Here is a 220989-nt window from a genome sequence, read left to right as displayed (position 1 = left end):
ATGGATCCTGGCCCTGCGCCAGACCCAGGGCCGCGGCCGCCGCGGCCGCGACTGGAAGGACCCCAAAGGTAATTTCGCGGCTACTCTGGTGATGCGTCCGGACGGCGCTCCGGATCAGGCCGCGCTGCGCAGCTTTGTCGCCGCACTCGCGGTCTATGACGCCTGTGTCGCGGTCACTGGCCGCAGCGAGGGCCTGTCCCTGAAATGGCCGAACGATGTGCTGCTGAAGGGCGGCAAACTGGCGGGGATCCTTCTGGAAAGCGCCGGCAACGGCAAAGGCGTGAACCACCTGTTTGTCGGCATCGGTGTCAACCTGGTGGAAACCCCGATGAAGGAATGGCTGGAACCCGGCGCCGTCTGGCCGGTGTCGCTGTTGTCGGAAACCGGAGTGCAGGTCACACCGGAGGAATTCCTGGAGGCGGTGGCCGAGGCTTTTGCCCGCTACGAGGAGCAGTTCGCAACCTACGGGTTCGAGCCGATCCGTATCGAATGGCTCGCACGTGCGGCCAAGCTGGGTGAGGTGATCACTGCCAAGACCGTGGCGTCTGAGACCGAAGGCACCTTTGAAACGGTGGACGCCAGCGGCAACCTTGTCCTAAACACCGCCAAGGGCCGCGTCAGCATTCCCGCGGCCGACATCTATTTCTAGGAAGGAGCAGCAATGCTTCTGGCAGTTGATTGCGGCAATACCAATACAGTCTTCTCGATCTATGACGGCGAGAAGTTCATCGGCATGTGGCGCACCGCCACCGAGTGGCAGCGCACGGCTGATCAGTATTACGTCTGGCTGAGCACGCTGATGCGGCTGCAGGGGATCGAGGCGGATATCACCGACATGATCATCTCCTCCACCGTGCCGCGGGTGGTGTTCAACCTGCGTGTTCTGGCAGACCGCTATTTCAACACCCGGCCTTTGGTTGTTGGCAAACCCGAATGCCTGCTGCCTGTCGCGGTGCGGGTGGATGAGGGTACCGCGGTCGGCCCCGACCGGCTGGTTAACACGGTTTCCGGTTTCGACACTTACGGCGGCAACTTGATCGTGGTGGACTTTGGCACCGCCACCACCTTTGACGTGGTGGCCGAGGATGGCGCCTATGTCGGCGGAGTGATCGCGCCCGGCGTGAACCTCAGCCTTGAGGCGCTGCACCAGGCTGCCGCGGCGCTGCCCCATGTCGACATTTCCAAGCCGCAGAACGTGATCGGCACCAACACCGTCGCCTGCATGCAATCCGGCGTGTTCTGGGGCTATGTCGGCCTCGTGCGCGAGATCTGCACCCGCATCAAGGCGGAGCGGGCGGTGCCGATGAAAGTGATCTCGACAGGCGGACTGGCGCCTTTGTTCCAGCAATCTGCTGATCTGTTTGACGCATTTGAGGATGACCTCACCATGCACGGGCTTCAGATCATCCATAAATACAATAAGGATAACGGTACTGACGCATGAGCAGTGATAGATTGATCTACCTGCCCCTCGGCGGGGCGGGTGAAATTGGCATGAACGCCTATGTCTACGGCTATGGACCGCAGGGCAAGGAACGCTTGGTCCTGGTCGACCTGGGCGTAACTTTCCCGGACATGGACACCACACCCGGCGTGGACCTGATCATGCCCGACATTACATGGCTGAAGGAGCGCGCCGACCGGCTGGAGGGCATCTTCATCACCCACGGGCACGAGGACCACATCGGCGCTATTGCCCACCTCTATGCGCATTTGAACGTGCCGGTCTACGCACGCGCCTTCACCGCAAACCTGGCGCGCCGCAAAATGGAAGAGGCGGGCCACGACCCGGCCAATGTGCACACGGTGCAGGCCTGGCCGGAGACAACCAAGCTCGGCCCTTTCACCGTCGGTGTCGCCCCGATGAGCCACTCCATCCCCGAAAGCGGCGCGCTGGTGATTGACAGCCCGGCGGGGCGGGTGGTGCACACCGGCGACTTCAAGCTGGACGCGAACCCGCTGGTGGGCGAGCCCTTTGACCCGGAGATGTGGGCGGATATCGCCAAGGACGGCATCCAGGCGCTGGTCTGCGATTCCACCAATGTGTTCTCGAAGCATCCCGGCCGTTCGGAGTCTGAGCTGCCGGAAGAAATCACCAATCTGTTCTCCGAGGCCAAGGGGCTGGTTGCGGCTACCACATTCGCCTCCAACGTCGCACGGGTGAAAACCCTGGCCGAGGCCGGGGTGAAGGCCGGCCGCTCCGTGGTGCTGCTGGGCCGTGCCATGCGCCGGATGATCGAGGCTGCTGTGGAAACCGGCGTGCTGGTGGATTTCCCCAAGGTGATCAGCCCGGAAGACGCCGCCAACGTGCCGCGCGACAACCTGATGCTGATCACCACCGGCAGCCAGGGCGAGCGCCGCGCCGCCACTGCACAGCTGGCGCGCGGCAAGTACCGCGGGCTGGAGCTGAAAGAGGGCGATCTGTTCCTGTTCTCCTCCAAGACCATCCCAGGCAACGAAAAGGGGGTTATCCGCATCATCAACCAGTTCTCCGAAATGGGGGTGGATGTGGTTGATGACAGCTCCGGTCTCTACCACGTATCGGGCCACGCCAACGGCCCGGACCTGGAGGTGGTTCATAACCTGCTTAAGCCCAAGATGCTGATCCCGATGCACGGCGAGCACCGCCACCTGCGCCAGCACGCGCGGCTGGGGGAGGCCAAGGGCATTGCCAGCGCTGTGGTGGTAAACGGCATGATGATGGACCTGTCCGGAGATGCGCCGTCTGTGACCGAGTGGATCGAGACCGGCCGTACCTATCTGGATGGATCCGTCAAATACGGTGCGATGGATGGCATCGTGCGCGACCGCATCCGTATGGCGCTGAACGGTCATGTTCTGGTGACGGTGATCCTGGACGAAGAAGACGAGCCGCTGGGTGAGCCCTGGTGCGACCTCAAAGGCTTGGCCGAAACCGGCACCTCCAACGCCGCACTGGTAGAGGTGCTGGAAGAGGACCTCAACCAGTTCCTGATGCGCGCAGGAGCCAAGACCCTGCGTGACGACGACAGGCTGGAACAGGAGCTGCGCCGCATCACCCGCCAGACCGCCCAGGCGGAGATCGGCAAGAAGCCCGAGGTCACGGTGGTGGTCAGCCGCATGCGCTGACCCGGCGGGAAGTGCAGGTCGGCTCTCCCGCTTGGCCCATGCCGCATTTAAGATACTGCAGCCCCGGTTGGGCCTGGCGCTGCAGCCCCTGACGGGTCTGCGGCGCGGGCCCAAACCGGCACCGCCTGGAAAAGAGAAACGCCGCGGCCCTTGGGGCACGCGGCGTTTCTCTTTTCAGGTGCAGCTCCACAGGGAGCGGCAGACGTCTCAGCCGTGCAGCGGACGGGCGCAGCTGGGGCAGGAGACCACCTTGCGCGGAGCGCTGAACAGAGCACCGAACAGGCGGCGCATCATGGCGGCAAAGGCCTCTGCGCGCAACTCGTGGGCGCGGGCTTCAATGGCCTGGAACTGGGAAATGGTCAGGGTTTTGGTGTCGTTGGTATTCATGGCGTAGCCCATCATCAATGGCGCGTTTCGTGTTGATGGATGCAATACGCCGCATTGCGCCGAATTACGCCGGCCAAGATCGAAGACCCGCTATGCTGCAAGCGCAAAGGTGGCCATGCTGCATGTGCATCGCAGGCAGGCCTGGATACCACAAAAAAAGGCCGCCCCGGGGAGGGCGGCCTCTTAAAAATACGGAATCTGCAGGGATCAGCTGGCGCGGCGCTCGGCAAAGCTGAGCGCGATGAAGCTCGGCAGGTGGTCACCCATGCCGACCACAGCCTTGTCGTCGCGCTTACCGTGCTTGCCGCCGCGGCCCGATGACCGCTCCTGTTTCTGTGCAGGCTTCTCATCCCTGCGGCGCTCGCGGCTCTCGGCCTTGCGGCTCTCGCGGGTATCCGTGTCTGCCTTGTCTGCCTTGTCTGCTTTTGCGGACCGGGCAGATTTTTCCGTCTTGGGTTCCGGCTTGACCGGGTTCTCCAGCCGCGGGATTTCCTTCTGTATCAGGCCCTCGACAGCCGCCAGGGCCTTGTCGTCGCGCGGGATGCAGATGGTGATCGCCTTGCCTTCGCGCCCGGCACGGCCGGTGCGGCCGATGCGGTGGACGTAGTCCTCGGCATGGCCCGGAACGTCAAAGTTGAACACATGGCTGACGCTTGGCACGTCCAGCCCGCGTGCGGCCACGTCTGAGGCGACCAGAATGCGCAAGGATCCCTCGCGGAAGGCATCCAACGTCTTGGTGCGCTGGCTCTGATCCAGGTCGCCGTGGATGGCAGCCGCGTCATAGCCGTATTTCTTGAGCGATTTCGCGCAGATATCCACGTCCGTCTTGCGGTTGCAGAAGATGATGCCGTTGGTCAGCTTGTCGCCCTCAGCATCGATCAGCGCGCGCAGTACCTTGCGTTTCTCGCTGCCCTCGCGGTCGCGGCGCGACGCCTTGAACTGCACCACAGCCTGTTCGATGGTTTCTGACGCGGTGGCCTGGCGGGCCACTTCGATGCGGGCAGGGCCGGACAGGAAGGTGTTGGTGATCCGTTCGATCTCCGGTGCCATGGTGGCGGAGAAGAACAGCGTCTGGCGGGTAAACGGCGTCAGCGAGAAGATGCGCTCGATATCCGGGATAAAGCCCATGTCGAGCATCCGGTCGGCCTCGTCCACCACCATGATCTGCACGCCGGTGAGCAGCAGCTTGCCGCGTTCGAAATGATCCAGCAGGCGGCCCGGGGTGGCGATCAGCACGTCGACGCCTTTGTCGATCAGCGCATCCTGCTCCTTGAAGGAGACCCCGCCAATCAGCAGCGCCTTGGTGAGCTTCACATGCTTGGCATAGGTGTCGAAGTTCTCCGCCACCTGGGCGGCCAGCTCGCGGGTCGGGCACAGCACCAGGCTGCGCGGCATCCGGGCGCGGGCACGGCCGCGGGCCAGAAGCGTGATCATCGGCAGCGTGAACGACGCGGTCTTGCCGGTGCCGGTCTGGGCGATTCCCAGAACATCACGCCCCTCCAGCGCCGGAGGGATGGCCCCTGCCTGAATCGGGGTTGGGGTTTCGTACCCGGCTTCCTCAATAGCTTTGAGGACCTTGGGATTAAGGTTCAGATCGGTGAATTTTGTCATATGCATCCGTCATTGCGGACACTGACCTGGCCCGCGCGTGTGTGTTGCAGCCGGCTCCGCAAAAGGTCATGCGGTGTGGCAGCTGCCGGCTCGTGGCGGGGCATAGCAAAATCCCATGCGCAGGTCAATTAATGCCGGGTTTTGCAGGGTTTTCGTCGCCGGGATCGGCAAATTGGAAACAATTCATCCAAAACCGGGGAAGTGTTTTTGCCGTTTCTCGGTCAGGGCGAGCGGGCGATTCCGCACCAGCCCGCGTTCCTGCAGCTTGCGGTAAACCTCAGGATCCCGGGCGCTGACCTCATCAAAGAAGCTGCGCAGGCCGTCTTGGCCGTGCTCTTCTTCGATCAGCGACAGAAGCTCATGTGAGTTCAATCCGCCAAAAAGCCGCGAATACCCTGGCTTCAATCCGGGCCGGTATGAGCCGCGCTGCAAACGGTACTGGTAGGTGGTTTGCCACTGTTCCCAGCTCAGAGCATGGCAATGGCAAAGGTCGACTTCTTCCAGAGCGGTGGACGCTTTGATCCTTTTGCCTGCTAAATACATATTGTGAATGCGCACCTCCGCCTGCGGCACGCCCGTCCTGGCAATGATCTTGCCGGCTGTGTGGCTGAGGAAACCGCCCCTCAAGAACCCTCCGAAGGCCGGGTAGACGGTGCGCACCTCTGTCTCACGGTCCGGTCCCCTTGGGATCATCGCCTTGAATTGGCCGTCATGTCCCGACAGCGCTTCAATCGGGCGTATCTTGGCGCTTAAAATGCTGGAGGGCAGGGCGGCGAGGATTTGCCCTAAGTCCTTAGCGGGCCATAGAAACTCGTCCACGTCGATATGGGCAATCCAATCAGTCTGAATCCGCTGATAGGCATGGGCGGAATTCTGTATCTGGCGCATTTGGTGTTTGGCAGGCCGGTAGCCGCAGCGTTTCTGCCAATAGCTGCCGTCGCACACCGTGACCCGCACTTTGGGGTGCTGTTTCAGCTGTGCATAGGCCTCGGGATTCGGTTCATCCAGGTAGACGTGCAGCCGGTGTGCGCCCAGGTCCAAATGGTACGCGGAAAAGTTCAAAATTGTTTCGGCGTCCGCCTTTATGGTGCTGACGATGCCCCATTTGACACCCTGATCCGCCATTGCCTGCCTCTTGCCTTGCCGTTTTTCACAACCATTTCCTCCGGAAGGCAAAAGCGCAAGCCTAGCAAAGAAAAACGCCCGGGGTTCCCGGGCGTTCTCTCAGACCATCATTTCCTTGGTCGCGGTCAGGTTCAAATCCGGGTAATCCCGCACCACCCGGTCGATGTCCCATTGCAGGCGGGTCAGATAGACGATGTCGCCGTCGTGGTCATGGGCGATGTGCTGCTTGTTGGCATTGATGAACTTATCCACCGCTGCCTTGTCGCCGCTGACCCAGCGGGCGGAGGTGAACTGGCTTGCCTCGAACCGCACCGGCAGGCCGTATTCCATCTCGATCCGGCTGGCCAGAACTTCGAACTGCAGCTGGCCCACCACGCCGACGATGAAGCCGGAGCCGATCGAGGGTTTGAATACCTTGGCAGCACCTTCCTCGGCGAACTGCATCAGCGCCTTTTCCAAGTGCTTGGCTTTCATCGGATCGCCAGCTCGCACGGTTTGCAGCAGCTCCGGGGCAAACGACGGGATGCCGGTCACCCGGATCGCCTCGCCCTCGGTCAGCGTGTCGCCGATGCGCAGCTGACCGTGGTTCGGGATGCCGATAATATCTCCGGCCCAGGCTTCTTCGGCCAGCTCCCGGTCAGAGGCCAGGAACAGCACCGGGTTGGATACCGCCATCGGTTTCTTGGTGCGCACATGGGTCAGCTTCATGCCGCGCTTGAAGTGGCCTGAGGCCATCCGGACAAAGGCCACCCGGTCGCGGTGCTTGGGGTCCATGTTGGCCTGAACCTTGAACACAAAGCCCGCAACCTTCTTCTCCTCCGGTGCAACCTGGCGCGGCTCGGCTGACTGGGGCTGCGGCTCGGGGCCGTATTTGCCGATGCCGTCCATCAGCTCCTTCACGCCAAAGGAGTTGATGGCAGAGCCGAACCAGATCGGAGTCATGTGGCCTTCAAGCACCGATTGCGGGTCCAGGGCGGGCAGCAGTTCGCGCGCCATCTCGACCTCTTCCAGCAGTTTGTCCAGCAGATGCGCAGGCACATGCTCGGCCAGCTTGGGGTCGTCCAGGCCCTCAATCGCGATGCTTTCCGCCACCTTGTTGCGGTCGGCGCGGTCCATCAGTTCCAGCCGGTCGCGCAGCATGTCATAGCAGCCGATGAAATCGCGGCCGACACCGATGGGCCAGCTGGCCGGGGTCACGTCGATCGCCAGCATTTCCTGGATCTCGTCGATGATCTCAAAGGTGTCGCGGCTTTCGCGGTCCATCTTGTTACAGAAGGTCAGGATCGGCAGGTCACGCAGGCGGCAGACCTCGAACAGCTTCTGGGTCTGGCTTTCCACGCCCTTGGCGCCGTCGATCACCATCACCGCCGCATCCACCGCCGTCAGCGTGCGGTAGGTGTCCTCGGAAAAGTCCGAGTGGCCCGGCGTGTCCACCAGGTTGAAGCGGAAACCGCTGAAATCAAAGGACATCGCGGACGCCGAGACAGAGATCCCGCGGTCCTTCTCCATCTGCATGAAGTCCGAGCGCGTGCGACGTGCCTCGCCCTTAGCGCGCACCTGGCCGGCCATCTGAATCGCACCGCCGTACAGCAGGAACTTTTCAGTCAGCGTGGTCTTGCCGGCGTCCGGGTGCGAGATGATCGCAAAGGTCCGGCGCCGCGCAATTTCGGCGGGCAGTTCGGGGCGGTTTGCAGCGGTGTCCAACATGCGGGTGGCTGTATCCACAAACCGCGAAAGAGGCAAGAAAAACGGAGGCCCAGGGCCTCGTTGGACGTGCATTCCGCAGTGACATCGAATGTTTTGCCTGTAAATTGCTAACGCTTTTCCTGTAACAATTGCGCTGCAACTGTGTGTTACAGGATTTCAAAAGCTCTCCCGTCTCAGGAACGATACGTGCAGCACGATGAATTTTCAGATCATTTCGGCGTTCTAGACGCAGTCGAGATTGCGGTGATTGTCCTGAAGGTGGGCGAAGACGGGCTGCCGCGCTACGTGCACATGAACACCAAGTCGCGGGAGTTCACCAAGTTCGAGCACAGCGATTTTGCGGGCAAGACCGCACTCGAACTTTACGGCGGGGCAACTGGACGCCGCGCTTTGAACCACCATCTGGCCGTCATCAGCAGCGGCAGGGAGGCAACCTACGACATCGTCCTCCCGACCCAGAACAAGGAGAAATACCTCAGCACCACGCTTCGTCCCGTGTTCGGCGCGGACGGGCGCATGACCTATCTTGTCGGGTCTTCGACGGACATCACGACTGAGCGGGAGCGCGACGAGGCGCTGGAGCTGACCCGGATGGCCCTGGATAAGGCCGAGGAGGCCAGCCAGGCCAAGGAACGGTTTCTCGCCAACATGAGCCATGAGATCCGGACGCCGATGAATGGCATCATCGGCATGTGCGAGCTGCTGAAAGAAACCGACCTGGACGAACAGCAGCAGCTGTTTGCCGATACGATCTTCAATTCCGCGACGGCCCTGCTGACTGTGATCAACGACGTGCTCGATTTCTCCAAGATCCAGGCTGACAAGATCTCCCTGCACGATGCGCCGTTTTCGCTGCGGGACGTGGTTCAGGACGTGGGAACCCTCCTGTGGGCCAGGGCCGCCTACAAGGGGATTGATCTGCGCATCGAGTATCCCGAAGACGTGCCGCATGAATTTGTCGGCGACGCCAGCAAGATCCGCCAGATCCTGATGAACCTTCTGGGCAACGCGATCAAGTTCACCGAAGACGGCCATGTCACCGTCAGCGTCGCCTATGCCCCCGCAGCCTCAGCGCTGCCCCTGTGTATTCAAGTCTCCGATTCCGGCATCGGGATTGAGCCCGCGCAGATGAAATGGATCTTTTCTGCCTTTGAGCAGGTGGACCGGCAAGCGGCCCGCGTGATCGAAGGCACAGGGCTGGGGCTGGCCATTACCCGTGCGCTGGCGGAACGGATGGGGGGCTCGGTCACGGCGTCCTCTGTGCCTGGCGAGGGATCGGTGTTCACGGTTTGCCTGAACTTGCCGCGGCTGGGTGAACAGGCTTCGGGCAGCACGGAGATGGCGCAGTTTCAGGACAGCAGGCGGGCGCTGGCCGCCCCGCCCGGCATGGCGGTGCCGGAGCTGCCGCCGGAGGCGCTGAACGGGATGCGCATCCTGGTGGCGGAGGACAACAGGACCAACCAGCTGCTGGTCCGGAAAATGCTGAAATCTACCGGCGCCGATTTGCGCTTTGCCGCTAATGGTTTGACTGCGCTGGAGGTTTTCACCGCTGAAGGCGCGGACCTGATCCTGATGGACCTGTCGATGCCGGTTCTGGGCGGGCTGGACGCCACCCGCCGGATCCGCGCGCATGAACGGGAGGAAGGCCTGCGGGAATGCCCCATCGTCGCCCTGACTGCCAATGCCCAGCCCAGCGATGTCGAGGCCTGCCTGGCCGCCGGGATGAATGACTTCCTGGCCAAACCCTTCCGCAAGAATGAGCTGCTGGCCCGAATTCTGCGGCAGGCAAAACCAGCTTGAAAAAGCGTGGGTGACATGCGTGCACCCCCCGTACACCCCCTGTGCACCCCCCGGTGCCGGATGGCGGGGCAGAGGCCTGTCCGGAGGTGTTGCGCAAGCACCGTACGCACCGCTGGCGCGGAATTAACCGGATCGGGGCAGGGTGGGATCAGCGCGGGAGTGCCGCCCCGCGCCGAAACCGCCGCCGCCACGGGAGAGAGCGATGCCCAGCAAGCGATACTATGACAATGAGATGCAGCTGGAGCTTGATGAGCTGCAGCAATCCTTGCGCCGGGACTGGCTGGACAAGAGCCTGCCGACCGAATGGGACGGCATGGACAGCTGGGAGCGGATCAGCAAGCCCAAGACACGGGTGACGATCCGGCTGGACGCGGACATGGTGAAATGGTTCCGCAAGCTGGGCCCGAATTACAGCCGCCGCATCAACTCCGTGCTGCGGACCTACTGGATGGCGCTGATGGCGGGCTACATCCAGGCCCATGACAAGGACAACACCATCCTGCGGCTGAGCCTGCAGGCGCGCTACATCGCCATGGGCCGGAATGCCGATGGGACGGAGCGGAAGTGAGGGGGAAGGGGGGCGTTGTGACTATTGCCCCGTTCGGAAAGAAACCTAACGCATCGGACGCGGCTTTCGACCGCTTCGAACTCACATTGCCTAATGCTGCATGCGCCATGAATGTCAGCCTTTGTCCTTCCGCCGCTTGCAACGCCCATGATGACTGCTGCGCCCCGGCCAAATTCAAACCACTGTCGGAAGCGGCCATTCCAGGGCGCTGGCGTCTTGCAAACCCGCCGGGAAACACGTTAACACCGCACGTATTGGTTGTTTGGTGGATTTATGAACACGCATTTTTCTCAGCAGGACCGGCAGGGCCGCCTGTCGACCGTGCTTGGCGCGGACAGTCTGGTGCTGTTGCGCATGGATGGCAGCGAAGAGCTGTCGGGGGATTTTGAATGGCGCGTTGAGGCGCTGTCGGCGCAGGGCGGGCTGGATCTGACCGCGCTTCTGGGCACTCATGCCACTATCGAAATCGATCACGGAAAAGGTTCCCGCGCCTTTGACGGGATTGTCTGCGAGGCGCGCCAGCGCGGCGCTTACGAGAACGGGTTCCGCTATGACCTGCTGCTGCGGCCCTGGCTGCATGTGGCGGGCCTCAGGCGCAACATGCGGATCTTTCACAACAAAACCGTGATCGAGATCGTCGAGGAAGTGCTTGGCGCCTATGCGGGGCTGGGAAACCCGCATTTGGAGGTGCAGGTCTCCGAGGACTATCCGGTGCTGGAATACACCGTGCAATACGGCGAGTCGGACGCGGATTTCGTGCGCCGCCAGCTGGAACGCCACGGCATCACCTGGTCCTGGCGGCATGAGGCTGGGTCGCACACGATGCTGCTGAGCGATGCGGCCTTCAGCCTGCCGCAGGTGCCGGGCGTTTCACGGCCCTATTACGGTGTCGCGGGCTATCACCGCCACGAAGAAGAGCATTTCCGCAGCTGGTCCCCGGCGCAGCGCATCACAACCGGAGCGGTGCGGCTGACCGAATACAACTTCAAGATCCCGAATGCCGCGCAGGAGACCGAGCAGCTCAGCGAGATCGCCCACCCCAGCAGCGATATCGAGAGTTACGACTGGCCCGGCGACTACCTGACCCAGGGCGAAGGGCGCGGCGTGGCGGACCGGCGCCTGGAGGAAGAGCGCGGCCAGGCCCTGCGCCACCATGCCGAGGGCGACGCGGTGTCCCTGGGCGCGGGCTGGCGGGTGACCTTGGCAGGTGATGAGCTGCCGGGCGCGACGGGACAGACGTTTGTCTGCCTGAAGGCAACTCACCGCTTCCGCGCACAGGCCTATGGCTCGGGTGATGCAAGCGGCGATGAGGCGCCTTATGACGGGGCTTACGTGCTGCTGCCGGAAACTGCCCCCTTCCGTCCCGAGCGCCGCACAGTCGGCCCGCGCGTACAGGGGCTTGAGACGGCAGTGGTGGTGGGTGAAGGCGAGATCGACTGCGACGAGCACGGCCGCATTCTGTGCCGCTTCCACTGGGATATGGAGGCTGCGCATACCATGCGGGTGCGTGTATCTCAGAACTGGGCGAGCCAGGGCTGGGGCGGCATGGTCATCCCCCGCATCGGCATGGAGGTCATCGTCGAACACCTGCGCGGAGATCCCGACAAGCCCATTGTCACCGGCTGTGTCTACAACGGCAAAAACAAACCGCCCTATGAGCTGCCGAAGCATAAGACAAAATCGGTGTTCCGGACCGACAGCCATAAGAGCAGCGGTTTCAACGAGCTGACCTTCGAGGACGCCACCGGCAACGAGAAGATTTACCTGCACGCGGAAAAAGACCACGAGCTGCATATCGAGAACAACCGCGCCAAACGGGTGGACCGCAACCAGTCGGAATCCGTTGGCAACAACAAATCCATCGAGATCGGCAACAACCATCAAGAGGTGATCGGCGGCAACATGACGCTGATGGTCGGGCCGAACAAGCTGCAGTCGGCGGTGACCTCAGCTTTCAAGAAGTTCACCAGCGCCATCGGCGACATGACCAGCAAGCTGGGCCTGCCGGATGCGCTCAACATGGGCGAAGGGAACCTGATCATCGGCGTCGCCAAGAATAAGGCAGAGACCGTCATGGTCAGCTCCAACGAAATCGTAGGAGCCGCAAAAACCGTAACCGTTGGGGGAGCCTATCAGATCACTGTGCAAGGCGTGCGCAATGAATCGACGCTGCTAGGGGCCTACGAGGAAGTTGGTCAGAACAAAGTGGTTGTTGCCGGTAAGCGCATTGAGCTGGTGAGCGGGAAATCCATGCTGCAGCTCAATGAGGATGGCAGCATCCTGCTTGAGGGCGTGGATATCAAAATAAACGGGTCCTCGTCGATCAAGGGCACGGCTGGCCGGATTGACCTGAACTGAGGCCCGGTCATGAGTTACCTAACAGGTTTTTTTGCCCGGAAAGAAGGTGCCCGCAAAGCACTTCGGGACCAGAAACGTGATGAGTTTTTTGCGGAGTTTGAAGGCTCGCGGCTGACGGATCCATTCGATTTGGATGTTGACGCCCAGGCGCAAAAGGGGGTGGTCTCTGGCCTTATTGCGCAATCACTGAGCCTGCATAATGGAGATACTTCTGCAATTACGCAGATGCAATCTCTCTTCGAACAGTTGGATTTTGGCATACCCAGCCTGCCGATTGGCAGGCCGCATCAGATTAAGCTGACAGACACCATGCCCGAGGACATGCTGGCCCGGCATTTCTCCATGGGATGGGCTGGGTGGCTTGATGACTGATACTGTATCACCGCCCCGGTCGAATTCAGCCAAGCTGCTGGATGTCACTGACACCAGCTTTCATGCGCAAGCTGCAGCATTGGGCGACTATGCGCAGACGTCCCTGAATGAAGTGCTCGCCCAGTACCGGTTCATGGGCCTGATTTGCGGCATCAAGGGGCCAAACGATAGCGATGCTGATGTCACCAGGGCCCGTGATGCCTTGATGGAGGCGCTGTCCGGCTTCCTTGAGCTTAAAGATGGCCCGTTCGACGCCGAAGCTGCTCAGTCCTGGCAGGAATACCGGTCTCTGCGGGATGCGCCCGATCTCTTTGAAAACTTCGACCCCGATGAAGCCCTGCTCATCTCTGATGCAGTAAACCGCATTTCAATGGGGCATCCGGCGGACACTGGTTCCTACTTACCTGAAATCGCAGAAGGGTCCCGTACACCGGATACAAGCGGTTACCTCGCAAGCGGAGATCTGTCGCCCGCCGGTCAGGCCCATATTGACCGCGCGGCGGCCGCCTATCGCCGTGCGGCCGAATTTGAACTGCTGCGCCGTAATCTTGCCGCTGAGCGCCGCCGCCAGTGGTGGAACGGCGTCTGGGACAAAATCAGGTCTTACTACGACGAGACCATGACGCTGATCGACCGCGGGCAATGGCTCATGGCTTATGGTCGCATTCAGATCGACGCCGCGGTTTTTGCCGCTGAAGAGGCCATTGTCGGCGCCATTGTCGCTGCAATCATTGCCATCAGCGGCGGTGTGGCGGCAGTGGTCGCCCTGGCCCTGAGAAGTGCGGTCCGTGCCGCAATATCGATTGTCCGCCTCGGCAGCCGCACCGTGCGCAAAGTCCGCGCCACATGGGATTTCAAGATCGAGCTGCGCAAAGTGGAGCCGGGAATCCTTTATTCCAACCCGATGCCGCTGGACGTCAAGGTCACCCGCAAGCTGGATTATGAGCACACCGTCCATGTGGACCGGGACCTCACCCCGGACGAGGCCCGCGCCATGGGCGAAGGCGGTCAAGGATCCACGCGCCCGGATACGGACGCGCCAGAGCCGGGGTCATCTGGTGGATCTGATGGCACAAGTGCGGCTCCCGCCGAAGGGGCATTCCGCCACCCCCGCGAGGGCCAGCCGCCAAGATCAAATGAAGAGCTCGCACCGGGCGGGAGGGTTCCGGGTAGCAAGCGGAATTTAGCGGCATTTCAAACCTGGTGGGATGACTTGAGTCCGGCTGAATTGGAACAGCTTTTTAAGGATGATGACATCCTGAGTACAATTAACAGGAGAATTCGCGGAGGAGGCGAAGAGCATGAATGGCTCAAAGTAAGCCAACAACTCGCTCATAAACGCCTTGGTTTTTCGATGAAAGAAATCCAGCAATGGGTTACAGCGACGAAAGATGCTCAAGGGCCACTACCACAGCCGACAGCCGCGGGGCACACACGCTGGCGTCACGCTCCTGAAGGAGGAGGGAAAGGCTCTGGACCGGGATCTAAAACTATGCATAACGCCTTGGACGAGCTGTACAGACCACCACCCCCCAAAACACGAACAGACCTTTTGCGGCGTATGGGGTATTTTGCAAACCACTACCTTGACGGAGGTGTGAACGGGTTGCCAGCAGGTCTGAGAGAAGCAATTTTGAATGTTGGAGATGGATAATGGCTTTATTGGATGATTGGCTGTCTTATGTCGACGATCCTTCCCGCTTTGATCGATATCATTTCGAAAGCCTGATGCTAGAGCTTGAGACGCGCAAACACCTCGAGATTGCATTTTCCCACTTGTCGGGCGGTTTGGAGTTCATTGAGCGGATAATTTGGCTTCGCGAACAGGCCGCATTTAACGGGACCTACCTTCTGTCCAAACCCAAAGAGATCAATTCTGAAATCATAACGCTGGCAGAACTTTATCGAGATTGTGTGGCTGATCGATTGAGTGAACTTGGCGATGATGAAGCAGTTATCATTCGCAAAAACCCAATTCTGAAAATCTTGAAATCTCAGTATAAGCAATACCTCAAGTCTGGAACCTTACCGTTCCTAGAAGCAATGGATACAATTGGTGATGATGAAATTAGGGTGTCTTCTAAGAAGCCTCGTTGGAGATTGGGGCTGCATGAAGCTGTTTACATGATGACGACTGTTCCCGAAGTTACTCGATATATTATGTCTCCTTTCCTGCACTATCCACTCAATGATGAACCTGCCACCAAGCTCTGGCTGATGGGGTATCGCGTAGATTTTACTGAAGACAGCACCTTGCTGATTATGGACGACGCTTGATGCCAGCAGCAGGACGAAAAGGCGACACAGGGTCTGGTCATGATGGGTTCCCGCCAACACCAGCAACAGAAGGTAGTGGTGATGTCGGTATCAACGGGAAGCTAGCTTTGCGCGAAGGGGACGCCTTTGCGCCGCACTCAAAGCCCAAGCATCCACCGCATGGGAGGGTACTGGCGGTTGGATCAGGCAGCGTGTTCATCAACGGAAAACCCGCTGGCCGTGTTGGCGATGCTATTGATTGCGGCGGGGCCGTCGAAAGCGGCTCTGGCGATGTGTTTGTTGGTGGATGATCCTGCAACGCAGATCGTCCTGTTGGATCGCCTGCAAAATAGTTACCCCTCTGCAGCTATTGCGCGGCCTCGGTTGAACGAAAGCCGCCTTTGGAGCACTTGCAGCGAAAGCCCGCTCCGTCCCGCCAGCCCCCCGATTGATTTTGCCGCCGCCTTTGCCTAGATACCCGCAAGCCCTTGATTGCAAACCACAGGGAAAGAGGCGGGATGCTGTATCGGATTTGGCTGTTCCGGACTGCGGCGGCGGGAGTGGTGCTGGCGCTCCTGGCGCTTGCTATCGCGCCGGCCCGGGCGGGGGAGCGGATTGCGCTGGTGGTGGGCAATTCGAACTATGCCCATACCTCGCCGCTGGCCAATCCCGGCAATGATGCGCGGGTGATGGCGGCGGCGCTGGAGGAGGCGGGGTTTGAGGTGACCACGCTCTTGGACGCGGATCTGGGCGGCATGAAGCAGGCGCTCTTGCGGTTCGGGCGGCGGCTGCGCGGCGAGGGGGTGGAGGCCGGGCTGTTCTATTATGCCGGGCACGGGGTGCAGGTGGACGGTGAGAACTATCTGGTGCCGGTCAGCGCCGCCATCGCCAGCGAGGATGAGATCGACCTGGAAGCGGTCAATGTGAACAGCTTTCTGCGGGTGATGAATTCATCGAATGCCAGCATCAACATCGTCATTCTGGATGCCTGCCGCAACAACCCCTTTGCCGGCTCTGCCCGCTCGGCGGTGCGGGGGCTGGCGCCGGTGGATGCGCCGCGCGGCACGCTGATTGCCTATGCCACCGCGCCGGGCGATGTGGCGCTGGACGGCAGCGGCGGCAACTCCCCCTATACCAGAGCGCTGGCCGGGGCGATCTCAGCAGGGGGCGGGCGCACCATCGAGGCGGTGTTCAAGGCGGCCCGCAGCGAGGTGCTGGCGGTGACGCAGGAGCGGCAGGTGCCGTGGGAGACCAGCTCGATCACCGGGGATTTCTATTTCCACAGCCGGCCCGCGGCGGCGGCGCAGCCTGCGGCCGTCACTGCCGCGCCGGCGGATGATATCGCCCGCAAGTACCAGCTGGCTGAGCGGATTGGCACGCGGGCGGCCTGGCAGGCCTTTGTCGATGCGCACCGGGACCGGCCGGAGGATTTCTATGTGTTGCTGGCGCTGGAGGCGCTGGCGGGGCTGGAAGCGCCGGCGCCGCAGCCGCCGCGGCATCTGCCGCTGCCCGCGACACCAGCCTATGCCTGCAACCGGGGGCGGTTCGGCGCGGTTCCGGCGGAGCTGTGCGTGTCCTCCCACCTGGCGCCGCAGGGGCGCAATGCCTATTCAGGCGCGATGCTGTCGGACGGCAATGCCCGCACCGCCTGGGTCGAGGGGCGGGCGGATGACGGCGAGGGAGAAGTTTTGCGGTTTGCCTTTGACGGGCCGCAGCAGGTCAGCCGGGTGCTGGTGGCCAACGGTTACGGCAAGAGCCGCGACATCTTTCTGAAGAACGGCCGGGTGCGGTCGCTGATCGTGGAGACCTCGGCCGGGGTGCGGCAGGAGGTGGTGCTGGAGGACCGCGACGGGCTGCAGGAGCTGCGCCTGCCGCCGCTGGGGCAGGTGACCTGGATCACCCTCACGCTGACGGGCGTCTATTACGGCACCAGATACCGGGATACCGCGATCAGCGAGGTGCAGTTCCGCTGATCGGGATTGCAGTGGCCGCATGTCCGGCCCATGCCGGCTGCGGCAGCGGCTGCAGGCTCTGCGTCACGCCGTGGCGCATTGGGGCGGGGTACAGATCTCCCACATGTCCTGCAGCGCGCTCAGCACCTTTTTGGTGCCTGCGGAGGAGCTTGGCTTGACGATGTAGCCGCTCACGTTGCGGTGGTAGGCGCGGGCGATGTCCTTGGGGTTGTCGGAGGTGGTGAACATGAACACGATGTTGCCGGAAATCTCTTCTTTGGCGCGCAGTTCCTCAAGAAACTCATGCCCGTTCATGCGGGGCATGTTGATGTCCAGCAGTATGAAGAAGGGGCGCGGCAAGTCCCGCGCGCGTTCAGTGGTGAGGATCTCCAGCGCTTCCAGGCCGTCGCAGGCCCGCACGATCCTGGCTGACGGGGACTGCTTTTTCAGCGTGCGCTCCAGGATGAGCGCATCCACGTCATTGTCCTCAACCAGAAGGATGTTCATTCGGTTTTCTCCACGTCAGGCGGCTTTGTCTTGGTGTTCAGCCGGGGCTGTGCGCCCCAGGTTTGGCCAGCTAAACCGGAATTCGGCGCCCTGTCCAACTTCTGATTGAACAGTCACCGCAAATCCGTGCTGTTCCACAGATTTCTTAACGATGGCGAGGCCTATGCCGGTGCTTTCCGGCTCGCCTGCGCGGCGCAGGGTCTGAAAAACATCGAAGATCCTGCTGTGGTGCTCCGGGGCGATGCCGACGCCGTTGTCCCGGACCGAGACGTCGTAGCGGCTTCCCATGTCCTCTACTGTGACAGAGATCTGCACGTGATCCGGTTTGGGGTGGTACTTGACCGCGTTTCCAACCAGGTTTTCCAGCACGCGGACAAAGTTGAAGGTATCGGTGGTGATGCGGGATGCGTTGCCGCTCAGCTCCAGCTGGGTTTCGGACAGGCCGAAGTCGGACCGCAGCGCCCCGACCGCATCCTCCAGGCGGAGCGCCTTGTCTTCTGCTGAATGCGCACCGGTTCGCGCGTATTCCATCACCCCCTGGGTCAGGTTGTTCATCCGGGCTACCCGTTCGGTGATCAGGGCCAGATTGGTGGCCACATCGGGGTCCGCATCAGCAGAGTTGAAGTAGTCCTCCAGGTCTTCCTGGATTATTTCCGTCAGCGCCCCGATGCCGCGCACCGGCGTCTTCAGGTCGTGAGAGGTGATATAGACAAACTGCTCCAGCTCATCGTGGGCCTTCTCGAGTTTTGCGGTTTTTTCCTGCAGGTCTGCGGTGACCCGGTCAGCATAGGCCCTGGCGCGCTGGCTGGAGCGCGCCATGAGGAACAGCAGCGAAATCACCAGAGTCTCGATCACCAGCCCGCCGATCAGGATCAGCACCGGCTGGGAGTAGGAATGCGCTTGCCGGAAGCCAAGGCTGGTGCGGAAATCGAGTGTCCAGGTGCGGCCATAGATCTCCAGGTCGACCGTCTCGGAGAACCTGGGGGCAGGGTCGAACTGAGAGTCCGCAGGGTCATGCTCATCATAAATCGTCTCGCCGCCGTCACTGATGCTGAAACGCACGTTCCTGAGGTCTTTTGACAGCAAGCCGGCCATTAGATTGCGGACCACAAAAGGTGCGTAGACCATGCCATCCAGGCGCCGTTCTCCCAGTGCAGGATTGGCGCTGTTCCCGCCGGCGTAAAAGGGGGCATAAAACAGGAAACCTGCGGTGCTGCCCTTGTCCTGAACCAGCACTATCGGGCCGGTGATCCGGGCTTGGCCGGTTGCGCTGCTGGCCAGGGCCGCCGTCCGGCGGTTCACCTCGTGCGCGACATCCAGGCCAACCGCTGCGGCATTGATGTCTTCCGGCTCGATAAAGGAGATGGGCAGGCGGATGCTGTTGTCATGTGCCGGGTAAACGGCAAACCCTGGCCGTTCCCGGCGCCGGGCCTGCAGATAGCTTTCGAATTGGCCGGGGTCGACATGATGAATGATTCCGATGCCATTGATCCCGGGATAGCGTTCATCCACACGCAGGGAATGCGCAAATTCCTTCCACTCCTGGTAGCTCATGTCACCGCCATGGGATTGCACGGCAGAAACACCGGCCCAGAGCGCATCCTCGTATTTCGCCATCCGCGCGGAAATCAGGCCGACTGCCTGGTCGCGCGCGGCGTTGAAGGCGTTTTCGGTGCGGGTCTCGGTTTGCTCATTGGCATAGTACCAGGCACCGAAGGTCATCAGCAGCGACAGGCCGATAATCAGAGCGTGGATCAGTGAAAGATGGCCGTGGCTGAAGAGCCGGTGCCAGTTCTGCATTCTGGAGGATTGTTCCGGCATGTAATCACGATCCCTTGCTCACGGGATTCATTCTGCTTTTGCGCGATTAACAAAGTGTGAACAAACCCTTTGGGTGTGACGCTTTACTTCGGCCAAGCCTGAGGCTCCAGCGTCCATTGCTTTCGCGATGCAGCGCATCACGCATTTGCTGAACGCACCCTGAATTATGTTTGATTTACGTTTTGCGCCAAGCGGTCGGCGCCTTGCTGCTGATCAGCGCAGCGAGGCGCGTTTCAGCAGTCGGACTGCGTCCGGCCGGTCCAGCAGGGACCGGTTCACGTCCAGCCCGTGAGCACCACAGGTGTGGGTTGCCGGCAGGGTGCCGGGTCGGGAAGTCCAGAAATCCTCAGGCAGGACCTGCCGGGTGACCGGATCCAGGAAAGTGCTCTCAGCCGCGATGCCCTCGGCATAGATGATATGGTGCTGGTCGAACAGGATCTGGAAGTAGTCGGTAAAGCCGCCATCGAGCACAACCACGCTGCCGCCGTTCACCAGATCACGGGCGCGCACCAGCAGTTCCGGCGCGCCGGCGCCGATCTCGTCGCGGCGCTGGTAGACCATCAGCCGGTGGCTGGGGCTGACGATCAGGTCGTTCGAGTTGTTGAGGGCGCCCTTGCGGATCAGGATCGGGGCCAGGTCGCCGACCGCGCGCAGGGTGGACTGACCGACCCAGCGCACCTCCTGGATGCCGTCGTCACGGGTCAGCACCCGGTCGCCCGCGCGCATCTCCTCGATCGGACGCTGTTCGCCGGTCGACAGCGTAATGCGCGTGCCGCGGGTAAAGGAGACGCAGGCCGATTGCGCCAGCTTGCGCCGGGCTGGCTCGCGTTCGGCCTTCACCAGGGTGTAGGGCATCTGCGGCTGCAGCGGCGCCAGCGGCACCAGGAATATGGCGGCGATATAGCCCTCTGCGTCGGCCTCCACCATAACCAGCGTTTCGGTGTTGGGGCCGCGGTCGGGCATCAGGGTCAGCAGGCAGTCCAGATGCAGCGCCGCGCCGGGTGTGCCGATGGCGCTGCCGTCCCCTATGGTGAAACTGCCGTCGTGATGGGCCGCGATGCCAAGGCGCTGCGGCGGAGACGGGCTGTTCAGCAGGTAGATATCATCCAGCACCAGATCCTCGAGCACGCCAAGCGGATCACCCGAATTGGCGCCGTATTCGACACAGAAACGCTCGGCCGGGTAGGCCTGAACGGAAGAGAGGCTGGCAGTCACTGTCTGTCCCATCTGCGGGTTTGTCTTGCTCCATATGTGGGCGCGCGGGGTGCGCTGTCCAACAGAAATGCCTTCGGAATGTGGCACAAAGGCGGTGCAACGGGGCTGATTTTCCGGCAGCTTCACGATTGCGTCAGCCGCCGGGCGGGGCTGGCCTTTGGCAGGCGGGCGGTGCAATCTCCGGCAAACGGTGAAGAATCCGGAGGGAGGACAAAAAATGGATCTTGGTATTTCCGGCAAGCGCGCACTGGTCTGTGCCAGCAGTAAGGGGCTGGGTCTGGGCTGCGCCGAGGCGCTGGCAGAGGCGGGTGTCAGCCTGGTGATGAACGCCCGCGGCGCAGAGGCGCTGGAAGCCTCTGCGCAGGCAATCCGCGATCAATACGGAGTCGATGTGGTGACGGTGGCCGCCGATGTCGCCACGCCGGAAGGCCAGAAGAAGGTGCTGGATGCCGCTCAGGGTGTCGACATTCTGGTGACCAATGCAGGCGGCCCGCCGCCGGGTATGTGGACCGACTGGGACCGCGAGGATTTCATCAAGGCGCTGGACGCCAACATGCTGGCGCCGATTGCGCTGATGAAGGCGCTGCTGCCGGGCATGATGGAGCGCGGCTGGGGCCGGGTGGTCAATATCACCTCGGTCTCTGTCAAATCGCCGGTGTCGGTGCTGGGGCTGTCGAACTCAGCGCGTGCGGGCCTGACCGGCTATGTCGCGGGCACCTCGCGGCAGGTGGCAGGCCACGGTGTCACCATCAACAACCTGCAGCCGGGCATCCATGCCACCGACCGCGCCGTGGCGCTGGATGGCGGCGCCGCTAAGGCGCAGGGGATCACGCCCGAAGAAGCGCAGAAGCAGCGGTTCGGCACGATTCCTGCAGGGCGCTACGGAACCCGGCAGGAGTTTGGCGCCGCCTGCGCTTTCCTGTGCTCACAGCATGCGGGCTTTATCGTCGGGCAGAACATCCTGCTGGACGGTGGCGCCACCAACAGCACGATGTAAGGAAGGGCAGGGCGTATGGATGGCGGGTTTTCCCTAAAGGACCAGTTGTTTAACCGTGAGAAGGTCCGGTATCTGGCGGGTCTGTTCGCGGCTGCGGACGGCGGGTTTGATGCTGAAGCGTTTGAAAGCCAAGTGATGACAGACTTGCCGGCGCTGGAGCTGAAGCAGCGGATGACGCTGATTGCGGATGTACTGGCGGGGCACCTGCCGGAGAATCTGCCCGAGGCCGCGCCTGTGCTGCTGAAGGCGCTGCCGCCGCCGCTGGACCCGTCGAAAACCGATGATGATTTCGGCGATTTCATCTTTGCTCCCTTGGGCGAGTATGTGGCCGCGCGAGGAGTTGAGGCACATCCGGACCTTTCATTGGACCTGCTGGAAGAAATCACCCAGCGGTTTTCCATGGAATGGGCCATCCGCCCGTTCCTGAACCGCTGGCCGGCAGAGGTGCTGGCGCGGATGGAGGATTGGGCCACACACTCCAGCTATCACGTCCGCCGCCTGGTCAGCGAAGGCACCCGGCCGCGGCTGCCCTGGGGCGAGGCGGTGGGACTGCGGCTGGATGAGCCGCTGCCGCTGCTTGACCATCTGCATTCCGACCCGACCCGCTATGTGACCCGGTCAATCGCAAACCACCTGAACGACATCGCCAAGAAGGACCCGGATCTGGTTATGGACCGTCTGGAACGTTGGCAGGCTGCCGGGGTGCAGTCGGCCAAAGAGTTGGGTTGGATGACCTCCCATGCTCTGCGCGGGCTGGTCAAGGCGGGCCACCCGCGGGCGATGAAGATGTTGGGTTATGACCCGGATCTGGAGCTTGGCGCTGAAATCGCACTGATATCGCAAAATGTTCGGATTGGCGATGCCCTGGAATTCTCGGCGCATCTGGAGGGGCAGGCGGGGTCACCGGTCTTGGTTGACTATATCCTTCATTTCCAGCGGCCTGGCGGCAAGGTCTCGGCAAAGGTGTTCAAGCTGAAGCAATCGAAAATTTCAGGAAAATTGTTGAAATTGGACAAGCGTCACAAGCTCAAGGGCAACGCCACAACGTTCAAACTGATGCCGGGACCGCACCGGATTGAGCTGATGGTGAACGGCAGGGTACGGGCTGAGGCGGCGTTTGAACTGCTGCCGGGAGCCTGAGATTAACACCAGTCTTTGAAACGCGTTTTGCCCGGCCTACAGGCCGGGCAGACGCATCCCCACGCTCCATCACAGTTGCGTCAGACCGCCCGCTGCCCCGATTGCCGCACCATCCGCGCGCCGCTATCCCTTTGCTCCTGACACAGCAGGAGAGGCGCCGCCATGAAACATGAAAACGTGCAGAATTATTACGGTGAGGTGCTGCAAGGCAGTGACGACCTCCAAACCAATGCCTGCTGCACGCCGGACGACATGCCGGATCATGTGAAGGCGGTGCTGTCCAAGATCCATGACGAGGTGCTGACCCGCTACTACGGCTGCGGGCTGATTGCGCCGGAGGCGCTGAAGGGCGCACGCATCCTGGATTTGGGCTGCGGTGCAGGGCGCGATGTCTATGCGCTGTCGGCGCTGGTGGGCGAGCATGGCAGGGTCGTGGGGGTCGACATGACTCCGGCGCAGCTGGAAGTGGCGCAGCGCCATCAGGATTATCACGCGGAGGCGTTTGGCTATGCCAAGTCAAACGTTGAGTTTCACCACGGCTATATCGAACAGCTGGAGGAACTGGACCTGGAGCCGGGCTCCTTTGACATCATCGTCTCCAACTGCGTGATCAACCTGGCCACCGACAAGGGCGCTGTGCTGCGCGGCACGCATCATCTGCTGAAAGAGGGCGGGGAGATGTATTTCTCTGATGTCTATGCCGACCGCCGGGTGCCGCAGGAGATGGCGGAGGATGAGGTTCTGTACGGCGAATGCCTGTCCGGGGCGCTGTATTGGAATGATTTCCTGTCAATCGCCAGGGAGGCGGGGTTCAAGGACCCGCGGATGGTGACCTCGCGCCTCCTGACCATTGAAAACCCTGTGCTGGAAAAACGGGTGCAGCCGCTGAAGTTCCTGTCGGCCACCTACCGGCTGTTCAAGTTGCCCGCGCTGGAGCCGGCCTGCGAAGATTACGGCCAGGCGGTGATCTACAAGGGCACCATAGACCACGCACCGCACCGGTTCATGCTGGATGACCACCATGTGATTGAAGCGGGCAAGGTGTTCCCGGTCTGCGGTAACACCTGGATGATGCTGCAGGACACCCGTCTTGCGCCGCATTTCGAGTTCATCGGCTCGTTTGACACCCATTACGGCATCTTTGCGGGCTGCGGCGGCAACTCGCCTTTCAACGGGCTGGAGCAGGACGGTGCTGCGGCAGGCTGCTGCTAATCACTTCCAGTATGATTGGAATGTAACGCCCGGCCGATGGGCCGGGCAGCGCCAGTCCCGCCCCCCCACGGGGCGGGCGCTGCCCTCGTCTCCGTGTGTCCAGAGGGGCAGACCGCTTGCGGCGCCGCCGCTGGGTTGCTATCCCGGCGTGAACCTAAGCGTTTTCATCGGAAACAGCACTGAGGCCTCATGAACACTGCCCCCGCCGGCATCAGCCGCACGATTGCCCCGCCGCGGCTGGAAATCCGCAACATCCGGCGCTTCTTTGAAGGGCGCGCGGTGGTGGACGATGTCTCGCTGCAGATCCGGGCCGGTCAGGTGACCTGCCTGCTGGGCCCCTCTGGTTGCGGCAAATCCACCACCCTGCGGATGATTGCGGGCGTGGAAATGCAGGACAGCGGTGAAATCTATGTCGATGGCAAGCTGATCTGCGACACCGTGTTCCGGGTGCCCCCCGAACGACGCGAGATCGGGCTGATGTTCCAGGATTTCGCCCTGTTCCCGCACCTGAGCGTCGCCGACAACGTGGGCTTTGGCCTGAAGGGCAGCAAGGACGAGAAACGCGCCCGGGTCGAGGAGCTGTTGAACCGGGTGTCGCTGAAGCGCTTCATCGACGGCTACCCGCACCAGCTGTCGGGCGGCGAGCAGCAGCGGGTGGCGCTGGCCCGCGCGATTGCGCCGCGCCCGCGGATCATGCTGATGGATGAGCCGTTCTCCGGTCTCGACAACCGGCTGCGCGACGGCATCCGGGATGAGACGCTGAGCCTTTTGAAAGAGGAAGACACCGCCGTTCTGCTGGTGACGCATGAGCCGGAAGAGGCGATGCGCATGGCGGATGAGATCGCGCTGATGCGCGGCGGCAGGATCGTGCAGCAAGGCGCACCCTATAACGTCTATACCCACCCGGTGGACAAGGCCGCGGTGTCTTTCTTCAGCGATGTGAACGTGCTGAAGGCGGAGGTGAACGGCGCGCTGGCACGCACCGCCTTTGGTGAGTTCCTGGCCCCCGGCGTGGCGGATGGCACCGCGGTGGAGATCGTGTTCCGCCCGCAGCACCTGCGCATCGACTTCGACCGCGGCGGCCAGGGGCCGCTGCCGACCCCCAGTGATGGTGTGCCTGCCCGCGCCGTGGTGGAGCGCGCGCGTTTTCTGGGCAGCGAGAGCCTGGTGGAGTTCCGGATGGATTTCGACGGCTCGGTTCTGAAAGCCACGGTGCCCAATGTGTTCCTGCCGGAAGCAGGCCGGGTGATGTGGCTGACGGTGCGCCGCAACCGCTGTTTTGTCTTTCCTGCCTGATTGTTAGCGGGCATTCTGCACCCGACGAGACAGGAGGTGCGGATGCAAGAAAGTTATCAGATCAGACCGCTGGCGGGCGCGGAAATCCAGACCGCTGTGGACTGGGCCGCGCGCGAAGGCTGGAACCCGGGCCACCGGGATGCGGCCTGCTTTGCCTCGGCAGATCCGCAGGGGTTCTGGGGCGGGTTCCTGGACGGGCAGATGGTCGCCTGCATCTCGGTGGTGAACTACGGCGAGGTGTTTTCTTTCCTCGGTTTCTACATCGTGGCGCCGGAGCATCGCGGCCAGGGCTACGGCTACGCGCTGTGGCAGCAGGCGCTGGAGCATGCCGGGGGCCGTGTTGTCGGCCTTGACGGTGTGGTGGACCAGCAAGGCAATTACCGCCGCTCCGGCTTTGAACTGGCCTACCGCAATATCCGTTTTGGCGGTGTGCCCGGTGACAGGCCGGCGGCGCCGGAAGGGTTTGATCTGTCGCCGCTTTGGGCCCCGACGGCCGAGCTGGAAGCGCTGGACGCGCGCGCCTTCCCGGCGCCGCGCACGGCCTTTTGGCAGCAGTGGTTGGGGGCTGCGGGGCATCGCTCCTTTGCCGCTTACAATGATGGTAAGCTGGCTGGCTTCGGCACGCTGCGACTCTGCGGCAGCGGCTGCAAGATCGGGCCGCTGGTGGCGGTGTCCCGCCCGGCTGCCGAGGCGGTTCTGGCGCGGCTGCTGCAGGAGCTGCCTGCGGGGCAGGAGGTGTTTCTGGATGTGCCGGAACCCCATGCCGCGGCGGTGGATCTGGCGCGCAGCCTCGGTCTTGAGCCAGTGTTTGAAACCGCCCGGATGTACCGCGGGCCTGCACCGTTGCTGGACACGGATCTGATTTACGGGGTGACCTCGTTTGAACTGGGGTAGGGGGCGCTGCCCCCGGCCCGGCGGGCCTCCCCCGGGATACTTTCAGCCAGATGAAGGAAGGATCTCAGGATCCGTAGGGATCATAATCCTGCAGCCGCTTGCCGGGTTCGTCCACGAACAGCTCGGGCAGGGCGGAGGCGTCCTCGATGAGGTCGACGCGAAACACCCGGAAATCCCCGCGGGTCTCGCACCAGGCGGTGAGGGTCCAGACCCGGCCCCAATATTCCATGTGCAGGGGGCGGATCTTGCGCTCTGTCAGGGTGCCGTCGATGCGGCGGTAGCTGAGCTGCAGTTTCTGCCGCGCCTTGATGGCGGCGCGCAGGGCAGGCATGTGGGCGAGGGCGCGGGCGGCGTCCGAGAAGGGGTAGACGGCGAATTTCCAGGCGTCGGCCTCGGCGATGGTCTGTTCCGGCAGCACCGCGTCCACCTTGGCAGCCAGCGACAGGGCGGCGGCCTTCAGGTCCGGGTCGGCAGCCTCTGCTACAATCGCCATGCCGAGGTTCAGCGCCTCCAGCTCCTCTGGCGTCAGGGTCAGCGGCGGCAGGCTGATCTGCTCGCGCACCATATAGCCGACGCCGCGCTCGCCCTCCACCGGCACGCCGGAGGCCGCCAGCGTGTCCATGTCGCGGTAGATGGTGCGGGTTGAGACCTCCAGCCGCTCGGCAATGTCCTGGGCGCGGTGCAGCTTCCCGTCGCGCAGGATCTGGATGATTTCGAAAAGGCGGTCGGTGCGGCGCATGGGGCTAGCCTTTGCGCGGTGGCGTCAGGAGGTCAAGGGCTGCGCCCGGCCCGCAGGCGCAGCCTGCGGTGTTTAAGGCGCCATCTGCCACAGCACCTCTTCATGGCGCATGCTGGCGCTGTCCGGCGCTAGTGCTGCAACGACTTCAGGGGCGAAGTCCTGCTGCATGAAGGTCTGCGCCACTTTCTGCGCCGTTGCCATGTCCTTCCAGACCACATAGTCGGTCCATTTGCCGTCTTCACCCTGGCTCAGCTGGCGGGTGACAAAGCCGTCCTGCGCGCGCACGAAGCCTTCGGTGCGCTGCATCAGGGCTGTGAAATCGGCGGGACTCACGCCGTCGGCCAGTTTGAAGGTCACGATTTCGGCGACATGTTTGCTCATCACGTTTCTCCTTTGTTCATGTGATGGGCTGGATTTACCGCCCTGCAACTGACATAAACCTGTCAGTTGGGTGCGGGCAGCTGTCAAAAACTTCGGATTCCCACGCTTGCAGCAGCTTTCTGCGCGCGGAGTTGCTTTCGCTCAAAGCCGCGCCCGCGCTAAACCCGTAGCGAATAATTCCACCGGCGCCCGAAATCCGCGCCGGATCAAGTTAAGGAGAGACTCACATGCTCAACAACATCGGCCTGCCTGGCCTTCTGCTCATCGCCGTCGTGGTCCTGGTCCTGTTCGGCCGTGGCAAGATTTCCTCGCTGATGGGTGAGGTCGGCAAAGGCATCACCTCCTTCAAGAAGGGCATTAACGAAGGCACCAAGGAACTGGAGCAGGACGCCGCAGACGTGGCCAAGGACGTTACCCCCGAGACCGAAAAAGATAAGGCCTAAGCGCGGATGTTCGATCTTGGGTGGACCGAACTGCTGGTCATCGGTGTTGTTGCGCTGATCGTGGTCGGCCCCAAGGACCTGCCGGTGCTGTTCCGCAACGTGGGGCGGTTTGTCGGCAAGGCCAAGGGGATGGCGCGCGAGTTCAGCCGGGCGATGCATGACGCGGCGGATGAGGCCGGGGTCAATGAGGTCACCAAGGGGCTGAAGGCTGCAACCAATCCCGTCGGCACTGCCATGGACGGCGTCAAGCAGGCGGCGCAGGAGATGGCGTCGTCGATCGATCCGACCAAATACGACCCCGACAGCGAGACCGGCAAGCTGGCGGCGGAGCGTGCCGAGGATGCCAAGAAGATCCAGGCTTCAACTGCCCGCGCCGCGGCTGAGCGCAAGGCGCGCGAGGCTGAGGAGGCACTGGCCAAGGCGGAAGCGGCTGAGGCTGCGCTGAAGCCAGCGGCATCGAAGGAAGAAGAGGCAAAGTCATGAGCAAGTCGGATGAGATCGACGACTCAACCGCGCCGCTGATCGAGCATCTGGCCGAGCTGCGCACGCGGCTCATTCATTCGGTGCTGGCTTTCATCGTCGGCATGGTGATCTGCTTCACCGTGGCAACGCCGGTGTTCAACTTCCTGACGGCCCCGCTGTGCGACGTGCTGGCCGAGAGCGGCCAGGACTGCGCGCTGATCTTCATCAGCCCGCAGGAAGGCTTCTTTGTCGCGATCAAGATCTCCTTCCTGGGCGGTTTCATCCTGGCATTCCCCTTTATCGGGTTCCAGATGTGGCGCTTTGTGGCGCCGGGGTTGTACAAGTCCGAGAAGGGGGCGTTCCTGCCGTTCCTGGTTGCGTCGCCCTTTATGTTCCTTCTGGGCGCCAGCTTTGCCTTCTATGTCGTCACTCCGCTGGCCTATGATTTCTTCCTGGGTTTCCAGCAGTTTGGCTCTGGCGGCGAGGCTGTAAGCAGCGAGGAAGTGAACCAGGGTCTCAGCGTGGTTTTCCAGGGTTCCGCCCAGGAGTATCTGAACCTGACGATCAAGTTCATCGTAGCCTTTGGCCTCTGCTTCCAGCTGCCGGTGCTGCTGACGCTGATGGGCAAGGCCGGCCTGGTGAGCGCCGAGGGCCTTGGCTCAGTCCGGAAATATGCGGTTGTGGCGATCCTGGTGCTGGCCGCACTTGTGACGCCGCCGGATGTGATCACTCAGATCATTCTGTTTGTGGTGGTGTACGGGCTGTACGAGATCTCGATCTTCCTGGTCCGCCGGGTCGAGGCCAAGCGTGAGGCGAAGCTGCGCGCCGAGGGCTACTACGACGATGACGAGGAGATGGAGGCGCATCCGGATGATCCGGTGGCCGCAGATGCCGAGGATGGCAAGGGCACGTAGGCCTTTGACGCTCTTAAGTACTAAAGCGCGCCCGCGAGGGCGCGCTTTTTTGTTGCAGCGGACGTGCAGGCCGGTTTGGACACCGGAGTGACCGATGCCGTGCCGGGCAGGAAAAACCGCTCCGTATCAGTTGGGCTCTTCGTGCACCACCAGATTGAAACCCTCAGCTGGCGACGGCGGGACGAAGTGCTTGGAAAACCGGCGAAACTGCTCCTCGGTCGCCGCAAACGGGTGATCGCCGCGGGCGTTGCGTTCTCGCAGCCGCTGCAAGCAAAGATCATCCGGCGGGCATAGAACGTGAAGCTGATGAGACGCGCTTGTCTCTTCGAGTATGCTTCGCATCCAGCTGCGCGTTTCGATTGTGTTGGCAGGAAAATCCAGAACCACCGAGATCCCCGCGTTCAGCAGTGACGACACGTGAGATCCCATGATGCTGCGCAGTTTTGAAGAACAGCGGACATAGTCCAATGCAGACGTCATTTCATTGGAGAAAAGGGCGTTCAGCCATTTGTCTTCGGCAAGCAGAACTGTACCGCTTCCGCTTGCCAGCCGCTTGGCCAGGGTGGATTTTCCAGCAGCGATTTTTCCGCACAGCATGTGCAGCGTCGGAGGAGGAGAAAACATGGAAACAACCTTGTTCGGCGCGGTAAGCGCATTTGATGTTCAGAGACCAACCACCCGGCCCGGCGTGTCAGGCCGGGACGGTAATTTGCTGCTGGCGCCAAGTGCCGTTGTTCTGTGCCAAGGTTTGCATATCAGATGGTTCGCACAGAGCGGTCGAACTGTCCACTCGTAAGAGGGCAGTCAGCGCCAGGAACCCTGCGGCCGCGTCGTTTCCTCCAGCTGAGCCCCGCACCAGAGCCCGGCCAATCCACCCGGCCGTGATCCCAACACTCTTTCGTGAAACCCCGCCTGCCAGCGTATCTTTACCGCCTTCCATGCGGCATCCTGCGGCCAGTCCTGGATTTAGGGAGGTTTCCATGAACAAGTTTCTTGCTGTCCTGACCTGCTCCGCGGCCTGCGCGCTGGCGTCTGCGTCCTACGCCGAAGACCCGCCGATGGGGTTCTTTGTCACTTCCGTTGGCCTTGGTGACGGCGGCAACCTTGGCGGGCTGGAGGGGGCGGATGCTCATTGCGCCAGCCTGGCAGAGGCGGCGGGCTCGACAGGGCGCACCTGGCGCGCCTATCTCAGCACCCAGGAGGAAGGCAAGCGCGGCATCTCGGCCCGTTCGCGCATCGGCACCGGTCCCTGGTACAACGCTAATGGCGAGCTGATCGCGGTCGATCTGGACCAGCTGCATATCATGCCGAACCTCTATGCCCGTACTGCGGTGGATGAGAACGGTAACCGCATCAAGGGCCGCGGCGATGACCCCAACGAGCATGACATCCTGACAGGCACCCAGGAGGACGGCACTGCCTATTTCCCCTGGCAGGAGGGCGACAAGACCTGCTCGAACTGGACCTCCAACGGCGAAGGGTCTGCCACAGTTGGCCACCATGACCGCCACGGTGGCGGCAATACCTCCTGGAACGCGGCGCATAATTCCCGTGGCTGCAGCGCCGAAAATCTGCGCTCCACCGGCGGCAACGGCTATTTCTACTGCTTCGCGGCAGACTGAGCAGGCAAATCACAGAAAGGCGCGCTTGATCGGACGCGTCTTCCTATGCGGCGTCAACGCGCAGGAAGAAGACCTCGACCGGATCGGATATGCCGCGCACGCTGCGGGTCCCGCAGCTGGAAAACAGGTCCGGGGCCGCCGCAGCGACGGCTGAGGATGCCAGAACGGGATGCCCGGTGGATTTTGTTAGACCTTCGATCCGGCTCGCCAGGTTCACTGCAGCGCCGAGCACGGTGAAATCCAGCCTTCCGGGGCTGCCGATGTTGCCATAGCTGACGCGGCCCGCATTCAAACCGATGCCGATTTCCAGCAGCGGTCTGCCTGTTTGCGCGCGGGTGCTGTTTGCCGCGGTAAGTCCGGCGAGTGCCGTTTGCGATGCCTGGGCAGCCTGGCTGCACTGTTCCGCGCGGCTGCTTCCATCAGCGGCAGGAAAGATGGACAGAATACCGTCGCCCATGAACTTCAGCACGTCACCGCCTGCGTCCTCAACCGCCTGTACCACCACATCGAAATAGGTGTTCAGGGCGTCGAACACCTCTTCTTCACTGGTGCTGTCCGAGAGGGCGGTAAAGCCTCGCAGGTCGGTGAACATCACAACGGCGTCCAGCGCCGTGCGTTCGCCGCGCTTGATGGAGCCGTTCCAGACCGCGTCTGACGGGCCATCGCCCAGATAGGTCCGCAGCAGGCTGCGCGAGGATTTGCGCATGGTGACGGGTTCCAAGGCGCAGGAGAGGCCGGGCAGGGAGGCCTCGATCATCTGCAGGTTCTCTGCCGTGAACCCGCTGTCCGACTGGGTGACAAAGGTGCAGCCGTGCATAGACCCGTCGCCGTAATACATGAGCGTTGCATAGTAGTCGGTGCCGCCAGCCTCCGCGAACTCATGATAGGAGATGTGGTCGGCCTCAGGGTCGAGTCTGCGCAGGTTTTTGTGCAGCGGGCGGCGGTTGGCCAGAATGTATTCAAACGAGCTGCCGACGTAACTGTCCGTCTGCATCACATCATGGGTGACGTCGTAGCTTTCGGTTTTCTCTGGCGTCCAGACCACGCCCCAGGCAATCAGCAGCGGGTTCGCGAACCGCTGTCCGATGTTGACCCGCCACAACGGCACGCCGGCCGCAATCAGGTCCGTGCAGAAGCGGGACACGGCCTTGACCGGATCGCCCGACCGGCGGCCTTCGGTTATCATCCAGCGGGAGAGTTCTTCCAAGGCGTCCATGGGGACAGGTTACACTTATGGTTTGCAGCAGAACAGATGCCGGCTTGCCCTTGCCGCTTGCCCCTGAACATGCTTTGAAATCCCGCAACTGACGGACGGAGGCTTCCCATGGACCAGATTGCATTGACCCGCATTGCCGAGGCGCTAGAGCGGATGTCGCCCGCGCCGCTGGAAACCCCTGATTTCAATGCCGCCAGCGCCTTTGTCTGGCATGTGGAGCCGGAGCGGCTGGAGCCGGTGGAGAGCGTCAACCGGGTCGATCTGAACCTGCTGGTCGGTATCAACCGGTCCCGCGATACGCTGCTGGAAAACACCCGGCGGTTCGCCCAAGGTTTTGCTGCCAACAACGCGCTTCTGTGGGGCGCGCGGGGGATGGGGAAGTCCAGCCTCGTGAAAGCCGTGCACGGGGCGCTGGCGGCGGACCATCCGCAGCTGAAACTGGTGGAGCTGCAGCGCGAGGATCTGCCTTCGGTGGCGCGGCTGCTGGGTCATCTGCGCGGATCGGAGCACCGGTTCATCCTGTTCTGCGATGACCTGTCGTTCAGCCATGACGACCAGCACTACAAGAGCCTCAAGGCGGTGCTGGACGGCGGCATCGAGGGGCGGCCGGAAAACGTGGTGTTCTATGCCACCTCCAACCGCCGCCATCTGATGCCGCGGGACATGATCGAGAACGAGCGCTCCAGTGCCATCAACCCGTCGGAAGCGGTAGAGGAGAAGGTCTCGCTGTCGGACCGGTTCGGGCTGTGGCTGGGCTTCCACCCCTGTGATCAGGACGAATACCTGGCGATGATCGAGGGCTACTGCGCCGCTTACGGCGTCACTGTGGATGCAGAGGAATTGCGTGCCGAGGCGGTCGAATGGCAGGCAACCCGCGGCGCGCGTTCCGGCCGGGTGGCCTGGCAGTTCTTCACCGATCTGGCCGGGCGGCACGGAGTGGCCTTGCGCTGAGGCAGCACAAAATTGGGAATAGCAAAGCCCGGCCAATCAGCCGGGCTTTTCTTTATTAACAATTCATTACCGCCGTCAGTTCAGGTAGCTCAGCGGGTCGATGCTTTCGAAACCGTCGCGCACTTCAAAATGCAAATAGGCATCGTCGCCGCCGCGCAGCGAAGCGATACGCTGGCCGCGAACCACGCTTTCGCCCTTCTTCACGGTGATATTGCCGACGTTCTGGTAGACCGTCAGCAGCTTCTGGCTGTGGCGGATCACCACAATCGGCACATTGCCTGAGTCCTTGGTGATCGCTGCCACCGTGCCAGCCTCGGCTGCGTTCACCGGCGCACCGGCAGTGCCGGCAATGTCGATGCCGTCATTGCTGCCCTTGGAGTAGGTCTTGATGATCTTGCCCTGCACCGGATAGGCCATCGCCGCGCTGCTGCTGCGTGTTGGTTCAGGCAGTTCCGGCTTGGGCAGGGTTTCCGCCGCAGGTTTCACCGCAGCCGGTTCGACCTTCTCCTCCGGCAGCGGTTTGCTGGCGCTGGGCGGCACGGGTGTCTCGGAACCTGCGCCCGGCTCTGTCACCACCACGGGGGCCACTGCAGCGGCAGGCGTCACCTCAGCAGCAGGCTGCTCTTTCAGCGGGATCAGAAGGTACTGGCCTTCGCGCACCGCAAAATCGCTGCCCAGTCCGTTCCATTCCGCCAGTGACTTCACCGGCACCTGATAGAGCCGCGATATGGTATAGGCGGTCTCGCCGCGCTTCACCTTGTGGCGCACCGGTTCCGGGCCGGACTGTACCTTGGCGGGCTGCGGCTTGGGGGCGGACTGGATTTCGGTTGTGGTGACGGAGCCTGCGTTGGGCGAGGTCAGCGGCGCGCTGTCGATGGCCTGGCCCGCCAGGGCGGCGATATCGACCGAGCCCGGCGTGGCGCTACCCGGCAGGCTGCCAGGGGCACGGCGCGGCAAGGCCAGAACCTCGCCCTGACGCATCTTGTCGCTGGTCTGCATGCCGTTGTAGCTGGCGACCTCATTCGCGGGCAGGCCGATGCGGGCGGCCACATCACCCACCGTGTCGCCGCGGCGGGCCACGGCCACCTGATAAGACGGGTAGGAGATCAGGCCGCGGGCATCCGGCGCAGGGCGGTTCGCGGTGGCGGATTGCGCCGCGCCTGTGGTGTTGAAACCGCCGACTTGGCCGCGCAGGTCATAGTCCAGCGGGCTCTGGCAGGCAGCCAGCATACCGGCCAGCGGCAGCACGGCCAGCAGCCGGGCCCGGGGCAGCACCGAATGGGACAGGCCGTGGAACATGGTCCGGGCGGGGGGGATCCGGGTCATTTCGCTCTCCTCAAAACACGCATCCCCTTTTTCGCGGGGATTCTCTCGCGTCAATCACTATAGCCGATGCCATTTGCGGTTCGGCTGAAATCCGCCGCCAGTTTACGTGTCTTTCCCCAGGCCCTCAAGCAGGGGAACAAAGCGCACCGGGCGTAATTCGTCATACTCCAGCCCGTCCGCGGTCTTGCGCACCCGGATCAGGGTCTGAACGTGGTCCGACTGTCCCACCGGCAGCACCATGATGCCGCCCGTCTTGAGTTGCGCCAAGAGCGGCCCGGGCGGGTCTTCGGCGGCGGCGGTCACGATAATGCGGTCAAAGGGCGCCTGTTCGCTGAGCCCGTGGCTGCCGTCGCCGACCAACGAGGTCACATTGGCCAGCTGCAGCTGCTCAAACACCATCCGCGCCTCGCGAACCAGCCTTGCATGGCGGTCGATGGTGTAGACCCGGCGCGCCAGTTTCGACAGGATCGCCGCCTGGTAGCCGGAGCCGGTGCCGACCTCAAGCACCGTGTCGCGGGGGCTGACCTGAAGGGCCTGGGTCATCATGCCCACAACGGAGGGCTGCGAGATGGTCTGGCCGCAGGCAATCGGAAGCGGCACGTCCTCATAGGCGCGTTCCGCGAAGATGCCGCGCACGAACAGCCCGCGGTCGATCTCCTCGATCGCCTCCAGCACTTTCTGGTCCGTCACCCCGCGCGAGCGCACGGAGTAGACGAACTGCATCTTGGTTTGCGCGTCGGGGCCGCTCATGCGCCGGGACCCTCGATCACCTTCAGCGCGTCCATTGCGTCCCGCGCTGTCAGATCGGCGCGCATCGGGGTGACGGAGATATAGCCGTCCAAGTTGACCGCCGCATCGGAGCCCGCGGCGGTTTCGACATGCTGATTGCCGCCGCGGATCCACAAGTAGCGGCGGCCGGTTGGCGACAGCTGCTCCTCGGCGGAGAAATGGCTGCCGCGACGGAACCCCTGCGGCGCGACCCGGGCGCCCTTCACATCCGCAGCCGGCACCGGGGGGAAGTTGATGTTATAGAACAGCCGGTAGTCCTGATTGTCCTGCGGCTGGGCCGCCAGGATCTTCTTTACCAGTGCAGCGCCATGCACGGCGGAGGCTTCGAACGGATTTTCCGTCTCGCGGTTGGCGGGCCCGTAATACTGCGACAGCGCCATTGCCGGGATGCCCTGCAATGCGGCCTCCATCGCGCCGCCCAGGGTGCCGGAATAAAGCGCGTTTTCAGCCGAGTTGTTGCCGCGGTTCACGCCCGACAGCACCAGATCCGGCTTTGCCCCATGCATCGCCACATGAATGCCCGCCAGCACGCAGTCGGCAGGCGAGCCTTCGGCGGCAAAGCGGCGCTCGCCCAGCTGGCTCAGCATGGTGGGGCGGGTGTAGCTGATGCAATGGCCGACGCCGGACTGCTCGAACGCGGGCGCCACGGTCCAGACCTCGCCATCGGGGCCTGCGACCTCATGGGCGATGGCGTCCAGAACCTTCAGCCCTTCGGCGCTGATGCCGTCGTCATTGGTGATCAGAATGCGCATGAAAAGCCTGCCTGCCGTCTTCAACCGGGTTTTCGATTGAATAGGACCTGTACCTGAAGGGGGCAAGGTTTTCGCAGGGAGAAGCCGTATCCGCAGCAAAGCGGGGCAGGGAGGCAACAGGCGGGATGGGGGCGGAGGAGCCGGGGGTCTCCCGCGCCTCTGGACCGGGCGCCGCGCAGGAACGCGGCGCGGCCCGGTCTGAGAGATCAGTCCGCCAGGATCAGCGGCAGCAGGCGTGCGGCTTCGTCCTGGATCGGGGTCAGCGCATCGCGGTCTTCGCCCGGGTGGAACCGGGCGCGCAGGGCGGTGGCCATCGCCTGCGGCTCGAGGATCTTCACCATGGGGCCGGTGCGCTCTGTCTCGGCCTGCCAGCTGCGGGCGAGAGCCATTTGCGCCGCTTTGGTGGCGCCGTAGGTGCCATAGAACTTTTCGCCGGCCTTCGGGTCGTCAAAGAAGACCGCACGGCCCGTCTGGCCCAGGAGAGGCGCCACATAGGGGATCAGCACCGAGGTGGCAGTCGCATTGATCGCCACCGCCTTGGTCCAGTCCTTGGCCGCCACTGAAGGCGCCGGGCATAGGGCGGTGGCATGGATCGCGGTGTGCAGCCACAGGTCCAGCTTGCCCCAGCGGTCATGGATGCCGCGGCAGAGCGTCGCCATCGCCTCCGGCACAGTAATGTCCATCGGCGCCAGGGTGGCAGAGCCGCCGGCCGCCTTGATGCGGTCGTCCAGTTCTTCCAGCGCGCCGGTGGTGCGGGCGACGGCAACAATGTGATGGGTGGGCGCAAGCGCCTCGGCCAGGGCATTGCCCAGGCCGCGCGAAGCACCGGTGATGAGAGCGATTTTGTCTGTCATGCCCGCCTTCTTGGGCCGCTCGAGCGGGCAGGTCAAGAGGCGGCGGACAGAGCCAAGGATTTTCGAAATTCTTTGGCAAATTTCCTGGAAGAAATTTACGCCGCTTGCCGCCGGCTCAGCTGCCCGGGATCTGCAGGCGTTTGGTTTCCCCGCGCTGGTTCAGCACCAGGCCGTGAGCGTCGATGGCAATCACCTGACCCTGCGAGAGCTTGGTGCCGCGCTTCACCTCGCGGGTGCGGCCGGAGGGCAGACGGATCAGCGCGCTCATGCTGTTCTCAGGCCCGTAGACCCCCAGCAGGCTCAGGTTGCTGCGGTTCACTGCATTGGTCTGGGTTGCCAGCCCCGCCACCTTGGCGGAGGTCTGCTCGTTCGCCATCTTCATCTGTCCCTTGATTGTCCGGATGGCATCTGGCGTGCTGCTGCTGCTGTTTCAAGCGGGCGAAGCGGGCCTCGGCGGAAAGCTGCGGAAGGCTAAGAGAAAGGCCGCCGACGGCCCTTGGCCATTCAAGGAGCAGCGGCCTTGAAACAGGCTTCAGGCGTCATAGACCAGCGACGGAAGGTCATGCCCGTAGGCATAGAGCAGCTCCAGCAGTTCCTCCAGCTCCGCCCCGTCCTTTTGCAGCGGGTAGAGCGGGTGGTTCTGTTCGGTGACCTTCAGCTCCGGGTACTGGCCGCCGGGGCGCATTTCCAGCATGCAGCCGGCCGGCAGTGGCATGTCCGGCGGGATGGCATTGGCCAGCCAGGCCGGGCGGTCGCCCAGCTTGTCGGTCTCGCGCATCTCAAAGAGGTCGAGATAGGCGTCGAAATCATCGCGGCTGAGGCTGGCCCAGGTGCCCAGGATGAACTCCTCGCCGCGGGTGCCGTTCAATGGAATTGCCAGCACTGCCCGGACAAAGCGCAGATCGCCGAGGCGGCAGAAGTCCTCGGTCAGGATGTCGCCGCGCGTGGCCAGCACAGCGGAGTTGTCCTCTACGTCCATATCCTCGGAACAGATGTCGGGACGGTCGCAGCTGAGGCTGAGCAATTGCGCGAAAGTCGCGCCGCAGCAGCGGCACTGGCGCGGGGAAGTCAGCATGCGGGCAAGATGCGCGTCCAAGGAGCGGCCTTTCGTCAGGAGCATAGGAAAAGGCGCGGGCCGTCATGGCCAGCGCCTCCCCACGCAAAGTTCCGGGCCCTCATAGACGCATGCGGGCCAAAGTTCAAACCCCTGTTGGGGCAGGTCTCAGCCGGTCGCCAGCTTGGAGGCGTTCCAAGAGGCACCCGGTGCGGGCATGTCCTGGATCTTGGCGCTGACCCGGCTGCTGCCTTCCAGAGCCGCCAGGTACTCTTCGGTGACGCCGGTGATGTAGTTGCCGTCAAAGCAGGAGCAATCGAAGCCCTGGATGTCCGGGTTGCCTTCCTGCGCCGCCCAGATCAGGTCTTCGAGTTTCTGGTAGAACAGCGCATCGGCGCCCAGCTCCTCGCGGATTTCCTCGATGCTGAGGCCGTTTGCGATCAGCTCGTGCTTGGTCGGCATGTCGATGCCATAGACGTTGGGATAGACCACCGGCGGCGAGGCAGAGGCGATATAGACCTTCTTGGCGCCGGCCTCGCGGCACATCTGAACGATCTTCTTGATGGTGTTGCCGCGCACGATGGAATCGTCGATCAGGAGCACGTTGCGGTCCTTGAACTCCAGCGGGATCGCGTTGAGCTTGCGGCGCACTGATTTCTGACGCTCGGCCTGGCCCGGCATGATGAAGGTGCGGCCGACGTAGCGGTTCTTCACCAGCCCCTCGCGGTAGCGGATGCCGGTGGAGTTGGCGACTTCCAGCGCCACGGGGCGGGCCGAATCAGGCACCGGGATGATGCTGTCGATTTCGAGCCCTGACTCCTGGATCTGCTTGGCCAGCGCCTGGCCCATGCGCAGCTGGGTCTTGTAGACCGAAACGCCATCCATCATCGAGTCCGGGCGCGCCAGGTAGACATATTCAAAGATGCAGGGCGTCAGCTTGCCCTCGACCGCCTGGAAAGTATGCAGGTTGCCGTCCAGGTCGATCAGCACCGCCTCGCCTGCCTTCACATCGCGGACCTTCTCAAAGCCGTTGATGCCAAAGGCCACGTCCTCAGACGCAATGCAGTAATCGTCGCCTTCGCCTTGTGCCGGGCGCTTGCCCAGCGACAGCGGCCGGATGCCATGCGGGTCGCGGAAGGCCAGCATGCCGACGCCGGCAATCATGCACAGCACCGAATAGGCGCCCTGCACCCGCTCCATGGTCATCTTCACACCGGCAAAGATGTTGCGGATCGGTTCGGCGTTGCCATTGACCTTGATCGCATCGGCGACCTTGTCGGCCAGAACGTTCAGCAGAATTTCGGAATCGGAGGTGGTGCGCAGATGGCGGCTGTATTTGCCGGTCACCTTTTCGCGCTGCTCGGCGGTGTTGGTGATATTGCCGTTGTGGACCAGGTAGATGCCGTAAGGCGCGTTCACAAAGAACGGCTGTGCCTCTGCGGCGCTGAGGGAGCCCGCGGTGGGGTAGCGCACATGGCCCATGCCGACGCGGCCCGTGAGGGTTTCCGCATCCGACGGCCCGAACACATCCTTGACCAGGCCGTTCGCCTTGCGCTCGCGGAAGAACTCGCCGGTGTAAGTCACGATGCCCGAGGCGTCCTGGCCGCGGTGCTGCAGCATCAGAAGCCCGTCATAAATCTCTGCAAAGACTTCCGTGTCCCGGCTTGCGATCCCCAAAATCCCGCACATTGGCTGGCTCCAATCCCGATTAGTCCGATGGCTGATGGAAGCGGCTTGGCCGGCAGTCTAGCGCATTTTTGCGCGCCCGCGCCATTCCGGAGGCGCCAAAGCAGCTGGCCGGCAAAACGTCCGGAGCCTGATGGCCGCTTGCAGTCCCGCAACCCGGCGCCGCGCGCATCAGGTCAGGTCCACAAGGGCAGGCGGGCAGCGTCTGCAGCAGCGGCAAGGCGGTGTGGCTCCGAATCCGTTTCCTGTTCGCGCCCTCACATAGAGGCTTTCGCGGCGTCTGTCATCAAAGGATCACATTTCCCTTCTGCGCTGCGGCAATAGGGGCGGTTTGCCGAATATGCGGGCAGGGCGCGCCGCTGCAATCAATGCAGCGTCAGCAGCGACACTGCGCCAACCAGCACCAGGCTCAGCGCCCAGACCAGATCCAGGTTGAACCAGCCGCGGGACAGGAACTTCAGCCCCAGCCAGTGATAGACGCCAAAGGCGATGGCACCGCCCGCCAGCGTCATCGCCAGCGTATGGGCCAGCGCGACCAGTATGGCGATGCCTGCAGTGCCGGTCATTAGTGCCCCTGCGGCGGCGTGTCCGGCATCTGTTTCCACCGTGGCGCATAGACCCAAGTAAATCGGCACCAGCATCAGCCCGGCACCATGCGCCATCGCCGCCAGGAAGGACCACAGCGCCAGCCGCGACGGCGGCACGCGGGCCAGCAGGCGCGGGTGGCGGCGGTTCCACAGAAGATACAGCCCCAGCGCAATCACCAGGCAGGCGGCGCCGATCTGGATTTCGCGCTGCCATTCGGCCAGCACCAGCAGCATCGAGAACGGAAACAGCACCGCTGCCATCGCCAGAAGATGCCCCGCCGCCAGCGCGGCCAGGGCCCGCCACAGGCTGCCCTGCGCGCGCTCCATCAGCGCCGCGGAGACCGCCAGCGGCCAGCCCATGCCGGGGTTCACTCCGTGATAGACGCCCGAAAGCGCGACGGCCCCCCACAGGGCCGCCGCCGTGCTGATCTCTGCCACGCGTCAGACGGAGGGATAGCAGAAGCTGTCGGTGGAGCAGTCGCCGCCTTCCAGCCGGATCTGGTGGCTCCGGTAGCCCTCGGGGAGTTCGACATAGAAGTCCTTATCCAGCTCCAGTCCGCCGTTTTCGCCGACATTGGCCATCACCATCTGGCCGCCCACGGCATCGGGATAGAACTGATCGTCCCAGGTGGAATAGAGCGAGTTGGTCCAGTAGACCCGCTTGCCGTCGCGGCTGATCTCCACCATCTGCGGGCCATAGGCGAAATCCTTGCCGTTCGGGTGCTTGGCGCCGCGCGCGATGCCGCCAAGCTCGACCTTGCCGGCCAGCGTGGGGTTCATCGGGTCACTCACATCATACTGGTGCATCTCGCCCAAGCCCCAGCAAGCGACATAGAGGTATTTGTCGTCCAGGCTCAGGTCGATGTCGGTGACCAAGGGCGGCACCGCCTCGAATCCCTGCAACAGCGGCGGCAGGTTTTCGGCCTTCTCCGGTCGCGGGTCGATGGTGATGGTCTTCTTGGCCTCAAAGGTGCCATCGTCCTTCTGCCACCAAGTGAAGATCGAGCCTTGCAGGTTGGTGGTGTCCACCACCACGCCGCAGAACCCGTAATCGCGTGAGGGATCATGCGCCGGGCGGATTTCCAGCGCCATCTGGTGGTTCTCGCCCAGGTCAATGGTCTGCACGTTCTTGCGCTGGCGCAGGTTCCAGAAGTGGATCGAATGGCCGTATTTGTTGCTCAGCAGGTCCTCCGCCACGATGCCGTTCTCAAACTGCGGCGGCAGGCCCCATTCGGAACTCACCATGTAATCGCGCGGCAGGTTCCACCAGAAATCATAGTGCTTGTCCTGCTTGCCGCGGTCCATTTCATAGCGGCCCAGTATCTCGAAGGTTTCGCAATCCATGATGAAGATGCCCGGCGGCCCGTCGGTGCCGTCTTCGCCGCCGCCGCCCAGGGTCGAGACATAGATGCCTTCGGGGCCGCAATGGATGGTGTGCGGGCGCGAGTAGCCGGTCTTGGCAAAAACTTCCTCCGGCTCAATGATCTTGTGGATCTTCGCCTTCAGCGGCTCCTTCACGTCCACGACATAGATCCGGCTGGAGCGGATGCCCGGAATGATCAAGTAGCGCCGCTCCAGGAACGCGTGGCCCGACAGAGGCGACAGGGAGGAGGAGCAGGCGTTCCAGCCGAAATGGTGAAACTCATCGCCCTTATTGGGCATGATCAGCTGATGAACGATCTGGCCATAGGTATCTGAACCCGGGTCGACATCGACCACCGCCAGCCCGTCCGGCTGCGAAAAATCCGGGCTCAGCATCAGCGTGAACGCCAGCTTTTCCGCTGGGGCCTCCATCGCCAGTTTGGGTGTTGCGTGAAATGTTGGGTCAGGCCGCAAGTTCATCGTCAAATCCTCCCTGAATACCGGGCGCCGGTTGCTCTGCGGTGCCTTTGGCGCCTGAGGGGATGCTGGCATACATATATTTTCCGGGCAACTTTTTCCGGAAATGCCCTTGCGTTTGGAACGGGCGTTCCGCATTTCCGCGAAGACGCCCGGGGCGGAACCTTTCCCGCCTATCCGGGCAGCAAAAAGAATAGGCCCGCACAAAGGCGGGCCCGAGGGGGGAGGGAATGTCTTGCTGGCTAGCCCTTGGATCAGGCCGCCAGGATGCGGTCCAGCAGGTTATCCAGCGGGCTGGGCAGACGGGCGTCAATCTCGCCCATGCCGGTCTGCGACAGCGCGCGGCCTTCATCGCTGGCCAGCACCTGGCGGGTCTCGGTCAGCGACAACTGGTGGAAGGCGGAGCCCTCAACGGCATCACCCGCGGGCAGCAGCATGCCGCTTTCGGCCCAGACCAGTTCTTCTTCTGCGAATTCGAAATGGATGCGGCCCAGGCGCTCCGGCGCGGCCGCGGTGATACCCTTGTAGCCAGCCAGGGCGATCAGCTTGGCGACGACAACCGGCAGGCCGAACAGGCGTTCCGCGGTCTCCATCTCCAGCGCCACTTTCTGGTCCGAAGGCAGCATCAGATCGGTGTCATTGCCCAGGGCACCCGCCGGAATATGCATCAGGGTGGTCAGACGCGGAACCGCGTGTTTCACCGCCTTCACTTCCTGGGCACCGCCGTCAAAGGTGAACACCATGTCGCCGGGCTTGATGTCGCGGGCCTGCTTGAAGCCTTCTTCGGTCTCCACCAGCGTATCGGGCAGGAAGCCGCCGCTGCGGATGCGGGCACGCTTGGGCGCGGGCTTCAGGGATTGCGGCAGGGGATTGGTCAGCAGCAGCACGTCAACCGGCAGGTAGTCGGCGAAATCTGTGGTGTGATCCAGCTGCATTGTAGCGTCCCTTCTGAGCGTCTTCGTCCCGGCGTTTTGCCGTTGAAGCCATGTGGCCCCCGAATTGGGACCAAATTGGGGCAGGGGTGCGTCGCATTTCGGGATGAGGCGATTTTTTGGGGACAAAAACTGCGTTTTCAGGGGTATTGTTAACCTTTTTACGGTGCGGGCTGAGGATTTATTAAGGATTGACGCAATTTTTGAGACGCGACCTATCGGCCTTAGAAGTCCGATTCTCTTTGGTTAACAAAGCGTTAATGTGAATTTGCGGTGTTAACGGCTACCCGCCGCATCCTGTGGATAACTGTGTGAACGCATTGAATTTCAAGCAAAACGGGCGCCCCATGGACGCCCGCGTATCTGTCTGAAGGTGGTAATCCTTAGGAATTACTGGCCGCAGGCCCCGATCAGTGCCTCATATTGCTGCGTCACCCAGCCAAGGGCCTGCTCGGGATTGCGCTCTTCGATCTTGCCTGTCAGGCGCTCGAACACCTCGGCAGAGCGACTTTCGTCAACGATTGTGAAGCTCTGCCCGGTCATCACCACATCATAGAGGAAGAAGGCAATCGCGATCAGAAGAATGCCGCGCAGGACGCCGAAGAAGAAACCGGCCCCCTGATCCAGCCCGCCAAGTGCAGAACGCTGCACAAGGGTGGAAAACAGCGGCGTGAAGAAGGAGACCACGATCAGCGCCAGGGCAAACACCGCGGCAAAGGCAGCAATGATCGAAAGCTCGCAGCTGTCGGCGATGAAGTCGCCGATCACCGGGATTTCCGCCATCAGCGGTTCCACCTGCGGCGCGAAGATGAAGGCGAGAACACCTGCGGCGATCCAGCCGGCAATCGCCATCGCCTCGCGCACGAAACCGCGCGAATAGGCCAGCAGCGCCGATACCACGATGACCAGGGCCACGACCCCGTCGATAATTGTGAAACCTTCCATGTCCCTCGCCCGTTTGCCTGCGATCTCAAATTTTTTGCGACTTTAACCGGCCCCGAAGAATTCGCCAACAAAACCTGCCAGATCGCCCGACTTTCTGAGGTTCAGGCCGTTTACGGACACGGTTTTGCTGCCGCCAGGGGCAATCGCCGCCGTGAAACCAAGTTTTTGCGCCTCTTTCAACCTGTTTTCGGTCTGCGGGGCGGGCCGGAGGGCGCCTGATAGCGAAATTTCTCCGAAAACCACCGTGTCTGCGGGCAGGGCGACGTCTTCCCGCGCGCTCAGCAGCGCCGCCGCCACGGCGAGGTCGGCGGCGGGCTCTGAGATTTTCATGCCGCCGGCGACGTTCAGATAGACGTCCAGGCCCGCAAAGGGGATACCGCAGCGCGCTTCCAAAACGGCCAGGATCATCGCAAGGCGTGACGAGTCCCAGCCGACCACGGCCCGCCGGGGCTGCGAATGGGGGGAGGGCGCAATGAGCGCCTGCATCTCGACCAGCACCGGCCGGGTGCCCTCGATACCAGCAAACACCACCGACCCGGGGCTTGGCTCGCCGCGCTCCGACAGGAACAGGGCAGAGGGGTTGATCACCTCGCTCAGGCCGCTGCCGGTCATCTCGAACACGCCGATCTCATCCGCCGGGCCAAAGCGGTTCTTGACTGCCCGCAGGATTCGGAACTGATGGCCGCGCTCGCCTTCGAAGTACAGAACCGTGTCGACCATATGCTCGACCACGCGGGGACCTGCGATCTGGCCCTCCTTGGTGACATGGCCGACCATGATAATGGAAATCCCGTGCCGCTTGGCAAATGTGGTCAGCTCATGCGCGGCGGCGCGCACCTGGCTGACCGATCCCGGCGCGCTGTCCACATGGTCGGCCCACATGGTCTGGATGGAGTCGATAATGGCCAGCTGCGGCCGCTCCGCTTCCAGCGTCGTCAGGATGTCGCGCAGGTTGGTTTCGGCCGCCAACTGCACCGGCGCATCCGCCAGCCCCAGCCGCTGTGCCCGCATCCGCACCTGGGCCGATGCCTCCTCGCCGCTGACATAGACGGTCTTGACGCCAGCCTGGGCAAACCGCGCTGCCGCCTGCAGCAGCAGGGTGGACTTGCCTATGCCCGGATCGCCGCCCACCAGAATGGCCGAGGCCGCAACAAGGCCGCCGCCCAGCACCCGGTCCAGTTCCCCCACGCCGCAGCAGGCCCGCGGCGGCGGGGTTTCCCGCGCCGACAAATCGGTCAGCTGGATGGTACGGCCGCGTTTGACGCCCAGGGATTTCTTGGAAGGGCCGGAGGACAGCCCCTGATCCTCGGTGATGGTGTTCCACTCGCCGCAGCCCTCGCAGCGGCCCGACCATTTCGAAAAGCTGGCCCCGCAGGCGGAGCAGGAGAAAGATGTTTTTGCCATGGCTCAGATCAGTGGCAGATGTTTCCCTTTTGTTCAAGGGGCTGCGCGCTGCGGCCTGCGGCACGTCAGTCGGCGCGGCGCGGCGGCTGGATCGGCACCACGCTGCCGCCTTCCGGGTCCGAGCCGTCCGGCTGGCCCTGCAACTGCGCCGACAGTTCCGGCAGCAGTTCAAACAACTCGCCGCGCAGCCGGCCCAGATGCGACTTGGCGATGCTCTCTTCGATCTCCACGTCGCGGGTCCACTGGCGCAGCTCATGCATGATGATCTGGGCGTCCTCCAGCCGCGCCTTGAAGATCTCCAGCTCTTCTTGCCGCTGCTTCAAAAACTGGCGGGCGCGAGCCACTTTGGCATCTGAATAGGTCTCCGCCAGCTCGCGGCTCACCTGGCTCATCTGCGCGGCCACTTCCAGCACATCCGGCTCCAGCCCCTGCAGGTCAGGATGATCCCGCATGAACGCCAGCCGTTCCTTCACCGCATCAAACTCGGAGGTCAGGGTGAACACGCCTGCGCGGTCGCCGGCATGGGCCAACTGATAGGCCTGCAGCACGTCCTCCATGTTCATGGAAAACCGCCGGTGCGAGGTTTCCAGCGCCATGATGCGCCCGTTGGCGGGCAGAAAGAACGCCAGCATCACCGCCAATGCGGTCAACGCGATCTGGGCGGCCATTCCGGCCTGCGGCATCGGTTCGCCGCCCAGGCCCGCCTGCAGTGACAGCCAGGGCCAAACGCCCAGGGCCGACAGTGTGGTTGCCGCCAGCATCGCCGCGGCGGCCAGGCAGATCAGTGCAAAGGCAAACCGCATGAGCGCGGTCTGCGCGATGAACAGGATGGATTGAATGCCGGCCATAGGCCCCCCTCCAGCAGATGCACATGTCCCCACGGGGCCGACGGGGCAGGGGGAATGCCCGATCCGGGCGCAGCTTGCCGGTCCCATGTCGATGCGTTTTCACTTGTCCGGCACTATGAAATGGAGCGGTTTTCCGCCGGATCAAGGGCTTAACGCATCTCCTGCGCTGCTTCGGCCGCGCGCTCCGTCAGCATCCCCAGCACAATCGAGGCCAGAATGCAGGCGGTGAACATGTAAAGCCCCCAGGCGGTCTCGATGGTTGCCAGGCCAATGCCCTTGGCCAGTGTGATGTAGAGCGCGATCAGGAAAATATCGGCCATTGCCAGCTTGCCCAGCACATGCAGCACTTTCTGCACGCGGGCGTCCATCAGCTGCCACTGCACCAGCGCGGTGCCGATGGTTTTGAGGTAGGGGGCAAAGATCGCAAAGAAGGTGACGATCAGCGCCAGCACCGCGTCGCTGCCCCAAAGGCTTTGCAGGCCGGTGATGACCGAGATCTCGCTCAGGCCGAAGATCGGCAGCAGACCCGCACGCATCAGCGGCGCAAACCAGGCGACGGGGTAGAGGATCAGCAGGGAGAGGGTCGCAATCTTTATCAGGTTTTTGTTCATTCTATGTCTCAGACGCGCAATTTAGTCAGTGCAATTCCGGTTGCCCACCATGTCCGCGGTAAGCTCCTTGCCATGTTTGCCGAGGGCATCAGCTGCGAAATTCCGCAGCTTGCCGCTGGTCGTGCATGGTGGAAGGCTGGTCGCTCGCGGTGTTGTGTACCAGACAAGGCCCCAGGCCGTCAGACATCCGGCAGCAAAGAATACCAGAGCATGACGGAGTCTCAGCCTCCTGCCTGAATTCGAAGCGTCCTTACCTTGTTCTGCTTCCTGCTTGCCTTCTTCCTTCCGGTGCCCGCGGCGGTCCTCTGGAGGGTCAAAAAGAACCCAGCCAAGAAGCAAGCCAAAGACCGCGATCGACAAAGCGGAGAGGACGGCCCAGCCCGGGTAATACATTTCCTGCGAGGATAACCCGCCAAACATAAACCCGTACAGCAGGTACACAAAACCTGCTGCGGACAGGGCGTAGGCTGCCAGCGAAAGCCCGCGCGCCTGCTGCGCCATGCCAAGCGCTTCGATGACCCCCCAAACAAGAGAAGTCACCATCAGAAAAAGGCCGCTTATGACAGCGCCTATGAACTCGAAAACAGGAAAGAGAAAGGGTGCCAATAGCTCTATGAAAAAGGCCAGGACGCCCTGAAGGAATGCGAAAATTGCTTCAAAAATAGGGGTAAGCAGTGCCCCGATTAGATCTCCGAACGCTAATGACGGTTTCAAAATTATACCTCAAGATGAATTCACTCGGCACCTGATTGGTTTGGTTGAAAATTCAAGTGAGCTGGTCCGGTGAAAGTCCACAGTTACGGTATTTCCTGAACGGGGAAGCTTTACCGCACCGCCTCGATCGGCCCCTCCGCGCGGCCGTGGATGAATTGCTCCATATAGGGATCGCCCGACTGGTCCATCTCGCTCACCGGACCGGTCCATTGGATCACCCCGCCATGCAGCATCGCCACATTGTCGGCAATCGCCCGGACTGAGGTCATGTCATGGGTAATGGTCATGGCTGTGGCGCCCATCTCCACCACGATCTCGCGGATCAGGTCGTTGATGACGCCCGACATGATCGGGTCGAGGCCGGTGGTCGGCTCATCAAAGAAGATGATCTCAGGTTCGGCGGCAATCGCGCGGGCGAGGCCGACGCGTTTTTGCATGCCGCCCGACAGTTCCGCCGGGAACCGGTCGGCGACATTCGCCTTCAGACCCACCCGGCGCAGCTTTTCAATGGCGATCTCGCGGGCTTCCTCCTGCGGGCGCTTTAGCGCGCCGCGCAGCAGGCGGAAGGCGACGTTCTGCCAGACCGGCAAGCTGTCAAACAGCGCGCCGCCCTGAAACAGCATGCCAAAGCGCGCCAGGAACTTGTCGCGGTCGCCCGATCCGGCGGGCTTGCCGTCAACGTAAATCTGGCCGGAGTCGGGCTGGATCAGCCCCAGGATGCTTTTCAGCGCCACTGACTTGCCGGTGCCGGAGCCGCCGATGATCACCATCGAAGTGCCCTTGGCGATCTCCAGGTTCATGCCGTTCAGCACGCGGTTGTCGCCAAAGGCCTTGTGGACGTTTTCCATGCGGATCATAGCGAGAAGAACACCCCTGTGAGGACAAAGTTGGCGGCCAGGATCAGGACGGCGGCGGATTCCACCGAGCCCTTGGTGGCGCGGCCCACGCCCTGCGCGCCGCGGCCCGATTGCATACCGTAATAGCAGCCCATCATCGCCGCGATGGTGCCAAAGGCCGCGCCCTTGACCAGCGAGGAGATGATGTCGAGCGCTTCCAGGAAATCGACGGTGTTCTTGAGGTAGGCCGCCGGGTTGAAGCCGAGGTTCTGTACCGCCACGGTGTAGCCGCCCATGATGCCGATGATGTCGCCGACACCGACCAGCACCGGCACCGTGATCAGCGCCGCCAGCACCCGCGGGGCCACCAGGTATTTCATCGGATGGGTGGACAGCGTCACCAGCGCGTCGATCTGTTCAGTCACCTTCATGGTGGCAATCTCTGCCGCGATGGAGGAGGTCACGCGCGCCGCGATCATCAGCCCGACCAGCACCGGGCCAAGTTCCCGCACCATGCCGATGGCGACGATCTGCGGCACCACGGCTTCGGCGTTGAACCGGGCGCCGCCCGCATAGATCTGCAGCGCCAGCGCGCCGCCGGTGAAAATCGCGGTGAGGCCGACGACCGGCAGCGACAGCCAGCCGACGTTCAACAGCGCCTGAAAGAACTCGCGCGGGTAATAGGGCGGGCGGATCATGTGGCTGAAGGCGCTGAGTGCAAACAGCGCCGCGCGGCCGACAGCCGCCAGCCCCGCCAGGGCGGTGCGGCCCAGCCGGGCCAGGAGAGCGATTGGATTCATCCCAGATATGTCCGCGCCGACCGATGGCCCGAGGAGGTCAGGATCTCATAGCCGATGGTGCCGGCCGCGTCGGCCAGCATGTCGACGGTCTGACGCTCGTTGAGGATTGCCAGCATCTGCGGGACCTCACCCAGATCGGTGACATCCACAGTAATCAGATCCATCGAAACGCGGCCGACCACGGGGCAGGGGGTCTCGCCCGCGTAGACGTGAATGCCGCCTTTGCCCATCGCCCGGTGCAGCCCGTCGGCGTAACCTGCGGCAACGGTAGCGATGCGGCTGGGGCGCTGTGCGGTCCAGGCATTGCCGTAACCGGCGCTTTCGCCCGGTTCCATATCGCGCACCTGAATGACCGGCAGGTCCAGCTGCACCACCGGCACCGCGTCGGTGAACGGCAGCCCGCCATAAAGCCCGACACCGGGGCGGCAGAGGTCAAAATGATACTCCTTGCCCAGCAGCATGCCGCCGGTGGCCGCCAGCGAGCGCGGCACCTCCAGTCCGTCCGTCATTTCGCGGAAGGCCTTCAACTGCTGCGCATTCATGTCATGCGCGGGCTCATCGGCGCAGGCCAGATGCGACATCAGCAGCACCGGGTTCTGACCCAGGGCAATCTCTGCCACCGCGGCCCATTCGCCGTGCTCCATCCCCAGCCGGTTCATGCCGCTGTCCAGCTGCACCCCGAACGGGTGGCCCGGCAGGGTTTCGAAATGGCGCAGCATCTGATCCAGCGAGTTCAGCATCGGCGTCAGCTGGAAATCTTTGAGCAGCTTTGCGTCGCCCTCCATATGGCCGGAGAACACCGAGATGCCGGGGCCCGGCCCCAGCGCACGGCGCAGCGCGCCGCCTTCTTCGGCCGCCGCCACAAAGAAATTGCGCGCACCGGCCTTGGCCAGCGCCTTGCCCACCCGGCCCGCATCCAGGCCGTACCCGTTCGCCTTCACCACTGCGGCAGTCTCGCAATTGGTCAGCGCATCCAGATTCCGCCAGTTGGTGACCAGCGCATCCAGGTTGATTGTCAGTTTTGCCGTGCTCATGCGGTGTTCATGACATGGGAGGGGCGCAGGTCAAGTGGGAAAACCCGCCACACAGGCCAATAGTTGCCTGCTTTCAGGGTGCTGGGCGGTCTGTGGCAGCCACCTCAGGCGGGCATCTGCTGGGTGGCGCAATGGATGCCGCCACCAAGCTCAGCCAGCAGATCGGTGTCCAGCATCACCAGTTCACGCCCGGGATAGTGGCGGCGCAGCGCCTCTGCGGCCAGCGCATCGGTGCGCCTGTCGCCGCTTTCAGGTGCGATCAGCCCGCCGTTGCAGACGTAGTAGTTCACATAGCTGCACTGGCTGTTCACGTCCCTGATCCGCCCGGCCTCGGGCCAGGGCAGGGTGTCCACCTGAAGGCCCGCCTCCAGCAGGCGCCGTTGCAACTGCCGGGCGGAGGCATCAAACGGATCGCCGGGCACAGGCGCCTCTGCCAGCATCATCAGCACGCGGCCTCCGCCGATGAAGCGGGCCAGCCCGTCGATGTGGTCATCGGTCACGTCCTGGCCCTTGACGCCCTTGCCCCAGATCATCCGGTCCGCGCCATAGGCGGCCAGCAGGGCCGTTTCAATTTCGCTGCGGCTCAGGCCGGGGTTGCGGTTAGCATTCACCCAGCTGCTTTCATTGGCCATCAACAGGCCATGGCCGTCCGCCTCCGCCCCGCCGGCCTCGCCCTTGATGCCACTGTCAAACAGCGGCAGCCCCAGCCGCTCCGCCACCCGTGCAGCGATGCGTTCATCATTTGGCAGATGGTAACGGCCCCAGCCGTTGAAATTCAGTTGCCGCACTGACAGTTGCCCGCGCCCGTCGCGCCCGAACAAGGGACCGGAGTCGCGGCACCACAGATCATCTGCAGGAATGTCCCACAGCTCCACCTTGCCGGACAGTTTGCGCCGGGCGCGGGCGTGCTCTTCTGTTGCTGTCAGCATCACCACCGGCTCGAACTCCGCAACAGTATTGGCAATCCTCGCAATCTGGTTTTGAACCTGTCTGCGGTAGCGCCCGGTGCCATAGACTTCAGGCGTTACCGGCCATTGCATGAAGGTCAGCTGATGCGGAGCCTCTTCCGGCGGCACCCGGAAACCGTCCTGTGCCATGCCCGGACCTCCCGCAATGGGCAAAACGCCGGAGCCCGCGGCACCGGCCATTGAACCGGCCAGAAACCGGCGGCGGTTAATAGCCGCCGTCTTCATGTCCTTGCTGCCAAGCCTTGGCGAGGTTGCCGAAGCGGGTGAACTGCGCCTCGAACGACAGCTCCACCGTGCCGATGGGGCCGTGACGCTGCTTGCCGACGATGACCTCGGCTTTGGCGTGCAGCCGCTCCATCGCCTGCTTCCACTCTTCCATCTTTTCCAGCTCGTGGTCGCCGGGCTTTTCCCGTTCCTTGTAGTATTCCTCGCGGAACACGAACATCACCACGTCGGCGTCCTGCTCGATCGAGCCTGATTCCCGCAGGTCCGACAGTTGCGGGCGTTTGTCTTCGCGGTTTTCCACCTGACGCGACAGCTGCGACAGCGCGATCACCGGGATGTTCAATTCTTTGGCAATCGCCTTCATCCCCATCGAGATTTCAGCGATCTCGTTCACGCGGTTGTCCGACATGCCGCGGCAGAGCTGCAGATAGTCGATCACCAGAAGGTCCAGCCCGTGCGTCCGCTTCAGGCGGCGGGCGCGCGCGGCCAGCTGCGAGATCGGGATCGCGGGCGTGTCATCAATGAACAGAGGGCAGCTTTCCAGATCCTTGGCCGCCTGCACAAAGCGGCGGAATTCGCCTTCGGTCATGTCGCCCTGGCGGATCTTGTGCGAGGAAATCTCAGACGCTTCCGCCAGAATACGCCCCGCCAGCTGCTCGGCGCTCATCTCCAGTGAGAAGAAGCCGACGACGCCGCCATCCAGCGCCCCTTCCGATCCGTCGGGTTTCACCCCGCGTTTGTATGCTTTTGCGACGTTGAAGGCGATGTTGGTCGCCAGCGACGTTTTCCCCATAGAGGGGCGGCCTGCGAGGATAAGAAGGTCCGAGGGATGCAGGCCGCCAAGTTGTTTGTCGAGGTCCATCAGGCCCGTCGAGATGCCGGCCATGCCGCCACCCCGCTGATACGCCTCGTTTGTCACATTGACCGCTTCGGTGACGGCCTTAAGGAACGATTTGAAACCGCTTTCCGTCTGGCCCTGCTCTGCCAGCTGGTAAAGCGACTGCTCTGCCTCAACGATCTGCTCTTTAGGTTCTGATGCCACGTCAACGCGGCGCGCCTTTTCTGCAATCGATTGGCCCAGGGCAATCAGCTCGCGCCGGATCGCCAGGTCGTAAATCATCTGCGCGTAGTCCCGCACCGCAAAGGCGGAGATCGACGCGCCCGCGAGCTTGGCCAGATAGGCCGGCCCGCCCAGTTCCTTCAGCCCTTCGTGATCCTCCAGGAACGCTTTCAGCGTCACTGGCGAGGCCAGCGCGTTCTTGGAGATCCGCGCCGCCGCAACCTCATAGATGCGGGCGTGGACCGGGTCGTAGAAATGCGAAGAGTCGATGATCAGCGCGATCTTGTCGTAGACCTCGTTGTTGGTCAGGATCGCGCCCAGCAGCTGCTGTTCCGCCTCCACCGAATGCGGCAGCTCATTATCCGGCATGGCCTGATCCGCTTGCGCGGGGGCAGGCAGATGCTCCGGCATCGGGGCAGGGGGCGGCATATCGCCGTCGAAAGGGGTAATCTCGTTCATCACTGCTCTCGTCACTCGGCCCGCTTATACGGTGCCGCGCGGATTTCTCCTATCTGGGAATCTCTGTGGATTCCCTGTGGATAAAGCCGCAGGGTATGTGGGCCGTTTACCGCAAAAGGCCAGCAAGCCTGTCCTATTCAGGCTACATGATGCGGTGCAATCTGGGAAGGCCCCAAGATCTGCGCGCCAACCTGTACGGAAAACGATTCGGGGCGGGCTTGTCCACAGCCCGCCTTGTAACGCTTTACTTCGCGTAAGGCGATTGTCCGCCTGACCGGCTTCCAACCCTGGAACAGCGGGCGGTCTGCCTGCCGTCCCAAGCCTTTGATCCGCCTCAGGACTTATGCGCTTCCTGCCAGGCGCGCGGGTCCTTGAGGAACTTCTCCACTTCGGCCAGCGTTTCGTCGCTGAAGCTTTTCTGCGCTTTGGCTTCGGCCAGAACATCCCACCAGGTGCACAGGTAATGCAGCTCAACACCGTGTTCGCCCAGGCGTTTGGTGGTTTCGGGGAAGATGTCGTAATAGAAGATCACCGCGGTATGGCCGCAAGATGCGCCGGTCTCGCGGATCGCATCCACAAAGGACAGTTTGGAACCGCCGTCGGTGGTCATGTCTTCCACCAGCAGCACCCGCTGATCCTCGGTCATCACCCCTTCGATACGGGCATTGCGGCCATAGCCCTTGGGCTTTTTGCGCACATAGGTCATCGGCAGCGCCATGCGCTCGGCCACCAGCGCGCCAAAGGGGATGCCGGCAGTTTCGCCGCCCGCAATATTGTCAAACGCCTCGAAACCCGCGTTACGCATCACGGTCACGGTCAGGAAATCCATCAGCGTGGTCCGGATGCGCGGAAAGGAGATCAGCTTGCGGCAGTCGATATAGCTGGGCGAGGGCAGGCCGGAGGCCAGCGTATAAGGCTCATCCGTGTTGAAGTTCACCGCGCCGATTTCCAGCAGCATCCGGGCCGACAGGCGGGCGATTTCTTCTTTGGACGGGTAGGAGGTGGGGATCATGGTCGGGTCCTTTCTGGCGCCAGGAAAACTCGAATTTTCCTGGCAAATTTCTTCGAAGAAATTTGCGGCTCAGCCGCCTGCGTTCCAATAGACCGGGAAGCCCGGATCAAACACGGTGACAGGTCCGTCGCCGCTTTCGATCTTTTCAGGGAATTGCACCGGCGCATCCTGCTTGGTCAGGGTCAGCGTCTCGCCGCTCACCGGCAGGCCATAGAACGCCGGGCCGTTTTCCGAGGCAAATCCCGCCAGCTTGTCCAGCGCGCCTTCTTCCTCGAACACATGCGCCAGCAGGGACATGGTGTTGGTGGCGGTGAAACAGCCGGCACAGCCGCAGGCGCTTTCCTTGTTGGGGTCGGTGTGCGGCGCCGAGTCGGTGCCCAGGAAATAACGCGCATCGCCAGATGTAGCAGCGGCGCGCAGCGCCAGACGGTGCTCCTCGCGCTTGGCGACCGGCAGGCAGTAGTAATGCGGCTTGATACCGCCGACCAGGATGTGGTTGCGGTTGATGATCAGGTGGTGCGTAGTGATCGTCGCACCCAGATCACGCTCCTGGCTTGCCACGTAGTCGGCGGCGTTCTTGGTGGTGATATGCTCCATCACCACGCGCAGGCCCGGTGTCGACTGCCGGATCGGGTCCAGCACACGGTCGATGAAAACCGCCTCGCGGTCGAAGATGTCGATGTCGTGGTCGGTCACCTCGCCGTGGGTGCACAGCGGCAGGCCGATCTCGGCCATTTTCTCCAGCACGGCACGGACATTGTCGAAATTGGTCACACCCGAGGCTGAATTGGTGGTGGCGCCCGCAGGGTACAGCTTCACCGCCTTGACCAGACCGCTGGCGTGGGCCGCAGCCACATCCGCCGGGTCGGTGTCCTCGGTCAGGTAAAGCGTCATCAGCGGTTCAAACGCCATCCCCTCCGGCAGCGCTGCCAGGATGCGGTCGCGGTATGCGGCGGCCTGCGCCCCGGTCACCACCGGCGGCACCAGATTCGGCATGATGATCGCGCGGCCGAAATGGCGGGCGGTTTCGGGCAGCACGGCCTGCAGCATGGCGCCGTCGCGCAGGTGCAGGTGCCAGTCATCGGGGCGGGGGATGGTCAGCGTCTGGGTCATGCGCGTGCGTTAGCACATGGCGGCGGGGAAACAAAGCGGCAGAATGCGCGCGGGTCCGTCTGGCTCAGCGCTTGTCCGGGATGGTGAATTCGCCGTTTTCCGCACGCTTCTGCATCTCCTCCAGGCGGCGGCGGAACCGCGGTGCCCGCATCCGCTCCGTCACGTTGCGGCAAAGAAGCGCAATCAGCACTCCGCGGTCCTCCCGCTCCAGCCGGCCCAATAGGTTGCGCAGGAAGAACGGGTTGTTGCGCCGTGCCCGGAACAGCTTGTAAAAGGCCGCCTCCGACAGCTTTCCGCTGCCTGCCAGCGACAGGATGTGATAGAGCATCTCCATCTCGATCAACCGGGTCTGCACCGCGTCCCCCATGTGGCTGGAGCGCAGCCGGGTGACATTCCTGCGGGCAAACAGCGCCGCGTGCGCCGCATCCAACCGCTCCTGCGGGTCATAGATGACAAAGGCCTGCCCGGCAGCATCCAGCATGTCCGGCGCATAGCCGTAACGGTCGGTGAACGACAGCCGCCGGTTCTCGGCAAAGCGGTCGTCCCATTCGGTCATCCTCGGGTCCAGCGTTGCCTGCGGCTGCACTGCCACAACGGTGGCACCGGGGGAGGCCACGGAATACGCCGCTGCCGCATACCCGCAAGGGCCCGCGCCGTAGAACAGCACATTGTCAAATTCGTCAAAGAAGCCGTCGTCGATCAACTGGTCGAAGAAGCCATAGATGCGCTCGTCACGGAACCAGGTGTCGCCGTCAGAAACCACGCACATATGCGACCAGCCCAGGTTCTTGACCAAATCGAACCCTAGCGGCTGCGCCTGGTCCGAAAGGTTGTGGATGCCCTGCATAGTTTCAAACGTCACCAGCAGGGTATTGCCCTGGTCGATAAAGGTGGTGAAATGCTTGTCGCCCAGCGGCTGGTACATGCCGTGCGCTTCGGCCAGCGCCGCCAGCCGCGCCTTCCATTGCGCCGGTTTCAGCCCCGAAAGGTCTTCATCCAGATTTTCGAGTCCGTCCTGCATGACTTCCACCTTAAGTCCCCCTGCGCCGAGCGGCGGTTTTGCTGATTTACGCCTAGGTGACAAATAAGGCTAAATTTGGAAAAACTAAGGCCTCTTTACTGTCTGGTCCGGGGCGATCAGCGGGCGGTTGCCTGCCTATCGCGCGCCAATGCCCTCTTAGCCCTGCCGCATGCCGCCCTCTGCCGCCAGTCCCAGCATCGCAAAGCGCCGCATCTGTGCGCCTGCCTCCGCCGTCAGCACCCGCGCGGGCGGGGTCATCATCAGGCGGGTGAACAGCGCCCGGTTCTCCTCGGCCAGCATCAGCTCCAGGAACTGTGTTTTGCGCCAGGCGACGGCTGTGCCATGCAGCCGGGCCAGTTCCGCATCCGCCATCAGCTCCGCCTGCAGCGCAGCGCGCGCGGGCTCATAGCGGGCAATTGCATTGTCCTCGCAGGCAGCATAGTTGCGCTCAACCCAGTAATCCATGCCCAGCGGCGCCTGCCGGTTCACCCGGCCCCGGGCCGCTTTCAGCACATAGCTCTCCATCGCACCCAATGGGTAATGGTTCAGCTGCGCCAGCCGCGTGTTGGACTGGCCGTAATCGGAAAACAGCCGTTTGGTCTTGAAGTCCCCGCCCAGCTCGCGCCCCTCGCAGTCAAACCAGCGGTAGCGCTCCAGCCGCGCCTTGTCCTTGATGCTGCGGGGCCGGTGCACGCCGCATTTCCCATAGGTGCCGTCATTGCGGTAGAGCGTCTTGAACATCACCGCCCGCCAGGGCCAGTGGACTACCTCAGGCGCGCATTGCGTGAATTGCTCCGTGACCGGACGGTCCTCATAGGCCGCCACGCCGCCATTGCCGAACAGCCGCCAGGTCAGGGGAATGGCATCCGCATCCGGCAGCGCCGCCAGCAGGTCCGCCACCGTGCCTTCGCCGGTCTTGATGCAGGGGAACTCGTCGATATCCGCCACCAGCACCCAATCCGCGGCTTTCATCAGCGGGTGCTTGTCCGCCATCTTGAGCGCGGTGAACTGAATGCCTTCGCTGCCATAAGGCCCTTCGTTGCGCACATGCGCCAGCTGCCCCATCTTCTCCAGACGGTCCAGCATCACATCCGTACCGTCCTGGCAATCGTTTGAAAACACCAGGAAATCGGTGAAGCCCGCCGCGCGGTAATGGGCCAGCCATTCCAGCAGAAACGCGCCTTCATTGCGCACGCACAGGATGGCCAGCACCCCCATCGTCACACGCTCCCGCAGCGCGTGGCTGCCGGTTGAAACCGCATCTGGGGTGTCTTGCTCATGCCTCGGCTTTCTTTCTTGTTGCCGCCAGTCTTACCCGAAGGCGGCTGCGATACAAACCCTCCCGCTTCGCCGCAGCGTCGCGGTCACCTGCGCTTGACCGTTGCGCCTGCCCGTGGCCTGTTGGGCGGGGCAAGGGGAGGTCATCGATGCAGGCACAAACCATCGAACAGGTGCAGGAGCTGCTGTCGCAGCAGGGCTACGTTTGCGGCCGGGCGCTCGCCACCGTTGTGTTCCTCTCGCTGAAACTGGGCCGCCCGCTGTTTCTGGAGGGCGAGGCCGGCACCGGCAAGACAGAGATCGCCAAGGCGCTGGCCGCCGCATTGGGCCGCCGCCTGATCCGCCTGCAATGCTACGAGGGGCTGGATGCCGCCAGCGCCGTCTATGAATGGAACTTCGCCGCCCAGATGGTGGCGATCCGCACGGCTGAGGCCGCGGGCAGCGCCGACCGCACAGCGCTGCAGACCGAACTGTTCTCTGCCGATTACCTGATCGAACGCCCGCTCCTGCAGGCGATGCGCCCGGATGAGCACGGCGCCCCGGTACTGCTGATCGACGAGCTCGACCGCACCGACGAACCGTTTGAGGCCTTCCTGCTGGAAGCGCTCAGCGATTTCCAGGTGACGATTCCCGAACTTGGCACCATCCAGGCGCCGGAGCCGCCGATTGTCATCCTCACCTCAAACCGCACGCGGGAGGTGCATGACGCCCTGAAACGCCGCTGCCTCTACCACTGGGTGGATTACCCCGATTTCCAGCGTGAACTCGACATCCTGCACGCCCGCGCGCCCCAGGCCAGCGAACAGCTCAGCCGAGAGATCGTCGCCTTCGTGCAGTCCTTGCGCACCGAGGACTTGTTCAAGAAGCCTGGGGTGGCCGAGACCATCGACTGGGCCAATTGCCTCTTGGCGCTCGACGTCATCGCCCTCAGCCCCGAGGTGATCGCCGACACCCTCGGCGCCATCCTGAAATACCAGGACGACATCGCCCGCCTGCACGGCTCCGAGGCCAAGCGCATCCTTGATCAGGCCAAGGCCAGCCTGGACGCGGCCTGATGCTTCATCTTTCTGGAAATACTCCGGGGGCATGGGGCAGCGCCCCCATGAGAGCTAGTGCCTGACTGCCCGCCGCTCACCTTGCCGGACGACCCCAAGCTGCTCCGCAACATCACCCATTTTGCCCGGGCCCTGCGCAAGGCGGGGCTTCCCATCGGCCCGGGCCGGGTGCTGGACGCCGTGCGCGCGGTGGCCGCTGCGCGCTTTACCAGCCGTCGGGACTTCTACTGGGCCTTGCACGCCTGTTTTGTCACCAAGCCGGAACAGCGCACCGTCTTTGCCCAGGTGTTCCGCCTCTTCTGGCGCGACCCCCGCTATCTGGAGCAGATGATGGCCGCCATGCTGCCTGCCATCCGCGGCGTGCAGGAGGACCGCCCTGCCAAACCCGCCGAAAAACGCGCGGCAGAGGCGCTGCTGGACGGCATGCTGGAGCAGCCGGAGACGTCGGCGGAAGAGGAGGACGGCACGGAGATTGAGATCGACGCCTCCCGCACCATGTCAGCAGAGGAACGCCTCAGGACGCTGGATTTCGAACAGATGAGCACGGCGGAAGTTGCCACCGCCAAGCGCATTCTGGCGCAGCTGAAACTGCCGGTGACCCCGATCCAGTCCCGCCGCCTGATGGCTGCGCCGCGGGGGCACCGGGCCGACTGGCGCAAAACCTTACGCAATGCCGCGCGGCAGGGCGGCGACCTGCAGCAGATCGCCCGCGCCAAACGCCGCATCCGCTGGCCCAATCTGGTGGTGCTCTGCGACATCTCCGGCTCGATGAGCCAGTACAGCCGCATCATCCTGCATTTCCTGCACGCTGCCGCCAATGCCCGGGGAAATTCTGGTGGGCAGGGCTGGGCGCGGGTGCATGGCTTCACCTTCGGCACCCGCCTGACCAACATCACCCGGCATTTGCAGCAGCGCGATGTGGACGCGGCGCTGGCCGCCGCGGGAGCGGAGGCGCAGGACTGGGAGGGCGGCACCCGGATCGGCGACTGCCTGCACGCCTTCAACCGCGACTGGTCGCGGCGCGTCATGGGGCAGGGCGCGGTGGTGCTGCTCATAACCGACGGGCTGGACCGCGGCGACCCCGAGGGCCTTTCGCGCGAAATGCAGCGCCTGCAATTGTCGTCCCGCCGCCTGATCTGGCTGAACCCCCTGCTGCGCTGGGACGGCTTTGCCCCCAAGGCACAGGGCATCCGTGCGATGCTGCCCTACACCGACAGTTTCCGCGCCGGCCATTCCATCGCCTCACTGCAAGATCTGGCGCAGGTGATCTCCAGCCCCTCTGATGCGGGTGATAAGGCGCGGCTGATGGCGATGCTCTGATACGGATGCCGCTTGAAACCAGCGCCGCAAGCGCCGATGTTTAAACGCAAACCAACCGGACACCGGAAGGCCCGCCAATGCAATCCATGACCCCGTTTGAACACGCCCCGGAAACCGCGCTGGACTGGCACAAGGCGGGCACTGGTGCGGCGCTGGCCACCGTGGTGCAGACCTGGGGCTCCGCCCCGCGCCGCACCGGGTCGCAACTGGTGGTCTCGGGCGAAGGTCAGATAGAGGGCTCGGTCTCCGGCGGCTGTGTCGAGGGCGCGGTCGTGAGCGAGGCGCTGGAGGCGCTGCAGGATGGCCAGCACCGGCTCTTGGAGTTCGGCGTCAGCGACGCGGACGCCTTTGCCGTCGGCCTCGCCTGCGGCGGCACCATCAAGGTGCTGGTGGAACCTGTCGGAACTGCTTTGCCGGCGGCGTTGCTGGAAGAACTGGTTGCGGCCCGCGCGGCCCGCAGCCTCGTCGCCTATGAGGTGAACCTCACCACCGGCGCCCGCCGCCTCACGGGCACAGATTACGCGGACCGGATGCGGATGGACCGCTCAGGGCTGGAGGAGGACGGGGAGACCTTCGTGGCGGTCCACAATCCGCCTTTGCGGCTAATCTGCGTTGGTGCCGTACATATCACTCAGGCGCTGGTGCCGATGGCGCGGATTGCGGGTTATGACCCTGTGATCATCGACCCCCGCACGGCTTTTGCCTCGCAGGAGCGGTTCCCGGGCGAAACCCTGATGGACGATTGGCCGGATGAGGCGGTCGAAAAGTTGGGCCTGGATACCCGCACCGCGCTGGTGCTGCTGACACACGATCCGAAACTGGACGATCCGGCACTGCAGGCGGCACTGGCGGCGGATGTCTTCTACATCGGCGCGCTGGGCAGCAAGAAAACCCAAGCCTCCCGCGTTGCCCGGATGCAGGAGGCGGGGTTCACCGAAGACCAGATTGCCCGCATCCATGGCCCCATCGGCCTTGATATCGGGGCCGCCGGCCCGGCGGAAATCGCCGTCTCGATCCTGTCGGAATTGACCGCCGTCCTGCGCGGCAAACAGCCATGAGGTTCGGCCCGGTTCCCTTGGAAGACGCCGAGGGCGCGATCCTCGCGCACTCGCTGCAGGGTGCCAGCGGCAAGGTCGCCAAGGGCACGGTGCTGAGTGCAGACGACCTCGCAAACCTTTCTGCCGCCGGCCATGGCACCCTGACCGTTGCCCGGCTCGACCCTGCCGACCTGCACGAGGATGCCGCGGCGGAGGCGCTGGCCAAGGCGCTGGTGCCGGACCCCTCCGCACAGGGCATCCGCATTTCCGGCGCCGGCACCGGACGGGTGAACCTCTATGCCACTGGCGCCGGGCTGGTGCGGCTGGACCCGGAAAAGCTGGCGGGCGTCAATGCAGTGGACCCGATGATCACGGTTGCCACCGTGCCGGATTATCACCGCGCCGATGCGGGCGGCATGCTGGCGACCATCAAGATCATCTCCTACGGCGTGCCCGCCGATGCCATCCGCCGCGCCAGTGAGGGGGTGGGGGACGCGATCGGGGTTCTGCCGCCCGTCTTGTCCTCTGCCACGCTGATCGAAACCACGGTGAGCGAGGACACCCCTTCGGACAAGGGCCGCGCCGCGATGGCGGGCCGCCTGCACCGGATGGGCATCACCCTCACGCCCCGCGTGGTCGTGCCGCATCAGGACGACGCGCTGGCGGAGGCGATCACAAACGCGCCGGGGCAGCTGGTGCTGATCCTCACCGGCTCCGCCACCTCTGACCCTGATGACGTGGCGCCTCAAGGGCTGCGGCAGGCAGGCGGCACGGTGACCCGTTTCGGCATGCCCGTGGATCCCGGCAACCTGCTGTTTCTCGGCAAACATCAGGAGAGGGTGGTGATCGGCCTGCCGGGCTGCGCGCGGTCTCCGGCCCTCAATGGTGCCGACTGGGTGCTGGAGCGGGTGATCTGCGGGCTGCCTGTGACCTCCGCCGATATCGCTGCCATGGGGGTTGGCGGGCTGTTGAAGGAAATTCCTACCCGCCCGATGCCGCGCCGCGACGCAGAAGGCTGAATGCGGCACTGCAGCGCGGGATTTGTGACGCAAGGTCACAACCTTGGGTAAGCCCTGCTGACGCGAATTTGCACTTCTGTTTCCCCGGAAAACACTTCGCGGAACGGGGGCACCCGTGCTTAACTCCCCTCAGCCAGACAAAAACAAGCTAAAGGGAGGGTACTATGGCCAAGGTCTCCATGACCGTGAACGGCAAGGCTGCCAGCGGCGACGTTGAAGGGCGCACGCTGCTGTCATCATTCCTGCGCGAGCAGCTGGGGCTCACGGGCACCCATGTGGGCTGCGACACCAGCCAGTGCGGCGCCTGCGTGGTGCATGTGGACGGCAAGGCGGTGAAGGCCTGCACCATGCTGGCGCAAGAGGCCGAAGGCGCCGAAGTTGCCACCATCGAAGGGCAGGCCAACGCCGACGGCTCGCTGAACACGATCCAGCAGGCGTTCCAGGACCACCACGGGCTGCAATGCGGCTTCTGCACGCCGGGCATGGTGATGTCGGCGGCAGCGCTCCTGAAGGACAACCCCAAGCCCACTGAAGCGGAAATCCGCGACTACCTTGAAGGCAACCTGTGCCGCTGCACCGGCTACCACAATATCGTCAAGGCGATCATGGCGGCCTCGGGCCAGGATGTCTCCTCCATCGCGGCGGAATAACCGGACGACCCCAGGCCGGCACCCGGCCTGAGCTGAACAAGGAGTGACTGACAAAGAGGTGCGCCGCACAGGCAGCACCCTCCAGGGAGGAAGACCAGACATGCCCAAAGATAACGGCATCGGCGCCAGCCCCAAGCGGCGCGAGGACGTGCGGTTCCTGACAGGAGCCGGAAACTATACAGACGACATCAACGTGCACGGCCAGGCCCATGTGCATTTCCTGCGCGCTGATGTGGCCCACGCAACCATCAATTCCATCGATACATCCGCGGCTGAAGCAATGCCCGGCGTGGTGAAAATCTTCACCGGCGCCGATTTCGCCGAGGTGGGCGGCATCCCCTGCGGCTGGGGCGTCACCGACCGCCATGGCAACCCGCAGCAGGAGCCGCGCCACCCGATCATCGCGCATGATACGATCCGCCACGTGGGTGAGATCGTTGCCGCAGTGGTCGCTGACACGCTGGAACAGGCCCGCGATGCGGCGGAAGCGATTGAGCTGGATCTGGGCGACAAGCCCGCGGTGGTCAACATGGGGGCGGCACTTGCAGACGGCAGCCCAAAAGTGCACGAGGATCTGACCTCAAACCTCTGTTATGACTGGGTGTTTGGAAATCCCGATGACGATGCCGTGCAAGCGGCCTTTGACAGCGCCGCCCATGTGACCACGCTGGAACTCGTGAACAACCGCCTGGTTGCCAACCCGATGGAGCCGCGCGTGGCCATCGGCGATTATAGCCGCGCCACGGATGAGCACACGCTTTATACCACCAGCCAGAACCCGCATGTGATCCGCCTGCTGATGTGCGCCTTTGTGCTGGGCCTGCCGGAGCACAAGGTGCGGGTGATCGCGCCGGACGTGGGCGGCGGCTTCGGCTCCAAGATCTTCCACTACGCCGAGGAAGCCTTCTGCACCTTCGCCGCCAAGGCCTGCGGGCGGGCGGTGAAATGGACCTCCACCCGGGCAGAGGCGTTTATCTCCGACGCCCATGGCCGCGACCATGTGACGAAGATCGAGCTTGCGCTGGATGCGGACAACAACTTCACCGCGCTGCGCACAAATACGATGGCCAATATGGGGGCGTATCTGTCGACCTTCTCCACCTCGGTGCCCAGCTACCTGCATGGCACCCTGATGGCGGGGAACTACAAGACGCCGATCGTTCAGGTGAACGTCAAGACTGTTTTCACCAACACGGTGCCGGTGGATGCCTACCGCGGCGCGGGCCGGCCGGAAGCGACCTATCAGTTGGAGCGGGTGATCGACAAGGCCGCGCGCGAGCTGGGCGCCGACCCGGTTGCCCTGCGCCGCCAGAACTTCATCACCGAGTTTCCCTATGAAACCCCGGTGGCGCTGACCTATGACACCGGCGATTACGTGGCGACAATGGACAAGCTGGAGCAGGTCGCCGATGTGGCAGGCTTTGCCGCCCGCCGTGCTGAAAGCGAGAAGAACGGCAAGCTGCGTGGCTTTGGCGTCAACTGCTATATCGAGGCCTGCGGCATCGCTCCCTCCAACATCGTTGGCATGCTGGGCGCGCGGGCGGGTCTCTATGATGCCGCCACCGTGCGGGTCAATGCCACCGGCTCCATCAGCGTGATGGTCGGTGCACATTCCCACGGGCAGGGGCATGAAACCTCCTTCCCGCAGGTGGTGGCCGACATGATCGGCATCGACGAGAGCATGGTCGACATCGTGCACGGCGACACCGGCCGGGTGCCCTTTGGCATGGGCACCTACGGCTCGCGCTCCATCGCGGTCTGCGGCTCCGCCATGGTGCGGGCAACCGAGAAGATCATCGCCAAGGCCAAGAAGATCGCCGCCCACCTGATGGAGGCATCGGACGCCGATATCGAGTTGAAGGACGGCCAGTTCACCGTTGCGGGCACCGACAAGTCGGTGGCCTGGGGCGATGTCTGCCTGACCGCCTATGTCCCCCACAACTACCCGCTGGAGGAACTGGAGCCGGGGCTGGAGGAGACCGCCTTCTATGATCCGGCGAACTTCACCTATCCGGCCGGCGCCTACGCCTGCGAAGTGGAGGTGGATCCGGATACCGGCAAGGTCAGCATTGAACGGTTCGCGGCGGCGGATGATTTCGGCAATATCATCAACCCGATGATTGTCGACGGCCAGGTCCATGGCGGGCTGGGGCAGGGCATCGGCCAGGCGCTCTTGGAAAACGCCGCCTATGACGAGGACGGCCAGCTGCTGTCGGCCTCCTTCATGGATTACGCCATGCCGCGCGCCGACGACGTGCCGTTCTACCAGGTGGACCATTCCTGCCAGACGCCTTGCACCCACAATCCGCTGGGGGTGAAGGGCTGCGGCGAGGCCGGCGCCATCGGATCACCGCCAGCGGTGGTCAACGCGGTGATCGACGCGCTGCAGTCGGGCGGCAAGAACGTGGCCCACATTGACATGCCGCTGTCGCCTGCGCGGGTCTGGGCGGCGATGAATGGATGAGGTGTTCGCGGGGGCGCTGCCCCCGCACCCCCGGGATGTTTCCAGCCAGAAGAAGAGCTTGAACGTTCTTTGGAAAGGAAAAGAAGATGTATGAATTCGAGTTCGAGAAACCCTCAACCGTTACCGAGGCGGTGGCCGCGCTGGCGGATGAGGACGCGCAGGCGCTGGGCGGCGGGCAGACGCTGATCCCGACGCTGAAACAGCGGCTGGCGATGCCGTCGAAACTGGTGAGCCTCAGCGGCATTGCCCAACTGAAGGAGCTGAGCGGCAACGGCGGTATGCTGACCATCGGCGGCGCGGTCACCCATGCTGAGGTGGCTGCGGCTGCGGCCGTCAGCTATCCGGCCCTGGCGGATCTGGCCAGCCATATCGGCGATCCTGCAGTCCGCAACCGCGGCACCATCGGCGGTTCGCTGGCCAACAACGACCCGGCTGCCTGCTACCCGGCGGCGGCGCTCGGCAGCGGTGCCACCATTGTGACCAACGCCCGCGAGATCACCGCCGATGACTATTTCCGCGGCCTGTTCGAGACTGCGCTGGAAGAAGGCGAGATCATCACCGCAGTGCGTTTCCCGGTGCCGGAAAAGGCCAATTACCAGAAGTTCCTGCAGCCGGCCTCGCGGTTTGCCCTGGTGGGCGTCTTTGCGGCGAAATATGCGGCGGGCGTGCGGGTGGCTGTCACCGGAGCGTCAGAGGAGGGCGTTTTCCGCTGGCATGAGGCCGAGGCGGCGCTGGACGCCAGCTTTGCACCGGACGCTCTGGATGGTCTTAGCGTCGATGCCGGCGGCATGATCGGCGATCTGCACGGTTCCAAGGAATACCGCGCCCATTTGGTCGGGGTGATGACGAAACGCGCGGTGGCCGCAGCGGGTTGACCAGCCGCAGTGGAATGACAGGTGCAGGCACCGGTCTCCGGTGCCTGTTTCCGTTTCAGTGCCGCAGATAGGTGGACATTTCTTCCAGCAGGTTCTGGGTCTTTCCCGACAGCTCCCGGATCTCGGTGGCAATGACGGCAAAGCCCTTGCCCATATCGCCGATCCGCGCCGCCTCGATCGAGGCATTGAAGGAAATGAACTTGATGTTCTTGCCGACGCCTTCGGCAGTGGCGATGGTGGCCCGCATCTGCGCGTCGCGTTCTTCCTCGCGCTGCTGCTGCGCCTCGCGCAGAGTTTGCACCATGTCCTTGAGGAAGGCCGACACCGCGGGTTCCAGCCGGTAGAGGCAGAGGGCAGCCAGATCCGGCACCGCGCGCACCTGCGCCAGCGCGGCGCCCTCCGCGGCAGTGACGGCATGGTGCAGCGGCGCCAGCATCTCAAGACAGGACTGGCGCTTGGCCTCCAGCTCAGCGGGCAGGGCATAGCTGCACTCTGCCAGCAGGGCATCCAGCCCGCTGCCGAGCATATCATGCGCCGCGCAAATGCGCCGCACCGACAGCGCCAGAACATCCTCTGTACCCGCGCTGTCCGCCCCCTCCGGCGCCTGTGCCAATGCCAGGAGAGACAAGGCGGCGATGCGGCTGGGGCCGATGGCCATGAAGGCGGTGTTCTGAACGTCGGTCAAGCTGGTCATGCGTCTGCCTTCACTGGGGATGACATCTGTATAGGGGGCAGGCGTTAAGGCAGCGCTAACCGATGCAAAAGAAAAACCCCGCAAGCGGCAGCTTGCGGGGTTGCGTCCGGCACCAGCGGTGCGCGGGCTTATTTCTTGGCGAGCGGCCCGATCATCATGATCATCTGGCGGCCTTCCATCTTCGGCATGTTCTCGACCTTGCCGATTTCCTTGACGTCCTCGGCAACCCGCTCCAGCAGCTCGCGGCCGAGGTTCTGGTGCGCCATCTCGCGGCCGCGGAAGCGCAAGGTGACCTTCACCTTGTCGCCGTTCTCCAGGAACTTAACTACATTGCGCATCTTCACATCGTAGTCATGGGTGTCCGTATTGGGGCGGAACTTGACCTCTTTGACCTCGATGATCTTCTGCTTCTTGCGGGCTTCGCTCTCGCGCTTCTGCTGTTCATACTTGAACTTGCCAAAGTCCATGATCTTGCACACGGGCGGGGTGGCGTTGGGCGAGATTTCAACCAGATCAAGTCCGGCCTCTGCCGCCATGTCCATGGCTTTGGCCGGGTGCACAACCCCGACGTTTTCGCCATCGGCGCCGATCAGGCGGATTTCGGGGGCACGGATTTTTTCGTTGACGCGCGGGCCGGTGTCGCGTTGCGGCGGCGCGTTATGAGGTCTGCGGGCTATGACTGCGATCCTTCTGTCATTGCAAAAAGTGCGGGAACGCTACTGCCCCCGCGCGTGTGATTCAAGCGTTATGGGCGGTATGGCGGCAGGAAAGGCGCTTTTCAAGGCCGCATGTTGCAAATGGCTTGGAAAACAGGCGTGAAACCGGGTGCAGCGCCAAGTGAGCGGCGCGGCGCAACAGCCTGAAAAGGCGCGATTGCGGCGGCCTTCCGCCAGTTTTGCGCAGGCAGGGCGGCGCTCAGCCGCCCGTGACGCGCCTGGCGCAAACTTCCCCCTTGAGCTGCGGCGCTTGCATCGCCATCTGGCAGGCAGATGCCGCACCAGCTGCGGCCCCGGCCCGGGCGGGCCGGCAGGAGTGAGGAGAGAGACCATGAAACAGTTGTTGATTGTGCTGGCGCTGGGCGCCGCGGCCGTTGGGGCCTATCTGGTGGTCAGCCGCCAGGACGCGCAGGAGCTGGTCCCGGCTGAGGCGCCGGCGGTGCAGGAAGAGCAGAGCAGCACCGCACCGGTAACCTCTGAAGAGCCGGCGGCTGCGGCAGAGGAAGCTGCCGAGGCAGTTGAAGAGGCCGTTGAGGCAGGCACAGAGGCGGCAGGTGCCGCCGTCGAGGCCGCGCAGGATGCGGTGAACGAAGCCGCAGAGGCGGTCACGGAAACCGTGGGCGATGCGCTGGACAGCGCAGGTGAAGCGGCCGGGAACGCCACCGGCACTGCGGCGGATGCAGCTGCTGCTGCGGCTGACAGCGCGGTGGATACCGCAACGGGCGCGGCTGACAGTGCCGCAGATTCCGCGGCTGGCGCGGTCGAAGCCACCCAGGATGCGGCAACCGAAGCTCTGGACAGCGCAACCTCTGCCGCTGAGGAACTGCTGAACCAGTCCGGCACCGCCGCAACCGGCACCGCTGATGAGGCGGCAACCGCCAGCGAGTAACCGATCCCGCTGCTGGTGCAGAAAAGGAAAGGCGGCCGGGATGTCCCGGCCGCCTTTTCCGTTTCAGGATTGATCCGCGCTGCAGCTGCGGGTCAGTTCGGCCGCACGTGCACCTGCGCCTGGGCCTGCTGGGCAAGGCGCGCCATATGCTCCAGCGGCGCTTGGGCTGCGGGCTGTTCAGCCGGCGATTGCGGTACCAGGAATGTAAGAAAGCTCTCCCAACCGCCGCTGGCGCCGCCCTGTTTGCGGGCGCGCTGGATCTGCAGCTGCGCCACCGCGATCAGGTCCAGGGCCTTGCCGCCGTCGTAGTCCTTGCCGGTGAGCCCGGCCAGATGACTGCGGAAACGGCCGCCCATCGAATTCAAGAGCAGCATCGGGGCGGTCATCGGCTGGCCTTCCTGCACCAGCGCGTCGAACATCTGGTCGATGTCCTGCGGTGCCATGGCACGAAGATCAAACTGCGCCTTGACGGCGGCAATCCTGTCCTGCAGCGGCGGCTGCACCGGGTCGGGGCGGTTCTGGAAGCCGGTGAGCGCGGCGCGGACGCGGGCCTTGCCTGCTTCGGTTCTGACGGACTGAAAGACGGGCGCCTGCCCGGGGGCCGTTTCATTGTGCATCTGCTGGTGCTCCATTCTGGATCTCAGCAGCAGAATTACCGATTCATCCCCAACAAAAGATAAACGGGAGGCGGCAGCCTCCCGTCAAAACAGTGTCAAAATTCGGGCAGCCCGCCGGGCGGCCCGGCCCGGGATCAGTCCAGGAAGGCCTTTTCCACCACGAAATGCGCAGGTTTCGAGTTGGCGCCTTCTTCCAGCCCGTAGGTGTTCTCGAACAGGTCCTTGAGCTCCAGGTTGAAGGCCAGGTTGCCGCAGATCATCGCGCGGTCGCTTTCCGGGTTCAGCGGCGGCACGCCGAGATCCTCAAACGCCTCGCCAGAGCGCATCAGGTCGGTGATGCGGCCCATCTTGGGGCTCTCTTCGCGGGTGGTGGTCGGGTAGTACTTGATCTTCTTCCAGAAGCCTTCGCCGATCACCTCATTGAGCAGCTCGTCGTCCTTCAGGCTCTCGATCAGTTCGCGGCCATAGGTCAGCTCGCCCGCCTCGCGGCAGGTGTGGGTGATGATGACCTCATCGAATTTCTCATAGGTTTCCGGCTCGCGCAGCAGCGAGGCGAAGGGCGCAAAGCCGGTGCCGGTGGCAAAGAACCAGATCCGCTTGCCCGGAACCAGCGCATCATGCACCAGGGTGCCGACGGGCTTGGGGCGCAGGATGATCTCGTCGCCTTCCTTGATGTGCTGCAGCTTGGAGGTCAGCGGGCCGTCCTGCACCTTGATCGAGTAGAACTCCATTTCCTCGTCCCACGACGGCGAGGCGATGGAATAGGCGCGCAGCAAGGGCTTCACCTTACCGGTCTTGGGGTCCGGATCATTCATCAGGCCGATCATCACGAACTCGCCGGAGCGGAAGCGCAGGGACGCGGGCCGGGTGCAGCGGAAGGAGAACAGCCGGTCGGTCCAGTGTTTCACCTGGGTCACGGTCTGGGCGTCGGGCAGCGCCGGCACGGCCTTGGCCGGTTTCGGGTCGGTTGCAGTGTCGGTCACGGGTGTCATCTCATTCATCGGTTCCACTGCCGGAGGAGTAGCCGGCACCTCTGATTAGTCCTTGATACATGTCAGGAAAACCCCCTGTTTTGCGAAACCGGCCCCGCGTTTGACGCAACGGAGCCGGTTTCAGGGAGCGTTCCCGGGTTCGGGGGCTGGCTTAGCGGGCAGCGGTGCTGCCGCGCAGGCGGGCCTGATAGCTGTGGTCTTTCCAGTTGGCGCGGGCCAGCCACTGGTCCTCGGGCTGGCGGGCGGCCAGCTCGTCAGTCAGCTCGACCTCGTCAAAGCCGGAACGGCGGGCCATGGCATACTGGTCTGCAATCACATGGCCAAAGGCGCGCAGGCGGCCCTGGTAGCCCTTCAGCCGCAGCTGGCGGGCCAGGGTGAAGCCGCGGCCGTCGGCAAAGCTTGGGAATTGCACCCGGACCAGCTCCACGCCGTCCAGCGACACGTCGTTCAGATTGGCGTCGGAGGCCAGCTCCAGCACGTCTGATCCCTCAAAGCCGGTGGTCCAGTCGTCGGCGGCAAAGCCGGTGTCGGTCACGATAACAGTCATCTCACTCACGCTCCTGTGCGTACCATTTGGCCGTCCACCACGTGGATGCCGCATTCTTCTTTGTTCTCTCCGCGCCACCGGCCGGCGCGCGGATCTTCGCCCTCCTTGACCGGGCTGGTGCAGGGCGCGCAGCCGATCGAGGGATAGCCCTTGGCCACCAGTGGATGGCGGGGCAGGCGGTTCTCATCCATATAGGCGCGCACGTCCTCGGGCGCCCAATGGGCCAGCGGGTTGATCTTCAGCCGCCCGGTGCCTTCCTCGACCTCGAAGAACTCCAGCGCCGCACGGGTGCCGGCCTGGAACCGCTTGCGGCCGGTGATCCAGCCGTCGTAACCCGCCAGCGCCTTTTGCAGCGGCACGGTCTTGCGCAGCGTGCAGCAGGCGTCCTTGTCGCTGAACTTGAGGGCCCCATAGGGGTCCTTCTCGGCGATGTCATCGGCGCGGATGATGCGCACATTGCGCAGGCCCAGCCGCTCGCTCACTTCCTGCTGATAGATCAGCGTTTCGGTGAACAGCAGTTCGGTGTCCACGAACACAACCGGGGTCATCGGGTCGATGATCGCGGCCATGTGCAAGAGCACCACGGATTCCGCGCCGAAAGAGGAGACCAGGGCGATGTGCCCTGCATCCCGCAATGCGCCCTCCATTACCGAGGTGGCCGAATGGTGGCGGTAGCGCGCATTCAGCGCTTCCGCCTTGGCGGCCAGCTCCCGGTCCCGGAGAAGCTCTGCTTCTCCGGCGGGCCTATTTCCGGCTGGTTGGAACATCAGATCAGGCGACCTTTTTCTGAGCCTCGGGGTACAGTGCTGCCTTGAACGGCTCCATGCCGATCCGGCGGTAGGTTTCGAGGAAGGTTTCCTCGGCGCTCTCACGCTGGGCCATGTAGACCTCGACGATGCGCTCCACGGCGGGAACGATCTCGTCATAGGCAAAGCCGGGGCCGGTGCGGGTGCCGATGGCGGCCGTCTCGGTGGCGTCGCCGCCCAGGGTGATTTGGTAGTTCTCGACGCCCGCGCGGTCCAAACCAAGAATGCCGATATGGGCAACATGGTGGTGGCCGCAGGCGTTGATGCAGCCCGAGATCTTGATCTGCAGATGGCCGATATCGTGCTCCATCTTCAGCTCGTCAAAGCGGGTTGCAATCTCCTGCGCGACCGGGATCGAGCGGGCGGTTGCCAGCGCGCAGTAATCCATGCCCGGGCAGGCGATGATGTCCGAGATCAGGCCGATGTTTGCAGTGGCCAGGCCGTTTGCCTTCAGGGTTGCGTGGATTGCCGGCAGGTCGTTCTTGTGGACATGCGGCAGGATCACGTTCTGCTGGTGGCTGATGCGCAGCTCGCCATAGCCGTACTGCTCTGCGAGGTCAGCCATCACCCGCATCTGCTCGGCGGACGCGTCGCCCGGGGTTGCCCCATGCGCCTTGATCGAGATGGTGGCGATGGCGTGGCCGTCGGCGCGGTGCTCTGCGAGGTTGGTGTCGGCCCAGGCGCGGAACACCGGGTCGTTTGCATAGGCTGCATCGAACGCATCGGTCGGGGCGGAGCGGAACTCCGGCGCCTGGAAATGCGTCTTGATCTCTTCCAGCAGCTGCTGGTCGGTGCCGTCGTACTGGCCGCGGATCGCCATAAAGGCTTCCTCGGTCATCGCGCGGTAGGTGTCGATGCCGTTCTCGGAAACGGTGATCTTGATGCGCGCCTTGTACTTGTTGTCGCGGCGGCCCAGCACGTTGTAGACGGTCAGAACCGACTCCAGGTAGGGCAGCAGGTCTGCCTGCGGCAGGAACTCGCGCAGCACCTGGCCGATCATCGGGGTACGGCCCAGGCCGCCGCCGACGATCACCTTGAAGCCGATCTTGCCGTCCTGTTCCACCACCTGCAGGCCCACGTCATGCGCCTTGATCACAGCGCGGTCGGCGCTGCTGCCGGTGATGGCAATCTTGAACTTGCGGCCCAGGAACTGGAATTCCGGGTGGTCGGTGGACCACTGGCGGATCAGCTCGGCATAGGGGCGTGGGTCGGTCAGCTCATCCGCGGCGGCACCGGCGAAATGGTCGGCGGTGGTGTTGCGGATGGTGTTGCCCGAGGTCTGGATGGCGTGCAGCCCGACTTCACCCAGCGCGTCCAGCATGTCCGGCAGGTCGCGCAGTTTCGGCCAGTTGTACTGGATGTTCTGGCGGGTGGTGAAATGGCCGTAGCCCTTGTCCCACTTCTCGGCCAGCAGCGCCAGGGTGCGCATCTGGTTCGGGTTCAGGGTGCCATAGGGGACCGCAACCCGCAGCATATAGGCGTGCAGCTGAAGGTAGACGCCGTTCATCAGGCGCAGCGGCTTGAACTCATCCTCGGTGAGGGAGCCGTCGATGCGGCGCTCGACCTGGGCGCGGAACTGGGCGTTGCGTTCTGCCAGGAAGGCTTCGTCAAACTCGTTGTACTTATACATTGGCTTGCGCCTCCTGCTTGCCATGGAAGTAGTTCGAGGGGCCGGTGCGGCGGAATTCCTCGCGGAAGTGGGTCGGCTCGGGGCCGTTCGGGCCTGCCTTGGCGTCGGCCAGATAGGCGCCGACGATTTTGATGTTCTGCTTCTCCGCTTCCAGCAGGCGCAGCTGGGCGTCTGCCTCGTCGGTGATCAGCTCAGCCTCCGACAGCTCGCGGGTCCAGGTGTCTTCGGCGGTGAAGTAGATCACGTCGCCCTCGAGCAGGTCGTTGGCGGTGATGACTTTGGGTGTAAAGGCGCGGGCCATTATGCAAGCTCCGTTTTGAGATCGTTCAGGGCTGCCGCCGCCTGGCGCGGGGCAAGACCCAGGAATGTGAGGGCAGGGCCATCGAAACCAGCCGCATCCAAGTCGGCGGGCAGGCGGTCCAGCGTTGTTTCCAGCACCCGCTGATCGGGGCGCGAGGCGTTTTCGATGATGGTCACCGGCGTTGCACGGTCGGCGCCATGCATGATCAGGCGGCCCTGCACAAAGCGGGCGGATTTCTTGCCCATGTAGACAGCAGCAACCTCGCCCGGGCGCGCCAATGCGGCCCAGTCGTGGTCGGCAAAGCCGGTCATCGCGTGGCCAGTCAGGAACCGGACCGATGTATTGCGGCCGCGCTGCGTCAGGCTCTGGCCGATGGCGGCCACGGCCGCAGAGGCGGCGGTGATGCCGGGAATGATGGTGTAAGCGATGCCGGCTTCCTCGCAGGCGGTCAGCTCCTCATCCAAGCGGGCAAAGATTGCAGGATCGCCGCCCTTGAGGCGCAACACCTTCTTGCCCTGCTTGGCCAGCTCGACCAGACGGGCGTTGATGTCGGCCTGGGAGACCTGAGCACCGAAACCTTCCTTGCCGGCGTCTTCCAGCACCGCCTGCGGGCCGGCCAGCGCGAGGATTTCAGCACTCACCAGACGGTCATGCAGAATCACATCGGCGGATTGCAGGGCGCGCAGGGCTTTCAGGGTCAGCAGCTCCGCATCGCCGGGGCCGGAACCCGCAAAGCACACCTGGCCTGCAACCATACAGTCCATGCTGCCACGGACGTGAGTGGCGGCATTGGCAGCATGTATAGATGGTGCGGACATTCCTGTACCCTCTGAGTGTGTTTGACTTGAGGGTAGATATAGGAAATATTCCCGGTATTGCGCTATATGGGCGGATAAATAAGAACATTGGTTTTGCCGCGGCGGGACATCGGGCCGATTGGTCCTCACAAAAGGAGAAAACAGGAATGACGGTGCGGATCGACGGCACGGACCGGAAAATTCTGGCTGAACTGCAGCGCGACGCCAGCCAGTCGCTGGATGAAATAGCCCGCCGGGTGGGGTCTTCCAAGACCCCGGTGTGGAATCGCATCCGCAAGCTGAAGGAGGCCGGGGTGATCGGCCAGCAGACAGTGCTGCTGGATGCGGATTCCCTGGGGTTCGAGGCCTGTTTCTTTGTCCTCATCCGCACCTCGGAGCATGAGGCGGAATGGCAGGCCAAGTTCCTGAAAGCACTGCAGGAACGCCCCGAGGTGCAAGAGGCGCACCGGCTGGCGGGCGACATCGACTATATTTTGAAAGTGCGCGTGCAGAACGCCCGTGCATATGACGTCTTTTATCAGGCGCTGATTTCAGAGGTGAAGGTGCACAATGTGACTGCGCTTTTGTCGATGGAAGAGATCAAGTCGACCACCATGCTGCCGCTGGGCAGCTGAAGGCGCGTGGCGGCGGCCGGCAGGCCGCCCCGGATCTCACAGCGGCGGGCGCAGCAGCAGATGGCGCCCGTCCTGCAGCCGCCACGGGGATGTGTCCTCGGTAGCGCTGGCTGGCACGACCCCGATATCGGCCAGCAGGTGCGGAGAGATCCCGGACAGCCGCTCCAGGTCGCGGTGCGGCACTTGCACTGGTTTCGTGGCTGCCGCGGAACAAGGCGCAGTTTTTCTCAGTCCAGCCAGGCCTGAAATCCAGCCAAGCACGCCGCGGATGAGAACCGCATGGTTCCGGGAGTGCGCTTTCTCACAATATGCTGTCATGGCAATTCCTCCGTTCGGGCCTCTGAGAGATAGAGGCTGCGGGGCTTGCGCGCAAACCAGTTAATCTCCACCATGGATCAGGAAAACTGATCCATGGTGATCTGATGCGCCTGCCGCCCCTGAATTCCCTGCGCGCCTTTGAGGCCGCCGCCCGCCATCAGGGCTTTATCGCTGCCGCGGAGGAGCTGTTCGTCACGCGCGGTGCGATCAGCCGCCAGGTGAAAATCCTCGAGGACCACATCGGCGTGCAGCTGTTTCACAGGGGAGCCCGCGGGGTGGCGCTGACGGCGGCGGGGCAGCGGCTTTATCCGGTGCTGACCGACGCCTTTGCGATGATGCAGCGCGAGTTGGGGCAGATCGCGGCGGATGCGTCGGAATTGCGGGTGATCTGCCCGCCGACGCTGTCGCTGCGCTGGCTGCTGCCGCAATTGGAGCTGTTCCGCGCCGCGCATCCGGAGATCACGCTGCGGCTGGCCACCGACTTTTACGGCAGCAAGGGATTTGAACGGTCGGAGTACGATCTGGGCATATCGCTAGAAAACATCCCGGGACGGCCTGCGGATATCGAGGTGATGCCGCTGTTCGGCATGATCCTCTCACCCGCCTGCGCGCCATCGCTGCTGCCTGCGCTTGCGGACGGTCCTGCGGCGCTGGCGGGTCTCAGGCTGCTGCATGAAACCCCGCGCCGCCAGGACTGGCACACCTGGCTGGGGCACTTCGGGGTGGAGGGGGTAGACCCGGACAGCGGCGAAGTCTTTCCGAACCTCGATATGGCAACCCGTGCTGCGGTTATCGGGACCGGCGTGGTGATGGCGGATCTGGTCCTGTGCCGCGATGAACTGGAAAGGGGTGATCTGGTGCTGCCCTTCCCGGAAATGGCCTGCGCCACTCCGCAGGGGTCCTATGCGCTGATCGGCGAACGGCAGAAATGGAATGACCCCAAGGTGGCGGCCTTCCGGGAGTGGCTGCTCAACAGTCCCGGCATGGCAGCCCTGCCGGTCTTGCCGGAGTAACGCCCCGGACGGGCGCGGTAGGAGGGCGGGAGGGGGCGCTGCCCCCTCGGCGCCGGGGCGCCTCACCCCCGGAGTATTTAGCCAAAGGTGAAAAGGGGCGCGCGCCGCGCCGCGTCAGCGGCGCCCGGCCCAACCGCGCAAGGGGATCTGTGATCCTTGCAGCGCGGGCGGGAGCGCCCGGGGCTTCAGCTGCGGGCCACCATCAGCCGGGTGAGGCCGTGGAAGTGGAAGGTGTTGGAGTATTCCGGCTCCGCCGCCAGCCTCAGGTCCGGACAGCGCGCGAACAGGATCGGCAGGGCGATCTGCATTTCCAGCCGCGCCAGCGGCGCGCCGACGCAGAAATGCAACCCGCCGCCAAAGCTCTTGTTCACCTTGGGCGGGCGTGCGGGATCGAACTTATCCGCATCGTCCAGCGCCTTCGGGTCGCGGTTGGCAGCACCCAGCAGCAGCGCCACCTGATCGCCGCGCTGGAAGGTGTGGCCGAACACCTCTGCCTCCTCATAGGCGTAGCGGGTGAACAGATGCACCGGCGGATCAAAGCGCAGGATTTCCTCCACCAGCCCCTCGATCCCTTCCGGCGCCAGCCACTCCGGCTGCCAGCCCTGCTGCAACATGGTTTTCACCCCGTTGCCCAGCGAATGCACTGTAGCCTCGTGGCCTGCGTTCAAGAGCAGGATGCAGGTGCCAATCAGTTCGTCGGTGGACAGCTTGTCGCCTTCTTCCTCAGCGGCGATCAGCCGGGTGATCAGGTCGTCACGGGGATCGTTGCGGCGTTCCGCGATGTAGCCCTGCAAAAAGTCCGTGAACTCCTGAGCCGCCTGCGCTGCAGTGTGCTCTGTCGCCTCTGTGCGCGCGGCCTGATACATCGCCACGATCTTGTGCGACCAGTCCACGAGATTGGCGCCCATCTCTTCGGGAACACCCAGAAGGCGGCAGATGGTCACCACCGGAACCTGTGTGCAATAGGCCTCCAAGAGGTCAAAGGGCTGATCCGGAAAGGCGTCGATCAGCTGGTGGCACAGGTCCCTGATCCCCGGTTCCAGCGCCGCGATTCCGCGGGAGGTGAACGCGTGCAGCACCAGGCGGCGCAGGCGGGTGTGGCGGGGCGGCTCGGCATCCAGCATGGAGTGCGCCTCCACCGCCAGAAAGGGGGCCAGATGGGCGGGGCCGGGCTTGCGCAGCTCTTTCGGCACCTCGCGGCCGAAGCGGCGGTCGCGCAGCAGCATATGCACCGCTGAATGGCCGAAGGCGGCGACCATGCCGTAGTCCTGCCAGTGGTGCAGCTGCCCTTGTTCCCGGGCTGCAGCATAGAAAGAGTAAGGGTCCTGCACAAAGGCGGGATCGGTGGGGGATTGGTTTAAAGTCTTCATACACCGGTTGTTGCCGTTGCATCTGGTCAATGCAAGGGGCGCTTTGATAACGTGCCGCAATGAAAACACAGCACTATCTCCGCTGGAGCCTGCCTGCCGGGTTCCTCGTGGCCGTGGCGGCATTGGCGCTTGCGGTCTGGTCTTACGGATACCGTCAGGCGCTGAACGGCCTGGCAGAGCGCAGCGCTGCGGATCTGGCGCTGGCGTCGGACCGCGTCAGCACCCAGCTGCAAGTCTATCAGGAACTGGCGGTTTTGACGGCAGAGCATCCGGTGCTGGCGGATTTGTCTTCGCCCGAAGCGCGGGCAGAGGCGGCGGAGCTCTTGCGCGCGGTCGCCGACAAGACCGCGGCGCTGGATGTGTTCTTTGCTGCCGCAGACGGGCGGGTGCTGGCGGCGGCCGAAGGGGTGACTGGCGCCAGCGTGGCAGCGGAGGATTATTTCATCCGGGCCACGCAGGGCGCGCTGGGCACCGGCCATGGGGTGCTGCCAGCGGAGGGCAAGCGGGCCTATTTCTATGCGGCCCCTGCCTTTTCCGGTGAGGGCCGGGTGCGGGGCGCGCTGGTTGTGGTCGCGGATGTCGGAGACGTGGAGCAGACCTGGCGCGGCTCCTTGCCCGCGGTGTTCTTTACTGACGAGCGCGGAGAGGTATTCATTGCCAACCGCACGGAGCTGCTGTTCTGGCAGCGCGGCGCTGACGGGCAGAATCCAAGCGTGACGGGACGGGACTATTTTGCCGGGCATGAGATCTGGAGCCTGGAGGGCAGCCCCTATCTGCCTGCGCAGGCGCTGCATCTGACAGTAGGCTTGCCGGTCATCGGCATGACCGGGGAGATCCTGGTGGATGTGGCGCCGGCCCGGCGGATCGCGCTGCTGCAGGCGGCGGCGCTGGCGGCGGTGTGCCTGGCGCTGGGTGCGATGCTGTTCATCGTGATGGAGCGGCGGCGCACTCTGGCGGAGGCCAACGCGGTGCTGGAGAGCCGGGTTGAGCAGCGCACCCGCGACCTGTCGGCGGCCAACACCCAGCTGCGCCGCGAGGTGCGCGAGCGGGAGGAGGCCGAAGCGGCCCTGAAGCGGGCGCAGGAGGATCTGGTGCAGGCGGGCAAGCTGTCGGCGCTGGGCCAGATGTCGGCAGGGATCAGCCATGAGCTGAACCAGCCCCTGATGGCAATACAGCAATTCGCCGAGAATGGCGCCGCCTTTCTGGAGCGCGGCAAGGCGGAGCGCACCAGTGAAAACCTGGGCCGGATTGCCGACATGGCGGCGCGGATGGCGCGGATCATCAAGAACCTGCGCGCCTTCGTGCGCAACGAAAGCGAGCCGATGGGGCAGGTCGATCTGGTGCAGGTGATTGACGCCGCGGTGGAGCTGACCGCGCCGCGGCTGAAGGCTGACCATATTGACCTCCGGTGGAACGCGGCGGCCTGCGGCGGGGTGGTCCATGCCTGGGGCGGCGAGGTGCGGCTGACGCAGGTCTTTGTGAATCTGATCAACAATGCCGCCGATGCCATGCAGGGGCAGGAGGAGAAGGTGATCTCGATCACCGTCGACACCGGGCCGCGGCTGCAGGTGAGGGTGCAGGACAGCGGCCCTGGCATCAAGGAGCCGGAGAAAATGTTTGATCCCTTCTATTCCACCAAGGCGGTGGGCAGTTCCGAGGGTATGGGGCTGGGGCTGTCGATCTCATACGGGCTGGTGCAAAGCTTTGGCGGCAATATCCGCGGCGCCAACACCGGCGGCGGCGCCGTGTTCACGGTGGAGCTGGAGCCGTGGCGCGAGGGTGAAGAAAAGGGAGACGCCGCATGACCCGCAAGGTTCTCTTGGTGGATGATGACGCGGCGGTGCGCGAGGCACTGGCGCAGACACTGGAGCTGAACGACCTGGATGTTGTGGTCTGCGGCTCGTTTGTGGCGGCCAAGGATCACATCACGCCGGCGTTCGGCGGCATTATCGTTTCCGACATCCGGATGCCGGGGCGGGACGGGTTTCACCTGCTGGACTATGCCCGCGGCGCGGATGAGGAATTGCCGGTGGTGCTGCTGACCGGCGAGGGCGACATTCCGATGGCCGTGAAGGCGATGTCGCAAGGCGCCTTTGATTTCCTGGAGAAACCCTGCGCGCCTGCCGACTTTCTGCCGGTCTTGGAGCGTGCGCTGAAAACCCGGGCGCTGGTGCTGGAAAACCGGCGGCTGAAGCACCAGCTGGAAACCGGCGACCCGGCGGCACGCCTGCTGTTCGGGACCTCGCCGCAGGCCAAGGAGATGCGCCAGCGGGTGCGGGCGGTGGCGCCGACAGGGGCAGAGGTGCTGGTCACCGGCGCGCCGGGCAGCGGCATTTCCAAGGTGGCCGAGGTCATCCACCTGATGTCGCCCGCCGCGCAGGGGCCCTTTGTGAAACGCCCGGCCGCAGGGCTGGCGGCGGAAACCGTGGCGGAGCTGTGCCAGGAGGCGGCGGGCGGATCGCTGTTTCTGGATGAGGTGCAGGCGCTGCCGGAGGCGGCGCAATACGCGCTGCTGGCGCAGCTGGAGCAGGGCGGCGGGGTGCGGATCATCGCGGGCTCCAGCGCCAGTCTGGCAGAACTGGCGCAGGCAGGGAAGTTCAGCGCCGATCTGTTCTACAGGCTGGATGTGATGCGTGTGCGGATCCCCTCGCTGGCGGAGCGTCCTGGCGACATTCCAGTGCTGTTCCGCCATTACGTGGCGCAAGCCGCAGAGCAGGCAGGGATCGAGCCGCCGGAGATCAGCCAGGACCATCTGGCGGCGCTGATGGCGCAGGATTGGCCGGGCAATGCGAGATCTTTGATGTCGGCGGCGATGCGGTTTGTGCTGGGAATGCCTGAGGAAGCCGCAGCGGCGGCCGGGCTGGGGCTGGCGGAGCAGATGGCGCAGGTGGAGCGCTCTCTGCTGATTGCGGCGCTGGGCCGTGCCAACGGGCGCGCGGCTGCGGCCGCCGAAGCCCTGAAGCTGCCGCGCAAGACGTTTTATGACAAGCTGGCCCGCTATGGCATCCGGCCCGAGGATTACCGCCGCTAAGGGCGTTTGGCCGGGAACCTTGCGGTTCGTTCTGTCCGGCGCTGTGGCCGGGGCCGTTAAGGAGGCGGCGCCGCCGGGAGGCCCTGGGTGGGGCCAAAGGCGGAGGGAGGACGGGGGTCGCAAGCCCCCATGTCCGCTGAAGCCTTCGGTGCGGGACGCCCCTGAACCCGATGAAGAGGTGGTCTCGGGGGCCCTGTGGTCTCCTGGTGGTGCGGGGTGTCAGTCCGCACCGGTGTCGCGACGGGAGTGAGTATCGCAAGCCCGGGTTAAGGAGCGGCAAGCGGTGCGTACGGTGGGGGCGCAACACCCCGGGGCCGGGGCGAATTAGGCGAGGCCGGGAGCCCCCCCCTCTCGGCGGCATAGCCGCCTGACGGGCAGTGGGACGGGGATATTTTCAGCCTGAAGTAGGGGGCGATTCCCGTGTGCTGCTGTCCGGCGCTAACATTTGTGCGGTTTTCCGCACAAAGCCCGGAATGCCCTGTGCGGGTTTTCGCACAGCTTGCTGCAGGCACATCGCGGGCGCATTTTCGCAGGTCCGTAAGCCTATGCAAAATTGCGGAAAATCCCATGCCGCCGTGATTCTCGAATCAATTCTTGAGCGGTTTTCCGCAACTTGGGATGCTCTTGCCAGGCCTCAGCCATGCGCTGAGTGCACCATCGGATTACAGACGATTTTTCTGGGAGGAAAAACCATGAAATTCCTGACAACTGCCGCCACCGCATTGGCTCTGGCCGTTTCCGCAGGCGCCGCAAGCGCCGCTTGTGACGACGGCGAGATCGTGGTGAAGTTCAGCCACGTCACCAACACCGACAAGCACCCCAAGGGGATTGCCGCGGCGCTGCTGGAAAAGCGCGTGAACGAAGAGATGAATGGCACCATGTGCCTGGAAGTCTATCCGAACTCCACGCTCTACAATGACAACAAGGTGCTGGAAGCGATGCTGCAGGGTGATGTGCAGCTGGCCGCGCCGTCGCTCTCGAAATTCGAGAAGTTCACCAAGCAGTTCCGCCTGTTCGACCTGCCGTTCATGTTCAAGAACATCGAGGCCGTGGATGCCTTCCAGGCGTCCGAGACCGGCCAGGAGATGCTGAACTCGATGCAGCGCCGCGGCCTGCAGGGGCTGGGCTACTGGCACAACGGCATGAAGCAGATGTCCGCCAACAAGCCGCTGGTCGAGCCGTCTGACGCCAACGGGCTGAAGTTCCGCGTGCAATCCTCTGACGTGCTGGTGGCGCAGATGGAAGCAATCGGCGGCAGCCCGCAGAAAATGGCGTTCTCGGAAGTTTACGGCGCGCTGCAGCAGGGGGTTGTCGACGGGCAGGAAAACACCTGGTCCAACATCTACGGCAAGAAGTTCTTTGAGGTGCAGGACGGCATCACCGAAACCAACCACGGCGCGCTGGACTATCTGGTTGTGACCTCGGTTGACTGGCTGGACAGCCTGGATCCGGCAGTGCGCGACCAGTTCCTGAACATCCTGAACGAGGTGACCGCGACCCGCAACGCGGAGTCGACCAAGGTCAACGGCGAAGCACGCCAGGCGATCATCGACGCCGGCGGCGTGGTGCGCGAGCTGACCCCTGAGCAGCGCGCGGCCTGGGTCGAGGCGATGAAGCCTGTGTGGGAGAAATTCGCAGGCGACGTCGGCCAGGAGAAGATCGACGCGGCGCAAGCCATCAACGCAGGCCTCTAAAGGCCACCTCCGGGGTGCCCTGCACGGGCGCCCCGTGACCGCAGGCGGCGCGGGGATCCGCCGCCTGCACCCCTTCTTTCCGCAAAACTTGGGAGGCAGCCATGGCGGGGTCCAGAACCGGCCCGAGCGGGCTTATCAATTCACTCGAAGAAACCCTGATCGCGCTTCTGCTGGGGCTGATGACGGCGATCACCTTCGCTAACGTGATCGCACGCTTCGTGTTCAATTCAAACATTTTATGGGCGCTGGAGCTGACCGTGTTCCTGTTTGCCTGGCTGGTGCTGCTGGGGGCGTCTTATGCGGTCAAGACCCACGCGCATCTGGGCGTTGATGCCATCGTCAACATGCTGGCGCCGGGTGCGCGCAAGGCGGTGGGCCTGTTTGCTGCCGGATGCTGCATCGTGTTTTCGCTGCTCCTGCTGAAGGGCGCTTATGACTACTGGGCGGTGTTTGCCGACCTGCCGCCCACCTCCGGCCGCTGGTTTCCGACCGGGCTGGACATGAAGGCGCGCAGCCAGAGCTTCTATGAGGTGCAGGACGTGCCGATGGTGGCGGTCTTCAAGTTCCTGGAGGACCTGATCAATTACGGCGATTCTTACGAGAAACTGCCGAAAGTGGTGCCTTATGTGGTGCTGCCGGTGTCGATGCTGCTCTTGGTGTTCCGCTTCATCCAGGCGGCGTTCCAGATTGCCCGCGGCGAGGCCGACCGTCTGGTCGCCAGCCACGAGGTCGAAGACGAAATTGCAGAAGTGCAAGCGCAGCGCGGGGAGCATGACTGATGGAAGTGGTAATCCTCTTTGCGATGGTGATCGGCCTGCTGCTGATCGGGGTGCCGATTGCGGTGTCCCTCGGCCTCAGCTCGACCATTTTCCTGCTGATCTATTCCGACAGCTCGCTGGCGTCGGTCGCAGGTACGCTGTTTGAAGCCTTCGAGGGGCATTTCACCCTGCTGGCGATCCCGTTCTTCATCCTGGCCTCAAGCTTCATGACGACGGGCGGCGTGGCGCGGCGGATCATCCGTTTCTCCATCGCCTGCGTTGGCCATCTGCCGGGCGGTCTGGCGATCGCTGGCGTGTTTGCCTGTATGCTGTTTGCCGCGCTGTCCGGGTCGTCGCCCGCGACCGTGGTGGCCATCGGCTCCATCGTGATCGCAGGCATGCGGCAGGTGGGCTACACCAAGGAGTTCGCGGCCGGCGTGATCTGTAACGCAGGCACCCTGGGCATTCTGATCCCGCCGTCGATCGTGATGGTGGTCTATGCGGCGGCGGTAGAGGTCTCTGTCGGGCGGATGTTCCTGGCCGGTGTCATTCCGGGCCTGCTGGCCGGTCTGTTCCTGATGGTCACCATCTATGTGATGGCCAAGGTCAAGAACCTGCCGAAGGGCGAGTGGAAGGGCTGGGGCGAGATCATCACTTCAGGCCGCGAGGCCGGCTGGGGGCTGTTCCTGATCGTGATCATCCTGGGCGGCATCTATGGCGGCATCTTCACCCCGACTGAAGCGGCGGCGGTGGCGGCGGTCTATGCCTTCCTGATCGCGTCTTTTGTGTACAAGGACATGGGGCCGCTGTCGAACGGCGAGGGCGAGGCGAAGACGCCGCTCTTGAAGAAACCTTATGCGCTGGTCACTGCCTTCTTCCACAGCGACACCAAGCACACGCTGTTTGAGGCGGGCAAGCTGACCGTGACGCTGCTGTTCGTGATCGCCAATGCGCTGATCCTGAAGCATGTGCTGACCGATGAGCAGGTGCCGCAGCATATCGCCAATGCGATGCTGTCGGCGGGCTTTGGCCCGGTGATGTTCCTGGTCGTCGTCAACGTGATCCTGCTGATCGGCGGCCAGTTCATGGAGCCTTCGGGCCTCTTGGTGATCGTGGCGCCGCTGGTGTTCCCGATTGCCATCGAGCTGGGCATCGACCCGATCCACTTGGGCATCATCATGGTGGTTAACATGGAGATCGGCATGATCACCCCGCCAGTTGGCCTGAACCTGTTCGTGACCTCGGGCGTGGCGGGGATGCCGATGATGGGGGTGGTGCGTGCGGCCCTGCCGTTCCTGGCAGTGCTGTTCGTGTTCCTGATCCTGATCACCTATGTGCCCTGGCTGTCGACCGTGCTGCCAAATGCGGTGATGGGGCCGGAGATCATAACAAAGTAGGCGATTTGCCAAAAAGAAACGCCCCGGGAGACCGGGGCGTTTGTCATTTCAGGGCAGGGGCTTTGCCCCTCTGCGCCGCGGGCGCATTCACCCCAGGATATTTCCTGCCAGATGAACAGGGGATCCGTTCTTCATCTGGCTGAAAATATCCCCGCCGGAGGCACGCGCCGCAAGGCGCGTATCAGCTGGCTTCCAGCGCGGTGATGATCGGGGAGAAATCCGCGGCCTTGAGGCTGGCGCCGCCCACCAGCGCGCCGTCGACGTTGGAGACGGCAAAGATTTCCGCGGCGTTCGACGGTTTGACCGAGCCGCCGTAGAGCAGCCGGATGCTGTCTGCGGTTTCCGCGCCGAAACGGGCGGTGAGCTCGGCGCGCAGGAAATCGTGAACCTCTGCGATCTGCTCCAGCGTTGGCACCTTGCCGGTGCCGATGGCCCAGACCGGTTCATAGGCGATCACGGTGTTTTCACCGGTGGCCGAAGCGGGAACGGAGCCTGCAAGCTGGGTGCCGGCCACTTTCAGCGTATCGCCGGCTTCGCGTTCCGCCAGGGTTTCGCCAATGCAGATCACCGCAATGAGGCCCTCGCCGATGGCGGCCTCAGCCTTGGCGCAGACCTGTGCATCGGTCTCCCCATGGTCGGCCCGGCGTTCGGAGTGGCCGAGGATCACGGCGGAGGCGCCTGCGTCCTTCAGCATCGCAGCCGACAGATCGCCGGTGTGGGCGCCGGAGGCGTTTGCATGGCAGTCCTGGCCGCCGATGGCAACGGTGCCGCCCTTGGCGGTGTCCGCGGCGCGGGACAAGAGGGTTGCAGGCGGGCAGATCAGAATGTCGGCTGCGGGGCGTGCATGGCTTTCCGCAAGTGCCGCCAGTTCCGCGAGGCTCGTGCCGGTGCCGTTCATCTTCCAATTGCCTGCTGCCAGTTTCCGCCGCATGGGGGGCCTCCGAAATGTGGTGTTTCGGCGTGACTGGTAGCACCGGCGGCGGGGCGGCGCAATTCGCTTGGGCGATGACCTGAAAAGCAAAAGGGCGGGGAAAGCCCCGCCCGGTGTTTTCATAGCTTTGGCGCCGGATCAGGTTCCGGGCGCTTCCTTGAAGGAGATCGACTCGCCGCAGCCGCAGGCCTCGGTGACATTGGGGTTGTTGAACTTGAAGCCGCTTTCCAGCAGCGTGACCTCATAGTCGATCTCTGTCCCGAACAGGAACATCTGCGCCATCGGCGCGATCAGGATACGGGCGCCGTCCTGTTCCACGACCTCGTCATTGGGATCGGGCGCGTCGACATATTCCATGGTGTATTCCATGCCCGCGCAACCGCCCTTTTTGACGCCGATGCGCAGGCCGGCGTGGCCGTCCTTTGCCATCAGCTTGGCGATCTGGGCCGCAGCCTTGGGCGTCATCGTCACCGCCTGTTTGCCGGGAATGCCGAACATGTAAGTCTCCTTGCGCTTCCCTTGTTATCTAGGATGGCTGCCGGGGCGGCTCAACCCCGGATGCGACAGGGATGCATAAGATATACCCGATATGCAGAATTAAAAGAGGCCGCCTCCTGGGCAGGGAGGCGGCCATTGATGGGGTGTCCGTCGCGGGGGGAAGGACGGTGGTCAGAGCCCCATGCAGTTCGCGTAGAAGGTGGTGGTGGCGGGCCAGTCGGAGAACACGCCCTGCACCCCCACATCCCGGGCCAGCACGTCCAGCAGCTGGTAGTACATGCTGTCATCGGTGGTCAGGTCGGAGACGGACTGGAAGTACCAGCCGCCGCCTGAGGCCAGCGGGCCGGAGCGTTCCAGGGTCCAGGTGATCAGCTTGAGGCCCGCCGCCTTGGCATCCTTGGCATAAGCCGAGGGGACGATCTTGCCATTCTCAGCAGTGACCAGCATCCACATCGGCGGCGCGATGTAGTTGACACCTTTGGCGTGCAGCGCGGCAAAGTCATGCGGGAAGGTTGCCGGGTTATTGTGGTCGAAGCCTTCGAGGTTGTAACTGGCGTCGAGGAACACCGCCTGCTTGCCGAATTCCGGCTCGTTTTCAATCCAGTAGAGCACGTCGTTCAGGTTGAAGCTTTGCGCCCAGACGTCGGAGGCGGGGATGCCGGCGGCCTTGTATTCATCAATCAGCTTCTGGGCGTAGTCGGCCTGGGAGAAGCCGTTGAAGGGCATTTCCACTGCCGGGCTCTTCAGTTCCGGGGTGAATTTGGCGCCCAGCGATTTGAACAGTTCGATCGACTCTGCGTGGGTCATGCTGGTGGCGTCGCCGGCGAACAGGGTGGAGCGCCAGCTGGCGGTGCCGCCCTGGTAGGCTTCGGCGGTCAGGGCCGTTTTGTCCGCGCTGTCCATCTTGGGCTGCAGGGTGCGGAACTCGGCCAGCGTGATGTCGGAGGTGCGGCACTCGGCGTTAGCAGGTGTTTCGCCGTCCGCCGGGGTGAACGATGTGATGCAGGTGTCCGCCAGATCCGAGGTCAGGATGTTGGTGGTGGTGTGCAGGTCGTTCTGGGCGTGGCGGCAGACCAGCTCCAGATCCTTGGTGAAGGTGACATCGCATTCCAGAATGCCGGCGCCCATCTGCGCAGCGGCGATGTTGGATTCGGCGGTGTGTTCGGGGAACATCAGTGGCGCGCCGCGGTGGCCGATGGAGAAATCCGTGCGCTGGGGCGTCTGGCCTAGGCAGGACTGCAGCTTCTCTTTCAGAGCGCCCTCGGGCAGCTTGGAGACCAGATAGGCGGGGCGGGGGCCGTAGCTGAGGCCCGTATCCGCCGCAACCGGGGGATTGCCGGCAAAGACGGCGGTAGACACAAGCAGGGCGGTTGCCGAAGTCAGGGCGCAGCGCATTGAAAATTCTCCGGTTGGTCAAAATTTGCGCCGAGAGTGGCGCCTGTATGTAACACCCGGATTGCGCCCGCATGACGGGCGCATCAAATTCTCATGACAACCGGCGCGGTGCGCGGGCTTGGAACCTTACATAAAGCCCAGTTCGAGGCGTGCCTCGTCGGACATCATTTCCATGCCCCAGGGCGGCTCCCAGGTCAGTTCGACATCAACGCTTTTGACGCCGTCGACCGGCGATACAGCATCGATCAGCCAGCCCGGCATCTCGCCTGCCACCGGGCAGCCCGGCGCGGTCAGGGTCATGATGATCTTCACGTCGTTTTCGTCATTGATGTCGATGGTGTAGATCAGGCCAAGCTCGTAAATGTTCACCGGGATTTCCGGGTCATAGACGGTGCGGCAGGCGTCGACGATAGCCTCGTACAGCGGGTGGCTGACGGAGGAGGGGGCGATCAGCGGGGCGCCTTCGAGCGGTTCGGCAGGGTTGGTCATGAGGATCCCGGTTCTATTTTCCGACGGTTTATATAGGGAATATGCGCCCCGGCGTCCAGAGGCGGCGGTCATGGCGGGGCTAGGGAAATGTGCCTCACGCTGATGTGAAAATTTGATTTGGGGCTGCACCCGCTCTACGTTGTGAATCCCCCGCGATGTTTTTGTAAAGGCTGCCAGATTGCAGCGGACCGGATGCTGTTTGCCGTCCGGGCCGGGTGGACTGGTGCGCCGGGAGGAGCGATGCTTGATCCGATTGCACCCCTACGCGCTGCCGCCCAGGTCAGTCTGGCGGCCGCCGCGGGTCTGGCTGGGGCGGTTGCCGCCGCGGCTGGGGAAAGCTGGCAGTGGCAGCTGACGCCGTTCATGGTTGCGCCTTCCATCGACAGCACGACCGAGCTGGGCTGGACCGGCGGCGATGTATCCATTGACGCCGGCGATGTGTTCGACCAGCTGCAGGCGGGCGGGATGCTGCAGTTCGAGGGCACCCACTACAGCAATTTCGGCTTCCGGCTGCGCTATGCGGTGCTGGATGCCGATTCCAATGCGCTGTCGTCAGTGGGGCCGGGCGGGGTGCGCTACGATCAGAACCTGGCCGAGGCGCTGGTGACCTACCGGTTCGGGCGCGGGCTGGATCAGTTTGAGGTCTTCGGCGGCCTGCGCCACTGGGATGTGGATGTGACCGCCTCCTTGCCTGGGGCGGCCCTGTGGCGCGGGGCGGACTGGACCGATCCCGTCGTTGGCATGCGCTGGGAACGGCGGCTGTCGGACAACTTCAGCGTTACCCTGGAAGGGGACATCGGCGGATTTGGCGCCGGGTCGGAGGAAAGCTGGTCGCTGGCGGGCGGCCTGGTGCATCACCGCTGGAAGAACGCGTCCATCTATGTGCTCTACCGCGGGCTGGGGGTGGAGTATGAAGAAGGTGCCCGCAGCACCGGCAGCTTCTTCCGCCATAACGCGGTGACGCACAGCCTGCTGGCCGGGGTTGGGTTCCGGTTTTGAGGGTTGAGAAGCGAGCTTGCTGTAGCCCTGCGCCTGTATGGCCGCGGGCCAGCTGAAGGGGCAGATGGCAGAAACAGAAGTTTGCACGGTATGCGGCGAAGGGGGACAAAGAGACCATTTTGGCGAATGCTGTGAGGGGCATCAAAGAAGGCTTACTATTTTCCTTGAATCCAGTGATCTGATTAAGCAAACGAATATCATTGTTCTATTATTGCTGCGGGCGATATTGTCCCGTCGGTCCAACAGAGGTGGGTATCGCTTTGAACTGGTGGAAAAAGCTCCGAGGGCAGGGGCCTGAAGCAAAGGTCGTGAAACCAGCAGGCAACCATATCGAGAACTTACAGACCCACCCTGTCGTCAGTATTCAACAAATTGGTGAAACCGCTGAGCTCCCGGTTTGGGTTGATGTTCCACCCGAAGAACCCACCACGTCAACTTTCAATGGGTTGCTTTGGGAAGTTGAACCTATGGGTGAGTATCTCTACTTCCTTGCGGGTAACTTTCCAAAGAACGAAAGAGGACTACTCCGCTACGCAAGTGCTAAGACAATAGCTGAAGTTTATGTCAGCTTCGAAGATGATGTGATTTCTGTAGACCGCTCGGAGATGCAAAGATCGTCAGAAATTGCTCATAACGAGATGACTTACAGCAGTGATTTCATTGGAATGCAGGCGGGTGAAATTAGCGCCTTTGCCCATGACAGGACACAATCCGCCGGTTATGCCAGACGGCTTGCCACGCTGTCCGTAAAAGACTTGCGAGGCGGCATTGGCTACATGGAACAAGCCGATGAATTTAACCCCGGTCCGTGGGTCCGCCTGTTGTGGAGCAAAAATACCGAGACCTCTCAAGGTTTACGGGTCACAAAAATCGCTGTCAGGTCCAGCGATGCCGATCAGCAATTTGGCCCTATGCATGATCTTTTGACGACACTCATAGATCGGTATCAAAACATTGAGGATCATCCATTGTCAGGCGCGGTCAGAATGTAGCCTGTCGTTTTCAATCAAAGCCTGCATTGGTGCAATTTGAGTACCGCCATCGACACCTTATAGCTGACTTTGGCGCACCCGCAGCAAATTGCAGCTCCGTTCGGCAACGCGTTCTTCCTTCCGGCACTTGTGAAAGTTTGCAAGCAAGAGGCGGCTGCTTTCTGCACAGCCAGTGTGCCTTGTTAGGTCATGGGAGCGGCCGGACTTGGACTCTTTGAAGAGTAAAGCGCGGGCATCCGGTTAGCCCGAACGGGGCAGCCAGACGCTGTCAGCGAAACGAATGCGCCGGATGAAGGCAGGCATGCAAAGCCTTGCCAGAACCGGAGCCCAGGAGGGCTCCGGCCTGAGGATCAGTCGTTGATATCGTGGTTGAAGGTCTTCACCTGGCCCTTGGGCAGGGCGAAGAACTTGCGCATCACCAGCCAGGCCGCCAGCGACAGGGCGGCGAAGATCAGGAGCAGCGGCGGCAGGGTGATGCCGGCGCCGGCCAGCAGCAGCAGCGCCACCACCGCCGCGCCGATGGCAAAGCCCAGGAAGACAAAGCCCGGTGCCAGAACCTCAAGGATGGCCAGTACCAGCGCGCCGGCGCCCCAGACCCACCACAGGGCCCAGAAGGGGGCATCCATCACTTGCCCCCTTTTAGCAGGCTGAAGGCATTGCCAAAGGCCTCCAGCGCGTGGGCGGGGACCACGATGGTCTGCTTGCCTTCGCCTTTGCCGAGCGCAGTAAGGGACTCCACCTGTTTCAGGGCAACCTGATACTGTGCAGCCTCCAGCCCGTTTTCGGCAATGGCCTTGGCAACAACTTCGGTGGCATAGGCCTCAGCCTCGGCTTGGATGCGGCGGGCCTTGGCGGTCTGTTCGGCGGCATAAAGCTCTGCATCGGCCTGAAGTTCGACGGCGCGTTTCTGGCCCTCGGCCTTGGTCACCTCGGCGCGGCGGGCGCGTTCGGCATTCAGCTGCTGCAGCATGGCATCGCGGGTGGCCTGGTCCAGGTTCACATCCAGGATCTCGGCGCGGGTCACTTCGATGCCCCAGTCATCCACTGCGCTTTCGACGCTTTCCTGGATGCGGGAGATCAGCTGGGCGCGGTTCGACTGCACCTCGTCCAGGTCCATCTTGCCGATCTCGGCGCGCACGATGCCGGCAACGGTGGTAGCGATGGCGCCATCGACGTCGCGGATCCGGTAGACGGTCTTTTCCGGCTCAAGAATGCGATAGAACACCGAGGTGTCGATCTGCACCAGCACGTTGTCCTTGGTGATCGCGTCCTGGGTGGCATTGGGCAGCTGGCGTTCCAGGATCGAGATCTTGTGGCGGGCCACGTCGAGGAAGGGCACGATGAAGTTGATGCCCGGGCCAAGCACCGAGTGCAGGCGGCCAAAGCGTTCGACCACGTATTTTTCCGACTGCGGCACGATCTTGATGCCTTTCAGGACAATAATGACCAGCAGAACGGCGCCCAGCAGATACAGCAGGTTGCCGGACAGGAGTTCGAGGATGAGGTCTTCGTTCATGTAAAATTCCTTTGATGGATCAGCAGGGGCCGCAGAGGCTGCAAGCGCAGCCGGTTCCGGCGGCGCGCCGGGCAGGGGCTCTGCGCCGGGGGTCTTGGCCTTGTTCAATGACAAGCCTCTTTGTGTGCAATGGTATGCAAATGGATGTTTGCCGCGGCGGTTTCAAGGGTTTCCGGCGTATATGACGCGTCGCAGCGCAGGCTGGCAAGCCCGGACAGGCCTGCCAGCATCGGTCAGTTGCTGCTGGGTTTCAGCCGCCGCAGCGGTGCCGGGCGGACCCGGTTCTCGATCTCGGCGTAGATCAGGCCCGCGATGTTCTTTGCGGAGGTCTTCTCGATCCCTTCCAGCCCGGGCGAGGAGTTCACCTCCAGCACCTTGGGGCCGGTTTCCGAGCGCAACAGGTCGACGCCCGCCACATTGAGGCCAAAGGCGCGAGCAGCGCGCACGGCGGTGGCGCGCTCCTCCTTGCTGATGCGGACCGTTTCGGCGCTGCCGCCCAGGTGCAGGTTGGAGCGGAAGTCGCCTTCTGCCCCTGAGCGTTTCATCGAGGCCACCACCTTGGACCCGACCACAAAGCAGCGGATGTCTACGCCCGCGGCCTCCTTGACGAATTGCTGCACCAGGAAGTTGGCCTTGAGCCCGCGGAAGGCAGTGATGACGCTTTCGGCGGCTTTCTTGGTTTCCGCCAGCACCACGCCCTTGCCCTGGGTGCTTTCCAGCAGTTTCACGATCAGGGGTGCGCCGCCAACGATCTGGATCAGGCTGCCGGTGTCCTTGGGCGAGGCGGCAAAGGCGGTGGCGGGCATGCCGATCTTGTGGCGCGCCAGGATCTGGTGCGCGTGCAGCTTGTCGCGGCTGGCGGTGATGCCCTCAGACCCGTTGACGCAGAAGGTGCCCAGCGTTTCGAACTGGCGCAACAGCGCGGTGCCGTATTGGGTGACAGAGGCGCCGATGCGCGGGATCACCGCGTCGTAGCGGGGCAGGCGTTTGCCGTCGTAATGGATTTCCGGCGCCAGCGCGTTCAGCGCCATGTAGCAGCGGGTAGTGTTGATCACTTCCACCGTATGGCCGCGGCTTTCGCCTTCTTCCACAAGGCGGCGGGTGGAGTAGTTGTCCTCGCGGCTGAGCACGGCGATGCGTAGGGCGCGCTTGGGGGCGGATTTGCGGATATTGGCAGAGGCGTAGACGGAATAGTCCAGCGCCGGCTGGCACATGCGCTCACCGGGCACCACGGTCACGTTTTCGGTCAGCGCCTGGCGGCCCAGCAGCATGTGTTTCGCCATGCCCCGCCGGTCGGTCAGCGTCAGTTCCACCGGCCAGGCCTGGCCGCCGATCTCCATCGGCGTCTCGATCACGAAGCGCATTTCGCTTTCGCCGTTTGACGAAGTCACTTCGCGCCGGTCCTTGATCAGGGCAGAGCAGGGGATTTCCAGATCATACTGGCCGGGAATGGGGTGCACCATGAAGCGCACCTTAGGGGCATTTGCGGGCCCGAATGTTTCGATCCCGGTGGCGTGCAGAGATGAGGTGCGGGCGCCGGTGTCGACCTTGACCCGCAGGGCGGGTAGGCCGAGGTCCGGCAGGCTGACCCATTCCTCCCAGCCGAGTTTCAATTGCGGCGCAGGGTCGGCTGTGGACATGAGCTTGGCTCCTTGGCATTAGGGGTGAATCACCGGGATGCCGGTTTAAGTGTAACGGCAGGAATACGAGATGGCAGAGCTTTTCAACTTCGAACTGAAGGCAACCGACGGCAAGGCGCGCACAGGTGTCATTAATACCCCGCGCGGCGACATCCGCACGCCTGCCTTCATGCCGGTTGGCACTGCCGCAACAGTCAAGGCGATGATGCCGGAAAGCGTGCGCGCGACCGGCGCCGACATTCTGCTGGGCAATACCTACCACCTGATGCTGCGCCCGACGGCAGAACGGATTGACCGGCTGGGCGGGTTGCACAAGTTCATGAACTGGGAGCGCCCGATCCTTACCGACAGCGGCGGGTTTCAAGTGATGTCGCTGGCGGGGCTCAGGAAACTGACCGAGAAGGGCGTCACCTTCAAGAGCCATGTGGACGGCTCCAAGCATGAGCTGACGCCGGAGCGGTCGATGGAGATTCAGCGGCTGCTGGGCTCCGACATCGTGATGTGCTTCGACGAATGCCCGGCGCTGCCTGCGGACCGCGACCGGATTGCCGAGTCGATGCGCCTGTCGATGCGCTGGGCGGAGCGCAGCCGTGAGGCCTTCGGGGATCGTCCGGGCCATGCGCTGTTCGGCATCATGCAGGGCGGGCTGGAGCAGGACCTGCGCGAGGAAAGCGCCGAAGCACTGAAAAAGATCGGCTTCGAGGGCTATGCGGTGGGCGGACTTGCGGTGGGCGAGGGGCAGGAGGCGATGTTCGACTGCCTGGATTATGCCCCCGGTTTCCTGCCTGAGGACAAGCCGCGCTATCTGATGGGGGTGGGCAAGCCCGACGATATCGTTGGCGCTGTTGCCCGCGGCATCGACATGATGGACTGCGTGCTGCCGTCGCGCTCTGGCCGTACGGGGCAGGCGTTCACCCGCTATGGTGTGGTGAACATCAAGAACGCCCGGCACCAGGACGACCCGCGGCCGCTGGATGAGCATTGCAGCTGCCCGGCGTGCTCGAACTATTCCCGCGCTTACCTGCATCATGTGTTCCGCTCCAACGAGATGATTTCGGGGATGCTGCTGACCTGGCACAACCTGCATTACTTCCAGGAGATCATGGGAGGAATGCGGGAGGCTATTGCTGCCGGAACGTTTGAAGCCTGGCAGAAGGATTTCCACGACACCCGCGCACAGGGCGATATTGAGCGGCTGTAAAGCCGCGCAATTGAACAGTCTGCTGTGCGCAGGTGAGCAGCAGTTCCGGCTGTCCCCCGCTTGAACGCGCGGCGTGCAATGCTCAGGTCTTTCCGGCAACGTTCCTGTTGCTGGAAACTTTGACCGGAGGGAAATCCCCGTGAGCCAAGAATTGTTTTCCGCCAGCACTGCTGGTGCAATCGAGCTGCGTAACCGCATTGTCATGGCGCCGCTGACCCGAAACCGGGCTGACGACCAGACCGGCGAGGTTCTGGACCGTCATGTGGAGTACTATGCCCAGCGGGCGGGTGCAGGCCTGATCATCACCGAAGGCAGCCAGATCAGCCCCGAGGGCAAAGGCTATATCCAGACCCCGGGCATCCACACGGCGGCGCAGGCCGCGGCCTGGCGCAAGGTCACCGATGCGGTCCATGCGAAGGGCGGCAAGATTGTCATTCAGCTGTGGCATGTCGGGCGGATCACGCATGACTCGCTGCTGCCCGAAGGTACCCAAGCCGTGTCTTCCACCGATGCCGCGGCTGAGGCCCAGACCTTCACCCGCAATGGTGTTGAGCCGACGGCCACGCCGCAGGCGCTGAGCGCCGAAGGCATTCAGCGGGTGGTCGCCGACTATGTTCAGGCGGCGAAATACGCTAAGGACGCAGGGTTCGACGGTGTCGAACTGCATGCGGCCAACGGCTATCTGCTGGAGCAGTTCCTGAAAGACGGTGTGAACACCCGCGCGGATGCCTATGGCGGATCGCCGGAAAACCGCGCCCGGATCGTTTTTGAAATTCTGGACGGGCTGCTGACGGTTTGGGAGGCCGGCCGCATTGGCCTGCGCCTGTCGCCTTTCGCGACCTTCAACGATGTTTCCGACAGCGATCCCCTGGGCCTGTACACGCCGCTCATCCAGCGTCTGAACAGCTATGGCCTGGCCTACCTGCACATGGTCGAAGGGGAACCAGGCGGCAGCCGCGATGGTGGTTTCGAGGCTCTGCGCAAGCTCTATACCGGCACCTATATGGCCAACAATGGCTATGACCGTGAAACTGCGCTGGCGCGGACGGCATCTGGCCAGGCGGACCTCGTGGCCTTCGGGCGCCCCTTCATCGCCAACCCTGATCTGGTTGACCGGCTGGCAGCGGATGCGCCGCTGAACGACGGCAATCCGGAAACCTACTATGGCGGCGGAGACGACGGCTATACCGATTACCCGTTGCTGGAGCAGGTGGCGGCCGAGTAGCCAGCGGTCCTTCAGATTGAGGATTTGCGGCCGGGCTGTACACGCCCGGCCGCAGATAGCGGGCCGTGCGCCCGCGTTCACCTGTTATGAAGACCTGATCCGCTATCCTGCCGACAAAATGCGGAGGATGGCGATGACATTTTTGCGTGCGCTGGCTCTGGCCGCGCTGCTGGGCGGCTCTCCTGCAGCCGAGGCGCAGACTGCACAAAGCAACACAGCGCCGGGTTCCCTTGCGGAAGCCTCAAGTTTTTTCAAAGCGCCGCCGCTGGATGGCTGCCGGATCTCCATTGACGAATTGATCAAGGGCGGCTCGCAGGCTTTGCGCGGGCAATGGATCGTGCAGAAGGGGCCGGGCGAGATATCACTGAACACAGGCGGGCGCATCGAAATGGTGCCGCTGCCGCAACGCACCGGCGACCTGCTGCGCCTGGGGTTCCGGGGCGGGCGGCTGGTGGCGGATTCCGCGGCCTTGGGGTTTCTGCCCATCGGGGTGGAGAACCGGGCGCCGCTGAAGCCCGGCACGGGCCTCAGGGCCGATAGCGTCGGCCGTGGCGATCTGGCTGACGGCGCTGAGGTTTTCCTGGATGAATTGGCGCTGGGCGCGCTGCCCTGCGGCGCGGATCAGCTGCTGCGGCTGAACCTGCTCGCGGAGCGCGACAGCGGCACCGGAGAGGCGCTGCGGCAGGACATCCGCCTGTTTCTGGTCGACCAGGGCCGGATGAGCGGTACCTACCGCGAAACCGGTCCGGGCGGGCGGCTGGAGCGCGGTCTTATCACGCTGCTGCGGCGCTGACAGGCCCTTGCGGAGTTATCCACAGGGAAGCCCCGCAAGGCCTTCATCATTTGCTCACCCTTCCTGCATTTGCGCCCTTGTGGTCCCGGCGCGCAGCGGGCAAGGTGAGCCCCAGCCTTGAGGTGCCGCGGTTGAAAACAAAGGGCCGCCCCACCAAGTAAAGACATCCAATGAGGAGACGGGCCAAAGCTGCCAATACCGGGGCCGGGCCGTCTTGCCTAACCAAAGGACCGAGTATGCAAGAGCCACTCAATTCCTCCTACCCAGTCCTGCCGCTGCGCGACATCGTGGTGTTCCCCCACATGATCGTGCCGCTGTTTGTGGGCCGGGAAAAATCGGTGCGCGCCCTGGAAGAGGTGATGGCTGACGACAAGCAGATCCTGCTGTCGAGCCAGATCGACCCCTCCGAGGACGATCCCGAAACCGATAGCATCTACACCGTCGGCGTGCTGGCCAATGTGTTGCAGCTGCTGAAACTGCCCGATGGCACCGTCAAGGTGCTGGTCGAGGGGCAGAGCCGCGTGAAGATCACCGAGTTCCTGGAGAACGACAATTTCTTCGAAGCCAAGGCCGAGGAACTGGGCGAGATTCCGGGCGACGTCACCACCACCGAGGCGCTGGTGCGCACTGTGGGCGACGAGTTTGAACGCTACGCCAAGGTCCGCAAGAACATCCCCGAAGAGGCGCTGTCTGCTGTCGGTGAGACCGCTGAGCCGGCTAAGCTGGCCGACCTGGTGGCAGGCCATCTGGGCATTGAAGTGGACCGCAAGCAGGAACTGCTGGAGACGCTCTCTGTCAGCGAGCGTCTGGAGAAGGTCTATGGCCTGATGCAGGGCGAAATGTCGGTCCTTCAGGTCGAGAAGAAGATCAAGACCCGCGTCAAATCCCAGATGGAGAAGACCCAGCGCGAATACTATCTGAATGAGCAGATGAAGGCCATTCAGAAGGAGCTGGGCGACGGCGAGGAAGGCGCAGGCGAAATCGCCGAGCTGGAAGAGAAGATCGCCGCCACCAAACTGTCGAAAGAAGCACGCGAGAAGGCGGATGCTGAGCTGAAGAAGCTCAAGAACATGTCGCCGATGTCGGCGGAAGCCACGGTTGTGCGCAACTACCTCGACTGGATGCTGTCGATCCCGTGGGGCAACAAATCCCGCGTCAAGAAAGACCTAAACAAGGCGCAGGAGATTCTGGATGCGGATCACTACGGCCTGGAGAAGGTCAAGGAGCGGATCGTCGAGTATTTGGCAGTGCAGCAGCGCTCGGCCAAGCTGAAGGGGCCGATCCTGTGCCTCGTCGGCCCTCCGGGCGTGGGTAAAACCTCGCTGGGTAAATCCGTGGCCAAAGCCACCGGCCGCGAATTCATCCGCATCTCGCTGGGCGGCGTGCGCGACGAATCCGAAATCCGCGGCCACCGCCGCACATATATCGGTTCGATGCCCGGCAAGATCATCCAGGCGCTGAAGAAGGCCAAGACCACCAACCCGCTGATCCTTCTCGATGAGATTGACAAGATGGGCCAGGATTTCCGCGGCGACCCGGCCTCGGCGATGCTGGAGGTGTTGGATCCGGAACAGAACAACACCTTCATGGATCACTACCTGGAGGTGGAGTACGACCTGTCGAACGTGATGTTCCTGACCACCTCGAACAGCTACAATATGCCCGGGCCGCTCCTGGACCGGATGGAGATCATTCCGCTGTCCGGCTACACCGAAGACGAAAAGCGCGAGATTGCCAAGCAGCACCTGATTTCCAAGCAGGTGAAGAACCACGGCCTGAAGGCCAAGGAGTTCGAGCTGACCGATGATGCGGTGACCGAGATGATCCGCACCTACACCCGCGAGGCCGGTGTGCGGAACCTGGAGCGCGAGATCGCCAAGGTGGCGCGGAAGTCGCTGACCAAGATCGTCAAGAAAGAAGCCGAAAGCGTGACCGTGACGGCGGACAACCTGGATGATTTCCTGGGCGTCAAGAAGTACCGCTATGGCCTGGCCGAGCTGGAGGATCAGGTGGGTGTCGTCACCGGTCTCGCCTATACTTCTGTCGGCGGTGAGCTGCTGTCGATCGAGGCGCTGCGGCTGCCGGGCAAGGGCCGGATGAAGACCACCGGCAAGCTGGGCGACGTGATGAAGGAGTCGATCGAGGCGGCGTCAAGCTATGTGCGCTCGGTCAGCCCGCAGATCGGCGTCAAGCCGCCGCAGTTCGACCGGCTGGATATCCATGTGCACGTGCCGGACGGCGCAACGCCGAAGGATGGCCCCAGCGCCGGCCTGGCGATGGTCACTGCGATTGTGTCGGTGCTGACCGGCATTCCGGTTCGCAAGGACATTGCGATGACCGGCGAAGTCACTCTGCGCGGCAATGCCAGCGCCATTGGCGGCCTTAAGGAGAAGCTGCTGGCGGCACTGCGCGGCGGCATCAAGACGGTGCTGATCCCGCAGGAGAACGAAAAGGACCTGCCGGAGATCCCGGACAACGTGAAAGAGGGGCTGGAGATCATCCCCGTCAGCCACGTGTCCGAGGTTCTGGAACACGCGCTGGTCTCCAAACCCGAACCCATCGAGTGGGACGAGGAGGCGGAGGAAGCCGCAGCTGCCAAGGCGGCGCTGAAAGGCTCCGGCGAGGGGGCTGGCGCCACCGCTCATTGATCCGCTGATCAGATAAGATGACAAAAGGAAAGGGCGGTCCCAAAGGGCCGCCCTTTTTCAGTGTTCTCTTCCGTTCTGGCCCTTCTTGCCGGGGCATATTGTTCTGGGCGTTTGCGAACGGGAACAGGGGCTCCCGTTCGCAGCTGGCAGCGCTTCCAGCGCCGCCAGCAGGAAAGTTCAGGCCGCCTTGCTGGCGCCTGCCATCTTGTCCTGCACGGTGGCAATGGCCATTTCCGCAGGGCTGACATCCGCGGCCTTGGCCTGGGTCAGGATCGCCGCCATGGTTTCATCGAGCGCTTGCAGCTTCTCGGCGACAAAGCCTTCACGGTCCTTGATCTTCTGGATCTCGGTCGCGACGTTGATAATGCCTCCGCCATTGGCCACGAAATCGGGCGCATAGAGGATGCCGCGGGCATGCAGCGCTGCGCCGTCTTCAGGTGTTGCCAGCTGGTTATTGGCGCCGCCTGCAACGATATCCGCCTTCAGCTGCGGGATGGTCTGGGCATTCAGGATGCCGCCGATGGCGCAAGGCGCAAAGACGTCCGCCTCGGCGCCGTAGATCTCTGCCAGCGGCACGGCCTTGGCACCGAATTCGGCAATTGCCTGCTCGACGCGAGACTCGTCGATGTCAGTGACAACCAGCTTGGCGCCGGCTTCATGCAGGAACTGGCAGAGGTACCAGCCGACGTGGCCAAGGCCCTGCACCGACACGGTGACGCCGGCCAGATCGCGGCTGCCGTGCTTGTGGGCGCGGGTGGTGCGGATCGCGTTGAAGATGCCGCGCGCGGTGATCGGGGAGGGGTCGCCGCTGGCAAACTCGCCATCAGCAAGGCCGGCCACGAACCGGGTTTCCTCCGCGAGGACAGCCATGTCGGCGGGGCTCATGCCCATGTCCTCGGCGGTGATATAGCGGCCGTCCAGGCCCTCGATGGCGCGGGCAAAGGCACGCAGCAGCTCCGGCGATTTGTCCTTGGCCGGATCGCCGATGATCACCGCCTTGCCGCCGCCCAGGGTCAGGCCTGCCGCCGCGTTCTTGTAGGTCATGCCTTCGCTCAGCCGTTTGACGTCGGTCAGCGCTTCGTTTTCGCTGGCATAGGGGCGCATGCGCAAGCCGCCGGCCGCCGGTCCCAGATGGGTGGAATGCACGGCGATAAAGCCGAGAAGGCCAACAGCGGGCTCCTCGACGCGGTAGATCTCTTCATGGGTGCTGGACGCAATGGCGGTCACTGTCATCTGGATGGCTCCTCCAAAACTTTCCAGGATACTACCAGTGCGCAGGCGCCGGTTTTCACCAAAAGGAGCTCCCGGGCTGGCGTGATTTGGTGGTATGCTCTAGGAGCGGCGCTGGTTTTAGAGGAAAGCACCATGGATTCGATTGACCGCAAGATTGTCGCTGCGCTTCAACGCAATGGGCGGCTGAAGATTTCCGAGCTGTCGGAGATGATCGGCTTGTCCCCTACGCCCTGCGCCCGCAGAGTTGCAAATCTGGAAGCCAGCGGTGTGATCGCGGGCTATTCGGCGCGGGTGGATCAGGCCAAGCTGGGGCTGCCGGTGACAATCTTTGTGGCGGTGGAGCTGGAGCGGCAGTCCACTGACGCGCTGCAGGCCTTTGAGAAAGCGGTGCGCAAATTCGATCAGGTGATGGAGTGCTACCTGATGACCGGTACGCGCGACATCCTCTTGCGGGTGGTGGCAGAGGACCTGCCTGATTTCGACCGCTTTCTGGAGGACCGGCTGATGCGGGTGCCGGGAATCCGCAACACTCGGTCCAGTTTTACCCTGCGGACCATGATACAACGCGACGCGCTGCCATCCTGCTGACCGGTTCATGGCGGGAGGAGGGGCGCGGGCTTAACCTCAGACCCTTGGCCAACTGCGCACCAGCTGCAGCCGGCAGCGCGGCATCGGCACGCTGTCCGTCTGCCGGCTGCACCTGCGCTTGGACACTGTGAAAGCCAAAGACTGCGCCGCTGAAGAAAATGCGCGGGAAGCGCAAAAATCTGCCAAAGACCCTCTTGCAGAGCCCGCACCGGGCAGTTAAAAGCCTGCCTCACGGGTGATTAGCTCAGTGGTAGAGCGCTTCGTTCACATCGAAGATGTCAGGAGTTCAAATCTCTTATCACCCACCATTCTATCCCTTTGATTTACATGGGTTTCTGCTTAATAGCAGGAAAGCTCCGCCTCGACTGGTACATAGAGGTGGTACATCAACATGGGGCGAGGGATGCCGAAACCAATCCGTATTGGTGCCAATCCGAACTACTATTTGAGGATTGCCGTGCCCGCTGACATAGCGAGCAAGGTCAAGGGAACGGAACTTTCTATCCCCCTCAATGGGAGTCTCCGGCGGGTGAAGGCCGGGAGTGCCGTTAAGGCTTCACTTGGGACGAGTGACTGGGAGGAAGCTAAACGGCGTTTTCTCCCGGCCCATGAGGCGATCCTGGCCCACTGGGATGCAGTCCGTACGGGACCTCAAAGGCTGAGCCACAAGTCGCTCCTGGCTCTGGCGGGCGAAATGCGAGCTGGCTGGGTCAAAGCATTTGATGAAGACCCCGGGGAGCCGGAAGTGTGGCAAAGGGTCCGGGCTCAAAACAATGCGGCTCTTTCGGACGGGCGGAAGCTTCTGTGGATACCGAGAGATGATCCCCCGCCGAATTCTTTGGAGGAGCGGTTTGGAGGCTTGGTTGACGCATTCCTTGCCAGCAAGCGAGTGTTGTTGCGCCTGGAAGATAGACCCAAACTGCTGCGAATGGTTGCGGATGCCATGAACGATGCCGCTAGGGTCAACGAGGCGAAGGCTGAGGGGGACTATTCAGATACCGGTGAGACCTCCAAATACCCCGAATACATCCCTGCACCAGCCACGCCTAAGGCTCCTGTAGCGGAGCCGGTAGTTACCTTCCAGTCCATCATCGACAAGGAGGTGAAGCAGCGTGCAGCGGGCAGGGGCGGCGTTGCTATGATTGCTGCGACTGAAAGCAAATTCAGGCGTGCCGCAACGGAGTATGCGGAGTTCGTGGGTAGCGAAAACGCGGCACAGATCACCGCAAAGGATGTCGATGGCTGGAAGCAGGACATGCTGGAAGCTGAAGAGCTTTCTAACAACACCATTGGTCAGCGGCTTCAGAACCTCCGTACAGTTGTAGAATGGGGGAGGCAGCAAGGGCTTGGAGAGTTCTTCCCTGAAGGAAACCCTCTGACCCTCGTAAAGCTCCCACGCCACCAGCCAGTTCCCAGTGAAGAGAAGACCTTTAGGCTTGATGAGGCCCAGAAGGTTCTTCGAATGGCCCGAAAGCAGTCAAAGCCAGACCTCCGCTGGTTGCCTTGGATGTGTGCTTACTCCGGTGCCCGGATTAATGAGGTCGGGCAGCTTGTCCCGAAAGACTTCTTCAAGGTGGGCGAGGACTGGTTCTACAAAATCACTACGATGGGAAAGCGGAACGTCAAGAACGAGCACAGTGTCCGACAGGTCCCCGTCCATCCTGACCTTGTAGCCGAAGGGCTTCTGGAATTCGTAAATGGGTGCAGCAACAAATCGCAAGACGCCCGTATGTTCCCAAATAGGGCGGCGTTGAACATCAGGGATTGGCTACGGGAAGAGTTGAAGATCACCCGCAAGGAGTTGGCGCCAAACCATGGGTGGCGACATTTGTTCGAGGATTTGGCGATGGCAGCCGGGATGTCCGACTCGGCAAAGTTATACATCACTGGCCGCTCTGGTGGCGGGTCAGCCCGGGCTTACGGCAAAGGATTTGAGATGCTTCCCGGCTTGGCGCAGCAGATGAAGCTGATAAAGTCGATACTGCGGTAATCTCCAGGACGGGAGCAGGGCAGATGAATACTGAACGTTTCGACGCTATCCTAGAGGCGGCATACAAAGAAATTGAATGGTCCTTAGAGGAGGCTTCGAGGATCAACCGACGGAACCCTCTTGTGCCATTGCTGGCCGGTGCAGCGTTTGCGACACTACTCTTAATTTTTATTTTGTTGGCCGTTCGGTTCCTGCATTGATTTCGTGACCTCTTCTGCGTCAAGCCGGTGAAGAAGAAGTGTCACAGGTTCTGAGGCTTGCCTGCACTTCAGATAACCCAGCCCCGCAAACTGTTGACTTGCTCGACATACTTTTCAGCGGGCCGGTCAGCTTTTGCAGGGGGAACTTCAATCATATGGAACAAGTTCTCACTGAACTTCTCCAGGCCGCCGTGCAAGTTTCTGTCGGTGAGTTCTTCTACTGCCGAAGCATTGATGTGAATTCGGTAATTCGTACCAAAAGTGACAAGGCCTCGATCATATGCGCGATGGTGCAGAGCGCATAGAGAAATCCCATTGCTGGTATCGTCAGTGCTCTCAGGGTGTGCAGCAGGTAAAATGTGAGCCGCATCGAGCAGCCGTAGTTGAGTGCCGCACATCGCACACGTATTTGAGTAAGCGGTCAAGACTCGATTGCTGAAGTTCGCGTCACGTAATGCCTTCTTAGTGGAGACGACAGCAAAGCGGCGCGGCTCGGGTACTTTCTCATTAACCTCACTATCATCAATGAGCGGTGGGTCCTCGAAGATGCCAGCGAGCAATTCTAGTGCTTCATTTGATGATCCGCAGGCGTGGAGGTCTTCTACAAAGTCTAGATAAATTCCCATGCACTCCGGTTTTATCGCGAAAGCAACCTCTTCCCCTCCCCTAAAGTGGTGAGCAAGACCGTTAACTCTACATGCTTCGAGTGCAGGTTGACGAATTTGAATAGAGGGTGACCCCCCTAAGGGACCGAGATGCTTGGTAACGTCATACCCAGCAAACACCTGAAGCTCTTGGCACCATCCGAGAACAACAGTTTTTTCACCTTCTTTAGGCTGAAAACGCTGGTGCCCGCCGAACTCAGGTAGACCTGTAACTTGAATTCTCCATTCACCCGGAATTGACTGACGCCCACCGAAGGTCAAATTCCAGATATAGACCTGGACCGTAAATGAGTTTGCTGGTCCAATTACTTGGTAGGAGGCTGGGTGAGCCCCCTCAGCCGAAAGTCTAAGGAAGTTGAGGCCGCACTTTCGAAGCGAGTTCTCGAAAATGCGAAACAATGCTGGTTTTCTAAGCGGAGCCATCTATTTATCCAAAGAAATGAAAGCTCTAAGCGGCCTTAGACACTTTCTTTTGCAAATGTAGTACAAGTTGTTGACCAAGCGCTGCCGCAAGTCGAGGAGGGACAGCGTTCCCAATTTGTCGCCATTGTTGCTCAACGGTGCCTGACAAATAAAAGTCATCCGAAAAACTCTGCAACCTTTTCACTTCTTCGATACGCAAAATTCGGTTTCGCCAGTGCAAAGGGCCCATGTTATTTGAGCGTCTTGCCTGAATTGTCCATGAGGGTTTCTCAGGGCTCAACTTCAAAAGATAAGACCAGTAGCGACTGCGCCACTTAAAGACCGGATTGGGGTGCCCTCGTTCCTTTGTCAGGTGCAGGTAGTTTTCCCCGGGGGGTATCTGAGCCAAGAGGTGATGAAATTTTCCACCAGCAAAATGCCCAGTATCGTCTGCATTTTCTTCAGTATCTAAATCTGAGATAGCATGCCCAGCAGTCACCCATTTAGGCAACCCCAGATTACCCTCTTTATCATGGGTGGGAGCCGGAAATTTGAACTCTCCGTCAAGTAGGCCAACTACAAAAAAACGTTCGCGCATCTGTGGCACGCCATAATCGGCCGCATTGAGAGTTTTTTGGCTGACATTGTAACCAAGTGCTTCGGCTCGTGAAGTGATTGTGTGCAATGCTTCAGCATGCACTTTATAGGACAGCCCCTTTACATTCTCCAAAATGAACGCACGAGGGCGCAACCAACTCAAAACGTTGAGATAGCCTTCAACAGTTTCTAAGCCGTTTGGATCGTCCAAGGCTCTGGGCATATCTTTGCGATAGAACCTGCTTTTGGAGAACGGAGGGCAAGGTGGGCCTCCCGCCAGTAGGTCAATGCTTTCTGCCCGGTCGCCTAACTCGTCTTTGAGTTTCGCCTCAGTTAGTTCGCCAATGCGGGCCAAGGCAAACTTTGCGGAAGGAAAGTTGTGCTCATACGTGATCTGGCAGGTTTTTTCACTGTCGGTGGCGAACAACGTGCGAAAGCCAGCGTCCTCTAAGCCAGCATCCAAGCCCCCGCAGCCGGAAAACAGACTCACCGATGTAAGGGTCTCTTTCATGCGACGGCCTCCATTACCGACGAAACCATGGATTTTGCCAAAGGAGGCGGAACGGCGTTTCCCAGTTGCCTCACACGTTCTCTTCTGCTTCCAGAAAACTGGTAACCGGATGGAAATCCTTGAATGGCCGCCATCTCAACGGTCCGCAGCCTCCTGGAGTCCCAATGGAAAGGTCCAGTCCATGGCCCTGGAGATGCCGCTAGTGTCCATGATGGTTTGTTAGGGTCTAGTTTAAGGAGGAAGTTCCAGAAACGCGTCTCAGTGACAAAAGTCGGGTTTGGATGCCCTGCCCAGGCCGTGTGAGCTTTGTAGTTCCAGCCTGGTGGTACAGTTTTTAGATGGTCTGCCCACTTACCTGCTACAATTTCTTCTGGTTCGAAGTAACGCTCATCGTCCAATCCGTCGAGCGCTTCACCAGTCGTAAACGCTGGAAGCAGGCCGGGCACATTTTTCCCCGGTAAGGCGTGGGTAGGGGCAGGCGCTTGCGGTTTCTTCTTTTTCGAACCGAGCAAAAAAACTCGCTCACGCTTTTGAGCTACACCATGCTCAACGGCTTTACCCAATGTCTCAGACACAAAGTAACCAGCGCGTTCCGCCTCTGCGATGAATGCTTCTAGGACTGGGCGGTTTTTGGGATGCCTTATTGAAGGGACATTCTCGAAAACGAACCCGTCTGCATTGGACTCGTTGATCAAGCGCCAGAATTCAAGAACCAAGTTTCTGCGTTCGTCAGGTCGCGCTTCGCTTTTTGTCCCTGGTTTATCAATCGTTTGCCCTTGTGCGCGAGCCCTTCGATAACGAGCTTCCTCGCCATTTTCGACCCAATATGCCGCTTTAGAAAACGGCTGGCATGGTGCGCCACCTACGACCACGAGGGGATCGGTGCTCGACAGTCCAGCCAAGGTGCGCAAATTTTGTCCAGAAATCTTGGAAACGTCTTCGTTAGAAACATTACCATGGAACCCATTGTTTCTCTTCAGTGTTTCACAAGCGGTCGCATCAAGCTCAACAGACGCCTTCACATCGCAGCCAGCTTGAGTGGCTCCAATGCTCAATCCGCCAGCCCCCGCGAACAGATCAATGACTGGCAAATTCATGCTCGATGTACTCCTCGACTACCGCTTCTATCACAGAGCTAGACTCTAGATGTGGTATTAAGTTCTGATTAATGCCCGCTATACAGTCTCACCGTCAAGCATTCATGCCTGCAATTTCTACCGATTGTTGGCGACAAGCTTGCTGGGTGGACTCAGCGAAGCTCTCTATCGGCTGGCTGGCGGAACAGCAAGAGGTAGCCAGAAACTGTTCGATCTTCGGCAGAGAATTCGGTCGCACTGTAGCATCCTCAATGACTTCTCCGTAGCTGGCAAGGACCAGCCAGCACAAGGAGGCCCGGCTACTGGCCCGGGCAGTCTGGACCGCATCAGAGCCCAAGACAGGAACAAGTTCGACTGCGGAAAGGGAGTACGGTGGGTCGATACGGTCAGGCATCAGCGCGAAACGTATTGGTTTCCGTACTACCTTTTGGGGTTCCCGGTTGGTACTTGATTGAAAGCCCTATGAAAAATCTAGCTAGCTCCAGGTGTTTGCAATGACGGCTTCAGTTTTGACTACTATCTGGGTCTGGCTCGGAGTTTTGACTTTGGGAGCACTCTCTTTCGGCTGCGTTTACTTCGGGCAGTGGGCAGGCGGAGTGCTGTTCGGTTTCCTCGCCTACGCACTCCACTATGAAAACTTCAAGTCACGGCTCTAGCCTCCGGGCAGTTTTTGGGGTCAAAAATCTGAACCCCCTCCTACGGTGGAGACGAGTAGCGCTTTCCCCCCGTACCCCCTGTTGGTGGTCCCGTAGCTGGCCCCCTTACGGGAAGTAGCGAGACCCCGGGGGCTTTCTGGCAGGTTCATCGCTAACCCCCGTTAATTCTAGCAACCTTGGGGTGGTCTACTTGCGAGTAGAGGGGTGCCCAAAAGGGTATACCTTTGCGGACGCAATTAGGTTGCACCTTAGAAGTGTACGTTAGGGTTGCGTTCCATCAACGGACATGCAAATTAATGGACGCCACCCTAACGGACAGATTGAGGCAGCATGTCCCATACTATTCTTTACGCTCGCGTCAGCACAGCGGAGCAGACCCTCGAACATCAGGAAGCACAAGCCAGAGCTGCTGGGTTTCAGATTGATGAAGTCATTTCTGACCAAGGCGCATCTGGCGTTTCGACAAGGCTGGCAGAGAGACCCGGCGGGGAGCGCCTGAATGATAGGCTGCGCAAGGGAGACATCTTAGTAGTCCGCTGGGTTGACCGTCTGGGGCGGAACTATCAGGACGTTACAGACACCATCCGCGAGTTTATGCGACGGGGCGTTGTGATCCGCACTGTTATCAACAACATGACGTTTGATGGGTCTACCACTGATCCCATCCAGGAAGCCGTGAGGGACGCCCTCATCGCCTTTATGGCAGCCACAGCACAGGCGCAGGCGGAGGCCACTAAGGAGGCTCAGAAAGCCGGGATTGAGGCTGCCAAGACGAACGGTAAGAAGTATCGCGGCAAGAAGCCGAGCTACAGCAGGACGCAGTTCGAAACAGTGCGGTCTATGCTGGGGCAGGAGGCCGGTGCCACGAAGGTTTCAAACGAAACCGGCTTAACCCGCCAAACTGTTTTGAGGATTAAGAACGATCCTGCGGCAGCGGAGGAAGCACTCGAAAGGTGGGGGCTATAGGATGGTGAGTACAATAGGTCATTATTGCTGATCTTTTTGTCTGCTATCTGTTTTTGTTCTCTGGTTATGGAGGTCAGCGAGTCCGTGGGTCGATTGGGTTGCACCATAAGAAAGGGGTGTGCGCCTGTGCCGCCCTTGTCCTGAAAAGGAACCCAAGGAGTCACCACACATGACCGACCACATCACACCCGCCCCGGCGGCTCGCACCTATATTGTCTTCACCGATGGCAGTTGCCGAGGAAATCCCGGCCCTGGCGGTTGGGCGTTTGTCCTCACTGACCCGGATGGCATGACCAGCGAGCGCTCTGGGCACGACCCCGACACCACGAATATCAAGATGGAGATGGATGCCGTGATCCATGCTCTCCAAGCAGTCCCCGAAGGAGCGGCAGTGCACATCTTCACGGATAGCCAATACACGATCAATGGCGCGACCAACTGGGCGCCGAACACCTGGATGAAGAACGGCTGGAAGGGCGCAAAAAATAAGCCGGTGAAGAACCAGGACCGCTGGCAACAGATCATGGCGCTGATGGAAACCCGTCAAGTCACCTTCGAGCACGTCAAAGGCCACAGCGGAAATCCGGGTAATGAACGAGCTGATACGTTGGCCCAGGCGGCGTCTTACGGGGAGAGCGCGGCACAATGACCGAGACAACAATCAGCCCGACACGCCGTGACATCGCTTACTTGCAAGCGCACCCGGAATTTGCGGAAAAGTTTGATGCTCGGTTCGGTGATGGAGCCGCTGAGGCTGCGCTTTCGCAGACTTCCAACTCCCTACTAGCACCAGAACGGGGGGAGCCAAACCGCAGTGACATTGAGTATTTGAGAGCCAATCCGGGGCTGGCGGGAAAGTTTGATGCACGGTTTGGTGAGGGAGCTTCGGCCTCCTTTATTTCAATGAAAGGTGGTACCGAACCCGCAGCGAACCCCAACCGGCAACCAAGAACAGCGGCGGTATGCTGGTGCAGGCAGCCAATGCAGTAGATGGTTTCCTGGACGAAACAGCCGGGGCCATCACCCATGGGGTCCAAGAAGCGGCGAACGAGACGCTGGACGCCCTAGAGGCTGCCGACATCTCCATGTCCCAGACGCTTGACGAATGGGGCATCCCCAGCCGTCTCCAAATTGTGAACCAGGAAGGTGCCCTTGATGTGCGCCTGAAAACCCTTGCGGAAAGCGAGGGTGATGGAGACCTGCTGTTTGGCGGTGAGGTGACCACCAAAGGGGACGCGCTGGAACTCGACATTGCGCGGGAACCAGTCTCCTCCTACGGACGCTTCACCTCCAGCACGGCCCAATTCCTTGCGGGCATGGCAGGGGCTTCTAAGGTCACCGGCCTGAAAGGCGTCATGGGTGCCTTTGTGAATGGCGGCATCGCTGATGGTCTGGTCTTCGACCCCGAGGACCCGAACATCTCATCGTTCATGCAGGACAATGAGTATGCGATCCCGTTTCTGACCGAAGCGCTGGCAACCGACCCGGATGACTCCGAATGGATGAACCGGATGCGGAACGTGGCGGAAGGCGTGGTCGCTGGCGGCCTCGTGGATACCACCCTGAAAGGCTTTCAGGCTCTCGCCAAGGCAGCCAAGGGGCGGCAGGTCGGCGGGGAAGCTGGTGAACAGATGATCCGTGAGGCCGAAGACCTTGCAGATGAAGCCGCTGAGGAAGCCCGGTAGGCGGTTGACGAGGGTATCCCCCAAGATGCCGCTGAGACGCCGGAACCCGAGGTGGAAACACCTGCTAAGCCCGAGCCATTGGCAAGCCCTGAGGCGATCCGTGCAGCGCTGGCCGACAAGGACAACGTGACGGTGGAACAGGTGGCTGACAGCCTGTGGTTCAACCCCTCGAAAATGGACGGCCCGATTGAAGGCCAGAAGATGATTGAGGTGGCAGGCGATGCGCTGGCCCGTAGTGGTGCCCTGGAGAAGCTGGGGATCGACCAGCCGGAGACCTTCGAATCTGTGACCAAAGCAGCCCAAGAGGAACTGGCAGGTTATCTTGGGGTTGGCCTGGATGCATTCACCGCACGGGTTGCCAAGGTCGGTGAAGCCGCTGTGGAACAGTCAAAGTTCCTCGTGGCAGGCAAAACCGCACTGCTTTCCGTGGGCAATCACATCTCCAAAGTGGCACGGCAACTGGATGCTATGTACGCAGCGGGCAAGATCGACCCAGAGGTGGAAGCCAAGCTGCTGAGCCTGATGGAAACCCACACGAACCTGCAGGGTCACCTGAAACAGGTCCAAACGGCAGCCGCAAGGGCGGTTTCGGTGGGCCGCATCAGAACCCAAGGGGGTATCGACGGGGAAGCCTTGGCTGCCCTGGACCGGGTACAGGCTGCAGGTGGCTCCGATGCTATCCGGGAAGCTGCTAAACGGCTCCGCATGACCGAGACCCCGAGCCAGCAAGCCGCACTGTTGCGCAGCATGGAACGTGGCGGGTTCTTCAAGAAGGGGTGGAACGTGGTCAATGAAGTCTTCATCAACAATATCCTGTCCGGGTGGAAGACTCATGCGGTCAATGTCGCATCGAACACCGTCAACAGCATTGTCTTGCCGTTTGAACGGATCGTCGGCGGGGCACTGACTGGCAGCCGGGGCGAGATGCGGGCCGGGCTGGAACAATACGTGGCCTTGCGGACTGCCGTGATCGACGGTTTGCGCTTCAGCAGCCGGGTCATGAAGAACGAAGCACCTGTGCTCGATACGCAAGTGAAACTGGATTATCAGAATGAAGGCTTCAAAGCGATTTCGGCCAGCAACTTCAGCCTGGAAAACACCATGGGCGGCAAGCTTGTGGATGGGCTGGGACAGCTTGTTCGGGTTCCTGGCAGGTTCCTGATGGCTGAAGACGAGTTCTTCAAGCAAATCATGTTCCGGTCCCGCCTGAAGGCAAAGCTGACGGTGGATGCAGCGTCTATGAGTGATGCCAAGCTCAAGCGGCTGGGCTATGACAGCAAGGGAGCATTTGTCGAAGGTGAAACGGAGGCAGCCACGTACAACTTGCAGACGCTGGATCAGCAATGGCGTGAACTGGTTGCTGCTGGCCGGGTAATTGATGACCCCGCGACAAAGGCGGAGTTCATCCGCAACAACCTGGGGGCCGCCAATGAAGGCAGCACCTATGCACGGGATGCTTTGCGGATTGCGCGGGAGGCGACATTCACCACGCCTCTTGCTCAAGGAACGCTTTCCCACGCATGGCAGCGGATTGCGAACCAGCACCCGTACCTCCGGCAGGTCACACCATTCATTCAGACCCCTGTAAACATCCTGAACAAGGCTTTCGACCGGATACCCGGGGTGAATCTCGCGCGTCCTCGTTACCGGCAAAGGCTCACCAGTGCTGAACCTGCAATCCGGGCTGAGGCTGCGGGTGAAATGGCGACTGGCGTGGCAATCACAACGGCGCTGTACATGCTGGCACTGGAGGGGCGGATCACCGGGGGTGGCCCAGTTGATGGTAAGCGGCGGCAGATGTGGATGCGGGATGGCGGCTGGCAGCCATACTCCTTCAACGTAGGCACCCCTGAGGCTCCTGTCTGGGTCGAATACCGCCGGATGGACCCCTTTGCGTTCACCTTGGGGATTGCAGGGGACATGGCTGAGATGGTTCAGGCCGCTGAGGATGATCCCTCACTAGACCATGCGGGTTTGTTTGCGATGGCTGCTTCGTCTGTCGCCAATAATCTGACCTCCAAGACTTGGCTGCAGGGTATCTCCGAAGTGGTGGAGGTGTTGTCTTCAAAGGATCGGCCCTACGTTGCTCAGCGCTGGATGGAGACAAAGATTACATCCCTCATCCCGTTTTCTTCGGCAGGCCGGACCTTCAACCAGTCTCAGGATGATTACATGAAGGAGGCCAGGGGCTTCATCGACAAGGCCAAGGCCAACATCCCGGGCATGACTTCGAACATCCCTGACCGCCACAACTGGGTGACCGGCGAGGCGCAGGCGAAACCGGAACACCTTCTGGGTTTCATCAAGGTCAGCCGTGGGGATAACGATCTGGTTGCCGCCGAGCTCCGCCGCCTGAACTACGGCTTCACCGGCCCGGATCGGCGCATCGGGGAAATCACCTTCTCTACTCAGCAGTACCAGGACTGGAACCGGCTGATGGGGACCGTGCGGATCGGTAGCAAGAACCTCAAACAGCGGTTAGAGATGACCATGCGGGGCAACCGCTACGACCTAGAGCGGGATCGCACACCGGATGGCCTCACGGCTCCAGGTGAAAGCCACCGGGTCGATATGATCCGTGGCGTCATGTCTGCCTACAAGCAGCGGGCGCGGGCTGAGCTCTTCGACCTTTACCCTGAACTCTACGACGCATGGCGGGCCTACGAGCGATCCGAGGCTGATGCCCAGCGAGGCAAGGTGGACCCGAGTGCACGGGAGAACCTGATCCTCAAATTCTGATGAGCAGGATCATCGTCACATCAATCAACAAGGGGGCCTTTCGGGGTCCCCTTTTTCTTTCCATCATCAATGAGAAATACAATGAACAATGATACCATAACGATGCCCAACGCATCGGAAACCAGACAGGACGCCTTTGCGCGTGTCCAAGCGGAATTTGCGGCTGCTGAGGGCGGACCTGTCAAGCGGCACAGGTCGCTGCCACTCCTGGAAATCAGGACGGAACCTGCCGTGTTCCAGCACAGGGAAGATGATAGCGAGACCCGGTACGCTCTGGAGTTTCACATCAGGGAGCTTGTTGCGGCAATCAAACGGGAGCCTGAGAACCGGCTGGACGCGGTGACCGTATGGCGCTGCGGAAAACGCTGGATCGTTCTTGACGGTCACTATCGGCTCGAAGCGTATCAGTTGTTCGCTGATGAGGTGGATGCGAACCTGAGAACCTTCAAGGTTCCCGTTAGGGTCTTCGAGGGAACACCCATTGAGGCTTGGGATTTCTCCGCCCTTGCCAACAAGAAGGCAGCAGCCCCGCTTACACCCACCGAGCGCAGCAATGCCATGTGGTGCAGGGTTTGCATGAGTTGGCAGGATGGAACATGGGCGAGCACACAGGCTGAATTGGCAGCCCTGGGCCTCACGTCCAAGCGCTCAATCATCCGAATGCGGCAGGCACTCAGGGAGTTAGTGGAGGTGGAAGGGGTTCCTCTCGGGGAAGCCATGGGGATGACCTGGGCGGAGGTAATGCGGAGAGAAAAGGAAACAGGAGAGATACCGGATATGGACGCCGATGAGGAGAAACGTAGGCTCACCGAAAAGGAATGGGCTGACCGGCTGAGAAGGCAGTTCGGCGTGATACCTATCAAGGCTCCACTAATGTTCTTGGCAGCCCTGGAGGTCTATTCGCCCAAGATGGTCGAAGACATCACTGATTACTTGGCGGGCACCGACGAGGATGAAGACGAGATGGTGGACTTCTGAGGTTTGCGGGTGTGCCACCCTTGGAGTGTGCCATTGGCACAGCCTTGTCCGTCGATTTCGGCTTGCAATCAGCGTTGCATCCGTGCTTTCTGCGGGAGGTTGCAATAGCACTCACATGTGGTTTTTTCCCACAAGTGCAGACGCTTAGATACTCCCGCAGAACTGATAAATCTGACGGAGAAATTGATCATGAAATTCTGGCGCTTGAGTGTGGACGCTATCTTTTCGCCCCGGCTGGCAGGCGAGATTTTCGCCTATTGCACACCGAACACGACCCGCTCATATCGCTCTCTTACGGGTCGGGTCGGTGACTGCCTGCTTTGCTTTGACTTTGAGCGGTTCCAAAATGCAGATGCTTAGCGACTTCCTCCGATTACAGTGGGGCAGCCTCCGGGCTGCTTCGCAATTCAACTTTAGGCCCAAGGTTTCTACGGTGAACGCTGCAGGCGCTTGGCAAGTTGACCCAAGTGCAGTGCACTGGTACATGATCCAAAGCGGGGTTGTTTTTCGACCTATATAAATCAATAGGTTAGCGTGCGTGTTTGAGACTTCAAATCTCTTATCACCCACCATCATTCTAAAAGGCGCTCCCTGAAAAGGTTGAGCGCCTTTTTGCTTTCCGGGGTTCCGCTGGCGGCACTGCGGCGCTACCAATTGCCTGAACAACCGGGCAGGGAGCAGATCATGCAATTTCCCAAAATCTGGCTGCTGCGGCATGGGCAGACCGAATGGAATGCCGAGCACCGCATCCAGGGGCAGCTGGAATCCCCGCTGAGCGTGCTGGGAGTTGAACACGCCCGGCGTCAGGCAGCACTGATGGTGCCGGTCCTGATGCAGAACCCGACCTGCTATGCTTCACCCCTGGGGCGGGCGCAGCAAACCGCTGATATTGCCCTTGGCGGAGCGCCCTTTGTGACCGATGCGCGGCTGGCAGAGGCCTATGCCGGGGCTTTTCAGGGGATGACGCTGGAGGAGGTCGCAGCGGAGTACCCGGATATCCACGGCGCCAATCCGCGAAATCTTGACCTGTTCTGCGAGGCGCCGGGCGGAGAGGGGTATGGCAGTTTCCATGCCCGTATCCTCGATTTCATGCAGTCGCTGACCGGCCCGTCGGTGGTTGTGGCGCATGGCCTCTTGGGGCAGGTGATGCGGGGCATCGTCTGCGGGCTGAGCCGCGACCAGATGGCGGCGCTGCCGAACGGGCAGGGCTGTGTCTATGTGCTGGAAAACGGGATGGAAACAGTTCTGGAATAAGCGGCCCGGGCTGGCAAAAAAATCTGCATTGCCCCCTTGCGCTGTCAGGCGGCATTGTCTAAATCCCCGCTCATCGGGTCGTTAGCTCAGTTGGTAGAGCGCTTCGTTTACACCGAAGATGTCGGGAGTTCGAGCCTCTCACGACCCACCATATTTTCCTGACTTGATCATGGGTTTTACGAAGCGCGCCCCGGTTCCGTGAACCTAGTTCGCTTTCCTGAAGTTCATGAAATCCAGCACTTCAGCGGCATCCTGCATCTGATCAGGCAGGAATCGGGCGTAGGTCTTGAACGTGATCTGCACGTTGCTGTGGCCCAGGTACTGCGAAACCTTCTCGATTGGGATGCCGGCGCCCAGCAGGTGCACCGCGGCGGTGTGACGAAGCTCGTGGATGGTCACGTGACCGATCTTGGAACGCTCGATAGCGTTGGACACACCCTTGCGGATGCTCTTGACCGGGCCTCCGGCATATTCCACCACGTAGTCGCTCATCGCCATGTCGTTCGCGGTCTGCAGAGCGGCGCGGGTGCTGGCGTTCATCGGTACCACAGCCCGGCCCTTGCGTGTTGCACCATCTTCCCGGCGCAGGTTGATTACGCCGCGCTCGAGGTCAATCCGGTCCCAGGTCAGGTCCAGCACGGCGCCAACGCGGGCAGCGGTGCTGAGAAGCAGGATAAGGGCAAGCCGAATGTGCGGGTCGTGCGCCGCGCTGATGAGCGCGCGGATCTCCCCGGCGTTCAGGATGCGTTTGTCGCTGTCAGGCTTGGCCGGCCGCCAGATATGGGGCGTCCCCCCCTCGATCATGCGGACCTTCTTGCCGAAGTTCAGAGCGCTTTGCAGGTGGCCTAGTTCCGTCCAGATGGTTCCCTGCTTCTTGCCCTCGGCCTTGCGGTCCCGCTCGTAGGCCTGGCACAGGGCCTTGTCTATGTCCTGAGGGAGGAACGGGCCGAAGTGCGGCAAGATCGCCTTTCCGGTATATCCCATCGTCTTTGCAGTGGGCTTGTCTCCCAGGTCGGCGATGTAAGCGTCCCAGATCTGCTGCACATCAGCACCCTTAGGGGTGGCCTTGAAGGTCTCCCGCCGGAATACGTCTATTGCCTCGGCTTCCGCTTCCTTTCTGGAGCGTGAGTCAAGCTGATACCGCTTTCGCTTGCCGGTGTCCGGGTCGTCCCAGTAGACGCAGAGGCCGCCGCGGAGGCGTCCGATCCTGATGTTTGACATTCGAATTCCTCAACAGCGGATTTGGGGAAGCGGTACATCTTCCCGACACGGAAATATCTGATTGCGCCTTGGCGCGCCAGTTGCCGGACGCTTTCGGCTGAGCATCCCCAGCGTTCTGCTAGGGTGTCGGCTGAAAATGGTCGTGCAGGTTCCATCGCTTACTCCTTTCCTGTTCTCGTGGCGGGCATGGCGGGGAGGAGGTATTCGGTTCCCGCGTCATCAGGTGAAAATGGGTCTTCTGAGAGGCATTCGATGTAGAGGCCGTCGCTGTCTTCATCAATGTAAGCCCAAATCCGTTCCGGCGCCCCCACCTGATCCGCAGGCACAGCCTCCCGCTCCTCACCAGTGCCGCCGCAGCGGGGGCAGGTGTACTTGTTGTCAGGAGCGGCGTGCCCCTTTGGCTGCTTTGCGCCCTTCCGGCGCTGGTGATCCCAGCCCCACACCCCTCCAACATGAACGTGGTGGCAGTCGTCGCACAGTGGCGAACCGCACAGGCTCATGCCGCAATCGGCCATGCAGTTGTGGGTGGCGGGCTGCCCGCACGAGACACATTTTTCAGTCATGGTCGGAACCTCCTGCTACTTTCCGCACGTCGGGCAGTCTCCGCCCGATTGGTTGCATCCGCTAAAAACTCCTGGCTCGATTTCAATGCCGGGGCACTTAGGGCCGCCGTGCATTGGGCACGCCAGTCCGGGGGCATAAGCCGGCTGCCGGTATCTGTCCCATTTCGGGAACCTAGACAGATACTCGATTGTTTGCTCACCAAAGGCGTCATGATCGCAAAAACCTGCGGGAATGCCGCCGCACCACATCGGGACAGAGCATTTCCCCTTACCGTCTTTCAACTCATGGTGATGGTTACTTGTTTTCATGGTCGGAACCTCCGGCGGGCGGCTCCGGACGGTGCATCCAGTGAGTGACAAATTTAGACTGTATGGACAGCAGGCGGCCTGACGGCCTGCTAGTTCTCCATGTATCTGTTATCCTGTCGTGGTAGCAGTCACACCAGCGCACGCCATCCGACAGCCAAATATCTATAAGGCCGCCCTTCGGCGCGGTTTCAATCGGCTGCCAGCCTGCCGCCTGCTCTACGGTCGGTTCCTGCGGGGAGTGGGCGAGGTGGTCTGCATACTCGTCGCTCATCAGGTCCGGCTTGGGTTCGCCAAGAAGTACGTGCCGCAGTCCGTCGCGCTCGTATAGGGCTCGGTTGCGATATTCCCCCGGGTAATTTCGGACGTCATAAGTGCGGTTCCCGCATTTGATGCGTACCCAATGTTCTAGACGTCCGCCCGAAAGCTTCATTTCAAGAATATCCACCGCCAGAGGCTTCACTTCCGCAACAGGGGCGGGGCGGGCGTTCCAGGCGGCAATGGCATTCGCTTCATTCTCGGCGCAAACATCCGGGCCAACAGGGCAATCAAGATTGCTGCAATTGACATAGTGCAAACGTATTTCCGGATCAGCATCAAAGCCCCATTTCGGTAACTCGTCGCAAAACGGACATGGCAACAGTTCGGGTTGATCAGTCATTGGGGGAGTCCTTCCCATTTTCTGTGGGTGTCTTGCGGATTGCTACGGAGCAATGACGGGCATAGACGGCGACGGCCTTCCAATAAGCCGCCATCGGCCCTTTGTGCTTCTTCCAGGACGTCTCCGCCCGGCAGCGCGCATCAGCTGAGATTTCTTTCAAAATGTCGGAGAATAGAGATTTGGTCTCAGGGTCGAGGGCAGCCAGTTTTTGAGACGACGGAAGTGCCAAAACCGGGTTTCTAACTTCTTGCTTACTGCTCCGCATCAGCCTTCCTCCCTCTGGTGCTGGACGGCGTCGATAGCTTCGCAGGCAACCTCAACCGTCGCAGCCTCGGCCCGGGCAATCGCGCCCTCTGTCCGCATGTCATAGGAGCCGTCAGGAGCGATGCAGGCTTCGCGGACCGCTGTCTTCGCCTCCTCCAGCGCCTCCTTGCGCCCGGCAGCGTGGGCGTAGTCCCATTGATCCTGAGATACGGCGCGCTCCTCTCGGATCATGACTGCCAAGTCTTCAGCGGCAATGCTGTCAAGCAGCCCGTGGGCGTCTTCACCACCGGCAATGGCATAGGCTAGATCGTAGGCGCGCTTTGATGCCGCATCCCGCTCGGCCACCAGCGCCCGCATCAGCGCGGCATCCGGGCATTCCCGGTCATGGGCGACGTGATCAAGGTGCTGGCAGCGGGCCTCTACGGCGGCGGTGCTGGTGTCGATGCTCATTCCTCTTCCTTCCGCTGCTCTTTCCGCCGCTTCAGTTCTGCGGCCAGTTCCTCATCCGAAAACCGCGCCAACGGGTTGCTGTCTCCCCATTGGATAGGGACGTGTGGAGCCTTGCGGAGAGGGGTTAAGGGGTCGGGCATGGGGCTGCCTTAGATCAAGCTGGGTCTTGAGTGACAGCTTCGACGCCGCTCAGCACGCGTCCATTCTCGACAACCATTGATGGCGCCCAGCCTGGGCCGCGAACAAAGCGTTCGGCCTGCTCTTTACCCCAACCCGAAACACCCGGAGTGCCACCCCACAGCGTTGTCCAATTCGGTTTCTTGCAACGCTCCTGATCCCAGAAATCCCCGTGCTCAGCGAGGTAGTGAATCAGCTCCTCTTGCGTCTCGAATGGTGGTGAAACCGGCGTGCCCTCGCTGACGGTCTCCCAGACTTGGAACCATGTCGCATCTTCGGACTGCCAAGGCCGATAGTACTCTGGCGCCGGGGCTACGTTCTCGCTCGCCCAGTGGCACTCGTTCTCGTAGCAGTCACGCTCATAGCCCTCCATACCGCCGGAGCGAACACGGTCAAATTCGGCCAGCCAGTCTGCACAAGCCTCCTGATAGGTCTTGTCAAACATCGGCTGGGGGCCTTCGCGGCCATAGTTGCGATCAACAATCGGATGATCCCAGTTCTCTGGAACTCTGCGAATTTCTCTGCCCATCGTCTCTCTCCTTGTTCACTGCGTCTTGAAAGCAACCGGGGTACTGTTGCGGGAATACGAGGCTGAGCGGGGCGGTATAATTGGCAGGCGCGGGATACGCCCGCTTCTGGCTCAGCCGCCCGGTTGCTGTCAGGGCGCAGCGTTGATCCTGTCTTGCGTCGGCGCGATCCAGTCACGGTCAGAGCCGTACCACTCCACCCACAAGGCGCGGTCGCGGTGAATGGCAATCTTGGAGGTGTCAAAGTCCCCCTGATGGTGGCCGTCACAGAGGGGGATAGCCTCGTGATCCGGCACCTTCTCCCCGCCGTGGCGTTCACAGATAGGATGGTGCGCCGTGGTCGAAGAAATCTGGGTGTAGCCGTAGGACTCGCAAATGCAGCACGGCATGGCGCGGACCTTGCGCAGGTATTCGGAGTCCTTCTTGGCCTTGGGCTTCTTCAAGCCGAGCGGGCCGCGGTTGGCGATGTTCACAGCGCGTCCTCCGGTGCGGTCCAGCGCACGCCGTGGCGGTCGCCGTACTCCTGAATGAAGGTGATCAGGTCAGCCATCTGCTCCTTGTCCAGGCGTGAGGTGCGGAACCCTGCCGGGAAGGGCTGGCCGTTCAAGCCGGGCTGCCATAGGATCTCGTGACCCAGGGCGTGCATGAATGCCGCTTTCCATGTGTCAGTTGTCCACTGTCGGCCCTCGGGCGCGGCGCGGGAAATGTCGGATAGCATCGACCACATCTTCGCGTTTTGATCGACGGTGCGCTTAGCCTTCTTCACGCTGAGAACAGCATTGATCGGCGCGCGCTCAATCAGGTCATGCGCAAAACGGCGCTGGCTCGGGCCGGCAAGGATTACGGTCTGCCCAGCCATCAACCCGCCCTCGGCATTCCGGCGGAGATAACCGCCTCTTGCAGAACATCGAACTCCACCTTGTGTTCACGGGCTACCGCTTCCCACAGGGCGATGCAGTCTTGGCCTTGAGGTGTCTTGCTGGCGGCTGCCTCGCGGGCGAAATAGTCCTGCACGGCGGCGTCGAGTTTGGAGCAGGTCATCAGGCGGCCTCCTTACCGGTGAGCTTGGCAATCATGATTTCCACATCTGCCAAGAAGGCCCGGACGTCGGATTCCATTTCCCGGATCGCCTTGCCGTCGGCATCGATCCTCACGATGTGCAGAGCCAGATCGTCAGGCAGGTCCGGGCAGAACGACACGAAGTCGCACCACTCGCGGCCCGTGCAGGCCATCTGCCACTGCATCTGCTCGCGGTAGGCCTTCTTGATCGCCCCGCCCATCATGACGCGGATATGCTCTGTCGGCTGCGGGCATTTGATCTCGACAAGACCAGTTTTCCCCACCAGGCCGTCAGGCGATGCACCGGCCATGCTTATCTCTGGGTGATCGACAAACGCCACCTCCTGCACCATCTGGCCGGTGGTCATGGTGTACATGGCGCGGGCCTGCGGTTCAGTCTCGTTGCCCTGATCCATCGCCGCGCTCTTGAATGTCTCAGTGGGGCGCCCAGTCAGACGCTCACAGACAAGCTGCGCGCGGTAGTTCTGATAGCCCGCCTTGCTGGCATCCATCATGGCGTCGTTGACTTTGGAGGCCGTGACTTTGCCAAGGCGCAGATCGTGCCACTCATCCGTTCCTTGCTGGGTCATTTCTGTGCGCTCCGGTCTTTGATGGTCTGCCGCAGTCGGCCCGCTACGCGGGAAAAGTGCTGCGCAGGCAAGTCATGCAGGGCGCTCAGCTTCTCGGCGGTGCAGACGATTTCCTCGGTGATGCCCGCTTCCTTGATCAACTGGCACAGTTCGTCGTATTGGCCAGCGTTGATAGGCTCGCCGCGGCCCGCAGCTTGGCCGTCGTCGTCAGTCTCGTCGCCGCTGGACAGGCCCAGAATGGCAAAGCCGGTGAAGCGCTTGAGATAGGTCTGAGTGGACCCGCCGCCCTGGATGTGGTTCATGCTGCCGCTCTTGTCCCGCGGTGCGGTGTCGATGGCCTCAATCGAGTGACCCAGCGAGTGCCGCACGATGGCGCGCATAGAGATTTGGTCTCCGCTGATTTCTGGCTGCCAGTTCAAGGAAAGGCCGTGCTTTGCGAGAACCGGGCGCGCGGTGCGGATCAGGTCGTCCAGCGTGGAGTATTTGCGCTTGAGGTGCTTGTTCTCTCCGCTCTTGGGGATATCGGGCATTTCCGCCATTGCCGCGGCGAAAGCTGCGTTGAAAGCCTGCTCTGCCTCTTTCGCAAGCTGGCGCTCGCGCAGGTCGAACATGGCCTGCACCCTCTCCATTGGCAGATCTGGGTTCATCACAACCCGCTCGATCATGCAGACCATAGGGTCGGCGGGCAGCGCGGCCTCCTGCGGCTCAACGTGTGCAACTTGGTTCATGTCTCGCTCCTTTCAAAAGCACCCCGGCAAGGTCGCCAGGAGGAAAGTTGGTTTCCCCGCCGGGGTGAGGTTCGGGCACCAACTGGGGGACGTGGTGCCCGGGGAGAAATCTGGTCAGTTGTCGAACCAGAAGACCACGCGATATTCGCAGTCTTCTTCTCTATCGACGCCAAGCAGATCATAGGCTGCGTGTTCGGCCCGGACGCTCGGGTCATTGGGGTTCTCGGCCAGGTAGGCCTCACAGAAGTCGGACACACTGAGGTGCGATGGGTTGTGATAATCAGTCGGGCAGCGCATGTACTGATCCCAAGCCAAATCGCTCACGTCTCGCGGCAGATTTTTGGGTAAATGTCGGGGGCCATCTTCTGGGTGGTGTCGAACATGCGCGAGACGACCGAAGAATCCATAATCACGGTGACTGGCTCTAAGATTACGCCCCACAGCATTGTAGTTGTCAGAGCAGTACTCTCCGATCCACTTGGCCTGCCCGTTGCGGCGGCGTTCAAGGACGATGTGAATATCACAACCCACGCAGTTTCCTTTCAGGGTTTCGGTTTCAAAGAACAGCCAGCACCATCAGCAGGCTGGTCAGGGTGGATGCGGTGGAACTGTCGCCCTGCTTGGCGGCGCGGTATCCGCGCTCCACACAACCGGCGTATTCAGAGGTGCCGGCGGCATAGCCAAGGGTGGCGCATTCAGCAGATGCCCGGTCAACGCGAACCTGCGGAGAGCAAGCGGCGGCAACGAGGATCAGAGCGGCAAGGGCAGTAAGTTTCATGTCGTGTCCTTTCACAGAGAGAGGCCCATCACATCGAACAGGGCGAACAGGAGACGCAGCACGTACGGGGCGGCGATGAAGGTGCAGGCCACCACGATGAAGGCCAGAGCCAGGATCGTGAGGAACACCGCGTGCCCAAGGTCCTCCTGCATGTGATCTTCGTTGAAGTCCTCGAACACTTTGGCGCTGCGGCCCCGGTTGTCTGGATCATCCGTTCCCCGGCGGCACTGCCCGTTAGTGGTGGCCTGACCAGCCGCCGGGGAGGAGACAGCGCGGGGAGGGCGCGCTGACGTGGGTGTGGTGGTGAGGGTCATTTGCGGGCCTCCCGATGTGCTTCCGTCTGGGTGTCGCAATCCTCGCAGATAGCCTCGAGGGTCTGGATCAGGTCTTCGCCTTCACCGTCTGGGCCAATGTGGATTTCTTGGATCACGCGAAGGGCAGCATCCTTGATTTCCATGAAGGCAATATCGTTGCCCTCCGCCGCCAGAGCGATGCGCTCCAACTGAGGCAGTCGGCAAAATCGGCGCATATCCGCTTCGTTAACGCGGTCCATTCCAAAGGCTTGCTCAACCGCAACAACAGCAAGAGGCCGGTTATTCGGGCCGATCACGTAATAGGAATTCTCACCCTCGGTATCGAGGCTCCATTCGTGGTCTGTGACTGTACCGAAGTCGCCCTTCGTACCAACTTCACGGTCCGCTTTGATCTGGTCGAAGATGCTGGTCATATCGTTCACTCCGCTGCCAGCGATCCGCCCAGAGTGCGGTCGCCGCTTTCGTATTCGGTTTGGATCTGGTCGAGGGTGGCGTTGATTTCCTCAGCCGCTCTCTCTGCCGGGTGCTTGCTGGCCTCTGCCCATTCGCTGCGAAGGCGCTGGATGGTGCGGCCAAGGTCATAGACGGGGGAGGTCATGCGCTTGACTCCGACACCTTCAAAAGCTGGTCGGCAAGGCTGCGGCACTCGCCTATGCAGTAAACGTCGTCTTGCACAGAGGGGTGGTCACCAGCGTGGGCGCAGTCATATCCGAACCACCAGTGTCCGGGTTTACTCTCGCCGCCCGGCGCATAGTTGCTGGCGTAGGTCAGGCCGCCATGCACATCGACTGCAAGGACGATATCCAGAGTCCCGTCCGCTACCTCGTCAGAGGTCATTGCAGCGCAAAACAGGTTGATTACACCGATCTTATCAACGTCGATCGGACGGTTAATGACTTCCTTTGGAACGGTAACCTTGTCGCTGTAGCATTTCCCATGCCACGGGTGGCCTTCAGGAACTCCAACGTATCCACAGTAGTGACCCATTGATGTTTTCAATACCCGGCAGGGGAGGCCGGAGTGCTCAAAATCGATAGCGTTATTGGCGGTCATCGCTCTTACTCCGCAGCCATAGAATGAAGGACAGGATCAGCGGCTCGGATCATCGCAGCAGCGTCGAACGCAGCGCCGTCGTCGTCATAGATCGTGTCGAACTCGTCCAGTTCCTCGCGGAAGGCTTCCTCCTCGAAGTATGCCTCCACGCGGGTCACCTCGGACTTGTCGAAGCGCCGGCACAGAGCGTCACGGTCATGGAGAACACCGTCGATCACAGCGAAGGCGATGGAAGCGTAAGCCTCCCAGCCGCCCGGTTCGCTGGTCTCGCGGTCAGCCTGGATTTTGCTGGCGGTCCAGCAGAACTCGGCGGAACCCTCGAAGTCCTCGCCCTTGCGATCCGTCAGTTCGATTTCCTTGAAGGCTCGTCCGTGCATCTCGGTTCTCCCTTTGCTTGAGAACCAATGTAGTGACCAAAATGGTCACAGTCAACCGGAAAAATGACCAAAATGGACATTCACGTGTGCCGCAGCGGATTCAAGGTGCTCGCAGAATGTCGTTAATCAGCTATAAGGCGAGGCGGCATTTGTCATGAATTGTTCGAGGTATTGATGTCGGAGCAAGCATTCATTCTATCCGCCGCGCTCTCGCACAGGCTGTCCGGCCTGAAGGCAAAGGGCTGCACTGTCCGTGTGACCCACGACTACCAATCTGTTGCGGAAAAACTGTTGGAGATTGGGAAGCCGTACCTTACGCCCACGCTCTCCCCGGAGAAAAACGACTTCACATTTGAGGGGTGTTTCTGGGTGACGATCAGCGGTTCAGGGAAGATGCTTGGAGCGGCTGGCGTCAAGTTGGAGCGCTTGGGCAGGGAGAGGGTGTCCGACTACTGGAAGCGCATCCACCAGCGGCAGTATCCTGGCGCAAATGACGTTGCAACCATCAAGGAAGTATCCAGCTTGGTTGACGGCCGGTTGTCGGGTGATGTGGTCTATTTCGGCGATCTATTCTTCAGCCCCGAATTGAGGAAGTTGAATGCTGTGGAGGACTTTGGCCGGGCAGCATTGTACCATGCCGCGATAACGTGGCGCGCCAATCAGTTTTATGCATTTCTCAAGGATCGGGATTTGCGCCGGGGGTTCGGGTTCCAACTCGGGCTTATGTCCTGCATCCCTCGCGCTCAAGTGTGGTCAGCTCCAGTGCCTGAAACAAGGGGGGATCATGAGGCGTGCTGTTATTCTTCGATGGATGACGTGATGAACTTGGCTGAGTTGGACACCGGGATAGCGTAGATCCCGACGCCGGGGGCGCCATCGAAAGAGGCGATAGGGAATAGCAGCCGTTTGTACACCAGTTCATCGACCCCAGGCTGCCCGTGCAGGTGAGCTGACAGGCGTTCTATCGTAATGATGCACGCGCCCTTGGCGGCAACTCGGTAGGAGGCCAGCAATTTTTTGCGTGACGCATCTGGGAAGGCGTCCACGGCCCGTTGAAGAACCGATGGTGATCGTGTCGATATCACCTGCGCAGCCAAGCTTTTGCTGCCCATGTGGACCAATCGCAGAGTGCTGTCGCTATCGTCTGGCTCCGCATATACCAAGATGTGATCCTCAAACGCGCGTATCTCATCCTCGGTTGCGCCGCGTGCGACAAGTTCTGTGATTTCATCCAGGCTGGGGAAATCGTTCCTTGCCAGAGCAGATGTCCGCTCAGACGTTGAAATCCCGAGGGCGTCACAGATCCTGTGGAAGCGGGCAATGCCAATATCGTTCTTGTCTCTGAAGAGACGGGACAAGTATCCTCGACTGTTGCCAGCCTTAATTGACGCCTCGCCAAGGCTTAATCCAAGCTCTGCACGGCGGCTCTCGACTTGCGCCTCTAGCCACAGTATCAGTCTTGTTGCCTCGTTCTTGCTGCTCATGTTGAAAATTTACGACAGGCGAAAAGTGCTTTTGACAGGTGGTGTTGGCTGTGCGCTCATGTCGTCCATAGGTTGAATGTGATTGGGAAGATAAGTGCTGTACTGGGTCTGGAACTTGAAGCTCTTTTTCGCTGCGCGGGCGGCGCTGAAATCAGGGCAATCTGTCGATGAGGTCTACTTCAATCAGTCCTGGTTGGCGATCTTCGTGATCTTGTTTGCCAAGTCCAGCGGCAAGCCGCCCAGCTCACCAACGATGATGTAGTCCATCGTCACATTGCACCGTTCTTTGATGATAGCGGCAAGTTCTTTGGAGGTGGCGCGCTTGCCGCCCTCGATCCGCGACCAGTAGGTGCGCTCTATGCCGAGGAAGTCAGCCATTTCCGCCGGCTGAAAGCCCAGTGCGAGGCGGAGCCATTTTAGGCGCTGCCCGATTCTCTCGGGGCGCATTTCCTGTGCAAATTTGGATTTTTGCTGTTGTGCGTCGGTGCTCGTGCTCATGACGCAATCTATCATGACCAAAGTGTTCATGTTCAATAACCATTCAGGTGAGTTGACGAATGACCGAAATGGTCATTATAGTGTGAGGCATGAGCAAAAAGCACCTCACTCAAGCCATCATTGATAAGTGGCCAAGCAGGAAGGCTCTCCTTGACGATGTCAACGAGAGCCTGTCCTTGAGCGATCAAATTGAAATTGTCGCCATTCACCGCTGGCATCAGCGCGGTTCGATTGACGGCAAGTATGACCTCGCCATCCTCGCTGGAGCCAGCAAGCGGAATATCCCCTTGAGCTGGCACGATTTGATGGCGGCGCGTTCTATTCATGATGACCGATGTGGTCACGCTGCCAGCGATGGTCAACCCCGCGTCAAAAAAACGAAAAAGGGCGCAGCATGATCAATACGTCGTGCAGTTCGTTTGCCCAAGCGTCGTCGTGCAGTTTGTCCGCACCGGTGTCGATACTGGCATTGGCGTGTGCTGAAGCTGCACAGGTTGCCGCGCCCCGAGGTACGCAGACACAGCCGCTATGCGTTGCGCCCGGATCTGTTCATAAGCAATGCAGGCGTTCGTATCACCGGCCTCACAGGCTTGGATCAGCCGCGCATCGCCGGGACTCGGTTTCGGTTCTTCGCAGCCAGCCAGCATCAGAACGGGCAGGGCGAGGGCAATCTTTCTCAGCATCAAAACAGGCTCCTGAAATGCGCGCGTGTCATCTGCCGCAATTTCAATTGCTGCGTGCGCCCGAGTCAAGCTCTGAGGCCGCCATCCGTAAGATGGGGGAAGGTTGATGCTAGTTCGTGCCGCCGCAGGGAAATGCCTCACGTCCGGATGCCAGCAACAGGCTTCTAGCGCTGTCGTGTCGTGTCTCCGGGTGGTCGGCAAGGTACTTGGCGAACACGTCAGTTTGCTGTTCCCACGTGGCGCTTTCCGGCGCACAGGTTCCGAGGATCAAGTTGACGTCCTGATTGATCTGCGCGGCACTGCCTCCTTCGTTCGCAACAAAAAGCACGCTGGCGGCGCCCCACTTCATGCCTTCCCAGGCACCGATCACCCAAAAGGCACAGGCACTATTGAGCAGATCGCTTCCCTCGTGCTGGTTGCACATCCGGTGCAAGTCGTTCCCGGTCAGATTGTTGGCATGGGCTGCGCTGGAACACGCGGTGATCAGGGCGGCCGCAATCAATCGCTTCAAAGCAAATCCTCCAATTCAACTCCCTCAATCATGGCGCGCAATCCGTCCGCGGAGTCAAGCGCCAAGCCGACAGGAGCGCCCCAATGACCGACCTATCCCAGCAGATCACCGACCATCTGAAACAGTGCGACCGCATTGACGACAGCGAGATCCTTCTGGAGCTGGCGCAGGAGCAGATCGACCGCCTGAACCACGAAATGGAAGCGACCAAGGAGGCGGCACGGGCGCGGGAGGCTGTGCTGCGGGCCGGTCTGGAAGATATCAGCGACGCCCGCCGGGTCATGACGTACGGAGACCCCGGGGTGCTTCGTGAACATGCCGCATCGACCTTGGACCGCACCGCCCTGAACGGGGAGGCAGGGGAATGAGCGGGTTCGATCCAATCGCCGAAGTTGCCGAAGGTCTGGGGCTGGCCCGCACCACATGCGCAGACAATCCGTCCGACACACTGGAATTCCTTTGGTTGCGCCCCAATCAAATTGTGATCGATCGCACCTACCAACGGCGCGTCTCAGATGCTGGCAAGGCTCGCATCAAGCGTGCGCTCAAGGCGTTCGACTGGCGGAAATTCGGAGTAATCTCTGTAGTTCCCGTTGGAGATGATCAGTACGCCTGCATCGACGGCCAGCACCGCTCCATCATGGCATGGGCGGCGGGTGCGGCGGTTGTCCCAGCGGTAGCATTCAAAGCCGATGTGACTGATCAGGCCATGGCGTTTGTCGGCGTAAACGTGAACAGGACCACGGTTGCCAGCATCGACAAGTTCCGCGCCCGTGTTGCCGCTGGTGATGAAGCTGCGGTCACTGCGCAGGAAATCATGGACGAACTGGGTATCAGCGCGGACGTGGCCGCTGGTTGTTCACTTGCGCCGCATCAGACCCGCGCGGTTAGCAAGCTGGAAAAGCTGGTCAAGATCATTGGCCGTGGCCTTACCTTCACTGCTCTTGAAATGCTCCGGGAGGCGCAGCCGGAACAGACCAATCTCCTGACAGCTTTTGCGGTGGAGGCGGTGTCGATGGCGGTGGCAAAGCTCGTGGACGCTGAGGCAGACCTTGACCGGCTGGCGAACGTCCTGCCTGAGATTGATTTTGAAAGCCTCAAAGACGATTGCAAGCAGCTTGTGAAGCTTCAGGGCGGGCAATTGGCGCGACATGGAACGGCGTCAATTCTCCGCCTCTACAACAAGGGCCTTCGGGACAAGGTGGCCGCATGAGCGCCGCAAACAAAGCCCTAGCCCGCCGCCTTCGTGAACTGTCGGAATATCTGGAGAAGAACGACCCGGCCCGCGCGGCAGAGATCTGGAAGCGCATCCCTTTCCCGATGCGGAACAAGGGAGGCAAGTCATGAGCCGCCGCCCCATAACAGACGCTATCCTGGCTGAGTTGGCGGCCAATCCGAACCGGTCAGCGTTTGAGATCGCCGCCGCCTCTGGCAGCAGCCCGAAAACCGTTCGGACGGTTGCAAGCCAGCACAGCATCAAGTTCGGAAAAGCCGGGGCGCCGCAGCTTCTCAGCGACGAAAACAGAGCCTGGCTGCAGACGCAGGCTTGGGCCTCCAAATGCTCCATTATCGACGTCCTCAACGCCATCGTAACAGATGCGCGCTGCGAGGCAGAGGGGGAAGCGTGATGGCAAGTTTTACTCTGACATTGCCTTTGCCGCCGTCAGTCAACCGCCTCTACCAGGGCGGCGGGAAAAACAAGCGCAAGACCCCACAGTGCGCCGCATGGTTCGAGGAAGCCGGCTGGCGCATGAATGAGGCGCGCGCCAAGTCCGGATACAAGCCTCTGACCGCGGAGACATGGTACTGGACCGATGTTCGGATGCCAGAGAACCACTTGGGCGACAGTGACAACCGGCTGAAGGCTCTACACGACCTTCTGCATCAGATGGGGGCCACCCCGGACGACCGCTGGCTGATGGGCGGAACGTACATGCGATGCCCAGATGTCCTGTCAGGAACGTGTATTGTCACCGCAACAAGCATTCCAGGCGGCATTCAGTCTCGCGCAGAGGAGATCCGGCTTCTTGTCGAGCGCTTCAACGCATCGTGTGCGGCAGAAGACCTGAACCCCATCAATGAAACGGCCCGCAACGGTGCGGACACACCGGAGCAGGCCTGACCGTCACGCGTAGCAAATGGAGAACGCGAGAATGGCTTATGACGATAGTAAAGCAGCCCCTCCTGAACGCAATGGGGATGAAGCGGGAACATGGAAGCCTGTTGGCGCTGTGTCTCAGAAGCTGGCGGGCGATATGGCGCGCCGGAAAGACGCGGCGAAGGCAATTCTGTGCTGCCTGATCGAGGATAATCGTGATGCGTGGCTTGCAGCAAGTCCAACTTTGAGCCGCAAGTTGACAGAGGAGGAGCTTGCCTCTGTCGCATGGGCGGCCCTGCGCGCCATGCCCGGAGACACGGCCTTTGACACAGCCAAGAGCGCTCTGGAATGCGGTTGGGAGTTTCTGCCACCCCTAGACCCCGAGGACAAGGCAGAGGTTCTGTCAACGGCCCGCATGTGGGCTGCCGGCGCATCGCAGAACGAGCTGATGGCGGCGGCGGTTGTGGCTGTTGAGGGTATGGCCCCGCGGTCGCGGATGAGTTTCGCGGCCTGGCTCAAGAAGAAGGGGCTGGCATGAACGCGAAGCTGCGCATCCTGCAATACGCAGAGGGCATCGGCCTGGCGCGCACCAGCGGCGAGGAACAGGTGCTTGTCAAAAAGCTGTTCTTTGCCCTGTGGCAGAAACTGCCAGCCTTCGAGCGCCAGAACTTCCTCAGCAAGGTATCGAATTACCCGCATGACGTACCAGCACCGGCAAGCCGTTTCCCCGGCCTGAAAGACCCGGAACTGGAGGAGGCCGCCCGCTGGTGGTTTCACGTCCTGCGAACCCTCGAAGGTTCCGACGCTCATGGGTTCGGCAAATCCTTCATGAAGCTGGTCAAGGAAGGCGACACGCCCAGCCAGAAAGAGGCTGAGTTCGCCAAATCCCTCTATCGGGAATGGAAGGCGCAAGGAGCCATCCAGGCCGGTGAGGACGTGCATTTGGACGTGCTGGAGGCTGCGGAATGACTTGACCCTATAGCTCAGCGCTCCGGGCAGCGGTCGGATTGCTGAGAATGGCGAAACTCTTTGGAGCAGACCGGATACCCGGGCACATCGCAAAGAAACCGCCGCACCGTTGCCGCCTTTGACCGTTGGGCGAAACCAATGGGGAAGATCCGGGGAAGTGACCCGACCCTTGCCGAAGCGGCCCCGTCTGGCCCGGCAGAGAAGCGTGCCTACTAAATCCCACCAGCTATAGGGGCCAGAGAGACGGCCACGACAGACTGGGGACCGCCGATGCGGCGGGCTGGGTGAGAACCCCAGGGGGAAGGCGGATGGCCCACGTTACGGGCAGCGCGTGGATACGGATCGTCAGTGACGGGCTTTCTCTGGCCTCCAGCAGGCCTCTCCCGCCAGAGGGAGACGTTTCAATAGCGGGGGGAAGGACGCGGGTCGCGGCCCATAAAGATAGTTTAATGGTTGAACTAACGGCAAGGAGCAGACGAAATGAACGCACTTCATAAGATCAGCGCGCAGACCCTCGCGCAGTACAGCCCGGCCGAAGCGCGGGCGTGGGAGAGCGTGTACCGGGCTGGGTATCGCCGGGAGTTCGGCGGGCTGCGGAATCCGAAGGCGCGGCTGCCGGCCTCACCCTTGGCAAACCCGGTCAAGATCAAGCCCGCAGTGGTGAAGGCGGCGGCGCGGACGGAACAGGTGCTGGCGATGGCGTCCAAGCCGGTGTCGTCCTGGGACGTTATGGCGGCGCTTAATTGCAGCAAGGCGCAGGCGCTGCGTTCGCTTCGTGATCTGTGCAAGCGGGGTCTGATCGAAAAAATCCGTTCCGCGCGTGGTGGGGGAGATGGCGGCAACAGGCCGGCGCTTTTCATTTCGGCGACTGCGCAGAGGGAGGCAGGGGAGTGACCTGGTATCTTGGCATTACAACAACCCGGCACATCGCCCCGTCGCCAGGGGCGGACAAGGAGCGCGGCGAGTTCGCTGTAGAGCGCCAGCTTCGCGCCCTCGGCCTTGAGGCAGTGGCCCCACGCAGGATCGAGTTCAAGCGGCAAGGCAAGAAGCGCTACGCCGAGCCGGTCACATCGGCCTACCTCCCGGGCTATATCTTCGCAGAGATCCCCGCGGCTATGTTCACCAAGGCAATCCAGTGCCGCGGCCTCAGCCCGTCACTGATGGCCGTAAGCCCGCAGGAGGTGCGCCGGCACGTTCAGCCCTTCCTGAGCAAGGTGGAGCAGGAGAACGCAGAGGCACAGCGCATCATCGACAGCCGGGACCGGGCGGCCATGTGCCAGTTCGAGCCTGGCGCGGCGCTGGAGGTGCTGGCGGGGCCGTTCATGGACAGGGCAGCGAACTTTGTGCGGATGGTGCAGGCGGCGCATGACCTTCACCCGATGATCGAGGCAGAGGCGGAGATGTTCGGGCGCTCGGTGAAGGTGCGGATTGACCCACTGGATGTGAAGGGGGTGGCGTGATGGATGCGCTAACCGCCTATCTTATCAAGCGCCCGATACTCTGCGCTGCATTTTCAGCGCTAGCCTTGGTTGACCTGGCGAACTGCATCAGGCTTGAGCACTTGGACTGGCCAATCCCTGCATTTGCAGCTTGGGGAATGGCCTATTTGGTAAGGCCCACAACCCCTTGATGCAACGTCCAGATGTGGTATAGTCACGGGCAAGGCCGCACCTGGATTGCTCCGGTCGTGCCCGACCACGCGCCCCCGGTTTCGGAACTGAGGAAAGGGCGCGTGCTACTGCATTTCGAGGCTGACAAGCGGGGAAAGACCCGCATAGCCGCTTTTTGGCGGGACGATATCCGGTCGGGGCGGCATCCTCGCAAAACCGAGCCTCACACACCTTTCTCAGCACATCCCCGGCACCAGCACAGGAGCAGGCATGGCCAAGCGTCCCGTAAAGCTGTCACTGCACAAGAATACCATCGAGCGCCGCAACCAGAGGGCCAAGCGGGATGAGATGGTGTCCTCGGCCCGTGAGATCGGCACTCAGGACGTTGTGGCTTATGCGATTGTGGCAATCACCTCCAACGGGAACGCCGTATGCCGGTGGGACACAGGCGGCGCCGTGCCTCTCTGTGCATTCGACGGGATGATCTGCCGCGCCCTTGAGCAGGATATTGAGACAAGCGGCGTAGAAGATGATTGGCGGCCCAGCCTGACAGAGCGGCTGCGCACCCCTGGCAGCTAACGGCATTCTCAGCACAGGAGCCTGAACTATGGCAACAGTCCACGTAACCTATGGAAGCGCGATGGGCGGCGGCGCTCCAGTGCTTGCGCCGGCACCAGACAAGGCGGAAGAAATCACGTCCTCTGGAACAACTCAGCAGGGGTCAGAGACCGCACCGGGCGGCGCGTATGCGTCAGTTTGCTCTGATGGCGGGTCTGTCTATGTGGTTTTCGGGCAGAACCCGATTGCCTCAGCATCTACAAGTTACATGGTTCCTGCAGGCGGTTGCCGCGACTTCGGCCCACTGAAGGAAGGCGACAAGATCGCCGTGATTGACGTCTAATCAAACTTCAACAGCGGAGGTTGCCCCCTATGAGCGGCGATAACGCGACCATGAATGAAAAACAGAAGCGTTTCGCGGAAGAATACCTGATCGACCTGAACGCTACGCAGGCGGCAATTCGTGCTGGGTACAGCGAGAAAACAGCCGGCCGTCAGGGCTTCGACCTCTTGAAAAAACCTGAAATCCAGAAGGCTGTTCAAGAAGGCATGGAGCGGCGGGCCGAGCGCACCGAGATCACGCAGGATCGCGTTCTGCAGGAACTGGCGAAGGTGGCGTTCTCCGATCTGCGCAAGGTGCTGACGCCAGGCGGCGCGCTGATCGATGCGCAAGATTGGGATGATGATGTGGCGGGGTTCATCAGTTCTGTTGAGGTGGTGAAGAAGCCAAGCGGCGAGCAGGACGAGGAAGGCCGGCCGATTGTCGAGCATGTCCACAAGATCCGGGCTTGGGACAAAATGGCGGCGCTCGAAAAGCTGGGCAAGCATCTAGGAATGTTCGTTGACCGGAGCAAGCATGAAGTGTCCGGCCCTGACGGCGGGCCGATCCAGACCGAAAGTGGCTCGGGCAAACTGGCGGCTTTTTTGAACACCCTTGCAGACCGCGCCAGTGAATGAGTTCTCTTGCCGAGCGCCTGGCCGCGCTCCCCGCCGATGAGAGGGCGAAAGCTCTATCGCAGCTTACCGATCAGGAGGCCGCGGCCCTTCTTTTCGATTGGCGTGGCTTTCTGGCGCGGCAGGATCAGGTAGCGCCAAGTGGCGATTGGGACGTCTGGTTGTGCCTAGCGGGCAGGGGATGGGGCAAAACCAGAACCGGTGCCGAGTGGATCAGGGAGCAGGTGCAGGCAGGGGCGAAGCGCATAGCTCTCATTGCGGAGACGCAGAAAGACCTTGAGGAGGTCATGATCAACGGGGATTCAGGATTGTTGTCTGTATTCCCAGAGCATGAGCGTCCGCACGTTCGCTTTAAGCCGGTGCGGGTGACGTTCAGGAATGGAGCTGTGGCCCTGGGCTACAACGCGACTGAGCCGAACCAGCTTCGTGGCCCTCAGTTCGATACCGCATGGTGCGATGAGTTAGCTAAATGGCGCTATGCCCGCGAAACATGGGATATGCTGCAGTTTGGCTTGCGCTTAGGCGACCATCCGCGTGTGCTGGTCACGACGACCCCTAGGCCCACTGAACTGGTCAAGGCAATGGTGGCTGGGCAGGAAGGCAAGGTGCATGTCACCCGCGGTAGCACCATGGACAACAGGGCCAACCTCGCAAAGGCGTTCTTGCGCAAAGTGGAACAAAGGTACGCCGGCACACGGTTGGGCAGGCAGGAACTAAACGCGGAAATCCTGGGAGACCTTCCTGGCGCTCTATGGTCGCAAGGTGGTATTGACGCATACCGGGTATCACGGGCACCGGATCTGCGCCGCACAGTGATTGCAATCGACCCGGCCACGACCAACACAGAAGAAAGCAACGAGCACGGCATAGTCGCGGTGGGTGCAGCGGGATCAGATCAGGACCAAGCCGGGTATGTTCTGGAGGACGCCAGCCAAGGCGGCTCCCCGGCAGATTGGGCGAAAGCCGCGGTTGCGCTGTATCACAAGCACCAGGCTGATGCGATTGTCGCGGAGGTTAACCAGGGTGGCGACATGGTTGAGCATACCATTCGGACGGTAGCCCCTCACGTCAATGTTATTCAGGTCCGCGCAACCCGCGGCAAGCACGTCAGGGCCGAGCCGGTGGCGGCGCTGTATGCGCAGGGCAGGGTTCGGCACGTAGGGCAGATGCCCGAACTGGAAAACCAGCTCACCCAATTCACCAATGAAGGCTATCAGGGCGATAACAGCCCAGATCGGGCGGACGCGCTGGTTTGGGCGTGCACTGAGCTTTTCCCGGACATGGTGGACACAATTCCTGATGTGTCCCGGTTCTACGGCAGCCGCGGAAGCGGCGGAGGGTTCCTAGCATCATGAAGCATCAAAAGCTGCTGAAACTCGCCCGCTCGCGCATGGCGGAGTCCATCGAGGCAGACCGTGAAAACCGTCTGGAGGAACTGGACGACCTCGAAAAGCTGGTGGGCAAGCAATGGCCCGAGGATATCCGCCGCGAACGTGAGAGCGAGAGCAAGCCGTGCCTCACGATGAACCGGCTGCCGCAGTTTGTGCGCCAAGTGACTGGCGACATTCGCCGCATGAACCCGGCAATCAATGTTATTCCGGCGGATGATGAAGCCAGCGGCGATATTGCCGAGATCTACGAAGGCTTGATCCGGCAGATTGAGTATTCCAGCAACGCCAGCCGCATCTATGAGCGCTCGGCGGAGCAGGCCGCGGCAAGTTCTATCGGATGGTTTCGCATCCTCACGGACTACGAGAGCGACGACAGCTTTCTGCAGGAGATTAAGCTGAAGGGTATCCGCAACCCTCTCAGCGTCTATTGCGACCCGACCGCGGAATTGCCGACCCGAGAGGACGCAGGGTACATCTTCATCACCGAGCAAATGGCGCGGGATGAGTTCGAAGCGGCATATCCGGGGAAAAAGGCCGTAGACGTTGAGGCCGATGGCGCAACCGACGGTCTGGAGCACTGGCAGGAAAACGACAAGGTTGTTGTCGCGGAATACTACTGGAAAGAGCCGGTAGAGCGGGAAATTGTTCTGCTTCAGAGCGGCGAGGTGATCCCGGCGGAGAAGTTTGTGGCGCCGATGCCCCTGGCGAAGCGCCGCAAGGTCAAGTCGCACAAGGTCATGTGGGCTAAGCTGAGTGGGCAGGAGGTGCTTGACGGGCCGCAGGAGCAGCCTTGCCGCTATATCCCGGTTGTGGCTGTGACAGGGGAGGAATGGCACGTTGGCGACCGCGTCCACAGGTCCAGTGTGATCCGTTACGCCAAAGATGCGCAGCAGATGTACAACTATTGGCGATCTGCACAGACCGAATTTGCCGCGCTGCAGCCGAAAGCGCCGTACATTGTGACCGCCAAGCAGATTGCCGGGCTTGAGACCTTTTGGAATCAGGCGAACCAGAAGAACCGACCATATCTGCCATACCACCCCGACGAAAAGGCCCCGCCGCCGCAGCGAGCGACCCCTCCGATCAGCTCACAAGCCATGTTCGAGCAGGTCATGAGTGCGGCAGAGGATCTGAAGGCCACCACCGGCATCTATGACAGCGCGCTTGGCAACGCCAGCAACGAGAAATCAGGCGTTGCGATCCGGCAGCGCCAGATGGAAAGCGACGTGTCCACCTCAATCTACTCCGACAACATGGCGGAGGCTATCGGAACGGCCGGGCGCATCATCGTGGACATGATCCCGAAGATTTACGACACCAAACGCACGATCCGCATCTTGGGCCAGGATGATGCGGAGAAAATGGAGCGCATCAACGAGCAGCAGATTGGCGTGTCGCCGGATGGCACGCTTATGGCAATTCCGGTCAATGACCTGACCGTTGGCAAGTACGATATCCGTGTGAATGTCGGCCCGAACTACGCAACCCGTCGCCAGGAGACCGCAGAGGGGATGCTGGAATTCATCCGGGCTGTCCCGGGTGCGGCGCAAGTCACGGGTGACCTCATCGCTAAGTCGATGGACTGGCCGGATGCCGACCGCTTTGCAGACCGCCTCAAGAAGGCATTGCCCCCGCAGTTCCGGGACATGGAGGACCTGTCGCCAGAGGAAAAGAAACAGATGCAGGCAGCCATGGAAGAGCAGGCCAAGGCAGAAGAAATGCAGATGGCGGCCCAGCAGACCGAGATGCGCAAAGCGGACGCAGAGGCCACAGAGGCCGAGGCGGATGCGCAAAAGGCGCAGACAGAGGCCGCAACAGCCTCGTTGGAATTGGCCCTTCAAAACGGCCAGCTTGACGCGGCGATTTCGCAGCTCGTGCAGCAGCAAGTCGCCCGTGCCCTTCAAGGGCTAATGCAACAGGGGCAAGGCCCCATTTTCTAAGGAAAATCGAGCAATGACGGAAGAAGCGCAGGCAGCCCCGGAAGCGGGAGCAGCCCCGGAAGCCGTGACCCCTGAGGCAGATCAGGCGTCGGAAGCGACGGAAAACACAGAAGGGCAGACCGATGCGGAACAGCCCGCCGAGGATGACGGGAAACCGGAGGCCGAGGAAAAAAGCGAGCGCACAACGCGGAACCAGCGCCGAAAGGCGCAGATGGACCGCGTGAAGCAAGAAGCCAAGGAAGCCCAGGAGCGGGCAGACAAGGCGGAGCGTGAGCTGGCGCGCCTCAAGGGCGTGGAATCTACCCCCCCAAAGATGGAGGACTTCACGGACCACGACGAATATCTTGCGGAGCTTTCGGCCTACAAGGCTGAGCAACGAATGAACAGCCGTCAAGTCCAAGAAGCCGAGCGCGAGGCCGCAGAGAGCAAGAAGCAGACCGAGGATGTGCAGAAGCGTCAGGCAGAGGAAGCCGCCCAGAATTGGGCAGCCCAGTCCGACGAAGCGCGCACCCGATACGCGGACTTCGATGCTGTCGTGCAGGCCCCTGACGTTTCAATCACCCCGGACATGGCGCACCTTATCGCGTTGTCCGACAACGGTGCTGACGTCGCCTATCACTTGGGGATGAACAAGGAGCTGGCGCGCGAACTCGCGCAGATGCCGGCGCCGGAACTCGTTGGGGCAATGCGGATGCTGGAACGCACCGTGACAGCGCAGACGCCCAAGCCCCGGACCACCACCCAAGCCCCTGCACCCGTGAACCCGGTCAAAGGAAAATCGTCGGGGTTGAAAGACCCCAAGGATATGACGATGGCCGAATACAAGGCCGCGCGTGCAGCAGGCAAAATCTGAGGAACTGAGGAATGGCTAATGCCCTCATCACCCCCAGCCTGATCGCCAAAGAGGCGCTGATGCAGCTGGAAAACAACCTGGTCATGGCGAACCGCGTGCACCGGGAATACAAGAAGGAATTCACCGGCGGGCAAGGCGATACTGTGTCGATCCGCCGTCCGGTGAAATTCTACACCGCTGACGGCGCGACCCGCGTGAACCAGGACGTCGAGGAAAAAAGCACCTCGATCACCGTGGATCAGCGCAAGCACGTCTCCTGGAAGTTCACGACCCAGGATCTGACCCTGTCCGTCGAGGAGTATTCGGAGCGCTACATCAAGCCCGCCGCCATCACCCTGGCGAACACCGTGGACCGGTCCCTGATGGGCCTGTACTACACCGCCTGGAACTCGGTCGGCACCCCCGGTACCACCCCGGCCAGCTTCGCAAATGTGGCGGATGCCGCACAGCGGCTGGACGAAATGGCGGTTATGTCGGATGGCCGGTCTATGGTCATGAACCCGGCGGCGCACTATGCCGTTGCGGGCAATCAGCTGACCCTGGATAGCGTCGGCGCAATGGGCAAATCGGCCTATGAGCGCGCGTCTGTCGGATATGTGGCGGGTTTCGATACCTTCTCGACCCAGAACGTGCAGTCCCACACCGTGGGCGTTGCCACCGGCACCCCCCTGGTCAATGGCGGCGCGCAGAATGTGACCTATGCAGCTGCCACTGGGGCGACCTGGTCGCAGACGCTGAACACCGATGGCTGGACGAACTCCACCACCGGTATTCTGAAGGCGGGTGACGTGTTCACCATCGCTGGCGTCTACGCTGTGAACCCGGTTCCGGGTGAAGGATCGACCGGCAAAACCGTGATGCCGTATCTGCAGCAGTTCACCGTTCTGGCAGATGCGGACTCCGGCGCGTCCACCGGCCCGGCGGCTCTGACCATTTCGCCGCCGATTATCACCAGCGGCCCGCAGCAGACCGTCGGTGCGGCGCCAGCCGATGACGCGGCAATCACTGTTCTGGGCACCGGCGGCACGGCCTATCCGCAGAACATGGGCTTCCACAAGAACGCCTTTGCGCTGGTGACTTGCCCGCTGCAGATGCCGGATGGCGTGGCCTTCAAGGCGCGTGAGAGCCACAACGGCCTGAGCATTCGTGTTGTCAAAGACTACGACATCGACAGCGACGAGGACATCATCCGCCTGGATATCCTCTATGGCCGCAAAGCGATCTACCCGGATCTGGCTTGCCGGCTCTGGGGTTAAGGCAAACACCGGGGCTGTAGCGGCCCCGGTTTTCTTTCATGACCGAGAAGGCAGAAACCATGACCGAGAAGGCAGAAACCAAAGGCGTCCCCCAATGGGGATATCGCTTGGTGGATGGCGAGGTTGAGGCCAAGCTGTTCCCTGAGGGCCGGCCATCGAAGGGCTGGCAGGACACCCCCGCAAAACTGAAGCGCAAGGGCTAACCCATGGCGACCATGCGGGATATCGTCACGCGGGCGTATCGCAAGGCCCGGATTGCGGGGTCCGGCGAGAGCCTCGAAGCTGAGCAGGCCGATGAAGGCAACGAGCAGTTGAACGCCATGCTTCATGAGTGGAAGCTGCGCGGCGTCGATATCACGCACACTGACAAGGGCCTCAGCGACACTTTCCCGCTTGGACCGGAGTACGAGCATGGCACCGTCCTGCTTTTGGCGGAGGCGGTTGGGCCGGAATTTAATCTGCCCGCCAGCTTCAATGCGGATGACTTTTTCCGTGCGATCCAAGCCGCATATCTGACCATCGACACCGTGTCGTTTGACAAGGCTGTGACCGAGGTGCCGAGCAAGAAAGAGCGCGACGGCACGCTTGGGTATCAATGGCGGTGAGGTACTAATGCCCCTGATCCCCTTCGCGCGGCAGAGCAAGGATGAGCCGGGATACAGCGGCGAGCGCCTGAAGAACTACTTCCTGCGGCAGGCGGACGGCATTGCTCCCGCAGTTGTTCTGGGGCGCTCCGGTCTGCTGAGCAAGTACAGCCTCGCCGGGCCGGTGCGCGCCATGGAGGACCTGAACGGCACGGTCTACGCTGTTGCCGGAGGCCGGGTCTACAGGATCAGCGGCGGAACGGCCACGGATGTTGGCGGCGTACTGGATGACGTGAATACCCAAATGGCATCCAGCAGCGATGAGGTCGCCATTGTCGCTGGCGGAAAATACTACATTTGCAACGGCACCACGACCACGGAATACACCACAGGCGCAGTCACCAGCCCGATAGGTGTTGCCTTCCTGGATGGCTACTTCCTTGTGATCGGCACCTCAGGGGGCCGCGCGGATGCTCTGACGATCAGCGGCCTGGATGATGGCACCACCTTTGACGCGCTTGACTTCGCCTTTGCGGAGAGTTCGGCAGACCGGCTGGTAGGAATTGTTGAGGACCACGGGGAAATATGGCTGTTTGGCAGCAAGACGATTGAAATCTGGTTCAACAGCGGGAACGCGGCGTTTCCGTTCGAGCGCAACACCGGAGCCAGGATCGAGCGCGGCGCGGTGGCCGGCACGATGGCAAAAGAGGACAACGCGGTGTTCTGGGTGGGGCAGGACAAGCGCGCCTATCGTTCCACCGGATCCTCTCCCACGGTGATCAGCACCAGGGAGATTGAAAAGACCATCGCCGCGGGTACGCTGAGCCGGGCGTTCATCGTGGATGACAGGGGCCACAAGTTCTTCGTGATCCGACTCACCGGCCAGCCTGCAGTGGTTTACGACATCACCACGGGCCTGTGGTGCGAGTTCTCCACCGGGGTAGGAGAGGTGGCCTTCGCCGGGCTGTGCAGCGTGCGGGAGACGGACGGCGATTTCCTCGTCGGTACAAGCACGGGTGCCGTTGCCACTTTGGACAAGGAAACGTTTCAGGATCTCGGCGGCGTGCTGGAGGCAGAGGCAATTTCCCAGCCGGTGGCGGAGGCAGATTTCTTCACCATCAACCGCGTTCACATGAACATCGACTCCGGTGATGTTGACGCCACAGGCCGGGTAATGCTGCAGGTCAGCAAGGACGGCCACACCTGGGGCCTGGAGAAATGGCGGAATCTGGGCGCTCTGGGGCAGCACTTCCGCCGGGTGACATGGAACGGGCTTGGCACCTCCCGCCGGTTTCAGTTCCGGATCCGGATTACCGACGCAGTGCAGCGCGACATAAACGGGGCGAAGTATGGCTAAGCTGCCGTCATTCCGCCCGCGGCAGTTGATCGGCTATGTCGTCGGAAACGAGGTTCTTCCGGATATCCGGTTTCTCCGGTTTCTGGACCAGCTTCTGAACCAAACCAACACTCAGGAGGGCCAGCGGCCGCCAACCGGATCTCTGCTTCCAACACTCGCCAGCACGGAGCCGTCAGACGGTCAATGGCTCCTGTGCAATGGGCAGTCGATCAGCACCACGAGCTACCCGGAACTGTTTGCGATCATCGGCTACACCTTCGGCGGCTCGGGCGCGAGCTTCAGCCTGCCAGACGCAGAGGATTTGATCCTGATGGGTGCGGGCGGTGCTGCATCACTTCTCGGAACCGCCGGCGCGCTGACACAAACGCTTTCGGCAGCCAACATGCCGGCACACACGCACGGGATTACGGACCCGGGCCACACGCACACCTTCACCGGCACGCCTCACAATCACACAATCACGGATCCCGGGCACACACATAGCGTGGACCAGGCCGCGGGGGCGGCGGATGCCGCGACGGGTAGCGATGTGACCTCGGCCACAGGCGGCGGGACGACTGGCAGCAGCACAACCGGCGTGACGGTCAACAATGCAACGGCGGGCGGCACCAATGCCAGCGCCACAACAGGCATCAGCGTGGATAGCGCAGGTTCGGGCACAGCTTTCAGCATCCTGCCACCGGTTCTGGGCGTGAATTTCCTGATCAAGACGTGATGGCAGAGCAGATCAGCGCGCAGGAGGCGCGGGAGTTCTTCCAAGACCAGTCCCAGCAGATCGGTTTTCTGCCGGAGGACATAACAGACGAGCAGCCACTGGAGTTCTGGGCGTGCGGGCCGATCTGCGGGGTGTTTGCTTACGGCCTGTGGCCGGGCGTCTGGACTGCGCACTACGGCGTCAAGCCCGAGGGCTGGGGGCGGCTGAAAGAGCCGGCGCTCGATGTTCTCAGCGCCTTTTGGGACAGCCGGGAGGTTCACCTGATCACCGGGTGGACACCAGAGGCTAACCGACCCGCCATCGCCTTCGCGCGAAGGCTGGGTTTCTTCGAATACGGACGAATGCCGACACCAGACGGCGATGTAATCTTGCAGGGGTGGAAAAAATGCCAGTAGGAGCACTTATCGGCGGTTCGCTAATTGGCGGAGTGGCCAGCGCCTCCAGCGCATCCAAGGCCGCCAAGGCGCAGACCGCCGCCGCGGATCAGGCGAACCAAACCCAACGGTACATTTTCGACCGCAGCGTGGAGCTGACAGAGCCTCAGCGCAAGCAGGGCTTGAACGCATTGTCGGCGCTCTCTTACGAGCTTGGCCTTGCCGACCGACCGGAGAGCAAGGACTATCAGATTGCGGAGGTGTTCACACCAGGCACTCCGGCACAGCCTGGAAATGCTCTCCAGCCGAACCACGATGGGCTGTTTTTCAACCCATACACCAAGAGTTGGAGCCGGAATCGTCCACCTTCGATTGGCGGGATGGCGGCCACCCCGGACACAACGACGTATATGGTCGGGGATAGGTCTTTCGACAGCCGTGGCGCAGCGCAAGACTGGATTGATGAAAATCAAGGGTTTGACTACCGGGGGTTCCAGGAAACGCCGGGCTTTCAGTTCAATCTGGACCAGGGCAACAAGGCAATCGAGCGCATGGCCGCGGCCCGGGGCCTTCGCCTGTCGGGCGGCACGCTGAAGGCCGGGGCAGACTATGCATCCGGTCTCGCATCGAACGAATACGGCAACTACCTGAACCGCCTCGCGGGCATGGCCGGGGTCGGGCAGACCGCCACCAATCAGCAGATCGGCGCAGGCCAGAACTATGCAGGCGCTGTGAGCCAGAACGCACTGGCGGCAGGCAATGCCCGGGCCAGTGGATACATGAACCAGGCCAACGCCCTGAACAGCACGATTGGCGATATCTCCGGGATTTACACACTGGGCAAAATGGGGGTGTTTAGCTGATGGGACCGAATGTGCTTGGCAGTGTGGCGCGGGCAGTCGGCACCGGGAACGCGCTGGCGCAGTTTAACCGCAACCGGCGGCTGGATGATGTGTACCAGCAGCACGGCGCGGGGATTGCGCAGGGCAACCAGAATGCCTTGGCGGCTTTGGCTGGCGTGGACCCCATGGCTGCGCTGCAGGCGCGGAACACGCATCAGGCGATGGACCTGCGGCAGCAGTCGGCCGACCGGCAGGCGCAGGAGCTTGACATGAAGCTTGAGCAGTACGCGCGAAGTCTGAGTGCCACCGAGGCAGCGCAAAAGGCCGCCGAGCTGGAAGGGGCACTAGCAAAGGGCATTCCGCTTTATCAGAGTGGAAACCTCGAAGACCTGAATGCATTGATCACCTCAGTTGGCGAGCAGCCTCTTGAGAGCCTGGATCAGTTCCCGGCATTTGTCGCGCCATATGAGAACCTGTTGGACAAGTTGACCAAGGTCAGGGAGTTCAGCGCCCCGCCGAAGCCGCTATCGTCAGCAGGCAAGACACAGGCGGACATAAATGCGGGCCTTCTGCCAGCAGGTACGCCGCTGACCAGCAAAGGCACCACCGTCAACGTCAACACCGGCGATCCGGCCAACCAGCTTCCAATCGTGGACAAGCCACCGAAGGGGTTCCAGCGCCGCTGGGACGCTGACCGCGGCACGTTTGTTGACGAACCCATCCCGGGCGGCGACGTGGAGACCGAGCGGAGCGATGCGGGCCGGAAGTCGGACCTTGCGCAAGCCGGTTATCAGCGCAAATCCGACATTGTGAACTCCAATATCGACAAGGCGATGCAGATGCTTGATGAGAGCGGTCGCTGGGTCGCTGGGTTCGGGTCTATGCTCTCCGGCGTCCCGGAAAGTGGTGCGCGCGACTTCCAGGCAGTGCTTGATACCGTCAAGGCCAACCTAGGCTTTGAGGAACTGCAAGCAATGCGTGATGCTTCTCCAACTGGAGGGGCGCTTGGTGCTGTTACCGAAAAGGAAATTGCTTTCCTGCAGGCCATTCAGGGCAACCTTGACGCCGCGCAAAGCCCGGCGAGACTTCGGTCCGTCCTGCAAGAGATTAAAGACCGTCGTGCGGAGTTTGCCGCCGAACGCGAGCGCATCCTGTCGAAAAACCAGACTGCTGCTCAGGCTGCCGAACTGCAGGATCGGGTGCGGGGAATGCCAAACTTTCAAACCATGACTGATGATGAACTTGATGCCTTCATCCGGGAGAATGAGCGATGAGCGATGCTCTGAGAGCGGCGCTTGTCGAGAAAGCCAAGCGCGAACTGGCGCGCCGCCGCAGCAGCCAGACGGACGCAGCCCAGCGGAACCCAGATGGCACATACGGCCAACCGCCCGAGGGGGCTTTTCAAAATGCCGCAGGTCAGGTTGTGGATCCAGCATTGCAGGCCGCGCAGGACGAGCGCGTGATTGCCGCCTATCCGGTTGCCGGTCGAGTGCAGGAAGCGGTGCAGGGCATCCCTATTCTTGGTGAGTTTGCTGACGAAACAGTAGGAGCGTTGGGGCAACCTGAAACTGCAGATACCATGCGTCGGGTATCGGACGCCTTTGAACGTCAGCGCCCCGGACAATCCATGGCGCTGAATATCGGCGGCGGTGTCGCTTCGGCAATCCCACTGGCGGCGGGCGCAGCGGGAGCAAAGGCGGTGGACTTTGTGTCTCGCGGCGGGAATGCACTCACAAGAGCGTTGCGCGTTGGCGCGGTTGCTGCTCCGGGCGGCGCGGTCGAGGGTGCGGCGTCTTTTGCCGGCCGCGCTGAGGATGGAGAACGTCTGGCTGAGGCCGGAAAGGGTGCGCTGATTGGTGGCGGCATGGCGGCGGCGCTTGGACCCTTCGCAAGTCTCATCGGTGAGGGCGCGACCGCCATGGCGAAGCGCATAAAGCGGCTGGACGTTCGCACCATCGCGGACGAATTCGGTCTAAAGCCGGAGGCGGCCCGGGTGGTAAAGCAGGCTCTGGCAAATGACGACCTCGATGCAGCGGCGGCGCGGCTGTCCCAACTTGGGGATGATGCCATGCTCGCAGATGCTGGCCCGGGAACTGCCGCACTGCTGGACGCAAGCGCCAACACAGGCGGCGCTGCGCTGCGTGTCGCGCGTGACGCAGCAGAAACCAGGGCAACACAGGTGGGGCAGCGCCTCGGTCAAACCCTCGATGGGCTTCTAGGCAAGCCTGGCGGTGTGAAGGCGGCAGCGCGCGATATTGCCTCAGAAACCTCCCCGGCGCGGCAGGCGGCATATGATCTGGCCTACTCCAAGCCGATTGACTACGCGGCGGCATCAGGACGGAAGGTTGAGGAGGTGCTGTCCCGCGTCCCGGCCCGCACTATGCAGTCAGCGGTGCAGGAGGCAAACGACGCCATGACTGCGGCGGGACTGCGCAACCAGCAGATCATGGCTGAAATCGCCGACGACGGTAGCGTGGCGTTCCGTGAAATGCCAAACGTTCAGCAACTCGATTTCCTCAAGCGAGCGCTGGACGACGTGGCGCGCGGCAATACTGACCAGTTCGGGCGCTTTACTGAGGCTGGCAACCGCGCCCGGCGTCTCGCCGCGCAACTGCGGGACTCCGTCCGTGAGGCTGTGCCGGAGTATGGGCGCGCTCTGCGGATCGGAGGCGACAAGATCCAGCGCGACGAAGCCCTGGCGCTGGGTAAAAATATGCTGTCCAGACGCACCACGCTGGAGGACGTGCAGCAGTTCATGCGCCAAGGCGTGTCAGCGGAAGCCAAACAGGCGCTGCGTCAAGGGCTTCGGGAGGGCATCGAGGAAGCGCTGTCCAATGTGCGCCGCACGATCACCGACCCGAACACCGACGCTCGCGAGGCTATGCAACTGGTCAAGGAAATGTCCAGCCGGGCCAACGTGGGGAAGCTGCAGCAAATCCTAGGTACGCAACGCGCCAACAGGCTACTTCAGGAGTTGGATCGGACCGCTGCGGCGCTTGAACTGCGCGCGGCCATAGCCACCAACTCGAAAACCGCCATTCGTCAGTCGATCCAGGAGCAGGTGTCCGATGAGGCCGCCCCGGGAATGGTGCGCCGCACCGCAGGCAATATGGGCAACCCGCTGGAAGCCGCTCAGGACATTACCCGCACCATCACCGGGATTGATCCACGCAGCATGTCTGCGCGGGAAAAGGCCATCTTCGATGAAATCTCCGACCGCTTGGTAAATATCCGCGGTGAGGAGGCGCAGCGCGCACTTGCAGCGGTTCGCCGGGCGATGGCTGGTCAGCCTCTCAAGAACGCAGAGGCGGCCCTTATCGGTCGCGTGGCGGGAGGATCTCTTGGCCTTGGCTCTTATCAAACAGGGATGCAATCCCTAGAGACGCAATAGAGATAGAAGCGCAGGCGGTCAGGAATACGGCCATGCCTGCGGCTTCATAGATCAATTTCAGCCCCCAGCCGACGAAAAACACGGACAAAGGGGCGTTGATCAGAACAACGGCAATCGCCGCGTGAATGAGGAACCTGCGCATCCACCAAAGATGTGCGTTGGCTCATTGGAATTCAAGCACATTCAGGAGGCCCCATGCTTCCCAAACTCCAAACCGCGAATGTCGCGGGCAATGCGCTTGCGCAGATCGTGCAGGCGCGGCGGATGCAGAACGCCCTGGCAGAGCAGCCAACCAGCCCGCAATACAACGCCTTGGCAGCCTATGGCGGGCCGACGCGGGAGGCCGGAGACGCCCTGTCACTGCTTCGGGAGTTCGAGGGGTTCAGCAACACCCCGTATTGGGACGTGAACGCGTACCGGGCCGGATACGGGTCGGACACCATCACCACCGAGGACGGGCGCATCATTCCCGTGCGGCAGGGTATGTCCGTGGACAGGGCTGGGGCAGATCGCGACCTGTCGCGGAGGGTCAGCACGGAATTCGAGCCGTCTGTAGTCCGGGCTATCGGTCAGGAACGGTACAACGCCTTGGACCCGCAGCAGCGGGCCGCCCTTGTTTCACTGGCCTACAACTACGGAGCTGGCGCCTGGAACGATGACCTGTCGGGTGTGGCCCGGGCAGTGCGCTCCGGCGGTGACGTGCGATCCGCAATTTCCTCCCTAGCTTCCCACAATGACGGCGTGAACAAAAAGCGCCGCCTGCGGGAAGCGTCCTTTTTCTGATCATAAGAGGCGCGAATGGCAAGGCTTTCGTTCGAGGCGTTCCCGCGGGCGCTGGATAGCAATGGCAATCCGGCAGGCGGTGCGAAACTGTATGTCTATGAAGCCGGGACCACCACGGCTGTCACGACCTATTCCGACCTGGCGGAAACAACCGCGCACACCAGCCCGGTGATTGCGGATTCCGCAGGTTTTTTCCCGGAGATCTACACCTCGGACGACAGTCTGAAAATCCGGGTCACAGACGCCGCGGACGTGCTGATTTTTGAAGCAGACAACGTGCCGCAGCAAATCACCATCACCGGAGACGTTTGGGCAGAAAGCTTTGGCGCCAAGGGCGATGGAAGCACGGACAACAAGGCGGCTGTAACTGCTGCGGTGGCGCACCTTACAGCACTTGGCGGGGGCAAGCTGAAGTTCGGCCCCGGGGATTTCGTCTTTGACAGCCAAGTGCTGCTTTCGGAGACCGATGACAACATCCTTTTCCAAGGCTCCGGTCCTGACACGGTCTTTATCAAAGGCGTGGACAACAACATCAACGTTCTGAGGGTCCTGGGGGATTACTTCAAGATCCGGGACATCACCTTTGATGGCGACAAGGCGAGCAATACCACCGACACAACTCTGCTGTTCATCTATGGCGATGACTGCACGGTTGAAAACTGCATCTTCCGCAACTCGACCCGGAACGGCCTGGCCTTCGCAGATGACACGCCGGGCAGCCCGAAGCGCGCGACGGTGGTCCATTGCACCTTCGAGGACAACGATGGGGTGGGCCTGTCTACGGCGGGCCTGGACCGGTTCGTTATCGCGAACAATACCTTCCGCAGCAATGGCTGGGAGGGCCTGACCCTTGACCAGAACACGCGCAACGGCAGCGTGACCTGCAACCTGTTCGAGGACAACAACCTCGGCGGGGTGGATACCGACACATCCACTACCGTTTATGGCATCGGCCAGCTTGGCTACGATAATGGCGACGGCCTCTCGATCACGTCCAACGTGTTCATCGAGAAAACCACTGGGACCGACCGGGTACCGGCGATCCGCATGGGCAACGCACTCGGCGACACGCTGGGCATGACCATCGTCGGGAATATCATCGTCAACCATTTGGTGGGCATAGACTTCCGCGGCACGGCGGCCACCACTGCAACGGACCAGAACACCATCGTTCAGGGCAACGCCTTCCGTCTCACTACCACGGCCATCGCATATGACAGCGATGCAATCCGCCTGGAGATTGGAACAAACAGCTATACGGGCGTGACCACCCCCATTGACGATTCCAATGCGCCAGTGGCGGCCCGGCTGCCGGCTCGCCTCAGCTCGTGGTCGATGAACTCGAACAACGCCCAGAGCAGCATCACTGGCAACGGCGCGCTGGTTCAAGTGGCATATGACACCGACGTGCCGACCGGATGCCAGCAACCTCCGACCGTCAACACGGGCACGGGTGCGGTCACTATCACGGTCTCCGCCTTCTATGAGATCACCGCCTCTGTTGCTGTGTCTTCCATCGCCACCGCCGCCAGCGGGCACATCGAGGTCCGGCAAAATGGCACCGCCATCGGCAAGCGCCGCTGGCAGTTCAACGGCACCACCGGCGACGACACCATGACGATCACCACCAGCCAGCCACTGACCAGCGGAGACGTGATCACTGTGCACGCAGTCGTCAACGGGATGGCGGGGAACACGGCGGGCTTTGCGGCGCGGCCGATTGAAAGCGAGTTCACAGGGCACCTGGTGCACTGAGGGGGAATGGATGCGCGAACTGATAACCAGCTTGGAGTTCTGGATTGCCATGGCTGCGGCGATAGCGCTGAAGCTCAGGGCTTCGCCAACCATCACCTGCTTTGGCGCCATCGCCACGACTGTTTCAGCGGTCGCGTGCGCGCTGGTGTTCACGCAGCCGCTTGTGGCCTGGCTGGATCTGGATGGTGAGACATACACCTACGCGGTCTCCGCCCTCATTGCCCTGACCGGCGAGCATATCTCCCGGCAGATCCTCTCCCTTGGCATTGAGGACGCCTTTCGCCTCTGGAGGGGGAAGAAATGACCTGGGGCAAGATCATCTTGGGGGCTTGGGGCCTGCTGCTGGCGTACAGCACGGCTCTGTCCTCTCTGCCAGCGAGCTGGTGGTTCGAGGTGAGCGGTATTCATGTCGAGAACGCGGCGGCCGGTGAATGCCCGAAAATGACGGTAAACCGGGACATTAACCGCCACTTCTACGCCAAATGGACCGTCACCGTCATGCGGCAAACAGCGGGTGGAAACTGGTACACATACTCCACGCACAGAGGGGCAAACGATTACCGACCGGACAACAGCCTGCCGGATAATCTGGACCTGTGCTGGTGGGCATGGGTGGATCAGATCGACCTGTTGCCGGGTCGGTATCGGATTCACACACTATGGCGCATTGAGCCAGCAAATGGCGGCATGCGCGAAGTTCGCCGGGCCAGCAATGCGTTCGACATATATCCGCAGAGGTAAGCCATGACAGTTGACTATCGCTGGGTGCAAACCCGGCTGCGGGAGCTTGGGTTTGACCCAGGCCCCATTGATGGCGTTCGTGGACCGCGCACCGATGCGGCAGTGGTCGCGTTCAAGCGATCGATCGGCTTCCGGGCGCGGCCCTACATCGGTCCGCTGACGCTGGCAGCCTTGGAGCCAAGGCCAGATCACGAGCGCGTCCGGCTGCCGTGGATGCAAGAGGCGGCCAAGATCCGCGGCCTGCATGAGCAGCGGGACACAGCGCGCCTGCGCCGCTGGTTCGACAAATCGGTGAGTTGGATTGACCCTCGGGACGTGCCGTGGTGCGGCGCGTTTGTCGCCACGGCGCACCGGCTGGCGGATCCGCACATCGCCCTGCCGGAAAACCCACTGGGTGCGCGAAATTGGCGCGACTGGGGCAAGTCCACAGATCCGGTGCATGGGGCAACGCTAGTGTTCTGGCGCGTGTCTCCGCACTCCTGGCAGGGCCATGTTGGTTTTTACCACGGTGAGGATGCAACGCACTTCCACGTTCTAGGCGGCAACCAGTCCAATGCGGTGACCGTAAGCCGGATGGCTAAGGAGCGGCTGCTGTCGTCCCGGTGGCCCGATGGCGTTCCCGTGACCGGTCGCCGCATTCACCTGACGCCCGGCGGCGTCCCGATTTCAAGCAATGAGGCCTGAGAAATGAAAACCTACAAGCGCGAAACCGCGTGGGTGTTGCTGGCGACCCTTGCTGGAGCCTTTGTCTATGGACACGGGGCAGGGCAGGAGGCCGTGGTGGATTCCGCGAAGTTCATGGCAACACCTGTGTTCCTGTTCGCCGCTGGAGCGTTTGGCTTGGATGCCATCGCGAAGCAATTCGGGGGGCGGTGATGGGAATTCTCAACCGCATCTGGGGCTACCTTGCGGCGGCAGGCGCGCTGCTGTCCGGTCTGGTCCTGTGGGGGCAGTCCAAGAAGAAACAGGGCCGGGACGAAACCTACATCGAGATGAGGGCGAAAGACCATGAAAACGCTGACCAAATTCGTGATCGTGTTGACCGCAATCTTGATGAGCGGGTGCGCAAACTGGACGACGCCGGCTGGCGGGACTGAGACCGGCGCGGAACTGTGCCGGCAGTGGGGGAAGTCCCTGCCCACGCGCTCGCGGCAGGACACCCAGCAGACTGCGGATGAGATCCAAGAGGCCTATGCGGCGTTCTCGCTGGCCTGCCCGGAATGGGCACACCTGATCCCATAAGGAGGATAGCTGGAGAGTAACGATGGCAAACGCAATTTACCCCAAATACAAAGAGGCCCTGCTGAACGGCTCGGCCAATACGGACATGTCCGCAGGGACCGTGAAGGCGGCGCTGGTGGATACCGGAACCTACACCTACAGCGCGGCGCATGACTTTCTGGACGATCTGTCTGGCGTGGTTGGCACGGCGGTCACGCTTGCGAGCAAGACGTTCACGGACGGCACCTTTGACAGCGCCGACCCCACATGGTCCAGCGTCTCAGGGAGCACTGCGGAGGCAATCGTCCTCTACATCGACACCGGCACGCCGGGCACGTCGCGGCTGATCCTTTACCTCGACACCGGTCAGACCGGACTGCCTGTCACGCCGAACGGTGGCGATATCACCTATACCGTGGATGCGGCTGGCTGGTTCACGCTGTAACCGGCCATGACTACCTTTTCCATAGCTCAGTCACTGAACCAAAGCAGTGCTGACCCGGCAGAGGTAACAGTGGTCAGCCCCACAGAGGGCAACTTGCTCCTGGCTATCGCCTCTGAGCGCTCTGGAACCGGCCAAAGCGCGCACTCCGTAACCGGCGGTGGGACGTGGACAAAGCGGGTAGCCATTGATCAGGAGCTGGCGGACGCCAACGCACGCCATTCCGTGACCGTCTGGGAGCGGATTGTGGGCGCGTCCGAGGGGAATAGCACGGCCAGCTTTGACGATGGCACCGGGAACTCGAAGGCCCTGACGGTTGTGGAGGTAGAGCCAAGCGCCTCCTACAGCTTCTCATTCGTGGAGGAAGCATCAGAACATTCCGGCACCGCGCACTGGGACGGAACGTCATCGGGGAACACCTCCAGCATATCAGGAACGGACCTGTTCGAGATTGCCATCGGGGCTTGCAGGAACAGCGCGTTCACCCTGTCCGCCGTGACATTCGACACGCAGACGGACAGCAACACGCTCTACAATGGCGGGAACAATGGCCGGTCTCACGTTTATGCGATAGAGGCCTCAGGACAGTCGGGCGGGGTGAAGTCCGCCACCGTCAACTCAGATGGCTCGCAGCACGAAGGCGCGGTTGCTGTTCTGATCTTCGAGGACGGCGGGGCAAGCGGCCAAACCATCACCGGCTCGGATTACATCGACGCGGGCTCCTTCGGATCCGGAACAATCACAACGGGCGCCGTCTCGATCACGGGTGCGGCGTTCACTGACCCCGATACATTCGGGACCGGGCAGATTGGCCTAACCCTGTCTGGCGCAGCCTATACCGACGGTGACACCTTTGGCAGCGGCACGATTTCCACGGGTGCAGCGACAATTACCGGCGCGCCCTTCAGCGATCCCGATAGCTTCGGTTCTGGAACCATTTCGACCGGCGCCGTGTCAATCACAGGTGCCGCATATAGCGACCCGGACAGTTTCGGCAGCGGGACCGTCAGCCAGGGCGGCATCACCATTGTCGGGTCGTCCTATGCTGACCCCGATAGCTTTGGCGCCGGCACAGTTGCAACCGGGGCCGTCGCAATATCAGGCGCTGCATATGATGATCCTGACGCCTTCGGTACAGGCACTGTCTATCACGGCACCCCGGCGCAATCAGCCCCCGCAAGGAGTGGTCTGAGCCTTGGGCTGCGGCTTGGACTGTGACGCGCAGCGCATTTCCCAAAAAGGAGATTAACCGATGAAAGCACTCATTGTAGCTGCCTTGGCGGCCCTCTTTGCCGTTCCCGCATGGGCGCAATCGAACTGCGCAAGCCGGGAGCAGGTACTGGATATTGTGCGCGGGAAATACCAAGAGGAAGCCATTGCCCGCGGCATCGACACCCGGGGCCGCATGGTCGAATGGTGGGGCAACCCAGAAACAGGTAGCTGGACCGCCGTTCTCACCAAGGGCAGCCAGTCCTGCATTGTGGGGCAGGGCTGGGATTTCTTCATTCCTGAGCCGGTCGCAGTTGGGGAGCCGCTATAATGACCAGCCTTCGTCTCGGCCTTGGTCTTTCCCTGTCCGCGCGCGGGTTCAGCCCGCTGAGTTACAGCCCGTCGATGCTGATCGACGCGCGCAACACCTCGAAGTTCTTTCAGGACGCCTCAGACACCACAGCCGCAGAGCCAACGGGCGATTTGGTGCGCCGGGCGCTGGATGTGAGCGGGAACTCCAATCACCTCACAGCCCCCGCCGACACGAACCGCGCGGCCTACCAGTCGGGCAGCGGGTTGCTCTGGCTCGACCCAGACGGAACGAATGACTATTACACCGCGGCAACCCGCTTTGGCCTGGCCGCAAACCCCGGCCTGACCGTCGTCGCGGCGCTGAACACAGGGGCGCAGGCAAACATGGTGGAGCGCGTCTGGCACATCGGGACCACAGGCGGCGGGTCCATTTGCGGCGCTGTCGGATCCGGCACATTGTCATGGCGGCACAATAACGGGAATAAGATCGTCGCGAAGGTGGCAGACAACACGGACGCGGTGATTGCCTGGAGGCGTGCCATCGGCGACACCTACGAGGACCAAGAGATTTTCGTGGATGGGGTTCTGCAAGCGCAAACAGGCGTCGTCAACGGCACCGGGGTGCCAACGGACACCGGAGCGAACTTCGGCATGTTTGCGGACACTGCGGGTGGCGATCCGTTCGCAGGCCTGATCTACACGCTCCTCGTGTTCCCGTTCGAGCTGACCGACCAGCAGCTTGCGCAGGTGGTGACATGGGCGGGAGCGGCGCAGGGACGGTCAATTTGACCTGACGCCCGACAGAAGAAAACGCCAGAAAGCCCCGGTTCGCGCCGGGGCTTTTGTCGTTTCAGGGTGGGGGGTTAGTTGGATGCCATTGCGGCATCGACGTGAAGGTCAAGATCCTCGCCATTGAGGATCACGTTCTCAGGGGTAAGGCCTGCGAAGACGCCGCCGCGATCAATGGTGTTCAGATCCCGGTCCCGCAGCCAGCGATACCGGGCAGCATCGCGGGCAAGATCCGGGTCCGGTGACATGCCTGTGGTGCAGATCGGGGCGACTTCCTCAGCTTTATCCAGTTCAACCATGGTGACACCGCTGGACGCCGTGCAAAGCTGAATAGCTTCCTCCTTATGGAAGCGCCCGGCCTCAGCCTTGCTTGCGGTGTAACCTTGGGCGTCGAGGCGGTAGTAGTAGCCGTTTTTAATCAGCAGATAGAGCATGGTTCCTCCGGCGGCGGTTTCTGGATTAGTAGATTTCTGCAACCAGTTGACGCAGATCACTGGGAACCATCTGGTCTAGGCAATCGTCTCGGCGCGCGAACTCCTGCCACTCCGCCACGGTCCTACCTGCGATCCTTCTGGGTTTTGGCTGCGGCGGCTCATAGTCATCGGCATACTTCACCGCTTCGGCGCGGGTCGGGAACTCGATAGCCCCCTGATCCCAGTCTGCAACACAGGCGAAGCGCAGCGTGCTGGGATCGCCGTCGGCACGAATGCGCAGGAAAACACCCATCTTGCCGTTTGCGTAAATGCGCTGCTCAACGTCTTTCAATTCGGGCGCATTTCTCTTTTTGCCAAACATGTTCGGTCTCCTGGCGGTTTCTGGAGCGTGTCCGCTCCTGCTTACTGTTGCAATAAATATTACAATAATTATGGTTATAAATATTGCAACAGAAAAGTGTTGTAATATTTATTGCAATGGAAAGTCTGAGCGGGGTAAGCAGGTGGCTGGAATGGCAGCAGAGGCACGCATGGGGCGACCACCAAAGAAAGTCAGCCAGCTCAGGCGCAACCGCATGGTGCTGCTGTTCACGGATGACGAAATGCAGCAGATCGAGGACCACATTGCCCGGGAAGGTTTTGAGGGGCACAATCACCTGGGGCGCGAAGCGATCCTGGCTTTGATCGAGTCCAAGAACCCTGTCCAAACCGGCGGTGATGATGGCGAAAAGCAGTAAGAAAGCAGTGTCCGAATCCGGAAATGAGCCGGTTCGCAAGATCGGGTACGCCAGGGTTTCGACCGCGGAACAGAACCCCGATATGCAGATCCAGGCGCTCAAGGATTATGGGGTACCGGAGGAACTGATTTTCGTGGATCGGGCCAGCGGCGGCACCCTGCACCGCCCGGCGTTCCTTCAGGCGCTGAGGTTCGCTCAGCACCCCGGCACAGAGTTTGTTGTTTGGAAGCTTGACCGGCTGGGCCGCACGCTGGAAGGTGTGATCATGGTGTTGAACCTGTTCGAGCAACGCGGCTTGAAGTTCTTCAGCCTGACTGAGCGCGTGGATATGACTACGCCGATGGGCAAGGCTATGGTGCAGATCATGGGCGCGGTTGCCGAACTGGAGCGCAACCTGATCATCGAGCGCACGAAAGCCGGGATCGAGCGGGCCAAGGCGCGCGGCGAAAAGCCCGGCCGCCCCATTGCTATGACGCCCGCCCGGGTCGAGGTCGCTGATATGATGCTGCGATCTGGAAAGCGCGGTCAGGAAGTATTCGAGGCGGTCAAGCCGCTGTCAGATGTCAAGCTGAGCCGTGCGGCCTACTATGCTTTTCAGAAGCGGTGGGACGATGGCGAGATAGGTTCCGTCGATGACGGTGAGGAATCCTAAAAAGGAGCGGCTACCCGTCCTCCTTCGAATCCGCCAGTGCGTTCACTACGGCTTGCCAGGCCAGCCGCGCCTCGGTGCGATCTGTTTTGCCACAGCCATTGCATCGGTAGGTCATCTTCTCCGCGCGCTGGAATCGGGTGATGATCCTCTCATCAGTGATGGTGTTGTAGTGCCCGCAGGCGCAGTCGATCTGGATGGCGAGCATCTACGAAGTGTTCCTTGGTTCCGTGAACCGGCACGAACCGGCAAACCCTGCGGAAATGCCGTATAGGGCACTATTAAAAACAGCGCCTCGGATCAAAAATCAACACCTTGGCAGCCTATCGCTTCGTTTACACCGAAGATGTCGGGAGTTCGAGCCTCTCACGACCCACCATCCCTCTCTCACGATGTTATCCAGGTTGCCCGCGCAAGTGATTGTTGCGGCTGTGTTTTTTGCTGTGATTCAGTGTGTTGTCCGGGTGGGGCTATTTTTTTCCGGGAAAGTTCTGAAAAAGGCAAAACACCGCTTGACGGGTCCGGGGGTGGAGAATATTACAGCCCAACATTCGGCAGCGATGCCTGAATGGGCAGCGGGCGGTTGTAGCTCAGTTGGTTAGAGTACCGGCCTGTCACGCCGGGGGTCGCGGGTTCGAGCCCCGTCAACCGCGCCACTGCTGCGCCCTTTCCCGGGGCAAACAGGGACCGCCCCGGAGGGGAACAGGATCGGAAACGGTCCGCCGCAAGGCGAAAATGCGGTTGTAGCTCAGTTGGTTAGAGTACCGGCCTGTCACGCCGGGGGTCGCGGGTTCGAGCCCCGTCAACCGCGCCACTTTCGCCCGCCGCCCTGACGTTTCAGGGTCCGCCCCGGATGGGGACCATAGCCGAAAGGCCCATGCGCGGTTGTAGCTCAGTTGGTTAGAGTACCGGCCTGTCACGCCGGGGGTCGCGGGTTCGAGCCCCGTCAACCGCGCCACTTCCTTCTTCAGTAAAAAAAGACGCTCCTAGTGTTTGTCATCCGTGTTCCGGTGGGCATTCCGGGGCCGCTGTGAATTCGGGGGTGTCCTGGCTGAAGCTGTTGCGCCAGCCTTCTGCGCTATTCTCCCACAGAGACGAAATCAGCATCGATTTCCATGCTGTGGTGCCAGAGGGCAGATAGGCCGCGCGGTAGCTGAGCAGCACGGCATCAGGGCTGATGATACGCAGCTGTGCGTCGCTGAGGCGGTAGCCCGCCATCACTGGTCCGTTTTTCAGTTGGTCGCAATGGCCTGTTTTCCCGGAAAAGCCGCTGGGATAGACGCCTAGGAAGTCCTCTGTCAGCATTCGGCTGTCGGCCTCCGGGTCACCCGCAACCAATGCCTCCCAGACCTGAGTTTCCAAGGCGAGGAAACCGGCCAGCCGCGGGCCGTCAATCAGAATCGATTGTGTCATGATAGCAGCCTGACCGCGGGTGGCGGGTCAGGCAAGCAGCCAACTGACTGCGGCTGCCTTCAAAGGGCAGGCGGGTTCGGTGCCGCCTCTGTGTCGTGGCGCCATCCGGTCAGCTCCGCATCCACCCATTTCTTGAGCCGGTTCAGGTCGGGATTGGGATTGGATTCCAGATAGCGCAGCAGAACCCTTGTGCCGTGCTGGTAGCCGGCGCGGTAGCTTTCCTCCGGGTCGGTCTGGTTGCCCTCGAATCCTGGCGGACGGTTGAACCTGCTTTGTGTCATCTCTGCCTCCGTTTGCTGGCCGCATGCGCGTTGCCGTCAGGTTAGGGCAAGAGCGATAAGCAAGTCTTAACCGGGTGCGTAAAACGAACATCAAAGCCGTGAAACGGTGCCGGGCGAGGTCTCAGGCCGGCAGCAGCGGGGTCAGGAATTCAAGCAATGCCGCAGCGGTTTCAGCCGGGGTGCTGTCGATGAAGAAATGCCCGCCCGGCACGCTGCGCGCAGACATGTCCTGCAGGTGCGGTTCCCAGGCGGCGGCGACGTCATAGGCCCGGGCCATGGCGCTATCGGCGCCATACAGCACCAGTGAGGGGCAATGGATCTGCCGGTCCAGATTGCGTGCGTCGTCGTGGAAGTCCACCTCTATCGCGGCCCGGTAGTCATTGCACATGGCATGGACGCAGGCCGGATCTGCCCAGGCACGGCGGTAGGCAGCCAGTGCGGCAGGCGGGAAGTCCGAAAGCGAGGCGCCGCCCCAGCCAAGCAGACAGCTTTCGAAATAGGCCTGCGGATCGGCTCCGATCATCCGCTCCGGCAGCGGTGCGGGCTGGGCAAGGAAGAACCAGTGATAATAGGCACGGGCGACCTGCTGGGTGAGCTGGTCCAGCAGCAGATGGGTCGGGATGATGTCCATTAGTGTCAGGCTGGCCACGGCCTCCGGCGCGTCCAGCGCCAGCCGGTGAGCGGTGCGCCCGCCGCGGTCATGGCCTGCGAGGTGAAAGCGGGGAAATCCCAGCGCCTGCATCAGCGCCAGCTGATCGGCTGCCATGTTGCGGAAGCTCATGGCCTCCAAGCTGCCGGGTTTCGAGCTGGCTCCATAGCCGCGCAGGTCCGCCGACACCACGGTGAATTCGCGGGCAAGCAGCGGGGCACTTTCCTCCCACATCTCCTTGCTCTGCGGGAAGCCGTGCAGCAGCAGAAGCGGCGGGCCGTTACCGCGCCGGGTATAGGCAATTTCCTGGCCGTTCACCTGATGTGTGCCGGTTTCAATTACAGCAGGCATGGGCTCTCTCCCCTGAATAATGGGTTCCCGCGTATTGGAGCTAGAGCGACGTGCAGGATCAAGACTGCCGCTGCGTTCGGTGGAAAGCGGAGGTCTCCCGCGCCTTGGCGCGGCATCACAGATGCCGCACAGCAAGCCTTGGGCCCGGCGCCCTGCGGTTGCACGGCGCGCGCCGCCATCGGCGGCGCCAGGCCCAACGGGAAGAGGGGCTCCTCGGAGCGCCGATGACGGGCGGGAGGGCCTCCGTGCGCGTCTCCGGGTTATTGCAAGGGGGCATGGTGGCGGGAAGCGTGTCAGAGTGAAGCAGCTTGCGGCTGTGTATTGAGGCTGGCAGAGGTAGCCGGGAAAACAGTCCTCTTCTCAGGCCTGTATGCGATGGAGGCCGCTATGCCGCACCAAAAAATCTGGGAATCCCAGCTCCTCAGCTCTCCCAGGAATATCAAATCCGTAGACTTCTTCTTTCCCGGTGCCGATCAGAAATGGCGCGTTGCCTTCCAACGTCGCTATGCCTATGGGATTGAACCAGAAATCAACACTGACGAATATCCAGCCTATATATTCTTTGCGCTGCGAGACCTCTCCAGCAAGAACAAGGACAGCCTCCCGGATATGTTCATGGGGCACCAGGGGCTGGTCATTGTGTCTGGTGCAATGCACGACCTCTTGCAGACCTTCAACATGGGCCGCACACGGTTCCACGAGGTGCCGCTCTATGAATATGACCAGAAAACCCTGCGCCCAGGGCGCTGGTATTTCATGCATATTCGGGAGGACTGCCAAACGCTTGTGGCGGAAGCGTCTAGCGGGCTGAAACCTGTCGGGAAGTCTGGGGGAATTTGGAAACCGACCTTGGCAGGTGATCATGAACTCGCGTTGGACCCAGAGGAGGCTGGAGAGCTGGATCTTTGGCTGGACCGCAGCGTTCGCAACCGTGTGTTTTTCTCGGACCGTTTAAAGAAGGCTATCAAGTCCTCCGGCCTCAGCACCCGCTGGCTGGGGTTCCGCCCCTGCAAGATCGTGACCGTTTGAGTGGGCGGAGACCCCGCAGAACCTCCGCCCGTCTGTCTTTACTTCTGTGTCAGCGCGTCCAGGATACGGGCCCAGGAGCGGATGCCCTTGTGGAAGCTTTTCAGGTCATATTTCTCGTTGGGCGAGTGGATGGCGTCGTCGTCATTGGCGAAGCCGGCCAGCATCGATTCCATGCCCAGGATCGACTTGAAGAAACCGGCGATCGGGATCGAGCCGCCCATGCCGCAGAACACCGCTTCGCGCTGCCACTCGTCCGACAAAGCGGCGCGGGCAGCGGTGAATTCGGGGCGGGTGATGTCCATGACTGACGCCTTGGAGCCTTCGAGGTCGTTGTCCCAGACCACCTTGCAGTCCGGTTTCAGCTGCGCTTCCACATGCTTGCGGATCTTTACCCGCAGCGCGTCCGGGTCCATGTCGCCAACGAGGCGGCAGGTGATCTTGCAATGCGCTTCCGACGGGATCACGGTCTTGGAGCCCGCGCCGTTGTAGCCGCCCCAGAGACCGTTCACCTCCAGCGTCGGACGGGCCCATTGCTGTTCCAGAACTGAGCGGTCCTTTTCGCCATGCGCTTGGGTGTAGCCCGCGTTGTCGAGGTAGTCCTTCTCGTCAAAGCCGCAGCCTTCCCACTGGCGCAGCTGGTCCTCGGGCACCTCATGCACGCCTTCATAGAAGCCGTCGACGGCGACCTTGCCGGTTTCCTCGTCATAGAAGGAGGCGACGATGCGGCTGAGCTCACGCAGGGGGTTCAGGCCAGGGCCGCCGTAGTGGCCGGAGTGCAGGTCGATGCGGGGGCCAATGAGGGTGAACTCATCCTTCAGCATGCCGCGCAGCTGCGAGGAGATCGACGGCACCCCGCGCGACACCATGGAGGTGTCGCATATCAGCGCGATATCGGCTTTCAGCTCCTCGGCGTTGGCCTCCATGAAGGGGATCAGCGAGGGGGAGCCGCTTTCCTCTTCACCCTCGAAGAAGAAGGTGATGCGGCAGGGCAGGGAGCCGTTGACAGCCTTCCAGGCGCGGCAGGCCTCGACAAAGGTCATCAGCTGGCCCTTGTCGTCCGAAGACCCGCGGCCGCGGATCACGGTGCCGTTCGGGGTATCCTCCAGCTGCGGCTCAAACGGCGGTGTGTTCCAGAGGTTCAGCGGGTCGACCGGCTGCACATCGTAATGGCCATAAAACAGCACATGCGGCGCATCGGTGTTTTCCTCGCCCACGTGGCCGACCACCATCGGGTGGCCCGGGGTCACGCGCTTTTCCGCCTTGATGCCGATGGAGTTCAGATCCGCCACCAGCCAGTCGGCGGCCTTGTCGCACTCTGCCTTGTAGGCCGGATCGGTGGAAATGGACTGGATCCGCAACAGCTCCATCAGCCGTTCGGTGGCTGCGTCCAGCTCTGTGTCGATCCGGTCCAGAACATCATTCAGTGCCATCTCATGCTCTCCTGTTTTTCGGGGGAAGGCCCGGGGAAAGGGCCAATTTGCCGCGGACCCTAGCAGCGCGATTGAGGAGGGGCCAGAGGCCTCAGGGCCGGAAATCCCCGGCATTTTCCGCTGCTGCGGTTTCCGATACTGCGCATTATTCGGAAATCCGGGAAACAGATACGACGCAAACGGCCAAAGGTTGGCCGCAGCTGTCCTTGCCCGGACCCTGTTTAAGTTTTATTTGACCTGCATCAATGTTGCGCACCCTTGGCGGCGCGTATGTAGTTGATCGAAGGGACTGCCTCAGGTAACCAGTCGTGAACGTGATTGTGGCCTAATCGTCAGAAGACCCGTGCCCTTTACAAAGCCCGCGTGCTCCGCAGGAGTACAATTAGCTATGGAGATGCCGGTGGACTATACCGCGAAACTGGACGCAGCGATTGCTAGCCTTCACGAAGAGGGCCGTTACCGGACCTTCATCGACATTGAGCGCAAGAATGGCCATTTCCCGCATGCGGTGTGGAACCGGCCGGACGGCAGCAAGCAGGACATCACCGTCTGGTGCGGCAACGATTACCTGGGCATGGGTCAGAACCCGGTGGTGCTGGATGCAATGCATGACGCCATCAACGCAACCGGCGCAGGCTCTGGCGGCACACGCAACATCTCTGGCACTACGGTCTATCACAAGCAGCTGGAGGCCGAGCTGGCCGACCTGCACGGCAAGGAAGCGGCGCTGCTGTTTACCTCGGCCTATATCGCCAATGACGCGACGCTGAGCACTCTGCCCAAGCTGTTCCCGGGGCTGATCATCTATTCAGACGCGCTGAACCACGCCTCCATGATCGAGGGCGTGCGCCGCAATGGCGGTGCCAAACGCATTTTCCGCCACAATGATGTGGCCCACCTGCGCGAGCTGCTGGAAGCCGACGATCCCAAGGCACCCAAGCTGATTGCCTTCGAATCGGTCTATTCGATGGACGGCGACTTCGGTCCGATCGAGGAACTGTGCGATCTGGCCGATGAATTCGGCGCGCTGACCTATATCGACGAGGTGCACGCCGTTGGCATGTACGGCCCCCGCGGCGGCGGCGTGACGGAACGTGACAGGCTGGCCCACCGCATCGATATCATCAATGGAACCCTCGCCAAGGCCTATGGTGTGATGGGCGGCTATATCGCAGCCTCGGCCAAGATGTGCGACGCGATCCGCTCCTATGCGCCGGGCTTCATCTTCACCACCTCGCTGGCGCCAACAGTGGCGGCAGGGGCGGCGGCCTCGGTTGCCTATCTGAAAGGTGCTCAGGATCTGCGCGACAAGCATCAGGATCAGGCCAAGGTGCTGAAGCTGCGCCTGAAGGGGCTTGGCCTGCCGATCATTGATCACGGCAGCCACATCGTTCCAGTGATCGTGGGCAACCCGGTGCACACGAAGGTGCTGTCCGACCACCTGCTGGAGGACTATGGTATCTACGTGCAGCCGATCAATTTCCCCACCGTACCGCGCGGCACCGAACGCCTGCGCTTCACGCCCTCGCCGGTGCACGGACCCAAGGAGATCGACGCGCTGGTTCACGCAATGGACGCATTGTGGTCGCATTGTGCGCTGAATCGTGCCGAACTTGCCGGGTAACTTACTGATCAGTGTAAATTAACACTGAGTGTGTTACGCTGTTGCTAATCAATCAACGGATCTGAGTCGCACATGTGATTCTTTCACCGTTTAGAAACGATGGCGGCAGGCATAGTATGGGACGGCAGGCATGATCGGGCGCTTCACCCAGCGCAAGCAAGATGAGCATGGCGGAACGGCAGAGCCGAAGGGTTTTGACGATTTCGAGCTGAAGCTTGGCGACGTGATGCGCGGCGAGCGGGCGACGATGGGCAAATCGCTGCTCGACGTTCAGCGCGAACTGCGGATCAAGGCCTCCTATATCGCTGCGATCGAAAACTCCGATCCTTCCGCCTTTGACACGCCCGGCTTCATCGCCGGCTACGTACGGTCTTATGCGCGCTATCTGAACATGGATGCCGAACAGGCGTTTCAGGACTTCTGCAAGGAAAGCGGCTTCTCCGTGGCGCACGGCATGTCTGCTGAGGCTTCCAGCCGCAGTAAGTCAGGCAATGCGCCGGTTGTTGCATCCAAGGGCCTCGGCAGCGATGCCTTTGCCTCTCCGAATACCCCGTTCATTCCCGCACCCAGCAGCATCCTGAGCCAGATTGAATTGCGTGCCGTCGGCTCGCTTATGGTGCTGGCCGGCCTGATTAGCGGCATCACCTATGGCGGCTGGGCGGTGCTGAAAGAGGTGCAGCAGGTGCAATTCGCACCGGTGGATCAGACCCCGGCAGTGCTGGCGGATCTCGACCCGCTGAGCAGCGCCGTGCTGGCGGTTGCCGAAGGCACCCAGGATCCTGCGGCGGAGGCATTGGACCGTCTTTACCGCCCACAGGCGCTGGATGTGCCTGTGCTGGTCGCGCGCGACGCGCCGATTTCCACTCTTGACCCTTCGACACTGGGAAATTTTGCTGCGCCGGATGTGCCGACGATCAGCCTGGCCGAGGCCAGCTTGCCGTTTGACGGCGCGGGGCCGCTGCAGCAGGGTGAGCAGGGACCACAGGTGCCGCAGGTTTTGGCAGCGGTTACGCCGGGCGTTGAAATGGTTGCGGTGCGCCCCTCCTGGGTGCAAGTCACTGCGGCGGACGGCAGCGTGATCCTGGAAACCATTATGGATGCGGGCCAGCGGTTCCAGGTTCCGGTGACCGAGGACGCACCGAAACTGCGCACCGGTGAAAGCAGCGCTATTTATTTTGCCGTCAATGGCCAGCATTTCGGTCCGGTCGGAGAACGCGGCCAGGTTACCAAAAATGTTGAGCTGTCGATGGATGCGATCACCGGGCGGTTTGAACTGGCTGATCTGCAGGACGGCAGCAACGAGGCGCTAGCGACCTTGGTGGCGCAGCTTCAGGCAGAAGTGCAGCAGCCCTCCGAGTAATCCCGGCACAGGAATTCTCACAGGACGCCCGGTGCTGCCATTGCAGCGCCGGGCGTCTGCACGTATCTAATCCCCAACAGGATCCAGCCGGGACACCAGCCGCAATGTCGATCAATCACATCCGCCCGTGGCGCCATATAGAACGCCGCAAGAGCCGCCAGATTCATGTGGGTAACGTACCCGTTGGCGGTGACGCCCCGATTGCGGTGCAGACCATGACCAACACGCTGACCACCGATGTGGCGGCAACGGTGGCGCAGGTCCAGGCGGCGGCAGAGGCGGGTGCTGATCTGGTGCGGATCTCGGTCCCGGATGAAGCCTCCTCCAAGGCGCTGAAGGAAATCGTGCGTGAAAGCCCGGTGCCGATCGTTGCCGACATCCATTTCCACTACAAGCGCGGCATCGAGGCCGCGGAGGCCGGCGCTGCCTGCCTGCGCATCAACCCAGGCAACATCGGTGACGAGAAGCGCGTGGCCGAGGTGATCCGCGCAGCGCGCGACCACAACTGCTCGATCCGCATCGGGGTGAACGCCGGCAGTCTGGAAAAGCACTTGCTGGACAAATACGGCGAACCCTGCCCGGAGGCGATGGTGGAGAGTGGGCTCGACCATATCCGGATCCTGCAGGATCATGACTTCCACGAGTTCAAGATCTCGGTGAAAGCCTCCGATGTCTTCATGACCGCCGCCGCCTATCAGCAGCTGGCGGAGGCGACCGACGCGCCCATTCATCTGGGCGTGACCGAGGCTGGCGGTTTTGTATCCGGCACCATCAAATCGGCGATTGGCCTCGGACAGCTTCTGTGGATGGGCATTGGCGACACGCTGCGCGTCAGCCTGTCTGCCGATCCAGTGGAGGAGGTGAAAGTAGGTTTCGAGATCCTCAAATCCCTCGGCCTGCGCCACCGCGGCGTTAACATCATTTCATGTCCCAGCTGCGCGCGGCAGGGGTTTGACGTCATCAAGACGGTGGAAACGCTGGAGGAGCGGCTGGCCCATATCCACACGCCGATGAGCCTCTCGATCATCGGTTGCGTGGTGAATGGCCCCGGCGAGGCTCTTATGACGGATGTGGGCTTCACCGGTGGCGGCGCGGGCTCCGGCATGGTCTATCTGGCGGGCAAGGCCAGCCACAAGATGTCCAACGAACAGATGGTCGAGCACATCGTCGAGGAGGTCGAGAAGAAGGCCGCCCAGATCGAGGCGGCCCAGGAAGCGGCGGAGTAATACTCCAGCCGTTTCATCTTTCCAGAAATACTCCGGGGTTCGGGGCAGAGCCCCGGTTCCACCGGTTGAGATTGGATCTCAGCTCTGCTGCTCGCGGATCTCCGCCACCATCAGCTCCATCTGATCGGCGGGCAGGTAACCGCGCAGGAGTTCAGTGCCCAGAACAAAGGTCGGGGTGCCGGAGATCGCCATCTTCTGGGCCAGCGCCCGGGTCTGACGCAGCTCGGCAGTCACTTCCTCGCTATCCATCTTTGCGAAAATCGCCTCTGCATCCAGCGACAGCCCTTCGGCCAGGCGGCGCAGGGCGACCTCGTTCGGCTCGCCGCCAAACTCGATCAGGGCGTCATGCACATCCTTGTAGGCGTCATCGCCTGCCACCAGCTTGGTGGCGACGGCAAAGCGCGCCGACAGTACAGAGGCGTCACCCAGTATCGGGAATTCCTTGATCACCAGGCGGATGTTGCCGTCGCTTTTCAGCAGCTTGGCCACCTCAGGCGCAGCGCGCCGGCAGTAGCCGCAGCGGTAATCCATGAATTCAACCAAGGTGATGTCGCCTTCGGGATTGCCACCAACCCAAGAATAGCCGTCGTTGACCAGTTCCTCCAGGTTGTCGGCGACCAGCGCGTCATCGCGTACAGCTTCGGCCTGCTGCTGGCGCTGCTCCAGAAGGTCAACCGCCTCCAGAATCAGCTCAGGGTTTGCCAGAATGTAGCTGCGCACTTCCTTGCCAAAGGCCTCGCGCTCAGCTTCCGACATCGCGCTGATGTCAAATGCCTGCGCCGGTGCGCCCAATAGGGCGAGGGCGGTGGCCGCGGCGGTAGCGGTGCGGGTGAAAAGGGTCATTTCCGTCTCTTTCTCTTCTGAGCTTGTTCATAGGCCACCAACACATCTGTTGCCCGCCGTGCGGCGGGGGATCCTGCTGGCAGCAGGGCGGTGGCCCGTTTTGCGTGAATTCCGGCGTCATTCAGACGCCCTTGCAAGGCATAGCGTTCGGCAGTGACCAGCGCTGCCATGCCGGTTTGCCCGGTCTTGGCATAGGCCAGTGACATGTCGCGCAGCAGCACCGTATTGCGGAAGTCGATGGCACGGGCGCGCTCCATCGACTTGAGCGCCGCCTTGGGCTGGCCCGCGGCCAGCTGTGCGCGGCCGTAGCCGGTCAGGATCAGCGGGTCCTTGGGGGCAAGGCTGACGGCCTTGCCATAGGCGGCTAGTGCCGCGGACCACTGGCGGTTCTCGATCAGGATCTGGCCCTTGAGTTCGTAGTAGAATGGATCGGAAGGCCGTGCAGCCAGCGCGCCGTTTACCGCCTTCAGCGACTTTTTCAGGTTTCTCTGCCGGTGATAGGCGGCGGCCTCGCGCATCAGGCGGACGTCCTTGTACTGCTCCTCGCGCACTCGGCGCAGGGTCCATTTCGGCGCGCGGGTAAAGGCCGACAGCTTGCCGCGGACCCGGGCGAACCAGTATTGCGCGTCCGGGCTGGTCTGGCCCTTGTCGCCATAGGCGGCCAGATAGGCCTGCGCGGCCCGCATACGGTCGCGGCTGAGGGGGTGGGAGCGGGTGTAGGGATCCTGGGTACCTGCACTCAGCACTTCCTGGCCTGCAAAGGCGCGGTGCAGATCGACCAGTCCCTGCGGGCTGATGCCTGCCCGGTTCAGGTAGTCAGCGGCGGAACGGTCGGCGCTGCTTTCCTCTGCCCGTGTGTGGGCTAGGAAGCTGCGGAAGGCCGAGCTTTGGGTGCCGATGGCAATGCCCGCCGCCGCATCCCCGCCGCCTGCCGCCGCAGCCAGCGCGGCCAGTGCCAAGCCAAGACCGGCAGCACTGTTGGCAGAGCGCAAGTTCTGCATTCGCCGTGACAGGTGGCCGTTGGTGATATGGGCCGCCTCATGGGCTAGCACGGCTTGCAGCATTTCCGGTGAGGTGACCTTGAGGATCAGCCCGTAATTCACAAATATCGTTCGGGAATCCAGCACAAAGGCATTGAAGGACGAGTCGTTGACCAGCAGGATGCGCACCCGGTTCGCATTCAAGCCCGCGGCGCGCAGCACCGGGGCGGCCAGCCGGTTCAGCCCGTGTTCGATATCCGGATCGCGCAGCAGCGAAATGGATGCCGCATGCGCTGCTGCTGAAAACTGAACCAGCGCGCAAAGAACAAGAGCCGGGATTGACGCCAGCCGGAAGAAACGGTCAAAACTCATGCGCGCACATTGGGAGATAAGCATGCGAAACTCAACCCGGTCCGAGGTCGATCCCTTCATTGTGATGGATGTGATGGAAGCTGCCCGCAAGGCTGAGGAGGCAGGCCGCCACATCATCCACATGGAGGTGGGCCAGCCCTCGACCGGGGCGCCGTCCGGGGCGCTGCAGGCGCTGGGGAATGCGCTGGAAAACAATGCCTTGGGGTATACTGTTGCCTTGGGGCTGCCAGCCCTGCGCAAGCGGATCGCACAGCTGTACGGGGAGTGGTACAACGTCGATTTGAACCCGGAGCGGGTGATTGTGACACCGGGTTCTTCCGGCGCTTTTCTGCTCAGCTTCACAGCGCTTTTCGACAGCGGCGACCGCGTTGGCATCGGCGCGCCGGGGTATCCTTCCTACAGGCAGATTCTGAAGGCGCTGGGGCTGGTTCCTGTGGATATCCAGACAGCGCCGGAAAACCGGCTGCAGCCGGTGGCCGCGGACCTTGCCGGACAGAAGCTGTCAGGGCTGATGGTGGCGTCGCCCGCGAACCCGACCGGGACCATGCTGGACCGCGCGGCGATGGGCGCGCTGATTGATGCAGCAAAGGGCGAGGGTGCCAGCTTCATCTCCGACGAGATCTATCACGGGCTAGAATATGAGGCGAAAGCAGTCACGGCGCTGGAGCTGACCGACGAGTGTTACGTCATCAACTCCTTCTCCAAGTTCTTTTCGATGACCGGCTGGCGGGTCGGCTGGATGGTGGTCCCGGAGGATCATGTGCGGGTGGTAGAGCGGATTGCCCAGAACATGTTCATCTGCGCGCCGCACGCCAGCCAGGTGGCAGCATTGGCCGCGCTTGATTGCGAAGACGAGCTGCGTGAAAACCTGGCTGTTTACGCAAAGAACCGCCGGCTGATGCTGGACGGGCTGCCGAAGGCCGGTTTCACCAAAATCGCGCCGCCGGACGGGGCGTTTTATGTCTATGCCGATGTGTCGGACCTGACCGACGACAGCCGCAGCTTTGCTGCGGAAATCCTTGAAAAGGCAGGTGTCGCGGTGACCCCGGGGCTGGATTTCGACCCGGTTCGAGGGGCCACGACGCTGCGATTCTCCTATGCGCGCTCAACCCAGGATATCGAGGAAGGCCTGGCGCGGCTGGCGCTGTTCATGGCCTCACGCGGCTAAGGCGGGGATAACCGCAGAAGGCGGATTTCCAAGCACGTGCAAATTGCCTAGTCTGCCGGCAAAAAGGGCCGGAAGGCCGGGCAAGAGGCAGATATGGGCAAACTGATCACTCTCACCGCATTAATCTGGGCATTGGCGGCAGGCGCCTGGGCGCAATCTGGCGGCAGTGGCTTCAGCGGCCTCGCGCGCATCGATACGGACGCAAGCCATGTGCGGGACGCCGGGCAGGGGGCAGAGATCACCCTGGGCCTCAGCCAGGGGGTGCCTTACCGGCTGTTCACTCTGACGGAGCCGCCGCGGCTGGTGCTGGATTTTCAGGAGGTCGACTGGACCGGGCTGACGGCGAAGGCGCTGCTCAAAGGCGAACAGATCACCACCGCGCAATTCGGCACCTATGTGCCCGGCTGGTCGCGGCTGGTACTGCAACTGGCGGAGCCGATGAAGGTGGCCAGCGCAGGGTTGACTGTGGATCAGGTATCGGCAGTGGCAAAGTTGTCGGTGTCGCTGGAACCGGTCACATCGGAAGAATTCGAGGCCAGTGCCGGCGCGCCGCAGGATCCGCGGTGGGACCTGCCCGAACCTGAGACAATGGGTGCCAAGGCTTTGCGGGACGAAAACGCGCCGCTCTTGGTGATGCTGGACCCGGGTCATGGCGGCATTGATCCCGGGGCGGAAACAGAGGTGGTGGTCGAAAAGCACCTGATGCTGCAATTCGCCCGGGAACTGGGTGAGGCGCTGGTGCGGTCCGGCCAGTTCACCGTGCTGATGACCCGCGACGATGACTACTTTGTCTCACTGGAGCGCCGTATCGCGCTGGCGCACCAGGCCGGGGCGGACGTGTTTATTTCGCTGCATGCGGATACAATTTCCGAGGGCCGCGCTCATGGTTCCACGGTCTATACCCTGTCCAAGGATGCCTCTGATGCGGCTTCGGCCAAGCTGGCAGAACGGCATTTGCGTGGTGATCTCTTGTCCGGCACGGACCTCAGCCAGGCGGATGATGGGGTGACGGCTGTGATGCTTGACCTGGCCCGGCAGGAAACCCAGCCGCGCAGCGACGCACTGGCGGCGGCGCTGATTGACGGGCTGCGGGCGCAGGGCCAGCCGATCAACAACCGGCCGTTGCGGTCTGCCGGGTTTTCGGTGCTGAAATCTGCTGACATCCCCTCCGTCCTGGTCGAGATCGGCTTTTTGTCCAGCAAGCGCGACCTGAAGAATCTGGTGGACGCGGAATGGCGGGCCAATGCGGCCCGCGGTATTCTGAACGGGCTGATCACCTGGCGCGCGCAGGATGATGCCCGCCGGGCGCTGGTGCGGCAGTAGGCATATTTGCGCCTGAATCGGCGGATCATCTGCAAAACGGGGCCGGGTGCGGTGAAATCTGCTAGGATTTTCCCACCTTCCCCGGCGCATATCCCCCGTTTCCCGTTTTGACGAGGGCGCTTGCCGTCCCTATATAGGCGGCACCCCGCGTGAAAGGCCAACATCCGTGCTCAGGTTCATATTCTCTTTCTTCGGCTCCATCTTCAGCACCATCACCCTTGGCGTGGCGATGGTGGCGCTGACCATTGGGGCCGTGTTCTGGATCTACGGGCGCGACCTGCCGAGCCATGAATCGCTGGCCCAATACCAGCCGCCGACGATCAGCCGGATCTATTCGGGCGAGGGGCACCTGATCGATGAATTCGCCAAGGAGCGCCGCCTGTTCACACCGTCGCATGAGATCCCGGATCTGGTGAAACAGGCCTTTATCTCCGCTGAGGACAAGAACTTCTACAGCCATTCCGGCTATGACGCCCGCGGTATCGCTGCGGCGGCGATCGAAGCGGTGCGCTCGCGCGGGCAGAACGTGCGCGGCGCTTCCACCATCACCCAGCAGGTGATGAAGAACTTCCTGCTGTCCGGAGACCGCCGGGCCGAGCGCAAGATCAAGGAGATCATCCTCGCCACACGGCTGGAGGAAACGCTCGACAAGGAACGCATTCTGGAACTGTACCTGAACGAGATTTTCCTCGGCCAGAACTCTTATGGTGTGACCGCTGCCGCCCAGACCTATTTCAACAAGACCCTGGGCGAGCTGGAACCGCATGAGGCGGCAACGCTGGCCTCGATGCCCAAGGCGCCGTCCGATTACCACCCCGTCCGCCAGAAGGAGCGCCTGCTGGCGCGGCGCAACTATGTGCTGCGTGAGATGCGCGAGAATGGCTATATCTCCAAGGATGTCTATGACGTGGAGGTGGCGCAGCCGCTTCGGTCTGTCCAGAACGGCGACTTCGAGGGCTTCCGCACCACGCTGCCGCCGCGCGACTATTTCACCGATGAAATCCGCCGCCAGCTGACCGAGGACTTCGGCGAGGGCGAGTTCTTCACCGGCGGCTTTACGGTGCGCGCAACCATTGACCACGACATGCAGGCCGAGGCGGCGCTGGCGATGCGCGGCGGTCTGGAGAAATACGACCGTTCCCGCGGGATCTGGCGCGGCACCGGGGTCAAGCTGGAAGAAGAGCAGCTGAAGGATGAGGCCACCTGGCGTGCGGCGCTGGAAAACACCGAGGTGTCCCGCGATATCGTGCTGGGCGGCCGCTGGTATCCGGCGGTTGTGCTGGAAGTTGGCAGCGAGAGCCTGACCGTTGGTGTCGAGCACAGTGAAGGCACAGGCACTGTCCCGCGCTCTGACATCAAATGGATGAAGGGCAGCTTTGCAGACAACTTCACCCGCGGCGACGTGGTGCTGGTCCGGGCTGAGAAGAAAGACGATGCCTTCAGCCACTGGTCGCTGCGGCAGGTGCCGGAAGTGCAGGGCGGCTTTGTTGCGATGGACGTGAACTCGGGCCGGGTTCTGGCGATGCAAGGCGGCTTCTCCTACCAGCATTCGGTGTTCAACCGTGCCACCCAGGCGATGCGACAGCCGGGTTCCAGCTTCAAACCCTTTGTCTATGCTGCAGCGCTGGACAGCGGTTACAGCCCGGCGACCATCGTCGTCGACGCACCGATTGAGATCAACACGCCGCAGGGCCTGTGGCGGCCCAAGAACTCTACCAACAAGTTCTACGGCCCGACGCCGCTGCGCACCGGCATTGAGATGAGCCGGAACCTGATGACCATCCGTCTGGCGCAGGAGGTCGGGATGCCGGTTGTGGCGGGCTATGCCGAACGCTTTGGCGTCTATGACAACATGGGCCCGTTCCTGGCAAACTCGCTGGGGGCCGAGGAAACCACGCTCTACAAAATGGTGGCGGCCTATGCGATGTTCGCCAACGGCGGCGAGCGGGTGCAGCCGACGCTGGTCGACCGGGTGCAGGACCGCTTCGGCAAGACCATCTACCGCCATGATGACCGCGACTGCGTGGATTGCTCCGATCCCACGCTGGCACCCGGTCAGGCTCCTCGTATTGTCACCGACCGGGAGCAGGTGATGGATCCGATCACCGCCTATCAGCTCACCTCGATGATGAAAGGCGTGGTAGACCGCGGCACCGCGTCGAGCGTGATCAACCTGCCGGTGCCCACCGCTGGCAAGACCGGCACCACCAACGATTCCCGTGATGTCTGGTTTGTCGGCTTCACCTCCAACATCGTGGCCGGCTGCTACATGGGCTTTGACCAGCCCCGCCCGATGGGCCGCGGCGCCTATGGCGGCACCATGTGCGGTCCGGTGTTCCAGCAGTTCATGAAGAAGGCGACCGAGAAATTCGGCGGTGGCCCGTTCGAGGTGCCGGAAGGCGGCCATTTCATCAAGATCGACCGCTACACCGGCGCACGTCTGCCTGATGGCGCCTCTGGTGCCTATGTGGTGGCGGAATACTTCCGCGACGGGGCGGAGCCGATCTTCGGCCTGACCTATGACGGCGGTTTTGCGATGGGGTCGAACCTGCCGCTGATCGAGGAAGTGCAGCAGTCCGGCCGTCAGGTCACTACTTCCAGCGGCGGCACGGCTGTGCTGGGGCCAAAGGCGACCTTCGGTACGGTCAGTTCCGGCGGGCTTTATTGATCCTGCGGCGCGCGCGGCACCAGCAGCGCGGCCTCGTGGCGCGAGGCGCAGAGGCGGGCGGTGCGCCCGCCTTCGCCGCTGTGCCAGCGCAGGTCCGGCATGATACGGAACAGCTCCTCGCGCACCGGTTCCTCCAGGGCTGAGACAGCCTGAATACCCGGGTGAAAGCTCTCGGAGGCGGCGCCTTCGGCATAGATGATCTCATGCTGGCCGAACAGCACATGCACATAGGTCACGGTACCGCCGGGTTCCCGCCGGATGGAGCGGTCGTTCAGCATATGCACGGCTGAGACCAGAACCTCGCTTTCGCCAAAAAGCAGGCTGGCCTGGGAGCCGGTGAACAGCATCCGGTGCTGCGGAGAGACCAGCAGGTCGCGCTCCGCCCCGAATTGGCCTGCCTTGATGCGGATCGGGGCGAGGTTGTCCGCAGCGGGAACCGTTGATTGGCTGATCCAGCGGACCGGCTGCAAGCCATTGTCGCGGGTCATCACCAGATCGCCCAGGCCCAGAGTTTCGATGGGGCGCAGGCCCGCAGGAGTGGCGATACGTGTGCCTGCTGTAAAGCAGATGATGTTTTCGATGCCGGAGAAATAGACCGTGCTTCCGTCCAGAAGTTTGGCACTGCCGGTCTTGCTGCCGCCGGTGTCATCGGTAATGACCAGCGTGCCCTTGTCCAGCTGGCCGTTGAAATCCAGCGTATCGCCCGAGGTTTCGCCGTCATCTCCGCCAGTGATGGTAACATCGTTACTGCCGCTGTCACCCGTGTCTTCGATAGTAAAATAATCGTCGCCAGCACCGCCGCTGGCGGAGTCCCCCTCACCGGCAATGATGCTGTCATCGCCTGCGCCGCCGTCGAGCGTATCGGCACCACTGCCGCCCTGAAGCGTATCATTGCCGCCTTGGCCATAGATTACGTCGTCGCCGTCGCCGCCGTCGATACTGTCATCCCCATCCGCAGGGTCTTCCGGCGGAACTGTGAATGTGACATCTGTGACCATGTAGTCGGAGCCGTCGGTGCCATCGGTCTGCAGGTTGGCGGACAGCACCAGCTGGTCGAAATCACCGTAGCCGTTGATGTCGATGGTGCCGGTGCCGGAGCCTGGCGTGGTCTCCGTGAAGTCGCCCTCAGCGACCAGGGCACCGTCTTTGTAAATCGCCCAATGGCCCTCTTCGCCGTAGGTGTCGGTATAAAGGTGCTTGAAAGAAAAGCTTACGTCGTCGGTGTCCTGATCGAAGTCGACGATAATTTCTTCGGATATTCCCGAAGCCTTGTCGTAGCCGATTTGCGCGTCCACCAAGCTGTCTGAATCGGAGATCGCACCGGCCACACCAAAGCCGCCGTCGTAATAGTCGATGTTGGCGGCGTTTGCGGTGCCGGACAAGTCCCTGGCGGTGACTGTAAAGCCGCTGCTGGTGTCGGTGACGTTCGAATTGCCGATGCTTTGGTCGGATTCCGTCAGCCCCGCTTCACTGCTGCTGTCGCCATAGATCGTGTCGCCGCCGCTGCCGCCTGCCAGGCTGTCACCGCCGGAGCCGCCGAACACCATGTCGTTGTCTGCCCCGGCATCGACCGTATCGTCGCCTGCTCCTGCTTCAACCGTGTCCTGGTTGCCGGAGGCACCACCTCCGCTGCCGTTGTCGATCTGGTCGCCGTCCGCATCGGTATAGCTGCTGTCGATGGTGTCGGCGCCGCTGGTGCCCTCCACCGGGCCGTCCGTGTCTGTATAGGCAGGCGGGCTGTCGGCCGTGGCGGAACTGAAGGTGTCAGGCGGTCCGTAATCCGGAACAAAATAGACGTTTCCGTCAGTGGCCAGATAGTAGACGCCCGGTTCCACCTCGTTGGTATAGGGCGTGCCGCCGTGCGTCCCGCTCCAGCTCCAATTGCCGGCCCCCAGGTTCTGGTCGGTGGTAAAGGAGGAATAGGTGGACGTGATCGTATCGCCGTGATCGAGCGATCCGTCTCCAAGCTGGACAAGATATCCGCTGGGCATAATCCCAATTCCCCAAAATGCACGGCGGGCCAGGCTGCCCGCGCGATCCAATGTTCAGACTTCAGCAGGCCGCGTTAATTCTGCGTATTTACCGGATCAGATACCGCGCTGCATTTTAGATGCATTTTCTGCATCTCCCTGCGCCCGCCGGGACATGCTGGCCGCTTGCCCGCGGCGCAAGGGTGGTTTATCACGCAGGCCTGATCTCAGATTGCAAGGACCTCCCATGCGCGCGGAAACCCAGAATATCGTCGCAGACATCGAGAAATCGCTGGAGCTGCTGGCCCAGCGGTTGAACTGGGAAACTGCCGAATACCGGCTGGAGGAGTTCAACGCGCGGGTCGAAGACCCAAACCTGTGGGACGATCCGGAGGCGGCACAGAAGCTGATGCGCGAGCGTCAGGCCCTGGTGGACTCCATTGATACCTACAAGGGCATCAAGCAGGATCTGTCGGATAACATCGAGCTGATCGAACTGGGCGAGATGGAAGACGATGCAGAGGTGATCAAGGACGCAGAAGCTGCTCTGGCGGCGCTCAAGGAGAAGGCGGCCGAGAAGGAGCTGGAAGCGCTTCTGGACGGCGAGGCGGATGCCAACGACACCTTCCTGGAGATCAACGCAGGCGCTGGCGGCACCGAGAGCTGCGACTGGGCCTCGATGCTGGCGCGGATGTATGTCCGCTGGGCAGAGAAAAAAGGCTACAAGGTCGAACTGCAGTCCGAAAGCGCAGGCGACGAGGCGGGCATCAAGTCCGCCGCCTACAAGATTTCCGGCCACAACGCCTATGGCTGGCTGAAATCCGAAAGCGGCGTGCACCGGCTGGTGCGGATCTCGCCCTATGACTCGGCGGCCAAGCGGCACACGTCGTTCAGCTCCGTCTGGGTCTACCCGGTCGTGGACGACAATATTGAGATCGAGGTGAACCCTTCTGATATCCGCGTTGACACCTACCGCTCCTCGGGCGCAGGCGGTCAGCACGTGAACACCACTGACTCGGCGGTGCGGATCACCCACATTCCGACCGGCATTGTGGTGACTTCGTCCGAGAAGTCCCAGCACCAGAACCGCGACATCGCCATGAAGGCGCTGAAATCGCGACTCTACCAGCAGGAACTGGACCGCCGCAACGCCGCCATCAACGAGGCGCATGAGGCCAAGGGCGACGCCGGCTGGGGCAACCAGATCCGTTCCTATGTTCTGCAGCCCTACCAGATGGTGAAGGACCTGCGCACCCAGCATGAGACTTCTGACACCAAGGGCGTGCTGGACGGTGATCTGGACGGCTTTATGGCCGCAACCTTGGCGCTGAACGTGTCCGGCAAGAGCCGCGCTGATGCGCAGGCTGAGGATTGATCCCTTCGCCGCCCGCTTCGGGCGGCTTTCGGAAAGAGGAGGGGCAGCCTGCGCGGGCTGCCCCTTTTGTTTTGGCTGGCACTGCCAAGGGCGGGGCGGCAGTTAAATCATGCATCTGTAAAGCATTTTATTGCGCGGGTTTCCCGGCTAGGCTCAAATGAAGCATTTTTGATGCTTCATTTTGAAAAGGACGCAGGCCATCCGTAACAGGACAGAAAACCGGGCCTGCCTGAGGGGAGGAGCAGCGTCATGTCACCTGAAAAGCCCTTTGGCGTGCCGCCGCTGCAGCCGGTCACGACGCAGATGCTGTTCGAGGCACTGCGCCGCGGATGGGCAGACTTTCGCAGAAAGCCGCTCTACGGGCTGTTCTTTGCGGCGGTCTATGTGCTGGCAGGCTGGGTGATGGCTTGGATAACCGTGCGCACAGGCACCACCTACTGGCTGGTGCTGGCGGCCATCGGCTTTCCGCTGATCGGTCCCTTTGCCGCGGTTGGCCTTTATGAAGTGTCGCACCGGCTGGAACAGGGCAGGGGGATCGCAGTCGGCCGGATCCTGGGCGTGGTGCTGCAGCAAAGCCGCCGCCAGCTGCCGTCGATCTGCGCCATCATCGTGGTGGTGTTCCTGTTCTGGTTCTTTCTAGGCCACATGATCTTTGCCTTGTTCCTGGGGCATGCGACGATGACCAACATTTCCACCTCGGCAGAGGTGTTCCTGACGGCCAACGGGCTCACCATGCTGGCAGTCGGTACCGTGGTGGGGGCAATGTTTGCGCTGCTTCTTTACATGATCACGGTTATTGCGCTGCCATTGCTCCTGGACCGCGAGGTGGACTTCGTTACCGCCATGATCACCAGTTTTCAGTATGTGCAGCAGAACTTCACAGTGATGATGGTCTGGGCTGGAATGATCGCGGTTCTGACCTTTGCAGCGCTGCTGCCATGGTTCCTGGGACTGTTCCTGGTGCTGCCGCTCTTAGGCCACGCCACCTGGCACATCTACAGGCTGGCTGACGCGGGTTAGCGTCAACGAAAGGGTTGGGTGGTGTTCAGCAGGCGGCGGTGAAAGGGCAGCAGAGCATCCTCGTCAGCAAAACCCGCGCTGCGCGCGGCGGCCAGAACCTGAGACGTGTCGCGGCCCAGGTGTTCATAGACCATTCGCGTCACCCGCTCCCCGGTACCGCTTTCCCGGACAGTGCGGGCAACATATCCGGACCAGAAGTTGTTCTGCAGGGATGCCACCCGTGCCAGGTAGTTGAACGAGTATGTCATTGCCTTGCGCCGGGCGATGACAAAGGCGACGCCGTCCTCGTGGCCGCTGACGTAGCCGCGGAATTCGCGAACCCCGGGGCTGGCCGGCAAACCCTGGCTCAGCATCGCCTCCTTTGCCTCGAACCCCTTGATATAGGTGACGCTGCCTGAGCGGAACACGTAGACGAGGCCGATAACGAATTTCTCTTCATTGATGAAACTGCGGCGCGTGAAACGGTAAAAACCCGAAGGGAAAAACTCCTCGGTCAGCTGCTGAACTCCATGGCCAAGGAAATCCGCCAGAAACGCGCCGTTTACGACCTGACCTGCCTTTGAAAGCGTATCCACCGGATCCAGCAGGATACGGGCGTCCACGTCAAAGAACCGGCAAATGCGGTCGAGAATATCCGGGCGCGGAAAACTCTCGCCAGACAGGTAGCGGTTGAATTGCGTGCGGTTGATTCCGAGCTGGCGCGACAGCTCTGAAATCGACCGGTACTGCCGCGCCAATTGACGCAAGTTCGCGCCAAACATGTTCCTCAGGTCAGCTGGAGAGCGGTTCTGGCTGTTCATTCGGGGTCCTGATGGTTCGGCATTTACGTAGAATTTTCCCTTTTTGCCGGTAGGTTATGCCAGTTTCAGGCATCAGCACATCGATCTGTGCACCCATATCGCGTCAGGGGTGTCTCTAGTTCACGTCAGGAGGCTATCCGAACTGACACAAAATGCAATAGCGGGACTCGTTTTTTGTCATGTTGGCGTCAGCTCAATTGCTTCAGAATTGGAGGGCGGCAATACGAGGACTGGTATGATTGGAGTCATTTTATGGAGTGACGCTCCCCTGACCAAAGCCGTGATCTGGTGCGATGACCAGGGGGACCTTGCTTTTTTTACAAACAAGGCTGGAACAGAGTGTGCTGAACTCAATCCGGGGGACTGGGTTGAATTTGATATAACCCTGAGTGGCAATATCAGAGTTGCCGAAAATCTCGCTATTGTGCTGGAGCAGGGAAGTCCTGATCTGGCGGACCGGTTGAGTGAAACAGCGGAGTGCAAGACGGCTGATGCCGTCAGTCAGGAGCAGAAAGTCGTTCCCTTCCCGCTGCAGGCAGCAGAAAAGCGGCGCGTTTCCGCACCGCTTCGCAACATTCAAGGATAACGCCGGCCCTTCAAGGGCCGGTGCCGGGATCAGTTCCCGCGCAGCAGGGCGGCGACGCCGGTGCGGGCGATCTCGGCCAAACCCAGCGGGCGCATCAGATCGGCAAATGCATCGATCTTTTCCGGCGCACCGGTGATTTCAAACACAAAGCTGTTCAGGGTGCTGTCGACCACATTGGCGCGAAAGATATCCGCCAGCCGCAGCGCCTCGACGCGTTTGTCGCCTTCGCCTGCCACTTTCAGGATTGCCAGTTCGCGCTCCACTGCGGCGCCTTCGACTGTCAGGTCATGCACGTCGCGGACCGAAACGATCCGACCCAGCTGTGCCTTGATCTGCTCAATCACCTGCGGCGTGCCGGTGGTGACAATGGTGATGCGCGACAGGTGGCCGGTATGGTCCACCTCCGCCACAGTGAGGCTTTCGATGTTGTAGCCGCGGCCCGAGAACAGGCCGATCACCCGGGCCAGAACGCCGGGTTCGTTTTCCACCAGCACCGCAATGGTGTGGCGCTCCTGCACGTCCGAAAACGTCGGGCGCAGGTTGTAGGCGGAGTGGCGGTTGGAGCCTTTTTTGATATGCAGGGCAGACATTCGTGGTCTTCCTCTCGTATGTCGGTGCCAGGAAATTCGAATTTCCTGGCAAATTCCTTCGAAGAAATTTGCGGCGCCGCCGCGGTTACACCAGCACTGCGCCGCCGGCCTGGATGACGCCCTGCGTCTCCGCCTCGCCCAGCAGCATCTCGTTATGCGCCTTGCCCGACGGGATCATCGGGAAGCAGTTCTCGTGCTTCTCGACCAGGCAGTCAAAGATCACCGGACCGTCGTATTCGATCATTTCAATGATCGCATCATCCAGGTCCTTGGGATCGCTGACGCAGATGCCCTTGCAGCCGAAGGCCTCGGCGAGCTTCACGAAATCGGGCAGCGCCTCAGACCAGCTGTGGCTGTAGCGCTCGCCGTGCAGCAGTTCCTGCCACTGGCGCACCATGCCCAGGCGCTCGTTGTTGAGGATGAACTGTTTCACCGGCAGGCGGAACTGCACCGCGGTGCCCATTTCCTGCATGTTCATCAGCCACGAAGCTTCGCCCGCGACGTTGATCACCAGCGCATCCGGGTGTGCCATCTGGGCCCCGATCGAGGCCGGGAAGCCATATCCCATTGTGCCGAGGCCGCCGGAGGTCATCCAGCGGTTCGGGTCCTCAAAACCCAAGTACTGCGCCGCCCACATCTGGTGCTGGCCGACCTCGGTGGTGACATAGCGGTCACGGCCCTTGGTCAGTTCTTCAAGGCGCTGCAGCGCATACTGCGGCTTGATGGTCTTGTCCGAGTTTTTGAATGACAGGCAGTTCACCGCGCGCCATTCGTTGATCTGCTTGTGCCACTTGTCCAGGGCCTCGCGGTTCACCTTGCGGCCGCGCGATTTCCAGACCTTCAGCAGGTCCTCCAGCACATGGGCGACGTCACCGACAATCGGGATATCGACCCGGATCACCTTGTTGATCGAGGAGGGGTCGATGTCGATATGCGCTTTCTTCGACTTCGGGCTGAATGCGTCGATGCGGCCGGTGATCCGGTCATCGAAACGGGCGCCGATGTTGATCATCAGGTCGCAGCCGTGCATCGCCATGTTGGCCTCGTAAAGGCCGTGCATGCCCAGCATGCCCAGCCAGTTCTTGCCGGAGGCCGGATAGGCGCCGAGCCCCATCAGGGTCGAGGTGACCGGAATGCCGGTGGCGTCCACCAGTTCGCGCAGCAGCTGGCTGGCCGCGGTGCCGGAGTTGATGACGCCGCCGCCGGTATAGAACACCGGGCGCTTGGCCTTTTCGATGGCCTCAACCAGCTCGGTGATTTCTTCCATGTCACCTTTGACCTGCGGCTGGTAATGCGATGCCGAAGGTTTCGGCCCCTGATACTTGCCATTGGCAAACTGCACGTCTTTGGGAATGTCGACCAGAACCGGGCCTGGGCGGCCGGATTTGGCGACGTGGAAGGCTTCATGCAGGGTGCCAGCCAGTGCATCGGTGTCCTTGACCAGCCAGTTGTGCTTGGTGCAGGGGCGGGTGATACCGACGGTATCGGCCTCCTGGAAGGCGTCGGAGCCGATCATAAAGGTCGGAACCTGGCCGGTCAGAACCACGATCGGGATCGAGTCGAGCAGCGCGTCGGTCAGGCCGGTGACAGCATTGGTGGCACCGGGACCGGAGGTCACCAGCACAACACCCGGCTTGCCGGTGGAGCGGGCATAGCCCTCCGCCGCGTGCACCGCGCCTTGTTCATGCCGCACCAGGACGTGGCGGATGTCATTTTGCAGAAAGATCTCGTCATAGATCGGCAGCACGGCGCCGCCTGGGTATCCGAAGACTACGTCCACACCCTGATCCTTCAAGGCTTGGACAACCATCTTTGCGCCGGTCATTTCACGTGTCATCTGCTTTTTGCTCCAATTGGCGGCATCGTCCGTTACGCATAAAAAAAGCCCCCGATTTCTGGTCGGAGGCGCATGGGTTCGATTATGGTCTACCGTTACCGGCCCATGCGCTTGGTTCCTACGATTACGACTAGGGTGGTCACTGCCACAGGCTCCTCTTTGCGTTGCGGGCGACATTATGTCTGCCGGGCAGGGGCGTCAACCGCGAAAGCTGTCAAAAAACACCTGTTCAGGGACATTTTCTTGCTCACACCCAGGGGTGCGGCGAAATTTCCGCGAAAATGACGGCGCGTGCCGGTGCGGATTCGTTCAAAACCGGCACTCCCATGTCCCGTTTGTGCCAGATCAGCCAAACCGCAGCGGGCAAGCTCACTTAAAAAGAGGCGACAGGGAAGGACATGAATATGGCTGAACTTGCAGATCTGGTGGACCTGGGGCGCTATCCGATCGACAGGCCTGGCTCGCCCGCCTATGCGCGGATGATGGCGGACGTGCAAAGCGAGCTGGAAGCTGACGGTTGCGCGGTGCTTCCGTGCTTTGTGCACCCGGACGGCATCGCCAGGCTGGCGGCCGAAGCTGATACCGTGGCAGATCAGGGGCACAAGTCGTTCAGCCGCACCAACGCTTACTTCTCCAAGGACGATCCGTCGCTGCCGGAAGACCACCCGGTGCGCCAGTTTTATGACCGCTCCAATGCCTTTATTCCGGCGGATAATTTCGGCGCGGCCAGCCCGCTGCGGACGATTTACGAATTTCCCGGCTTCATGCCCTTCATCCGCGAGGCGCTGGGGGAGCCGGAGAACCGTTTCTTCCGTTATGACGACCCGCTGGCGGATGTGATCATCAACATGGTCGAGGAGGGCGGCGGCTTCCCCTGGCATTTTGATACCAACAACTACACGGTCACGCTGGCGATCCAGAATGGCGATGCTGGCGGCGATTTCGAATACGCACCGATGCTGCGCACGCCCACGGATGAAAACTACGACGGCGTTGCGCGGGTGCTGGCGGGCGGCTCGCCCCTTGTGCGCAGGCTGGTGCTGCAGCCGGGCGATCTGCAGATCTTCCGTGGCCGATATTCATTGCACAGGGTGGCTCCGGTGGAAGGGCCGCGCAGGAGGTATGTCGGCATTTTCTCCTTTGTCGAGACTGAGGGCATGTGCGGCGGGGTGGAGCGCACCCGGCAGCTTTACGGCCGCGTCCTGCCGCGCCACTACGAGCGCGAAGGCCTGCGCGCGGACGCGCTGCGGGACTGACAAAAACGGGCGCCCCGGGGGGAGGGCGCCCGGACGGGCACAACGATGTTGCGGCAATGCCGGGGATTACTCCGTCAGCGCGTTATGCCCGAAATACAGGAACTCCTTGTCCATCCCCTGCACATCCGCCGCCGCCAGCGACAGAGAGGCGCCGTCCAGCATCTTGTAGCTTTTCTGCTCCTTCACCCAGGTGTCGGCGGGCTGCAGCGTCGACAGCGTATAGGTGGTGGTCTCCGACAGGTAGTGGGTGGGGATCACCGCCTTAGGCTGGATCCGTTCCACCAGCGCGTTGGCCTGCTCATAGGACAGGATGTGCTCAGAGCCGTCGACCGGCAGGGTCAGCACGTCGATACGCCCGATGGCGTCCCAGAATCCGTCTGCCGGGTCGGGCCGGTTATCGCCCCAGATCAGGGTGCGGATGCCGCCGGTCTCAACCACATATGTCACCATATCCATGTGGCCAGGGTTGTTGGGCGGGCAGGCCTCGACCCCGAACTCGGCCAGGGCGTTGGTCCAGGGATACCAGCCCGGCGCGACGCAGGCGTGTTTGTCGGCGTAGCCAGTGATTTTGAGGTCCGCGAACTCGAACGTGCCCACCATCCGGTCCAGCACCATGGTCGATTGCGGGCGGTCGATGGCGTCATGGTCGAAATGAGTATGGGTGGACATGGTGATATCCACCAGTGTCTCCGGGAACTTCTGCTTGAACCATAATCCCCAGGCACCGGAGGGGTCATCCCGCCACGGATCGAAAAGGATCGAGGCGCCGCCGGGAGAGGTGATCTTGATCGCGCAATGGCCGTAGAAATCAATCTTTACCTCGCCATCGGCAAAGGCGGACATGTTCTGCAGATCGATCACATGGTTGTTGTTGCCGGGCTGCAGCCAGTCGGTCGATTGCGCCTGTGCGCTGGTGGTGCCCAGCAGGCTGGCGGCTGTTCCGACGCCTGCAGCACCTGCGGCGGCAAAGAAGCTGCGCCGGGACAGGCCGGGCGCCAGGTCATCCTTGCGGCCGTCCAACCTGGCCGGTTTCAGCTCTTTCTTGTGCTCATCCATTGGTTCCGTCTCCCTGTTGTTGTCTGGCCGCCGCCTTGGCGCAGCGATGCAAACAGGCTAGGCATCAACGGCTTTAAGGGGTGCCCCGGAAGATTGTGGGGGGAATATGGGGAAAATACCCATAATGGGTGCAAATGTACCAGCGGCGGGTCCTTGCTGTGGAGGAAATCCGGGCCTTGGCGCATCTGCTGGTTTCTGGCAGCCTGTTTTCAAAGGATCCGGACGGAACCGGGCAGCTAATCACCTATTGGAGCGGGCAGAGAGCATGAACATCACACGGCGTCACTTCGGATTTGGCCTGGCAGCCTTGGGGCTGGGTGCCTGCAGCAGCACGGTACCGGCAGGCAGCGGCCCCAGCGGCACCTCCGGCCTGCCTGCGGACCTGCGGCCCGTGCCGAATGCTGGCTATGACGCTTGGGTTGCCGCCTTCCACACGCGGGCAGAGGCCCGTGGCATTTCCAGCGCCACACTGCGCGCCGCCTTCCGCGGCGCGGGCTATCTGCCCGGCGTCGTCAAACGCGACCGCAATCAGACCGAATTCAAGCGCTCGCTTGAGGATTACCTGTCTATCGCCGTCTCGGACGAGCGTCTGACCAAAGGCCGTGCTGCCTTTGCCCGTCACCAGTCAACCCTGCGCACGCTGGAGAGCAGCTATGGCGTTGATGCGGAAATCATCTGTGCGATCTGGGGGCTGGAGAGCTTCTTTGGCGAGCGCCGCGGCAACGTTCCGGTGATTTCCGCCACCTCGACGCTGGCCTATGACGGGCGGCGCGGGGCGTTCTTTGAAAAACAGCTGCTGGCGGCACTGAAGATCCTGCAGAACGGCGACATTACACCGGCCAGAATGACCGGCAGCTGGGCCGGCGCCATGGGGCATACCCAGTTCATTCCGACGTCCTACCAGGCGTTTGCTGTGGATTTCACCGGCGACGGGCGCCGCGATATCTGGTCGGAGGACCCGACGGATGCGCTGGCCTCCACCGCTGCTTACCTCCAGCGCAACGGCTGGACCCGCGGCCTTAAGTGGGGGGGAGAGGCTGGTGCGCCGGGCACCCCTTCGGGACGCAGCCTGCAGCCGCAGCCGGGCGGGCCTGTGTTCTCCGTCACCAGCAACTTCAATGCAATCAAGCGCTACAACAATTCAGATGCCTATGCGATCGGCGTGGGCCATCTGGCCGACCGCATCGCCGGCGGCGCTCCGCTGCGCGCCAGCTTTCCGCCGGATAAATACGGGCTGACCAAGGACGACCGCATCCTGCTGCAGAAACGCCTGACCGCGCGCGGTTTTGATACCGGCGGTGCCGATGGGGTGCTGGGGCCGAAAAGCCGCGCGGCGATCAGTGCCTATCAGTCCAGCCGCGGCCTGCCCGCAACCGGTGACCCGTCGCAGGCGCTGCTCAGAAGTCTGAACTAACGGCTACTCCGCCGAACTCAGCGCAATCAGATGCTGGCGCAGGTTCTCGCGCCGGCTGAGGCCCAGTTTCTGGCGGATGTTGTTACGGTGAAAGTCGATGGTGCTGGTTTCGCGCCCCAAGGTGGCGGCGATCTCTTTGGTGGTGCGACCCATCATGATCAGCTGCATGATCTCGGTCTCCGCTGGGGTCAGCTGTTCCAGCGCTTCTGACATCTTGGACGACAGGACGGAGGTGATGTTCTTCAGATTGTCCTCGATCATCATCAAATAGGCGCTCTGCAGCTCGCGCCCCGCATCCAGATGCCTGAGCTTGGCCACATAGGGCAGCACCATGCCCTTGATCTGCTGCACGATCTGCTGCTCGCTTTCGTGGCGCGACGCCTCCACGTTGTCGATCAGCACCCGCAGCGCGGTGTTGGCCTCCTCCAGCGCCTTGGTGCGGCGCTTGATGGTGTCCTCCCGTGCCCGTACCGTCTCGCGCAGTTCCGCCTGCGCCTGCTTGCGCTGGGCCACCTCCAGCAGAAGCGCCAGATCGCCCTCCACCACCCGGCAGAACTCCTGCAGTCCCTTGCGGAACATCAGCGCGCGTTTGTTGCGCCGGGTGTCGAGCACGCAGATGGTGCCGTAAATCTCCCCATCCGGCCATTTGATCGGATAACCGATGTAAAAGGACATGGCGTGTTCCATGTCCTCGTTGTCCTGCCAGCGCGGCTCGCACTGGGCGTCCTCGACCACCAGTTCGCCGTCGTTCTCAAAGACGCCAAAGCAGTAGAGCTTTTCGTTCAGTTGGTACTTGCGGCCAGGAAAATAGGGGTTGTTTTCCGCGGTGTTGGAGACCTTCACCCGGTGGTCCAGATCGACCGTTGCCATGATCAGTGCGGCGGGCACATCGGTCAGCTCGGCCACCAGATCCACCACCCGCTGCCATTTGGCCTGGGTCTGCGGGGGGATTGCGGGCTTGTCTGTACTCATGGCGCAGCTCCTTGACGCGCAAGGCTAGGGCAGGGGCTGCGGATCACAAAGAAAAATCTGGAAGCGGTCAGAAACCGGCGCCGGTGCCCTGCAGCACCCCATGCTCCAGCGCATACCGGGTCAGGCCCGCAGTGGAGGAAATCCCCAGTTTGCGTTTGATGTTCTTCCGGTGGGTCTCGACCGTTCTGACAGATATATCAAGCGTTTGCGCGACTTCCTTGTTGGACTTGCCCTGCGCCAGCTCCAAGAGGATGGTCTGCTCGCGCCCCGTGAGCGCCTCACGGATATCGCCGTCCTTGGGCTTCAGCGAGCCGGCGGCGCCGGTGCACAGATAGGTCTTGCCCTGCATCACCGCATCGATGGCCTGCTTGATTTCGTCGGTCGGCACATCCTTCAGCACATAGCCCATGGCGCCGTGGCTGAGCGCGGTGGAGATATACTCGGCGCTGTCATGCATCGAAAGGATCAGGATGCGGGTGCCGGGGTGCTGTTCCAGAATGATCTCGGTGGCGCTGAGGCCGCCGAGCTTGGGCATGTTGAGGTCCATCAGCACCACATCAGGCGCCAGCCGGCCCATCCGGTCCACAGCATCGCGCCCGTCTGTCAGGGAGCCGACAACTTCGATATCGTCATAGCTTTCCAGGATCGACTGGATGCCCTCAGCCACCATCGGGTGGTCGTCCACGATCAGCACTTTTACCGGATCCGCCATTATCCCCCCAACGGCAGTTGTCGAACTTTCCAAAGGCTGCGCTGGGTGCCGTATCCTCCCCAGGACTTACGGCAATTGCGCTGGTGTTCCTTCCTCGCCCGGCGGCAGCAGGTGGCTCAAGGGCAGGCTTGCCTCGATCACAGTGCCGCTCTGGGTGCCCCGTGATGACAGAATGCGCAAGGTGCCGTCAAGCTGCTCGATCCGCTCCTGCATGTTGCGCAGGCCGATCCCAGGCCCGGTGCGGGCATCACGCGGCGGCAGCCCGCGGCCGTTGTCGGAGATCCGCATGGTGGCGCCGCGGGTGTGGCCGCGCAGGTCGATGCTGACATTGGTTGCCTCTGCATGGCGCTCGATATTGGTCAGCGCCTCCTGCGCGATACGGTAGAGAGCGATCTTGGAATCCTGATCCAGACGATTGCGGAAAACAACGGTGGAGAACTCGGTTTCGATGCCCGTGCGCACTGCAAAGTCATCGGTCAGCGCCTTCAGCGCCGGCCCCAGACCCAGGTCATCCAGCACGCCGGGGCGCAGATCGCGGCTGATCCGCCGCACCTCCGTGATGGCGGTCAGCAGGTTCTCCGTGCCTTTCTCCAAAGGCGCCGCCGCGCCTTCTCCATCGCCGCGCGACAGGCGGCGGCGGGTGTTGTCCAGGGCATAGCGCACCCCGACCAACAGCTGGCTGATGCCGTCATGCAGCTCCCGCGCAACCCGTCCGCGCTCCTCTTCCTGGGCGTCGAACACCCGCTGGGTCAGCTCCTTCAGCTTGGCATCCGCCAGCCGCCGCTCGCGGATGTTCAGGAACATGCCGGAGGCAAACACCAGCGCCAGGGAAATCAGCGTGATCGCACCGATATACAGGAACGTGCGCTGCACACGCGCCTCAACCTCTGCCCGCGAGGCGGCGACCGTGGCCAGCACATCGTCGATGAAGACGCCGGTTCCGATTGCCCATTGCCAGTCCTGCAGGCCCAGCACATAGGCGATCATCTGCGCCTCCTCGCCGGTTGAGGGCTTCTCCCAGGTGAAACTGTGCCAGCCGGCGCCGTCGCGGGCGAGGCGGATGAACTCATCCACAACCGGGACGCCTGCGCTGTCCCGCAGCCCGGCCCAATTGCGGTTGATGTATTCGGTCTGCCGCGGGCTCACCAGGTTGGTGCCGTCATAGTCGTAGACGAAAAAGAACCCGTCCTTGCCGTAGATCATCGCGCTGAGGATCTGGGTGACCCGCTCCTTGGCGGCCGCATCATCGGGTGCTGCCAGGCCATAGATATGGGCAAAGCCGTTGCGCGCCTGGGTCACGTAATTGCGCAGCTCCGCCTTCTTTGCCTCCAGCAGCTGCATTTCCAGCGCCTGGATCTCGCGTTCGGCCAGGGCACGCGACTGATAGCCCACCACCAGCGCAATCGCAGTGCCCGCCACGATCAGCGGCAGGGTCATCAGCAGCGACAGTTTCTGCGCGTAGTCGGGGCGCAGCAGGGAACGGAACAGACGCATAAGCACTCCGCGGGAATGGGTCAGAATCGTGTACCGAATCATTGCGCAGCCGCCCAGAGGAATCAAAGGGGCAGGGGTGGTTTGCCCTTACTGCGGGTGTCCGCGGTTTTCTCATCGCGTGTGAAATGCATGCGAAGTGCTGCAATTACCGGCAAAAACGTTCCGTTCTACGCAGTACTAGGTATTCACATAAAATTCATCGCCGCTAGGCTGACCGCACTCGAACCGATCCGCCTTGGGGGGACCTGGGGCAATCCGAATTGATAATGGGAGGAATAATTAATGGATCGCCGTTCTTTCTTGAAAACATCCGCGCTGGGCGGGTCCGCAGCAGCAGCCAGCACCCTGGCGGCACCGGCCTATGCCCAGGGCAATCGCACCCTGACCATGGTCACCACTTGGGGCCGCGGCCTGGCAGGCGTGCATGACTCGGCGCAGTTCGTGGCCGACACCATCACTGCCATGTCCGACGGCACCCTGACCGTTGACGTGAAAGCTGCAGGCGAACTGGTTGGCGCGTTCGAAGTGTTCGACGCCGTGACCGCAGGCCAGGCCGACATGTACCACGCAGCTGACTACTATTTCGTAAGCCAGCATCCGGGCTATGCCTACTTCACCGCGGTGCCGTTCGGCATGACCCCGCAGGAACTGGTGAACTGGTACTACCACGGCGACGGCCATGCGCTTCATGACGAGCTCGGCCAGATCTTCGGTCTCAAGTCCTTCATCGGCGGCAACACAGGCCCGCAGGCCGGCGGCTGGTTCAACAAGGAAATCAACGGCCCCGAGGACTTCAACGGCCTCAAGTTCCGGATGCCGGGCCTGGGCGGCAAGGCGCTGGGCAAGCTGGGCGCATCCGTGCAGAACATCCCGGGCTCCGAAGTGTATCAGGCGCTGTCCTCCGGCGCGATTGACGGCACCGAGTGGATCGGCCCCTGGGCGGACGAAAAGGCCGGCTTCCAGGAAATCACCAAGACCTACTACACCGCGGGCTTCCACGAGCCGGGCGCAGCCCTGTCGGTTGCCACCAACCGCGACGTGTTCGAAGGCCTGTCGCCTGCCCATCAGAAGATCATCGAGATGGCATCGGCCGCCGGCCACCAGTGGAGCCTGGCGCAGTTCATGAACAACAATGGTGCAGCGCTGCAGCGCCTGCAGTCCGGCGGCGTGAAGACCCTGGAATTCCCCGACAGCGTCTGGGATGCCTTCGGTGCAGCGACCAAGGAAACCCTGGACGAGTTCATGGGCGACGAGCTGTTCGCAAAAATCCGCGGCAGCGTCGAAGCGTCGATGAAAGCCTCCTCCGGCTGGATCACCAAATCCGAAGGCGCCTACCGCGTTCAGCGCGACCGCGTCCTCGGCTGATCTGCCTGACCGGCATCAACCGGATCCTCCGCGCGCGCCGCGGGGGATCCTTTTCCAGTTGCGTGACGCGGGGCTTTAGGCCGGCCGAAGGGCCGCGCGCCTGACCCGCCGCAGCAAAGACCCCCGGGGGAAACATGCAGGAAGAGAGTGGCCTCACCTTCTTCGGCGCCATAGCGGGCGGATTGCTCTGGCTGGTCCAGAACATCGCCGGCGCCTTTTACAATTTCGGCTATGCCATCACCCATCCGCAGCTCTGGCTCGACTGGTCCGACAAGGCCTCGATCATGCGCTTCGTCTACTATGGCGGCTCGGTCGAGTTCTTCTTTGTCGTCTTCACCGCCTTCCTGGTGCTGACCGCCATCGGAGTTTACTTCCGCGGCTTCATGTGGGGCATGGTCCGCGGGCTGGAGGGGATGGCCAATACTGTCGGCCGCTTCTTTGCCTGGGCGGGCCTCTTGATGGTTTTGCAGCAGATCATCATCGTCTTCATGCAGCGGGTTTTCGCCCGGCCGGACATCAGCTTCGGCTTTGGTATCCCGTTCAGCCAGGACATCAGCTGGTTTGCCGAAGAACTGAAGTTTTACAACGCCTTGGTGGTCTGTCTTTGTGTGACCTACACCTTTGTGCAGGGCGGCCATGTGCGGGTGGACCTGATCTATTCCGGCATCAGCTTCCGCGCCAAGAAGGTCGTCGACATGCTCGGCTCGCTCTTGTTCATGATGCCCGCCGCGGTGCTGACGTGGATGTATGGCTGGTTCTTCCTGTGGCGCCACCTGATTGTGCCGAAACCCTCGGCCTCGGACACGCTTGACCGGCTGGTGATGAAATCCCGCGCCCTGCGCTGGAACGTGGAAACCATCGGCTTCAGCCCCAACGGGTTCAACGCCTACTTCCTGTTCAAGATCCTGCTGATCGCCTTTGCAGGCCTGGTGTTCCTGCACGCCATCGCCTTCTTCTACCGCTCCTTCCTGGAGTTTGTCGAAGGCCAGGGCAGTGAAAACAAATACCTCGACAAGGACAGCCTTGGAGAGGGTGAAGAAGCCTACGAAGGCACGCACTAAGGGGACGTCTTAAAATGCTATTTGGACTTGATGGCGTCGAGATCGGCCTGCTCATCGTATTCTTCTGCCTCTTCGGGGGCATTCTCTCCGGCTTTCCGGTGGCCTTTGCCATCGGCGGCGCCGGGATCATCTCCTTCGGGATTATCGCCGCACTGGACAGTGCAGGCATCCTGATCCACCAGGCTATCGACACCTCGTCGCAGGCCTACCGCGATCTGGTGGGATCCGGCATCAGGCCCGACAAGATATCCGTCTTCCGCTACCCGGACCTGCCGCGCATGGCGGAGCCGGTGTTTGTTCAGGGCTGGGAAGTGGCGCTGGACCGCAATGTCTCCTTCATCGTTAACCGGATGAACGAGCGGGTGCTGGCGGGCGCGTCGATTGAAACCCTGCTGGCGGTGCTGATGTTCGTGCTGATGGGCATCACCCTGGAACGCTCCAAGATCGCCAATGACCTCCTGACCACCATGGCGCGTGTCTTCGGGCCGCTGCCTGGCGGCCTAGCGGTGTCGATTGTGGTTGTGGGCGCGTTCCTGGCGGCTTCCACCGGTATCGTTGGCGCAACCGTGGTGACCATGGGGCTTCTGGCCCTGCCCACAATGCTGCGCAACAATTACTCGCCAGAACTGGCAACCGGTGTGATCGCCGCTTCCGGCACCCTGGGCCAGATTATTCCGCCGTCTATCGTGATCGTTCTTCTCGGCACGCTGGCGGGCGACCTCTACTCCACCGCGCAGGAAACCCGTGCAATGGAGGCAGGCTGCTCCGATGCGCTCACCTATCTGGGCGAACCGGCGGTGGTCTCGGTCGGCACGTTGTTCCAGGCGGCGCTGCTGCCGGGGATCCTGCTGGCGATCCTCTATGCCACCTATGCCTTTGGCTATGCGCTGCTGAACCCGCATAAGGCGCCGGCTGTGAACATCGAAGGCGGCACCGGCGAGGTGATCACCCGCAACGAAGGGCTGATCTGGTTCCTAGGCGTGCCTGCAGCTCTGATCGGCGGCGCGATCCTGCTGAACAGCTTCAACGTGATCGGCAGCCAGAACATTGTCGTGTCCACCTTCTCGGATGCTGGTGAAACCGCTTCGCTGCGCACCTCTGTCGGTGCGGAGTGCAAGGCGTCCATGATTGAGCTGCACGGGCAGGATGCCTGGGATGCTGCGGTCGAAGAGCAGAAGGCCATCAACGAGGCAGGTGGTGTGACCTTGGCCGAACGGCTGAGCGAAGAGCAAATCGCCGCCGCCCGTGAAGCCAAGATCGCTGCTGCTGCCCCCATCGGCACCGGCATCACCGTGATCATGGTTCTGCTGGGCCTGGTGCTGGCCTTCGGCCGCGGTGTGGCGCCGTCGCGCGATGCCAAGCCGCTGATCCTTGGTGCCATTGGCATCCTGCTGATTGCGCTGGTGGATCTGGTGGCTATTGCGCCCACCACCTCTGCCGGGGTGACTGTGCTGTGGATCGCACTGCCGCTGCTGCTGGCGCTCAATGGCTGCCGCGAGGCCGCGGCCCGCTGCGCAAAAAACGATCTGATCCGGGTGGTATTCCCGCCGCTGGTGCTGATCGTTGCGGTGCTGGGCTCGATCCTGGGCGGCATCACCAACCCGACGCCCGCCGCGGCGCTGGGGGCAGGCGGCGCCATCATGCTGGCGGCCTACCGCAAGCTGCAGGATGAGGGCAAATCGGGCAAGATCATCATCTGGTCGACCTTTGCCGTCATGCTCTGCATCCTGATCGGCATGAACTTCGATCTGCGGGTGAACCAGGGCGGCGTCTCTGTCGAGAGCTGGATAGCCTTCTTTGCAGCTTACGCGATGTACCTCTACGCGCTGTTTGGCCTGCTTTATGGCTGCTGGGTTCTGTTCCGCTCCGGTGTGCTGACCCCGGTGGTTCGGGAAACCGCCAAGGTGACCTCAATGGTCTTTACCATCCTGATCGGCTCGCAGCTGCTGAACCTGGTGGTGATCTCCTTTGGCGGCGAGCACTACATTCAGCAGTTCCTGAAGAGCTTCGACAACGAGATGACGGTCTTCCTGATCGTGATGCTGGTGCTGTTCTTCCTGGGCTTTGTGCTGGACTTCCTGGAGATTATCTACATCGTGATCCCGATTGTGGGACCGGTGATCTATGGCGGGTCGTTTGATCCGAAATGGGTGACCATCATGGTGGCGGTGAACCTGCAGACATCGTTCCTGACACCGCCCTTCGGCTTTGCGTTGTTCTACTTGCGCGGGGTGGCACCCAAGGAGGTGACGACAGCCCATATCTACCGCGGGATCGTGCCCTTCGTGCTGATACAGGTGGTGGGCATCGGCATCCTGTGGGCGTTCCCGTCGATCGTCACCATCGTGCCGGCGCTGATTCCGAACTGATCCGGGCATCAATGGCAAGAAACGGAAAAGGGGCCCCGAGCGGGCCCCTTTGCTTGTTTTGAAGGGGGCGGGGCGCTGCCCCTCTGCACCCTTGGCGCATTCACCCCGGAGTATTTGAAACCAGAAAGAAGCGGCAGGTCAGGCGAACTGGATCAAGTCCCAGCGGTTGCCGAAGGGATCGCGCCAGACGGCGACGGTGCCATAGGACTCATGCCGCGGCTTTTCCTCGAATGCCACCCCTTGGGTCACCATCGACGCGTGGTCGCGGGCAAAATCGTCGGTGGCCAGAAACAGCCCGACGCGGCCGCCGAACTGGTTGCCGATGGCAGCCTCCTGCTCAGGCCCTTCGGCACGGGCCAGGATCAGGCTGCCCTGCTGCGCGCCGGGCGGCAGGATCCGCACCCAGCGCTTGCGGCCCTGGTCGATATCCTCCGCTAGCTGCCAGCCCAATTGGCCGCAGTAAAAGTCAATGGCGGCGTCGTAATCCGGCACCACCAGCGAAATGGCATGGAGGAATTGCATCAGCGATCGCGGTGAATCGGCTGTTCGGGGAGCTGGATATTGGCAACCTGCTCAGCAATCGGGTCGGTCGACAGCGGGTGGCTGGCGGTCTCGAACTGCGCCGGATCGCTCATCTTCTTCCATTCGCTCTGGTGATAGATCTCCAGTCCGGAGAACTTAGCCTTGTAGCCCATCTTCTGGCTGCCGGGCACCCAGTAGCCTAGGTAGACATACGGCAGACCCGCTTCCTGGGCGATCTTGATGTGATCCAGAATCATGAAGGTGCCGAGCGAGTCCTGCGGCCGGTCCGGGGCGTAGAAGGAATAGACCATGCTCAGCCCGTCCTCCAGAACATCGGTCAGCGACACCGCGGTCAGTTCGCTGCTGCCCGGCGCCGCATATTCCACGACCCGGCTGCGCACCGGGGTTTCCTCGATCATCGCGGCGTATTCAAATACGTCCATATCGGCCATGCCGCCATCCGCGTGGCGGCTGTCAAGATAATTGCGGAACAGGGAAAACTGATCCTCAGTCGCCCAGGGCGATGTGGCGCGCCGCTCCAGATGGGCATTGCGCTTCAGAGTGCGTTTCTGGCTGCGGCTGGGGCTGAAGGCCGCCACGTCGATCCGTGCCGACAGGCAGGCGGAACATTCCGAGCAGGACGGCCGGTACAGCACATTCTGCGAGCGGCGGAACCCCTGCTGGCTGAGGCTGTTGTTCAACTGGTCCACCCCGTCGCCCTGAAGCGCCGTGAACAGCTTCCGCTCCATCCGGCCCTCCAGATAGGGGCAGGGCTGCGGTGCCGTCACATAGAATTGCGGCGCAATGGGAAGGGTATGGCGCATCGGAACCCGTCAGCAGTTTCGCGGAACAGGCGGAACAGATCGCCTGCAGTCCCAAGGATGATAGCAATGCGGTTCCGGTGCGCCAAGCGGTCTTGTGGAAAATGGTTTAACGCTGTCTTGCCGGTTTCATTCAAACCCGCCGGTTCAGCATCACGGTGCCAAGGAAATGATCCGTCAGCCCCTGGCCGCGTGAGGAGGTCAGCATCAGGATGACAGAGATCACCTGCAGGACGGGCAGCGCCAGCGACAGCGTGTAGCCTGCTGTGTGAAGCGCAGCCATGCCGCTGTCCATCCGGCGGCCTTCACCGTCGCGCAATTCGATGCCCGCAAAACGCATGCCCCAGGTAGCCGACCCGTTGGCGATGGTCACAGTGCGGTAGGCAAAGCCGACGGCCAGATACAGAAGCGGCCAGATGAAAAGGCCGGTGAAGGCGGTCAGCACCACGGCACCGGCGCTAAGCGCAAAGATCAGGATGCTGTCGATGATCCAGGCGATCAGCCGCTTGGCGGGCACAGACGCATAGAATTCTGCCTGGTAGTCGGGATCGGGCAGGGCGGTCATTTAAGGGTCCTTTGCTGAATGGGCACGGGGGAGGCATGGGGAAGCCCCGCCCGGACGGTGGGCGGGGCAGCCGGAGGGCGTTTGGATCAGTGGCGCTTGGGTTCGCCCTGGTCTTCTCCGTCGTCCTCCAGGTCTTCGCCGGACGCGGCATGGGCGCGCTCATCCATGAACTCGTCGAACTCTGCCTTGTCCTTGGCTTCACGCAGGCGCTGCAGGAAGGCCTCAAAATCATGCTGCTCCTGTTCCAGGCGGCGCAGTGTGTCAGCCTTGTAGGCGTCAAAGGCGCTGTTGCCGGAAGGCTTCATCGCCGAGTAACCGTGGCGGGCCCAGGATTTGCGGTGGCGGCAGGAGGATTTGCTGAACATGCGTTTGCTCCAGATCATGTAGAAGAGAAGGGCCAGGCCAACCGGCCAGAAGAACACGAAACCCAGGACCATGGCGGCGATCCAGGCGCTTTTGCCCTTGCTGTCCAGCCAGGCTTCGCTGCGGGAAAACCAGCCCTGTACCGGGGCGGCAGGGGCGGTCGGGGTGAAACTCGTCATCGGGGTCCTCCAGGTTGCGGGTCAATGTAAATCTCTTTCACATGATTGCATATCGGAAGCCGTCCGCGGGCTTTCAAGCCCCCATGTAAATCTTTTTCACATTTTAATGCTGGAAGACGCAGCAACAGCAGCCTGGCTCGAAATCCGCGTATACGGTTGGTGCGTACAGGAAGCTGCGAAGAAGGCTGGGAAGAGGGTGCGCGGTTATGCTCCGGTTACATGGCCGGATGCGGGGGAGACACTGCAATGCAGTTGCGAGAACCAGTCAGAATTCACGGACAGATCCAAACGCCCCTTGAAAACAAAACACTCTTAACTTCGAAATGGCTCCGTAACGGGAGCATAACCGTAACGTTAACATTACTTTAAAACTCAATCTTAATCTATGCGGGTATTCCTGACCCATGGTAAACCTGTGCGGCAGCGCGGCAATTCACCCATTGACGCCATCTTGCCTGCGGCACAGTCTCGCTCCATGACGACTGGCCTGACGATCTCCCGCATTCCCCGCCCTTATGACCCGGAGCTTGGCGCCGAGGCGCGTGCACTGGTTCCGGAACTGTCCGGCGCACTGGCACAGCTGGTTGCCGGCGCCTGCGGCTCCAGCCCGTACCTTAAGGAACTGACGGACCGGGAGGCTGACTGGCTGCCGGAAGCGTTGCACGATCCGGAGGCCGCATTGCAGCGGGTCTTTGCGGACTGCCGCGGGCTGGAAGCGGCGCAGCTGAAACCGGGCCTGCGCCAGGCCAAGCGGCGGCTGGCGCTGCTGACTGCTCTTTGCGACCTCTCGGGCGGCTGGAGCCTGGAGCAGGTGACCGGGGCGCTCACCGATTTCGGGGCGCTGTGTGCAGACGTAGCGATCAAGGCGGAGGTCGCCAATCTGATCCGCCGCAAGAAACTGCCCGGCCTGGCAGAAGACGACTTGGAAACCGCGGGCGGCCTCACTATCCTGGCGATGGGCAAGATGGGCGCGCATGAGCTGAACTACAGCTCCGACATCGACCTCATCTGCCTGTTCGACGAAACCCGGTTCGATCCGGAGGATTTCTACGAAGCGCGCCAGGGCATGGTGCGCGCCACCAAGAATATGTGCGCCGCGCTCAGCGACCGCACCGGCGACGGCTATGTGTTCCGCACCGACCTGCGGCTGCGCCCGGACCCGGCGGTCACCCCCGTCTGCCTGGCGATGGAAGCGGCAGAGCGCTACTATGAAAGTCTCGGCCGCACCTGGGAACGCGCCGCCTATATCAAGGCGCGTCCCTGCGCCGGCGATATCGCGGCGGGGGAGCGTTTTTTGAATACCCTGCGGCCCTTCGTGTGGCGGCGACACCTGGACTTTGCCGCGATCCAGGACGCCCATGACATCCGCCTGCGCATCCGTGAGAACAAAGGCACCGGCGGCGCACTCCACGTGCCGGGCCACGACATGAAGCTGGGCCGCGGCGGCATCCGCGAGATCGAATTTTTTACCCAGACTCGCCAGCTGATCGCCGGCGGGCGCGACGAGTCCCTGCGCCTGCGCGGCACGGTGGAGGGGCTGACCGCACTGGCGAACAAGGGCTGGGTGCCGCCGGAAGCGGCAGAGATTCTGACAGCCCATTACCGTGCCCACCGGGAGGTCGAGCACCGCATCCAGATGGTGCATGACGCACAGACCCACAAGATGCCCAAGTCGGAAGACGGCATCGCCCGCATCGCCTGCCTGATGGACCGGGACCCAACGGAACTGCAGGCGGAAATCAGAACCCGCCTGGAAGAGGTGCATGAGCTGACCGAGGGCTTCTTCTCCCCCGGCGCGGCGCCGCGGCAAGCGCCCTTGGCGGCGGATACGGCGGAACTGGATGGCGCCATCATCGCCCGGTGGCCCACCTATCCGGCGCTGCGCTCTTCGCGCGGCGCGCGGATTTTTGAAGGATTGAAGCCGGAACTTCTGTCCCGCGTGGCCAAGACCGCAAAGCCGGCTGAAACCCTGCTGGCGCTCGACGGCTTCCTGGCCGGACTGCCCGCCGGCGTGCAGCTGTTCTCGCTCCTGGGCGCCAATCCGCAGCTCATCGACTTGCTGGTGGATATCGCGGGCACCTCAAGCGATCTGGCCGCCTTCCTGTCACGCAATTCCGCCGTTTTTGATGCGGTGATCGGGGGCTCTTTCTTCGACCCCTGGCCGGGGGCGGACAGGTTGCGGGCGGAGCTGAAAACGCGTCTGGAGCAGGAAGAGGACTATGAAACCCGTCTCGACGCCACCCGGCGCTGGTGCAAGGAGTGGCACTTCCGGATCGGTGTGCACCATCTGCGCGGGCTGATCGACGGCCACCAGGCAGGCGCCCAGTATGCCGAACTGGCAGAGGTGGTGATTGCCGGCATCGCGCCGGAGGTTGTGGCGCAGTTCTCGGAAAAGCACGGGCCCCCGCCCGGCCGCGGCGCCGCAGTGCTGGCAATGGGCTCGATGGGGGCCGGGCAGATCAACGCGCAGTCCGACCTCGACCTGATCGTGATTTACGACCCCGCAGGTGTGGAAATGTCCGATGGCAAACGCCCGCTGGCCACAAGGCCCTACTACGCGCGCCTGACCCAGGCTTTTGTCACCGCGCTGTCGGCCCCGATGGCGCAGGGCCGGCTGTATGAGGTCGACATGCGCCTGCGCCCGTCCGGTACACAAGGCCCCGTCGCTGTCAGCTTTGCAGGCTTCACACTTTATCAGCAGAACGAGGCCTGGGTGTGGGAGCATCTGGCCCTCACCCGTGCCCGCACCATTGCTGGCGACCGCAGCCTGACCTCCGAAATCGAGGACTTCCGCACAGGCTTCCTGTCAGAGTCGCGAGACAGCGGCAAGGTTCTGCTCGAGGTTGCGCAGATGCGCGAACGGCTCGCTGCCGCCAAGACTCCTTCGGGTACCTGGGATGCCAAGAACGGGCCGGGGCGGATGATGGATATCGAGCTGCTGTCGCAGGCCGGCACGCTCACATCCGCCTCCGCTGCCCGCGATGTGGCCTCAGGTCTTCGGGGCGCTGTCGCTGCCGGGTGGCTGAATGACGCGGATGCAGAATACCTGACTGCCGGATACCGTCTATTCTGGTCCGTGCAATGCGCAGCGCGGCTGCTCTCTGCCAAGGCGCTCGATGCCGAAAAGATGGGGGAGGGCGGGGCGCAGTTCCTCTGCCGCACCACCGGGTTCGACCGGCTGGACGCGCTGGAGCAGGAGTTGCAGGACCGCTACGGCCGCTGTGCTGCGCTGATTGGCGAAACCTTGGAAAGGGAAGCAGCGGATGAAGACGGGCAGCACTGAACAGGACCCGCGCGGGCTGATCTACGAATCCTACCGGATCGAGGGCATCACCGATGCCCAGTGCCGCAGCATCTTCTTTGACTGGGCGCTGGGCATGGACGCCGCGCGCGACAGCCGCGCCGACATCCAGGCGCTGCTGGAGCTTTACGGCACTGCCCAGCCGGAGCATCCGATGACCGCAGTGCTGCGCGACGGGCTGCAAGGCGCCGAAAAACCGCGCCGCCGCGGCGGCTGGCGTTCACGCGAGCGCTAGGCTCAAGGCTGGCTGGCCGCTACGTGCAGCTAAATGTTTCAACAGACAGGATCGTCGGCAGGTGCCGGGCGATTTCCGACCAGCTTTCGCCTGCATCAAAACTGGCAAAGACTGAGCCGGAGTTGGTGCCGAAATAGACCCCTGCATTCGCATCGGTTGCCATGGCCTGGCGCAGCACGGTGAAGAAACACGCGCCTTGCGGCAGCCCTTCGCGTTTGGCCTCCCACGTCTCTCCGCCATCGTTGGACTTCCAGACCGCCGCCGAGGCTTCCGGCGGAAACCGCCCGGCGGCATCTCCGTTCAGCGGCAGCACCCAGATTGTATCCGGATCCTGCGGATGCACCGCTATTGGAAAGCCGAAGGTGGAGGGCAACCCAGCAGTAATGTCACTCCAAGTGCGTCCGCCATCGCTGCTGCGGTAGGTGCCATGGTGGTTTTGCTGGTATAGGAGATCACCTGGGCCGCGCTGCATGTTGTGCACGCAGTGGCCGGTCTCGCCGTCGCGCGGTGCAGCCGGGTGGTGATGCTCCGTGCAGACCGTGTCATTGGACAGCCGGTTGCGCCGCTCCCAGCTGTTGCCGCCGTCCTCGGTGGCAAAGACACCCGCCGCGGAAATCCCCAGCCACAGCTTCTCCGCGCTCTCCGGATCGCTCAGCAGCGTGTGCAGGACCAGTCCGGCGGCTCCGGGATTCCAGCTTTCGCGCGACGGGTGGTTGTCGAGAGCGGCATTCCTCTCCCAAGTCCTGCCGCCATCCCGGCTGGACAGCAGCGCTGCCGGTTTGGTGCCCGCAAAAAGGACCCCATGCGCTTGGTGCAGCGACCACACAGATTTGAGGTCCTTAAAAGGAACCTCCACAGGTTCCCAGTTGAAAAACGCCGCTGTTTCCGGGTCCGTGGCCGCCCATTCATCTATCTGGCCATTTGACAGCTTGCTGAGCTCCCATGCCTCGCCATCTTGAGAGCGCCAGACCCCGGCACCTGGCCAGTCGCCGCCACCGCCCGCCCACAGAATGCCGCTGTCCGGATCGCCGATCACATGGTTGATGCACCAGCCGTCGCAGTGGGGGCCGCTGACAGACCAGCCCTTGCCGTCCAGTGTCAGAACAAAGGCGCCCTTGGTGGTGCCAAGAAGAACTCTTGCGGATGTGCTCATGGCGGGTCCTCCTGCTGAAAGGTTACCACAGGCTGTTGCCAATGTCGTAGCGGCAGGGGCGGTCAGCAATGGGCTGCCGGGCAACAAGGGCATGCGGCCCCTTTTCCTGTCCCGTGCTTGCCGCTAAGAGGACCCCATGACAGCCTCCTCCGATGCGCTCCAGCGCCCCCGCGTGAAAATGAAACCCAAATCCAACGCCCGCGCCATCCGGCACGGGTTTCCTTGGGTTTATGCGAATGAACTGGTGACCGACCGCCGCACCCGCAAACTGGCGCCCGGCACCCTGGCGGTGCTGGAGGATGAAGCGCAACGCCCGCTGGGGCTGGTCTCGGTGAACCCGGAAAGCAAGATCATTGCCCGGATGCTGGACCGCAACCCGGAGGCGGTGATTGATCAGGCGTGGTTTTCCGCCCGCCTGTCGCGTGCGCTGGACATGCGCGAACGCTTGTATGAAGCGCCGTTCTACCGGCTGGTACACGCCGAATCCGATGGTCTGCCCGGCGTGGTGATCGACCGTTTTGGCGCAGCTTGCGTGGTCCAGCCAAATGCCGCCTGGGCCGAGGCGCATCTGGATCTGCTCACCGCCGCTTTGGCGGAGGTCACGGGGGCGGAGGTGATCCTGAAAAACGCGTCGGGCCGTACCCGCGGTCTGGAAGGCCTGGATGACGTGAACCACACCCTGCTGGGCGAAGCCCCCGCCGCGCCGCTTCCGGTGCAGATGAACGGCGCCACCTATATGGCCGACCTTACCGGCGGCCAGAAAACGGGGCTGTTCTTTGATCAGCGCGAAAACCACGCCTTTGCCGCCCGCCTGACCGCGCCGGGCGCCAAGGTGCTGGACGTGTTTTCCCACGTCGGCGGCTTTGGTCTTGCGATGCTGGCAGGCGGGGCAGGGCAGGCCACCTGCGTTGACGGCTCCGCCGCCGCGCTGGACCTGGCCGCGCAAGGCGCGGACGCTGCCGGGTTCAAGGACAAGTTCACCGCCCGCCAGGGCGACGCCTTCGACGTGCTGGCAGCACTTGGGGAAGAGGGCGAAACCTTCGACGTCGTCATCTGCGACCCGCCCGCATTTGCGCCCTCGAAACAGGCGCTGGAGGCAGGCCTGCGCGCCTATGAGCGCGTCGCCAAACTGGCAGCCCCGCTGGTCAAGCCCGGCGGATACCTGGGCCTCTGCTCCTGCTCGCACGCCGCTGACCTCACCCGTTTCCGCAACGCCTCCGCCCGCGGCATTGGCAAGGGCGGCCGCCGTGCGGCGCTCATCCATACCGGATACGCAGGCCCCGACCACCCGCAACTGCCGCAGCTGGCCGAAAGCGGCTATCTGAAGGCCGTGTTCTTCCGGCTGGACTGACGCAGGTGAAGCTGCTCCTCGACACTTGCGTCCTCTACCCGACGGTGATGCGGGAGATGCTGCTGGGCGCGGCGCGCCGCGGCCATTTCACCCCGCTCTGGTCCGCGCGGATCCTGGGTGAATGGGAGCGGGCTGCAGTGAAACTCGGCCCCGCCGGTACCGCACAGGCCAAGGCGGAGATCGCCCTGATCCGCGCCAACTGGCCCAAGGCGGAGGTCGCTCCGGCACCGGGTATCGAGGCGCGCCTCTGGCTGCCCGACAGCGCCGACACCCATGTGCTGGCCGCAGCCATCGCAGGCCACGCCGATGCAGTTGTGACCGTCAACAACAAGGACTTCCCGCGCCACACATTGGCAGAGGAAGGGTTGCAGCGCCTCGGCCCGGACGAGCTGCTTTATGGCTTCTGGCTGCAGGACAGCACCGGCATGGAGGCGCTGGGCGCAGCGGTTCTGGACGAAGCCAACCGCTTGTCGGGGGGCAGCTGGGAGATCCGCCCGCTGCTCAAGAAAGCCCGGCTGCCGCGGCTCGCCAAGGCGCTCTCTTCTTCTTTGTGAAAATACTCCGGGAGTTTGAGGGGCCGACCCCTCAACTCTGCTGTTGCCTCAGCCCTTGGCCCATTTGTCTTCTAGCCGTTCCAGCGCGGCGATGCGCTCTTCGGTTTTGGGATGGCTCATCAGCCAGGCCGGTGCCATGCCCGCCCGCTGCTGGGTCAGCGCCTCAAGTTTGGTGAAAAGGCTTTTCTGCGGCGCCAGCCCGATCCCTGCCTTGGTCAGCAGCGCGGCGGCATATTCGTCGGCCTCATATTCATCGCCGCGCGACAGCCTTGCTGCCAGCAGTGATGTCAGCACCCCGGCAATCCACGGTCCGATAAAGGGGATGTAGCGGCCCAGGATCATCATCAGCGCGGTGCGCAGCGCATTCTGGCCGGAGAAATCGATCATCCGCTTCTTGGCATGCCCCAGCGCCACATGGCCCAGCTCATGCGCGATGACCGAGGCCATCTCCTCGGCGCTGACATCGCCGTTCTGGTACTTGCGGTAAAACCCGCGGGTGATGAAGATCCGCCCGTCCGGCGCCGCCAGCCCGTTCACCGGATCGACCTCGTAGATATGGACCGGGATGCGGGCCACGTTCAGCGCCGCTGCCAGCCGGTCCGTCAGCTGTTTCAGCCTGGGGTCCGCCAGTTCGGTTGAGCGCTGGTCCAGCTCCCGGTGGGTGCGCCAGATCGAGATCCGGTACATGACAAGGCCATAGGCAACGGCCAGCAGAATTGGAAGTAGGCGCAGCATGGCACAGATATGGGCGGAAAGCCCGGCAGCAGCAAGGGTCAGCCTTGCATTCCGTGCAAACCGCCATGCAAAATCCGCACTCGCTGCCGGGTAGTCCATCCTATAAGGGGGGCTTCCCAAAGGCTCCAGTTAACAACGGCTTCCGGCACATGGCACCGCTTTCACAGCTCCGCAATATCGCTGACACCGGCGAGACCCTGCACCGCAGCGGCTGTGCGCCCTACAAGATCGAGAAATACCTGCAGTTCTATGCCCGCAAACAGGGCATCAACGTGATCGTGCAGGCCACCCCCACCTCGATCTCCTGCCAGTTCCCGGACGAGGACAACCAGTTCATCATCCGCCGGCTGGAGCCCGCGCAGATCAACCTCAGCCTGCTGGCGCGCACCATCATCCGCATCAATGCGGTGGAGGACCCGGGGATCGAGGAGCCGGGCCGCTATCCCGGCTGGCTGATCATGCTGGCCAATATCGCCATCCCGCCCGCTTTCCTGACCCTGATCGGCAGCGCGCTCACCACCATTGCGCTCTCGGCAGTGCTGGGCTTCCTGGTCTGGCTCTGCCAGCTGTTCTGCCGCGGCGACCGGGTGATCCTGGTCGAATTCCTGTCGGCGCTGGTCGCAGGCCTGACTGTTTCGCTGGTCAGCAGCATGGGGGTGGAGGTGCCGGTCTGGGGCACCTGCATTGCCGCCATCGTGCTGTTTGTGCCGGGACTGTCGATTGCCAACTCCTTGGAATGCCTTGCCTTCAATGACGTGATCTCCGGCTCCAGCCTGTTTGCACAGTCGATCTTTGTGCTGATGAAACTGTTCATCGGCATCTATATCGGTGTCAGCATCGGCGCGGCACTGTGGGGGGCAACGCCGCAGGTGGCGAACGTGAACGGGGTCTTGTGGTGGATGCCCTATCTGGCGCTGCCGGCGCTGTCGTTCTCGATCGGGGTGATCTTTAATGCACGCATGGCGGATATCCTGCGGGCGCTGCCGGTCACTGTTCTGGGCATGTGGGGCCCGCTGTACCTGGGCTTTGGCGGCGGCTGGATCGTCGGCACCTGGGTCACCGCCATGTGCATCACTCTCTATGGCACCTGGCTCGCCAAAACGCTGAACCTGACCGGCGCCATCTATATCGTGCAGGGCATCTTGATCCTGGTTCCCGGCAGCCGGGTGCTGATGAGCGCCACCCAGTCGCTGTTCAACGAGACGTTGATGGCGGATGCCAGCATCGGCCTGTCGGCGCTTCTGATGTTCTCGGCCATCGTGGCGGGGCAGGTCACGGCACTGGCACTCTATTCGCAGAAGAACCGCAACCTCGCCAGCTAGGGTCGGGACCCTATGCGCTGCGTTCGGCTTCGGACAGTTCCCATTCGCCGCCGGCCAGAGGCGCGTCGGTGGCTGCGGGCCAGCCGCTGGCCGCCACCGCATCCTGCAGTGCGGCATAACACTCGGGATCAATGCCGGAGCCGGACATGCCGTCCATGATGGCATAGGTCTTCTCCAGCGGCAGCGCCGCGCGGTAGGGGCGTTCGGCGGTCAGCGCATCAAAGATATCCGCCACTGCCATCACCCGCATCTCCTGGGTCAGCTGGCTGGCATCCATCCCGTAGGGATAGCCCTTGCCGTCCAGCCGCTCATGATGCGCGGCGCTGACATCTGCCAGATCCCGGAAGGCATGGATCCGGCTCAGCACCTCGTGGCCCAATACCGGGTGCTGCTTCATCAGGACAAACTCCTCCTCTGTCAGCTTGCCGGGCTTGTCCAGGATGGTGTTTGAGATCCCCAGCTTGCCGATGTCATGCAACAGCGCCCCGCGCACCATCCAGCGGCGGCGCTCAGGCGTATATCCCAGCTGGTCGCAGATCAGCCCGGTGTACCGCGCGACCCGCTGCGAATGGCCGTGGGTAAAGGGGCTCTTGGCGTCGATCACCAGCGAAAACGCCCGGGCGATCTCATCCAGGTATTCCTCGTCGACGGCATGGATGTGCTGCGTCTGCGGAGTGGCAAAGACCTCTGCCTCCAGTCCGGGGTCCTGCAGATCCGCCAGAAACCGCGGCCGCCGGATCACTGCGGTGAAGACCGGCACCAGGTCCGGATCGAACCAGGTTCCAGCGCGCCGCTCCAGTTCCTCTGCTGCGGCCTCAGCCCCCAGATCCGTGGCAAAAACATCCGTCACCTGCGCCATCAGCGCGATGCGCGCAAACAGCGGGATCGCATCGCCCGTCAGTCCCAGCGGCTGGCCGCCGCCGTCCCAATGCTCATCAAGGCAGGCGATGCCTTCCGCCACGTCTTCGGAGAACCGCATCTGCCGGGCAATCGCCGCGCCGCGGTTGCAGCGGGTCTCGATCAGCTCCCCGGCAATTTCGCTGTTCCTCGCCAGCACATTCTTCAGCGTCTTCAGCCGGGTCCACGGGGCAGCTGCGGCAGCTGTGTTGCGCCACAGGAAGCCAAGCCCTTGGCGCAGGCCGCTGACGGTCTTGAAGCTGCGTTTGAAAGCCAGGTCGTCGGTCATGTACAGCTGGCAGATCCGCGCCGCGTTGGAACTGCAGCCCAGATCTTTCATCAGCAGCGTGAAATAGAGGTCCGAGCGCGCCTGCGGCGCCAATCCCAGTTCGGCCGCCACCTGCATGCCGATCCAGCAGCAGCGGACGCAATGGCCTTCGGGCTGGCCTTCGGTCAGATCCAGCGCATGGCTGAGCGCGCCCAGCAGCTCGCCAAGGCGCAAGGTATCCTGCGGCGCGGCATTTCCGGCCTGTCCGGGACTGAAAGGGGAAACGTAATGTGTCATGGGCCTTCGGCAGGGAAAATGCGGAAGGCCCATGACAGCACGGACAGGATTAACCTGCCCTTACCCGGCGCAGGATAGGGGTGGGGACTCTGCGCCGGATTTTCCTAAAATGTCCGGGGCCGCCGGATGGCAGCCCCTTGCTCAGCAGTGCGGAGCCGCCTGCAGGCCGCCCCGGGGCACCCCGGCCCTAGTTCACACCCAGCTTGCCCGGGAACTCGATATTGATCTCCAGGCTCGACAGCTCGTCGCCGCGCTCCATGCGGATGTCGATCGCCTCGTCGCCGATCTGCATGTGGCGGCGGATCACGTCCAGGATCTCGCGCTGCAGCTGCGGCAGGCAGTCGGGGCGGGCGCCGCCGCTGCCGCTGCGCTCATGCGCCAGCAGGATCTGCAGCCGTTCCTTGGCGGTGTTGGCAGAGGCCGCTTTGCGGGGGCGAAGGGAAAATCCGAACATTCTTTACACCGCCCGCCGGAACAGCCGCTGCAGCAGCCCGCGACGCGGATCTGCGGCTATCCGCATCTCGATCTGCTCGCCGATCAGCCGGCCCACCGCGTCCTCATAGGCGGCAGCGGCGGCGGACGGGTCATCCAGCACGACCGGCACGCCGAGGTTGGAGGCACGCAACACCGCCTTGCTTTCGGGAATGATCCCCAAGAGCGGCACCGCCAGCACCTCCAGCACGTCCTCCACTGTCATCATTTCGCCGCTGTCGACGCGGGATTTGTCGTGACGGGTGATCAACACCTGCGCCTTCACCGGCTCCGCGCCGGTCTTGCCGGCCCGGTCGGTGATGCTGTTAAGGAGCCCCAGCACCCGGTCGCTGTCGCGCACCGAGGAGACTTCGGGGTTGGTGACCACAATGGCTTCATCGGCGAAATGCATCGCCATCTGGGCGCCGCGCTCGATCCCTGCCGGGCTGTCGCAGATGATATAGTCGAACTCCTTGCGCAGTTCGTCCAGCACCTTTTCGACGCCCGCCTTGGTCAGCGCGTCCTTGTCACGGGTCTGCGAGGTCGGCAGCACCGCCAGGTTTTCCAGCCGCCGGTCGCGGATCAGCGCCTGCTTCAGCTTGGCGTCGCCCTGAATGACGTTGATGAAGTCAAAGACCACCCGGCGCTCGCAGCCCATGATCATGTCCAGGTTGCGCAATCCGACGTCGAAATCGATCACCACTGTCTTGTGCCCGCGCCGCGCCAGCTCAGCGCCCACCGCCGCCGAGGTTGTGGTCTTGCCGACGCCGCCCTTGCCTGAGGTGACAACGATCACCTTGCCAAGCGGTTCTTCCAATGTCAGGTCCTTGCTCATTACAGTGCCTCCACACACAGCCGGCCGTCGCGCAGGAATACCTGTGCTGCGCGGTTCAAAAGCTCCGGCTCCAAATTCTCGTTCGTCCGGTAAAGGCCCGCCACTGCCAGCAGCTCCGCATCCAGCCGCTGGCAGAAGATGCGCGCGCTCTCGTCGCCCTCGGCGCCGGCCATCGCGCGGCCCCGCAGCAGACCGTAGACATGGATATTGCCGCGCGCGATCAGCTCAGCGCCGGAGCTGACTGGCCCAACCACCACCAGGTCGCCGCCCTCAGCCACAACGGTCTGGCCGGAGCGCACCGGGCGGGTAATCACAACGTTCTGGGGCGGGCGCAATTTCTTGGGGATTTCCCGGCGGGTGCCGGGGCCGGTGTTCAGCGGCGCGTCCTTGCCGCTCGCCAGCGTGATCAGCCCCGCGTCCTCTGCCGCAGCGGCCTGTGCGGGGGTGGCGTTCTGCACCCCGAAGACCGCCAGATCGCGGCTGCGCAGGCTGTCGGCCAGCGCCCGGATCTCGGCAGGCCGGCTCAGCCCCGGAGCCTGCGCCAGATCCAGGATCAGCGGCGCGCCGTCAAAGAAATGCGGGCTCCAGCGCAGCTGCGCGTCCAGCGCGGCATAGAACGCCTGGTCCAGCGGCCCGTCTTCGGGGCGCAAGGCGACCGCGGTGAAATACCGCCCGCGGATCTGGAACGGTTTCACGCTGGCGGCAGGGGCGCTGCTACGCGGTTTGATGTCTTGATGCGGCACGCTCACGCGATGCTCCTGCTCGGAAATGGCGGCCTTGTTTTGCCGCGGCTTTTCCCTTGGGTAGCGCCAGGCAGGCAGGCCGTTCAACCGCAGCCGGTCAGGGTCGGCGGACATGCGCCTGCCGTCATGTCTGGCGGCGGATTTCCGCAGATGATCTGCCGGGGGTTGCGCAGAAAACGGTTGCCGCCCTGGCAGTGGCGCGGCGCCTAGAGCGCCAGAGGCGCAGACCGGCCGGAGGTTTCCAGCTCCCATACGGCAGACCAGGTTTCACCGTTGCGCTCCAGAACCAGATAGTTCCGCTCGGCGGTATAGCGCCCGGTCTGGCCGGGGATCTTGCGGATGCGGATGGGGTGGCCGGGCAGGGGCGCGTCGCCCAGCCACGAAAGCATCCCCAGCACCCTGGCCCAGGCCCGCGGCGGCGCCCGGTGGGAAATGCCCGAGGCCACCAGCTGGTGCAGCAGCTTGCCGCCGCCAAGCACCATTTCGCCGCGCGTGGCCAGGTGGATCTCGCCGGAAAGGGCTGTCACCTGCTGGCCGTCCTGCGCAGCCATGTCCCGTACCAGCCGCAGCATCCGCCGCCACGAGGCCCGGTGCGCCCGGCTCTGCCACTGATCGCGCAGGTCGTCCTCGTATTTCTGCATCCGGGGTGTCAGCACCATCAATAGCTCCAGCAGCGACAGCCGCGGCCCCAGCAGCGGAACGCTCGATAGGATCAGGCTGCGCCCGTCAAAGCGCTGCTTGGCCGCTGCCTTCATCATCCGCCAGCCGCCCCGCGCCATCACCCGGCGGCGGCTGCGTTCCGAGCGCAGGTCAGGGGCCAGCAGCCGCAGGCCCGGCGCTTCGATGCGCCAGCCCAGGTGGCTGCCTTCGGGATCGGCAAAGCGGGCAGGCAGGTCGCCGTCCGCACAGCCGTGCTGAAACAGCAGCGCCGCCTCCCGCGCAGCGGCAAACAGGGTCTGGCCGACCGGGGAACAGGTGCGTGAGCGGCGCAGGGATCCCCAGCCGTCGCAGATGTCGTGGTCATCCCATTGCATCAGCGATGGCACCCGGGCGGCGATCCAGGCAAACTCCGGCGCGCTGTAGACCGCCAGATACCGCTCCAGGAACCGTTCGCGCAGGTGGCGGCGCAGACTGTTCAGCTCTTCGGGTGCAGGATCGCGGGGGAGGCGGTCCGGCCAGTCTTCGCTCAGGGGGTGGCCGTGTGTGACCTCATCCGCATAGACCTGATCACCGCCATGCAGCAGCAGCGAGAACGGCTGTTCCGCATGTTCCGCGCCCATCCGCGCCCACATCGCGTTACGCTCGGCGCCGTCGCGGTCCAGGTCGCCATGCTCCTCGCCATTGCAGGAGGCATAGGCGATCCGCAGGCGGCCGCCAAAACCGCCGGCCAGCGCATAGCGGGTGCCGTTCCACTGGTAGGCAGAGGGCCGGTCCGCAGGCAGGCTGAACCGCGCCCTGAGCACCGTGCAGGCGCTGTATTCCGCCAGCGGCTCGGGGTGCGCTGCGCCATCTTCCAGCAGCAGCGGCGGCAGGGTGGCACCTTTCGGGGCAATGAACAGGGCAGCCAGAAACATTCGGCCATCACGCAGATCATCGAGGATCAGGATGGGGCCGGTGATTGCTTTCACGGCGGGTCCGCCGGCGGGGCCTGTTGTCCGGGTGCTGCTGCTCATGCCGCCACAGCACCTAAGTGCGCCTTGCACAGCATTCAACCGCGGGCGGCAATGTCCCGGGTCATGGCCCGGGACTGCGGCAGAATTGCCAGTGGCGCTGCCGAGGCCGCCGTGGTCTGAGTGGCCGCGCGTGTTTCCCTGCCGCCTTCTGCCCGACCGATGCGGCTGATTTTTTAGGAGATTTGAGATGCAATGGAGTCTTCTAGCCGCTGCGGTGCTGGCCGCTCTGTGGATGCTTGTACACGCTGTTGCTGGCGGCCGTGAATGCGCCCGGCCGCTGGCGCAGGAGCAGCAGTTGCCCGACTCAGCGCGCGAAACCATGCTTTTGTGCTGGCACATGGTCACCGGCTTTCTTGGCCTGATGGCCCTGTTCCTTTTCCTCGGCGCCCGCGGGGCAGCCGGGATGGCGCTGGCGGGGACTTCCATGGCGGCAATGGCGGCGCTGGTTGGCCTGCTGCTGCCGCTGCTGCGCCAGGCAGGCTACCGCCTGCTGCCGCAGGGCTGGCTGTTCGTGCCGGTTGCGGGCCTGGGCGCCTGGGGGCTGTGGGCCGGCTGAGGGATTGCAAAGAGGGCCCTCCCGCCCGGCCGGGCTGCATTGGAAATGCAAACCACCCGGTTGGGCCCGGCGCCGGACCTGCTGGTCCGGCGCGCATTCTGCCTGCCCAAGGCAGGCAGAATGCCCTGCCCAAGGCTGCCAAGGGGTGGCGGCGCCAGCCGCTGTACCTGCAGGCGCGGGAGAACTGCGGTGTCAGAAGGCGATGGAGTTTAGCGGCTCAGCTCCCGCATGCCGCGTTCCAGCCCGTCCAGCGTCATGGGCACCATCCGGTTCTCGAAGATCTCCCGGATCATGCCGATCGAATGCGTGTAGTCCCAGTATTTCTCCGGCACCGGGTTGATCCAGAGGTGTGAAGCCCAGGCCTCGCGCGCGCGCTGCAGCCAGAGCTGTCCCGCTTCCTCGTTCCAGTGCTCATTGGCGCCGCCGGGATAGGCGATCTCGTAAGGCGACATCGAGGCATCGCCAACGAAGATGCATTTGTAATCCGGCCCGTAGGTGCGCAGCACCTCGTGGGTGGGGGTCTTCTCGTTCCAGCGCCGCCGGTTGTCGCGCCACACGCCCTCATAGAGGCAATTGTGGAAGTAGTAGTATTCCAGATGCTTGAACTCGGCGCGCGCAGCCGAGAACAGCTCCTCCACCACCTGGATATGCGGATCCATTGAGCCGCCCACGTCGAGAAACAGCAAGACTTTCACCGCATTGTGCCGCTCCGGCCGGGTCTTCACATCCAGATAGCCGTGTTCAGCGGTGGCGCGGATGGTATTGTCCAGATCCAGCTCTTCCTGCGCGCCTTCGCGCACCCAGCGGCGCAGCCGTTTCAGGGCCACCTTGATGTTGCGGGTGCCTAGTTCGACATCTCCGTCAAGGTTCTTGAACTCGCGCTTGTCCCAGACCTTGACCGCGCGCTGGTGGCGGCTTTCCTTCTGGCCGATCCGCACGCCCTCGGGATTGTAGCCATAGGCGCCAAAGGGCGAGGTGCCCGCGGTGCCGATCCACTTGTTGCCGCCCTGGTGGCGGCCCTGCTGCTCCTTGAGGCGCTCCTTCAGCGTCTCCATCAGTTTGTCGAACCCGCCAAGCGCCTCGATCTCGGCTTTTTCCTCCGCGCTCAGATGCTTCTCCGCCATCTTGCGCAGCCACGCCTCCGGAATGTCCACGGCCTCCATGACCGCCTCAGACGGGATCGCCTCCAGCCCTTCAAATGTAGCGGCAAAGGCCCGGTCGAACTTGTCGATATTGCGCTCATCCTTCACCATCGCCGCGCGGGCGAGGAAGTAGAACGCCTCGATGTCATAGGTGGCGAGCCCCGCCTTCATCCCCTCCAGAAAGGTCAGATATTCGCGCAAGCTGACAGGAATGGACGCGTTGCGCAGGTTTTCAAAGAAGGGCTGGAACATCGCGGAAGGGTCTCCGGCAGGGGTAAGCTGGCGCCGTCGGATCTTTGCGGGGCGCTAGGCCAGCACCCGGTGGGTCAGGATGGTGGCCAGTAGGCCGAGCACACCAAAGATGATGGCATAAACAGCCCCGTATTGCAGCATGTCCAGGGTGTTGCCGCCCCGTTTCTTTGCCTTCAGGGCGCCGATCAGGCCGCCCAGCAGAACGCCGAGGATTACGATCATGGTTCTTTCCGTCCGTTGTCTTTCAGGATCTGTTTCTTGCAGGCCGCATCAGGAACCAGCGGGCCGCAGCGCTGCAACCTCCTCAAGCCGGGCCTCCACCACCCAGTCCGGGCCAAAGCCGTAGCGTGCCCATCCCAGGCTGTCCAGTCTGACCCGGCGTGCCTCAACCGTCTTGCCCTGCAGATCCAGGGCCTCTGCCTGCAGCATCAGCAGCGTGGACAGAAGCGCGGCATTTTCATGCGCCGCCGCCGTTGCTGCGGCGGGTTTCAGCCGGGCCAGGGCTGCCGCGCCGTCTCCGGTGGCCACGTCATGGGCGGCCAGCTGCACCGCCAGCTTGGCCTGGTGGATGGCAGTGCCGCGCTGCGCCTGCAAATAGGTCTGAGCGGTCAGGAAATGCCGCAGTGCCAGCTCCGGCTCGCGGATATGCAGCATCCGTCCCAGCGTATAGTGGCTCATGGCGCGGCGGTGGTCGCTCCAGCCCAGGTCGCGGGCGATTTCCGCAGCCCTGTTGGCGGCGCGCAGCCGCTCACGCAGGGCGGCCTGCGGCCCCAGTGCCTGTTCGTAGGCTGCAGACCAGGCGCGCGGGGTTGCCGGCAGCGGCCAGGCTGCAACGCGGTTCCCGCGCGGGTTCAGCCGGGACAGGATCGCGGGCAGGCGGGCGGCCACCTGCGCGCGGGTCATGCCGGTCTGCAGTTCCGGCGCATAGGTTGCGCGCAGGATCAGCATGTCGAACCCGGTCAGCACCGCGTGCATGTTGTCGTCGTTGAAGATCGAATCCGGCAGCCGGTACAGGTCATTCAGCGGGCCGATGGCCTGTGCCAGCTCCTCGTGCAGGCAGTCGCGCACTTCCTGCGGGCTGGTGTCATTGGGAATGAACACCGCCAGCCGGCTGCGCTCGCGCAGCAGCGCCCAATTGGTGCGCGGGCTGCGCCGGTTGCGCCGGTACTCCGCCAGGGACGAGACATTGGGCACCACGAAACAGGCCGCCTTGGGCAGGGCGCGGCGGATCTCGGCACGGGTGACGGCCTGGATGGTGATGCTGGCGTCACCGGATGCGACCCGGCGGATGGAAATCCCGGCCTCGGCTTGCAAGCGGCTGAGCAGTGCGGACAGGTCGCGGTTGAAACCCGGCGGCGGCGCGCCGGTGACGCGCAGGGTGATTGGCGTTTCGAACCGGGTGAAATGGGGCAGGGTGCTGCCGCCCTCCAGCTGGAAATGCAGATCCAGGAAGTCGCGGGCAATCTCCGCATTGGCGCGCTGCGGGGCTTGCGGGCGCGGCGCGGAAAAGACCTTGACCGGCGGCAGCGCCAGTGGCGTTGCGGCCGCGCGGGTTGGCGCCTCGACCCGGGCTGTTGGGGCGGTGCAGGCGGCCAGCGCCAGTGCCGCCAGAACTCCGGCAGCAGCCTGCATCAGGCGGCGCCCGCCGTTGCGGGGTGTCTTGAACGGTTCAATTGCTGCGTCCGCGGGCACTCAGGTGTCTCCCTAGCGGCCTGGCTGCCGCAGCCTGGCCCTTCACCTCTGATAGGGGAATGCGGCGGCGAATTGAAGCGAAACAGGCAGGCCGCTGCAAGTGCGCCTGCCAGTGTGGCTTCATACCGCCGTCAGCGCCGCCCGCGCGCCAGGAAGGCGAGCCGTTCGAACAGGTGCACGTCCTGCTCGTTCTTCAGCAGCGCCCCGTGCAGCTTGGGCAGTGCATCGGCGCCGTCACGGGCAATGTCTTCGGGGCTCAGGTCCTCGGCCAGCAGCAGCTTCAGCCAGTCGATCACCTCGGAGGTGGAGGGCTTTTTCTTCAAGCCTTGCGTCTCGCGGATCTCGTAGAACTGGGTCAGCGCGGCGGTCAGCAGGCTTTCCTTGATGCCTGGGTGGTGCACCTCGACGATCTTTTTCATCGTTTCCGCATCCGGGAAGCGGATGTAGTGGAAGAAGCAGCGGCGCAGGAAGGCGTCCGGCAGCTCTTTTTCGTTGTTGGAGGTGATGATCATGATCGGGCGGTGCTTCGCCTTGATGGTCTCGCCGGTCTCGTAGACGTGGAATTCCATCTTATCGAGCTCCTGCAGGAGGTCGTTGGGGAACTCGATGTCGGCCTTGTCGATTTCGTCGATCAGCAGTACGACCTTCTCGTCCGCTTCAAATGCCTCCCAGAGCTTGCCCTTGCGGATGTAGTTCTTCACATCATGCACGCGCTCCTCGCCCAGCTGGCTGTCGCGCAGGCGGCTGACCGCATCGTATTCATAGAGGCCCTGCTGGGCGCGGGTGGTGGATTTCACGTTCCACTCGATCATCCTGAGCCCCAGCGCCTCTGCAACCTGCTTGGCCAGCTCGGTTTTGCCGGTTCCGGGCTCGCCCTTCACCAGCAACGGCCGCTCCAGCGTCACCGCCGCGTTAACCGCCACCTTAAGGTCATCGGTCGCAACATATTCCTTAGTGCCCTGAAATCGCATATCTTTCCCGTGTCAGCCGTGGTTGCCGTCTTGTTATCACGGTTTTAACCAAACAGCGCCACTATTGTGTAGTGACATTCCTGTCCGATAGGGATAAACGCTGCGGCAGAGGGGGAGCCAAAATGTTGAGGTGCAGTTTATGACCAGCATTATGGGCCAGACCGAAGGAGCCGAAATGAAGCAAGAAGTGTTTCTGCCGGACGACTACCGACCGGCTGAAGATGAGCCGTTCATGAATGAACGGCAGACCGAATATTTCCGACGCAAGCTATTGGAATGGAAGCAGGACCTGCTGGCCGATACCCGCGACACGATTGAGGGGCTGCAGGACAGCACCCGCAATATTCCCGATGTCGCCGACCGTGCCAGCGAAGAGACCGACCGCGCGCTGGAACTGCGTACCCGTGACCGCCAGCGCAAGCTGGTCGCCAAGATCGACTCGGCCCTGCGCCGCATCGACGAGGGCGAATACGGTTACTGCGAAGTGACCGGCGATCCGATCTCGCTGAAACGCCTGGATGCGCGTCCGATCGCAACCATGAGCCTGGAAGCGCAGGAGCGCCACGAGCGCCGCGAAAAGGTCCACCGCGACGATTAACCGCTGATTATGGCGGCAAAATCGCAGGAAACATTGACGCCGGGGCCTTTTGCTCCGGCGTTTTTTGTTCCATTGGGGGCGGGCGGAGAATCTGCGGGAGCCCCATGGACCTCAAAGGCCTGAAAACAACCGTCATCGGCGCCGGGATCGGCGGCTTGGCCGCAGCGCTGGCGCTGCGCCGCTTCGGGGCATCCGTCACCGTGCTGGAGCAGGCCGAGAAGATCTCCGAAGTGGGTGCGGGCCTGCAGATCACCCCAAATGGCGTGCAGGTGCTCAAGGCGCTGGGGCTGGCCGATGATCTGGCCTGGTGCTCTCAGCGGGCGCGTGCGGTGGTGCTGCGCGGCCACCGGCGCGGCAATCAGGTACTGCGGCTGGATCTGGATGAATACGCTGCCGGGCTGCCTTATTACTTTGTGCACCGTTCCGACCTCGTTGGCATTCTGGCCGGTGCGGCCCGCCGCGAAGGCGTCCAGGTGCGGCTGCTGCAAAGGGCCGACCGGGTTGTGCCTGGCCCGCAACCGCTGGTGCATCTCAGCAATGGCGCACAGTGCGGCGGCGATCTGGTGGTGGGTGCCGACGGGCTGCATTCCAAAGCCCGGGTGGCTTTGAACGGCGACCGTAAACCCTTCTTCACCGGCCAGGTCGCATGGCGGGCCACGGTGCCTAACCATCTGAACCTGCCGCCGGAGGCGCAGGTGTTCATGGGGCCGGGTCGGCACCTGGTGGCTTACCCTTTGCGTGATGGCAGCCTGATGAACCTGGTCGCGGTGCAGGAGCGCCGGGCCTGGGCAGAGGAAGGCTGGAACCTCAAGGATAACCCTGACAATCTGCGCACCGCCTTCCGCGGTTTCGGCGGCAATGCCGCGGCGCTCTTGGAGGCGGTGGACGAGGTGCTGCTGTGGGGGCTGTTCCGCCATCCGGTGGCGGAACGCTGGCACGGCGAAAACACCGCCATTCTGGGCGATGCCGCACACCCGACGCTGCCCTTCATGGCGCAGGGCGCTAATCTGGCGCTGGAGGATGCCTGGGTGCTGGCGCGCTCGCTGCAGGAAGCCGCGGGAATGGCTTCCGGCCTGGCCATGTATCAGGAACGCCGACGCGCGCGGGCCGAGAAAGTCGTGCAGGCGGCCAGCAACAATGCCTGGAAATACCACCTGCGCGCACCGCTCAGCTGGCCGGCGCATCAGGTGCTGAAGCTGGGCGGCCGATTTGCCCCGGACCGCATGGTCAGCCAGTTCGACTGGATCTACCGCCACGACGTCACCGCCTGAGGAGGGCAGAGGCGGACAGGCGCGGCTCCCGCCCGTCGCAGTTTCATTGAAAATGAACCGCTCCCGTTGGGCGGAGCGCCGCGCGGATGCGCGGCGCGGGCAGTGTTCAGATGTCCAGATCCACCCAGACCGGAACATGGTCGGACGGTTTTTCGCGCCCGCGCACGTCTTTGTCGATCTGGCAGTCCCGCAGCAGATCGGCGGCCTGCGGTGTGAGCAGGAAATGATCAATGCGGATACCATCGTCGCGGTTCCAGGCGCCGGCCTGGTAATCCCAGAAGGAATAATGCCCCGGCCCCTGGTGGCGGGCGCGGAAGGCTTCTGTAAAGCCCAGGTTGACGATCCTCTGAAACGCCGCACGGCTTTCCGGCCGGTGCAGTGCGTCCTCGGTCCAGGCTTCCGGGCGCTTGGCATCTTCGGCCTGCGGGATGATGTTGTAATCCCCGGCCATCAGCGCGGGCATCTCTGCAGCCATCAGCGCCTCTGCGCGGGCCTTAAGCCGTTCCATCCAAGCGAGTTTATAAGCATATTTGCCGCCCGTTACCGGGCTGCCGTCCGCCTCCAGCTCCACCGGATTGCCATTGGGCAGGTACAGGCCGCAGATCCGGATCGCCTGTTTGCCCACCACCGTCGCCTCGATCCAGCGCGCCTGTTCGTCGCTGTCGTCGCCGGGCAGGCCGCGGGTCACGTCCTCCAGCGGCAGTTTGGACAGGATCGCCACGCCGTTGAAGCTTTTCTGGCCGTGGGTTTCGACGTTATAGCCGCGCTCCTCGAAGATCTCGCGCGGGAACGCCTCATCCACCGACTTGATTTCCTGCAGCAGCACCACATCTGGCTGCGCCTCCTCCAGCCAGTCCGGCAGCGCCTGCGCCCGGGCCTTGATGCCATTGATGTTAAAAGTGGCGATTTTCATGGCTTGCCTCCGGCGCAGAATTCTTTATTCGGGGCCGATCTATCGCTGAATCAGCGTCCCGGGGCAAGCCCGATGCGCGATTCGCGAATCACCTTTGGCGCTGCGACTCACCAGCGTTTTGCATGGGTGAAAAATACCCCTAAGGTTGAGTTTCTTTACTTTGCAATAATATGCGTGTGAATAACGCGGTGCATATCCTGTGGATGAATTGAAATAATTGAAATTGCGCAAAAAATAGCGGCTTGAAGTTAAAGTAATTGAAACTACAAAATACAATGTGAAATTGCATTTTTTGTTTGCGCTGCGCGGCGCCCGTGCCAGCGTCAAGGAGCCTTTTGTCCTTAACGAATGGGGTTCCAAACATGACTGCTCAGCGTAAAATCCAGACCGTCCGCGTCACCCGCCCGGCCGCAGGCGCCAGCCTGTTCGAGGGTGATGCAACAGAGTTGTTCTCCTCCGGCTCCGCGCCTGAATGCACTGCCGGTCTGGCAGCAGGAGAAGGCGTTTCGCTGTTCTCCTCGGGCTCCATGCCGCAGACGGCGGAGAGCTGGGCAGGCGGGGAAACCGGGCTGTTCTCCAGCGGTTCGGCGCCGTCGGCCTGCAGCGAAACCGCGGCTGGCGACCTGGTGGAAATGTTCTCCTCCGGCTCTGCGCCTGCGTCACATGCTGACACGTCTGCGGGCGACCTCGTGCAAATGTTTTCTTCCGGATCTGCGCCCGATAATCAATCAGAGGTTGCTGAAGGCGATCTGACGGAAATGTTTTCTTCCGGCTCGGCTCCGGCAATGGAAGGCGAAACTGCCTCCGGTGATCTGACGGAAATGTTCTCGTCCGGCTCCGCTCCTGCGGCGCAGGCCGGAACCGGTGCCGGCGAAGGCGTGGAGATGTTCTCCTCCGGCTCGGCGCCGGCCGCCACGGCTGAGCGCGGCGCGGGCGAGGGGACGCATCTGTTCTCCTCCGGCTCCGCACCGGCGGCAGAGGCCCGCACCAGCGATGGCGATGCAACCCGGCTGTTCTCCTCCGGCAGCTGATCAGGACGGGGCCGGTCTCCCTCCCGGCCTCTGACCAATGGCGGTCTCGAACCCGGGGCCGCCCTTGCCGCGCCGTACTCACCCGCAGGAGGTTTCCATGGCCCAGATCATCCCGTTCTTCTCACCCGCCGCCCGCCAGTCCCGGGCGGCTGCGCAAGCTGCGCTGATCGGCGGTTTCGCCGCACAGCGGCGCACCCAGGAAGACGTGTTCTGGCTCAAGGAAAACGCCGAGCTTCTGAACATTCTGGAATGCACCGGGGCCGATGTTGCCGCTGATGCCCTGGCGCCCTTGCAGGGGTTTTACGACGGTGCGGCGCGGCACATCAGTTTCTTCCGCCAGTATTACCGCTTCATCCTGTCGATCTGCCTGGATCTGGAGGATCTGGGCCTGCCCGGCGGCACCGGGGCGCAGCTGGCCGCATGGATCCGGGACCAAGGGCTGGCGCAGGCAGAGCTGTCCGATCTGCAGCGCGCCGAGGCCCGCCGCCTTTTGGCCCGCCGCGGCGAGACCCTGCAGGACTATGGGCTGGACGACCGGCTGCGCGCTTTCATCTCGCGCCCGGAAACCTTTGCCATTCCGAACAAGAAAGCTGCTTACGAGCTGACCCATATTGTCTTTTACCTGTCGGAATACGGCCGCCGGGATCCGCAGCTGCCGCAGGCCGCGCTGACCAGCCTGGAGTTCGCAGGGCTGGTGGCTTTTCTGGACCAGAACGCCGATCTGCTGGCCGAAATCTGCATCGCGCTGCGCTATGCCGGGCAGCAGCCGCCCGCGGCCTGGGAGTGCTGGCTTGACAGGCATGTATCCGCCTTTACTCTATCGGAGCGAGAATTTTCTGGACTTCACGATTCTTATCACGAGTATTTTGTTACTAACTGGCTCATGGTCCTGTCCGGTCGAAAACCCTTCCGACAGGCAGTTCCCGCAGGGGGCGTGCATGTGTCAGCGGTGCGGGGAGGAAGTATCTTGAGGAGCCTTTCAGAAGCCGTCTTTGAGGCCGGAACGGGCCGATCGGGCTGGAGTGCTGTCAGGGCGCGGACTGAGGCCATGCTGACTGAGGAGCAGCACGGTTTGCTCTGCGCAGCTGAGCGCAGCTGCGCCGGGTTTGACCATTTCTTTGAAGGGTTTGCCCGGGCGGGCAGTGCGGGGGCGGCGTAATGGCCAGTTCCCGCAACCAAGCCCTGGGCGGGGCGCTGCTGGTCGTGGCTTATACCGGGCTGATCGCCTCGGCCGACGGGATCACCAAGCTTCTGGCGGGCCAGTATGCGGCGGCGCAGCTTTATGCATTGTCGGGGGCCATGGTGGTTGGCTTCTGCCTGCTGGCTGACCGTGTGCCCCGCTTGCGCGGCGGCTTTCGCACCCGCTGCCCGCGGGCGATGGCGCTGCGCTCTGTGGCGACGCTGATTGCCGCTGTCTGTTTTTTCTATGCCTTCCGGCTGCTGCCCTTTGCCGAGGTGTTTGTCTTCATCGGCCTGATGCCGCTCTTGGCGGGGGCGATGTCCGGCCTCGTGCTGAAGGAGCCGGTGCGTCCGGCGGCCTGGATTGCGTTGCTGGCGGGTTTTGCCGGGGTGCTGTTCCTGCTGCCGCATGGCGGTGATGGCAGTCATACCTCAACTGGGCATTTTGTTGCTTTTGCAGCGGTTGTTTCCGGCACGTTTTCCATGACCATGGCCCGGTTCATTGGGCGCCATGAGAGCAACGCGCTGGCGCAGGTGTTTTACCCGAACTTGACGCTGTGCGGCGCGATGCTGCTGGCGCTGCCCTTTGTCTGGGTGCCGATGCCGTTGGCGGATGTTGCTTGGGCGGCCGCCTATGCATTTTTGTTGTTCGGCGCGCGCTGGCTCTTGGTAGTGGCGCTACGGCTTCTGGCCTCCTACGCCGTGACGCCTCTGATGAACCTGCAGTTTATTTGGATGGCCGTCATAGGTGCGGTATTCTTTGAGGAGTTTCCGCCCGCCACAACCTATCTGGGAGGCGCCATCGTGATCGCCTCGGGTCTCTATCTGGTCTGGGATCAGTTCGCCCCTGCGATGCCGCGTTTTCGTGGTGCTGGGCGGTTGCGGACGGATCCGTAACGCTGGAAACCACCTGTTGAGCCCCTTAAGGGGCGAAGCGCCCGCCCCTTGAGTTGGGGGCGGGCGCGGCCTTGCAGGAGCAAGGCTGGGAAATGCTCAGATTTACCGTCACATGGAGAACGAAGTGCCGCAGCCGCAGCTGGAGGTGGCGTTGGGGTTCTCGATGGTGAAGCGCGCGCCGATCAATTCCTCGGTGAAATCAATCACCGCGTTTTCCAGAAACGGCAGGGAGACGCTGTCGACAACCACTTTCTCGCCCTGGCCTTCGAGCACCAGGTCATCCTCCTTGGCCTCATCCAGCGCAATTTCGTACTGGAAGCCGGAGCAGCCGCCGCCCTCCACCGCGACCCGCAGCGCCTGGCCCTGGTCCGCGGCGCCGATCTCGGCCAGCCGGGCAAAGGCGCGGTCGGTGACTTTGGGGGGCAGGTTCATCAGCTTTCTCCACGGGCGTAGGTTGCAGCGCAAAGCTTTATATAGAAAGGTGCAATTCACGCGGCAAGATGTGGAGCCCCAGCTTTGGTTAAAAGATTTGAACTGCACGCACCTTATGCCACGATGCCGGACCGCAGCCGCGGGCGGCAGGTGCCGGAGGAGGAAAGCTCCTTCCGTTCGCCGTACCAGCGCGACCGCGACCGCATCATTCATGCCAGTGCCTTCCGGCGGCTGAAGCACAAGACGCAAGTTTTTGTGGAGCACGAGGGCGACAATTACCGCACCCGGCTGACCCATTCCATCGAGGTCGGGCAGGTGGGCCGCACCATCGCCGGTGCCCTGGGTTTGAACCAGGAGCTGACCGAGGCGGTGGCGCTGGCGCATGATCTGGGCCACACGCCGTTCGGCCACACCGGCGAGGACGCGCTGCATGCGCTGATGGCACCTTATGGCGGCTTTGACCACAATGCCCAGGCGATCCGCATCGTGACCTGCCTGGAGCGCCACTACGCCGAGTTCGACGGCCTGAACCTCACTTGGGAAACCCTTGAAGCGATTGCCAAACACAATGGCCCGGTGGTGGGAGAACTGCCCTGGGCCTTGGCGGAATGCAATGCGGCCATCGACCTGGAACTGCACACCCACGCCAGCGCCGAAGCACAGGTGGCGGCGCTGTCCGATGACATCGCTTATAACAACCACGATCTGCATGATGCGCTGCGGGCCGGGCTGTTCGGCGACGATGATCTGGCGCGGCTGCCGCTGTTGGATCAGGCCTATGGCGAGGTGGACCGGCTCTATCCCGGCCTCGACCCGAACCGCCGCCGGCATGAAGCGCTGCGGCGGTTTTTCGGGGTGATGGTGGGGGATGTGATTTCCACCGCCCGGACCCTGCTGGCGGAGACCGGGGTGCAAAGCGTCGAGGAAGTGCGGGCGCTGGATCACCCGGTGGTGCAGTTCTCGCCCGAGATCTGGGAGGGGCTGAAGGAAATCCGCGCCTTCCTGTTCACCCGCATGTACCGGGCGCCCTCGGTGATGGAGAAGCGCGCCAAGGTGGCCAAGGTGGTGGAGGCGCTGTTTCCCTATTTCCTGGACAATCCGCAGGACATGCCGGAGCGCTGGCACGCCGAGATCGCGGCGGCACAGGGCCGCACCGCGCTGGCGCGGATCGTGTCCGACTATATCGCCGGCATGACCGACCGCTTTGCCCTGCAGCTGCATGAGCGGCTGGTCGGGGTGAAGGTCGAGGTCTAGAGGCTTCCGTGGGCTGCCGTATCTGCTGTCTTTCTGTCTGCGCGTGTCCTGCCTGGCTGCCTGTCAGAGGACGGTGAATGATGGCGGCGGCGCCAACGGGGGCGGAGGGTAGGGCCGGAACGCCTGCGCGCCCCGGGTCCGGTCAAAAGCTTTATCGTTCGGACATCCCTGCACCTTTTGGGGAGGTGGTCTTGGGGGTCCTGGTCTCCTGTTCGCACGGGGTGCCAGACCCGTGCCAAATGCTGCAGCGGAAATGACAATCGCAGATCCGGGTTAAGGCCGCGCAAGCGGGGCGTGCGCTGCGGCGGGCCTTTGCGCAACACGCTGCGGCGGCTTGTTTGATAGCGAGTGTTCCTGTAATGTTCTCATCAAATTCAATTGAACAGAAGGATTGCCGGAATGATTGAGGGAAGCTGCTGCTGCGGCGCGGTCAGGTTTGAACTGCTGGCGCAACCCGGCTTAATGGGCACTTGCCATTGCTCCCGCTGCCGCAAGGCCGGGGCCAGCACCATCGTGTTTGTGAAGAAGGGCGATCTGCGCTGGATTGCGGGCAAGCAGGAGGTGGCGCTGTATCAGCCTGCGCCGCCCTATAAGTACGGGCGCTGCTTCTGCCGGATCTGCGGCAGCTCGCTGGGGGAGATCCTGTCGGAGGAGGAGAGCTTCCCGATTGCTGCAAATGCGCTGGACGGGGTGCTGCAGGCGGCAAACAGCTTTCATGAGTTCGTGGGTGAGAAACCCGGCTGGTATGAAATCTGCGACGGGGCAAAGCAGTCGCAGGGGCATCCGGCCTAGGCATGGCAGCGCAGGGCGGGCGGACTGCCCGTCTTGCGTGCCATGCGGTTTCCCAAATTGGCCGTAAGCCGTGTTATGATCTGGCCCTATGATGCTGCAGGGCATCGGCGTTATCCGCGAGAGGAGGCCTAACGAGGGGAAAGCCATGGCACGCTGGACCGTCACATTCACGGACAAGCCCGAAATGGACCGGGTGCGCAGCGACAAGAAGCGGCGCGAGGCGCATATCGCCTTTGTGCGTGCGCGGCCGGAGCTGCAGATCGGCGGCGCGCTGGCGATGCGGCCGATGCAGGACTTTCCCGGTGCGATCTGGAATGTGGAGGCCGAGACCCGCCAGGATGTGGAGCGGCTGATTCTGCAGGATCCGTATTACGTGGCTTCCTTGCGCACTTACAAGATTACCGAATGGGGCACCGCCTCCGCCATCCAGGGGATGTTTTCATGACCGCCGCAATTGAAGCCCGCAAATCCGCACCTGCACTGACCCGCTGGGCGGTGATGTTCCGCGATGCGCCTGCGATGATGGATATCCGCGCCGATAAAGCCCGGCGCGATGCCCATGTGGCCTATGTCGAGGATCACCCGGAACTGCGCATCGGCGGCGGGCTGAAACCGGACACGGATGGCGATTTCTGCGGTGCGCTGTGGATTGTCGAGGCCGAGGACCGGATCGAGGTGGAGCATCTGATCCATGGCGACCCGTTCTACGTGCCCGCCTTCCGCTCCTACGAGATCTTCACCTGGGGCAAGATCCTGGAAGACCGCACCGCGGTTCTTTGAGCTGCCTGAACGGTGAAGAGTCCACAGAAGTGTTGACCCTCTGGCTAGGCATGATAAGCCGCAAAGCCGAACCATTGGGACGCCAGATATGAACCTCTTTACCGATATCCGCACGCTTGTGATTGACAGCCTGACCGCCATGACAGGCGAAGGCGCGCTGCCCGAGGGGCTCGACTTTGCCAATGTGGCGGTGGAGCCGCCGCGCGATGCCGCCCATGGCGACATGGCGACAAATGCGGCGATGGTGCTGGCCAAGCCCGCCAAAATGAAGCCGCGCGACATTGCCGAGGCGCTGGCGGCCAAGCTGGCCGCGGACGGGCGGATCACCAGCGCTGAGGTTGCAGGCCCCGGCTTCCTGAACCTGCGGCTGGCGCCTGGCATCTGGCAGGGCGTTCTGAAATCGGTCCTGGACGCAGGCACGGATTTCG

Annotated in this window: 234 protein-coding genes and 5 tRNA genes (2 of these 239 cut by a window edge); 125 read left to right on the top strand and 114 right to left on the bottom strand. The window is 62.3% G+C overall.

The genetic code is table 11. The annotated features are described in order from the left end of the window. The 3 genes in view from RA26_RS02270 to RA26_RS02260 are tightly spaced (at most 12 nt apart) and all read left to right on the top strand, a layout consistent with a single transcriptional unit that may run on beyond the window. A protein-coding gene (locus RA26_RS02270) for a biotin--[acetyl-CoA-carboxylase] ligase (RefSeq protein ID WP_039179152.1) crosses the window boundary here: on the top strand, window positions 1-649 show its 3' portion. It extends 98 nt beyond the left edge of the window; 649 of the gene's 747 nt are visible here — the last part of the coding sequence; the start codon falls outside the window, past its left edge; it ends in the stop codon at window positions 647-649. A gap of 12 nt (window positions 650-661) precedes the next feature. Next, a complete protein-coding gene (locus RA26_RS02265) occupies window positions 662-1444 on the top strand; it encodes a type III pantothenate kinase (RefSeq protein ID WP_039179149.1) in 783 nt (260 codons plus the stop codon). Next, window positions 1441-3108, top strand: coding sequence for a ribonuclease J (locus tag RA26_RS02260; RefSeq protein ID WP_039179148.1), 1668 nt, complete (start codon window positions 1441-1443; stop codon window positions 3106-3108). The genes RA26_RS02265 and RA26_RS02260 overlap by 4 nt, the downstream gene beginning before the upstream one ends. A 207-nt stretch (window positions 3109-3315) precedes the next feature. On the opposite strand, the gene RA26_RS02255 is transcribed toward RA26_RS02260, so the two are convergent. The 4 genes from RA26_RS02255 to RA26_RS02240 all read right to left on the bottom strand — a co-directional run bounded on the left by RA26_RS02255 (window position 3316) and on the right by RA26_RS02240 (window position 7938). Further along, window positions 3316-3510 (bottom strand): RSP_7527 family protein, encoded by a 195-nt coding sequence (locus RA26_RS02255; RefSeq protein WP_039179145.1) that lies wholly within the window; start codon window positions 3508-3510, stop codon window positions 3316-3318. A 192-nt stretch (window positions 3511-3702) separates the two neighbouring features. Then, a complete protein-coding gene (locus RA26_RS02250; protein ID WP_039179973.1) occupies window positions 3703-5106 on the bottom strand; it encodes a DEAD/DEAH box helicase in 1404 nt (467 codons plus the stop codon). A gap of 183 nt (window positions 5107-5289) precedes the next feature. Next, the gene (locus RA26_RS02245; protein ID WP_039179143.1) at window positions 5290-6231 is read right to left on the bottom strand and encodes a glycosyltransferase family 2 protein; all 942 of its coding nucleotides are present in this window, start codon (window positions 6229-6231) and stop codon (window positions 5290-5292) included. 99 nt (window positions 6232-6330) lie between these two features. Beyond that, window positions 6331-7938 carry a peptide chain release factor 3 gene (locus RA26_RS02240; RefSeq protein WP_039179140.1) on the bottom strand — a complete coding sequence of 536 codons (1608 nt, stop codon included), beginning with the start codon at window positions 7936-7938 and terminating at the stop codon, window positions 6331-6333. Between the two features lie 186 nt (window positions 7939-8124). Between RA26_RS02240 and RA26_RS02235 the strand changes: the two genes are divergently transcribed. From RA26_RS02235 to RA26_RS22005, 8 genes are all read left to right on the top strand, one after another. Further along, window positions 8125-9738, top strand: coding sequence for a response regulator (locus tag RA26_RS02235; protein ID WP_039179136.1), 1614 nt, complete (start codon window positions 8125-8127; stop codon window positions 9736-9738). A 202-nt stretch (window positions 9739-9940) separates the two neighbouring features. After that, window positions 9941-10306 (top strand): BrnA antitoxin family protein, encoded by a 366-nt coding sequence (locus RA26_RS22015; RefSeq protein WP_052272283.1) that lies wholly within the window; start codon window positions 9941-9943, stop codon window positions 10304-10306. A 273-nt stretch (window positions 10307-10579) separates the two neighbouring features. Next, window positions 10580-12664 carry a type VI secretion system Vgr family protein gene (locus RA26_RS02225; protein ID WP_052272296.1) on the top strand — a complete coding sequence of 695 codons (2085 nt, stop codon included), beginning with the start codon at window positions 10580-10582 and terminating at the stop codon, window positions 12662-12664. A gap of 9 nt (window positions 12665-12673) precedes the next feature. Further along, window positions 12674-13036, top strand: a complete 363-nt coding sequence (locus RA26_RS02220) for a hypothetical protein (protein WP_039179132.1) — start codon at window positions 12674-12676, stop codon at window positions 13034-13036. Next, window positions 13029-14690 (top strand): hypothetical protein, encoded by a 1662-nt coding sequence (locus RA26_RS02215; RefSeq protein ID WP_152612547.1) that lies wholly within the window; start codon window positions 13029-13031, stop codon window positions 14688-14690. Before RA26_RS02220 ends, RA26_RS02215 begins: the two co-directional genes overlap by 8 nt. After that, window positions 14690-15313 carry a hypothetical protein gene (locus RA26_RS02210; RefSeq protein WP_039179127.1) on the top strand — a complete coding sequence of 208 codons (624 nt, stop codon included), beginning with the start codon at window positions 14690-14692 and terminating at the stop codon, window positions 15311-15313. Before RA26_RS02215 ends, RA26_RS02210 begins: the two co-directional genes overlap by 1 nt. Continuing rightward, window positions 15313-15603, top strand: coding sequence for a PAAR domain-containing protein (locus RA26_RS22300; RefSeq protein WP_039179125.1), 291 nt, complete (start codon window positions 15313-15315; stop codon window positions 15601-15603). The genes RA26_RS02210 and RA26_RS22300 overlap by 1 nt, the downstream gene beginning before the upstream one ends. Window positions 15604-15810: 207 nt before the next feature. Continuing rightward, complete coding sequence (locus tag RA26_RS22005; RefSeq protein WP_052272281.1) at window positions 15811-17265, top strand: caspase family protein; 1455 nt, start codon at window positions 15811-15813, stop codon at window positions 17263-17265. A gap of 63 nt (window positions 17266-17328) precedes the next feature. On the opposite strand, the gene RA26_RS02195 is transcribed toward RA26_RS22005, so the two are convergent. From RA26_RS02195 to RA26_RS02185, 3 genes are all read right to left on the bottom strand, one after another. Continuing rightward, the gene (locus tag RA26_RS02195) at window positions 17329-17751 is read right to left on the bottom strand and encodes a response regulator (protein ID WP_039179122.1); all 423 of its coding nucleotides are present in this window, start codon (window positions 17749-17751) and stop codon (window positions 17329-17331) included. A gap of 15 nt (window positions 17752-17766) precedes the next feature. Further along, window positions 17767-19572: a CHASE domain-containing protein gene (locus RA26_RS02190; RefSeq protein WP_039179118.1), complete on the bottom strand. Its 1806-nt coding sequence runs from the start codon at window positions 19570-19572 to the stop codon at window positions 17767-17769. A gap of 213 nt (window positions 19573-19785) precedes the next feature. Further along, a complete protein-coding gene (locus RA26_RS02185) occupies window positions 19786-20799 on the bottom strand; it encodes a Hint domain-containing protein (protein ID WP_039179963.1) in 1014 nt (337 codons plus the stop codon). 205 nt (window positions 20800-21004) lie between these two features. On the opposite strand from RA26_RS02185, the gene RA26_RS02180 reads away from it, so the two are divergent. From RA26_RS02180 to RA26_RS02160, 5 genes are all read left to right on the top strand, one after another. Next, complete coding sequence (locus RA26_RS02180) at window positions 21005-21784, top strand: SDR family oxidoreductase (protein WP_039179115.1); 780 nt, start codon at window positions 21005-21007, stop codon at window positions 21782-21784. Between the two features lie 15 nt (window positions 21785-21799). Next, window positions 21800-22924 (top strand): hypothetical protein, encoded by a 1125-nt coding sequence (locus tag RA26_RS02175; RefSeq protein ID WP_039179112.1) that lies wholly within the window; start codon window positions 21800-21802, stop codon window positions 22922-22924. 162 nt (window positions 22925-23086) lie between these two features. Beyond that, complete coding sequence (locus tag RA26_RS02170; protein ID WP_039179109.1) at window positions 23087-24136, top strand: methyltransferase domain-containing protein; 1050 nt, start codon at window positions 23087-23089, stop codon at window positions 24134-24136. A 189-nt stretch (window positions 24137-24325) separates the two neighbouring features. Next, window positions 24326-25432 carry an ABC transporter ATP-binding protein gene (locus tag RA26_RS02165; protein ID WP_039179106.1) on the top strand — a complete coding sequence of 369 codons (1107 nt, stop codon included), beginning with the start codon at window positions 24326-24328 and terminating at the stop codon, window positions 25430-25432. A 42-nt stretch (window positions 25433-25474) separates the two neighbouring features. Further along, window positions 25475-26326, top strand: coding sequence for a GNAT family N-acetyltransferase (locus RA26_RS02160; RefSeq protein ID WP_039179104.1), 852 nt, complete (start codon window positions 25475-25477; stop codon window positions 26324-26326). A 64-nt stretch (window positions 26327-26390) separates the two neighbouring features. On the opposite strand, the gene RA26_RS02155 is transcribed toward RA26_RS02160, so the two are convergent. After that, on the bottom strand, window positions 26391-27065 hold the full coding sequence (locus RA26_RS02155) for a helix-turn-helix transcriptional regulator (RefSeq protein WP_039179102.1): 675 nt from the start codon (window positions 27063-27065) through the stop codon (window positions 26391-26393). Window positions 27066-27137: 72 nt separating this feature from the next. Further along, complete coding sequence (locus RA26_RS02150; RefSeq protein ID WP_039179099.1) at window positions 27138-27446, bottom strand: hypothetical protein; 309 nt, start codon at window positions 27444-27446, stop codon at window positions 27138-27140. Window positions 27447-27673: 227 nt separating this feature from the next. Between RA26_RS02150 and tatA the strand changes: the two genes are divergently transcribed. Genes tatA through tatC form a run of 3 tightly spaced genes read left to right on the top strand, consistent with a single transcriptional unit; the run spans window position 27674 to window position 29265 of the window. After that, window positions 27674-27889, top strand: coding sequence for a twin-arginine translocase TatA/TatE family subunit (gene tatA, locus RA26_RS02145; RefSeq protein ID WP_039179096.1), 216 nt, complete (start codon window positions 27674-27676; stop codon window positions 27887-27889). A gap of 6 nt (window positions 27890-27895) precedes the next feature. Continuing rightward, window positions 27896-28372, top strand: coding sequence for a Sec-independent protein translocase protein TatB (gene tatB, locus RA26_RS02140; RefSeq protein ID WP_039179094.1), 477 nt, complete (start codon window positions 27896-27898; stop codon window positions 28370-28372). Beyond that, on the top strand, window positions 28369-29265 hold the full coding sequence (tatC, locus tag RA26_RS02135; RefSeq protein ID WP_039179090.1) for a twin-arginine translocase subunit TatC: 897 nt from the start codon (window positions 28369-28371) through the stop codon (window positions 29263-29265). Before tatB ends, tatC begins: the two co-directional genes overlap by 4 nt. A 126-nt stretch (window positions 29266-29391) precedes the next feature. Here tatC and RA26_RS02130 read toward each other — a convergent pair whose 3' ends face one another. Further along, window positions 29392-29889: an AAA family ATPase gene (locus tag RA26_RS02130; protein ID WP_039179086.1), complete on the bottom strand. Its 498-nt coding sequence runs from the start codon at window positions 29887-29889 to the stop codon at window positions 29392-29394. 356 nt (window positions 29890-30245) lie between these two features. Between RA26_RS02130 and RA26_RS02120 the strand changes: the two genes are divergently transcribed. Next, window positions 30246-30887 (top strand): hypothetical protein, encoded by a 642-nt coding sequence (locus RA26_RS02120; protein WP_039179082.1) that lies wholly within the window; start codon window positions 30246-30248, stop codon window positions 30885-30887. 43 nt (window positions 30888-30930) lie between these two features. On the opposite strand, the gene RA26_RS02115 is transcribed toward RA26_RS02120, so the two are convergent. Continuing rightward, window positions 30931-32103: an adenylate/guanylate cyclase domain-containing protein gene (locus RA26_RS02115; protein ID WP_039179079.1), complete on the bottom strand. Its 1173-nt coding sequence runs from the start codon at window positions 32101-32103 to the stop codon at window positions 30931-30933. A gap of 108 nt (window positions 32104-32211) precedes the next feature. Here RA26_RS02115 and RA26_RS02110 point away from each other — a divergent pair, with 108 nt between their 5' ends. Beyond that, complete coding sequence (locus tag RA26_RS02110; protein ID WP_039179077.1) at window positions 32212-33054, top strand: ATP-binding protein; 843 nt, start codon at window positions 32212-32214, stop codon at window positions 33052-33054. Between the two features lie 75 nt (window positions 33055-33129). Here the strand turns inward: RA26_RS02110 and RA26_RS02105 are convergent, their stop codons facing one another. From RA26_RS02105 to RA26_RS01990, 24 genes are all read right to left on the bottom strand, one after another. Continuing rightward, the gene (locus RA26_RS02105) at window positions 33130-34380 is read right to left on the bottom strand and encodes a peptidoglycan DD-metalloendopeptidase family protein (protein WP_241482571.1); all 1251 of its coding nucleotides are present in this window, start codon (window positions 34378-34380) and stop codon (window positions 33130-33132) included. 102 nt (window positions 34381-34482) lie between these two features. Then, window positions 34483-35130: a protein-L-isoaspartate(D-aspartate) O-methyltransferase gene (locus tag RA26_RS02100; RefSeq protein WP_039179074.1), complete on the bottom strand. Its 648-nt coding sequence runs from the start codon at window positions 35128-35130 to the stop codon at window positions 34483-34485. Beyond that, a complete protein-coding gene (gene surE / locus RA26_RS02095; RefSeq protein WP_039179071.1) occupies window positions 35127-35921 on the bottom strand; it encodes a 5'/3'-nucleotidase SurE in 795 nt (264 codons plus the stop codon). Before surE ends, RA26_RS02100 begins: the two co-directional genes overlap by 4 nt. Window positions 35922-36127: 206 nt before the next feature. Then, window positions 36128-36775 carry an SDR family NAD(P)-dependent oxidoreductase gene (locus RA26_RS02090; protein WP_039179068.1) on the bottom strand — a complete coding sequence of 216 codons (648 nt, stop codon included), beginning with the start codon at window positions 36773-36775 and terminating at the stop codon, window positions 36128-36130. 115 nt (window positions 36776-36890) lie between these two features. Continuing rightward, entirely contained in the window at window positions 36891-37151 is a 261-nt protein-coding gene (locus RA26_RS02085) for a hypothetical protein (RefSeq protein ID WP_039179958.1), read from the bottom strand. A 156-nt stretch (window positions 37152-37307) separates the two neighbouring features. Continuing rightward, a complete protein-coding gene (locus RA26_RS02080; RefSeq protein WP_039179954.1) occupies window positions 37308-37850 on the bottom strand; it encodes a DUF2199 domain-containing protein in 543 nt (180 codons plus the stop codon). A 147-nt stretch (window positions 37851-37997) separates the two neighbouring features. Further along, window positions 37998-39518: an amidophosphoribosyltransferase gene (gene purF, locus RA26_RS02075; protein WP_039179065.1), complete on the bottom strand. Its 1521-nt coding sequence runs from the start codon at window positions 39516-39518 to the stop codon at window positions 37998-38000. Between the two features lie 362 nt (window positions 39519-39880). Next, entirely contained in the window at window positions 39881-40540 is a 660-nt protein-coding gene (locus RA26_RS02070) for a hypothetical protein (protein ID WP_039179062.1), read from the bottom strand. A gap of 3 nt (window positions 40541-40543) precedes the next feature. Beyond that, a complete protein-coding gene (locus RA26_RS02065; RefSeq protein WP_039179060.1) occupies window positions 40544-41944 on the bottom strand; it encodes a selenium-binding protein SBP56-related protein in 1401 nt (466 codons plus the stop codon). Between the two features lie 251 nt (window positions 41945-42195). Next, window positions 42196-42876 (bottom strand): Hint domain-containing protein, encoded by a 681-nt coding sequence (locus tag RA26_RS02060; protein WP_039179058.1) that lies wholly within the window; start codon window positions 42874-42876, stop codon window positions 42196-42198. Between the two features lie 387 nt (window positions 42877-43263). After that, window positions 43264-43818, bottom strand: coding sequence for a CvpA family protein (locus RA26_RS02055; RefSeq protein ID WP_039179055.1), 555 nt, complete (start codon window positions 43816-43818; stop codon window positions 43264-43266). A gap of 42 nt (window positions 43819-43860) precedes the next feature. Continuing rightward, window positions 43861-45222 (bottom strand): DNA repair protein RadA, encoded by a 1362-nt coding sequence (radA, locus tag RA26_RS02050; protein ID WP_039179052.1) that lies wholly within the window; start codon window positions 45220-45222, stop codon window positions 43861-43863. Window positions 45223-45287: 65 nt separating this feature from the next. Further along, on the bottom strand, window positions 45288-46070 hold the full coding sequence (locus tag RA26_RS02045) for a hypothetical protein (protein WP_052272280.1): 783 nt from the start codon (window positions 46068-46070) through the stop codon (window positions 45288-45290). 149 nt (window positions 46071-46219) lie between these two features. Then, window positions 46220-46681: a paraquat-inducible protein A gene (locus RA26_RS02040; protein ID WP_039179049.1), complete on the bottom strand. Its 462-nt coding sequence runs from the start codon at window positions 46679-46681 to the stop codon at window positions 46220-46222. Window positions 46682-46702: 21 nt separating this feature from the next. After that, a complete protein-coding gene (locus tag RA26_RS02035; protein ID WP_039179046.1) occupies window positions 46703-47395 on the bottom strand; it encodes a hypothetical protein in 693 nt (230 codons plus the stop codon). Between the two features lie 110 nt (window positions 47396-47505). Next, complete coding sequence (locus RA26_RS02030; RefSeq protein ID WP_039179042.1) at window positions 47506-48252, bottom strand: ABC transporter ATP-binding protein; 747 nt, start codon at window positions 48250-48252, stop codon at window positions 47506-47508. After that, window positions 48249-49031: an MlaE family ABC transporter permease gene (locus RA26_RS02025; RefSeq protein WP_039179040.1), complete on the bottom strand. Its 783-nt coding sequence runs from the start codon at window positions 49029-49031 to the stop codon at window positions 48249-48251. Before RA26_RS02025 ends, RA26_RS02030 begins: the two co-directional genes overlap by 4 nt. Continuing rightward, complete coding sequence (alr, locus tag RA26_RS02020; RefSeq protein WP_039179036.1) at window positions 49028-50065, bottom strand: alanine racemase; 1038 nt, start codon at window positions 50063-50065, stop codon at window positions 49028-49030. The genes RA26_RS02025 and alr overlap by 4 nt, the downstream gene beginning before the upstream one ends. A gap of 104 nt (window positions 50066-50169) precedes the next feature. Further along, on the bottom strand, window positions 50170-51162 hold the full coding sequence (locus RA26_RS02015; RefSeq protein WP_342586108.1) for an agmatine deiminase family protein: 993 nt from the start codon (window positions 51160-51162) through the stop codon (window positions 50170-50172). A gap of 76 nt (window positions 51163-51238) precedes the next feature. Next, window positions 51239-52777 carry a replicative DNA helicase gene (locus RA26_RS02010; protein WP_039179033.1) on the bottom strand — a complete coding sequence of 513 codons (1539 nt, stop codon included), beginning with the start codon at window positions 52775-52777 and terminating at the stop codon, window positions 51239-51241. A gap of 334 nt (window positions 52778-53111) precedes the next feature. Then, window positions 53112-53789, bottom strand: coding sequence for an orotate phosphoribosyltransferase (locus RA26_RS02005; protein WP_039179029.1), 678 nt, complete (start codon window positions 53787-53789; stop codon window positions 53112-53114). A 69-nt stretch (window positions 53790-53858) separates the two neighbouring features. After that, the gene (pyrC, locus tag RA26_RS02000) at window positions 53859-54902 is read right to left on the bottom strand and encodes a dihydroorotase (protein ID WP_039179025.1); all 1044 of its coding nucleotides are present in this window, start codon (window positions 54900-54902) and stop codon (window positions 53859-53861) included. A gap of 64 nt (window positions 54903-54966) precedes the next feature. Beyond that, window positions 54967-55923, bottom strand: coding sequence for a hypothetical protein (locus RA26_RS01995; protein ID WP_039179948.1), 957 nt, complete (start codon window positions 55921-55923; stop codon window positions 54967-54969). A gap of 156 nt (window positions 55924-56079) precedes the next feature. Next, complete coding sequence (locus RA26_RS01990; protein ID WP_039179022.1) at window positions 56080-57141, bottom strand: glycosyltransferase family 2 protein; 1062 nt, start codon at window positions 57139-57141, stop codon at window positions 56080-56082. A 209-nt stretch (window positions 57142-57350) separates the two neighbouring features. On the opposite strand from RA26_RS01990, the gene RA26_RS01985 reads away from it, so the two are divergent. From RA26_RS01985 to RA26_RS01955, 7 genes are all read left to right on the top strand, one after another. Next, a complete protein-coding gene (locus RA26_RS01985; protein WP_039179019.1) occupies window positions 57351-58256 on the top strand; it encodes an AAA family ATPase in 906 nt (301 codons plus the stop codon). Between the two features lie 57 nt (window positions 58257-58313). Continuing rightward, complete coding sequence (locus RA26_RS01980) at window positions 58314-59576, top strand: vWA domain-containing protein (RefSeq protein WP_039179017.1); 1263 nt, start codon at window positions 58314-58316, stop codon at window positions 59574-59576. 77 nt (window positions 59577-59653) lie between these two features. Further along, the gene (locus RA26_RS01975; protein ID WP_446720167.1) at window positions 59654-60634 is read left to right on the top strand and encodes an XdhC family protein; all 981 of its coding nucleotides are present in this window, start codon (window positions 59654-59656) and stop codon (window positions 60632-60634) included. Next, window positions 60631-61632, top strand: a complete 1002-nt coding sequence (locus RA26_RS01970) for a molybdopterin-binding protein (protein WP_039179014.1) — start codon at window positions 60631-60633, stop codon at window positions 61630-61632. Before RA26_RS01975 ends, RA26_RS01970 begins: the two co-directional genes overlap by 4 nt. A 164-nt stretch (window positions 61633-61796) precedes the next feature. After that, the gene (locus RA26_RS01965; RefSeq protein WP_019295922.1) at window positions 61797-62282 is read left to right on the top strand and encodes a (2Fe-2S)-binding protein; all 486 of its coding nucleotides are present in this window, start codon (window positions 61797-61799) and stop codon (window positions 62280-62282) included. A 100-nt stretch (window positions 62283-62382) separates the two neighbouring features. Beyond that, window positions 62383-64746 (top strand): xanthine dehydrogenase family protein molybdopterin-binding subunit, encoded by a 2364-nt coding sequence (locus tag RA26_RS01960; protein ID WP_039179011.1) that lies wholly within the window; start codon window positions 62383-62385, stop codon window positions 64744-64746. 86 nt (window positions 64747-64832) lie between these two features. Beyond that, the gene (locus RA26_RS01955; protein WP_039179008.1) at window positions 64833-65621 is read left to right on the top strand and encodes an FAD binding domain-containing protein; all 789 of its coding nucleotides are present in this window, start codon (window positions 64833-64835) and stop codon (window positions 65619-65621) included. 55 nt (window positions 65622-65676) lie between these two features. Here RA26_RS01955 and RA26_RS23345 read toward each other — a convergent pair whose 3' ends face one another. Further along, window positions 65677-66315, bottom strand: a complete 639-nt coding sequence (locus RA26_RS23345; protein ID WP_039179006.1) for a methyl-accepting chemotaxis protein — start codon at window positions 66313-66315, stop codon at window positions 65677-65679. Window positions 66316-66443: 128 nt separating this feature from the next. Beyond that, window positions 66444-66905, bottom strand: a complete 462-nt coding sequence (gene infC / locus RA26_RS01945; protein WP_342586110.1) for a translation initiation factor IF-3 — start codon at window positions 66903-66905, stop codon at window positions 66444-66446. Between the two features lie 457 nt (window positions 66906-67362). Here infC and RA26_RS01940 point away from each other — a divergent pair, with 457 nt between their 5' ends. After that, window positions 67363-67920, top strand: a complete 558-nt coding sequence (locus RA26_RS01940) for a hypothetical protein (RefSeq protein ID WP_052272279.1) — start codon at window positions 67363-67365, stop codon at window positions 67918-67920. Between the two features lie 92 nt (window positions 67921-68012). On the opposite strand, the gene RA26_RS01935 is transcribed toward RA26_RS01940, so the two are convergent. From RA26_RS01935 to cobA, 7 genes are all read right to left on the bottom strand, one after another. Beyond that, window positions 68013-68537, bottom strand: coding sequence for a hypothetical protein (locus RA26_RS01935; protein WP_241482570.1), 525 nt, complete (start codon window positions 68535-68537; stop codon window positions 68013-68015). Window positions 68538-68671: 134 nt separating this feature from the next. Continuing rightward, on the bottom strand, window positions 68672-69538 hold the full coding sequence (locus tag RA26_RS01930) for a ferredoxin--NADP reductase (RefSeq protein ID WP_039178998.1): 867 nt from the start codon (window positions 69536-69538) through the stop codon (window positions 68672-68674). 142 nt (window positions 69539-69680) lie between these two features. After that, on the bottom strand, window positions 69681-70076 hold the full coding sequence (locus RA26_RS01925; RefSeq protein WP_039178995.1) for a DUF934 domain-containing protein: 396 nt from the start codon (window positions 70074-70076) through the stop codon (window positions 69681-69683). A gap of 5 nt (window positions 70077-70081) precedes the next feature. Beyond that, the gene (locus tag RA26_RS01920) at window positions 70082-70843 is read right to left on the bottom strand and encodes a phosphoadenylyl-sulfate reductase (RefSeq protein WP_039178992.1); all 762 of its coding nucleotides are present in this window, start codon (window positions 70841-70843) and stop codon (window positions 70082-70084) included. 4 nt (window positions 70844-70847) lie between these two features. Next, window positions 70848-72512, bottom strand: a complete 1665-nt coding sequence (locus RA26_RS01915; RefSeq protein ID WP_039178989.1) for a nitrite/sulfite reductase — start codon at window positions 72510-72512, stop codon at window positions 70848-70850. After that, a complete protein-coding gene (locus RA26_RS01910) occupies window positions 72505-72813 on the bottom strand; it encodes a DUF2849 domain-containing protein (RefSeq protein WP_039178987.1) in 309 nt (102 codons plus the stop codon). Before RA26_RS01910 ends, RA26_RS01915 begins: the two co-directional genes overlap by 8 nt. Continuing rightward, on the bottom strand, window positions 72813-73568 hold the full coding sequence (gene cobA / locus RA26_RS01905) for a uroporphyrinogen-III C-methyltransferase (RefSeq protein ID WP_039178984.1): 756 nt from the start codon (window positions 73566-73568) through the stop codon (window positions 72813-72815). The genes RA26_RS01910 and cobA overlap by 1 nt, the downstream gene beginning before the upstream one ends. 209 nt (window positions 73569-73777) lie before the next feature. Between cobA and RA26_RS01900 the strand changes: the two genes are divergently transcribed. Beyond that, the gene (locus RA26_RS01900) at window positions 73778-74245 is read left to right on the top strand and encodes an Lrp/AsnC family transcriptional regulator (RefSeq protein WP_019295909.1); all 468 of its coding nucleotides are present in this window, start codon (window positions 73778-73780) and stop codon (window positions 74243-74245) included. Between the two features lie 36 nt (window positions 74246-74281). Here RA26_RS01900 and RA26_RS01895 read toward each other — a convergent pair whose 3' ends face one another. Next, window positions 74282-74563, bottom strand: a complete 282-nt coding sequence (locus RA26_RS01895; protein ID WP_039178982.1) for a hypothetical protein — start codon at window positions 74561-74563, stop codon at window positions 74282-74284. Between the two features lie 104 nt (window positions 74564-74667). On the opposite strand from RA26_RS01895, the gene RA26_RS01890 reads away from it, so the two are divergent. Continuing rightward, window positions 74668-75576, top strand: coding sequence for a LysR substrate-binding domain-containing protein (locus RA26_RS01890; RefSeq protein WP_039178979.1), 909 nt, complete (start codon window positions 74668-74670; stop codon window positions 75574-75576). Between the two features lie 185 nt (window positions 75577-75761). On the opposite strand, the gene RA26_RS01885 is transcribed toward RA26_RS01890, so the two are convergent. Next, the gene (locus tag RA26_RS01885; RefSeq protein WP_039178976.1) at window positions 75762-76946 is read right to left on the bottom strand and encodes a cytochrome P450; all 1185 of its coding nucleotides are present in this window, start codon (window positions 76944-76946) and stop codon (window positions 75762-75764) included. A 59-nt stretch (window positions 76947-77005) separates the two neighbouring features. On the opposite strand from RA26_RS01885, the gene RA26_RS01880 reads away from it, so the two are divergent. From RA26_RS01880 to RA26_RS01860, 5 genes are all read left to right on the top strand, one after another. After that, window positions 77006-78751, top strand: a complete 1746-nt coding sequence (locus RA26_RS01880) for a sensor histidine kinase (protein WP_039178974.1) — start codon at window positions 77006-77008, stop codon at window positions 78749-78751. Beyond that, on the top strand, window positions 78748-79977 hold the full coding sequence (locus RA26_RS01875; protein WP_039178971.1) for a sigma-54-dependent transcriptional regulator: 1230 nt from the start codon (window positions 78748-78750) through the stop codon (window positions 79975-79977). The genes RA26_RS01880 and RA26_RS01875 overlap by 4 nt, the downstream gene beginning before the upstream one ends. 692 nt (window positions 79978-80669) lie before the next feature. Further along, complete coding sequence (locus tag RA26_RS01870; RefSeq protein WP_039178970.1) at window positions 80670-81671, top strand: DctP family TRAP transporter solute-binding subunit; 1002 nt, start codon at window positions 80670-80672, stop codon at window positions 81669-81671. A 101-nt stretch (window positions 81672-81772) separates the two neighbouring features. Continuing rightward, window positions 81773-82450, top strand: a complete 678-nt coding sequence (locus tag RA26_RS01865; RefSeq protein WP_039178967.1) for a TRAP transporter small permease — start codon at window positions 81773-81775, stop codon at window positions 82448-82450. Next, window positions 82450-83826: a TRAP transporter large permease gene (locus RA26_RS01860; protein ID WP_039178963.1), complete on the top strand. Its 1377-nt coding sequence runs from the start codon at window positions 82450-82452 to the stop codon at window positions 83824-83826. Before RA26_RS01865 ends, RA26_RS01860 begins: the two co-directional genes overlap by 1 nt. A gap of 181 nt (window positions 83827-84007) precedes the next feature. Here the strand turns inward: RA26_RS01860 and tpiA are convergent, their stop codons facing one another. The 4 genes from tpiA to RA26_RS01840 all read right to left on the bottom strand — a co-directional run bounded on the left by tpiA (window position 84008) and on the right by RA26_RS01840 (window position 87139). Continuing rightward, window positions 84008-84757, bottom strand: a complete 750-nt coding sequence (gene tpiA, locus RA26_RS01855; RefSeq protein ID WP_039178960.1) for a triose-phosphate isomerase — start codon at window positions 84755-84757, stop codon at window positions 84008-84010. A gap of 138 nt (window positions 84758-84895) precedes the next feature. Further along, window positions 84896-85255, bottom strand: coding sequence for a HesB/IscA family protein (locus RA26_RS01850; protein WP_039178957.1), 360 nt, complete (start codon window positions 85253-85255; stop codon window positions 84896-84898). Window positions 85256-85426: 171 nt separating this feature from the next. Further along, window positions 85427-86650, bottom strand: a complete 1224-nt coding sequence (locus RA26_RS01845) for a glycerophosphodiester phosphodiesterase family protein (protein WP_039178953.1) — start codon at window positions 86648-86650, stop codon at window positions 85427-85429. Between the two features lie 126 nt (window positions 86651-86776). Beyond that, window positions 86777-87139 (bottom strand): SUF system Fe-S cluster assembly protein, encoded by a 363-nt coding sequence (locus RA26_RS01840; RefSeq protein ID WP_039178951.1) that lies wholly within the window; start codon window positions 87137-87139, stop codon window positions 86777-86779. 240 nt (window positions 87140-87379) lie between these two features. On the opposite strand from RA26_RS01840, the gene RA26_RS01835 reads away from it, so the two are divergent. Both RA26_RS01835 and RA26_RS01830 read left to right on the top strand, forming a co-directional pair. Further along, entirely contained in the window at window positions 87380-88138 is a 759-nt protein-coding gene (locus tag RA26_RS01835) for a hypothetical protein (protein ID WP_039178948.1), read from the top strand. Window positions 88139-88398: 260 nt separating this feature from the next. Then, a complete protein-coding gene (locus RA26_RS01830; RefSeq protein WP_152612546.1) occupies window positions 88399-89130 on the top strand; it encodes a hypothetical protein in 732 nt (243 codons plus the stop codon). A gap of 350 nt (window positions 89131-89480) precedes the next feature. On the opposite strand, the gene RA26_RS01825 is transcribed toward RA26_RS01830, so the two are convergent. The 3 genes from RA26_RS01825 to rimK all read right to left on the bottom strand — a co-directional run bounded on the left by RA26_RS01825 (window position 89481) and on the right by rimK (window position 92286). Then, window positions 89481-89756, bottom strand: a complete 276-nt coding sequence (locus RA26_RS01825; protein ID WP_039178943.1) for an NfeD family protein — start codon at window positions 89754-89756, stop codon at window positions 89481-89483. After that, on the bottom strand, window positions 89756-90646 hold the full coding sequence (locus RA26_RS01820) for an SPFH domain-containing protein (protein ID WP_039179938.1): 891 nt from the start codon (window positions 90644-90646) through the stop codon (window positions 89756-89758). Before RA26_RS01820 ends, RA26_RS01825 begins: the two co-directional genes overlap by 1 nt. A 233-nt stretch (window positions 90647-90879) precedes the next feature. Further along, a complete protein-coding gene (gene rimK / locus RA26_RS01815; RefSeq protein ID WP_039178941.1) occupies window positions 90880-92286 on the bottom strand; it encodes a 30S ribosomal protein S6--L-glutamate ligase in 1407 nt (468 codons plus the stop codon). 70 nt (window positions 92287-92356) lie between these two features. Here rimK and tgt point away from each other — a divergent pair, with 70 nt between their 5' ends. The 4 genes from tgt to lon all read left to right on the top strand — a co-directional run bounded on the left by tgt (window position 92357) and on the right by lon (window position 98153). Continuing rightward, window positions 92357-93487 carry a tRNA guanosine(34) transglycosylase Tgt gene (gene tgt / locus RA26_RS01810; protein WP_039178938.1) on the top strand — a complete coding sequence of 377 codons (1131 nt, stop codon included), beginning with the start codon at window positions 92357-92359 and terminating at the stop codon, window positions 93485-93487. A gap of 139 nt (window positions 93488-93626) precedes the next feature. Then, window positions 93627-94712, top strand: a complete 1086-nt coding sequence (locus RA26_RS01805) for an alkene reductase (RefSeq protein WP_039178935.1) — start codon at window positions 93627-93629, stop codon at window positions 94710-94712. A 133-nt stretch (window positions 94713-94845) separates the two neighbouring features. After that, on the top strand, window positions 94846-95505 hold the full coding sequence (locus tag RA26_RS01800) for a hypothetical protein (RefSeq protein ID WP_039178933.1): 660 nt from the start codon (window positions 94846-94848) through the stop codon (window positions 95503-95505). A 236-nt stretch (window positions 95506-95741) separates the two neighbouring features. After that, entirely contained in the window at window positions 95742-98153 is a 2412-nt protein-coding gene (gene lon / locus RA26_RS01795; RefSeq protein ID WP_039178931.1) for an endopeptidase La, read from the top strand. Window positions 98154-98330: 177 nt separating this feature from the next. Here the strand turns inward: lon and RA26_RS01790 are convergent, their stop codons facing one another. After that, a complete protein-coding gene (locus RA26_RS01790) occupies window positions 98331-99386 on the bottom strand; it encodes a Glu/Leu/Phe/Val family dehydrogenase (protein ID WP_039178928.1) in 1056 nt (351 codons plus the stop codon). A gap of 132 nt (window positions 99387-99518) precedes the next feature. Here RA26_RS01790 and RA26_RS01785 point away from each other — a divergent pair, with 132 nt between their 5' ends. The 3 genes from RA26_RS01785 to RA26_RS22000 all read left to right on the top strand — a co-directional run bounded on the left by RA26_RS01785 (window position 99519) and on the right by RA26_RS22000 (window position 101964). Continuing rightward, window positions 99519-99974: an Lrp/AsnC family transcriptional regulator gene (locus tag RA26_RS01785; protein ID WP_039178926.1), complete on the top strand. Its 456-nt coding sequence runs from the start codon at window positions 99519-99521 to the stop codon at window positions 99972-99974. A gap of 233 nt (window positions 99975-100207) precedes the next feature. Continuing rightward, a tRNA-Val gene (locus RA26_RS01780) sits at window positions 100208-100282 on the top strand. A gap of 95 nt (window positions 100283-100377) precedes the next feature. Continuing rightward, the gene (locus tag RA26_RS22000) at window positions 100378-101964 is read left to right on the top strand and encodes a DUF6538 domain-containing protein (RefSeq protein WP_052272277.1); all 1587 of its coding nucleotides are present in this window, start codon (window positions 100378-100380) and stop codon (window positions 101962-101964) included. A gap of 268 nt (window positions 101965-102232) precedes the next feature. On the opposite strand, the gene RA26_RS22295 is transcribed toward RA26_RS22000, so the two are convergent. Genes RA26_RS22295 through RA26_RS22290 form a run of 3 tightly spaced genes read right to left on the bottom strand, consistent with a single transcriptional unit; the run spans window position 102233 to window position 105436 of the window. Beyond that, the gene (locus tag RA26_RS22295; RefSeq protein WP_039178923.1) at window positions 102233-103252 is read right to left on the bottom strand and encodes an HNH endonuclease; all 1020 of its coding nucleotides are present in this window, start codon (window positions 103250-103252) and stop codon (window positions 102233-102235) included. A 25-nt stretch (window positions 103253-103277) separates the two neighbouring features. Further along, complete coding sequence (locus RA26_RS01765; protein ID WP_039178921.1) at window positions 103278-104339, bottom strand: DNA cytosine methyltransferase; 1062 nt, start codon at window positions 104337-104339, stop codon at window positions 103278-103280. Further along, window positions 104336-105436 carry a DNA cytosine methyltransferase gene (locus tag RA26_RS22290; RefSeq protein WP_082015734.1) on the bottom strand — a complete coding sequence of 367 codons (1101 nt, stop codon included), beginning with the start codon at window positions 105434-105436 and terminating at the stop codon, window positions 104336-104338. Before RA26_RS22290 ends, RA26_RS01765 begins: the two co-directional genes overlap by 4 nt. A gap of 986 nt (window positions 105437-106422) precedes the next feature. Here RA26_RS22290 and RA26_RS01760 point away from each other — a divergent pair. The 7 genes from RA26_RS01760 to RA26_RS01730 all read left to right on the top strand — a co-directional run bounded on the left by RA26_RS01760 (window position 106423) and on the right by RA26_RS01730 (window position 113865). Further along, complete coding sequence (locus RA26_RS01760; protein ID WP_039178918.1) at window positions 106423-107058, top strand: recombinase family protein; 636 nt, start codon at window positions 106423-106425, stop codon at window positions 107056-107058. 169 nt (window positions 107059-107227) lie between these two features. After that, window positions 107228-107707 carry a ribonuclease HI gene (rnhA, locus tag RA26_RS01755; RefSeq protein ID WP_052272275.1) on the top strand — a complete coding sequence of 160 codons (480 nt, stop codon included), beginning with the start codon at window positions 107228-107230 and terminating at the stop codon, window positions 107705-107707. 313 nt (window positions 107708-108020) lie between these two features. Continuing rightward, a complete protein-coding gene (locus RA26_RS01750) occupies window positions 108021-108743 on the top strand; it encodes a hypothetical protein (protein ID WP_039178916.1) in 723 nt (240 codons plus the stop codon). 78 nt (window positions 108744-108821) lie between these two features. Further along, a complete protein-coding gene (locus RA26_RS01745; RefSeq protein WP_039178914.1) occupies window positions 108822-111482 on the top strand; it encodes a hypothetical protein in 2661 nt (886 codons plus the stop codon). Between the two features lie 81 nt (window positions 111483-111563). Further along, on the top strand, window positions 111564-112460 hold the full coding sequence (locus RA26_RS01740; protein ID WP_039178911.1) for a hypothetical protein: 897 nt from the start codon (window positions 111564-111566) through the stop codon (window positions 112458-112460). A 684-nt stretch (window positions 112461-113144) separates the two neighbouring features. After that, on the top strand, window positions 113145-113714 hold the full coding sequence (locus tag RA26_RS01735; protein ID WP_039179930.1) for a histidine phosphatase family protein: 570 nt from the start codon (window positions 113145-113147) through the stop codon (window positions 113712-113714). Window positions 113715-113789: 75 nt separating this feature from the next. Beyond that, window positions 113790-113865, top strand: a tRNA-Val gene (locus RA26_RS01730). Window positions 113866-113918: 53 nt separating this feature from the next. Here RA26_RS01730 and RA26_RS01725 read toward each other — a convergent pair. The 19 genes from RA26_RS01725 to RA26_RS01640 form a co-directional block, all read right to left on the bottom strand. Further along, a complete protein-coding gene (locus RA26_RS01725; protein WP_446720171.1) occupies window positions 113919-114920 on the bottom strand; it encodes a tyrosine-type recombinase/integrase in 1002 nt (333 codons plus the stop codon). Continuing rightward, window positions 114806-115090, bottom strand: coding sequence for a helix-turn-helix domain-containing protein (locus RA26_RS23395; RefSeq protein WP_152612544.1), 285 nt, complete (start codon window positions 115088-115090; stop codon window positions 114806-114808). Before RA26_RS23395 ends, RA26_RS01725 begins: the two co-directional genes overlap by 115 nt. Window positions 115091-115093: 3 nt before the next feature. Next, complete coding sequence (locus RA26_RS01720) at window positions 115094-115498, bottom strand: hypothetical protein (RefSeq protein WP_039178907.1); 405 nt, start codon at window positions 115496-115498, stop codon at window positions 115094-115096. 295 nt (window positions 115499-115793) lie between these two features. Next, window positions 115794-116465: a Lar family restriction alleviation protein gene (locus RA26_RS01715; RefSeq protein ID WP_039178906.1), complete on the bottom strand. Its 672-nt coding sequence runs from the start codon at window positions 116463-116465 to the stop codon at window positions 115794-115796. Further along, a complete protein-coding gene (locus RA26_RS01710) occupies window positions 116458-116730 on the bottom strand; it encodes a hypothetical protein (protein ID WP_039178903.1) in 273 nt (90 codons plus the stop codon). Before RA26_RS01710 ends, RA26_RS01715 begins: the two co-directional genes overlap by 8 nt. Further along, complete coding sequence (locus RA26_RS01705) at window positions 116730-117179, bottom strand: hypothetical protein (protein ID WP_039178900.1); 450 nt, start codon at window positions 117177-117179, stop codon at window positions 116730-116732. Before RA26_RS01705 ends, RA26_RS01710 begins: the two co-directional genes overlap by 1 nt. Window positions 117180-117333: 154 nt before the next feature. Continuing rightward, window positions 117334-117885: a hypothetical protein gene (locus RA26_RS01700; RefSeq protein ID WP_039178897.1), complete on the bottom strand. Its 552-nt coding sequence runs from the start codon at window positions 117883-117885 to the stop codon at window positions 117334-117336. A 129-nt stretch (window positions 117886-118014) separates the two neighbouring features. Then, window positions 118015-118356 (bottom strand): DUF968 domain-containing protein, encoded by a 342-nt coding sequence (locus RA26_RS01695; protein WP_039178893.1) that lies wholly within the window; start codon window positions 118354-118356, stop codon window positions 118015-118017. Further along, entirely contained in the window at window positions 118353-118742 is a 390-nt protein-coding gene (locus RA26_RS01690) for a recombination protein NinB (protein ID WP_039178891.1), read from the bottom strand. The genes RA26_RS01695 and RA26_RS01690 overlap by 4 nt, the downstream gene beginning before the upstream one ends. Beyond that, a complete protein-coding gene (locus tag RA26_RS01685; protein ID WP_039178888.1) occupies window positions 118742-118924 on the bottom strand; it encodes a hypothetical protein in 183 nt (60 codons plus the stop codon). The genes RA26_RS01690 and RA26_RS01685 overlap by 1 nt, the downstream gene beginning before the upstream one ends. Further along, a complete protein-coding gene (locus RA26_RS01680) occupies window positions 118924-119532 on the bottom strand; it encodes a lambda exonuclease family protein (protein WP_039178884.1) in 609 nt (202 codons plus the stop codon). Before RA26_RS01680 ends, RA26_RS01685 begins: the two co-directional genes overlap by 1 nt. Continuing rightward, window positions 119529-120260 (bottom strand): ERF family protein, encoded by a 732-nt coding sequence (locus RA26_RS21990; RefSeq protein WP_052272274.1) that lies wholly within the window; start codon window positions 120258-120260, stop codon window positions 119529-119531. The genes RA26_RS01680 and RA26_RS21990 overlap by 4 nt, the downstream gene beginning before the upstream one ends. Before the next feature lie 114 nt (window positions 120261-120374). Next, window positions 120375-120791, bottom strand: coding sequence for a hypothetical protein (locus RA26_RS22575; RefSeq protein ID WP_152612542.1), 417 nt, complete (start codon window positions 120789-120791; stop codon window positions 120375-120377). 25 nt (window positions 120792-120816) lie between these two features. Continuing rightward, window positions 120817-121038 carry a hypothetical protein gene (locus RA26_RS01665; protein ID WP_039178878.1) on the bottom strand — a complete coding sequence of 74 codons (222 nt, stop codon included), beginning with the start codon at window positions 121036-121038 and terminating at the stop codon, window positions 120817-120819. Window positions 121039-121049: 11 nt separating this feature from the next. After that, a complete protein-coding gene (locus tag RA26_RS01660) occupies window positions 121050-121352 on the bottom strand; it encodes a hypothetical protein (RefSeq protein ID WP_039178875.1) in 303 nt (100 codons plus the stop codon). After that, window positions 121349-121765, bottom strand: coding sequence for a hypothetical protein (locus RA26_RS21985; RefSeq protein WP_052272273.1), 417 nt, complete (start codon window positions 121763-121765; stop codon window positions 121349-121351). Before RA26_RS21985 ends, RA26_RS01660 begins: the two co-directional genes overlap by 4 nt. Before the next feature lie 5 nt (window positions 121766-121770). Then, window positions 121771-121950: a hypothetical protein gene (locus RA26_RS01650; protein WP_039178872.1), complete on the bottom strand. Its 180-nt coding sequence runs from the start codon at window positions 121948-121950 to the stop codon at window positions 121771-121773. Then, a complete protein-coding gene (locus RA26_RS01645) occupies window positions 121947-122405 on the bottom strand; it encodes a hypothetical protein (protein ID WP_152612541.1) in 459 nt (152 codons plus the stop codon). The genes RA26_RS01650 and RA26_RS01645 overlap by 4 nt, the downstream gene beginning before the upstream one ends. A 5-nt stretch (window positions 122406-122410) precedes the next feature. Beyond that, a complete protein-coding gene (locus RA26_RS01640) occupies window positions 122411-122782 on the bottom strand; it encodes a hypothetical protein (protein ID WP_039178869.1) in 372 nt (123 codons plus the stop codon). 174 nt (window positions 122783-122956) lie between these two features. On the opposite strand from RA26_RS01640, the gene RA26_RS01635 reads away from it, so the two are divergent. Further along, window positions 122957-123637, top strand: coding sequence for a hypothetical protein (locus tag RA26_RS01635; protein ID WP_152612540.1), 681 nt, complete (start codon window positions 122957-122959; stop codon window positions 123635-123637). Here RA26_RS01635 and RA26_RS22280 read toward each other — a convergent pair. Both RA26_RS22280 and RA26_RS01630 read right to left on the bottom strand, forming a co-directional pair. Further along, a complete protein-coding gene (locus tag RA26_RS22280) occupies window positions 123580-124266 on the bottom strand; it encodes a helix-turn-helix domain-containing protein (protein WP_082015732.1) in 687 nt (228 codons plus the stop codon). The genes RA26_RS01635 and RA26_RS22280 overlap by 58 nt on opposite strands. A 183-nt stretch (window positions 124267-124449) precedes the next feature. Further along, the gene (locus tag RA26_RS01630) at window positions 124450-124764 is read right to left on the bottom strand and encodes a helix-turn-helix domain-containing protein (RefSeq protein WP_039178860.1); all 315 of its coding nucleotides are present in this window, start codon (window positions 124762-124764) and stop codon (window positions 124450-124452) included. Between the two features lie 89 nt (window positions 124765-124853). On the opposite strand from RA26_RS01630, the gene RA26_RS01625 reads away from it, so the two are divergent. Next, window positions 124854-125162 (top strand): hypothetical protein, encoded by a 309-nt coding sequence (locus RA26_RS01625; RefSeq protein ID WP_039178857.1) that lies wholly within the window; start codon window positions 124854-124856, stop codon window positions 125160-125162. Here the strand turns inward: RA26_RS01625 and RA26_RS01620 are convergent, their stop codons facing one another. Then, window positions 125163-125447 (bottom strand): hypothetical protein, encoded by a 285-nt coding sequence (locus RA26_RS01620; protein ID WP_039178854.1) that lies wholly within the window; start codon window positions 125445-125447, stop codon window positions 125163-125165. 109 nt (window positions 125448-125556) lie between these two features. Further along, a complete protein-coding gene (locus RA26_RS01615; RefSeq protein WP_152612539.1) occupies window positions 125557-125958 on the bottom strand; it encodes a Rap1a/Tai family immunity protein in 402 nt (133 codons plus the stop codon). Between the two features lie 83 nt (window positions 125959-126041). On the opposite strand from RA26_RS01615, the gene RA26_RS01610 reads away from it, so the two are divergent. From RA26_RS01610 to RA26_RS01445, 35 genes are all read left to right on the top strand, one after another. Beyond that, the gene (locus RA26_RS01610) at window positions 126042-126326 is read left to right on the top strand and encodes a hypothetical protein (RefSeq protein ID WP_039178849.1); all 285 of its coding nucleotides are present in this window, start codon (window positions 126042-126044) and stop codon (window positions 126324-126326) included. After that, window positions 126323-127171 carry a DUF6551 family protein gene (locus RA26_RS01605; protein ID WP_039178846.1) on the top strand — a complete coding sequence of 283 codons (849 nt, stop codon included), beginning with the start codon at window positions 126323-126325 and terminating at the stop codon, window positions 127169-127171. Before RA26_RS01610 ends, RA26_RS01605 begins: the two co-directional genes overlap by 4 nt. Beyond that, a complete protein-coding gene (locus RA26_RS22895) occupies window positions 127168-127305 on the top strand; it encodes a hypothetical protein (RefSeq protein ID WP_193747572.1) in 138 nt (45 codons plus the stop codon). Before RA26_RS01605 ends, RA26_RS22895 begins: the two co-directional genes overlap by 4 nt. Next, on the top strand, window positions 127302-127586 hold the full coding sequence (locus RA26_RS01600; RefSeq protein WP_039178843.1) for a hypothetical protein: 285 nt from the start codon (window positions 127302-127304) through the stop codon (window positions 127584-127586). The genes RA26_RS22895 and RA26_RS01600 overlap by 4 nt, the downstream gene beginning before the upstream one ends. Then, on the top strand, window positions 127586-128080 hold the full coding sequence (locus tag RA26_RS01595) for a hypothetical protein (protein WP_039178841.1): 495 nt from the start codon (window positions 127586-127588) through the stop codon (window positions 128078-128080). The genes RA26_RS01600 and RA26_RS01595 overlap by 1 nt, the downstream gene beginning before the upstream one ends. A 232-nt stretch (window positions 128081-128312) precedes the next feature. After that, window positions 128313-128594 (top strand): hypothetical protein, encoded by a 282-nt coding sequence (locus RA26_RS22570; RefSeq protein WP_206540420.1) that lies wholly within the window; start codon window positions 128313-128315, stop codon window positions 128592-128594. Next, on the top strand, window positions 128591-129025 hold the full coding sequence (locus tag RA26_RS01585; protein WP_039178836.1) for a hypothetical protein: 435 nt from the start codon (window positions 128591-128593) through the stop codon (window positions 129023-129025). The genes RA26_RS22570 and RA26_RS01585 overlap by 4 nt, the downstream gene beginning before the upstream one ends. A 480-nt stretch (window positions 129026-129505) precedes the next feature. Beyond that, window positions 129506-129919 (top strand): winged helix DNA-binding protein, encoded by a 414-nt coding sequence (locus RA26_RS01580; protein ID WP_039178834.1) that lies wholly within the window; start codon window positions 129506-129508, stop codon window positions 129917-129919. Further along, complete coding sequence (nusG, locus tag RA26_RS01575) at window positions 129916-130485, top strand: transcription termination/antitermination protein NusG (protein ID WP_039178831.1); 570 nt, start codon at window positions 129916-129918, stop codon at window positions 130483-130485. Before RA26_RS01580 ends, nusG begins: the two co-directional genes overlap by 4 nt. A 420-nt stretch (window positions 130486-130905) precedes the next feature. Continuing rightward, window positions 130906-131214 (top strand): hypothetical protein, encoded by a 309-nt coding sequence (locus RA26_RS01570; protein WP_039178829.1) that lies wholly within the window; start codon window positions 130906-130908, stop codon window positions 131212-131214. A gap of 28 nt (window positions 131215-131242) precedes the next feature. Beyond that, window positions 131243-131536: a hypothetical protein gene (locus RA26_RS01565; protein WP_152612537.1), complete on the top strand. Its 294-nt coding sequence runs from the start codon at window positions 131243-131245 to the stop codon at window positions 131534-131536. A 29-nt stretch (window positions 131537-131565) separates the two neighbouring features. Then, window positions 131566-132150 carry a terminase small subunit gene (locus tag RA26_RS01560; RefSeq protein WP_206540419.1) on the top strand — a complete coding sequence of 195 codons (585 nt, stop codon included), beginning with the start codon at window positions 131566-131568 and terminating at the stop codon, window positions 132148-132150. Beyond that, window positions 132147-133502 (top strand): DNA-packaging protein, encoded by a 1356-nt coding sequence (locus RA26_RS01555; protein ID WP_039178823.1) that lies wholly within the window; start codon window positions 132147-132149, stop codon window positions 133500-133502. Before RA26_RS01560 ends, RA26_RS01555 begins: the two co-directional genes overlap by 4 nt. After that, complete coding sequence (locus tag RA26_RS01550; protein WP_039178822.1) at window positions 133499-135478, top strand: portal protein; 1980 nt, start codon at window positions 133499-133501, stop codon at window positions 135476-135478. Before RA26_RS01555 ends, RA26_RS01550 begins: the two co-directional genes overlap by 4 nt. Before the next feature lie 13 nt (window positions 135479-135491). Further along, window positions 135492-136331 carry a hypothetical protein gene (locus RA26_RS01545; protein WP_039178818.1) on the top strand — a complete coding sequence of 280 codons (840 nt, stop codon included), beginning with the start codon at window positions 135492-135494 and terminating at the stop codon, window positions 136329-136331. A gap of 11 nt (window positions 136332-136342) precedes the next feature. Next, window positions 136343-137587, top strand: coding sequence for a P22 phage major capsid protein family protein (locus RA26_RS01540; protein ID WP_039178816.1), 1245 nt, complete (start codon window positions 136343-136345; stop codon window positions 137585-137587). Between the two features lie 38 nt (window positions 137588-137625). Continuing rightward, window positions 137626-137790, top strand: a complete 165-nt coding sequence (locus tag RA26_RS22890) for a hypothetical protein (RefSeq protein ID WP_193747571.1) — start codon at window positions 137626-137628, stop codon at window positions 137788-137790. 3 nt (window positions 137791-137793) lie between these two features. After that, on the top strand, window positions 137794-138192 hold the full coding sequence (locus RA26_RS01535; RefSeq protein ID WP_039178813.1) for a hypothetical protein: 399 nt from the start codon (window positions 137794-137796) through the stop codon (window positions 138190-138192). Between the two features lie 7 nt (window positions 138193-138199). After that, window positions 138200-139528, top strand: a complete 1329-nt coding sequence (locus tag RA26_RS01530; RefSeq protein WP_039178810.1) for a packaged DNA stabilization protein — start codon at window positions 138200-138202, stop codon at window positions 139526-139528. Beyond that, on the top strand, window positions 139521-140243 hold the full coding sequence (locus tag RA26_RS21980) for a phage tail protein (RefSeq protein WP_052272271.1): 723 nt from the start codon (window positions 139521-139523) through the stop codon (window positions 140241-140243). The genes RA26_RS01530 and RA26_RS21980 overlap by 8 nt, the downstream gene beginning before the upstream one ends. Continuing rightward, window positions 140243-140638: an N-acetyltransferase gene (locus RA26_RS01515; RefSeq protein ID WP_039178805.1), complete on the top strand. Its 396-nt coding sequence runs from the start codon at window positions 140243-140245 to the stop codon at window positions 140636-140638. Before RA26_RS21980 ends, RA26_RS01515 begins: the two co-directional genes overlap by 1 nt. After that, window positions 140629-141480, top strand: a complete 852-nt coding sequence (locus tag RA26_RS21975; protein ID WP_152612536.1) for a hypothetical protein — start codon at window positions 140629-140631, stop codon at window positions 141478-141480. The genes RA26_RS01515 and RA26_RS21975 overlap by 10 nt, the downstream gene beginning before the upstream one ends. Continuing rightward, window positions 141480-142733 (top strand): hypothetical protein, encoded by a 1254-nt coding sequence (locus RA26_RS01505; RefSeq protein WP_039178802.1) that lies wholly within the window; start codon window positions 141480-141482, stop codon window positions 142731-142733. The genes RA26_RS21975 and RA26_RS01505 overlap by 1 nt, the downstream gene beginning before the upstream one ends. Continuing rightward, on the top strand, window positions 142730-144850 hold the full coding sequence (locus tag RA26_RS01500; protein ID WP_039178799.1) for a hypothetical protein: 2121 nt from the start codon (window positions 142730-142732) through the stop codon (window positions 144848-144850). The genes RA26_RS01505 and RA26_RS01500 overlap by 4 nt, the downstream gene beginning before the upstream one ends. Before the next feature lie 195 nt (window positions 144851-145045). Further along, window positions 145046-145633 carry a lysozyme gene (locus tag RA26_RS01495; RefSeq protein WP_039178798.1) on the top strand — a complete coding sequence of 196 codons (588 nt, stop codon included), beginning with the start codon at window positions 145046-145048 and terminating at the stop codon, window positions 145631-145633. A gap of 15 nt (window positions 145634-145648) precedes the next feature. Further along, entirely contained in the window at window positions 145649-147388 is a 1740-nt protein-coding gene (locus RA26_RS01490) for a right-handed parallel beta-helix repeat-containing protein (protein ID WP_039178795.1), read from the top strand. Between the two features lie 10 nt (window positions 147389-147398). Continuing rightward, window positions 147399-147692, top strand: a complete 294-nt coding sequence (locus RA26_RS01485; RefSeq protein ID WP_039178792.1) for a hypothetical protein — start codon at window positions 147399-147401, stop codon at window positions 147690-147692. Continuing rightward, window positions 147689-148129, top strand: coding sequence for a hypothetical protein (locus tag RA26_RS01480; protein WP_039178789.1), 441 nt, complete (start codon window positions 147689-147691; stop codon window positions 148127-148129). The genes RA26_RS01485 and RA26_RS01480 overlap by 4 nt, the downstream gene beginning before the upstream one ends. A 3-nt stretch (window positions 148130-148132) precedes the next feature. Further along, window positions 148133-148813, top strand: coding sequence for an NlpC/P60 family protein (locus RA26_RS01475; protein WP_039178786.1), 681 nt, complete (start codon window positions 148133-148135; stop codon window positions 148811-148813). Window positions 148814-148816: 3 nt separating this feature from the next. Next, window positions 148817-149005: a hypothetical protein gene (locus tag RA26_RS01470; RefSeq protein ID WP_039178784.1), complete on the top strand. Its 189-nt coding sequence runs from the start codon at window positions 148817-148819 to the stop codon at window positions 149003-149005. Beyond that, the gene (locus tag RA26_RS01465) at window positions 149005-149226 is read left to right on the top strand and encodes a hypothetical protein (protein ID WP_039178781.1); all 222 of its coding nucleotides are present in this window, start codon (window positions 149005-149007) and stop codon (window positions 149224-149226) included. Before RA26_RS01470 ends, RA26_RS01465 begins: the two co-directional genes overlap by 1 nt. Window positions 149227-149393: 167 nt before the next feature. Then, window positions 149394-149795 (top strand): hypothetical protein, encoded by a 402-nt coding sequence (locus tag RA26_RS01460; protein ID WP_039178778.1) that lies wholly within the window; start codon window positions 149394-149396, stop codon window positions 149793-149795. A 6-nt stretch (window positions 149796-149801) separates the two neighbouring features. Then, on the top strand, window positions 149802-151010 hold the full coding sequence (locus RA26_RS01455; RefSeq protein WP_152612535.1) for a hypothetical protein: 1209 nt from the start codon (window positions 149802-149804) through the stop codon (window positions 151008-151010). A 34-nt stretch (window positions 151011-151044) separates the two neighbouring features. After that, entirely contained in the window at window positions 151045-151332 is a 288-nt protein-coding gene (locus tag RA26_RS01450) for a hypothetical protein (RefSeq protein WP_039178774.1), read from the top strand. Continuing rightward, window positions 151332-152102 carry a hypothetical protein gene (locus RA26_RS01445; protein WP_039178771.1) on the top strand — a complete coding sequence of 257 codons (771 nt, stop codon included), beginning with the start codon at window positions 151332-151334 and terminating at the stop codon, window positions 152100-152102. The genes RA26_RS01450 and RA26_RS01445 overlap by 1 nt, the downstream gene beginning before the upstream one ends. Before the next feature lie 74 nt (window positions 152103-152176). Here the strand turns inward: RA26_RS01445 and RA26_RS01440 are convergent, their stop codons facing one another. Both RA26_RS01440 and RA26_RS01435 read right to left on the bottom strand, forming a co-directional pair. Beyond that, window positions 152177-152536 carry a hypothetical protein gene (locus tag RA26_RS01440; protein WP_039178770.1) on the bottom strand — a complete coding sequence of 120 codons (360 nt, stop codon included), beginning with the start codon at window positions 152534-152536 and terminating at the stop codon, window positions 152177-152179. A 25-nt stretch (window positions 152537-152561) separates the two neighbouring features. After that, entirely contained in the window at window positions 152562-152897 is a 336-nt protein-coding gene (locus RA26_RS01435; protein WP_039178766.1) for a hypothetical protein, read from the bottom strand. A gap of 151 nt (window positions 152898-153048) precedes the next feature. Here RA26_RS01435 and RA26_RS22565 point away from each other — a divergent pair, with 151 nt between their 5' ends. Together RA26_RS22565 and RA26_RS01430 are read left to right on the top strand one after the other, a co-directional pair. After that, window positions 153049-153273 carry a hypothetical protein gene (locus RA26_RS22565; RefSeq protein ID WP_152612534.1) on the top strand — a complete coding sequence of 75 codons (225 nt, stop codon included), beginning with the start codon at window positions 153049-153051 and terminating at the stop codon, window positions 153271-153273. Continuing rightward, the gene (locus tag RA26_RS01430) at window positions 153254-153925 is read left to right on the top strand and encodes a recombinase family protein (RefSeq protein ID WP_241482569.1); all 672 of its coding nucleotides are present in this window, start codon (window positions 153254-153256) and stop codon (window positions 153923-153925) included. The genes RA26_RS22565 and RA26_RS01430 overlap by 20 nt, the downstream gene beginning before the upstream one ends. A 10-nt stretch (window positions 153926-153935) precedes the next feature. Here the strand turns inward: RA26_RS01430 and RA26_RS01425 are convergent, their stop codons facing one another. Then, window positions 153936-154130 (bottom strand): hypothetical protein, encoded by a 195-nt coding sequence (locus RA26_RS01425; RefSeq protein ID WP_039178764.1) that lies wholly within the window; start codon window positions 154128-154130, stop codon window positions 153936-153938. Between the two features lie 371 nt (window positions 154131-154501). Here RA26_RS01425 and RA26_RS01420 point away from each other — a divergent pair. From RA26_RS01420 to RA26_RS01410, 3 genes are all read left to right on the top strand, one after another. After that, window positions 154502-154578: transfer RNA gene (locus RA26_RS01420), tRNA-Asp, on the top strand. 81 nt (window positions 154579-154659) lie between these two features. Next, window positions 154660-154736, top strand: a tRNA-Asp gene (locus tag RA26_RS01415). Window positions 154737-154803: 67 nt separating this feature from the next. Continuing rightward, window positions 154804-154880, top strand: a tRNA-Asp gene (locus RA26_RS01410). 38 nt (window positions 154881-154918) lie between these two features. Here the strand turns inward: RA26_RS01410 and RA26_RS01405 are convergent. The 3 genes from RA26_RS01405 to RA26_RS01395 form a co-directional block, all read right to left on the bottom strand. Next, window positions 154919-155335 (bottom strand): nuclear transport factor 2 family protein, encoded by a 417-nt coding sequence (locus RA26_RS01405; RefSeq protein WP_039178761.1) that lies wholly within the window; start codon window positions 155333-155335, stop codon window positions 154919-154921. A 59-nt stretch (window positions 155336-155394) separates the two neighbouring features. Then, window positions 155395-155616 carry a hypothetical protein gene (locus RA26_RS01400; RefSeq protein WP_039178759.1) on the bottom strand — a complete coding sequence of 74 codons (222 nt, stop codon included), beginning with the start codon at window positions 155614-155616 and terminating at the stop codon, window positions 155395-155397. A 121-nt stretch (window positions 155617-155737) separates the two neighbouring features. After that, window positions 155738-156616 carry an alpha/beta fold hydrolase gene (locus tag RA26_RS01395; protein ID WP_039178756.1) on the bottom strand — a complete coding sequence of 293 codons (879 nt, stop codon included), beginning with the start codon at window positions 156614-156616 and terminating at the stop codon, window positions 155738-155740. A gap of 375 nt (window positions 156617-156991) precedes the next feature. On the opposite strand from RA26_RS01395, the gene RA26_RS01390 reads away from it, so the two are divergent. Continuing rightward, window positions 156992-157645, top strand: coding sequence for an imm11 family protein (locus RA26_RS01390; protein WP_039178753.1), 654 nt, complete (start codon window positions 156992-156994; stop codon window positions 157643-157645). A 38-nt stretch (window positions 157646-157683) separates the two neighbouring features. On the opposite strand, the gene RA26_RS01385 is transcribed toward RA26_RS01390, so the two are convergent. Further along, entirely contained in the window at window positions 157684-159075 is a 1392-nt protein-coding gene (locus RA26_RS01385; protein ID WP_039178751.1) for a M20/M25/M40 family metallo-hydrolase, read from the bottom strand. A gap of 388 nt (window positions 159076-159463) precedes the next feature. Here RA26_RS01385 and hemA point away from each other — a divergent pair, with 388 nt between their 5' ends. From hemA to ispG, 3 genes are all read left to right on the top strand, one after another. Further along, window positions 159464-160699, top strand: a complete 1236-nt coding sequence (hemA, locus tag RA26_RS01380; protein WP_241482568.1) for a 5-aminolevulinate synthase — start codon at window positions 159464-159466, stop codon at window positions 160697-160699. A 130-nt stretch (window positions 160700-160829) separates the two neighbouring features. Then, complete coding sequence (locus RA26_RS01375; protein ID WP_039178747.1) at window positions 160830-162059, top strand: helix-turn-helix domain-containing protein; 1230 nt, start codon at window positions 160830-160832, stop codon at window positions 162057-162059. Window positions 162060-162163: 104 nt separating this feature from the next. Continuing rightward, complete coding sequence (ispG, locus tag RA26_RS01370) at window positions 162164-163285, top strand: flavodoxin-dependent (E)-4-hydroxy-3-methylbut-2-enyl-diphosphate synthase (protein ID WP_039178744.1); 1122 nt, start codon at window positions 162164-162166, stop codon at window positions 163283-163285. Window positions 163286-163363: 78 nt separating this feature from the next. Here ispG and RA26_RS01365 read toward each other — a convergent pair whose 3' ends face one another. Continuing rightward, window positions 163364-164128 (bottom strand): DsbA family protein, encoded by a 765-nt coding sequence (locus tag RA26_RS01365; RefSeq protein WP_039178742.1) that lies wholly within the window; start codon window positions 164126-164128, stop codon window positions 163364-163366. Next, window positions 164125-165504 (bottom strand): M48 family metalloprotease, encoded by a 1380-nt coding sequence (locus RA26_RS01360; protein WP_039178739.1) that lies wholly within the window; start codon window positions 165502-165504, stop codon window positions 164125-164127. Before RA26_RS01360 ends, RA26_RS01365 begins: the two co-directional genes overlap by 4 nt. Between RA26_RS01360 and RA26_RS01355 the strand changes: the two genes are divergently transcribed. The 3 genes from RA26_RS01355 to RA26_RS01345 all read left to right on the top strand — a co-directional run bounded on the left by RA26_RS01355 (window position 165503) and on the right by RA26_RS01345 (window position 170639). Further along, complete coding sequence (locus RA26_RS01355) at window positions 165503-166648, top strand: pyridoxal phosphate-dependent aminotransferase (protein ID WP_039178736.1); 1146 nt, start codon at window positions 165503-165505, stop codon at window positions 166646-166648. The genes RA26_RS01360 and RA26_RS01355 overlap by 2 nt on opposite strands. A 93-nt stretch (window positions 166649-166741) precedes the next feature. Further along, window positions 166742-167971, top strand: coding sequence for an N-acetylmuramoyl-L-alanine amidase (locus RA26_RS01350; RefSeq protein WP_039178733.1), 1230 nt, complete (start codon window positions 166742-166744; stop codon window positions 167969-167971). 166 nt (window positions 167972-168137) lie between these two features. Continuing rightward, entirely contained in the window at window positions 168138-170639 is a 2502-nt protein-coding gene (locus tag RA26_RS01345; RefSeq protein WP_039178730.1) for a penicillin-binding protein 1A, read from the top strand. Here the strand turns inward: RA26_RS01345 and RA26_RS01340 are convergent. After that, window positions 170633-172630 carry a Hint domain-containing protein gene (locus RA26_RS01340; RefSeq protein ID WP_039179898.1) on the bottom strand — a complete coding sequence of 666 codons (1998 nt, stop codon included), beginning with the start codon at window positions 172628-172630 and terminating at the stop codon, window positions 170633-170635. The genes RA26_RS01345 and RA26_RS01340 overlap by 7 nt on opposite strands. A gap of 226 nt (window positions 172631-172856) precedes the next feature. On the opposite strand from RA26_RS01340, the gene prfB reads away from it, so the two are divergent. Beyond that, window positions 172857-173984 carry a peptide chain release factor 2 gene (prfB, locus tag RA26_RS01335; RefSeq protein ID WP_039178728.1) on the top strand — a complete coding sequence of 376 codons (1128 nt, stop codon included), beginning with the start codon at window positions 172857-172859 and terminating at the stop codon, window positions 173982-173984. 249 nt (window positions 173985-174233) lie between these two features. Further along, window positions 174234-175004 carry a DUF2189 domain-containing protein gene (locus tag RA26_RS01330; protein WP_039178726.1) on the top strand — a complete coding sequence of 257 codons (771 nt, stop codon included), beginning with the start codon at window positions 174234-174236 and terminating at the stop codon, window positions 175002-175004. A 2-nt stretch (window positions 175005-175006) separates the two neighbouring features. Here RA26_RS01330 and RA26_RS01325 read toward each other — a convergent pair whose 3' ends face one another. Continuing rightward, window positions 175007-175804 carry a helix-turn-helix domain-containing protein gene (locus tag RA26_RS01325; RefSeq protein ID WP_082015730.1) on the bottom strand — a complete coding sequence of 266 codons (798 nt, stop codon included), beginning with the start codon at window positions 175802-175804 and terminating at the stop codon, window positions 175007-175009. A gap of 235 nt (window positions 175805-176039) precedes the next feature. Between RA26_RS01325 and RA26_RS01320 the strand changes: the two genes are divergently transcribed. Next, window positions 176040-176390, top strand: coding sequence for a hypothetical protein (locus RA26_RS01320; RefSeq protein ID WP_039178724.1), 351 nt, complete (start codon window positions 176040-176042; stop codon window positions 176388-176390). Between the two features lie 29 nt (window positions 176391-176419). Here the strand turns inward: RA26_RS01320 and ilvN are convergent, their stop codons facing one another. Next, the gene (gene ilvN, locus RA26_RS01315; RefSeq protein WP_019296778.1) at window positions 176420-176980 is read right to left on the bottom strand and encodes an acetolactate synthase small subunit; all 561 of its coding nucleotides are present in this window, start codon (window positions 176978-176980) and stop codon (window positions 176420-176422) included. An 85-nt stretch (window positions 176981-177065) separates the two neighbouring features. Continuing rightward, window positions 177066-178817: an acetolactate synthase 3 large subunit gene (locus RA26_RS01310; RefSeq protein ID WP_039178721.1), complete on the bottom strand. Its 1752-nt coding sequence runs from the start codon at window positions 178815-178817 to the stop codon at window positions 177066-177068. Between the two features lie 404 nt (window positions 178818-179221). Here RA26_RS01310 and RA26_RS01305 point away from each other — a divergent pair, with 404 nt between their 5' ends. Beyond that, window positions 179222-180073: a HalD/BesD family halogenase gene (locus tag RA26_RS01305; protein ID WP_039178718.1), complete on the top strand. Its 852-nt coding sequence runs from the start codon at window positions 179222-179224 to the stop codon at window positions 180071-180073. Window positions 180074-180139: 66 nt separating this feature from the next. Here RA26_RS01305 and RA26_RS01300 read toward each other — a convergent pair whose 3' ends face one another. Next, a complete protein-coding gene (locus RA26_RS01300; RefSeq protein WP_039178716.1) occupies window positions 180140-181129 on the bottom strand; it encodes an MBL fold metallo-hydrolase in 990 nt (329 codons plus the stop codon). 265 nt (window positions 181130-181394) lie between these two features. Between RA26_RS01300 and RA26_RS01295 the strand changes: the two genes are divergently transcribed. Then, window positions 181395-182543 carry a lytic murein transglycosylase gene (locus tag RA26_RS01295; RefSeq protein WP_039178713.1) on the top strand — a complete coding sequence of 383 codons (1149 nt, stop codon included), beginning with the start codon at window positions 181395-181397 and terminating at the stop codon, window positions 182541-182543. A gap of 3 nt (window positions 182544-182546) precedes the next feature. Here the strand turns inward: RA26_RS01295 and RA26_RS23340 are convergent, their stop codons facing one another. The 3 genes from RA26_RS23340 to RA26_RS01280 all read right to left on the bottom strand — a co-directional run bounded on the left by RA26_RS23340 (window position 182547) and on the right by RA26_RS01280 (window position 185721). After that, window positions 182547-183515 (bottom strand): LuxR C-terminal-related transcriptional regulator, encoded by a 969-nt coding sequence (locus RA26_RS23340; RefSeq protein ID WP_039178711.1) that lies wholly within the window; start codon window positions 183513-183515, stop codon window positions 182547-182549. 67 nt (window positions 183516-183582) lie between these two features. Further along, window positions 183583-184227 (bottom strand): response regulator transcription factor, encoded by a 645-nt coding sequence (locus RA26_RS01285; protein WP_039178708.1) that lies wholly within the window; start codon window positions 184225-184227, stop codon window positions 183583-183585. 66 nt (window positions 184228-184293) lie between these two features. Then, window positions 184294-185721, bottom strand: coding sequence for a cache domain-containing protein (locus RA26_RS01280; protein WP_039179892.1), 1428 nt, complete (start codon window positions 185719-185721; stop codon window positions 184294-184296). A gap of 282 nt (window positions 185722-186003) precedes the next feature. Here RA26_RS01280 and RA26_RS01275 point away from each other — a divergent pair, with 282 nt between their 5' ends. The 3 genes from RA26_RS01275 (at window position 186004) to RA26_RS01265 (ending at window position 190516) form a co-directional block, all read left to right on the top strand. Beyond that, window positions 186004-187086: a TRAP transporter substrate-binding protein gene (locus tag RA26_RS01275; RefSeq protein ID WP_039178705.1), complete on the top strand. Its 1083-nt coding sequence runs from the start codon at window positions 186004-186006 to the stop codon at window positions 187084-187086. Window positions 187087-187220: 134 nt separating this feature from the next. Continuing rightward, window positions 187221-188147 (top strand): TRAP transporter small permease subunit, encoded by a 927-nt coding sequence (locus RA26_RS01270; protein ID WP_039178703.1) that lies wholly within the window; start codon window positions 187221-187223, stop codon window positions 188145-188147. A gap of 14 nt (window positions 188148-188161) precedes the next feature. Then, the gene (locus RA26_RS01265) at window positions 188162-190516 is read left to right on the top strand and encodes a TRAP transporter large permease (RefSeq protein WP_039178699.1); all 2355 of its coding nucleotides are present in this window, start codon (window positions 188162-188164) and stop codon (window positions 190514-190516) included. A 138-nt stretch (window positions 190517-190654) separates the two neighbouring features. Here the strand turns inward: RA26_RS01265 and RA26_RS01260 are convergent, their stop codons facing one another. The 4 genes from RA26_RS01260 to RA26_RS01245 all read right to left on the bottom strand — a co-directional run bounded on the left by RA26_RS01260 (window position 190655) and on the right by RA26_RS01245 (window position 192966). After that, entirely contained in the window at window positions 190655-191038 is a 384-nt protein-coding gene (locus RA26_RS01260; protein ID WP_039178695.1) for a VOC family protein, read from the bottom strand. Then, the gene (locus RA26_RS01255; RefSeq protein WP_039178692.1) at window positions 191038-191862 is read right to left on the bottom strand and encodes an arginyltransferase; all 825 of its coding nucleotides are present in this window, start codon (window positions 191860-191862) and stop codon (window positions 191038-191040) included. The genes RA26_RS01260 and RA26_RS01255 overlap by 1 nt, the downstream gene beginning before the upstream one ends. Before the next feature lie 130 nt (window positions 191863-191992). After that, the gene (locus RA26_RS01250) at window positions 191993-192424 is read right to left on the bottom strand and encodes an RDD family protein (RefSeq protein WP_039178689.1); all 432 of its coding nucleotides are present in this window, start codon (window positions 192422-192424) and stop codon (window positions 191993-191995) included. An 86-nt stretch (window positions 192425-192510) separates the two neighbouring features. Next, window positions 192511-192966 carry a DUF2852 domain-containing protein gene (locus RA26_RS01245; RefSeq protein WP_039178687.1) on the bottom strand — a complete coding sequence of 152 codons (456 nt, stop codon included), beginning with the start codon at window positions 192964-192966 and terminating at the stop codon, window positions 192511-192513. Window positions 192967-193441: 475 nt separating this feature from the next. Here RA26_RS01245 and RA26_RS01240 point away from each other — a divergent pair, with 475 nt between their 5' ends. Then, the gene (locus tag RA26_RS01240) at window positions 193442-196249 is read left to right on the top strand and encodes a [protein-PII] uridylyltransferase family protein (protein WP_039178683.1); all 2808 of its coding nucleotides are present in this window, start codon (window positions 193442-193444) and stop codon (window positions 196247-196249) included. After that, the gene (locus RA26_RS01235) at window positions 196230-196502 is read left to right on the top strand and encodes a hypothetical protein (protein WP_039178681.1); all 273 of its coding nucleotides are present in this window, start codon (window positions 196230-196232) and stop codon (window positions 196500-196502) included. Before RA26_RS01240 ends, RA26_RS01235 begins: the two co-directional genes overlap by 20 nt. Before the next feature lie 19 nt (window positions 196503-196521). Here the strand turns inward: RA26_RS01235 and RA26_RS01230 are convergent, their stop codons facing one another. Continuing rightward, window positions 196522-197655 (bottom strand): WD40/YVTN/BNR-like repeat-containing protein, encoded by a 1134-nt coding sequence (locus RA26_RS01230; RefSeq protein WP_039178679.1) that lies wholly within the window; start codon window positions 197653-197655, stop codon window positions 196522-196524. A gap of 136 nt (window positions 197656-197791) precedes the next feature. On the opposite strand from RA26_RS01230, the gene RA26_RS01225 reads away from it, so the two are divergent. Beyond that, window positions 197792-199006, top strand: a complete 1215-nt coding sequence (locus RA26_RS01225; protein WP_039178676.1) for an RSP_2647 family RNA methyltransferase — start codon at window positions 197792-197794, stop codon at window positions 199004-199006. A 5-nt stretch (window positions 199007-199011) separates the two neighbouring features. Then, on the top strand, window positions 199012-199560 hold the full coding sequence (locus RA26_RS01220) for an RSP_2648 family PIN domain-containing protein (RefSeq protein WP_039178674.1): 549 nt from the start codon (window positions 199012-199014) through the stop codon (window positions 199558-199560). Between the two features lie 48 nt (window positions 199561-199608). Here RA26_RS01220 and RA26_RS01215 read toward each other — a convergent pair whose 3' ends face one another. Then, a complete protein-coding gene (locus RA26_RS01215) occupies window positions 199609-200295 on the bottom strand; it encodes a M48 family metallopeptidase (RefSeq protein WP_039179889.1) in 687 nt (228 codons plus the stop codon). 149 nt (window positions 200296-200444) lie between these two features. Here RA26_RS01215 and RA26_RS01210 point away from each other — a divergent pair, with 149 nt between their 5' ends. Then, window positions 200445-201617, top strand: a complete 1173-nt coding sequence (locus RA26_RS01210) for a threonine/serine ThrE exporter family protein (RefSeq protein WP_039178672.1) — start codon at window positions 200445-200447, stop codon at window positions 201615-201617. Between the two features lie 10 nt (window positions 201618-201627). Here the strand turns inward: RA26_RS01210 and RA26_RS01205 are convergent, their stop codons facing one another. The 5 genes from RA26_RS01205 to RA26_RS01185 form a co-directional block, all read right to left on the bottom strand. After that, window positions 201628-203079, bottom strand: a complete 1452-nt coding sequence (locus RA26_RS01205) for an HD-GYP domain-containing protein (protein ID WP_039178669.1) — start codon at window positions 203077-203079, stop codon at window positions 201628-201630. Window positions 203080-203266: 187 nt separating this feature from the next. Continuing rightward, window positions 203267-203533, bottom strand: a complete 267-nt coding sequence (gene minE / locus RA26_RS01200) for a cell division topological specificity factor MinE (protein WP_039178667.1) — start codon at window positions 203531-203533, stop codon at window positions 203267-203269. A gap of 3 nt (window positions 203534-203536) precedes the next feature. Further along, window positions 203537-204385, bottom strand: a complete 849-nt coding sequence (gene minD / locus RA26_RS01195) for a septum site-determining protein MinD (protein ID WP_039178665.1) — start codon at window positions 204383-204385, stop codon at window positions 203537-203539. Then, window positions 204385-205134, bottom strand: coding sequence for a septum site-determining protein MinC (gene minC, locus RA26_RS01190; protein ID WP_052272293.1), 750 nt, complete (start codon window positions 205132-205134; stop codon window positions 204385-204387). Before minC ends, minD begins: the two co-directional genes overlap by 1 nt. A gap of 200 nt (window positions 205135-205334) precedes the next feature. Beyond that, the gene (locus RA26_RS01185) at window positions 205335-206801 is read right to left on the bottom strand and encodes an alkaline phosphatase D family protein (protein ID WP_052272269.1); all 1467 of its coding nucleotides are present in this window, start codon (window positions 206799-206801) and stop codon (window positions 205335-205337) included. 187 nt (window positions 206802-206988) lie between these two features. On the opposite strand from RA26_RS01185, the gene RA26_RS01180 reads away from it, so the two are divergent. Continuing rightward, window positions 206989-207357, top strand: coding sequence for a hypothetical protein (locus RA26_RS01180; protein ID WP_039178662.1), 369 nt, complete (start codon window positions 206989-206991; stop codon window positions 207355-207357). A gap of 209 nt (window positions 207358-207566) precedes the next feature. On the opposite strand, the gene RA26_RS01175 is transcribed toward RA26_RS01180, so the two are convergent. From RA26_RS01175 to RA26_RS01160, 4 genes are all read right to left on the bottom strand, one after another. Further along, the gene (locus RA26_RS01175; protein ID WP_039178660.1) at window positions 207567-208751 is read right to left on the bottom strand and encodes a vWA domain-containing protein; all 1185 of its coding nucleotides are present in this window, start codon (window positions 208749-208751) and stop codon (window positions 207567-207569) included. A gap of 54 nt (window positions 208752-208805) precedes the next feature. Beyond that, window positions 208806-208973 (bottom strand): hypothetical protein, encoded by a 168-nt coding sequence (locus RA26_RS22885; RefSeq protein WP_039178657.1) that lies wholly within the window; start codon window positions 208971-208973, stop codon window positions 208806-208808. Window positions 208974-209021: 48 nt separating this feature from the next. Continuing rightward, a complete protein-coding gene (locus RA26_RS01165) occupies window positions 209022-210383 on the bottom strand; it encodes a DUF2927 domain-containing protein (RefSeq protein WP_039179879.1) in 1362 nt (453 codons plus the stop codon). Window positions 210384-210574: 191 nt separating this feature from the next. Next, the gene (locus tag RA26_RS01160) at window positions 210575-211414 is read right to left on the bottom strand and encodes an AAA family ATPase (RefSeq protein WP_039178654.1); all 840 of its coding nucleotides are present in this window, start codon (window positions 211412-211414) and stop codon (window positions 210575-210577) included. A 175-nt stretch (window positions 211415-211589) separates the two neighbouring features. Here RA26_RS01160 and dksA point away from each other — a divergent pair, with 175 nt between their 5' ends. Both dksA and RA26_RS01150 read left to right on the top strand, forming a co-directional pair. Continuing rightward, on the top strand, window positions 211590-212012 hold the full coding sequence (gene dksA / locus RA26_RS01155; RefSeq protein WP_039146440.1) for an RNA polymerase-binding protein DksA: 423 nt from the start codon (window positions 211590-211592) through the stop codon (window positions 212010-212012). 104 nt (window positions 212013-212116) lie between these two features. Next, window positions 212117-213283 (top strand): FAD-dependent monooxygenase, encoded by a 1167-nt coding sequence (locus RA26_RS01150; protein ID WP_039178651.1) that lies wholly within the window; start codon window positions 212117-212119, stop codon window positions 213281-213283. Between the two features lie 106 nt (window positions 213284-213389). Here RA26_RS01150 and xth read toward each other — a convergent pair whose 3' ends face one another. Continuing rightward, window positions 213390-214196 (bottom strand): exodeoxyribonuclease III, encoded by an 807-nt coding sequence (xth, locus tag RA26_RS01145; RefSeq protein WP_039178648.1) that lies wholly within the window; start codon window positions 214194-214196, stop codon window positions 213390-213392. 362 nt (window positions 214197-214558) lie between these two features. Between xth and RA26_RS01135 the strand changes: the two genes are divergently transcribed. The 3 genes from RA26_RS01135 (at window position 214559) to RA26_RS01125 (ending at window position 217303) form a co-directional block, all read left to right on the top strand. After that, entirely contained in the window at window positions 214559-215227 is a 669-nt protein-coding gene (locus RA26_RS01135; RefSeq protein ID WP_039178642.1) for a DUF6749 family protein, read from the top strand. A gap of 97 nt (window positions 215228-215324) precedes the next feature. Beyond that, complete coding sequence (locus RA26_RS01130; RefSeq protein ID WP_039178638.1) at window positions 215325-216386, top strand: DUF6902 family protein; 1062 nt, start codon at window positions 215325-215327, stop codon at window positions 216384-216386. After that, complete coding sequence (locus tag RA26_RS01125) at window positions 216386-217303, top strand: DMT family transporter (protein WP_039178636.1); 918 nt, start codon at window positions 216386-216388, stop codon at window positions 217301-217303. The genes RA26_RS01130 and RA26_RS01125 overlap by 1 nt, the downstream gene beginning before the upstream one ends. Before the next feature lie 108 nt (window positions 217304-217411). On the opposite strand, the gene RA26_RS01120 is transcribed toward RA26_RS01125, so the two are convergent. Then, a complete protein-coding gene (locus tag RA26_RS01120; protein WP_039178633.1) occupies window positions 217412-217735 on the bottom strand; it encodes a HesB/IscA family protein in 324 nt (107 codons plus the stop codon). 102 nt (window positions 217736-217837) lie between these two features. Here RA26_RS01120 and RA26_RS01115 point away from each other — a divergent pair, with 102 nt between their 5' ends. The 5 genes from RA26_RS01115 to argS all read left to right on the top strand — a co-directional run. After that, window positions 217838-218989 (top strand): deoxyguanosinetriphosphate triphosphohydrolase, encoded by a 1152-nt coding sequence (locus RA26_RS01115; RefSeq protein ID WP_039179877.1) that lies wholly within the window; start codon window positions 217838-217840, stop codon window positions 218987-218989. A 399-nt stretch (window positions 218990-219388) separates the two neighbouring features. After that, window positions 219389-219781, top strand: coding sequence for a GFA family protein (locus RA26_RS01110; protein ID WP_039178630.1), 393 nt, complete (start codon window positions 219389-219391; stop codon window positions 219779-219781). A gap of 145 nt (window positions 219782-219926) precedes the next feature. After that, on the top strand, window positions 219927-220226 hold the full coding sequence (locus RA26_RS01105) for a YciI family protein (RefSeq protein ID WP_019296548.1): 300 nt from the start codon (window positions 219927-219929) through the stop codon (window positions 220224-220226). Beyond that, a complete protein-coding gene (locus tag RA26_RS01100; RefSeq protein ID WP_052272268.1) occupies window positions 220223-220561 on the top strand; it encodes a YciI family protein in 339 nt (112 codons plus the stop codon). Before RA26_RS01105 ends, RA26_RS01100 begins: the two co-directional genes overlap by 4 nt. 88 nt (window positions 220562-220649) lie before the next feature. Beyond that, on the top strand, window positions 220650-220989 hold the beginning of the coding sequence (argS, locus tag RA26_RS01095) for an arginine--tRNA ligase (RefSeq protein ID WP_039178627.1). The gene runs 1406 nt beyond the window's last position; only the first 340 of its 1746 coding nucleotides appear in the window; its start codon is at window positions 220650-220652; its stop codon lies off the right edge, out of view.

It is taken from the genome of Leisingera sp. ANG-M7 (assembly GCF_000813965.1).
Classification (GTDB): Bacteria; Pseudomonadota; Alphaproteobacteria; order Rhodobacterales; family Rhodobacteraceae; genus Leisingera.
Note: the sequence above shows the minus strand (reverse complement) of the source record. Positions and strands in the feature narration are given on the sequence as shown.

Excerpts from the sequence above, each read along its gene's own strand:
- RA26_RS01860 (WP_039178963.1), top strand. The coding sequence starts at position 82,450 with ATGGAAGTGGTAATCCTCTTTGCGATGGTGATCGGCCTGCTGCTGATC.
- RA26_RS01465 (WP_039178781.1), top strand. The coding sequence starts at position 149,005 with ATGGGAATTCTCAACCGCATCTGGGGCTACCTTGCGGCGGCAGGCGCG.
- RA26_RS01720 (WP_039178907.1), bottom strand. The coding sequence starts at position 115,498 with ATGACTGAAAAATGTGTCTCGTGCGGGCAGCCCGCCACCCACAACTGC.
- RA26_RS01500 (WP_039178799.1), top strand. The coding sequence starts at position 142,730 with ATGAGCGATGCTCTGAGAGCGGCGCTTGTCGAGAAAGCCAAGCGCGAA.
- RA26_RS01390 (WP_039178753.1), top strand. The coding sequence starts at position 156,992 with ATGGAGGCCGCTATGCCGCACCAAAAAATCTGGGAATCCCAGCTCCTC.
- RA26_RS01240 (WP_039178683.1), top strand. The coding sequence starts at position 193,442 with ATGACGACTGGCCTGACGATCTCCCGCATTCCCCGCCCTTATGACCCG.
- RA26_RS01305 (WP_039178718.1), top strand. The coding sequence starts at position 179,222 with ATGGCTGAACTTGCAGATCTGGTGGACCTGGGGCGCTATCCGATCGAC.
- RA26_RS21990 (WP_052272274.1), bottom strand. The coding sequence starts at position 120,260 with ATGAACCAAGTTGCACACGTTGAGCCGCAGGAGGCCGCGCTGCCCGCC.
- hemA (WP_241482568.1), top strand. The coding sequence starts at position 159,464 with ATGGAGATGCCGGTGGACTATACCGCGAAACTGGACGCAGCGATTGCT.
- RA26_RS02240 (WP_039179140.1), bottom strand. The coding sequence starts at position 7,938 with ATGTTGGACACCGCTGCAAACCGCCCCGAACTGCCCGCCGAAATTGCG.
- radA (WP_039179052.1), bottom strand. The coding sequence starts at position 45,222 with ATGGCAAAAACATCTTTCTCCTGCTCCGCCTGCGGGGCCAGCTTTTCG.
- RA26_RS01550 (WP_039178822.1), top strand. The coding sequence starts at position 133,499 with ATGAAGCATCAAAAGCTGCTGAAACTCGCCCGCTCGCGCATGGCGGAG.
- RA26_RS01150 (WP_039178651.1), top strand. The coding sequence starts at position 212,117 with ATGGACCTCAAAGGCCTGAAAACAACCGTCATCGGCGCCGGGATCGGC.
- RA26_RS01835 (WP_039178948.1), top strand. The coding sequence starts at position 87,380 with ATGCTTGATCCGATTGCACCCCTACGCGCTGCCGCCCAGGTCAGTCTG.
- RA26_RS02130 (WP_039179086.1), bottom strand. The coding sequence starts at position 29,889 with ATGTTTTCTCCTCCTCCGACGCTGCACATGCTGTGCGGAAAAATCGCT.
- RA26_RS01255 (WP_039178692.1), bottom strand. The coding sequence starts at position 191,862 with ATGCGCCATACCCTTCCCATTGCGCCGCAATTCTATGTGACGGCACCG.
- RA26_RS01210 (WP_039178672.1), top strand. The coding sequence starts at position 200,445 with ATGGCACCGCTTTCACAGCTCCGCAATATCGCTGACACCGGCGAGACC.
- RA26_RS22005 (WP_052272281.1), top strand. The coding sequence starts at position 15,811 with ATGCTGTATCGGATTTGGCTGTTCCGGACTGCGGCGGCGGGAGTGGTG.
- RA26_RS23345 (WP_039179006.1), bottom strand. The coding sequence starts at position 66,315 with ATGACCAGCTTGACCGACGTTCAGAACACCGCCTTCATGGCCATCGGC.
- RA26_RS01645 (WP_152612541.1), bottom strand. The coding sequence starts at position 122,405 with ATGACCGCCAATAACGCTATCGATTTTGAGCACTCCGGCCTCCCCTGC.
- RA26_RS01110 (WP_039178630.1), top strand. The coding sequence starts at position 219,389 with ATGATTGAGGGAAGCTGCTGCTGCGGCGCGGTCAGGTTTGAACTGCTG.
- RA26_RS01365 (WP_039178742.1), bottom strand. The coding sequence starts at position 164,128 with ATGACCCTTTTCACCCGCACCGCTACCGCCGCGGCCACCGCCCTCGCC.
- RA26_RS01895 (WP_039178982.1), bottom strand. The coding sequence starts at position 74,563 with ATGACAGCATATTGTGAGAAAGCGCACTCCCGGAACCATGCGGTTCTC.
- RA26_RS02190 (WP_039179118.1), bottom strand. The coding sequence starts at position 19,572 with ATGCCGGAACAATCCTCCAGAATGCAGAACTGGCACCGGCTCTTCAGC.
- RA26_RS01625 (WP_039178857.1), top strand. The coding sequence starts at position 124,854 with ATGAGCAAAAAGCACCTCACTCAAGCCATCATTGATAAGTGGCCAAGC.
- RA26_RS01215 (WP_039179889.1), bottom strand. The coding sequence starts at position 200,295 with ATGCTGCGCCTACTTCCAATTCTGCTGGCCGTTGCCTATGGCCTTGTC.
- tpiA (WP_039178960.1), bottom strand. The coding sequence starts at position 84,757 with ATGCGGCGGAAACTGGCAGCAGGCAATTGGAAGATGAACGGCACCGGC.
- RA26_RS01610 (WP_039178849.1), top strand. The coding sequence starts at position 126,042 with ATGACCGACCTATCCCAGCAGATCACCGACCATCTGAAACAGTGCGAC.
- RA26_RS01800 (WP_039178933.1), top strand. The coding sequence starts at position 94,846 with ATGACATTTTTGCGTGCGCTGGCTCTGGCCGCGCTGCTGGGCGGCTCT.
- RA26_RS02015 (WP_342586108.1), bottom strand. The coding sequence starts at position 51,162 with ATGGCACAGGACGGTTTCCGGGTGCCGCCGGAAGAGGCTCCGCATCAG.
- RA26_RS21980 (WP_052272271.1), top strand. The coding sequence starts at position 139,521 with ATGGCTAAGCTGCCGTCATTCCGCCCGCGGCAGTTGATCGGCTATGTC.
- RA26_RS01865 (WP_039178967.1), top strand. The coding sequence starts at position 81,773 with ATGGCGGGGTCCAGAACCGGCCCGAGCGGGCTTATCAATTCACTCGAA.
- RA26_RS01635 (WP_152612540.1), top strand. The coding sequence starts at position 122,957 with ATGTCGGAGCAAGCATTCATTCTATCCGCCGCGCTCTCGCACAGGCTG.
- RA26_RS01460 (WP_039178778.1), top strand. The coding sequence starts at position 149,394 with ATGGCAAACGCAATTTACCCCAAATACAAAGAGGCCCTGCTGAACGGC.
- RA26_RS01790 (WP_039178928.1), bottom strand. The coding sequence starts at position 99,386 with ATGACAGTGACCGCCATTGCGTCCAGCACCCATGAAGAGATCTACCGC.
- tgt (WP_039178938.1), top strand. The coding sequence starts at position 92,357 with ATGGCAGAGCTTTTCAACTTCGAACTGAAGGCAACCGACGGCAAGGCG.
- RA26_RS01965 (WP_019295922.1), top strand. The coding sequence starts at position 61,797 with ATGGCCAAGGTCTCCATGACCGTGAACGGCAAGGCTGCCAGCGGCGAC.
- ispG (WP_039178744.1), top strand. The coding sequence starts at position 162,164 with ATGTCGATCAATCACATCCGCCCGTGGCGCCATATAGAACGCCGCAAG.
- RA26_RS01515 (WP_039178805.1), top strand. The coding sequence starts at position 140,243 with ATGGCAGAGCAGATCAGCGCGCAGGAGGCGCGGGAGTTCTTCCAAGAC.
- RA26_RS22885 (WP_039178657.1), bottom strand. The coding sequence starts at position 208,973 with ATGATCGTAATCCTCGGCGTTCTGCTGGGCGGCCTGATCGGCGCCCTG.
- RA26_RS01975 (WP_446720167.1), top strand. The coding sequence starts at position 59,654 with ATGCAATCCATGACCCCGTTTGAACACGCCCCGGAAACCGCGCTGGAC.
- RA26_RS01915 (WP_039178989.1), bottom strand. The coding sequence starts at position 72,512 with ATGTATAAGTACAACGAGTTTGACGAAGCCTTCCTGGCAGAACGCAAC.
- RA26_RS01630 (WP_039178860.1), bottom strand. The coding sequence starts at position 124,764 with ATGAGCACGAGCACCGACGCACAACAGCAAAAATCCAAATTTGCACAG.
- RA26_RS01120 (WP_039178633.1), bottom strand. The coding sequence starts at position 217,735 with ATGAACCTGCCCCCCAAAGTCACCGACCGCGCCTTTGCCCGGCTGGCC.
- RA26_RS01295 (WP_039178713.1), top strand. The coding sequence starts at position 181,395 with ATGAACATCACACGGCGTCACTTCGGATTTGGCCTGGCAGCCTTGGGG.
- RA26_RS01765 (WP_039178921.1), bottom strand. The coding sequence starts at position 104,339 with ATGAAAGAGACCCTTACATCGGTGAGTCTGTTTTCCGGCTGCGGGGGC.
- RA26_RS01715 (WP_039178906.1), bottom strand. The coding sequence starts at position 116,465 with ATGACTGATCAACCCGAACTGTTGCCATGTCCGTTTTGCGACGAGTTA.
- RA26_RS01665 (WP_039178878.1), bottom strand. The coding sequence starts at position 121,038 with ATGAAACTTACTGCCCTTGCCGCTCTGATCCTCGTTGCCGCCGCTTGC.
- RA26_RS01710 (WP_039178903.1), bottom strand. The coding sequence starts at position 116,730 with ATGCGGAGCAGTAAGCAAGAAGTTAGAAACCCGGTTTTGGCACTTCCG.
- RA26_RS01490 (WP_039178795.1), top strand. The coding sequence starts at position 145,649 with ATGGCAAGGCTTTCGTTCGAGGCGTTCCCGCGGGCGCTGGATAGCAAT.
- minE (WP_039178667.1), bottom strand. The coding sequence starts at position 203,533 with ATGTTCGGATTTTCCCTTCGCCCCCGCAAAGCGGCCTCTGCCAACACC.
- RA26_RS01650 (WP_039178872.1), bottom strand. The coding sequence starts at position 121,950 with ATGACCTCCCCCGTCTATGACCTTGGCCGCACCATCCAGCGCCTTCGC.
- RA26_RS01260 (WP_039178695.1), bottom strand. The coding sequence starts at position 191,038 with ATGCAATTCCTCCATGCCATTTCGCTGGTGGTGCCGGATTACGACGCC.
- RA26_RS01475 (WP_039178786.1), top strand. The coding sequence starts at position 148,133 with ATGACAGTTGACTATCGCTGGGTGCAAACCCGGCTGCGGGAGCTTGGG.
- RA26_RS01445 (WP_039178771.1), top strand. The coding sequence starts at position 151,332 with ATGACCAGCCTTCGTCTCGGCCTTGGTCTTTCCCTGTCCGCGCGCGGG.
- RA26_RS01175 (WP_039178660.1), bottom strand. The coding sequence starts at position 208,751 with ATGTTCCAGCCCTTCTTTGAAAACCTGCGCAACGCGTCCATTCCTGTC.
- ilvN (WP_019296778.1), bottom strand. The coding sequence starts at position 176,980 with ATGTCTGCCCTGCATATCAAAAAAGGCTCCAACCGCCACTCCGCCTAC.
- RA26_RS01845 (WP_039178953.1), bottom strand. The coding sequence starts at position 86,650 with ATGCGCTGCGCCCTGACTTCGGCAACCGCCCTGCTTGTGTCTACCGCC.
- RA26_RS01330 (WP_039178726.1), top strand. The coding sequence starts at position 174,234 with ATGTCACCTGAAAAGCCCTTTGGCGTGCCGCCGCTGCAGCCGGTCACG.
- RA26_RS01605 (WP_039178846.1), top strand. The coding sequence starts at position 126,323 with ATGAGCGGGTTCGATCCAATCGCCGAAGTTGCCGAAGGTCTGGGGCTG.
- RA26_RS22290 (WP_082015734.1), bottom strand. The coding sequence starts at position 105,436 with ATGAATTTGCCAGTCATTGATCTGTTCGCGGGGGCTGGCGGATTGAGC.
- RA26_RS23395 (WP_152612544.1), bottom strand. The coding sequence starts at position 115,090 with ATGGAACCTGCACGACCATTTTCAGCCGACACCCTAGCAGAACGCTGG.
- RA26_RS01485 (WP_039178792.1), top strand. The coding sequence starts at position 147,399 with ATGCGCGAACTGATAACCAGCTTGGAGTTCTGGATTGCCATGGCTGCG.
- lon (WP_039178931.1), top strand. The coding sequence starts at position 95,742 with ATGCAAGAGCCACTCAATTCCTCCTACCCAGTCCTGCCGCTGCGCGAC.
- RA26_RS02155 (WP_039179102.1), bottom strand. The coding sequence starts at position 27,065 with ATGCGCCGCACCGACCGCCTTTTCGAAATCATCCAGATCCTGCGCGAC.
- RA26_RS02120 (WP_039179082.1), top strand. The coding sequence starts at position 30,246 with ATGAACAAGTTTCTTGCTGTCCTGACCTGCTCCGCGGCCTGCGCGCTG.
- rnhA (WP_052272275.1), top strand. The coding sequence starts at position 107,228 with ATGACCGACCACATCACACCCGCCCCGGCGGCTCGCACCTATATTGTC.
- RA26_RS21975 (WP_152612536.1), top strand. The coding sequence starts at position 140,629 with ATGCCAGTAGGAGCACTTATCGGCGGTTCGCTAATTGGCGGAGTGGCC.
- tatB (WP_039179094.1), top strand. The coding sequence starts at position 27,896 with ATGTTCGATCTTGGGTGGACCGAACTGCTGGTCATCGGTGTTGTTGCG.
- RA26_RS01910 (WP_039178987.1), bottom strand. The coding sequence starts at position 72,813 with ATGGCCCGCGCCTTTACACCCAAAGTCATCACCGCCAACGACCTGCTC.
- RA26_RS02100 (WP_039179074.1), bottom strand. The coding sequence starts at position 35,130 with ATGAGCGGCCCCGACGCGCAAACCAAGATGCAGTTCGTCTACTCCGTG.
- RA26_RS01495 (WP_039178798.1), top strand. The coding sequence starts at position 145,046 with ATGCTTCCCAAACTCCAAACCGCGAATGTCGCGGGCAATGCGCTTGCG.
- RA26_RS01535 (WP_039178813.1), top strand. The coding sequence starts at position 137,794 with ATGGCGACCATGCGGGATATCGTCACGCGGGCGTATCGCAAGGCCCGG.
- RA26_RS22000 (WP_052272277.1), top strand. The coding sequence starts at position 100,378 with ATGCCGAAACCAATCCGTATTGGTGCCAATCCGAACTACTATTTGAGG.
- RA26_RS01135 (WP_039178642.1), top strand. The coding sequence starts at position 214,559 with ATGACTGCTCAGCGTAAAATCCAGACCGTCCGCGTCACCCGCCCGGCC.
- RA26_RS01880 (WP_039178974.1), top strand. The coding sequence starts at position 77,006 with ATGAAAACACAGCACTATCTCCGCTGGAGCCTGCCTGCCGGGTTCCTC.
- RA26_RS01595 (WP_039178841.1), top strand. The coding sequence starts at position 127,586 with ATGGCAAGTTTTACTCTGACATTGCCTTTGCCGCCGTCAGTCAACCGC.
- RA26_RS02255 (WP_039179145.1), bottom strand. The coding sequence starts at position 3,510 with ATGATGGGCTACGCCATGAATACCAACGACACCAAAACCCTGACCATT.
- RA26_RS01920 (WP_039178992.1), bottom strand. The coding sequence starts at position 70,843 with ATGTTCCAACCAGCCGGAAATAGGCCCGCCGGAGAAGCAGAGCTTCTC.
- RA26_RS01480 (WP_039178789.1), top strand. The coding sequence starts at position 147,689 with ATGACCTGGGGCAAGATCATCTTGGGGGCTTGGGGCCTGCTGCTGGCG.
- RA26_RS01425 (WP_039178764.1), bottom strand. The coding sequence starts at position 154,130 with ATGCTCGCCATCCAGATCGACTGCGCCTGCGGGCACTACAACACCATC.
- RA26_RS22300 (WP_039179125.1), top strand. The coding sequence starts at position 15,313 with ATGCCAGCAGCAGGACGAAAAGGCGACACAGGGTCTGGTCATGATGGG.
- RA26_RS01885 (WP_039178976.1), bottom strand. The coding sequence starts at position 76,946 with ATGAAGACTTTAAACCAATCCCCCACCGATCCCGCCTTTGTGCAGGAC.
- RA26_RS01310 (WP_039178721.1), bottom strand. The coding sequence starts at position 178,817 with ATGACACGTGAAATGACCGGCGCAAAGATGGTTGTCCAAGCCTTGAAG.
- RA26_RS01740 (WP_039178911.1), top strand. The coding sequence starts at position 111,564 with ATGAACAATGATACCATAACGATGCCCAACGCATCGGAAACCAGACAG.
- RA26_RS01570 (WP_039178829.1), top strand. The coding sequence starts at position 130,906 with ATGGCCAAGCGTCCCGTAAAGCTGTCACTGCACAAGAATACCATCGAG.
- RA26_RS02080 (WP_039179954.1), bottom strand. The coding sequence starts at position 37,850 with ATGCTGACTTCCCCGCGCCAGTGCCGCTGCTGCGGCGCGACTTTCGCG.
- tatC (WP_039179090.1), top strand. The coding sequence starts at position 28,369 with ATGAGCAAGTCGGATGAGATCGACGACTCAACCGCGCCGCTGATCGAG.
- RA26_RS01685 (WP_039178888.1), bottom strand. The coding sequence starts at position 118,924 with ATGACCTGCTCCAAACTCGACGCCGCCGTGCAGGACTATTTCGCCCGC.
- xth (WP_039178648.1), bottom strand. The coding sequence starts at position 214,196 with ATGAAAATCGCCACTTTTAACATCAATGGCATCAAGGCCCGGGCGCAG.
- RA26_RS02040 (WP_039179049.1), bottom strand. The coding sequence starts at position 46,681 with ATGAACAAAAACCTGATAAAGATTGCGACCCTCTCCCTGCTGATCCTC.
- RA26_RS01970 (WP_039179014.1), top strand. The coding sequence starts at position 60,631 with ATGAGGTTCGGCCCGGTTCCCTTGGAAGACGCCGAGGGCGCGATCCTC.
- purF (WP_039179065.1), bottom strand. The coding sequence starts at position 39,518 with ATGTGCGGGATTTTGGGGATCGCAAGCCGGGACACGGAAGTCTTTGCA.
- RA26_RS02165 (WP_039179106.1), top strand. The coding sequence starts at position 24,326 with ATGAACACTGCCCCCGCCGGCATCAGCCGCACGATTGCCCCGCCGCGG.
- RA26_RS01405 (WP_039178761.1), bottom strand. The coding sequence starts at position 155,335 with ATGACACAATCGATTCTGATTGACGGCCCGCGGCTGGCCGGTTTCCTC.
- RA26_RS02110 (WP_039179077.1), top strand. The coding sequence starts at position 32,212 with ATGGACCAGATTGCATTGACCCGCATTGCCGAGGCGCTAGAGCGGATG.
- RA26_RS01925 (WP_039178995.1), bottom strand. The coding sequence starts at position 70,076 with ATGACTGTTATCGTGACCGACACCGGCTTTGCCGCCGACGACTGGACC.
- dksA (WP_039146440.1), top strand. The coding sequence starts at position 211,590 with ATGAAGCAAGAAGTGTTTCTGCCGGACGACTACCGACCGGCTGAAGAT.
- RA26_RS01435 (WP_039178766.1), bottom strand. The coding sequence starts at position 152,897 with ATGTTTGGCAAAAAGAGAAATGCGCCCGAATTGAAAGACGTTGAGCAG.
- RA26_RS01470 (WP_039178784.1), top strand. The coding sequence starts at position 148,817 with ATGAAAACCTACAAGCGCGAAACCGCGTGGGTGTTGCTGGCGACCCTT.
- RA26_RS01850 (WP_039178957.1), bottom strand. The coding sequence starts at position 85,255 with ATGTTCGGCATTCCCGGCAAACAGGCGGTGACGATGACGCCCAAGGCT.
- RA26_RS01360 (WP_039178739.1), bottom strand. The coding sequence starts at position 165,504 with ATGCTTATCTCCCAATGTGCGCGCATGAGTTTTGACCGTTTCTTCCGG.
- RA26_RS22295 (WP_039178923.1), bottom strand. The coding sequence starts at position 103,252 with ATGGCTCCGCTTAGAAAACCAGCATTGTTTCGCATTTTCGAGAACTCG.
- RA26_RS01875 (WP_039178971.1), top strand. The coding sequence starts at position 78,748 with ATGACCCGCAAGGTTCTCTTGGTGGATGATGACGCGGCGGTGCGCGAG.
- RA26_RS01275 (WP_039178705.1), top strand. The coding sequence starts at position 186,004 with ATGGATCGCCGTTCTTTCTTGAAAACATCCGCGCTGGGCGGGTCCGCA.
- RA26_RS02170 (WP_039179109.1), top strand. The coding sequence starts at position 23,087 with ATGAAACATGAAAACGTGCAGAATTATTACGGTGAGGTGCTGCAAGGC.
- RA26_RS01325 (WP_082015730.1), bottom strand. The coding sequence starts at position 175,804 with ATGAACAGCCAGAACCGCTCTCCAGCTGACCTGAGGAACATGTTTGGC.
- RA26_RS01735 (WP_039179930.1), top strand. The coding sequence starts at position 113,145 with ATGCAATTTCCCAAAATCTGGCTGCTGCGGCATGGGCAGACCGAATGG.
- RA26_RS01540 (WP_039178816.1), top strand. The coding sequence starts at position 136,343 with ATGGCTAATGCCCTCATCACCCCCAGCCTGATCGCCAAAGAGGCGCTG.
- RA26_RS01105 (WP_019296548.1), top strand. The coding sequence starts at position 219,927 with ATGGCACGCTGGACCGTCACATTCACGGACAAGCCCGAAATGGACCGG.
- RA26_RS01660 (WP_039178875.1), bottom strand. The coding sequence starts at position 121,352 with ATGACCCTCACCACCACACCCACGTCAGCGCGCCCTCCCCGCGCTGTC.
- RA26_RS01640 (WP_039178869.1), bottom strand. The coding sequence starts at position 122,782 with ATGCACGGACGAGCCTTCAAGGAAATCGAACTGACGGATCGCAAGGGC.
- RA26_RS01565 (WP_152612537.1), top strand. The coding sequence starts at position 131,243 with ATGGCAACAGTCCACGTAACCTATGGAAGCGCGATGGGCGGCGGCGCT.
- RA26_RS01205 (WP_039178669.1), bottom strand. The coding sequence starts at position 203,079 with ATGACACATTACGTTTCCCCTTTCAGTCCCGGACAGGCCGGAAATGCC.
- RA26_RS01750 (WP_039178916.1), top strand. The coding sequence starts at position 108,021 with ATGCTGGTGCAGGCAGCCAATGCAGTAGATGGTTTCCTGGACGAAACA.
- RA26_RS01760 (WP_039178918.1), top strand. The coding sequence starts at position 106,423 with ATGTCCCATACTATTCTTTACGCTCGCGTCAGCACAGCGGAGCAGACC.
- RA26_RS01990 (WP_039179022.1), bottom strand. The coding sequence starts at position 57,141 with ATGGGGGTGCTGGCCATCCTGTGCGTGCGCAATGAAGGCGCGTTTCTG.
- RA26_RS22280 (WP_082015732.1), bottom strand. The coding sequence starts at position 124,266 with ATGAGCAGCAAGAACGAGGCAACAAGACTGATACTGTGGCTAGAGGCG.
- RA26_RS01585 (WP_039178836.1), top strand. The coding sequence starts at position 128,591 with ATGAACGCGAAGCTGCGCATCCTGCAATACGCAGAGGGCATCGGCCTG.
- RA26_RS02260 (WP_039179148.1), top strand. The coding sequence starts at position 1,441 with ATGAGCAGTGATAGATTGATCTACCTGCCCCTCGGCGGGGCGGGTGAA.
- RA26_RS02225 (WP_052272296.1), top strand. The coding sequence starts at position 10,580 with ATGAACACGCATTTTTCTCAGCAGGACCGGCAGGGCCGCCTGTCGACC.
- RA26_RS22565 (WP_152612534.1), top strand. The coding sequence starts at position 153,049 with ATGGCAGCAGAGGCACGCATGGGGCGACCACCAAAGAAAGTCAGCCAG.
- RA26_RS02005 (WP_039179029.1), bottom strand. The coding sequence starts at position 53,789 with ATGATCCCCACCTCCTACCCGTCCAAAGAAGAAATCGCCCGCCTGTCG.
- RA26_RS01900 (WP_019295909.1), top strand. The coding sequence starts at position 73,778 with ATGACGGTGCGGATCGACGGCACGGACCGGAAAATTCTGGCTGAACTG.
- RA26_RS01160 (WP_039178654.1), bottom strand. The coding sequence starts at position 211,414 with ATGCGATTTCAGGGCACTAAGGAATATGTTGCGACCGATGACCTTAAG.
- RA26_RS02265 (WP_039179149.1), top strand. The coding sequence starts at position 662 with ATGCTTCTGGCAGTTGATTGCGGCAATACCAATACAGTCTTCTCGATC.
- RA26_RS01130 (WP_039178638.1), top strand. The coding sequence starts at position 215,325 with ATGGCCCAGATCATCCCGTTCTTCTCACCCGCCGCCCGCCAGTCCCGG.
- RA26_RS01530 (WP_039178810.1), top strand. The coding sequence starts at position 138,200 with ATGCCCCTGATCCCCTTCGCGCGGCAGAGCAAGGATGAGCCGGGATAC.
- RA26_RS02150 (WP_039179099.1), bottom strand. The coding sequence starts at position 27,446 with ATGAGCAAACATGTCGCCGAAATCGTGACCTTCAAACTGGCCGACGGC.
- RA26_RS01230 (WP_039178679.1), bottom strand. The coding sequence starts at position 197,655 with ATGAGCACATCCGCAAGAGTTCTTCTTGGCACCACCAAGGGCGCCTTT.
- RA26_RS01995 (WP_039179948.1), bottom strand. The coding sequence starts at position 55,923 with ATGCAGGACGGACTCGAAAATCTGGATGAAGACCTTTCGGGGCTGAAA.
- RA26_RS02180 (WP_039179115.1), top strand. The coding sequence starts at position 21,005 with ATGGATCTTGGTATTTCCGGCAAGCGCGCACTGGTCTGTGCCAGCAGT.
- RA26_RS01960 (WP_039179011.1), top strand. The coding sequence starts at position 62,383 with ATGCCCAAAGATAACGGCATCGGCGCCAGCCCCAAGCGGCGCGAGGAC.
- RA26_RS01100 (WP_052272268.1), top strand. The coding sequence starts at position 220,223 with ATGACCGCCGCAATTGAAGCCCGCAAATCCGCACCTGCACTGACCCGC.
- minD (WP_039178665.1), bottom strand. The coding sequence starts at position 204,385 with ATGAGCAAGGACCTGACATTGGAAGAACCGCTTGGCAAGGTGATCGTT.
- RA26_RS01450 (WP_039178774.1), top strand. The coding sequence starts at position 151,045 with ATGAAAGCACTCATTGTAGCTGCCTTGGCGGCCCTCTTTGCCGTTCCC.
- RA26_RS01935 (WP_241482570.1), bottom strand. The coding sequence starts at position 68,537 with ATGCACAATGAAACGGCCCCCGGGCAGGCGCCCGTCTTTCAGTCCGTC.
- RA26_RS01285 (WP_039178708.1), bottom strand. The coding sequence starts at position 184,227 with ATGGCGGATCCGGTAAAAGTGCTGATCGTGGACGACCACCCGATGGTG.
- RA26_RS22895 (WP_193747572.1), top strand. The coding sequence starts at position 127,168 with ATGAGCGCCGCAAACAAAGCCCTAGCCCGCCGCCTTCGTGAACTGTCG.
- RA26_RS01430 (WP_241482569.1), top strand. The coding sequence starts at position 153,254 with ATGATGGCGAAAAGCAGTAAGAAAGCAGTGTCCGAATCCGGAAATGAG.
- RA26_RS01825 (WP_039178943.1), bottom strand. The coding sequence starts at position 89,756 with ATGGATGCCCCCTTCTGGGCCCTGTGGTGGGTCTGGGGCGCCGGCGCG.
- RA26_RS01785 (WP_039178926.1), top strand. The coding sequence starts at position 99,519 with ATGGATTCGATTGACCGCAAGATTGTCGCTGCGCTTCAACGCAATGGG.
- RA26_RS02245 (WP_039179143.1), bottom strand. The coding sequence starts at position 6,231 with ATGGCGGATCAGGGTGTCAAATGGGGCATCGTCAGCACCATAAAGGCG.
- RA26_RS01985 (WP_039179019.1), top strand. The coding sequence starts at position 57,351 with ATGCAGGCACAAACCATCGAACAGGTGCAGGAGCTGCTGTCGCAGCAG.
- RA26_RS01705 (WP_039178900.1), bottom strand. The coding sequence starts at position 117,179 with ATGAGCATCGACACCAGCACCGCCGCCGTAGAGGCCCGCTGCCAGCAC.
- cobA (WP_039178984.1), bottom strand. The coding sequence starts at position 73,568 with ATGGTTGCAGGCCAGGTGTGCTTTGCGGGTTCCGGCCCCGGCGATGCG.
- RA26_RS01245 (WP_039178687.1), bottom strand. The coding sequence starts at position 192,966 with ATGACGAGTTTCACCCCGACCGCCCCTGCCGCCCCGGTACAGGGCTGG.
- RA26_RS01350 (WP_039178733.1), top strand. The coding sequence starts at position 166,742 with ATGGGCAAACTGATCACTCTCACCGCATTAATCTGGGCATTGGCGGCA.
- RA26_RS02175 (WP_039179112.1), top strand. The coding sequence starts at position 21,800 with ATGGATGGCGGGTTTTCCCTAAAGGACCAGTTGTTTAACCGTGAGAAG.
- prfB (WP_039178728.1), top strand. The coding sequence starts at position 172,857 with ATGCGCGCGGAAACCCAGAATATCGTCGCAGACATCGAGAAATCGCTG.
- RA26_RS22890 (WP_193747571.1), top strand. The coding sequence starts at position 137,626 with ATGACCGAGAAGGCAGAAACCATGACCGAGAAGGCAGAAACCAAAGGC.
- tatA (WP_039179096.1), top strand. The coding sequence starts at position 27,674 with ATGCTCAACAACATCGGCCTGCCTGGCCTTCTGCTCATCGCCGTCGTG.
- RA26_RS02210 (WP_039179127.1), top strand. The coding sequence starts at position 14,690 with ATGGCTTTATTGGATGATTGGCTGTCTTATGTCGACGATCCTTCCCGC.
- RA26_RS01555 (WP_039178823.1), top strand. The coding sequence starts at position 132,147 with ATGAGTTCTCTTGCCGAGCGCCTGGCCGCGCTCCCCGCCGATGAGAGG.
- RA26_RS01375 (WP_039178747.1), top strand. The coding sequence starts at position 160,830 with ATGATCGGGCGCTTCACCCAGCGCAAGCAAGATGAGCATGGCGGAACG.
- RA26_RS02090 (WP_039179068.1), bottom strand. The coding sequence starts at position 36,775 with ATGACAGACAAAATCGCTCTCATCACCGGTGCTTCGCGCGGCCTGGGC.
- RA26_RS02215 (WP_152612547.1), top strand. The coding sequence starts at position 13,029 with ATGACTGATACTGTATCACCGCCCCGGTCGAATTCAGCCAAGCTGCTG.
- RA26_RS01690 (WP_039178891.1), bottom strand. The coding sequence starts at position 118,742 with ATGGCTGGGCAGACCGTAATCCTTGCCGGCCCGAGCCAGCGCCGTTTT.
- RA26_RS02010 (WP_039179033.1), bottom strand. The coding sequence starts at position 52,777 with ATGAACGAGATTACCCCTTTCGACGGCGATATGCCGCCCCCTGCCCCG.
- RA26_RS01620 (WP_039178854.1), bottom strand. The coding sequence starts at position 125,447 with ATGCTGAGAAAGATTGCCCTCGCCCTGCCCGTTCTGATGCTGGCTGGC.
- RA26_RS01840 (WP_039178951.1), bottom strand. The coding sequence starts at position 87,139 with ATGACCAACCCTGCCGAACCGCTCGAAGGCGCCCCGCTGATCGCCCCC.
- RA26_RS01580 (WP_039178834.1), top strand. The coding sequence starts at position 129,506 with ATGAACGCACTTCATAAGATCAGCGCGCAGACCCTCGCGCAGTACAGC.
- RA26_RS02045 (WP_052272280.1), bottom strand. The coding sequence starts at position 46,070 with ATGGCCGGCATTCAATCCATCCTGTTCATCGCGCAGACCGCGCTCATG.
- rimK (WP_039178941.1), bottom strand. The coding sequence starts at position 92,286 with ATGTCCACAGCCGACCCTGCGCCGCAATTGAAACTCGGCTGGGAGGAA.
- RA26_RS01125 (WP_039178636.1), top strand. The coding sequence starts at position 216,386 with ATGGCCAGTTCCCGCAACCAAGCCCTGGGCGGGGCGCTGCTGGTCGTG.
- RA26_RS01400 (WP_039178759.1), bottom strand. The coding sequence starts at position 155,616 with ATGACACAAAGCAGGTTCAACCGTCCGCCAGGATTCGAGGGCAACCAG.
- RA26_RS01930 (WP_039178998.1), bottom strand. The coding sequence starts at position 69,538 with ATGAATGAGATGACACCCGTGACCGACACTGCAACCGACCCGAAACCG.
- RA26_RS01320 (WP_039178724.1), top strand. The coding sequence starts at position 176,040 with ATGATTGGAGTCATTTTATGGAGTGACGCTCCCCTGACCAAAGCCGTG.
- RA26_RS02085 (WP_039179958.1), bottom strand. The coding sequence starts at position 37,151 with ATGGCGAACGAGCAGACCTCCGCCAAGGTGGCGGGGCTGGCAACCCAG.
- RA26_RS01870 (WP_039178970.1), top strand. The coding sequence starts at position 80,670 with ATGAAATTCCTGACAACTGCCGCCACCGCATTGGCTCTGGCCGTTTCC.
- RA26_RS01185 (WP_052272269.1), bottom strand. The coding sequence starts at position 206,801 with ATGAGCAGCAGCACCCGGACAACAGGCCCCGCCGGCGGACCCGCCGTG.
- RA26_RS01180 (WP_039178662.1), top strand. The coding sequence starts at position 206,989 with ATGCAATGGAGTCTTCTAGCCGCTGCGGTGCTGGCCGCTCTGTGGATG.
- RA26_RS02030 (WP_039179042.1), bottom strand. The coding sequence starts at position 48,252 with ATGATCCGCATGGAAAACGTCCACAAGGCCTTTGGCGACAACCGCGTG.
- RA26_RS01680 (WP_039178884.1), bottom strand. The coding sequence starts at position 119,532 with ATGACCCAGCAAGGAACGGATGAGTGGCACGATCTGCGCCTTGGCAAA.
- RA26_RS01505 (WP_039178802.1), top strand. The coding sequence starts at position 141,480 with ATGGGACCGAATGTGCTTGGCAGTGTGGCGCGGGCAGTCGGCACCGGG.
- RA26_RS01440 (WP_039178770.1), bottom strand. The coding sequence starts at position 152,536 with ATGCTCTATCTGCTGATTAAAAACGGCTACTACTACCGCCTCGACGCC.
- RA26_RS21985 (WP_052272273.1), bottom strand. The coding sequence starts at position 121,765 with ATGACCAGCATCTTCGACCAGATCAAAGCGGACCGTGAAGTTGGTACG.
- RA26_RS01395 (WP_039178756.1), bottom strand. The coding sequence starts at position 156,616 with ATGCCTGCTGTAATTGAAACCGGCACACATCAGGTGAACGGCCAGGAA.
- surE (WP_039179071.1), bottom strand. The coding sequence starts at position 35,921 with ATGCGCATTCTGATCACCAATGACGACGGCATCAGCGCCGAAGGGCTG.
- RA26_RS01165 (WP_039179879.1), bottom strand. The coding sequence starts at position 210,383 with ATGCAGGCTGCTGCCGGAGTTCTGGCGGCACTGGCGCTGGCCGCCTGC.
- pyrC (WP_039179025.1), bottom strand. The coding sequence starts at position 54,902 with ATGACCCAGACGCTGACCATCCCCCGCCCCGATGACTGGCACCTGCAC.
- RA26_RS02250 (WP_039179973.1), bottom strand. The coding sequence starts at position 5,106 with ATGACAAAATTCACCGATCTGAACCTTAATCCCAAGGTCCTCAAAGCT.
- RA26_RS02060 (WP_039179058.1), bottom strand. The coding sequence starts at position 42,876 with ATGCAGCTGGATCACACCACAGATTTCGCCGACTACCTGCCGGTTGAC.
- RA26_RS01955 (WP_039179008.1), top strand. The coding sequence starts at position 64,833 with ATGTATGAATTCGAGTTCGAGAAACCCTCAACCGTTACCGAGGCGGTG.
- RA26_RS01455 (WP_152612535.1), top strand. The coding sequence starts at position 149,802 with ATGACTACCTTTTCCATAGCTCAGTCACTGAACCAAAGCAGTGCTGAC.
- RA26_RS02195 (WP_039179122.1), bottom strand. The coding sequence starts at position 17,751 with ATGAACATCCTTCTGGTTGAGGACAATGACGTGGATGCGCTCATCCTG.
- alr (WP_039179036.1), bottom strand. The coding sequence starts at position 50,065 with ATGAGCACGGCAAAACTGACAATCAACCTGGATGCGCTGGTCACCAAC.
- RA26_RS01890 (WP_039178979.1), top strand. The coding sequence starts at position 74,668 with ATGCGCCTGCCGCCCCTGAATTCCCTGCGCGCCTTTGAGGCCGCCGCC.
- RA26_RS22015 (WP_052272283.1), top strand. The coding sequence starts at position 9,941 with ATGCCCAGCAAGCGATACTATGACAATGAGATGCAGCTGGAGCTTGAT.
- RA26_RS01300 (WP_039178716.1), bottom strand. The coding sequence starts at position 181,129 with ATGGATGAGCACAAGAAAGAGCTGAAACCGGCCAGGTTGGACGGCCGC.
- RA26_RS02160 (WP_039179104.1), top strand. The coding sequence starts at position 25,475 with ATGCAAGAAAGTTATCAGATCAGACCGCTGGCGGGCGCGGAAATCCAG.
- RA26_RS01560 (WP_206540419.1), top strand. The coding sequence starts at position 131,566 with ATGAGCGGCGATAACGCGACCATGAATGAAAAACAGAAGCGTTTCGCG.
- RA26_RS01385 (WP_039178751.1), bottom strand. The coding sequence starts at position 159,075 with ATGGCACTGAATGATGTTCTGGACCGGATCGACACAGAGCTGGACGCA.
- RA26_RS02185 (WP_039179963.1), bottom strand. The coding sequence starts at position 20,799 with ATGGGACAGACAGTGACTGCCAGCCTCTCTTCCGTTCAGGCCTACCCG.
- RA26_RS01250 (WP_039178689.1), bottom strand. The coding sequence starts at position 192,424 with ATGACCGCCCTGCCCGATCCCGACTACCAGGCAGAATTCTATGCGTCT.
- RA26_RS02220 (WP_039179132.1), top strand. The coding sequence starts at position 12,674 with ATGAGTTACCTAACAGGTTTTTTTGCCCGGAAAGAAGGTGCCCGCAAA.
- RA26_RS01600 (WP_039178843.1), top strand. The coding sequence starts at position 127,302 with ATGAGCCGCCGCCCCATAACAGACGCTATCCTGGCTGAGTTGGCGGCC.
- RA26_RS01265 (WP_039178699.1), top strand. The coding sequence starts at position 188,162 with ATGCTATTTGGACTTGATGGCGTCGAGATCGGCCTGCTCATCGTATTC.
- RA26_RS02115 (WP_039179079.1), bottom strand. The coding sequence starts at position 32,103 with ATGGACGCCTTGGAAGAACTCTCCCGCTGGATGATAACCGAAGGCCGC.
- RA26_RS01700 (WP_039178897.1), bottom strand. The coding sequence starts at position 117,885 with ATGGGCAGAGAAATTCGCAGAGTTCCAGAGAACTGGGATCATCCGATT.
- RA26_RS02065 (WP_039179060.1), bottom strand. The coding sequence starts at position 41,944 with ATGAACTTGCGGCCTGACCCAACATTTCACGCAACACCCAAACTGGCG.
- RA26_RS02025 (WP_039179040.1), bottom strand. The coding sequence starts at position 49,031 with ATGAATCCAATCGCTCTCCTGGCCCGGCTGGGCCGCACCGCCCTGGCG.
- RA26_RS23340 (WP_039178711.1), bottom strand. The coding sequence starts at position 183,515 with ATGAGTACAGACAAGCCCGCAATCCCCCCGCAGACCCAGGCCAAATGG.
- RA26_RS01340 (WP_039179898.1), bottom strand. The coding sequence starts at position 172,630 with ATGCCCAGCGGATATCTTGTCCAGCTTGGAGACGGATCGCTCGATCAC.
- RA26_RS01545 (WP_039178818.1), top strand. The coding sequence starts at position 135,492 with ATGACGGAAGAAGCGCAGGCAGCCCCGGAAGCGGGAGCAGCCCCGGAA.
- RA26_RS01280 (WP_039179892.1), bottom strand. The coding sequence starts at position 185,721 with ATGCGTCTGTTCCGTTCCCTGCTGCGCCCCGACTACGCGCAGAAACTG.
- RA26_RS01820 (WP_039179938.1), bottom strand. The coding sequence starts at position 90,646 with ATGAACGAAGACCTCATCCTCGAACTCCTGTCCGGCAACCTGCTGTAT.
- RA26_RS02105 (WP_241482571.1), bottom strand. The coding sequence starts at position 34,380 with ATGACCCGGATCCCCCCCGCCCGGACCATGTTCCACGGCCTGTCCCAT.
- RA26_RS01940 (WP_052272279.1), top strand. The coding sequence starts at position 67,363 with ATGAAACAGTTGTTGATTGTGCTGGCGCTGGGCGCCGCGGCCGTTGGG.
- RA26_RS01355 (WP_039178736.1), top strand. The coding sequence starts at position 165,503 with ATGCGAAACTCAACCCGGTCCGAGGTCGATCCCTTCATTGTGATGGAT.
- RA26_RS02055 (WP_039179055.1), bottom strand. The coding sequence starts at position 43,818 with ATGGAAGGTTTCACAATTATCGACGGGGTCGTGGCCCTGGTCATCGTG.
- RA26_RS01225 (WP_039178676.1), top strand. The coding sequence starts at position 197,792 with ATGACAGCCTCCTCCGATGCGCTCCAGCGCCCCCGCGTGAAAATGAAA.
- RA26_RS01270 (WP_039178703.1), top strand. The coding sequence starts at position 187,221 with ATGCAGGAAGAGAGTGGCCTCACCTTCTTCGGCGCCATAGCGGGCGGA.
- RA26_RS01235 (WP_039178681.1), top strand. The coding sequence starts at position 196,230 with ATGAAGACGGGCAGCACTGAACAGGACCCGCGCGGGCTGATCTACGAA.